The 230,686-nt window shown below is 70.3% G+C and carries 192 protein-coding genes, 3 tRNA genes, 3 rRNA genes, 1 other RNA gene, 2 pseudogenes and 2 riboswitches (2 of these 203 only partly in view); of the genes and pseudogenes, 109 read left to right on the top strand and 92 right to left on the bottom strand.

Annotation, left to right across the window (positions count from 1 at the left end; genetic code table 11):
* Positions 1 to 572, top strand: partial view of an RHS repeat domain-containing protein gene (locus tag QU602_RS05045; protein WP_308799128.1) — the 3' end only. The gene continues 2,527 nt to the left of window position 1, outside the view; the window shows 572 of its 3,099 coding nt (coding positions 2,528-3,099); its start codon lies beyond the left edge, outside the window; the stop codon is at positions 570 to 572.
* Positions 573 to 594: 22 nt separating this feature from the next.
* Here the strand turns inward: QU602_RS05045 and surE are convergent, their stop codons facing one another.
* Together surE and QU602_RS05055 are read right to left on the bottom strand one after the other, a co-directional pair.
* A complete protein-coding gene (gene surE / locus QU602_RS05050) occupies positions 595 to 1,368 on the bottom strand; it encodes a 5'/3'-nucleotidase SurE (RefSeq protein WP_308799129.1) in 774 nt (257 codons plus the stop codon).
* Entirely contained in the window at positions 1,365 to 2,342 is a 978-nt protein-coding gene (locus tag QU602_RS05055) for a 1-phosphofructokinase family hexose kinase (protein WP_308799130.1), read from the bottom strand. The genes surE and QU602_RS05055 overlap by 4 nt, the downstream gene beginning before the upstream one ends.
* A gap of 137 nt (positions 2,343 to 2,479) precedes the next feature.
* Between QU602_RS05055 and QU602_RS05060 the strand changes: the two genes are divergently transcribed.
* Positions 2,480 to 3,958: an MFS transporter gene (locus tag QU602_RS05060; RefSeq protein ID WP_308799131.1), complete on the top strand. Its 1,479-nt coding sequence runs from the start codon at positions 2,480 to 2,482 to the stop codon at positions 3,956 to 3,958.
* 124 nt (positions 3,959 to 4,082) lie between these two features.
* Here QU602_RS05060 and QU602_RS05065 read toward each other — a convergent pair whose 3' ends face one another.
* The 3 genes from QU602_RS05065 to QU602_RS05075 form a co-directional block, all read right to left on the bottom strand.
* The gene (locus tag QU602_RS05065) at positions 4,083 to 5,555 is read right to left on the bottom strand and encodes an MFS transporter (RefSeq protein ID WP_308799133.1); all 1,473 of its coding nucleotides are present in this window, start codon (positions 5,553 to 5,555) and stop codon (positions 4,083 to 4,085) included.
* 177 nt (positions 5,556 to 5,732) lie between these two features.
* Entirely contained in the window at positions 5,733 to 7,094 is a 1,362-nt protein-coding gene (locus QU602_RS05070; RefSeq protein WP_308799134.1) for a M20/M25/M40 family metallo-hydrolase, read from the bottom strand.
* Between the two features lie 141 nt (positions 7,095 to 7,235).
* The gene (locus QU602_RS05075) at positions 7,236 to 7,889 is read right to left on the bottom strand and encodes an NADPH-dependent F420 reductase (protein ID WP_308799135.1); all 654 of its coding nucleotides are present in this window, start codon (positions 7,887 to 7,889) and stop codon (positions 7,236 to 7,238) included.
* Between the two features lie 217 nt (positions 7,890 to 8,106).
* Here QU602_RS05075 and QU602_RS05080 point away from each other — a divergent pair, with 217 nt between their 5' ends.
* Positions 8,107 to 9,171 carry an LLM class flavin-dependent oxidoreductase gene (locus QU602_RS05080; RefSeq protein ID WP_308799136.1) on the top strand — a complete coding sequence of 355 codons (1,065 nt, stop codon included), beginning with the start codon at positions 8,107 to 8,109 and terminating at the stop codon, positions 9,169 to 9,171.
* A 126-nt stretch (positions 9,172 to 9,297) separates the two neighbouring features.
* On the opposite strand, the gene QU602_RS05085 is transcribed toward QU602_RS05080, so the two are convergent.
* The 8 genes from QU602_RS05085 to hrpA form a co-directional block, all read right to left on the bottom strand.
* On the bottom strand, positions 9,298 to 10,479 hold the full coding sequence (locus QU602_RS05085; protein ID WP_308799137.1) for a cation:proton antiporter: 1,182 nt from the start codon (positions 10,477 to 10,479) through the stop codon (positions 9,298 to 9,300).
* Positions 10,480 to 10,497: 18 nt separating this feature from the next.
* Complete coding sequence (locus QU602_RS05090; protein WP_308799139.1) at positions 10,498 to 10,992, bottom strand: cation:proton antiporter regulatory subunit; 495 nt, start codon at positions 10,990 to 10,992, stop codon at positions 10,498 to 10,500.
* A gap of 70 nt (positions 10,993 to 11,062) precedes the next feature.
* Positions 11,063 to 11,239 (bottom strand): hypothetical protein, encoded by a 177-nt coding sequence (locus QU602_RS05095; RefSeq protein ID WP_308799140.1) that lies wholly within the window; start codon positions 11,237 to 11,239, stop codon positions 11,063 to 11,065.
* Positions 11,240 to 11,375: 136 nt separating this feature from the next.
* On the bottom strand, positions 11,376 to 12,533 hold the full coding sequence (locus QU602_RS05100; RefSeq protein ID WP_308799141.1) for an acyl-CoA dehydrogenase family protein: 1,158 nt from the start codon (positions 12,531 to 12,533) through the stop codon (positions 11,376 to 11,378).
* 114 nt (positions 12,534 to 12,647) lie between these two features.
* Positions 12,648 to 13,634, bottom strand: coding sequence for a DUF4349 domain-containing protein (locus tag QU602_RS05105; protein ID WP_308799142.1), 987 nt, complete (start codon positions 13,632 to 13,634; stop codon positions 12,648 to 12,650).
* Between the two features lie 307 nt (positions 13,635 to 13,941).
* Positions 13,942 to 14,769, bottom strand: coding sequence for an aldo/keto reductase (locus QU602_RS05110; protein WP_308799143.1), 828 nt, complete (start codon positions 14,767 to 14,769; stop codon positions 13,942 to 13,944).
* Between the two features lie 29 nt (positions 14,770 to 14,798).
* Positions 14,799 to 16,007 (bottom strand): MFS transporter, encoded by a 1,209-nt coding sequence (locus tag QU602_RS05115; RefSeq protein ID WP_308799144.1) that lies wholly within the window; start codon positions 16,005 to 16,007, stop codon positions 14,799 to 14,801.
* Positions 16,008 to 16,112: 105 nt separating this feature from the next.
* On the bottom strand, positions 16,113 to 20,099 hold the full coding sequence (gene hrpA, locus QU602_RS05120; RefSeq protein WP_308799145.1) for an ATP-dependent RNA helicase HrpA: 3,987 nt from the start codon (positions 20,097 to 20,099) through the stop codon (positions 16,113 to 16,115).
* Positions 20,100 to 20,204: 105 nt separating this feature from the next.
* Between hrpA and QU602_RS05125 the strand changes: the two genes are divergently transcribed.
* From QU602_RS05125 to pnuC, 6 genes are all read left to right on the top strand, one after another.
* Positions 20,205 to 21,035 (top strand): aldo/keto reductase, encoded by an 831-nt coding sequence (locus QU602_RS05125; protein ID WP_308799146.1) that lies wholly within the window; start codon positions 20,205 to 20,207, stop codon positions 21,033 to 21,035.
* Between the two features lie 647 nt (positions 21,036 to 21,682).
* Positions 21,683 to 23,207, top strand: a 16S ribosomal RNA gene (locus QU602_RS05130).
* Between the two features lie 471 nt (positions 23,208 to 23,678).
* A 23S ribosomal RNA gene (locus QU602_RS05135) occupies positions 23,679 to 26,783 on the top strand.
* Positions 26,784 to 26,994: 211 nt separating this feature from the next.
* Positions 26,995 to 27,111, top strand: a 5S ribosomal RNA gene (rrf, locus tag QU602_RS05140).
* The 16S, 23S and 5S rRNA genes sit together here, the layout of an rRNA operon.
* A 225-nt stretch (positions 27,112 to 27,336) precedes the next feature.
* Positions 27,337 to 29,241 (top strand): thioredoxin domain-containing protein, encoded by a 1,905-nt coding sequence (locus QU602_RS05145; RefSeq protein ID WP_308799147.1) that lies wholly within the window; start codon positions 27,337 to 27,339, stop codon positions 29,239 to 29,241.
* On the top strand, positions 29,238 to 29,906 hold the full coding sequence (gene pnuC / locus QU602_RS05150; protein WP_308799148.1) for a nicotinamide riboside transporter PnuC: 669 nt from the start codon (positions 29,238 to 29,240) through the stop codon (positions 29,904 to 29,906). Before QU602_RS05145 ends, pnuC begins: the two co-directional genes overlap by 4 nt.
* Here the strand turns inward: pnuC and QU602_RS05155 are convergent.
* On the bottom strand, positions 29,890 to 30,222 hold the full coding sequence (locus QU602_RS05155; RefSeq protein WP_308799149.1) for a hypothetical protein: 333 nt from the start codon (positions 30,220 to 30,222) through the stop codon (positions 29,890 to 29,892). The genes pnuC and QU602_RS05155 overlap by 17 nt on opposite strands.
* A 136-nt stretch (positions 30,223 to 30,358) precedes the next feature.
* On the opposite strand from QU602_RS05155, the gene QU602_RS05160 reads away from it, so the two are divergent.
* Positions 30,359 to 32,062, top strand: coding sequence for a DUF7059 domain-containing protein (locus QU602_RS05160; protein WP_308799150.1), 1,704 nt, complete (start codon positions 30,359 to 30,361; stop codon positions 32,060 to 32,062).
* An 18-nt stretch (positions 32,063 to 32,080) separates the two neighbouring features.
* Here the strand turns inward: QU602_RS05160 and QU602_RS05165 are convergent, their stop codons facing one another.
* Positions 32,081 to 32,509, bottom strand: a complete 429-nt coding sequence (locus tag QU602_RS05165; RefSeq protein ID WP_308799151.1) for a DUF1761 domain-containing protein — start codon at positions 32,507 to 32,509, stop codon at positions 32,081 to 32,083.
* A 201-nt stretch (positions 32,510 to 32,710) separates the two neighbouring features.
* Here QU602_RS05165 and QU602_RS05170 point away from each other — a divergent pair, with 201 nt between their 5' ends.
* The 3 genes from QU602_RS05170 to QU602_RS05180 all read left to right on the top strand — a co-directional run bounded on the left by QU602_RS05170 (position 32,711) and on the right by QU602_RS05180 (position 35,567).
* A complete protein-coding gene (locus QU602_RS05170) occupies positions 32,711 to 33,643 on the top strand; it encodes a DnaJ domain-containing protein (protein WP_308799152.1) in 933 nt (310 codons plus the stop codon).
* Positions 33,644 to 33,682: 39 nt separating this feature from the next.
* Complete coding sequence (locus QU602_RS05175) at positions 33,683 to 34,969, top strand: M18 family aminopeptidase (RefSeq protein ID WP_308799153.1); 1,287 nt, start codon at positions 33,683 to 33,685, stop codon at positions 34,967 to 34,969.
* A gap of 112 nt (positions 34,970 to 35,081) precedes the next feature.
* A complete protein-coding gene (locus QU602_RS05180) occupies positions 35,082 to 35,567 on the top strand; it encodes a rhodanese-like domain-containing protein (protein WP_308799154.1) in 486 nt (161 codons plus the stop codon).
* Between the two features lie 76 nt (positions 35,568 to 35,643).
* Here the strand turns inward: QU602_RS05180 and QU602_RS05185 are convergent, their stop codons facing one another.
* The 7 genes from QU602_RS05185 to QU602_RS05215 all read right to left on the bottom strand — a co-directional run bounded on the left by QU602_RS05185 (position 35,644) and on the right by QU602_RS05215 (position 41,651).
* On the bottom strand, positions 35,644 to 36,408 hold the full coding sequence (locus tag QU602_RS05185) for an ABC transporter permease (protein WP_308800088.1): 765 nt from the start codon (positions 36,406 to 36,408) through the stop codon (positions 35,644 to 35,646).
* Positions 36,409 to 36,458: 50 nt separating this feature from the next.
* On the bottom strand, positions 36,459 to 37,289 hold the full coding sequence (locus QU602_RS05190) for an ABC transporter ATP-binding protein (RefSeq protein ID WP_308799156.1): 831 nt from the start codon (positions 37,287 to 37,289) through the stop codon (positions 36,459 to 36,461).
* 168 nt (positions 37,290 to 37,457) lie between these two features.
* Positions 37,458 to 38,324: a DUF4097 family beta strand repeat-containing protein gene (locus tag QU602_RS05195; RefSeq protein ID WP_308799157.1), complete on the bottom strand. Its 867-nt coding sequence runs from the start codon at positions 38,322 to 38,324 to the stop codon at positions 37,458 to 37,460.
* Between the two features lie 25 nt (positions 38,325 to 38,349).
* A complete protein-coding gene (locus QU602_RS05200; RefSeq protein WP_308799158.1) occupies positions 38,350 to 38,877 on the bottom strand; it encodes a histidine kinase in 528 nt (175 codons plus the stop codon).
* Positions 38,878 to 38,994: 117 nt separating this feature from the next.
* Positions 38,995 to 39,513, bottom strand: a complete 519-nt coding sequence (locus QU602_RS05205) for a CoA-binding protein (RefSeq protein WP_373692913.1) — start codon at positions 39,511 to 39,513, stop codon at positions 38,995 to 38,997.
* Between the two features lie 113 nt (positions 39,514 to 39,626).
* Positions 39,627 to 40,922: an O-acetylhomoserine aminocarboxypropyltransferase/cysteine synthase family protein gene (locus QU602_RS05210; protein WP_308799160.1), complete on the bottom strand. Its 1,296-nt coding sequence runs from the start codon at positions 40,920 to 40,922 to the stop codon at positions 39,627 to 39,629.
* 171 nt (positions 40,923 to 41,093) lie between these two features.
* Positions 41,094 to 41,651 carry a cysteine hydrolase family protein gene (locus tag QU602_RS05215; RefSeq protein WP_308799161.1) on the bottom strand — a complete coding sequence of 186 codons (558 nt, stop codon included), beginning with the start codon at positions 41,649 to 41,651 and terminating at the stop codon, positions 41,094 to 41,096.
* A gap of 85 nt (positions 41,652 to 41,736) precedes the next feature.
* Here QU602_RS05215 and QU602_RS05220 point away from each other — a divergent pair, with 85 nt between their 5' ends.
* Positions 41,737 to 42,033, top strand: coding sequence for an antibiotic biosynthesis monooxygenase family protein (locus tag QU602_RS05220; protein WP_308799162.1), 297 nt, complete (start codon positions 41,737 to 41,739; stop codon positions 42,031 to 42,033).
* A 70-nt stretch (positions 42,034 to 42,103) separates the two neighbouring features.
* Positions 42,104 to 42,169: riboswitch (guanidine-III (ykkC-III) riboswitch) on the top strand.
* Between the two features lie 19 nt (positions 42,170 to 42,188).
* Positions 42,189 to 42,512 carry a DMT family transporter gene (locus QU602_RS05225; protein WP_308799164.1) on the top strand — a complete coding sequence of 108 codons (324 nt, stop codon included), beginning with the start codon at positions 42,189 to 42,191 and terminating at the stop codon, positions 42,510 to 42,512.
* Here the strand turns inward: QU602_RS05225 and QU602_RS05230 are convergent.
* A complete protein-coding gene (locus QU602_RS05230) occupies positions 42,509 to 42,790 on the bottom strand; it encodes a hypothetical protein (protein ID WP_308799165.1) in 282 nt (93 codons plus the stop codon). The two genes, QU602_RS05225 and QU602_RS05230, sit on opposite strands and share 4 nt — an antisense overlap.
* A 188-nt stretch (positions 42,791 to 42,978) precedes the next feature.
* On the opposite strand from QU602_RS05230, the gene QU602_RS05235 reads away from it, so the two are divergent.
* Genes QU602_RS05235 through QU602_RS05245 form a run of 3 tightly spaced genes read left to right on the top strand, consistent with a single transcriptional unit; the run spans position 42,979 to position 44,602 of the window.
* On the top strand, positions 42,979 to 43,404 hold the full coding sequence (locus tag QU602_RS05235) for a hypothetical protein (protein WP_308799166.1): 426 nt from the start codon (positions 42,979 to 42,981) through the stop codon (positions 43,402 to 43,404).
* Positions 43,404 to 43,622 (top strand): helix-turn-helix transcriptional regulator, encoded by a 219-nt coding sequence (locus QU602_RS05240; RefSeq protein ID WP_308799167.1) that lies wholly within the window; start codon positions 43,404 to 43,406, stop codon positions 43,620 to 43,622. Before QU602_RS05235 ends, QU602_RS05240 begins: the two co-directional genes overlap by 1 nt.
* A gap of 14 nt (positions 43,623 to 43,636) precedes the next feature.
* Positions 43,637 to 44,602 carry an NAD(P)-dependent alcohol dehydrogenase gene (locus QU602_RS05245; protein ID WP_308799169.1) on the top strand — a complete coding sequence of 322 codons (966 nt, stop codon included), beginning with the start codon at positions 43,637 to 43,639 and terminating at the stop codon, positions 44,600 to 44,602.
* A gap of 12 nt (positions 44,603 to 44,614) precedes the next feature.
* Here the strand turns inward: QU602_RS05245 and QU602_RS05250 are convergent, their stop codons facing one another.
* Complete coding sequence (locus tag QU602_RS05250) at positions 44,615 to 46,324, bottom strand: dolichyl-phosphate-mannose--protein mannosyltransferase (RefSeq protein ID WP_308799170.1); 1,710 nt, start codon at positions 46,322 to 46,324, stop codon at positions 44,615 to 44,617.
* A 29-nt stretch (positions 46,325 to 46,353) separates the two neighbouring features.
* On the opposite strand from QU602_RS05250, the gene rsmI reads away from it, so the two are divergent.
* The 6 genes from rsmI to QU602_RS05280 all read left to right on the top strand — a co-directional run bounded on the left by rsmI (position 46,354) and on the right by QU602_RS05280 (position 52,886).
* A complete protein-coding gene (gene rsmI / locus QU602_RS05255) occupies positions 46,354 to 47,187 on the top strand; it encodes a 16S rRNA (cytidine(1402)-2'-O)-methyltransferase (protein ID WP_308799171.1) in 834 nt (277 codons plus the stop codon).
* A gap of 261 nt (positions 47,188 to 47,448) precedes the next feature.
* Positions 47,449 to 48,549 carry an NADP-dependent oxidoreductase gene (locus tag QU602_RS05260; RefSeq protein ID WP_308799172.1) on the top strand — a complete coding sequence of 367 codons (1,101 nt, stop codon included), beginning with the start codon at positions 47,449 to 47,451 and terminating at the stop codon, positions 48,547 to 48,549.
* A gap of 10 nt (positions 48,550 to 48,559) precedes the next feature.
* Entirely contained in the window at positions 48,560 to 50,119 is a 1,560-nt protein-coding gene (metG, locus tag QU602_RS05265) for a methionine--tRNA ligase (protein ID WP_308799173.1), read from the top strand.
* A 4-nt stretch (positions 50,120 to 50,123) separates the two neighbouring features.
* Entirely contained in the window at positions 50,124 to 51,044 is a 921-nt protein-coding gene (locus tag QU602_RS05270) for a TatD family hydrolase (RefSeq protein ID WP_308799175.1), read from the top strand.
* Positions 51,041 to 51,952, top strand: coding sequence for a 16S rRNA (adenine(1518)-N(6)/adenine(1519)-N(6))-dimethyltransferase RsmA (gene rsmA / locus QU602_RS05275; RefSeq protein WP_308799176.1), 912 nt, complete (start codon positions 51,041 to 51,043; stop codon positions 51,950 to 51,952). Before QU602_RS05270 ends, rsmA begins: the two co-directional genes overlap by 4 nt.
* Positions 51,953 to 51,956: 4 nt before the next feature.
* Complete coding sequence (locus tag QU602_RS05280) at positions 51,957 to 52,886, top strand: 4-(cytidine 5'-diphospho)-2-C-methyl-D-erythritol kinase (RefSeq protein ID WP_308799177.1); 930 nt, start codon at positions 51,957 to 51,959, stop codon at positions 52,884 to 52,886.
* A gap of 25 nt (positions 52,887 to 52,911) precedes the next feature.
* On the opposite strand, the gene QU602_RS05285 is transcribed toward QU602_RS05280, so the two are convergent.
* On the bottom strand, positions 52,912 to 53,358 hold the full coding sequence (locus tag QU602_RS05285) for a hypothetical protein (protein ID WP_308799178.1): 447 nt from the start codon (positions 53,356 to 53,358) through the stop codon (positions 52,912 to 52,914).
* Between the two features lie 94 nt (positions 53,359 to 53,452).
* The gene (locus QU602_RS05290) at positions 53,453 to 55,276 is read right to left on the bottom strand and encodes an ABC-F family ATP-binding cassette domain-containing protein (RefSeq protein ID WP_308799179.1); all 1,824 of its coding nucleotides are present in this window, start codon (positions 55,274 to 55,276) and stop codon (positions 53,453 to 53,455) included.
* Between the two features lie 233 nt (positions 55,277 to 55,509).
* Here QU602_RS05290 and QU602_RS05295 point away from each other — a divergent pair, with 233 nt between their 5' ends.
* From QU602_RS05295 to QU602_RS05305, 3 genes are all read left to right on the top strand, one after another.
* Positions 55,510 to 56,415: a MetQ/NlpA family ABC transporter substrate-binding protein gene (locus QU602_RS05295; protein ID WP_308799180.1), complete on the top strand. Its 906-nt coding sequence runs from the start codon at positions 55,510 to 55,512 to the stop codon at positions 56,413 to 56,415.
* Positions 56,416 to 56,500: 85 nt separating this feature from the next.
* Complete coding sequence (locus QU602_RS05300) at positions 56,501 to 57,553, top strand: methionine ABC transporter ATP-binding protein (RefSeq protein ID WP_308799182.1); 1,053 nt, start codon at positions 56,501 to 56,503, stop codon at positions 57,551 to 57,553.
* The gene (locus QU602_RS05305; RefSeq protein ID WP_308799184.1) at positions 57,553 to 58,212 is read left to right on the top strand and encodes a methionine ABC transporter permease; all 660 of its coding nucleotides are present in this window, start codon (positions 57,553 to 57,555) and stop codon (positions 58,210 to 58,212) included. The genes QU602_RS05300 and QU602_RS05305 overlap by 1 nt, the downstream gene beginning before the upstream one ends.
* A gap of 218 nt (positions 58,213 to 58,430) precedes the next feature.
* Here the strand turns inward: QU602_RS05305 and QU602_RS05310 are convergent, their stop codons facing one another.
* Positions 58,431 to 58,922 carry a MarR family winged helix-turn-helix transcriptional regulator gene (locus QU602_RS05310; RefSeq protein WP_308799185.1) on the bottom strand — a complete coding sequence of 164 codons (492 nt, stop codon included), beginning with the start codon at positions 58,920 to 58,922 and terminating at the stop codon, positions 58,431 to 58,433.
* 241 nt (positions 58,923 to 59,163) lie between these two features.
* Between QU602_RS05310 and QU602_RS05315 the strand changes: the two genes are divergently transcribed.
* The 5 genes from QU602_RS05315 to QU602_RS05335 all read left to right on the top strand — a co-directional run bounded on the left by QU602_RS05315 (position 59,164) and on the right by QU602_RS05335 (position 63,962).
* Positions 59,164 to 59,235: transfer RNA gene (locus QU602_RS05315), tRNA-Gln, on the top strand.
* 1 nt (position 59,236) lies between these two features.
* Positions 59,237 to 60,679 (top strand): bifunctional UDP-N-acetylglucosamine diphosphorylase/glucosamine-1-phosphate N-acetyltransferase GlmU, encoded by a 1,443-nt coding sequence (glmU, locus tag QU602_RS05320; RefSeq protein ID WP_308799186.1) that lies wholly within the window; start codon positions 59,237 to 59,239, stop codon positions 60,677 to 60,679.
* Between the two features lie 35 nt (positions 60,680 to 60,714).
* Positions 60,715 to 61,692: a ribose-phosphate diphosphokinase gene (locus QU602_RS05325; RefSeq protein WP_308799187.1), complete on the top strand. Its 978-nt coding sequence runs from the start codon at positions 60,715 to 60,717 to the stop codon at positions 61,690 to 61,692.
* Positions 61,693 to 61,719: 27 nt separating this feature from the next.
* Complete coding sequence (locus QU602_RS05330) at positions 61,720 to 63,420, top strand: long-chain-fatty-acid--CoA ligase (RefSeq protein ID WP_308799188.1); 1,701 nt, start codon at positions 61,720 to 61,722, stop codon at positions 63,418 to 63,420.
* A 2-nt stretch (positions 63,421 to 63,422) separates the two neighbouring features.
* On the top strand, positions 63,423 to 63,962 hold the full coding sequence (locus QU602_RS05335) for a hypothetical protein (RefSeq protein WP_308799189.1): 540 nt from the start codon (positions 63,423 to 63,425) through the stop codon (positions 63,960 to 63,962).
* 774 nt (positions 63,963 to 64,736) lie between these two features.
* Here QU602_RS05335 and QU602_RS05340 read toward each other — a convergent pair.
* Both QU602_RS05340 and gndA read right to left on the bottom strand, forming a co-directional pair.
* Entirely contained in the window at positions 64,737 to 65,090 is a 354-nt protein-coding gene (locus tag QU602_RS05340; protein ID WP_308799190.1) for a hypothetical protein, read from the bottom strand.
* 30 nt (positions 65,091 to 65,120) lie between these two features.
* Positions 65,121 to 66,533 (bottom strand): NADP-dependent phosphogluconate dehydrogenase, encoded by a 1,413-nt coding sequence (gndA, locus tag QU602_RS05345; RefSeq protein WP_373692914.1) that lies wholly within the window; start codon positions 66,531 to 66,533, stop codon positions 65,121 to 65,123.
* A 314-nt stretch (positions 66,534 to 66,847) separates the two neighbouring features.
* On the opposite strand from gndA, the gene QU602_RS05350 reads away from it, so the two are divergent.
* The 4 genes from QU602_RS05350 (at position 66,848) to mfd (ending at position 72,776) form a co-directional block, all read left to right on the top strand.
* Positions 66,848 to 67,474: a 50S ribosomal protein L25/general stress protein Ctc gene (locus QU602_RS05350; RefSeq protein ID WP_308799192.1), complete on the top strand. Its 627-nt coding sequence runs from the start codon at positions 66,848 to 66,850 to the stop codon at positions 67,472 to 67,474.
* Between the two features lie 175 nt (positions 67,475 to 67,649).
* Positions 67,650 to 68,234 carry an aminoacyl-tRNA hydrolase gene (gene pth / locus QU602_RS05355; protein ID WP_308799193.1) on the top strand — a complete coding sequence of 195 codons (585 nt, stop codon included), beginning with the start codon at positions 67,650 to 67,652 and terminating at the stop codon, positions 68,232 to 68,234.
* A gap of 31 nt (positions 68,235 to 68,265) precedes the next feature.
* Positions 68,266 to 69,030: an RNase H family protein gene (locus tag QU602_RS05360; RefSeq protein ID WP_308799194.1), complete on the top strand. Its 765-nt coding sequence runs from the start codon at positions 68,266 to 68,268 to the stop codon at positions 69,028 to 69,030.
* Between the two features lie 122 nt (positions 69,031 to 69,152).
* A complete protein-coding gene (mfd, locus tag QU602_RS05365) occupies positions 69,153 to 72,776 on the top strand; it encodes a transcription-repair coupling factor (protein ID WP_457851474.1) in 3,624 nt (1,207 codons plus the stop codon).
* A 42-nt stretch (positions 72,777 to 72,818) separates the two neighbouring features.
* Here the strand turns inward: mfd and QU602_RS05370 are convergent, their stop codons facing one another.
* Both QU602_RS05370 and QU602_RS05375 read right to left on the bottom strand, forming a co-directional pair.
* Positions 72,819 to 73,145, bottom strand: a complete 327-nt coding sequence (locus QU602_RS05370; protein WP_308799197.1) for a hypothetical protein — start codon at positions 73,143 to 73,145, stop codon at positions 72,819 to 72,821.
* Entirely contained in the window at positions 73,142 to 74,395 is a 1,254-nt protein-coding gene (locus tag QU602_RS05375; protein WP_308799198.1) for a Na+/H+ antiporter NhaA, read from the bottom strand. The genes QU602_RS05370 and QU602_RS05375 overlap by 4 nt, the downstream gene beginning before the upstream one ends.
* Before the next feature lie 126 nt (positions 74,396 to 74,521).
* On the opposite strand from QU602_RS05375, the gene QU602_RS05380 reads away from it, so the two are divergent.
* Complete coding sequence (locus tag QU602_RS05380) at positions 74,522 to 75,238, top strand: MazG family protein (RefSeq protein WP_308799199.1); 717 nt, start codon at positions 74,522 to 74,524, stop codon at positions 75,236 to 75,238.
* A 5-nt stretch (positions 75,239 to 75,243) separates the two neighbouring features.
* On the opposite strand, the gene QU602_RS05385 is transcribed toward QU602_RS05380, so the two are convergent.
* Positions 75,244 to 76,317, bottom strand: coding sequence for an ABC transporter permease (locus tag QU602_RS05385; RefSeq protein ID WP_308799200.1), 1,074 nt, complete (start codon positions 76,315 to 76,317; stop codon positions 75,244 to 75,246).
* On the bottom strand, positions 76,314 to 77,234 hold the full coding sequence (locus QU602_RS05390; RefSeq protein ID WP_308799201.1) for an ABC transporter ATP-binding protein: 921 nt from the start codon (positions 77,232 to 77,234) through the stop codon (positions 76,314 to 76,316). The genes QU602_RS05385 and QU602_RS05390 overlap by 4 nt, the downstream gene beginning before the upstream one ends.
* 134 nt (positions 77,235 to 77,368) lie before the next feature.
* Between QU602_RS05390 and hisS the strand changes: the two genes are divergently transcribed.
* The 7 genes from hisS (at position 77,369) to QU602_RS05425 (ending at position 84,324) form a co-directional block, all read left to right on the top strand.
* A complete protein-coding gene (hisS, locus tag QU602_RS05395; protein ID WP_308799202.1) occupies positions 77,369 to 78,628 on the top strand; it encodes a histidine--tRNA ligase in 1,260 nt (419 codons plus the stop codon).
* Positions 78,629 to 78,801: 173 nt separating this feature from the next.
* Positions 78,802 to 80,082 (top strand): phosphopyruvate hydratase, encoded by a 1,281-nt coding sequence (gene eno, locus QU602_RS05400; protein WP_308799203.1) that lies wholly within the window; start codon positions 78,802 to 78,804, stop codon positions 80,080 to 80,082.
* A gap of 79 nt (positions 80,083 to 80,161) precedes the next feature.
* Positions 80,162 to 80,719, top strand: coding sequence for an FtsB family cell division protein (locus tag QU602_RS05405; RefSeq protein ID WP_308799204.1), 558 nt, complete (start codon positions 80,162 to 80,164; stop codon positions 80,717 to 80,719).
* Positions 80,716 to 81,282, top strand: coding sequence for a DUF501 domain-containing protein (locus QU602_RS05410; protein WP_308799205.1), 567 nt, complete (start codon positions 80,716 to 80,718; stop codon positions 81,280 to 81,282). Before QU602_RS05405 ends, QU602_RS05410 begins: the two co-directional genes overlap by 4 nt.
* Positions 81,279 to 82,544, top strand: a complete 1,266-nt coding sequence (locus QU602_RS05415) for a S8 family serine peptidase (RefSeq protein ID WP_308799206.1) — start codon at positions 81,279 to 81,281, stop codon at positions 82,542 to 82,544. Before QU602_RS05410 ends, QU602_RS05415 begins: the two co-directional genes overlap by 4 nt.
* Positions 82,545 to 82,578: 34 nt before the next feature.
* Entirely contained in the window at positions 82,579 to 84,081 is a 1,503-nt protein-coding gene (locus QU602_RS05420; protein WP_308799207.1) for an NAD(P)/FAD-dependent oxidoreductase, read from the top strand.
* Between the two features lie 170 nt (positions 84,082 to 84,251).
* Positions 84,252 to 84,324: transfer RNA gene (locus QU602_RS05425), tRNA-Leu, on the top strand.
* A 41-nt stretch (positions 84,325 to 84,365) separates the two neighbouring features.
* Here the strand turns inward: QU602_RS05425 and QU602_RS05430 are convergent.
* The 3 genes and pseudogenes from QU602_RS05430 to QU602_RS05440 all read right to left on the bottom strand — a co-directional run.
* Positions 84,366 to 84,596: pseudogene (locus tag QU602_RS05430) on the bottom strand (tyrosine-type recombinase/integrase); the annotation flags it as partial.
* Between the two features lie 188 nt (positions 84,597 to 84,784).
* Positions 84,785 to 85,252, bottom strand: coding sequence for a hypothetical protein (locus QU602_RS05435; protein WP_308799208.1), 468 nt, complete (start codon positions 85,250 to 85,252; stop codon positions 84,785 to 84,787).
* Between the two features lie 1,718 nt (positions 85,253 to 86,970).
* On the bottom strand, positions 86,971 to 89,316 hold the full coding sequence (locus QU602_RS05440; protein WP_308799210.1) for an arylsulfatase: 2,346 nt from the start codon (positions 89,314 to 89,316) through the stop codon (positions 86,971 to 86,973).
* A 191-nt stretch (positions 89,317 to 89,507) separates the two neighbouring features.
* Between QU602_RS05440 and QU602_RS05445 the strand changes: the two genes are divergently transcribed.
* Complete coding sequence (locus QU602_RS05445) at positions 89,508 to 89,720, top strand: YegP family protein (RefSeq protein ID WP_308799211.1); 213 nt, start codon at positions 89,508 to 89,510, stop codon at positions 89,718 to 89,720.
* 58 nt (positions 89,721 to 89,778) lie between these two features.
* On the opposite strand, the gene QU602_RS05450 is transcribed toward QU602_RS05445, so the two are convergent.
* A complete protein-coding gene (locus tag QU602_RS05450; protein ID WP_308799212.1) occupies positions 89,779 to 90,705 on the bottom strand; it encodes a Ppx/GppA phosphatase family protein in 927 nt (308 codons plus the stop codon).
* 81 nt (positions 90,706 to 90,786) lie between these two features.
* Here QU602_RS05450 and QU602_RS05455 point away from each other — a divergent pair, with 81 nt between their 5' ends.
* The 6 genes from QU602_RS05455 to QU602_RS05480 all read left to right on the top strand — a co-directional run bounded on the left by QU602_RS05455 (position 90,787) and on the right by QU602_RS05480 (position 96,788).
* Positions 90,787 to 91,383: a TetR/AcrR family transcriptional regulator gene (locus QU602_RS05455; RefSeq protein WP_308799213.1), complete on the top strand. Its 597-nt coding sequence runs from the start codon at positions 90,787 to 90,789 to the stop codon at positions 91,381 to 91,383.
* Positions 91,380 to 92,651, top strand: coding sequence for an MFS transporter (locus tag QU602_RS05460; protein ID WP_308799215.1), 1,272 nt, complete (start codon positions 91,380 to 91,382; stop codon positions 92,649 to 92,651). The genes QU602_RS05455 and QU602_RS05460 overlap by 4 nt, the downstream gene beginning before the upstream one ends.
* Positions 92,648 to 93,892: an alanine racemase gene (locus QU602_RS05465; RefSeq protein WP_308799216.1), complete on the top strand. Its 1,245-nt coding sequence runs from the start codon at positions 92,648 to 92,650 to the stop codon at positions 93,890 to 93,892. Before QU602_RS05460 ends, QU602_RS05465 begins: the two co-directional genes overlap by 4 nt.
* Positions 93,889 to 95,202: a D-arabinono-1,4-lactone oxidase gene (locus tag QU602_RS05470; protein WP_308799217.1), complete on the top strand. Its 1,314-nt coding sequence runs from the start codon at positions 93,889 to 93,891 to the stop codon at positions 95,200 to 95,202. The genes QU602_RS05465 and QU602_RS05470 overlap by 4 nt, the downstream gene beginning before the upstream one ends.
* Positions 95,203 to 95,322: 120 nt before the next feature.
* On the top strand, positions 95,323 to 95,889 hold the full coding sequence (locus QU602_RS05475) for a LemA family protein (protein ID WP_308799218.1): 567 nt from the start codon (positions 95,323 to 95,325) through the stop codon (positions 95,887 to 95,889).
* Between the two features lie 23 nt (positions 95,890 to 95,912).
* Positions 95,913 to 96,788 (top strand): M48 family metalloprotease, encoded by an 876-nt coding sequence (locus tag QU602_RS05480; RefSeq protein ID WP_308799219.1) that lies wholly within the window; start codon positions 95,913 to 95,915, stop codon positions 96,786 to 96,788.
* On the opposite strand, the gene QU602_RS05485 is transcribed toward QU602_RS05480, so the two are convergent.
* Entirely contained in the window at positions 96,785 to 98,029 is a 1,245-nt protein-coding gene (locus QU602_RS05485; RefSeq protein ID WP_308799221.1) for a winged helix-turn-helix domain-containing protein, read from the bottom strand. The two genes, QU602_RS05480 and QU602_RS05485, sit on opposite strands and share 4 nt — an antisense overlap.
* An 87-nt stretch (positions 98,030 to 98,116) precedes the next feature.
* On the opposite strand from QU602_RS05485, the gene QU602_RS05490 reads away from it, so the two are divergent.
* Entirely contained in the window at positions 98,117 to 99,376 is a 1,260-nt protein-coding gene (locus QU602_RS05490) for an AI-2E family transporter (protein ID WP_308799222.1), read from the top strand.
* A complete protein-coding gene (gene ilvA, locus QU602_RS05495) occupies positions 99,373 to 100,620 on the top strand; it encodes a threonine ammonia-lyase (protein ID WP_308799223.1) in 1,248 nt (415 codons plus the stop codon). Before QU602_RS05490 ends, ilvA begins: the two co-directional genes overlap by 4 nt.
* Before the next feature lie 31 nt (positions 100,621 to 100,651).
* On the opposite strand, the gene greA is transcribed toward ilvA, so the two are convergent.
* Entirely contained in the window at positions 100,652 to 101,143 is a 492-nt protein-coding gene (greA, locus tag QU602_RS05500; RefSeq protein ID WP_308799224.1) for a transcription elongation factor GreA, read from the bottom strand.
* A 69-nt stretch (positions 101,144 to 101,212) separates the two neighbouring features.
* Complete coding sequence (locus QU602_RS05505) at positions 101,213 to 101,641, bottom strand: DUF4307 domain-containing protein (protein WP_308799225.1); 429 nt, start codon at positions 101,639 to 101,641, stop codon at positions 101,213 to 101,215.
* Positions 101,642 to 101,737: 96 nt separating this feature from the next.
* Between QU602_RS05505 and QU602_RS05510 the strand changes: the two genes are divergently transcribed.
* On the top strand, positions 101,738 to 102,049 hold the full coding sequence (locus QU602_RS05510; RefSeq protein ID WP_308799226.1) for a hypothetical protein: 312 nt from the start codon (positions 101,738 to 101,740) through the stop codon (positions 102,047 to 102,049).
* 36 nt (positions 102,050 to 102,085) lie between these two features.
* Here the strand turns inward: QU602_RS05510 and trhA are convergent, their stop codons facing one another.
* Positions 102,086 to 102,892 carry a PAQR family membrane homeostasis protein TrhA gene (gene trhA, locus QU602_RS05515; protein WP_308799227.1) on the bottom strand — a complete coding sequence of 269 codons (807 nt, stop codon included), beginning with the start codon at positions 102,890 to 102,892 and terminating at the stop codon, positions 102,086 to 102,088.
* 60 nt (positions 102,893 to 102,952) lie between these two features.
* On the opposite strand from trhA, the gene QU602_RS05520 reads away from it, so the two are divergent.
* The 3 genes from QU602_RS05520 to QU602_RS05530 all read left to right on the top strand — a co-directional run bounded on the left by QU602_RS05520 (position 102,953) and on the right by QU602_RS05530 (position 106,597).
* Positions 102,953 to 103,738, top strand: a complete 786-nt coding sequence (locus tag QU602_RS05520; RefSeq protein ID WP_308799228.1) for an isoprenyl transferase — start codon at positions 102,953 to 102,955, stop codon at positions 103,736 to 103,738.
* An 83-nt stretch (positions 103,739 to 103,821) separates the two neighbouring features.
* Positions 103,822 to 104,946, top strand: coding sequence for an aminotransferase class V-fold PLP-dependent enzyme (locus QU602_RS05525; protein ID WP_308799230.1), 1,125 nt, complete (start codon positions 103,822 to 103,824; stop codon positions 104,944 to 104,946).
* Positions 104,947 to 105,139: 193 nt separating this feature from the next.
* Positions 105,140 to 106,597 (top strand): PhoH family protein, encoded by a 1,458-nt coding sequence (locus QU602_RS05530; protein WP_373692889.1) that lies wholly within the window; start codon positions 105,140 to 105,142, stop codon positions 106,595 to 106,597.
* 81 nt (positions 106,598 to 106,678) lie between these two features.
* Here the strand turns inward: QU602_RS05530 and QU602_RS05535 are convergent, their stop codons facing one another.
* The 5 genes from QU602_RS05535 to xseA form a co-directional block, all read right to left on the bottom strand.
* Positions 106,679 to 108,049: a class II fumarate hydratase gene (locus tag QU602_RS05535; protein WP_373692915.1), complete on the bottom strand. Its 1,371-nt coding sequence runs from the start codon at positions 108,047 to 108,049 to the stop codon at positions 106,679 to 106,681.
* Between the two features lie 107 nt (positions 108,050 to 108,156).
* On the bottom strand, positions 108,157 to 108,801 hold the full coding sequence (locus QU602_RS05540) for a carbonic anhydrase (RefSeq protein ID WP_308800091.1): 645 nt from the start codon (positions 108,799 to 108,801) through the stop codon (positions 108,157 to 108,159).
* A 67-nt stretch (positions 108,802 to 108,868) separates the two neighbouring features.
* Positions 108,869 to 109,513 (bottom strand): DUF4245 family protein, encoded by a 645-nt coding sequence (locus tag QU602_RS05545; protein WP_308799233.1) that lies wholly within the window; start codon positions 109,511 to 109,513, stop codon positions 108,869 to 108,871.
* Positions 109,513 to 109,749: an exodeoxyribonuclease VII small subunit gene (locus QU602_RS05550; RefSeq protein WP_308799234.1), complete on the bottom strand. Its 237-nt coding sequence runs from the start codon at positions 109,747 to 109,749 to the stop codon at positions 109,513 to 109,515. Before QU602_RS05550 ends, QU602_RS05545 begins: the two co-directional genes overlap by 1 nt.
* A gap of 23 nt (positions 109,750 to 109,772) precedes the next feature.
* Positions 109,773 to 111,062, bottom strand: a complete 1,290-nt coding sequence (gene xseA / locus QU602_RS05555; protein WP_373692890.1) for an exodeoxyribonuclease VII large subunit — start codon at positions 111,060 to 111,062, stop codon at positions 109,773 to 109,775.
* A gap of 63 nt (positions 111,063 to 111,125) precedes the next feature.
* Between xseA and QU602_RS05560 the strand changes: the two genes are divergently transcribed.
* Complete coding sequence (locus QU602_RS05560) at positions 111,126 to 112,160, top strand: 4-hydroxy-3-methylbut-2-enyl diphosphate reductase (protein WP_308800092.1); 1,035 nt, start codon at positions 111,126 to 111,128, stop codon at positions 112,158 to 112,160.
* Positions 112,161 to 112,359: 199 nt separating this feature from the next.
* Here QU602_RS05560 and QU602_RS05565 read toward each other — a convergent pair whose 3' ends face one another.
* On the bottom strand, positions 112,360 to 113,004 hold the full coding sequence (locus QU602_RS05565) for a DUF6264 family protein (protein ID WP_308799236.1): 645 nt from the start codon (positions 113,002 to 113,004) through the stop codon (positions 112,360 to 112,362).
* An 8-nt stretch (positions 113,005 to 113,012) separates the two neighbouring features.
* Positions 113,013 to 114,044, bottom strand: a complete 1,032-nt coding sequence (fbaA, locus tag QU602_RS05570; protein WP_308799237.1) for a class II fructose-bisphosphate aldolase — start codon at positions 114,042 to 114,044, stop codon at positions 113,013 to 113,015.
* 207 nt (positions 114,045 to 114,251) lie between these two features.
* Here fbaA and QU602_RS05575 point away from each other — a divergent pair, with 207 nt between their 5' ends.
* The 6 genes from QU602_RS05575 to QU602_RS05600 all read left to right on the top strand — a co-directional run bounded on the left by QU602_RS05575 (position 114,252) and on the right by QU602_RS05600 (position 122,100).
* Complete coding sequence (locus QU602_RS05575; RefSeq protein ID WP_308799238.1) at positions 114,252 to 115,622, top strand: NAD(P)H-dependent oxidoreductase; 1,371 nt, start codon at positions 114,252 to 114,254, stop codon at positions 115,620 to 115,622.
* A gap of 147 nt (positions 115,623 to 115,769) precedes the next feature.
* Positions 115,770 to 116,456 carry a FadR/GntR family transcriptional regulator gene (locus QU602_RS05580; RefSeq protein ID WP_373692891.1) on the top strand — a complete coding sequence of 229 codons (687 nt, stop codon included), beginning with the start codon at positions 115,770 to 115,772 and terminating at the stop codon, positions 116,454 to 116,456.
* Positions 116,457 to 116,525: 69 nt separating this feature from the next.
* The gene (locus QU602_RS05585; protein ID WP_308799241.1) at positions 116,526 to 117,866 is read left to right on the top strand and encodes an MFS transporter; all 1,341 of its coding nucleotides are present in this window, start codon (positions 116,526 to 116,528) and stop codon (positions 117,864 to 117,866) included.
* Positions 117,867 to 117,980: 114 nt separating this feature from the next.
* Positions 117,981 to 119,258 carry a four-carbon acid sugar kinase family protein gene (locus tag QU602_RS05590; RefSeq protein ID WP_308799242.1) on the top strand — a complete coding sequence of 426 codons (1,278 nt, stop codon included), beginning with the start codon at positions 117,981 to 117,983 and terminating at the stop codon, positions 119,256 to 119,258.
* Positions 119,259 to 119,408: 150 nt separating this feature from the next.
* Positions 119,409 to 120,407 carry a class II fructose-bisphosphatase gene (gene glpX / locus QU602_RS05595; protein WP_308799243.1) on the top strand — a complete coding sequence of 333 codons (999 nt, stop codon included), beginning with the start codon at positions 119,409 to 119,411 and terminating at the stop codon, positions 120,405 to 120,407.
* A 331-nt stretch (positions 120,408 to 120,738) separates the two neighbouring features.
* Positions 120,739 to 122,100 (top strand): MFS transporter, encoded by a 1,362-nt coding sequence (locus QU602_RS05600; RefSeq protein ID WP_308799244.1) that lies wholly within the window; start codon positions 120,739 to 120,741, stop codon positions 122,098 to 122,100.
* A gap of 182 nt (positions 122,101 to 122,282) precedes the next feature.
* Here QU602_RS05600 and ssrA read toward each other — a convergent pair.
* Positions 122,283 to 122,674, bottom strand: a transfer-messenger RNA (tmRNA) gene (gene ssrA / locus QU602_RS05605).
* Between the two features lie 186 nt (positions 122,675 to 122,860).
* Positions 122,861 to 123,250, bottom strand: a complete 390-nt coding sequence (locus tag QU602_RS05610; RefSeq protein ID WP_308799245.1) for a VOC family protein — start codon at positions 123,248 to 123,250, stop codon at positions 122,861 to 122,863.
* 285 nt (positions 123,251 to 123,535) lie between these two features.
* Here QU602_RS05610 and QU602_RS05615 point away from each other — a divergent pair, with 285 nt between their 5' ends.
* Positions 123,536 to 124,240, top strand: a complete 705-nt coding sequence (locus QU602_RS05615; protein ID WP_308799246.1) for a hypothetical protein — start codon at positions 123,536 to 123,538, stop codon at positions 124,238 to 124,240.
* 63 nt (positions 124,241 to 124,303) lie between these two features.
* On the opposite strand, the gene rmuC is transcribed toward QU602_RS05615, so the two are convergent.
* Positions 124,304 to 125,815, bottom strand: a complete 1,512-nt coding sequence (rmuC, locus tag QU602_RS05620) for a DNA recombination protein RmuC (protein ID WP_308799247.1) — start codon at positions 125,813 to 125,815, stop codon at positions 124,304 to 124,306.
* An 89-nt stretch (positions 125,816 to 125,904) separates the two neighbouring features.
* A complete protein-coding gene (locus tag QU602_RS05625; protein WP_308799248.1) occupies positions 125,905 to 126,522 on the bottom strand; it encodes a 3'-5' exonuclease in 618 nt (205 codons plus the stop codon).
* Between the two features lie 154 nt (positions 126,523 to 126,676).
* Between QU602_RS05625 and QU602_RS05630 the strand changes: the two genes are divergently transcribed.
* A complete protein-coding gene (locus QU602_RS05630) occupies positions 126,677 to 127,456 on the top strand; it encodes a class I SAM-dependent methyltransferase (protein ID WP_308799249.1) in 780 nt (259 codons plus the stop codon).
* 52 nt (positions 127,457 to 127,508) lie between these two features.
* Complete coding sequence (gene ychF / locus QU602_RS05635) at positions 127,509 to 128,582, top strand: redox-regulated ATPase YchF (protein WP_308799250.1); 1,074 nt, start codon at positions 127,509 to 127,511, stop codon at positions 128,580 to 128,582.
* Positions 128,583 to 128,626: 44 nt separating this feature from the next.
* Here ychF and QU602_RS05640 read toward each other — a convergent pair whose 3' ends face one another.
* Complete coding sequence (locus tag QU602_RS05640) at positions 128,627 to 129,145, bottom strand: hypothetical protein (protein WP_308799251.1); 519 nt, start codon at positions 129,143 to 129,145, stop codon at positions 128,627 to 128,629.
* Positions 129,146 to 129,459: 314 nt separating this feature from the next.
* On the opposite strand from QU602_RS05640, the gene QU602_RS05645 reads away from it, so the two are divergent.
* Positions 129,460 to 129,948: a Txe/YoeB family addiction module toxin gene (locus QU602_RS05645; protein ID WP_308799252.1), complete on the top strand. Its 489-nt coding sequence runs from the start codon at positions 129,460 to 129,462 to the stop codon at positions 129,946 to 129,948.
* On the opposite strand, the gene QU602_RS05650 is transcribed toward QU602_RS05645, so the two are convergent.
* A complete protein-coding gene (locus QU602_RS05650; RefSeq protein ID WP_308799254.1) occupies positions 129,936 to 130,280 on the bottom strand; it encodes a LysR family transcriptional regulator in 345 nt (114 codons plus the stop codon). The genes QU602_RS05645 and QU602_RS05650 overlap by 13 nt on opposite strands.
* 228 nt (positions 130,281 to 130,508) lie before the next feature.
* Between QU602_RS05650 and QU602_RS05655 the strand changes: the two genes are divergently transcribed.
* From QU602_RS05655 to QU602_RS05665, 3 genes are all read left to right on the top strand, one after another.
* Positions 130,509 to 130,859, top strand: a complete 351-nt coding sequence (locus QU602_RS05655; protein ID WP_308799255.1) for a hypothetical protein — start codon at positions 130,509 to 130,511, stop codon at positions 130,857 to 130,859.
* Positions 130,860 to 131,132: 273 nt separating this feature from the next.
* On the top strand, positions 131,133 to 132,836 hold the full coding sequence (locus QU602_RS05660) for a cell wall-binding repeat-containing protein (RefSeq protein ID WP_308799257.1): 1,704 nt from the start codon (positions 131,133 to 131,135) through the stop codon (positions 132,834 to 132,836).
* Between the two features lie 70 nt (positions 132,837 to 132,906).
* Positions 132,907 to 133,767 (top strand): Fpg/Nei family DNA glycosylase, encoded by an 861-nt coding sequence (locus QU602_RS05665; RefSeq protein ID WP_308799259.1) that lies wholly within the window; start codon positions 132,907 to 132,909, stop codon positions 133,765 to 133,767.
* Between the two features lie 66 nt (positions 133,768 to 133,833).
* Here the strand turns inward: QU602_RS05665 and QU602_RS05670 are convergent, their stop codons facing one another.
* A complete protein-coding gene (locus QU602_RS05670) occupies positions 133,834 to 134,319 on the bottom strand; it encodes a hypothetical protein (RefSeq protein WP_308799260.1) in 486 nt (161 codons plus the stop codon).
* Positions 134,320 to 134,724: 405 nt separating this feature from the next.
* Between QU602_RS05670 and QU602_RS05675 the strand changes: the two genes are divergently transcribed.
* Positions 134,725 to 135,519, top strand: a complete 795-nt coding sequence (locus QU602_RS05675; RefSeq protein ID WP_308799261.1) for a putative protein N(5)-glutamine methyltransferase — start codon at positions 134,725 to 134,727, stop codon at positions 135,517 to 135,519.
* An 18-nt stretch (positions 135,520 to 135,537) separates the two neighbouring features.
* Here the strand turns inward: QU602_RS05675 and QU602_RS05680 are convergent, their stop codons facing one another.
* The 8 genes from QU602_RS05680 to QU602_RS05715 form a co-directional block, all read right to left on the bottom strand.
* A complete protein-coding gene (locus QU602_RS05680) occupies positions 135,538 to 136,188 on the bottom strand; it encodes a phosphoribosyltransferase (RefSeq protein WP_308799262.1) in 651 nt (216 codons plus the stop codon).
* A 363-nt stretch (positions 136,189 to 136,551) separates the two neighbouring features.
* Positions 136,552 to 138,102, bottom strand: coding sequence for a DHA2 family efflux MFS transporter permease subunit (locus QU602_RS05685; protein WP_308799263.1), 1,551 nt, complete (start codon positions 138,100 to 138,102; stop codon positions 136,552 to 136,554).
* Positions 138,103 to 138,244: 142 nt separating this feature from the next.
* Entirely contained in the window at positions 138,245 to 138,394 is a 150-nt protein-coding gene (locus tag QU602_RS05690) for a hypothetical protein (protein WP_308799264.1), read from the bottom strand.
* On the bottom strand, positions 138,391 to 139,536 hold the full coding sequence (locus tag QU602_RS05695; protein ID WP_308799265.1) for a cysteine desulfurase family protein: 1,146 nt from the start codon (positions 139,534 to 139,536) through the stop codon (positions 138,391 to 138,393). The genes QU602_RS05690 and QU602_RS05695 overlap by 4 nt, the downstream gene beginning before the upstream one ends.
* Positions 139,533 to 140,411, bottom strand: coding sequence for a carboxylating nicotinate-nucleotide diphosphorylase (gene nadC / locus QU602_RS05700; RefSeq protein WP_308799267.1), 879 nt, complete (start codon positions 140,409 to 140,411; stop codon positions 139,533 to 139,535). The genes QU602_RS05695 and nadC overlap by 4 nt, the downstream gene beginning before the upstream one ends.
* The gene (gene nadB / locus QU602_RS05705; protein ID WP_308799268.1) at positions 140,411 to 142,111 is read right to left on the bottom strand and encodes an L-aspartate oxidase; all 1,701 of its coding nucleotides are present in this window, start codon (positions 142,109 to 142,111) and stop codon (positions 140,411 to 140,413) included. The genes nadC and nadB overlap by 1 nt, the downstream gene beginning before the upstream one ends.
* Position 142,112: 1 nt before the next feature.
* Complete coding sequence (nadA, locus tag QU602_RS05710; RefSeq protein WP_308799269.1) at positions 142,113 to 143,510, bottom strand: quinolinate synthase NadA; 1,398 nt, start codon at positions 143,508 to 143,510, stop codon at positions 142,113 to 142,115.
* A complete protein-coding gene (locus QU602_RS05715; protein WP_308799271.1) occupies positions 143,507 to 144,217 on the bottom strand; it encodes an NUDIX hydrolase in 711 nt (236 codons plus the stop codon). The genes nadA and QU602_RS05715 overlap by 4 nt, the downstream gene beginning before the upstream one ends.
* A 188-nt stretch (positions 144,218 to 144,405) precedes the next feature.
* Positions 144,406 to 144,511, top strand: a riboswitch (glycine riboswitch).
* A 141-nt stretch (positions 144,512 to 144,652) separates the two neighbouring features.
* On the opposite strand from QU602_RS05715, the gene gcvT reads away from it, so the two are divergent.
* The 3 genes from gcvT (at position 144,653) to gcvP (ending at position 149,179) form a co-directional block, all read left to right on the top strand.
* On the top strand, positions 144,653 to 145,816 hold the full coding sequence (gene gcvT, locus QU602_RS05720; protein WP_308799272.1) for a glycine cleavage system aminomethyltransferase GcvT: 1,164 nt from the start codon (positions 144,653 to 144,655) through the stop codon (positions 145,814 to 145,816).
* An 87-nt stretch (positions 145,817 to 145,903) separates the two neighbouring features.
* Positions 145,904 to 146,275 (top strand): glycine cleavage system protein GcvH, encoded by a 372-nt coding sequence (gcvH, locus tag QU602_RS05725; RefSeq protein ID WP_308799273.1) that lies wholly within the window; start codon positions 145,904 to 145,906, stop codon positions 146,273 to 146,275.
* Positions 146,276 to 146,290: 15 nt separating this feature from the next.
* Entirely contained in the window at positions 146,291 to 149,179 is a 2,889-nt protein-coding gene (gene gcvP, locus QU602_RS05730; protein ID WP_308799274.1) for an aminomethyl-transferring glycine dehydrogenase, read from the top strand.
* 89 nt (positions 149,180 to 149,268) lie between these two features.
* Here gcvP and QU602_RS05735 read toward each other — a convergent pair whose 3' ends face one another.
* Positions 149,269 to 149,481 carry a hypothetical protein gene (locus QU602_RS05735; RefSeq protein WP_308799275.1) on the bottom strand — a complete coding sequence of 71 codons (213 nt, stop codon included), beginning with the start codon at positions 149,479 to 149,481 and terminating at the stop codon, positions 149,269 to 149,271.
* Between the two features lie 138 nt (positions 149,482 to 149,619).
* Between QU602_RS05735 and QU602_RS05740 the strand changes: the two genes are divergently transcribed.
* On the top strand, positions 149,620 to 150,042 hold the full coding sequence (locus QU602_RS05740) for a hypothetical protein (RefSeq protein ID WP_308799276.1): 423 nt from the start codon (positions 149,620 to 149,622) through the stop codon (positions 150,040 to 150,042).
* Here the strand turns inward: QU602_RS05740 and QU602_RS05745 are convergent.
* The gene (locus QU602_RS05745) at positions 149,981 to 150,790 is read right to left on the bottom strand and encodes a CPBP family intramembrane glutamic endopeptidase (RefSeq protein ID WP_308799277.1); all 810 of its coding nucleotides are present in this window, start codon (positions 150,788 to 150,790) and stop codon (positions 149,981 to 149,983) included. The two genes, QU602_RS05740 and QU602_RS05745, sit on opposite strands and share 62 nt — an antisense overlap.
* Positions 150,791 to 151,012: 222 nt before the next feature.
* Here QU602_RS05745 and QU602_RS05750 point away from each other — a divergent pair, with 222 nt between their 5' ends.
* From QU602_RS05750 to QU602_RS05775, 6 genes are all read left to right on the top strand, one after another.
* The gene (locus tag QU602_RS05750) at positions 151,013 to 152,632 is read left to right on the top strand and encodes a peptide ABC transporter substrate-binding protein (protein WP_308799278.1); all 1,620 of its coding nucleotides are present in this window, start codon (positions 151,013 to 151,015) and stop codon (positions 152,630 to 152,632) included.
* Between the two features lie 181 nt (positions 152,633 to 152,813).
* Positions 152,814 to 153,743: an ABC transporter permease gene (locus QU602_RS05755; RefSeq protein WP_308799279.1), complete on the top strand. Its 930-nt coding sequence runs from the start codon at positions 152,814 to 152,816 to the stop codon at positions 153,741 to 153,743.
* Complete coding sequence (locus QU602_RS05760; RefSeq protein WP_308799280.1) at positions 153,733 to 154,686, top strand: ABC transporter permease; 954 nt, start codon at positions 153,733 to 153,735, stop codon at positions 154,684 to 154,686. Before QU602_RS05755 ends, QU602_RS05760 begins: the two co-directional genes overlap by 11 nt.
* Positions 154,683 to 156,449: an ABC transporter ATP-binding protein gene (locus QU602_RS05765; protein ID WP_308799281.1), complete on the top strand. Its 1,767-nt coding sequence runs from the start codon at positions 154,683 to 154,685 to the stop codon at positions 156,447 to 156,449. The genes QU602_RS05760 and QU602_RS05765 overlap by 4 nt, the downstream gene beginning before the upstream one ends.
* Before the next feature lie 374 nt (positions 156,450 to 156,823).
* Positions 156,824 to 158,728, top strand: a complete 1,905-nt coding sequence (gene typA, locus QU602_RS05770; protein WP_308799282.1) for a translational GTPase TypA — start codon at positions 156,824 to 156,826, stop codon at positions 158,726 to 158,728.
* Positions 158,729 to 158,974: 246 nt separating this feature from the next.
* A complete protein-coding gene (locus tag QU602_RS05775; RefSeq protein ID WP_308799284.1) occupies positions 158,975 to 159,751 on the top strand; it encodes a M23 family metallopeptidase in 777 nt (258 codons plus the stop codon).
* Between the two features lie 143 nt (positions 159,752 to 159,894).
* Here QU602_RS05775 and QU602_RS05780 read toward each other — a convergent pair whose 3' ends face one another.
* The gene (locus QU602_RS05780) at positions 159,895 to 160,689 is read right to left on the bottom strand and encodes an enoyl-CoA hydratase/isomerase family protein (protein WP_308799285.1); all 795 of its coding nucleotides are present in this window, start codon (positions 160,687 to 160,689) and stop codon (positions 159,895 to 159,897) included.
* Positions 160,690 to 160,870: 181 nt separating this feature from the next.
* Between QU602_RS05780 and QU602_RS05785 the strand changes: the two genes are divergently transcribed.
* The 5 genes from QU602_RS05785 to QU602_RS05805 all read left to right on the top strand — a co-directional run bounded on the left by QU602_RS05785 (position 160,871) and on the right by QU602_RS05805 (position 164,719).
* Entirely contained in the window at positions 160,871 to 161,323 is a 453-nt protein-coding gene (locus QU602_RS05785; protein WP_308799286.1) for a hypothetical protein, read from the top strand.
* Positions 161,320 to 161,778 (top strand): hypothetical protein, encoded by a 459-nt coding sequence (locus QU602_RS05790; protein WP_308799288.1) that lies wholly within the window; start codon positions 161,320 to 161,322, stop codon positions 161,776 to 161,778. Before QU602_RS05785 ends, QU602_RS05790 begins: the two co-directional genes overlap by 4 nt.
* A gap of 43 nt (positions 161,779 to 161,821) precedes the next feature.
* Entirely contained in the window at positions 161,822 to 162,142 is a 321-nt protein-coding gene (gene fdxA, locus QU602_RS05795) for a ferredoxin (protein WP_308799290.1), read from the top strand.
* A gap of 1 nt (position 162,143) precedes the next feature.
* Positions 162,144 to 163,256, top strand: a complete 1,113-nt coding sequence (gene dapC, locus QU602_RS05800; protein WP_308799292.1) for a succinyldiaminopimelate transaminase — start codon at positions 162,144 to 162,146, stop codon at positions 163,254 to 163,256.
* A gap of 203 nt (positions 163,257 to 163,459) precedes the next feature.
* A complete protein-coding gene (locus QU602_RS05805; protein WP_308800094.1) occupies positions 163,460 to 164,719 on the top strand; it encodes a citrate synthase in 1,260 nt (419 codons plus the stop codon).
* A gap of 3 nt (positions 164,720 to 164,722) precedes the next feature.
* Here QU602_RS05805 and QU602_RS05810 read toward each other — a convergent pair whose 3' ends face one another.
* The 9 genes and pseudogenes from QU602_RS05810 to dapD form a co-directional block, all read right to left on the bottom strand.
* On the bottom strand, positions 164,723 to 167,242 hold the full coding sequence (locus tag QU602_RS05810; RefSeq protein ID WP_308800095.1) for a penicillin acylase family protein: 2,520 nt from the start codon (positions 167,240 to 167,242) through the stop codon (positions 164,723 to 164,725).
* On the bottom strand, positions 167,166 to 167,810 hold the full coding sequence (locus QU602_RS05815) for a response regulator transcription factor (RefSeq protein WP_308799293.1): 645 nt from the start codon (positions 167,808 to 167,810) through the stop codon (positions 167,166 to 167,168). The genes QU602_RS05810 and QU602_RS05815 overlap by 77 nt, the downstream gene beginning before the upstream one ends.
* A gap of 33 nt (positions 167,811 to 167,843) precedes the next feature.
* Complete coding sequence (locus tag QU602_RS05820) at positions 167,844 to 168,473, bottom strand: response regulator transcription factor (protein ID WP_308799294.1); 630 nt, start codon at positions 168,471 to 168,473, stop codon at positions 167,844 to 167,846.
* Entirely contained in the window at positions 168,470 to 169,744 is a 1,275-nt protein-coding gene (locus QU602_RS05825; protein ID WP_308799295.1) for a sensor histidine kinase, read from the bottom strand. The genes QU602_RS05820 and QU602_RS05825 overlap by 4 nt, the downstream gene beginning before the upstream one ends.
* A 3-nt stretch (positions 169,745 to 169,747) precedes the next feature.
* Entirely contained in the window at positions 169,748 to 170,488 is a 741-nt protein-coding gene (locus QU602_RS05830) for an ABC transporter permease (RefSeq protein WP_308799296.1), read from the bottom strand.
* Between the two features lie 9 nt (positions 170,489 to 170,497).
* Positions 170,498 to 171,406, bottom strand: coding sequence for an ABC transporter ATP-binding protein (locus QU602_RS05835; RefSeq protein ID WP_308799297.1), 909 nt, complete (start codon positions 171,404 to 171,406; stop codon positions 170,498 to 170,500).
* 164 nt (positions 171,407 to 171,570) lie between these two features.
* A complete protein-coding gene (locus tag QU602_RS05840) occupies positions 171,571 to 171,942 on the bottom strand; it encodes a hypothetical protein (protein ID WP_308799298.1) in 372 nt (123 codons plus the stop codon).
* A 23-nt stretch (positions 171,943 to 171,965) separates the two neighbouring features.
* Positions 171,966 to 172,833: pseudogene (locus tag QU602_RS05845) on the bottom strand (IS5 family transposase).
* A gap of 48 nt (positions 172,834 to 172,881) precedes the next feature.
* Positions 172,882 to 173,844: a 2,3,4,5-tetrahydropyridine-2,6-dicarboxylate N-succinyltransferase gene (gene dapD, locus QU602_RS05850; RefSeq protein WP_308799299.1), complete on the bottom strand. Its 963-nt coding sequence runs from the start codon at positions 173,842 to 173,844 to the stop codon at positions 172,882 to 172,884.
* 56 nt (positions 173,845 to 173,900) lie between these two features.
* Between dapD and dapE the strand changes: the two genes are divergently transcribed.
* The 3 genes from dapE (at position 173,901) to QU602_RS05865 (ending at position 176,570) form a co-directional block, all read left to right on the top strand.
* Positions 173,901 to 175,040 carry a succinyl-diaminopimelate desuccinylase gene (dapE, locus tag QU602_RS05855; protein WP_308799300.1) on the top strand — a complete coding sequence of 380 codons (1,140 nt, stop codon included), beginning with the start codon at positions 173,901 to 173,903 and terminating at the stop codon, positions 175,038 to 175,040.
* Positions 175,041 to 175,058: 18 nt separating this feature from the next.
* Entirely contained in the window at positions 175,059 to 176,303 is a 1,245-nt protein-coding gene (locus tag QU602_RS05860; protein ID WP_308799301.1) for a hypothetical protein, read from the top strand.
* Between the two features lie 93 nt (positions 176,304 to 176,396).
* Complete coding sequence (locus QU602_RS05865) at positions 176,397 to 176,570, top strand: DUF3117 domain-containing protein (protein ID WP_067875042.1); 174 nt, start codon at positions 176,397 to 176,399, stop codon at positions 176,568 to 176,570.
* 78 nt (positions 176,571 to 176,648) lie between these two features.
* Here the strand turns inward: QU602_RS05865 and QU602_RS05870 are convergent, their stop codons facing one another.
* Positions 176,649 to 177,281, bottom strand: coding sequence for an O-methyltransferase (locus QU602_RS05870; protein ID WP_308799302.1), 633 nt, complete (start codon positions 177,279 to 177,281; stop codon positions 176,649 to 176,651).
* Positions 177,282 to 177,386: 105 nt separating this feature from the next.
* Between QU602_RS05870 and QU602_RS05875 the strand changes: the two genes are divergently transcribed.
* Positions 177,387 to 177,773 (top strand): twin-arginine translocase TatA/TatE family subunit, encoded by a 387-nt coding sequence (locus tag QU602_RS05875; RefSeq protein WP_308799303.1) that lies wholly within the window; start codon positions 177,387 to 177,389, stop codon positions 177,771 to 177,773.
* A gap of 46 nt (positions 177,774 to 177,819) precedes the next feature.
* On the opposite strand, the gene QU602_RS05880 is transcribed toward QU602_RS05875, so the two are convergent.
* Positions 177,820 to 179,370 carry a succinic semialdehyde dehydrogenase gene (locus QU602_RS05880; protein ID WP_308799304.1) on the bottom strand — a complete coding sequence of 517 codons (1,551 nt, stop codon included), beginning with the start codon at positions 179,368 to 179,370 and terminating at the stop codon, positions 177,820 to 177,822.
* A gap of 56 nt (positions 179,371 to 179,426) precedes the next feature.
* Here QU602_RS05880 and QU602_RS05885 point away from each other — a divergent pair, with 56 nt between their 5' ends.
* The 3 genes from QU602_RS05885 to QU602_RS05895 are packed head-to-tail and all read left to right on the top strand — an operon-like array spanning position 179,427 to position 182,813.
* Positions 179,427 to 180,845: an MFS transporter gene (locus tag QU602_RS05885; RefSeq protein ID WP_308799305.1), complete on the top strand. Its 1,419-nt coding sequence runs from the start codon at positions 179,427 to 179,429 to the stop codon at positions 180,843 to 180,845.
* The gene (locus QU602_RS05890; protein ID WP_308799306.1) at positions 180,842 to 182,365 is read left to right on the top strand and encodes a pyridoxal phosphate-dependent decarboxylase family protein; all 1,524 of its coding nucleotides are present in this window, start codon (positions 180,842 to 180,844) and stop codon (positions 182,363 to 182,365) included. The genes QU602_RS05885 and QU602_RS05890 overlap by 4 nt, the downstream gene beginning before the upstream one ends.
* Positions 182,366 to 182,378: 13 nt before the next feature.
* Complete coding sequence (locus QU602_RS05895) at positions 182,379 to 182,813, top strand: VOC family protein (protein ID WP_308799307.1); 435 nt, start codon at positions 182,379 to 182,381, stop codon at positions 182,811 to 182,813.
* A 94-nt stretch (positions 182,814 to 182,907) separates the two neighbouring features.
* Here QU602_RS05895 and QU602_RS05900 read toward each other — a convergent pair whose 3' ends face one another.
* The 4 genes from QU602_RS05900 to QU602_RS05915 form a co-directional block, all read right to left on the bottom strand.
* Positions 182,908 to 183,711: a hypothetical protein gene (locus QU602_RS05900; protein WP_308799308.1), complete on the bottom strand. Its 804-nt coding sequence runs from the start codon at positions 183,709 to 183,711 to the stop codon at positions 182,908 to 182,910.
* Between the two features lie 115 nt (positions 183,712 to 183,826).
* Positions 183,827 to 185,011, bottom strand: coding sequence for an Mrp/NBP35 family ATP-binding protein (locus QU602_RS05905; protein WP_308799309.1), 1,185 nt, complete (start codon positions 185,009 to 185,011; stop codon positions 183,827 to 183,829).
* On the bottom strand, positions 184,986 to 185,522 hold the full coding sequence (locus QU602_RS05910; protein WP_308799310.1) for a DUF1003 domain-containing protein: 537 nt from the start codon (positions 185,520 to 185,522) through the stop codon (positions 184,986 to 184,988). Before QU602_RS05910 ends, QU602_RS05905 begins: the two co-directional genes overlap by 26 nt.
* Complete coding sequence (locus QU602_RS05915; protein ID WP_308799311.1) at positions 185,509 to 186,843, bottom strand: magnesium transporter MgtE N-terminal domain-containing protein; 1,335 nt, start codon at positions 186,841 to 186,843, stop codon at positions 185,509 to 185,511. Before QU602_RS05915 ends, QU602_RS05910 begins: the two co-directional genes overlap by 14 nt.
* Before the next feature lie 67 nt (positions 186,844 to 186,910).
* Between QU602_RS05915 and QU602_RS05920 the strand changes: the two genes are divergently transcribed.
* Complete coding sequence (locus QU602_RS05920) at positions 186,911 to 187,558, top strand: general stress protein (protein WP_308799312.1); 648 nt, start codon at positions 186,911 to 186,913, stop codon at positions 187,556 to 187,558.
* A gap of 6 nt (positions 187,559 to 187,564) precedes the next feature.
* Here QU602_RS05920 and QU602_RS05925 read toward each other — a convergent pair whose 3' ends face one another.
* Positions 187,565 to 189,157 (bottom strand): aminopeptidase P family protein, encoded by a 1,593-nt coding sequence (locus tag QU602_RS05925; protein ID WP_308799313.1) that lies wholly within the window; start codon positions 189,155 to 189,157, stop codon positions 187,565 to 187,567.
* Positions 189,158 to 189,198: 41 nt separating this feature from the next.
* A complete protein-coding gene (locus QU602_RS05930) occupies positions 189,199 to 190,236 on the bottom strand; it encodes an endonuclease/exonuclease/phosphatase family protein (protein ID WP_308799314.1) in 1,038 nt (345 codons plus the stop codon).
* A gap of 101 nt (positions 190,237 to 190,337) precedes the next feature.
* Between QU602_RS05930 and QU602_RS05935 the strand changes: the two genes are divergently transcribed.
* Positions 190,338 to 191,222 carry a PHP domain-containing protein gene (locus QU602_RS05935; protein WP_308799315.1) on the top strand — a complete coding sequence of 295 codons (885 nt, stop codon included), beginning with the start codon at positions 190,338 to 190,340 and terminating at the stop codon, positions 191,220 to 191,222.
* A 50-nt stretch (positions 191,223 to 191,272) separates the two neighbouring features.
* Here the strand turns inward: QU602_RS05935 and QU602_RS05940 are convergent, their stop codons facing one another.
* Positions 191,273 to 192,763 carry a DEAD/DEAH box helicase gene (locus tag QU602_RS05940; RefSeq protein ID WP_308799316.1) on the bottom strand — a complete coding sequence of 497 codons (1,491 nt, stop codon included), beginning with the start codon at positions 192,761 to 192,763 and terminating at the stop codon, positions 191,273 to 191,275.
* 133 nt (positions 192,764 to 192,896) lie between these two features.
* On the opposite strand from QU602_RS05940, the gene QU602_RS05945 reads away from it, so the two are divergent.
* Positions 192,897 to 193,661, top strand: a complete 765-nt coding sequence (locus QU602_RS05945; protein ID WP_308799317.1) for a ferritin-like fold-containing protein — start codon at positions 192,897 to 192,899, stop codon at positions 193,659 to 193,661.
* Between the two features lie 204 nt (positions 193,662 to 193,865).
* Positions 193,866 to 198,344 carry an RHS repeat domain-containing protein gene (locus QU602_RS05950; RefSeq protein ID WP_308799318.1) on the top strand — a complete coding sequence of 1,493 codons (4,479 nt, stop codon included), beginning with the start codon at positions 193,866 to 193,868 and terminating at the stop codon, positions 198,342 to 198,344.
* Between the two features lie 35 nt (positions 198,345 to 198,379).
* Here QU602_RS05950 and QU602_RS05955 read toward each other — a convergent pair whose 3' ends face one another.
* A complete protein-coding gene (locus QU602_RS05955) occupies positions 198,380 to 198,739 on the bottom strand; it encodes a hypothetical protein (protein WP_308799319.1) in 360 nt (119 codons plus the stop codon).
* Between the two features lie 119 nt (positions 198,740 to 198,858).
* Between QU602_RS05955 and QU602_RS05960 the strand changes: the two genes are divergently transcribed.
* Complete coding sequence (locus QU602_RS05960) at positions 198,859 to 203,418, top strand: RHS repeat domain-containing protein (RefSeq protein WP_308799321.1); 4,560 nt, start codon at positions 198,859 to 198,861, stop codon at positions 203,416 to 203,418.
* A gap of 37 nt (positions 203,419 to 203,455) precedes the next feature.
* Here QU602_RS05960 and QU602_RS05965 read toward each other — a convergent pair whose 3' ends face one another.
* Positions 203,456 to 203,749: a hypothetical protein gene (locus QU602_RS05965; protein WP_308799322.1), complete on the bottom strand. Its 294-nt coding sequence runs from the start codon at positions 203,747 to 203,749 to the stop codon at positions 203,456 to 203,458.
* On the bottom strand, positions 203,749 to 203,973 hold the full coding sequence (locus QU602_RS05970) for a DUF3107 domain-containing protein (RefSeq protein ID WP_308799323.1): 225 nt from the start codon (positions 203,971 to 203,973) through the stop codon (positions 203,749 to 203,751). Before QU602_RS05970 ends, QU602_RS05965 begins: the two co-directional genes overlap by 1 nt.
* 93 nt (positions 203,974 to 204,066) lie before the next feature.
* Between QU602_RS05970 and QU602_RS05975 the strand changes: the two genes are divergently transcribed.
* Genes QU602_RS05975 through QU602_RS05985 form a run of 3 tightly spaced genes read left to right on the top strand, consistent with a single transcriptional unit; the run spans position 204,067 to position 210,976 of the window.
* Positions 204,067 to 207,426 carry a PD-(D/E)XK nuclease family protein gene (locus tag QU602_RS05975; protein WP_308799324.1) on the top strand — a complete coding sequence of 1,120 codons (3,360 nt, stop codon included), beginning with the start codon at positions 204,067 to 204,069 and terminating at the stop codon, positions 207,424 to 207,426.
* The gene (locus QU602_RS05980) at positions 207,423 to 207,620 is read left to right on the top strand and encodes a hypothetical protein (protein ID WP_308799325.1); all 198 of its coding nucleotides are present in this window, start codon (positions 207,423 to 207,425) and stop codon (positions 207,618 to 207,620) included. Before QU602_RS05975 ends, QU602_RS05980 begins: the two co-directional genes overlap by 4 nt.
* On the top strand, positions 207,617 to 210,976 hold the full coding sequence (locus tag QU602_RS05985) for an ATP-dependent DNA helicase (RefSeq protein ID WP_308799326.1): 3,360 nt from the start codon (positions 207,617 to 207,619) through the stop codon (positions 210,974 to 210,976). Before QU602_RS05980 ends, QU602_RS05985 begins: the two co-directional genes overlap by 4 nt.
* 545 nt (positions 210,977 to 211,521) lie before the next feature.
* Here the strand turns inward: QU602_RS05985 and QU602_RS05990 are convergent.
* Complete coding sequence (locus QU602_RS05990; RefSeq protein WP_308799327.1) at positions 211,522 to 212,712, bottom strand: phosphotransferase; 1,191 nt, start codon at positions 212,710 to 212,712, stop codon at positions 211,522 to 211,524.
* A 124-nt stretch (positions 212,713 to 212,836) separates the two neighbouring features.
* On the opposite strand from QU602_RS05990, the gene nudC reads away from it, so the two are divergent.
* Both nudC and QU602_RS06000 read left to right on the top strand, forming a co-directional pair.
* Positions 212,837 to 213,805 (top strand): NAD(+) diphosphatase, encoded by a 969-nt coding sequence (nudC, locus tag QU602_RS05995; protein WP_308799329.1) that lies wholly within the window; start codon positions 212,837 to 212,839, stop codon positions 213,803 to 213,805.
* A gap of 13 nt (positions 213,806 to 213,818) precedes the next feature.
* Entirely contained in the window at positions 213,819 to 215,618 is a 1,800-nt protein-coding gene (locus tag QU602_RS06000; RefSeq protein WP_308799330.1) for an ATP-dependent helicase, read from the top strand.
* An 819-nt stretch (positions 215,619 to 216,437) separates the two neighbouring features.
* On the opposite strand, the gene QU602_RS06005 is transcribed toward QU602_RS06000, so the two are convergent.
* Positions 216,438 to 217,805 (bottom strand): zinc-dependent metalloprotease, encoded by a 1,368-nt coding sequence (locus QU602_RS06005; protein WP_308800096.1) that lies wholly within the window; start codon positions 217,803 to 217,805, stop codon positions 216,438 to 216,440.
* Between the two features lie 230 nt (positions 217,806 to 218,035).
* Between QU602_RS06005 and QU602_RS06010 the strand changes: the two genes are divergently transcribed.
* The 4 genes from QU602_RS06010 to QU602_RS06025 all read left to right on the top strand — a co-directional run bounded on the left by QU602_RS06010 (position 218,036) and on the right by QU602_RS06025 (position 225,374).
* Positions 218,036 to 219,160 (top strand): YlbL family protein, encoded by a 1,125-nt coding sequence (locus QU602_RS06010; RefSeq protein ID WP_308799332.1) that lies wholly within the window; start codon positions 218,036 to 218,038, stop codon positions 219,158 to 219,160.
* 52 nt (positions 219,161 to 219,212) lie between these two features.
* A complete protein-coding gene (locus QU602_RS06015) occupies positions 219,213 to 222,203 on the top strand; it encodes a UPF0182 family membrane protein (RefSeq protein WP_373692893.1) in 2,991 nt (996 codons plus the stop codon).
* 123 nt (positions 222,204 to 222,326) lie between these two features.
* Positions 222,327 to 222,403, top strand: a tRNA-Met gene (locus QU602_RS06020).
* Between the two features lie 724 nt (positions 222,404 to 223,127).
* Positions 223,128 to 225,374: a cell wall-binding repeat-containing protein gene (locus QU602_RS06025; RefSeq protein WP_308799334.1), complete on the top strand. Its 2,247-nt coding sequence runs from the start codon at positions 223,128 to 223,130 to the stop codon at positions 225,372 to 225,374.
* Positions 225,375 to 225,556: 182 nt separating this feature from the next.
* Here the strand turns inward: QU602_RS06025 and QU602_RS06030 are convergent, their stop codons facing one another.
* The 3 genes from QU602_RS06030 to QU602_RS06040 all read right to left on the bottom strand — a co-directional run bounded on the left by QU602_RS06030 (position 225,557) and on the right by QU602_RS06040 (position 229,814).
* Positions 225,557 to 226,885, bottom strand: coding sequence for an APC family permease (locus QU602_RS06030; RefSeq protein ID WP_308799335.1), 1,329 nt, complete (start codon positions 226,883 to 226,885; stop codon positions 225,557 to 225,559).
* Positions 226,885 to 228,252: a M20/M25/M40 family metallo-hydrolase gene (locus QU602_RS06035; RefSeq protein ID WP_308799337.1), complete on the bottom strand. Its 1,368-nt coding sequence runs from the start codon at positions 228,250 to 228,252 to the stop codon at positions 226,885 to 226,887. The genes QU602_RS06030 and QU602_RS06035 overlap by 1 nt, the downstream gene beginning before the upstream one ends.
* Positions 228,253 to 228,320: 68 nt before the next feature.
* Positions 228,321 to 229,814, bottom strand: a complete 1,494-nt coding sequence (locus QU602_RS06040; RefSeq protein WP_308799338.1) for an SLC13 family permease — start codon at positions 229,812 to 229,814, stop codon at positions 228,321 to 228,323.
* Between the two features lie 166 nt (positions 229,815 to 229,980).
* On the opposite strand from QU602_RS06040, the gene QU602_RS06045 reads away from it, so the two are divergent.
* A protein-coding gene (locus tag QU602_RS06045) for a hypothetical protein (RefSeq protein WP_308799339.1) crosses the window boundary here: on the top strand, positions 229,981 to 230,686 show its 5' portion. Its footprint extends 380 nt past the window's final position; 706 of the gene's 1,086 nt are visible here — the first part of the coding sequence; its start codon is at positions 229,981 to 229,983; its stop codon lies beyond the right edge, outside the window.

Below are 230,686 nucleotides of genomic sequence, written 5' to 3' on the forward strand. Positions count from 1 at the left end.
ATAAGGAGCCGCTGAAGCACGCAGAATACGGACTGCTCGCGGCTGGAGCCGCCGGCATGCTCCTCCGCGTGGCGCCGAAGGTCGTCGCCAAGGTCAGCGAGGCGTGGAATACACGGCAGGCGGCGCAGCGGGCGCAGGAGGAACAGCACCTCCTCAACGCCGGGAATGAGATCGCCAAGTTCCATCGCGGGCGCCAGAAGCTGGTCACCGACGTGAGCAACACCGACATCGTCACGAACCTGCACGAGTCGACATCGCAGATCCGCCCGCTCCTGAATGGAGCTCAGGAGAGTCTGGACCGCATCAAGACGGCATATCTTGACACCGCCAGGGGGTGGCGGCACGGCACTCCGACCAACCTCGAACTCGATTCCTTCGTGCTCAAGCACAGCGCCGACTTCCGTGCGGTCGACAACAGCCTGATTCGTGCCCAGTGGCGGGTGAGGAGCGAGCTTCCGGACGCGACGGATGCTCAGTGGACGGAGTACGCGAAGGCGCTCGAACTCAATGAATACCTGCACACTCCCCGCATCAACAGCCTGCTGGAGAGCACGAGGTTCGCGTCGACCTGATACTCGGCGCGCGGCGGCCAGATCACCGCGAGCTGGAGACGGTCGCACATGCCGACGGCAGCGCCGCCTCGCCCACCCCCGACAATGCGGTGAGCGTCGCATGCCCCGCCTGCAGCAGCACCGCATCGCTCTCGGGGTCGAACTCGCCTGAGAGGTCGGCCACGGTGAGGCGCACCTCGCCCTCACCGGGCACCGCGGCTGTCGTCTGCACGACGCCGAACTCGGCCAGGCGCGCGGAGCGCGGCTCCACACCGTCGAGGGCTGCTCGGTTCGGCACGTTCACGTTCAGCACGGTGCCGGCCGGGCTCTCGAGCAGCGGGCCGATGAGCGGGGCGACGACGGCCGCCGCAGTCTCCCAGTGATGCGCGTCGGGGTCGTGACCCACGTCGAGCGACACCGCGAGCCCGCTTGTCCCGCTCGCGCCCGCCGTCAGCGCTGCGCCGACCGTGCCCGAGTGCAGCACCACGTGGCCGATGTTCGCCCCGCGGTTGATGCCCGAGAGCACCACGTCGGGCGTCGCGCCGAACGCGCCGTGCGCAGCGAGCAGCGCGATCATGGCGGGTGCGGCCTGCACCGCGAAGACCGTGGCGCCGTCGAGCCCCTCGATCTCGCGACGCTCCATGCGCACCCGGCCGTCGGCGTCGGCGCCCGTGATCGCGGCGCTGCTGCCGCTCGCCTCCGACCACGGTGCGGCGACGATCACCTGCAGCCCGGCGTCGATCGCGGTGCGTGCGAGTGCGTGCAGCCCGCGCGAGTCGATGCCGTCGTCGTTCGTGACGAGCGCGACCCGGCTCACGAGGCGATCTCCTCGACCCGGCCGGCCAACTCGGTCGGCGAGACCTGCTCCGCGCCGTCGCCGCGCACCGGCTCGATGCGGACCTCTTCGCGCAGCCGGCGGATCGCCTCGGCATCGCCCGACCCGAGCCCGTGCCGCGTCACGTTCAGCGCGGCGGCCGCCGCGCCCAGCTCCACCGCCGCCACCGGCTCCTCGCCGTCGAGGAGAGCCGCGGTGACCGCGGCCGTGAACGAGTCCCCGGCGCCGCGTGCGTCGACGGCCTCCATGCGCGGCACGTGGATGCTGAACGCGCCGTCGCCGGTGATGAGCAGGCTCGGATGGTCGGCCCGCGTCACGAGCACGTGCTCCGCGCCCGCGTCGCGGAGCCGGCGCGCCGCAGCGATGAAGCCGTCGACCGACTCCGCCTCGGTGTGCCCCGACGCGAGCAGCTCCTCGTCACTCACCTTGGCGAGCAGCACCCCGCCCTCGACCGCGGCGTCGAGCCGCGAGCCGGCGAGGTCCACGATCACCCGGCCGCCCGCCGCCCGCACGTCGGAGGCGAGCCGGCGGTACACGTCATCAGGCAGCGTCGCATCGTCGGCCGGCCCGCTCAACAACACCAGATCGGCGGCCATCGCCTCGCGCAGGGTGAGCGCGTACAACTCGTCGAGATCGTGGCGCGACAGCGCGTCGCCGTCCTGTTCGATGAGGCTGGTGCGCTCGCCCGAGCGCCGATCGTGCACGTACCCGGCGCCGCGTCCCTCGCGGCGGATCGCGGCGACACGGATGCCGTCGTCCTCGAGGATGTGCCCGGCGATCTCGCCGAGCTCGCCGGTGAGCGTCGCGCACATGGTCACATCGGCGCCGAGTGTCAGCAGCATGCGGGCCTGCCACACACCCTGCCCGCCGGCGTGGATGTGCAGGTCGGCGCCATCGGCGTCCTCGATGGTGACGGTGACGAGTGGTGAGGGCGCGAAGATCACGACATGTCCCATGGGGCTCCTTCGTCGGCGATTCGAGGGCTTCGTCGGCGGTGCACTCTCGACCGTACGTCGCACCGGGAGCGGGCGTCACCCCGTTGCATTCCGTCAAGCCCGCCTCCAGAATGGTCGCCGCCAATACAGTGGGACCAATGTCCGAGCCGCCAGCTGACACCTCCTCGATCCCGCTGAACCCCGGGCAGCGGTGGCGCGCCTATTGGGTCTGCGTTGCGGTCGCCGCACTCACCATCCTCGACCTCAGCAAGGTCAACGTCGCGCTGCCGTCCATCGAGCAGGCGTTCGACGTCGGCTCGACCGAGCTGCAGCTCATCGTCTCGGGCTTCGTGCTGGCGTTCGGGCTCACGCTCGTGCCCGCCGGCCGCATCGGCGACCAGCGCTCGCGCAAGGCGCTGTTCATCATCGGCCTCAGCGCGTTCCTGGTGACGAGCGCGATCTGTGCCCTCGCCCCGAACGTGACGATCCTGCTCATCGGCCGACTGCTGCAGGGCATCGCCGCGGGCATCCAGATGCCCCAGGTGCTCGGGCTCGTGCAGCAGCTGTTCCAGGGCGACGAGCGCGGGCGCGCCTTCGGCCTGTTCGGCGCGACGATCGGCATCGCGACCGCATTCGGCCCGACGCTCGGCGGCCTGCTCATCGCCGTCGGCGGCGCGACCGACGGCTGGCGCTGGATCTTCTGGATGAACGTGCCGCTCGCCGCCATCGCGATCGTGTTCGCCGCGCGCCTGCTGCCAGGCCCGCCCGACCGGCCGGCCCGCAAGCTCGCGCTCGACCCGATCGGGCTCGTGCTCTTCGGTATCACCGTCGTCGCGCTCATGTGGCCGTTCCTGTTCACGACCGGCTCGCCCGACGACAATCCCGCGCGCTGGTGGACGCTCGTCGTGTTCGTGCTCGGCCTCACGGCGTTCATCGCGTGGGAGCGCCGGTACGCGGCGTCGGGGAGGCATCCGCTCGTGCCGCTCTCGCTGTTCAGCGTGAGCTCGTATCGCAACGGCACCGCCCTCGCGACCGCGTTCTTCTCCGCGATGCCCGCCACGTTCCTGCTGACCACGCTGTACCTGCAGCAGGGGCTCGGCCTTGAGCCCGTGTTCGCGGGCATGGTCACGATCGGCTTCGCGCTCACGAGCGCGGTCGCGTCGTGGCTGGGCGGCAACCTCGTGAACCGGCTCGGCCGGCCGCTCGTGGTGTGGGGCCTCGTCCTGCTGCTCGCCGGATTCGGCGCGCTCGTGCTCGTCGCCCTGTTCCTGCCGCCCGAGTTCGCGCCGTGGGCGATGGCCGGGGCGCTGACGATCGCCGGATTCGGCGGTGGCTTCGTGATCTCGCCCAATCAGACGCTCACCCTCGCCGACATCCCGGTGAAGCAGGGCGGCCTCGCCGGCTCGGTCGGCCAGCTCGGCCAGCGCATCGGCACCGCGGTCGGCACGGCCGTCGGGCTCTCACTGTTCTACGCGACCATCTGGCGCGAGTCGAACGGCAACGGCCCCGACCTCGAGGTGTACCAGCACGCGTACGGCTACGGCATGCTCGCGGTCGCGCTGTTCCTCGCGGTCGCGCTCGCGCTGGGCCTCGCCGATCTCGGCGAGCGCCGCCGGCAGCGCCGCGGGCTCGGCTGAGCCGGCGGCCGGCGCGCCACCTCGTCACGCGTTGCGCCAGTGGTGCACGGTCGCGCCGGCTGTGCTGGCGCAACCGTGCAGAAGTGGCGCGGGCGATCAGCGCTGGGTGATCAGCGCTGGGTGATCAGCGCTGGGCGGCCGGGGCCGCCGCCGGGGCATCCGTGAACGCCTGACGCGGGACGAAGGCCAGCAGCACCGTCGCGAGCACCGCCGTGAGCCCGCAGACGAGCCACACCGTGACGTAGCCCGCGAACGACCCCGCCGTGCTCTCGGCGCCTCCGGCGCCGCCCGTGCCCACGACGTGTGAGGCGAGGGCGATGCCGAACACGCACGACGCGACCGCGCCGCCGACGGTCTTCACCGAGTTCGTGAGCCCGGTCGCGACGCCCGTCTGGTGGTGCGGTGCGGCGGCCGCGGCCGCGGCGGGCAGCGCGGCGACGAGGGCACCCGAGCCCAGTCCCGCGATCACCATGTTCGTCACGACCTGCCCGTACGTGTCGTGCAGGGGCAGGAACATGAGGTACCCGACCGCGACCAGTGACGAGGCGATCATGAGCGCGATCCGCGGGGTGAGCCGGCGCGCGACCACGGGGTAGAGCAGCGCTCCCGCGATCATCGCGATGAGGTAGATCCCGATGATGAGGCTCGTCGCGAAGCCCGCCGTGCCGAGCCCGTATCCGACCTCGTCAGGGTCGGTGCGGGCGAATGTCGAGAGCGGCGCCTGCGCGCCGAGCACGCTCACGCCGAAGAGCCCGGCCGTGACGAAGACCGGCCAGAGCGCCGCAGAGCGGAACATGCGCACGTCGATGATCGGGTCGGGGTGCCGCAGCTCCCACCTGACGAACGGGATCACGAGCAGCACGCCCGCGAGCACGAGCGCCCACGACAGCGGGTCGCCCACGCCGTTCAGGCGCAGGAAGCTGAGCCCGCCCGTGAGCGCGAGGAGCGCGAACGAGATGAGCACGAGCCCGACCGTGTCGAGCCGGCCGCCCGCGAGATCGGGCGGCTCGCGCACCCCGAACCAGATGACCGCGAAACACACGACGACCGCGAGCGCCGGGATCAGCAGCACGACCGTCAGCGGCAGCGTGTCGATGAGTGCACCACCGACCAGTGCGCCCGTGATCGCGCCGAGCTCCAGCGCCGCGACCAGCAGCCCTGCGGCCTTCGCCGTGAGCGCGGCCGAGTGCCCGGCCGCCCGTGAGCGCGACCAGATCAGCGCGATCTCGAGCGGCAGCCACACGACGTAGAAGCCCTGCAGCGCCCACGCCACGAGGAACACCGCGAACGAGTCGGTGAACGGCAGCACGAGCGACGCCGCTGCGGTGATCGCCGTCGACCAGAGCAGGATGCGCTTGTGCCCGACCATGTCGCCGAGCTTCGCGAGCGCCGGAACGACGAGCGCCGAGAGCGCGAGCTGCGAGCCCTCGAGCCAGTTCACGTCGGCGTCGTTGATGCCGAGGTGCCGCGCGATGTCGGTGAGCATGGGCGTGTAGTAGCCCTGCAGGATGCCGCTCGTGAACTCGACGAAGGCGAGGAAGCCGACGATCGTGGCGAGCGGGCCGAGGCGCAGGCGCGCGGCGGTGGCACGGGGCATCTTCGCTCCTTGCGGGATCGGGTGATCACACCTTAGTGCGCGGTTCGTGCGCCGAGTGATGACGAAACGTCCTCGATGGGCGCGCCTTTCGTCATCACTCGGGCCGTTTCGTCATCACTCGGCGAGGGTGGGGTGGGACGGGGCGGGATGGGACGGGGTGGGACGGGGTGGGTGGGGTCAGTGGGGCAGGGAGGTGAGCAGGGTCCGGTGGAAGCGCTCGCCGCGTACGAGGCTGTCGATCGTGACGTGCTCGTCGACGCCGTGGATGCTCGCGCGCTGCGCGGCCGTCATCGCGAGCGGGGCGAATCGGTACACGGCCGGCGCGAACCGGTGGAACCACCGGGAATCGGTCGCGGCCATCATCAGGTACGGCGCGGTGATCGCCTCCGGGTACGACGCCGCGACCGCATCGCCGATCGCGCGGAACCGGGCATCGTCCACGGGGGACTCGGGCGACGGGTCGCTGCCCTCGATGATCTCGACCGCGACCGACGGGTCGCCGATGGCGCGGCGCAGACGTGTGACGGTGGTCGCCACGGTCTCGCCGATCGCGATGCGCAGGTTCACGATGGCGGATGCCTCGGACGGGAGCACGTTGTGCGCGGTGCCGCCCTCCAGCATGGTCGGGGCGACCGTCGTGCGCACGAGCGCGGCGGGCTCGCCGCCGAGCCGGGAGAAGACGCGTGCGGTCAGCCACGGCACCGCCGTCAGCACGCGCAGCAGGAGGCGCGCGGCACCGCGCGTGTGCGGGGTGAAGGCGCGGAGCATCGCGCGCGTCGACGAGGGTGTGCGAGCGGCGAAGGTCGATGGCGTGAGCTTCGCGACGGCGCGGCCGACGCGGGCCGCGGCGGTGAGCTTCGGCGGCGCGGACGCGTGCCCACCGTCGCTCACGGCGCGCAACCGCACCGTGAGCACGCCCTTCTCGCCGACGCCGACCATGGCGGCCGGCACCTTGACGAACGGCAGCGGCGCGTCGACGACCGCGCCGCCCTCGTCGATCACGAGCCACGGCGTGATGCGCCGCTCCCGGAACAGGTCTGAGATCGCACGGGCCGCCTTGCCGTAGCTCTCCTCGTCGCCGCCGAACGAGAGGTAGACGTCGCGCGCCGGGATGACGTCGACGGCGAGCAGGTTCTCGACCGCCTCGAGCACGACGAGGAGCGGACCCTTGTCGTCGAGCGTCCCGCGTCCCCAGACCGCGCCGTCTGCGATGCGGCCCTCGAACGGTGGGATTCGCCAGCCGTCGCGCGAGGCGGCCGGCACGACGTCGAAGTGCGCCATGAGCACGACCGGGTCGCCGGGGCCGCTGCCGCGCCAGCGATAGAGGAGCCCGAGGTCACCGACCCGCTCGAGCTCGAGCTGTGCGCTGACGAGCGGGTAGAGCTCGTCGATGAGCTCGCGGAACCGTTCGAAGTCGTCGAGCCCGCGCGTCTCGAGCTCTGCGGAGACGGTGGGCAGTTGCACCATGCGGGAGAGCCGCTCCGCGGCTCCGGGCCGAACCGGGACGGCGTCGACCCGCTCGCGCTCATGATCGCTCATGCCCGTCAGCCTAGAGGTGAGCCGCTCACGCCGACCGGTCGCAGATGGTGGGTTCGGTCGTGGCACACCCGCCATCCTCGACCGTTCGATGAGGTTCGTGCGGGTTGCCCGGGGAGCGCGGGTCGCCCGGGGCGCGAGCCCTTAGGCGGCGCGGGTCGCGGCCGGGGTGAGCAGCACGCCGAGCTCGGCTGCCGAGAGCTCGCGGCCGAAGGCCGGGTGGCCGGGCTCGAGCTCCCGGCCGTGTGCGAGCGCGCCCCCGTCGACCGGGTCGAACCCGAGATCGTCGATGACGCGGGCGATGACCGCACGCGCATCGGCGTCGTCGCCGACGACCGCGAGCGCTCGCCGCAGCGCGGCGCCGGGCGGCAGGCTGTCGTCCTCCATCTCGTGATACCCGAGATGGTTGAGGCTCTTCACGAGCCGCGCGGCGGGGTTCCTGGCCTGGTTCAACTCGCTGGTCGACCGCGAGTCGGCTTCGACCTCGGCGATGCGCCCGTCGATCGGCGGCCAGTAGTTCATCGCGTCGACGACGATCTTGCCGTCGAACCGCGGCCACGGCACGGTCGGCCCCTTGCCGAACGGCACTGCGACGATGATGACGTCGGCGGCGGCGACGAGTTCCTCGGGTGAGGTGACGATCGCGCCGGGGGCGACGACGCTCACGAGCAGGTCGAGCGCGGTCTGCCGCGGCGAGCCCGCGATGCGCACCTCGTACCCGGCGGCGACGAGGAGTCGCGCGAGCGCGGTGCCGACCTTGCCTGCACCGAAGATCCCGATCACCGGTCGATCCGTCACGTTCGCTCCCGAGCCCCCTCTGCCGTGGCATCCGTTCTGGCGTCGCATCCGTGGCATCCGGAGTGATGCCACTACCGGCATAACACGCGCGCGTGTCTGCCGCATTCCCTTGCGCCTCGCCGGGAATAGGGTCGAGGCAGCCACCGTTCGAGATTTTGATGCGAACGCATCGATACGAATGCCTCGGCCCGACGCCGAGCAGAACAGGAGAGCGGGCATGACTCAGGAGCTCGAATTCGGACTCGACACCTTCGGCGACGTCACGCTCGGGCCCGACGGCGAACCGCTGCCGCACGCGCAGGTCCTGCGCAACCTGGTGGACCAGGCGGTGCTGGCCGACCGCCTCGGCCTCGACTTCTTCGGCGTCGGCGAACACCACCGGCACGAGTTCGCGGTCTCGGCACCCGAGGTGGTGCTCGCCGCGATCGCCGCGCGCACGGAGCGCATCCATCTCGGGTCGGCCGTGACCGTGCTGAGCTCCGACGACCCGGTGCGGGTCTTCCAGCGGTTCGCGACGCTCGACGGCCTCTCGAACGGCCGCGCCGAGGTGATCCTCGGGCGCGGATCCTTCATCGAGTCCTTCCCGCTGTTCGGGTACGACCTCAGCCAGTACCAGGAGCTGTTCGAGCAGAAGCTCGAGCTGTTCGCGGCGCTGCTGCCGCAGGAGCCGGTGACCTGGCAGGGCACCCTGCGGCCCGCGCTCATCGACCAGCTCGTCTACCCGCCCGTCGAGCACGGGCGGCTGAAGACCTGGGTCGGCGTCGGTGGCAGCCCCGAGTCCGTGGTGCGTGCGGCGAAGTACGGGCTGCCGCTCGTGCTCGCCATCATCGGCGGCTCCGCCGCGCGCTTCGCGCCCCTTGCGAACCTCTACCGCAAGGCCCTCGAGCAGTTCGGACACCCCGAGCAGCCGATCGCCATGCACTCGCCCGGCTTCGTCGCGGCCACCGACGACGAGGCACTCGACACGCTCTGGCCGCACTACCGGTCGATCATGGACCGGATCGGCCGCGAGCGCGGCTGGGGCCCGATCACGCGCGAGCACTTCGAGCAGGAGGCGGCGCAGGGTGCGCTCTACGCCGGCTCGCCCGAGACGGTGGCGCAGAAGATCGCGAGCGCGGTGCAGGCGGTCGGCGCGAGCCGCTTCGACCTGAAGTACTCGAACGGCACGTTGCCGCACGAGGCGATGACCGCGAGCATCGAACGGTATGCGACCGAGGTCGTCCCGCGGGTCCGCGAACTGCTCGCCGAGGCCGAGGAGCCGCCGTCCGAGGCATCCGCCTGACCGGCCGCCTCACGCCCCGCGCCACTTCTGCCGGTGCGCGCCCGCAGTGCTGGCGCGGTCGTGCACAGGTGGCGCGCAGCACGTGGACACGGCGCCGAGGCGACTGCGCGCGGCCGGGGCATCCGCTCATCCCGCCTGGGTGGCCCGGCGCCGCTTGACCGCCGCGCGGAACCAGCGCGCGTCGGGCACCCGCGCGAGGAACGTGCCGGCGATGATCGTGATGAGCACGTAGGCCGTCGCGAGCGGGGCGAGCTGCGGGTTCACGCCCGCCCCGACCGCGAGCCCCGCGATCACGATCGAGAACTCGCCCCGTGGCGCGAGCGCGAAGCCCGCCCGCCACTGGCCGAGCGTGCCCACGCCGGCCCGCCGCGCCGCATACACGCCGGTCGCGAGCTTCGTGAGGATCGTGACGAGCGCGAGGGCGAGTGCCGGCAACACCATGGAGGCGAGCTTCGACGAATCGGTCGTGAGCCCGAAGAACAGGAAGAAGATCGCGGCGAACAGGTCGCGCAGCGGGGTGAGCACCTGACTGGCGTTCTCGGCGACCCGCCCGGAGAGCGCGATGCCGACGAGGAAGGCACCGACCGCGGACGACACGTTCACCTCGGCGGCGAGCCCCGCGACGAGCATCGTGAGCCCGAGGACTCCGAGGAGCAGCGGCTCGTACTGGTCGGCCGTGAACAGCCGCGACACGAGCGACCCGTGGCGCAGCGCGACGAACAGGATGAGACTCACGACGGCGACCGCGACCGCGACCGACACCGCGCCCTGCACGAGGCTCACCCCGACGACGAGCGCCGAGAGGATCGGCAGGTAGAACGCCATGGCGAGGTCCTCGATGACGAGCACCGCGAGGATGCCTGGCGTCTCCCGGTTCGACAGCCGGCCGAGGTCGCGGAGGAGCTTGGCGACGACACCCGACGACGACACCCAGGTCACGCCGGCCAGCGCGACCGCCGCCACCGGACCCCAGCCGAGTGCGAGGGCGAGCAGCGCACCGGGCACCGCGTTCAGCAGCGCGTCGACGAGCCCCGCCGCCCGCGCCGACTTGAGGCTGCCGAACAACTCGGACGCGGTGTACTCCAGCCCGAGCAGCGCCAGCAGCAGGATGACCCCGATCTCGGACCCCGTCTGGAAGAACTCCTCGCTCGCGTCGAACGGGAAGATGCCGCCGTTGCCGAAGGCGAGGCCGATCACCAGGTAGAAGGGGATCGGCGAGATGCCGATCAGGTGCGCGAGCCGGCCCGCGAGACTCATGCCGAGAAGGAGCGCGCCGGCTTCGATGAGGAGCAGCGTGGTCTCGTGCATGCCGCCGCCCCCCTCGCGTCAGTTGGGGCCGTTGGCGAGCAGACGTGCGACCGCGTCGAGCCCCTCGCGCGTGCCGACGACCACGAGGACATCGCCCGCACGGAGGTGCTCGGCGGGGGTGGGGGAGGGGATGACGGCGCCGTCGCGAACGATCGCGACGATCGAAGCGCGCGTCCTCGTGCGCGTCCTGGTGTCGCCGAGCGGGCGGTTCAGGTACGGCGAGTCGGTGGGCAGCGCGATCTGCTCCGTGTAGAGCCCCGCGGTCCCCTCGGAGAGGTTCGTGAGCCGCGAAAGCATCACGGAGACCCCCAGCACGTCGGCGAGCGCGGCGGCCTCATCGTCGGTCAGGGCGACGGGGTCGCGGCTGGCGTCGGGGTCGTCGGCGTCGAACACGGCCAGGTCGCGCTCGCCGTCGCGGTGCGAGACGACGCTGATACGGCGACCGTGCTCGGTGACGAGATCGTGCCGATGGCCGATGCCCGGCAGGTCGACCTTCTCGATGCGTGCTCCCACGCACGACATGGTAGACCTGCACCGGTGTCGCGGCGTGCTCTGTCTGGCGCCCGCCGGCCGGGTGGCCGGGTCAGGCGCCGTTGCCGCGGCCGAGCAGGCTCGTCGGGATGGCGAGGGCGATCGCGACGCAGAGGATGCCCGCGATGAACACGATCGACTCGATGCCCAGCATGTGCGACGCGTTGCCCATGAGCCACATGCCGAAGAGGAAGATCCCCATGGCGATGACGAACAGAATGCCGTTCACGAATACCTCCTGCGGCGCGTGCGTGTCTGGCCGCGATGCGGCGGCGCGATCCATCCGCAGTCTATCGGTGCGGTGATCGGGCACGACTCGGGGGTCGGCGTGACTCGGGCGTCGGCGCCTCGGCCGTTGGCACGACTCAGGCGTCGGCCGGCCCGATCCACGCGTTCGCGATCGTCGCGTGCGCGGACTCGTCGTCGGACGGGTGGAAGATCCCGGCGAGCACGTCGCGGTACAGCCGGCCGAGCTCACTGCCCGTGAAGTAGCTCGAGCCACCCGAGACGCGCACCGCCTGGTCCACGACATGTTTGGCGGTCTCGGTCGCGCGGACCTTGGCGCCGGAGAGCTTGGCGAACCAGAACACGCCGTGATCGACCTGCGCGTCGACGTCGCGCGCGAGACCGACGAGCTGCGGCTCGATGGCGTCATGTGCGAGCGCCGCGTCGGCGATGCGCCACCGCACGTCGGGGTCGGCGGCGAGGGGGCGGCCGTCGTGCTTCATCGAGGTGCGCCGGCGTGCGGCGGCGATCGCGAGCTCGAGCGCCCGGCCGCCGATGCCGGTGTAGACGGCGCCGAGCAGCAGCTCGAAGCAGGCGAAGATGCCGAAGACGAGCGGGTCGGGGTTGGGCCCGGGGTCGAGCCGGCGCACGATGCGGTCGGGGGCCGCGAACGCACCGTCGAGCACGGTCGTGCGGCTCTGGCTCGCGCGCATGCCGATGGTGTCCCAGTCGTCGAGCACGCGGATGTCGGGGTCTTCACGGTCGATGAACCCGTACACGAGCTTCGGTGCGTCGTCGGAGGCGGTGTCGAGGCCCATGGTGCCGAGCCGGGTCCAGGCGGGAGATAGCGAGGTGAAGATCTTGCGGCCCGTGTAGCGGTAGCCGCCACCGGGCAGCGGCTCGGCCACCGTGCGCGACCCGAACAGCATGAGGTCGTTGCCGGCCTCGCTGATGCCGAAGCCGAAGACCTCGCCCGCTGCGGCCTCGCGCAGCAGGAACTCCAGCGAGTCGTCTCCGCGATCGCGGAGCACCTTCGCCACCCCCGTCCACACAAGGTGCATGTTGACGGCGAGCGCCGTCGCGGGTGCCGCGCCGCCGAGCCGGATCTGTGCGCGCACCGCGTCGTCGAGCGACCAGCCGAGGCCGCCGAGCTCTGCGGGCACGAGCGCCCGCAGGTAGCCGGCCGCGGTGAGTTCGGCCAGGTCTTCGTCGAAGAACGCGTTGTGCTCGTCGTAGCCCGCGGCGCGCTCGCGGATCCGCTCGATGAGGTCGTCGGTGAGCAGCGTCTCTGGAGTCACGGCGCCAGCCTACGCCTCGGGGCGGGGACGCGAATGGTCGCTCACGCGGGAGCGGAGCGACCATTCGCGTCCCCGCGCTGCGATGCCGGGGGGTGGGGAGGTGGGGAGCAGGACCTACTCGGGGGAGTCGGGTGAAGGGGGTGCGGGCTTCGCGGCCCGACGGCGTGCCCCGCGGGTCGCCAGGAGCACCACGACGAGCACGATCGCCGCGATCACGGCGAGTGCAACGATCCACGGCACCGCCACCCCGAGCGCGACGACGAGCCCCGAGAGGAACGCGAGCAGGGCGTTCCAGCCCGCGACGATGCCGCTCCAGAAATCGCCCGGCCGGGCGTCGGGCGCGGTGGCCTCGGTGCCGAGGTCGACGGTGAGCGTCGAGAAGTCGACCTGATCGACGAGCCAGTCGCGCTGCTGCGTGAGGCTGTCGAGCTCGGCCTGCCGTGTCGTCAGCTCCGACTCGATCGCGATGAGGTCGGTGGTCGTGGTCGCCTGCGCGAGGAGCTCGGTCAGCCGGTCGATCGAGGCGGTCAGCACGTCGATGCGCGCGTCGAGGTCTTGGCGCTGCTGCGTGACATCCGATGCGTTGAGCGACACGGAGGTGACCGTCCCGAGCTCACGCAGATCCTCGATCACGGCGTCGAGCTCGTCGGCGGGCACGCGCACCATGAGCTGTGCGGTCGCCGGTTGGGTGTCGGTGCCCGGGGTCTCGGTGCGGTTGTCGACGCGGCCGCCGGCCTGCGTCGCGAGTCGTGCGACGTCCTCGGCGGTCGCGATCGGGTCGTCGACGGTCACGGCGACCCACCCGGTCGTGATCACGCTGCGATCGGATGCCTCGACGCCCGCCATGTCCCGGCTCAGCTCGCCGCCCGCGGCGTCGCCCGGCATGACCTGGCCGGGCAGCATCTCGCCCGGAAGCATCTCGACTGGCCCGTCGGGCGTCGCGATCTCCGGCGACATGGGAGCCGAGGCGCCGGTGTAGGTGCCGCCCGCCGTGCAGCCGGCGAGCAGCAGTGCGGCGAGGGCGGCCGTGCCAGAGACGGCGGCGAACCGGCTCAGCCGGCGGTGCGGGCGGGGGGAGCGGGAACGTGACGGTCGGAGCATGCGCTCAGGCTAGAGCGGAGGATGCTCCCCATGTCTGGACGCTCGCTGGGAGTCGGATCACGATCGAATTGCGGTTTGCTGGGAGTCGCTTCGCGGCCACAACCGAATGCCGGACCCGTTCGTTGGGGACCTTCACTCCTTCACTGCGCCGTTCGTCTGGTGGACCCTCGCTGCACGGTGTCGCGCACCTGGTTCGAACTCGAGGGCGGGTGGGTGCGCGTGCGCGACTCAGCCACGCGGTGTCGCGCGTTTCGTGGCTACCGGCGTCGATGTGGCGTGCATTCCCGCGACACCGCGGCCCGGGGTGTCAGTCGAGATCGGGGTCGCGACCGGTGCGCTCGCCGGACTCGAGGGCCGCGATCGCGGCCAGGTCGTCGGCGTCGAGCGCGAAGCCGAACACGTCGAGGTTCTCACGGATGCGCTCGGGCGATGAGGCCTTCGGGATGACGACGTTGCCCAGCTGGACGTGCCAGCGCAGCACCACCTGCGCCGGCGTGCGAGCGTGCTTGGCACCGATCGCGGCGAGCGTCTGGTCGCCGAGCACCCGCCCGCGCGCGAGCGGCGACCACGCCTCCGTGCGGATCTCGTGCTGGTCGTCGAACTCGCGCAACGGCGTCTGCGGCAGCCACGGGTGCAGCTCGACCTGATTGACCACGGGCCACACCCCGGTCTCGTCGACGAGCCGTTCGATGTGGTGGGCGTGGAAGTTGGCGACGCCGATGGACCGCACCCGACCCTCCTGCTGCAGCCGGATCAGCGCGCGCCAGGTCTCGACATAGCGGTCGGTCGACGGCACGGGCCAGTGGATGAGGTAGAGATCGAGCCGCTCGAGCGCGAACCGGGCCATCGACGCGTCGAACGCGCGAAGCGTCTCGTCGAAGCCGTTGTCGTCTTTCCAGACCTTGCTCGTGACGAACAGCTCGTCGCGCGGCACCTCGGAATCACGGACGGCTTCGCCGACCTCGCGCTCATTGCCGTAGAACGCCGCGGTGTCGAGGTGCCGGTACCCCACGTCGATCGCGTCGAGCGTGAGCCGCCGGGTGTCGGCCCTCGGGACCTTGTACAGCCCGTAGCCGAGCTGCGGGATGGCCGCGCCGTCGGTGAGCGGGAGGCGGGGGGCGGTGAGCTCGGACATGAGACCTTTCGAGGGACGTCGGCGCCGCGTCAGCTCGGCGTGATGGGCACGGGTTCGGTGTCGGGGATCGGGCTCGCGTCCCGCCCGCGCAGATCGGGATGCCACCGGCTCGCGAACGCCGGCACGAGCACGCCGATCAGGGCGAGCGCCCCGGCCGCCCAGAACGCGCCCTGCGCGCCGACCCCGTCGATGAGGAACCCGGCCAGCGCGGACCCCATCGCGGCGCCGATGAGCTGGCCGGTGCCGACCCAGCCGTACGCCTCGGCGGTGTCGGAGAACTTCACGCTCGCCGACACGATCGCGAAGAGCACCGCGAGCGCGGGTGCGATGCCGATGCCGGCGATGAAGAGGGTCGCGGCCAGCCACCAGAACTCCATGGCGAGCGCCGCCAGCGCGGTGCCGACGAACACGATGAGCATGCGGCGCGCGGTCGACCAGGGCCCGATAGGCACGTGACCGAGGCCGAGACCACCGGCGAGCGAGCCGAGGGCGAAGATCGCGAGCACGATCCCGGCCTCGGCGCCGTCGTGGCCGAACACCGCGACGACACCGGCCTCGATCGCCGCGCACGCGCCGACCAGCAGGAAGCCGACCACGGTCGCGAGCAGCACCGGCGGCCGGCCGAGCACGACCCCGAACCGTCGCTTCGAGCGTGGGATGCGGACGCGGCCCAGCTCGGGCGAAGAGATGAACCAGACGCCGCCGACGACCATGAGCGCGGCGGCGAGCAGGATGCCCCACACGGTGCCGATCTGCGTCGACACGAAGGTCGTGACGACGGGCCCGACGACCCAGATGATCTCCTGCGCCGACGCGTCGAGCGAGAACAGCGGGGTGAGCTGCCGCGAGTTGACCATCTTGGGGTAGATGGTGCGCACGGCGGGTTGCACGGGCGGGGTGGCGAGCCCTGCGACGAGCCCGACGATCATGTACAGCGGCACGGTCAGCGGCAGCACGCCGACCGCGATCACGGCGGTCGCGCAGATGACGAGGGTGGTGATCAGGACGGGGCGCATGCCGAACCGGCCCATGAGCCGGCTCGTCATCGGCCCCGCGACGGCCTGGCCGATGGAGGTCGCCGCGAGCACCAGGCCCGCGGCACCGTACGAGCCGGTCTCACGCTCGACGTGCAGCAGGAAGGCCAGGGAGAGCATGCCCGACGGGAAGCGCGCGGTGAGCTGCGCCGCGATGATGCGCGCGACGCCCGGCGTCTTCAGGAGATCGGAGTAGCTGGCCACGGAGGCCAATGCTACTGGCGGTCGTGGCCCCTGCGGCCGCCGGGGCGGCCACGATCCGGGCGCCGCTTCGCCGTCGCGTCCAGGCCCGGCGACGCCGCGCGGAGGTCAGCTCGCGAGCGCCTTGGCGATGCGCTGCGGCGACACCGGTTCGGCGGCGCGCAACTCCTGCGCGAACAGGCCGATCCGCAGCTCTTCGAGGAGCCACCGCGCCCGCACGAGCTGTGCGGCGGCCGTGGGATCGAGGGGCACCGTGCCGCCGGCGCGCTCGAAGGTCTTCACGGCCGTCTCGAACTCGGTCATGAACCGCCGATCGCGGCCCGGGTCGTCCTGCAGCTTGCGCACGCGAAGCACGATGCCCTCGAGATAGCGCGGCAGATGCCGCAGGCGTTCGAGTCCCGTCGCCGACACGAAGCCCGCGGGCACGAGCGCCTCGAGCTGTGCCCGGGCGTCGGCCAACGGGGACATGAGCGTGAGGCTCGCGGCCTTCGAGATCGCCTTGTCGGCCTCGCGCGCGAGGCGCAGGATCCGCGCCACGAGCCCCACGGTCTCGAACATGCGCTCCATCACGATCGCGGCGATCGCGTCGCGTACGGCCTCGAACTCCCTGCGCGTCGTGAGCAGGCCATCTGGATGCCTCGCGACGAGCTCCGCCTCGACGACGGCGGCGAGCACGTCGTCGAGGAGCGCGCGGGGGCCGGGGTAGGCGCTCGCCGCAAGCTGCAGCTTCTCATCGTTCGACAGGTGCTCCTGCACGTAGGCGACCGGAGACGGGGTCGCGAGGACCAAGAGGCGACGGATGCCTCGGCGCGAGGCCCGATCACGGTCCTCCGCGGTCGGCAGCAGTCGCAGCGAGACCGAGGCGCCGTCGTCGACGAGCGCCGGGTAGGCACGGATGACATTGCCGGCCTGGCGGGTGTCGACGTGGGCCGGCATCCGATCCCAGTCCCACGTGGCGATGCCGCCGCGCTCGGCGAGCTCCGGCGGGATGTCGGCCGCCGCCGGCCGAGGCGGTGTGCCCGGGGCATCCGTCTTCGTGCCGCGCGCGCCGCCCGAGGCATCCGCAGCACCGAACGTCGACGCGACCGCGCGCGACGCGCGGTCGGCGAGCCGCGCCTGGAGCGATGCGAGGTCTGTGTCGGTGCCGGCGGTCTTGCCGCGGTCGTCGACCGCGCGGAACGTGACCCGCAGGTGCGGCGGCACGCGCTCGAGGTCGAAGTCGTCGGCGGTGACCGGCGCGAACGTGAGCCGCTTGATCGTCGCGGCGACCACCTCGGCGAACGGCTCGCGCACCGCACCGCCCTCGGGGCCCGCCGGTAGCTCGGCCGAGATCTTCGTCGCCCACTCGGCCACGGGCACGACCTGGCGACGCAGCACCTTCGGCAGCGTCCGCAGCATGGCCGTGATGAGCTCGTCGCGAAGGCCCGGCACCTGCCAGTCGAAACCCGCCGCATCGAGCCGGGGGAGGAGCACGAGCGGCACGACCACCGTGACGCCGTCGTCGTCGGCGCCCGGCTCGAAGCGGTAGCGCAGTCGCAGCGTCTGGTCGCCCTGCCGCCAGCGGTCGGGGAAGCCGGCCTCGGGCCGCTCGGTGCTCTCCTCGACGAGGTCGGATGCCGACATCGTGAGCAGGCCGGGGTCGCCGCGGTGCGCGTCGCGCCACCACCGCTCGAACCCGCGCACATCGGCCACCTCGGCCGGAACGCGCGCGTCGTAGAAGGCGAAGACGGCCTCGTCGCCGACCAGGATGTCGCGGCGCCGGGTGCGCTCCTCGAGCTCGCCGAGCTCGCGCCGCAGGTCGCGATTGCGCCGCACGAAGCCGAAGACGCGCCGGTCGAGGCGGCTGACGTCCCAGTCCTCCTCGACGAGCGCGTGCCGCACGAACAGCTCGCGCGCCAACGCGGCATCGATGCGTGCGAGCTGGATGCGCCGCTTCGGCACGATCGGCACTCCGAAGAGGGTGACCTTCTCGTCGGCGACCGCCGCGCCCTGCCGACGCTCCCAGCGCGGCGCACTCCAGGTGCGGGTGACGAGCGACCCGGCGAGCGGCTCGGCCCAGGCTGGATCGATGCTCGCATTCATGCGTGCGAACAGCCGGCTCGTCTCGACGAGCTCGGCGCTCATGATCGCCTCCGGCGGCTTCTTCGCGAGCGCCGAGCCCGGGAAGACGACGAAACGCGCACCTCGCGCACCGAGGAACTCGGCCTGCTGCCGGCGACCTCTGCGCTCAGCATCGCGTGCCTGACCCGCACCGCCGCGGCCCGAGGACGTGCGCGAGTCGTCACGCAGGCCGATGTGCGACAGCAGACCGGAGAGGAGCGCGCGGTGGATGCCGTCCGGGTTGGGCGCGCCGGCCTCTTTGGCCATGTGCAGGCCGAGCGGCTTCGCGAGCCTGACGAGTTGTCGGAACAGGTCCTGCCATTCCCGCACGCGCAGGTAGTTCAGGAACTCGGCCTTGCAGAGCCGGCGGAACGCACTGCTGCCGAGCTCGCGCTGCTGCGCTTCGAGGTGGTTCCAGAGATTCAAGAGCGACAGGAAATCACTGGTCGGGTCCGCGAACCGGGCATGCGCCGCGTCCGCGAGCTCGCGTCGCTCGAGCGGGCGCTCACGCGGGTCCTGGATCGTGAGTCCGGCGACGATCGCGATGACCTCACGCGAGACGCCCTGCGCCTTGGACTCGAGGACCATCCGGGCGAAGCGCGGCTCGATCGGGAGCCGCGCGAGCTGCCGGCCGATGCGGGTGAGGCGCGGGCCGCGCGCCGGTCGGTCGCCGCGACGGTCGTCGTCGGGCTCGAGCGCGCCCAGCTCGCGCAACAGGTCGAGGCCGTCGCGAATGCCGCGGCCGTCTGGCGGCGTCAGGAACGGGAACTCCTCCACCGGGCCGAGTCCGAGCGAGGCCATCTGCAGGATGACCGCGGCCAGATTGGTCCGCAGGATCTCGGGGTCGGTGAACTCCGGGCGGCGATCGAAGTCGTCCTCGGCGTACAGCCGGATCGCGATGCCGTCGCTCGTACGACCCGAGCGACCCGAGCGCTGATTCGCCGAGGCCTGCGAGATCGGCTCGATCGGCAGCCGCTGCACCTTCGAGCGTGCCGAGTAGCGGCTGATGCGCGCGGTACCCGCATCCACCACATAGCGGATGCCCGGGACCGTGAGGCTCGTCTCGGCCACGTTCGTGGCCAGCACGACGCGACGGCGGAGCCCGGCGACGGTCGAGCGCTCGAACACCCGGTGCTGATCGGCGGCCGAGAGCCGGCCGTAGAGGGGCAGCACCTCGGTGACGCCCGCCGCACCCCGCTTCGCGGTGTGCGCGCGCACGGCCTGTTCCGCATCGCGGATCTCACCCTCGCCCGAGAGGAAGACGAGCACGTCGCCCGGGGCCTCGCGATCGAGTTCGTCGAGCGCGTCGGTGATGCCGCGCTGCACGTCGCGGTCGTCGGCGGCCGCGCCCTCGTCGTCGCTGGTCTCGCGGTCGTCGGCGCTCGCCGTCGACCCGCCGATCGGCCGATAGCGCACCTCGACCGGATAGGTGCGCCCCGACACCTCGATGACGGGCGCGGGCTCGCCCGATGCATCCGCGAAGTGCGTGGCGAAGCTCTCGGGATCGATGGTCGCACTCGTGACGATGACGCGCAGATCGGGGCGGCGCGGGAGGAGCTGCTTCAGGTAGCCCAGCAGGAAGTCGATGTTGAGGCTGCGTTCGTGCGCCTCGTCGATGATGATCGTGTCGTACGTGCGCAGCTCGCGATCCCGGTGGATCTCATTGAGCAGGATGCCGTCGGTCATGACCTTGACGCGCGTGGACGCGCTCACCCGGTCGGTGAACCGCACCTGGTAGCCGACGAGGTCGCCCACGTCGCCGCCCAGCTCCTCGGCGATGCGTTCCGCGATCGTGCGGGCCGCGATGCGCCGTGGCTGGGTGTGCGCGATCGACTCGCGCCCCAGCTCGAGGCAGATCTTGGGCAGCTGCGTCGTCTTGCCCGAGCCGGTCGCTCCGGCGACGATCACGACCTGATGGTCGCGGATGGCGCGCGCGATCTCCTCGCGCTGCGCCGACACCGGCAGCTCAGGGGGGAAGGTGATCGTCGCGAGCATGGCCTTTTATCGTACGGCGCGGTCGGATGTGCGATTCCGGACGCCATGATCGCGGCGGGCGAACGGTCGCGGGTGGGGCGCCTTCGCCGTGGTGGGATAAGACACATGACGCGTGTTCCTCGTATCCAGCTCAATGACGGCCACTCCATTCCGCAGCTCGGCTTCGGGGTCTTCAAGGTGGACCCGGCCGAGACCGAGCGCATCGTGACCGATGCCCTCGAGGTCGGGTACCGGCACATCGACACCGCCCGGATCTACGGGAACGAGGAGGGTGTGGGGCGCGCGATCGCGGCCTCCGGGATCCCCCGTGAGGAGCTCTTCATCACGACCAAGCTCTGGAACGACGATCAGGGCGCCACCACCACCCCCGGCGCATTCGACCGCAGCCTCGAGCGACTCGGCCTCGACTACGTCGACCTGTACCTGATCCACTGGCCGACCCCCGCGAACGACCGGTATGTCGAGACCTGGAACACGTTCGTCGAGCTGCGGGAGACGGGTCGCGTGCGATCGATCGGCGTCTCGAACTTCCTCGCGCACCATCTCGAGCGGCTGGTCGACGAGTCCGACGTTCCGCCCGCCGTCGATCAGATCGAGCTGCACCCGTACCACCAGCAGCCGGCCACGGCGGCGTTCGCCGAGCAGCACGAGATCAAGATCGAGGCGTGGGGCCCGCTCGGGCAGGGCAAGTACCCCCTGTTCGAGCTGCCCGAGGTCACGTCGGCCGCGAGTGCGCACGGGGCTTCACCGGCGCAGGTCGTGCTGCGGTGGCACCTGCAGCGCGGTCACATCGTGATCCCGAAGTCGAACCGCCGCGAGCGGATGGTGGAGAACCTCGACGTGTTCGACTTCGAGCTGAACGACGACGAGATGGCAGCGATCACCGGACTGGAGCGCGAGGGGCGCGTCGGTACGCACCCCGACGAGTTCAACTGACCGGATGACTCGGTGCGGTGCGGTGCGGTGCGGGACAAGACCATCGCGCCGAAACGACCGGCGATCAGGGCCTTCGGCGTCAGCCGGGGGCCCTTCTTCGTGGATGGACAGGGCGCGACACGCCCGGGATGCGAACAGGATTTGGCCCCGGCCCGCGTGGCCACGTACATTCATACATGTCGCCGCGGCGGGCCGGAAAGCGAAAGCGAGACGGGCCGACGGGAATGACGATCTTAGCCAAATAACCTCGAAGGCGCAGAGCTCGAATGAGCGCATTGCGACTCGGTGATTTCAAGCCTAAGATGGAAAATCCACCTCACCAGTGAACACGGTCTTCGGACGGTGTTTCGACGTGGCTCGTGTCCTTTGATGCGACCGGTCGGTTCAGGCCTCTGCAGGTCTGATCTTCACCGAAGTGTGGTACGGTAGATAGGTTGCCCTGAGGGCAGGCCGCAAGGCTGAATCTCGGGTGCGTCCGTTTCTTGAGAACTCAACAGCGTGCACTATGTTCAATGCCAATTTTTGAACCCTGGCCCTGTCTTTGGATGGGGTGGGATTCCTTTGGATTGATGGACAGTCAGCAATGATTGTTTCTCAGTCAGAGATCAAATTTCTGATGCCTGCTTTGGTGGGTGTTGGAGCCATTTTTTTTGGAGAGTTTGATCCTGGCTCAGGACGAACGCTGGCGGCGTGCTTAACACATGCAAGTCGAACGATGAACTCCCAGCTTGCTGGGGGGGATTAGTGGCGAACGGGTGAGTAACACGTGAGTAACCTGCCCTGGACTCTGGGATAACTCCGAGAAATCGGTGCTAATACCGGATAGGACCTTTCCTCGCATGAGGTTTGGTGGAAAGTTTTTCGGTTTGGGATGGACTCGCGGCCTATCAGCTTGTTGGTGAGGTAATGGCTCACCAAGGCGTCGACGGGTAGCCGGCCTGAGAGGGTGACCGGCCACACTGGGACTGAGACACGGCCCAGACTCCTACGGGAGGCAGCAGTGGGGAATATTGCACAATGGGCGCAAGCCTGATGCAGCAACGCCGCGTGCGGGATGACGGCCTTCGGGTTGTAAACCGCTTTTAGTAAGGAAGAAGCCTTCGGGTGACGGTACTTGCAGAAAAAGGACCGGCTAACTACGTGCCAGCAGCCGCGGTAATACGTAGGGTCCGAGCGTTGTCCGGAATTATTGGGCGTAAAGAGCTCGTAGGCGGTTTGTCGCGTCTGCTGTGAAATCTAGAGGCTCAACCTCTAGCGTGCAGTGGGTACGGGCAGACTTGAGTGCGGTAGGGGAGAATGGAATTCCTGGTGTAGCGGTGGAATGCGCAGATATCAGGAGGAACACCGATGGCGAAGGCAGTTCTCTGGGCCGTAACTGACGCTGAGGAGCGAAAGCGTGGGGAGCGAACAGGATTAGATACCCTGGTAGTCCACGCCGTAAACGTTGGGCGCTAGATGTGGGGACCTTTCCACGGTTTCCGTGTCGTAGCTAACGCATTAAGCGCCCCGCCTGGGGAGTACGGCCGCAAGGCTAAAACTCAAAGGAATTGACGGGGGCCCGCACAAGCGGCGGAGCATGCGGATTAATTCGATGCAACGCGAAGAACCTTACCAAGGCTTGACATGACCGAGAACGCCCTAGAGATAGGGAACTCTTTGGACACTCGGTTACAGGTGGTGCATGGTTGTCGTCAGCTCGTGTCGTGAGATGTTGGGTTAAGTCCCGCAACGAGCGCAACCCTCGTCGCATGTTGCCAGCACGTAATGGTGGGGACTCATGTGAGACTGCCGGGGTCAACTCGGAGGAAGGTGGGGATGACGTCAAATCATCATGCCCCTTATGTCTTGGGCTTCACGCATGCTACAATGGCCGGTACAAAGGGCTGCGATGTCGTAAGGCGGAGCGAATCCCAAAAAGCCGGTCTCAGTTCGGATTGAGGTCTGCAACTCGACCTCATGAAGTCGGAGTCGCTAGTAATCGCAGATCAGCAACGCTGCGGTGAATACGTTCCCGGGCCTTGTACACACCGCCCGTCAAGTCATGAAAGTCGGTAACACCCGAAGCCGGTGGCCTAACCCTTGTGGAGGGAGCCGTCGAAGGTGGGATCGGTGATTAGGACTAAGTCGTAACAAGGTAGCCGTACCGGAAGGTGCGGCTGGATCACCTCCTTTCTAAGGAGCACTGGACCAGCTTGCTGGTTCCAGGAGTCCCAGATCGAAGACGTTCGTTCTTCGCTGGGTGCTCATGGGTGGAACATTGAACTAGGTGCTCATCGCAAGGGTTCTTGCTTAGTACGCTGCTTCGTGTTGTTTCGACAACGGGAGTGGTTGGAACGGTCGGGGCCGGCGGGATGGGCACATGCACGCTGTTGGGTCCTGAGGGACCGGGCGCTACTGCCTTCGGGTGGTGTGTGTTGGACTTCTGACAGGCCGTCAGGTCGTACCGGGTGTTTCCGGGTGCGGTTTGGGGGCACTGTTCGTCTGTTGAGAACTACATAGTGGACGCGAGCATCTTAGAAACAACACTTGTGTTGTTTCACAATAGGTGAAACGCATTGGTGGCATCCTTTGGGGTGTTGCTGGTGTGTTCACTGGTCAATTTCTGACCGGTACTTCGGTGCCGGGACGATTGAACTCATGTGATTTCAAGTTTCTAAGAGCAAACGGTGGATGCCTTGGCATCTGGAGCCGAAGAAGGACGTCGTAATCTGCGATAAGCCTCGGGGAGTTGATAAACGAGCTGTGATCCGAGGATTTCCGAATGGGGAAACCCCGCCAGGCCCTTTGGGTGACCTGGTGACTCCCGCCTGAATGTATAGGGCGGGTAGAGGGAACGTGGGGAAGTGAAACATCTCAGTACCCACAGGAAGAGAAAACAACCGTGATTCCGTGAGTAGTGGCGAGCGAAAGCGGAAGAGGCCAAACCGGTCATGTGTGATACCCGGCAGGGGTTGCATGGTCGGGGTAGTGGGACCTTTCGGGCTGTTCTGCCGGACAGTCGCGGTGACTGCGTGTGTGATAGACGAATCGGATTGAAAGCCGAACCGGAGTGGGTGTGAGTCCCGTAGTCGAAATTGCATGCCGGCCGGAAGGGGATCCCAAGTAGCACGGGGCCCGAGAAATCCCGTGTGAATCTGCCAGGACCACCTGGTAAGCCTAAATACTTCCAGATGACCGATAGCGGACAAGTACCGTGAGGGAAAGGTGAAAAGTACCCCGGGAGGGGAGTGAAATAGTACCTGAAACCGTTTGCTTACAAACCGTTGGAGCCTCCTTGTTGGGGTGACAGCGTGCCTTTTGAAGAATGAGCCTGCGAGTTAGTGATCTGTGGCGAGGTTAACCCGTGTGGGGTAGCCGTAGCGAAAGCGAGTCTGAATAGGGCGATTCAGTCGCAGGTCCTAGACCCGAAGCGAAGTGATCTATCCATGGCCAGGTTGAAGCGACGGTAAGACGTCGTGGAGGACCGAACCCACTTCAGTTGAAAATGGAGGGGATGAGCTGTGGATAGGGGTGAAAGGCCAATCAAACTTCGTGATAGCTGGTTCTCTCCGAAATGCATTTAGGTGCAGCGTTGCGTGTTTCTTGCCGGAGGTAGAGCTACTGGATGGCCGATGGGCCTCAACAGGTTACTGACGTCAGCCAAACTCCGAATGCCGGTAAGTGAGAGCGCAGCAGTGAGACGGTGGGGGATAAGCTTCATCGTCGAGAGGGAAACAACCCAGACCACCGACTAAGGTCCCTAAGCGCGTGCTAAGTGGGAAAGGATGTGGAGTTGCACAGACAACCAGGAGGTTGGCTTAGAAGCAGCCACCCTTGAAAGAGTGCGTAATAGCTCACTGGTCAAGTGATTCCGCGCCGACAATGTAACGGGGCTCAAGCACGCCACCGAAGTCGTGGCATTCATACAATCGATAGGCCTTCGTGGTCCAGTCGTGTGGATGGGTAGGAGAGCGTCGTGTGCTGGGTGAAGCGGCGGAGTGATCCAGCCGTGGACGGCACACGAGTGAGAATGCAGGCATGAGTAGCGAAAGACGGGTGAGAAACCCGTCCTCCGGAAGACCAAGGGTTCCAGGGTCAAGCTAATCTGCCCTGGGTAAGTCGGGACCTAAGGCGAGGCCGACAGGCGTAGTCGATGGACAACGGGTTGATATTCCCGTACCGGCGAAGAACCGCCCACACAAAATCAGAAGTGCTAAGCATCCCAAGACCGGGTGATCCCTTCGGGGTGAGGCCGGTGGCGGCATGCGACCCCGTCTGGTGGCGTGAGCGTATTAACAGGTGTGACGCAGGAAGGTAGCCCAACCCGGGCGATGGTTGACCCGGGGCAAGCGTGTAGGCCGAGTCGTAGGCAAATCCGCGACTCATTACGGCTGAGACGCGATGCGGATGAAAAGTGGGTGATCCTATGCTGCCGAGAAAAGCATCGACGCGAGGTTCTAGCCGCCCGTACCCCAAACCGACTCAGGTGGTCAGGTAGAGAATACCGAGGAGATCGAGAGAATCGTGGTTAAGGAACTCGGCAAAATGCCCCCGTAACTTCGGGAGAAGGGGGGCCTGAAGCGTGAACCCACTTGCTGGGGGAAGCGTGGATGGCCGCAGAGACCAGTGGGAAGCGACTGTTTACTAAAAACACAGGTCCGTGCCAAGTCGCAAGACGATGTATACGGACTGACGCCTGCCCGGTGCTGGAAGGTTAAGCGGAACGGTTAGCACTTCGGTGCGAAGCTGAGAAGTTAAGCCCCAGTAAACGGCGGTGGTAACTATAACCATCCTAAGGTAGCGAAATTCCTTGTCGGGTAAGTTCCGACCTGCACGAATGGCGTAACGACTTCCCAGCTGTCTCAACCGCGAACTCGGCGAAATTGCATTACGAGTAAAGATGCTCGTTACGCGCAGCAGGACGGAAAGACCCCGTGACCTTTACTACAGCTTGGTATTGGTGTTCGGTGTGGCTTGTGTAGGATAGGTGGGAGACTATGAAGCTGGCACGCTAGTGTCGGTGGAGTCATTGTTGAAATACCACTCTGGTCACTCTGGATATCTAACTTCGAACCGTGATCCGGTTCAGGGACAGTGCCTGGTGGGTAGTTTAACTGGGGCGGTTGCCTCCCAAAAAGTAACGGAGGCGCCCAAAGGTTCCCTCAACCTGGTTGGCAATCAGGTGGCGAGTGTAAGTGCACAAGGGAGCTTGACTGTGAGACTGACAGGTCGAGCAGGGACGAAAGTCGGGACTAGTGATCCGGCAGTGGCTTGTGGAAGCGCTGTCGCTCAACGGATAAAAGGTACCTCGGGGATAACAGGCTGATCTTGCCCAAGAGTCCATATCGACGGCATGGTTTGGCACCTCGATGTCGGCTCGTCGCATCCTGGGGCTGGAGTAGGTCCCAAGGGTTGGGCTGTTCGCCCATTAAAGCGGTACGCGAGCTGGGTTTAGAACGTCGTGAGACAGTTCGGTCCCTATCCGCTGCGCGCGTAGGAAATTTGAGAGGATCTGACCCTAGTACGAGAGGACCGGGTTGGACGAACCTCTGGTGTGCCAGTTGTTCCGCCAGGAGCACCGCTGGTTAGCTACGTTCGGGATGGATAACCGCTGAAAGCATCTAAGCGGGAAGCCGGCCTCGAGATGAGATTTCCATCCCTTCGGGGGAGAGGCTCCCAGTAGACGACTGGGTTGATAGGCCGGATGTGGAAGCACGAACTAACGACGTGTGAAGCTGACCGGTACTAATAAGCCGATAACTTGACAATCACTACACCCAACACCGTTTTCAAAGGCTGGTGTGGGTGGCCCCAAACAGATTGCTCGCGTCCACTCTGTGGTTCTGGACAGACGAACCAACAACTCAACACTTGAACACCCCAACCCCCTGACACCCGCACACGGTGCCACAGGGTTGGGCCACGAGACCACACACCCCAACCCGCACCCAAAGGTGCGACCCGTGGGTGTGGCCAGAGTTTCGGCGGCCATAGCGCGAGGGAAACGCCCGGACACATTCCGAACCCGGAAGCTAAGACTCGCAGCGCCGATGGTACTGCAGGGGGGACCCTGTGGGAGAGTAGGACACCGCCGGACATTCTTTGAACGAAGAGCCACCCAAAGCTGGGTGGCTCTTCGTGTTTCACCGCACCGAAGCGCCACGCAGTATCATCGCGATGCTGGGTGGCTCTTCGTGTTTCACCGCACCGGAGAGCCACGCGGCGTCATCGCGATGCTGGGTGGCTCTTCGTGTTTCACCGCACCGGAGAGCCACGCGGCATCATCGCGATGCTGGGTGGCTCTTCGTGTTTGACTACCTCTATGGCCGAGCGACTCGCGGAGGCGGTGAGCCCGTACCTCCGGGCGCACGCCGACAATCCCGTGGACTGGTACCCGTGGGGACCCGAGGCGTTCCAGGCGGCCGTCGAACGAGACGTGCCCGTGCTCATCTCCGTCGGCTACGCGACGTGTCATTGGTGCCACGTCATGGCGCGCGAGAGCTTCAGCGACCCCGAGATCGCTCAGCTCCTGAACGAGCGATTCGTCGCGATCAAGGTGGATCGCGAGGAACACCCGGGCGTCGACGGCAGCTACCTCGCCGCCGCGAGCGCCTTCACCCGGCAACTCGGCTGGCCGCTCACCGTGTTCGCCGACCCCAAGGGGCGCACGTTCTACGCCGGCACCTACTTCCCACCACGGCCGGTGCAGGGCGTGCCGTCCTTTCGAGAGGTGCTCGCCGCGGTCTCGGAAGCCTGGCGCGACCGTCGCGGGGAGCTCGAGCGCACGGCCGACGCGGTCGCCGAGGCACTGGCCGCAGCCGCCCTCGTCCCTGAGGGCACCGGGGTGCCTGACCAGGCGGCGATCGCGGATGCCGTTCGGCGCCTCGCCGACGACGAGGACCTCGAGCACGGCGGGTTCGGCGGCGCACCCAAGTTCCCCGTGGCGCCCGTGCTCGCCTTCCTGACCGCGGCGAGCCCCGAGGGCCAGGAACTCGCGACCCGCACGATGCGGCGGATGGGCGCCTCGGCGCTCCGGGACCCGGTCGAGGGCGGCTTCTTCCGCTATGCGACCCGCGCCGACTGGACCGAGCCGCATTACGAACGCATGCTCTCAGACAACGCGTTGCTGCTCGGCGTCGCCGCCGACCTGAGGCGTTCGGGCCGGAGCGAACACTGGCTGTCAGACCTGGCGAACGGGCTCATCCGGTTCCTCACGACCGTCATGCGGCTCCCATCCGGCATGTTCGCGAGCGCACAGGACTCCGAAAGCGTCATCGACGGCCGACGCGACGAAGGCGGGTACTACCGGCGCGATGCCGTCGCACGTGCCGAGCTCGCGCCGCCCGCCCTCGACGAGAAGGTGCTCACGGGCTGGAACGGCCTCGCGATCGGCGCACTCGCCCGCGCGGGGGCCGCATTCGGCGACCCGGCCGTGATCCAGACGGCCCGGCGCGCGGCAGAAAGCCTGACCGCGGCGCACCTCCGCGCCGACGGGACGCTCGTCCGTGCGTCCCGTGACGGCCGGGCGTCCGAAGCGCGGCCGGCGCTCGAAGACACCGGCATGCTCGCCGAGGGCCTGCTCGAGCTGTCGCTCGCGACCGGTGAGGTGCGGTGGGCGCGGATCGCGCGTGAGCTGGTCGACGCGGCGCTCGATGCAGCTCGCGACGGGCTCCCGTTCGGCGTCCCTGGGGGCGCCGATCCGGTCCTCGACGCGCACGGGCTCGCGCTGCCGCCCGACCCGGCCGAGGGCGCGACTCCGTCGGGCGTGACGTCGACCGCGCGTGCCGCCTGGCTGCTCTCCGCGCTCGGCGCGGGCGACCGGTACCTCGAGGCCGCGACCGCGGCGATGGCCGGCGTGGCGGCCGTCGCGGTCGAGCGGCCCATGGCGTTCGGCGGCGCGCTCGCGCTCATGTCCGAGCTGACCGCCCCGCTCGTGCAGGTCGTCACGGTGCTCCCGGACCCTGCGCCATCCGACCCTGCGCCATCCACCGGCCGCGACTCGGCGGATCGCCGGATCACGGAGCTCGTCGCGGCGACGCGGCACCACGAGGCATCCGTCGCGGTCGTGGTGACCGATGCGCAGGCGCGCGCGTTCGCCGCCGCCGGATTCGAGCTGTTCGCCGCCCGGACCGCCGGTGAACGCGGCCGGGCCTACCGGTGCGAGGCGTTCGTCTGCGCGCTGCCCGTCGAGGACGCCGCCGCGCTCGAGAAGCTCGCGGCCGGATGAACCCGTTCGAGTGGCTCTTCGATGCGACGCTCACGATCGGCGATCAGCAGATCCTGTGGCGTGAGATCGTCGGCAACGGGTTCGGACTGGCGAGCGCGCTCGGCGGGCTGCGCCGAAAAGTGTGGGCCTGGCCCGTCGGCATCGTCGGCAACGCGCTGCTGTTCACGGTGTTCCTCGGTGCGGTCTTCCACACGCCGAACCCCGTGAACCTGCTCGGCCAGGCCGGGCGGCAGCTGCTGTTCATCGCCGTATCGATCTATGGCTGGATCGAGTGGGCCCGACACCGTCATGCGAGCGCGGACCACGTGGCCGTCGAGCCGCGCTGGGCGAGCTGGAAGGTGCGCGTCGCGCTCGGCCTCGGCATGGTCGGTGGAACGCTCGCGCTCACGCCGGTGTTCCAAGCGCTCGGATCCTTCGAACCGGTCTGGGCTGATGCCTGGATCTTCGTGGGCTCGTTCCTGGCGACCTGGGGCATGGCGAAGGGCTGGACCGAGTTCTGGCTGATCTGGATCGCGGTCGACATCGTGGGTGTGCCGTTGCTCGTGAGCGCCGGCTACTACGCCTCGGCGCTGCTCTACGGGTTCTACGGCGTGTTCACGCTCGTCGGGTTCATCACGTGGTCGCGTATTCAGCGCAGGTCGCGCGGGGTCACCACGGTGCCGTGATGCGGTCGAGCAGGGCCCAGACGGCGGTCGACAGCTCGGGGTGGTCCATGGCGATGTCGCGGAGGATGTCGAACTCGAAACGTTCGGCGTCGCCGGAGCGTGCCGCCGGGTGGTGCGCGCGAGCGCGCGCGAGACTCCAGCGCTCGGAGTGCAGACGGTCTTCGCGGAGCGTCGCGACCACCTGCTCGTCGACCGACGGCAGCTCGGGCAGGAACGACCACGGATCCTCGCCGAGCCGGCACCGCAGCTCGATGAGCGCCGCGAGTTCGTCGCGGGCGTCTTGACGCAGTCGGTCGAGCGTCGTCGCCTCGGTCATGCGAGACCTCCCTCGATGGTGGTGTCGATGCTACCCAACGTACGGGCGACGTATGACGGCGCGGTTACAGCGCACGTCCCAGCGTGACCGTCAGATGACGAACGGATGTCCCGCGGCGCGCTGATTGAATGGACGGATGCAGCTGCCTGAGCCGGACCGCACGACGTTCCCTGCCCGTTGGGAGCGGGATGACCCGTCCGCCGAGACCGTCGCCCTCGTCGACGCGCTGCGCGCCGACCTCGGATCGGCCGGCTACTCGGTCGCCGGGGTCGAGGCGCTATGGCGCCGATACGGTGGCGAGCTCGACCCCGGCGAGGCGCTGCGCCGTGGGCACCGCGTGCCCGCGTTTCGAGCGCTCGCATCGGTCTCCGGCGCGGATGCCCCATGCGCCACGCTGACCCGGCTGTTCCTGCTGGGCCTGCCGCAGCCGGCGGACGAGGTCGCGGCGGCGCTGCCGCGCCTCGGCCTCGCGGGTGCGGTCGAACTCGGGCTCGTGGCATCCGCCGCCGGGGCCGATCCCGCCGTACCCGCCCGCGTCGCTGCGCTCGTGGACGTTCGCCCCTACGCCTTCGCCGACGCGGTCGGCGAAGGGGAGTGGTGGATCGCGTCCGACCCGGGTGAGCTCGCGACCGGTGGCGCGCTTCCCGAGGATCACGTGCTGGGGGTCGGCGGTGCCACGACGACGCTCAGCGGCCTGCTCCTGCAGCGCCCGGCGGCGGTCACCCTCGACCTCGGCACGGGCAGCGGCATCCAGGCGATGCACGCGGCCAGGTTCAGCGAGCGGGTCGTCGCGACGGATGTCTCGGCGCGCGCGCTGGCGTTCGCGCGGTTCACCGCGCGGCTGAACGGCGTCTCCTCGATCGAGTTCCGGCTCGGCAGTCTGTACGAGCCGGTCGCCGGCGAGACGTTCGACCGGATCGTGTCGAACCCGCCGTTCGTGATCACGCCGCGCCGCGAGGGTGTGCCGGCCTACGAATACCGCGACGGCGGACTCGTGGGCGATGCGCTCGTCGAGGCGGTGCTGCGCGGCGCGGCCGACCGGCTCGCCCCCGGTGGCATCGCCCAGTTCCTGGCCAACTGGGAGCGTCGGCCGGGCGTCGACGGGCTCGAACGCGTCGCGTCCTGGCTCGACGAGGCTGGGCTCGAATACTGGGTGATCGAGCGCGAGGTGCTCGACCCGACCCGGTACGCCGAGACCTGGATCCGCGACGGCGGCACGCGCGTCGGCACCACCGCGTTCGAGGCGTTGCACGAGGCCTGGCTCACGGACTTCGCCGAGCGCGGGGTCGTGGGCGTCGGGTTCGGGTACGTGCTGCTGCGGAAGCCCGCGCCGGGGGAGGTGCCGCGGATGCGGCGCACGGAACGGCTGCACGGCGCGGCCGGAGAGAATCCCGGCGGCCTCGGCGCGCACCTCGCAGCGGTGCTCGACGCCGACGACGAGCTGGCTCGTGTCGACGACCGGGGCCTTCGTGCGTTCGCTGTCGAGGTCGCACCCGATGTGACGGAGGAGCGGCACCACTGGCCGGGCGCCGAGTCGCCGACGGTGATCCTGCTGCGCCAGGGCGGCGGATTCGGCCGGGTGATCGACGTCGGCACCGCGGTCGCGGCGCTCGTGGGCGCCGCGGACGGCACGCTCCCGCTCGGTGTGCTCGCCGACGCCATCGCCGACCTGCTCGAGGTGGACCCCACCGCGCTGTGGGACGAGCTCGCGCCGCAGGTGCGTGACCTCGTGCACGCGGGCATCCTGCGTCCGGCGGTGGCGGCGTCGTCGGCGGTGGTGGCGGCGTCGGCGGTGGCGGCTTCGGCCGTGCCTTCGGTCGCCGCACCGCCCGTGCCCTGACCGGGGCGCCGCGAGCGCTCAGACGGTGCCCGCGGGCGGCCAGACGCCGATGATGAGCGCCATGACGATCACGGTGACGAGCTCGTGCGAGATGTTGAGCAGCGTGAGGGCGGCGGGGCGCCGCTCGAAGGCGTCATGGGTGATGAACCTCGCCGCCGTGAATCCGGCCCAGAGCATGGTGCCGACGGCGACCGCGGTGCCGAGGTACCCGCCGTCGAACGCGAGCCACGCGGTCTGCGTGGCGAGCGCGAGCACCCACGCGCTGATGAAGCTCACGATCACCGTGGTGATGATCGCCCCGACCGCGCCGCTCGTCGAGTCGAGGTCGACCTTCGCGAGCTCCGCCCAGCGCGTGCCGAACACCCGAGGGGTGTACCAGACGGACCCGATGACGAGGGTGGAGAGGGTGGCGACGATGACCGCCCAGTAGTTGACATCGACGAACATGGCAGACCTCCGCAGGACCGGCCGCGGCAGCGGCCTCGTGCCCGGAGTCTAGCGGCGAGGCATCCTCGATTTCGCGAGCTGTGCACACTTCGTGAACTCAGTACACAATGAAGTGGGTTCAGGGCGCCGATGGATGCTGTTCAGGCGCGGGCTCAGCCGGCGCGGGTATCCTCGTGAGGCATCCCGCGCGAAAGCGAGCCCATGGCCACAAGTCCGTTGTCCGACTCCCCGTACGAGGTGCTCGGCGTGCCCGCCGACGCCGACGCGACGGCGCTGCGCGCCGCCTACCGGAAGGCGCTTCGCCAGGCGCACCCAGACACCGGCGGCGATCCCGCGGCCTTCCATGCGGTGCAACGGGCCTGGGAGCTCGTCGGCACGCCCGAGGCGCGCGCCGCGTTCGACCGCGGCCGCGGCACCGCAGGCACGCCGGTGCGCGAGGCATGGGCGCCGACCGCGCCGAAGGCGCGCCGGGACTCGCGGCCCCTCGCGCGCGCGTACGGCCACCCGGGCGGGTTCTCGCGCGAGCGGTATCTCGTGCTCGTCCGCGAGTGGGCGGGGCGCGGCGTCGAACTCGAGGATCCGTACGATCCGGCGCTCGTGCGCTCCGCACCGCGCGAGCTGCGGCACATCCTCGCGGACGCGATCGCCGAGGAGGCGACGGCGCGCGCACTGCCCTCGCTCGGCATCGCGTACACGATCTGGCATGACCTGGCGACGGAGGCCGCAGGTCCCGGGCTCCCGCCGAAGCTCGACCACCTCGTGCTGGGTCCGTCCGGCCTGTTCGCCATCCAGTCGGAGGACTGGGGCGGCGAGGTGTCGATGCACCGCGGCGAGATCGTCGGCGAGGCGCTCGACGGCGAGCGGCCGATCCGGGCGCTCGCCGCACGGGCGAAGGCGATCGGCCGAGCCGCGCGTGTGAAGCCGACGGCGCTCATGGTCGTCGTGCCCGACGAGCACCTCGCCGAGCCGATGGAGCTCGGCGGCACCGTGCGTGGCGCCGGGGTCGCGCTCGTCCGCCGGTCGCGGCTGCTCAGCGCCGTGCGCGAGGGGTTGCCGGGGTCGGCGCACCTCGGCGGCACCGAGGTCATGGAGGTGCGCTCGCGGCTGCAGGCTGCGGTGCGGTTCGCCGAGTAGACGCCTGGCATCGGCGGGCCTCGGTAGGCTGGTCGCACCATGGCTGTTGCGACCGACGCGTACGTTTCCGATTTCGCCGAGTTCATCAAGGCCTCGCCTTCGTCTTACCACGCTGCGGCCGAGGTGGCCCGCCGACTCGAGGCCGTGGGGTTCGCGCGGCTCGACGAACGCGACGCCTGGCCGACGGGTGCCGGCGGCCGCGTCGTGGTGCGCGACGGCGCGGTGATCGCGTGGGTGCAGCCCGAGTCCGTCGACGCGTCGTCGCCGTTCCGCATCCTCGGCGCGCACACCGACTCGCCCGGCTTCAAGCTCAAGCCGAACCCGTCGAGCGAGGCGGCCGGCCTCAGCCAGGCGAACGTCGAGGTCTACGGCGGCCCGCTGCTGAACTCGTGGCTCGACCGCGAGCTCGAGCTGGCCGGCCGGCTGGTGACGGTCGACGGCGCCGAGCACCTCGTGCGCACGGGCCCGATGCTGCGCATCCCGCAGCTCGCCATCCACCTCGACCGTGAGGCGAACAAGGGGCTCACGCTCGACCGGCAGCGGCACGTGCAGCCGATCTGGGCCGCGGGCGAGCCCGGGGACATCCTCGCCCTCCTCGCCGAGCGCGCGGGAGTCACGCGCGCCGACGTCGCCGGGCACGACGTGCTCACCGCGGCGACCACCGCGCCCGAGCGTTTCGGCCGCGACGACGTGTTCTTCGCCGCGGGCCGCATGGACAACCTCACGTCGGTCTACGCGGGTCTGGCCGGCCTGCTGGCCGCGCACGAGGGCGGGACGGATGCCTCGGCGCCGGCGCATCTCCCGGTGCTGGCCGCGTTCGATCACGAGGAGCTCGGATCGGAGTCGCGCTCGGGCGCGGCCGGCCCGTTCCTCGAGGATGTGCTCTCGCGCATCGCGGTGGGGCTGGGCGCGAGCGACGACGAACGTCGTCGTGCGTTCGCCGACTCGTGGCTGCTCTCCTCCGACGCGGGACACGCCGTGCACCCGAACTACCCCGAGAAGCACGACCCGGTGAACCGGCCGGTGCTCGGCGGCGGTCCGTTGCTGAAGCTCAACGCCAACCAGCGCTACGCGACCGACGCGGTGGGCTCGGCCCTGTGGGAGCGGGTGTGCCGTGCTTCGGGAGTCACGACGCAGCCGTTCGTGTCGAACAATGCGATCCCGTGCGGCTCGACGATCGGCCCGATCTCCGCGACGCGACTCGGGATCCGCACGGTCGATGTCGGCGTACCGCTGCTCTCGATGCACTCGGCGCGCGAGCTCGCGCACGTCGACGACCTCGCCGCGCTCGGCCGCGCGGTCGAGTCCTTCTTCGCGGGCGCCTGACGGCGACACACGTGTCGAGCGCCGAGGCGCGTGCGGGAGGATGGCGGGAAGTCATCGAATCCGGTCGGGATCTGACGGGCGCGCGTGCGATCGCGGCTGCCAGGCTCGGCGCATGACCGATTCCGCCGTACGTACCAGCGCCCTCTTCGAGCACGTCGCGACCTCTGCGGACGCCGTGCGTCATTTCCGGGGCCGGCTCGACTTCGAGACGGATGTCTCGGACGTGCGCGCCGCGCTCGCCGCCGATCAGGGTTTCGTGCTCATCGACTCGCGCAGTGACGAGGCCTGGGCGCAGGGGCACGTGCCGGGTGCCGTGCACCTGCCGACGCGATGGATCCGCGAGCGTGCGGCCACGCTCATCGCGCCCGGCACGCCGGTCGTGGTCTACTGCTGGGGGCCCGGCTGCAACGGTGCGACGCGCGCCGCGCTCGAGTTCGCGCTGCTCGGCCATCCCGTGAAAGAGATGCTCGGCGGCTTCGAGTACTGGGCGCGCGAGGGTTTCGAGATCGAGACGGCCGAGGGGCTCACGCATCCGACACCCGACCCGCTCACCAATGTGGTGCCGACCGGCGGTCCGGTCTTCGCCTGCGCCTGCTGACACGACACGGGACCCGGCGGGCCGCTCCGTGGAGCCGCCCACCGGGTCTCGCCGTATGCGTCGGCGCGTCGACCCGTCAGCTGATCTTCTTCCGGTAGATCGCGACCGCGAACCCGTAGGCGACGACGAGGATGCCGACGAGCCACGCGAGCGCGATCCAGATGTCGCCGCCGACGGGCTGGCCCGCGAACAGCGCGCGGATGGTGTCCACGATCGAGGTCACGGGCTGGTGCTCCGCGAACCACGCGACCGGCGCCGGCATCGAGTCGGTCGGCACGAACGCCGAGCTGATGAACGGCAGGAAGATCAGCGGGTAGCTGAACGCGCTCGCGCCGTCGACGGTCTTCGCCGAGAGCCCCGCGATGACCGCGAGCCAGGTCAGCGCGAGCGTGAACAGCACGAGGATGCCGACGACCGCGAGCCACGCGAGCACCGAGGCGCCCGTGCGGAACCCCATCAGCAGGGCCACGCCGACGACGATCGCCATGGACGCGAGGTTCGCGACCAGCGACGTGAGGACGTGCGCCCAGAGCACGCTCGATCTCGCGATCGGCATGGACTGGAACCGTTCGAAGATGCCGCCCTGCAGATCGAGGAACAGCCGGTACGCGGTGTACGCGACACCCGACGCGACCGTGATGAGCAGGATGCCGGGCAGCATGTAGTCGACGTACGACTCGCCCGATCCCGTGTTGATCGCCCCGCCGAGCACGTAGGTGAACAGCAGCATCAGCGCGATCGGCGTGACCGCGGTGGTGATGATGGTGTCGGGGCTGCGCAGGATGTGCCGGAGCGAGCGGGCGGTGAGGATACCGGTGTCGCCGAGGACGTGCGTGGTCATCGAGGTCTCCTTCTTCGAGGTGGGTTCGGTCGCAGCGGGGAGGGTGGTGGTCATCGGTCTGCTCCTTCACGTGCGTCGTCGAGCCCGGGCTCGACGGGTGTCTCGGCCGGCTCGGCCTCGCCCACGAGCGCGAGGAACACATCCTCGAGCGAGGGCTGCTTCTCGACGTACTCGACCTTGGCGGGCGGCAGCAGCTGCTTCAGCTCGGCGAGTGTGCCGTTCTGAACGATCGTGCCGCGGTGCAGGATCGCGATGCGGTCGGCGAGATGCTCGGCCTCGTCGAGGTACTGCGTGGTGAGCAGCACGGTCGTGCCGCCCTCCGCAAGCTGCTTCACGGTCTGCCAGACCTCGAGACGAGCCTGCGGGTCGAGCCCGGTCGTCGGTTCGTCGAGGAAGATCACCGATGGGTTTCCGATCAGGCTCATGGCGATGTCGAGCCGTCGGCGCATGCCGCCGGAGTACGTCGCCGCGCGCCGGCCGCCGGCGTCGGTGAGGGCGAATCGTGCGAGGAGCTCGTCGGCGATCGCCTCCGGGCGCTTCACGTGCCGGAGCTTCGCGACCAGCACGAGATTCTCGCGGCCGGTGAGCACCTCGTCCACGGCCGCGAACTGGCCGGTGAGGCTGATGGCGTTGCGGACCCGGCCGCCCTGGGTCGCGACGTCGAGGCCGTCGACGGTGGCGGTGCCGGCGTCGGCCTTCAGCAGCGTCGAGAGGATGCGCACGACGGTGGTCTTGCCGGCGCCGTTCGAGCCGAGCAGGGCGAAGATGCTGCCGCGCTCGACGTCGAAGTCGACGCCGCGCAGCACGTGCAGCGTCTCCTTCTTCTGCGGGTAGGACTTCTCGAGGCCGCGGACGCGGATGGATGGGGCTGATATGGTCATGATTTCGTCCAGTTCTCTGATGGCTGATGGAACGTGGTGGGTGAGGTGGGCGGTGCGCGAGGGCGCACTCGGCGGTCCCGCCTGCGGACGTGCTTGGTCCGGCGGGTCGAGCCTCGAAGGGCGGTGGTGCCGCTGGTGCGCTCGCGCAGCGCGGCCGGCGGAGAGCGGCTAGCGCGTGGGCGCTCGGTCGGGTCGGCGGATCAGGATGTCTCCCCAGTTGGATCGGGCGCGGAGCTCGACGGTGCTCTCGTCGGCGCCCGGTGCATCCGATGGCGTCAGCATGTTTCGCACCGAGCCGTGCTCGCTCGAGACGTCGAGCCACGCGGCGGTGGCTTCGCCGATGCCGACCTCGATCGTGCCGTAGCCGGTCTCGAGCTGCGCTTCGCCGCCGTCGATGCGTTCGACGACGATCGCGCCGTAGGCGCTCTTGGCGGTGACCCGGCCGCGGGCGTTCTGGATCATGATGTCGGCGTGCGCGCCATGCACGGTGAGCGCGCCGGTCACCTCGCCGATGGTCGTGGTGCCGTTCGGGTTCTTGATGACGGCCTCGCCCGCGAGCTCGCGGATGCGGATGCTGCCGGCCGGCGTGTTGATCTCGACCGCGCCGGTCGCCCGACCGATCGTGACCCCGCCCGCGGGGGTGCGCACCGTGACCCGCTCGGCCTCGTCGATGCGCACATCACCCGAGCCCGTGCGATAGCTCACGGCGCCGAGGGCGCCTTCCGTGAGAAGCCGGCCCGAGCCCGAACTGCCGTGCAGGTCCGACCCCTCGGGCACCTCGATGGTGACGTCGACGGCGCCGGAGTTGCCGAACGGGGCGAGCATCCGCCAGCTCTTGGCCGTGTGCACCGTGAGCACGTCGCCGACCAGCTCGATCTGCGCCTCGGCCGCGGCCTTGACGTCACCGGCCTTCTCGGGGCGCAGCGGCACGATCGTGACGACGGTGTCGGTGCGTTCGCTCGCGACGACGCGCAGGTCGCTCCAGGCGAGGTCGACGTCGAGGGCGATGGGTCGGGGAGTGTCGAACGTGGGCATGAGTGCCTCCTTCGAGGAGTGACGGTCAGCGCACCCAGCCGGTGACGCGGTTCGCGTCGCCGCCGGCGGGTGTCGAGGATTCGGGGCGCCGCGCGGGGGCGGGCTCGACGGCGGCGGCGATCGCGCGCACGAGCCAGGTGTTGACGGAGACGCCGTCGCGCGACGCGGCCAGCTCGACCTGGGTCTTGAGCTGGTCGGGCAGACGGAGCGTGGTGCGGCTCGTCGACGTCTCGTCGAACGCGATCGAAGCGGATGCCTCGGGCCGGGCCTCGGCCGGCACGACTTCGTCCGCGGCGCGGAACGCGGGCGGCACCGCTGCGGTCACGATGAACTCCGGGTCGCGCCCGCGGAGTCGGACGTCGACCGAACCCGGCGCGAGTTCGGCGGTGATCTCCGCGGCGGCCGCGGTGAGGGCCTCGAGGAGCATGAGGCGAGCGGATGCATCGAGCGGGGCCGTGAGGCGCTGCGCGAGCTCGGTCGCCTGCTCGCCGCCGGCCTCGGCCGCGATCGAGAGTTGGCGCTGGAGTTCGTCGACGTATCCCGTGAGGTCCATGACACCATGGTGACACCACCATGGTGTCATGTCAAGAGAAGTGGTGTCAGAAAATCAGAAAAATGGTGTCACGAGTGGTGTCACTGCGTCGACGGGCTTAGCGCAGCGTCGACGGGTTCAGCGCAGCGTGCGACGCGCCGAGATCTGGCCGGTGTCGAAGCCGAGCAGGTGCAGGCCGCCGTGGAAGCGGGCGTGCTCGACCTTGATGCAGCGGTCCATGACCACGGTGAGCCCCTGCTCCTCGCCGTAGTACGCGGCCTCCTCGTTCCAGATGCCGAGCTGCACCCAGATCGTCTTGGCGCCCGCCGCGACGACGTCGTCGACGACGCTCGGGATGTCGCTCGCGCGGCGGAAGACCACGACGATGTCGGGCACCTCGGGCAGATCCGCGAGGCTCGCGTATGCGGGCTCGCCGAGGATCTCGGTCGCGTTCGGGTTCACGAAGAACAGGCGGAAGTCGCTCGACTGCTGCAGGTACGTGCCCACGAAGTAGCTCGACCGGGTCGGGTTCGGCGACGCGCCGACGATCGCGACCGACTTCGCGGCGCGCAGGATCGCGAGCCGCTGCTTCGCGTCGGGCCCGGCCCACGTGCGCTGGCTCTTCAGCAGCTTCGCGAGCGGCGAGCTCGCGGGCAGCGAGCACGAGAGCCCGTTCACGAGCCTGATGGTCTCGGTCTCCTCCGAGGCCGTCGTGCCCGGGTCATCCGTCACCTGGTCCGTGAGGACCGCCGCCGAAGCATCCGTCGTGGTCATCGTGCGCCTCCCGTCGCGATCGTGAGCGCCTGGTCGAGATCGTAGATGATGTCCTCGGCGTCTTCGATGCCGACCGAGAGCCGAACGACGCCCGGGCCGACGCCCGCGTCCACGAGCTGCTGTTCGGTGAGCTGCGCGTGCGTGGTCGACGCCGGGTGGATGATGAGCGTCTTCGCGTCGCCGATGTTCGCGAGGTGGCTCGCGAGGTTCGCCGACTCGATCAGCGCCTGCCCGACGGCACGCCCGCCCTTGACCTCGAAGCTGAACACCGAGCCCGGTCCCTTCGGCAGGTACTTCTGCGCCCGGCCGTGGTGCGGGTGGTTCGCGAGCCCCGCCCACCACACGTGCTCGATGCGCGGGTCGGCCTCGAGCCACTCGGCGACCGTGCGTGCGTTGTCGACGTGCGCCTGGATGCGGTACGGCAGGGTCTCGACGCCCTGGGCGAGCAGGAACGCGGAGTGCGGCGCGAGCGCCGGGCCGATGTCGCGCAGCTGCTCGGCGCGGAGGCGCGTGAGGAACGCGTACTCGCCGAAGTTGCCCGACCACTCGAGGCCGCCGTAGCTCGGCACCGGCTGGCCGAACAGCGGGAACGTGTCGGAATGCCAGTCGAACCGGCCCGACTCGACGACCACGCCGCCGAGCGTCGTGCCGTGCCCGCCGAGGAACTTCGTCGCCGAGTGCGTCACGATGTCGGCGCCCCACTCGATCGGACGGTTCAGATAGGGCGTCGCGATCGTCGAGTCGACGATGAACGGGATGCCGTGCGCGTGTGCGACGTCCGCGAGCGCCTCGAGGTCGGCGATCTCGCCCGACGGGTTCGCGATGGTCTCGACGAACAGCGCCTTGGTCTGCGGGGTGATGGCGGCCGCGTAGTCGGCGGCGTCGGCGCTGCGCACGAACGTCGTCTCGACGCCGAAGCGGCGGAGCGTGACATCCAGCTGCGTGATCGACCCGCCGTAGAGGTTCGCCGACGCGACGATGTGGTCGCCCGACCCGGCGAGCGACGCGAACGTGATGTACTGCGCCGAGAGGCCGCTCGCGGTCGCGACCGCGCCGAGCCCGCCCTCGAGGCTCGCGACGCGCTCCTCGAAGCTCGCGACCGTCGGGTTCTCGAGCCGCGAGTAGATGTTGCCGTACTTCTGCAGCGCGAACCGCGCGGCGGCGTCGGCCGTGTCGTCGAACACGAACGCGCTCGACTGGTAGATCGGGAGTGCGCGGGCGCCCGTCGCCGCATCCGGGATGTTCCCGGCGTGGATCGCACGCGTCTTGAAGCCGTATTCGCGGTCTGCCATGCCTCTCACGCTACCGTTCGTGACGCGCCCGCCCGCGCGCGTGACGTCACGTGAGGCAACGGATGCCCCGCCCCCACCAGGAGCGAGGACGCGAATCGTCGCTCGGCGTCCCGCGAAGCGACCATTCGCGACCCCGCTCGGGGTGGGGTGAGGGGTGCGGGTGCGTGGGGTTCACGGAAGGAGGTCGGAGGTCGTCACGACCTCGGCGAAGCCGCCGCCCGCGAGATTCACCGCGGTCGCGCGCGAGAGCTCGGCCGCACTGAGCCGCAGGCCGCCCGGGCCTTCGAGGTCGAACGTGTGCGTCGCGTCGATCGGCAGCACGACGCGATAGCCGAGATTGCCGGCCATGCGCGCCGTCGTCTCGACGCACATGTTCGTCTGGATGCCGCAGACCACGAGCTCGTCGATGCCGCGATCGCGCAACCACGCGTCGAGGTCGGGGTCGCCGTAGAACGCCGAGTTGACGTGCTTCGTGACGAACAGGTCGTGCGGCGCATCGGCGACGACCGCTTTCAGCGCGTTCCCCGGTGTGCCCGGCGCGAGCGGCGACCCCGGCGAACGCGAGTCGTGCCGGACGAGCACGACCGGCCGCGAGGCATCCGTCCATGCCGCGACCAGGCGGCCGATGTTCGCCTCCGCGTCGGGAGTGTCACGCGGTCCCCATGCGGGGTCGTCAAAGCCCTGCTGCACGTCGATGACGATGAGGGCGGCGGTGTCCGAGAGCTGCATGCTTCCATCCTGCGCCGCGCACGCGAGTACCGCGACGGGGTCGGCGGCCGTTCGACGCACGGATCCTGCCGACTAGGCTCGCCGCATGATCCTCGAGCATGCGATCCTGCCCGTCATCCCGGGGCGGGAGGCGGCGTTCGAGGCCGCCTTCGCGCAGGCGCGCGGTCTCATCGCCTCGATGCCCGGATTCGTCGACCTCCGGCTCTCGCGCTCGATCGAGTCGCCGAACGAGTACCTGCTGCTCGTGCAGTGGGAGTCCGTCGAGGCGCACGAGCGCGGGTTCCGGGGCTCGCCCGAGTACGAGCGGTGGCGCGAGCTGCTGCACCACTTCTACGAGCCGTTCCCGGTGGTCGAACATTTCGCCGAGGTCGCGCGCGCCTGATCGCCCACCCGGGCCGGCAGAGCTTCCGGCGCTGCACAGGCCGTGATCAGGGCGGCGCGATACACTCGCTGGAGGTCGCCGGTGGGCGGCCCCGGACGAGGGAACCCAGTACCCGGCACGCGACAAGACTGGCACTCAAGAAGGAGTGATCAGTCATGGCGTGGATCGTACTCATCGTGTCGGGTGTCCTCGAGGCCGTGTGGGCCACGGCGCTCGGCAAGTCGGAAGGCTTCACGAAGCTCTGGCCGTCGGTCGTCTTCGGTGTCGCCCTGATCGCGAGCATGCTCGGCCTCGCGTGGGCGATGCGCGACATCGCGACCGGCACCGCCTACGCGGTCTGGGTCGGCATCGGCGCGGCGCTCACGGTCGTCTGGGCGATGATCACGGGCGACACGGATGTCTCGTGGGCGAAGATCCTGCTCCTGCTGGGCCTCGTCGGCTGCATCGTCGGCCTCAAGCTCGTCGACACCTCCCACTAGCCCGCCGGCGCGACTCCTCGCGCGTCGGTCGACTGGTCGTTCGCCGCCACAGCGAGATACCACCCGTAGCCCGTCGCGAGCCCGCCCGCGACGCCGATCAGCGCTCCGCCCAGGATCAAAGCGGGATGCCCCAGCCAGCTCACGATCGGGTACCCCGATCGATCGAGTCCGAGCGCCGCGAGCGCGGCCAGCACCATCAGCGCGAATCCGATGCTCTGCGCAGCCACCCCCGCCCCGATGAGCACCGGCGGGGTGTTGGTTCGGGTGCTTCGCGTCATCAGCTCGCTCCTTCATGTCAGTCAAGTCTGGCTCGTACAGCATATTGATATGGCGGATCTCATGTCGGCCACCCGGCTCGTCCCTGTGGATTGCCGCGTGTAAGAAATTCTTGACATGGTGTCGAGTATCACTGACACTGGAAGTGTCAAGAATTCTTGACATCGAGTCGGGTGGGAGCGGAGCGGACATGTCGTACGAAGAGAAGGGCACGTGGCAGTACCTGCTGATCTCGATCGCCGGGTATGTCGTCTACCTCGCAATCGTGCTGCCGCGGCTCGCGGCGACGCCGGTCGGCGAGGTCGACTACATCGGGCCGATGCTCTGGACCATCGTCGGCGCGATCGTCGCGGCGATTGTGCTGCGCATCCTCGTCGAGATCGTGTGGTCGAGCGACGAGCACCGCGGCGACCAGCGCGACCGCGACATCGCGAGGGCGGGGGATCGCGTCGGCTACGGGTTCCTCGTCGCGGGCGCGATCGGTGCGCTCGTGCTCGCGTGGCTCGAAGCGGACTGGTTCTGGATCGCGAACGCGCTCTACCTCGGATTCGTGCTCATGGCGCTCGCCTCCGCGACCGTGAAGCTCGTGGCGTACCGCCGAGGGGGCATCCAGTAATGGTCAAGCCCACGAAGGTCACGAACTCGATCCGCGCCCTGCGCTTCGCGCACGGCGAGCTGACTCAGGCCGAGCTCGCCAAGCGGGTCGGTGTCACCCGTCAGACCATCATCGCGATCGAGCAAGGGCGGTACTCGCCGACGCTCGAGCTCGCGTTCCAGATCGCGCACGTCTTCGGCACCGCGCTCGACGACGTGTTCCAGTACCCCGAGGAGTGACCATACTCGCCGCCGTGATCGAACGGTACGGACCGCCCGAGGTCGTCCACCTCGCCGAGCGGCCGACGCCTGAGCCCCGAGCCGGGCAGATCCGGGTGCGGGTCGGCGCCACCACCATCGGCCCGTCCGACTCCGCCTTCCGCAGCGGGACGCCCTGGTTCGCGCGCCTCTTCTCAGGCCTGGTGCGACCTCGCCAGCAGGTGCTCGGGTCCGACTTCGCGGGAACCGTCGACGCCGTCGGCGCCGGCGTCACCCGCTTCGCGCTCGGCGACCGGGTGTACGGCGCGACGGGCGCCGCGAGCGGGGCGCACGCCGAGCTCGTGGTGGTCGCGGCCGACGGTGCCGTGCAGCCCATCCCGCCCGGCGTCTCCGACACCGATGCGGTCGCGGTCATCGACGGGTTCCTCACGGCGCTGCCCTTCCTGCGCGACGTCGGTCACGTGCAGCCGGGGCACCGGGTGCTGATCAACGGCGCATCGGGCGCGGTCGGCTCGGCCGCCGTGCAGCTCGCGCGCTGGATGGGGGCCGACGTGACCGCGGTCACGAGTACGCCCAATCTCGAGCTGGTGCACCGGCTCGGTGCCGCGCACGCGATCGACTACACCGTGGCGGACTTCGCCGACGCCCGCGACGCCTATGACGTCGTCTTCGACGCCGTCGGCACGCGCTCGTTCGGCCGGGTGCGGCGTGCGCTCACCGCACGCGGCGTCTACGCGACGACCGTGCCGAGCTTCGGCCTGCTGTTCGCGATCCTCGCCACGCGGGTCGTGCGCCGCCGGCGTGCGGCGGTCGCCTTCACGGGGCTGCGAGCGGATGCCGCGAAGCGTGCAGATCTCGAACTGCTCAGCCGACTCGTGGCCGAGGGTGAACTCGTGCCCGTGGTCGACCGCACGCTGCCCATCGCCGACATCGTGGCGGCGCACGCCCGCGTCGATTCGAGGCACAAGGTCGGCGCCCTTGTGCTCACGCTGGTCGAGTAGCGCCAGCAGGGGTCAGCCCCAGCTCGGCAGCCAGAAGTGCAGCCGCCGGAACGTCTCGTCGATCGGCATGGCCGACCAGATCGGGTAGAACCACGCCGAGATCGCGACCGCCCAGAGCAGGAACACGACAACGATCGCGATGCCGCGCTCACGGCGCCAGGCGGGGTCGCTCGGCCGCCCGAGGACGATCCCGATCACGATCGCGAGTCCGAGCACGAGATACGGCTGGAACACGATCGAGTAGAACTGGAACACCGTGCGGTCGAGGTAGAGCAGCCACGGCAGATAGCCTGCCGCGAGGCCGAGCAGCGTCAGCCCGACGGCCCACTCCCGGTAGCGCACGAGACGGTAGACGAGATAGCCGGCCGCGACGGCCGCCGCCCACCAGATGAGCGGGTTGCCGATGCCCATGATGGACTCGACGCAGCCGTCGCCGCAGCCGTCGACCTCGCGGTAGTACATGTTCGTCGGCCGGATCATGAACAGCCAGGTCAGCGGGTTCGATTGCCAGGGGTGGTCGCCGTGCACCCCGAGATGGAACGAGTAGGCCGACTGGTGGTAGTGCCAGAGGCTCTGCAGCCAGGTCGGCACCCATGCGAGCGCCCCGGTCGCGGCGTTGCCGGGCTGCTCGGCCCAGTGCCGGTCGTAGCCGCCGTCGGTCACGAGCCAGCCGGTCCACGATGCGAGGTACACGACCGCGGCGACGGGCACGAACAACAGGAACGTGACCGGCCCCTGCTTCAGCACCGCGCCCGTGGCCCAGAACGACACCCCGGCCCGGCGGCGCGCGAGCGCATCGACGATCACGAGGTACACGCCGAACGCGGCGAGGAAGTACAGCCCCGACCATTTGACGGCCGTCGCGGCGCCGAACGCGGCACCCGCGGCGACCACCCACGGCCGTGCCCAGAGCGCGGGACCGTATGCGGGCGCGCCGTCTGGCGACCGCCCGCCGGCGAGCCGGCGTTCGAGCAGGGCGCGGCTGCGATCGCGGTCGAGGACGACGAACCACACGCCGATGAGGCACAGCAGCATGAGCCAGGTGTCGAGCAGCGCCACTCGCGACATGACGATCGCATTGCCGTCGATCGCGAGCAGCAGACCCGCGATGACGGCGGCGACGGTCGTCCCGGTGAACCGCCGGGCGAGGAGCGTGACGATGAGCACGGCCACGGTCCCGGCGAGGGCGGTGGAGGCGCGCCACCAGAAGGCGTCGCCCGCGCCGAACGCGGCCATGCCGAGCCCGAGCAACCACTTGCCGAGCGGCGGGTGCACGACATAGCTCGGCGCCTCGTTGAAGATGCCGGTGTCGCCCGCCGCGAACTGCTCGTCGGCGTCGTCGGGCCAGGTCGTCTCGTAGCCGTGCTGCCACAGCGTCCAGGCGTCCTTGACGTAGTACGTCTCGTCGAACACGAGCTGCTGCGGGTGCCCGAGATTCCAGAACCGCAGCACGGCCGCGATGAGCGTCATGACGATCGGCGCACCCCAGTACCAGAGCGCGCGTCGCCGCGGATCGGCGAGCACGCGCGCCCACCAGGCGTCGAGTCGCGTGCCACGCGGGCCGGATGCCTCGGGCTGGCCGGATGCCTCGGGCTGGCCGGATGCCTCGGGCTGGCCGGATGCCTCGGGCTGGCCGGATGCTTCGACCGGGCCGGATGCCTCTGGCGACGGCCCGGCAGCGGGACCCGGCACGCGCGCCTCGGCGGCCGGATCTGCGTTCATGCGCCCCACCCTAGGCCAGACTTGACCGCATGATCATTCTCGCGGCGACCCCGATCGGCAACCTGGGGGACGCATCCGCCCGGCTCCGGGAGGCGCTCGAGGAGGCCCGGGTCGTCGCCTCGGAGGACACGAGGGTGACCCAGCGCCTGCTCGCCGGGCTCGGCATCGCCAACCGGCCGCGACTCATCGCGCTGCACGAGCACAACGAACGCCAGAAGGCCGGCGAGCTCGTCGAGCTCGCGCGCGACACCGACCTGCTCGTGCTCACCGATGCGGGCATGCCGACGGTCTCGGACCCGGGGTTCCCGCTCGTGCAGGCGGCGATCGCGGCCGACGTCGAGGTGACGGCGATCCCCGGCCCGTCTGCGGTGCTCACCGCGCTCGCCGTGTCCGGCCTGCCGACCGACCGGTTCGCGTTCGAGGGCTTCCTGCCGCGCAAGGCGGGGGAGCGGAGCCGTCGTCTGACCGAGCTTTCCGGCGATCGCCGGACCCTCGTCTTCTTCGAGGCGCCGTCACGGATCGCCGCGAGCCTCGAGGCGCTCGCCGACGCGTTCGGCCGCGACCGTCCCGCCGCGGTCTGCCGCGAGCTCACGAAGCTGCACGAGCAGGTGCGTCGGGGTCCGCTCGCCGAGCTCGCCGAGTGGGCCGCCGGCGGGGTTCGGGGCGAGATCTGCATCGTCGTCGGTGGGGCCGCGGCCGAGGCATCCGACCCCGACGCCGCGCTCGCGCGCGTCCAGGCGCTCGCCGCCTCCGGCACCCGCCTGAAGGACGCGGCCGCACTGGTCGCGGCCGAGACCGGGCTCGGCCGACGCGACCTGTATGAACGTGCCCTCGCAGCGAGATCTTCGTCTCCGTCCGCGTAGGCCCCGGTTCCCGAACGTCGAGTGGGTCGCCCAGGGGGCACCTTCCGCGCGGCCTCGGCGCGCACCGCCCTCGCGAGATCACGGGGATCGCGTCGGTGAGCCCGCCCACTCGGCCTGACCCGGCCCGCGCTTGCATCCCGACACGCGCCGCACGTGACCCCGCGCGAGCGGATCACGCAACCGGGTGCCGCGCAGCGTGATCAGGCGGACAATGAGACCACGCCACGCACCCAAGTGACGGCAGCGACGTGGAGGTGGCACATGTCACACGCGGTCCGATACTCCCGGTCCGGCGGGCCCGAGGTGCTCGAGGTCGTCGAGGTTCCAACGCCTGAGCCCGGTGCCGGCGAGGTGCTCGTCGAGGTCTTCGCCGCCGGGCTCAGCCCGGTCGACAGCGTCGTACGACAGGGCAGGCACGCCGAACGCTGGCCGGTGACGTTCCCGGCGGCGGTGGGCCGCGAGCTCGCCGGAGTGGTGATTGCGACCGGCTCGCGCGACTCGCGGTTCGGCCGGGGCGACGAGGTCATGGGGTTCGTCGAGGGCGGCGCGCAGGCCACGCACGTCGTGGTCCCCGAGCAGCAACTGGTCGCCAAGCCCGCAGGCCTCTCCTGGGAGGTGGCCGGGTCGCTCCACATCGCCGGCACGACCGCGTGGACGGCGGTCGAGGGGCTGCGGCTCGGTCCGGACGACACGGTCGTCATCACCGCCGCCGCGGGCGGGGTCGGATGCCTCGCCGCGCAGTTCGCCCGGTTGCGGGGCGCGACCGTGGTGGGCACGTCGGCCGAGGCGAGATTCGACTTTCTCCGGCAGTTCGGCGTGATCCCGCTCGCCTACGGGCCGGGCCTCGCCGATCGCGTCCGTGCCGTCGTGGGCGGACGGCCGATCGGCGGGTTCCTCGACTTCCTCGGCGGCGAAGCCGGCGCGGCCGTGGAGCTCGGTGTGCCGGGTCCGCGGATCCTCACGACCATGGACTGGGACGCCGTCACCGAACACGGCGCCGTGCACATCGACGCGGGCGACGTCGTGGCGCTCGCGCGCGTCGCGCAGATGGTCTCGGACCGACGCGTGCGGCTGCCGATCGCCGACGTGTTCTCGCTCGACGACGTCGCCGACGCCTACCGGGCGCTCGACCGGCGCGAGGCGCCGGGCAAGATCGTGCTCGGCATGCACACGGTGGACTACCGCGGGCAGCGGGTGCGCGAGCCCGCACTCAAGGAACAGGACGTCACCCTGGGGATCGCGACACCGCACGAGCACATGGAGGTCGAGGAGGCGGTGCCGCCCGCGCTCGCCGACGGCAGTGTGCGGCGCCGGCGGCGAGAAGCCCGTCACGCAGCCGAAGAGGCGGACGAGCGCCCATAGGATTGCACGTATGGCCGACGGCTCCTCGTTCTACATCACGACCCCCATCTTCTACGTCAACGACGTCCCGCACATCGGGCACGCCTACACCGAGGTGGCGGCCGACGTGCTCGCCCGCTGGCACCGCCAGGCGGGCGAGGACACCTGGTCGCTGACCGGCACCGACGAGCACGGCCAGAAGATCCTGCGCACCGCGACCGCCAACGGCGTCACGCCGAAGGAATGGGCCGACCGGCTCGTCGCCGAGGCGTGGAAGCCGCTGCTCGAGACCATCGACATCGCCAACGACGACTTCATCCGCACGACCGACGAGCGGCACGAGGCCAACGTGCAGCGCTTCCTGCAGAAGCTGTACGACGAGGGCCACATCTACACGGGCGAGTACGAGGGGTATTACTGCGTCGGCTGCGAGGAGTACAAGCAGCAGTCCGAGCTCATCGACGGCACCGGGGAGTACGAGGGGCAGCTGGTCTGCGCGATCCACTCGAAGCCGGTCGAGCTGCTGCACGAGAAGAACTACTTCTTCCGGATGTCGGCGTTCGCCGACCGGCTGCTCGCGCTCTACGAGGAGCGACCCGACTTCGTCCAGCCCGAGTCGGCGCGCAACGAGGTCGTCTCGTTCGTGCGGTCGGGGCTCGCCGATCTGTCGATCTCGCGCTCGACGTTCGATTGGGGCGTGAAGGTCCCGTGGGACGAGACGCACGTGGTCTACGTGTGGTTCGACGCGCTGCTGAACTACATCACGGCCGTGGGCTACGGCCAGGACGACGAGGAGTTCGCACGCCGCTGGCCCGCGCAGCACATCGTCGGCAAAGACATCCTGCGCTTCCACGCGGTGATCTGGCCCGCGATGCTCATGGCGGCCGGTCTCGACGTGCCACGCGGGGTCTTCGGGCACGGCTGGCTGCTCGTCGGCGGCGAGAAGATGTCGAAGTCGAAGCTGACGGGGATCGCGCCCGCGCAGATCACCGACACATTCGGCTCCGACGCGTTCCGCTACTACTTCCTCTCGGCGATCCACTTCGGCCAGGACGGCTCGTTCTCGTGGGAGGACCTCGCGGCCAGGTACCAGGCCGAGCTCGCGAACGGGTTCGGCAACCTCGCGTCGCGCGTGGTCGCGATGATCACCCGGTACTGCGACGGCGTCGTGCCCGCGGCGGGCACGACGACGCCGGCCGACGACGAGATCACCGCGGTCGAGCGACGGGCGACGGATGCCTCGTGGCAGGCCATCGACCGTCTCGCGGTGCACGAGGCGATCGCCGCTGCCTGGGAACTCGTCGACGCGTTGAACGGCTACATCACCGCCGAGGAGCCCTGGGTGCTCGCGAAGGACCCCGCGAAGCGGGAGCGACTCGAGACCGTGCTCGCGACCGCGTATCACGGGCTCGGCACGCTCGCCGTGCTGCTCTCGCCGGTGGTCCCGAAGGCGACGGCGAAGCTGTGGACCGCGCTCGGCGCGCCCGGCACCGTGCAGGAGCAGCGCATCGATCGCGCGTTCGAGTGGACCGTGGGCGACCGCGTGGCGCAGCTCGAGGCGCTCTTCCCGCGCGTCGAGGTCACCGAGTGACGCGGTGACCGAGCACCTGCGCACCCGCGGCGACCGGGACGGCAGGGCCGCGGAGTATCCGCCGGCCCCCGAGCCGTTGCCGCTGCCCGTCTTCGACAACCACACGCACCTGGAGATCGCCGACAGCGCGCTGCCGCTGTCGGTCGCGGAGCATCTGGATCGTGCCGCATCGGTGGGCGTCGCCGGCGCCGTGCAGGTCGGCACCGACGTGGCGACCAGCCGCTGGTCGGCCGAGATGGCGGCCCGCGAGCCGAGGCTGCTCGCCGCCGTGGCGCTGCATCCGAACGAGGCGCCCGTGCTCGACGCGGCCGGTGAGCTGGCCGACGCGCTCAGCGTGATCGACGAGCTCGCGGCGCAGCCGCGGGTGCGTGCGATCGGTGAGACGGGGCTCGATTACTTCCGCACGGGGGACGACGGCCGTGCCGCGCAGTTCCGCTCGTTCGAGGCCCACATCGACATCGCGAAGCGCCACGGGCTCGCGCTGCAGATCCACGATCGCGACGCGCACGACGACGTGGTCGCGACGCTGCGCCGGGTCGGCGCCCCCGAGGGCACGGTGTTCCACTGCTTCTCGGGCGGGGAGGAGCTCGCCGCACTCGCCGCCGACGAGGGCTGGTACTGCTCGTTCGCTGGAAACGTGACGTTCAAGAACGCCGAGAACCTGCGCGACGCCCTGCGGGTGCTGCCGCGCGACCGGATCCTCGTCGAGACCGATGCGCCCTACCTGACGCCCGCGCCGCTCCGCGGCCGACCGAACGCGCCCTATCTCGTGCCGCACACCGTGCGCTTCATCTCGGAGGTGCTCGGCATGCCGCTCGACGAACTCTGCGCGCAGGTCGCGTCGAACACGGTCCGAGTGTATGGGTCGTGGCAGGATGAGGCCGTGGGTGGAGAGCGCATCGATGACGGGCGCGAGGGCGCGTGACGGCGCATCAGCACGAGGCCGATCACACGCCGGCGCAGCCCAGGCTGCTCGGGCCGGCTGAGATCCGCGACCTCGCGGAGGTGCTCGGCGTCAGCCCCACGAAAAAGCTCGGCCAGAACTTCGTCCATGACGCGAACACGGTGCGGCGCATCGTGCAGACCGCGGGCGTCGAACGCGGCGACACCGTGCTCGAGGTCGGTCCCGGGCTGGGGTCCTTGACGCTGGGCCTGCTCGAGGCCGGTGCCGACGTGATCGCCGTCGAGATCGACGGCCGGCTCGCCGAGCAGCTGCCGCACACCGTGCGTCTCATGCAACCAGGCACCTCCCTCACCGTGATCCACGAGGATGCGCTGCGGGTCACCGAACTGCCCGGCGCGCCGTCGCGGCTGGTCGCGAACCTGCCGTACAACGTCTCGGTACCGGTGCTGCTCCACCTGCTCGAACATCTCGACTCGCTCACCTCCGGCATCGTCATGGTGCAGGCCGAGGTCGGCTATCGGCTGGCGGCCGAGCCCGGGTCGAAGGTCTACGGGGCGCCGAGCGTGAAGGCGGCCTGGTACGGCGACTGGCGCACGGCCGGTCAGGTCTCGCGCCTCGTGTTCTGGCCGGTGCCGAACGTCGATTCGGTGCTCGTCGGCTTCAAACGCCGCGAGCCACCCGGCACCGAGGCCGAGCGGCGACGCACGTTCGAGCTCGTGGACGCGGCGTTCCAGCAGCGCCGCAAGATGCTGCGGCAGGCGCTCTCGGGTGTGCTCGGCGGCTCCGCCGCCGCTGCGAGCGAGGTCCTTGAGCGTGCCGGCATCGACCCGCAGGTGCGCGGCGAGCAGCTGCGGGTCGGCGAGTTCCTGGAGATCACCAGAGCGCTCGCCGAGCAGCCGGGTCCGCCCGCCCCGGGTCCGCTAGCGTGAACGCATGACGTTCCTGCCGTCCGAGGAAGCGGTGCACGTCCGCGCGCCCGGCAAGATCAACCTCTTCCTCCACGTCGGCGATGCGGGAGCCGACGGCTATCACGATGTCGCGACCGCCTTCCAGGCCGTCTCGCTCTATGAGGACGTGTTCGCCCAACCCGACGACCGCATCTCGGTCTCGTTCACCGGAACCATGGACACGTCGCTGCTGCCGACCGACGGCTCGAACCTCGCGGTGAAAGCGGCCAAGCTGTTCGCCCGCACGACCGGGGTCACGGCGGGCATCCGGCTGGAGATCGAGAAGCATGTGCCGATCGCGGGCGGCATGGGCGGCGGTTCGGCCGACGCCGCGGCGACCCTGCTCGCGTGCGACGCGCTCTGGGGCACCGACCTGCCGAAAGACGCGATGCTCCGCATCGCGGCGAAACTCGGCGCCGACGTGCCGTTCGCGCTCATGGGTGGCACGGCGATCGGTACCGGCCGAGGCGACCGGTTGAGCCCCGCGCTGGGCACCGGACGATTCCATTGGGTGCTTGCGGTGGCGGACTTCGGCCTGTCCACGCCCGCGGTCTACCGTGAGCTCGACGTGCTGCGCGCCGAGCGCCGTCGCGGGGCTCCCGTGTCCACGCCATCGGTCGACGCGGCTGTGCTCCAGGCGCTGCGCGCGGGCGACCCTGCCCGCCTCGCCGAAGCGCTCGACAACGACCTGCAGGCGGCCGCGATCCGGCTCGCCCCCGGGCTCGCCGACCTCATCGATCTCGGCGAGCAGGCCGGCGCGCTCGCCGGGATCGTCTCGGGCTCCGGCCCGACGGTCGCCTTCCTCACCGAGGACTCCGACTCGGCCATCGCGCTGCAGATCTCGCTCTCGGCAGCACGCCTCACGGCCCTGCACGTGCACGGCCCCGTGCACGGCGCCCGCGTCATGCTGCCCTGACGCGGCCTGTGCGGGGCCGTCGGCCCTACGAGCGCAAGACGATGCTGAACGGCTGGTGTGCCGTCGCTGTGCTCTGACCGTAGATGCTCACTTCGCCCGTGGCCTGACCGGCGTGCCAGGGGTCGCGGTGGTTCGAGGCGATCGATGTCGTGATCGTGGTGGTCTCGCCGGTGCACGCGACGGTGTGGCTCGTCACGCCGTCGACGAACGCGTACTCTCCGAACGGCTGGCGCATCTTCACGACGATCGCCGCCGCGGTGCCCGCTTCGCACTGGTACGTGATCGGCACGCTCGCGATCGAGGCGTCGGAACTCGCCACCGTGCCGTCGCCGATGCTGATGGTGGGTGCCGCCGCCTCGGCCGGTTGTGCCATCGCGGCATGCGGGGCGGCGATCACGGCGAGTGCGGAGACACCGATCGCCAGTGCCGCTGCGGCGAAGGACCGCGGAACGCGGCGGGTCGGCTTGATCATGGTCGAACTCCCAAAACGAGGAAACAAATCAGTATATTACTGTAGCTGATTCGCACTGAGTTCGAAATGGTGGCCAGCCACCTGGCCTTGTCGGCTATTCGACCTGCTCGCCGAGCTCGTACCAGCGCAGCTCGAGCTCGGACATCTCGGCCTCGAGGGCGCCGATGCGCTCCATCTCGGCGCCGAGGCCGACGTAGTCGGACTGGTCGTGGTCGGCGAGCGCGGTCTTCGCGGCGTCGATCTGCTCCTGCAGCTTGCCGAGGCGACGTTCGAGTGCGGCGAGCTCCTTCTGCGCGGCGCGCAGTTCGGCGCCGCTGAGCACCGGGCCCGAGGCATCCGTGCCGCCCGAGGCATCCGTCGGCGACGCACCCGCACCGCCTGAGGCGCGCGACCCGCCCTGCTCCTCGAGATTGCGCAGCCGCAGGTATTCGTCGACGCCGCCGGGCAGGTGCCGCAGGCGGCCGCCGAGGATCGCGAACTGCTGATCGGTGACCCGCTCGATGAAGTACCGGTCGTGGGACACGACCAGCAGTGTGCCGGGCCACGAGTCGAGCAGATCCTCCATCGCGGCCAGCATGTCGGTGTCGAGGTCGTTCGTCGGCTCGTCGAGGATCAGCACGTTCGGCTGGTCGAGCAGGATGAGCAGCAGCTGCAGGCGGCGACGCTGCCCGCCTGAAAGGTCCTTGACCGGCGTCGAGAGCTGTGCGCTCGCGAAGCCGAGGCGTTCGAGCAGCTGCCCGGGCGACAGCTCCTGCGCCTTCGAGCCCGAGCCGAACGTGTAGCTCGTGCGGAGGCGCCCGATCACGACCCGCACCGGGTCGTCGAGGTGCTCCTCGAGCTCGTCCATGCGCTGCGTGAGCGTCGCGACCTGCACGGTCTTGCCTCGCTTGACCCGGCCTGAGGTCGGCGCGACCGAGCCGTCGACGAGGCCGAGCAGGGTCGACTTGCCCGCACCGTTCACCCCGAGGATTCCGGTGCGCTCGCCGGGCGCGATGCGCCACTCGACCGGGTGCAGCACCTCGCGCCCGTCATACGAGACGGATGCATCGAGCAGATCCACGACGTCCTTGCCGAGCCGCGACACCGCGAGGGACTGCAGTGCGACGCGATCGCGGATCTCGGGGACGTCGGCGATGAGCGCGTTCGCGGCATCGATGCGGAACTTCGGCTTGGATGTGCGCGCGGGCGCCCCGCGCCGGAGCCACGCGAGCTCCTTGCGCGCGAGATTCTGCCGCCGCGCCTCGATGGCGGCGGACTGCCGGTCGCGTTCCACGCGCTGCAGGATGTAGGCGGCGTAGCCGCCTTCGAACGGCTCGACCGTCCGGTCGTGCACCTCCCACGTGGCCGTGCAGATCTCGTCGAGGAACCAGCGGTCGTGCGTCACGACCAGGAGGCCACCGGCGTTCGCGGGCCAGCGCCGCTTCAGGTGCTCGGCGAGCCACGTGATGGCCTCGACGTCGAGGTGGTTCGTCGGTTCGTCGAGGGCGAGCACGTCGTGGTCGCCGCGCAGCAGCCGGGCGAGCGCGACGCGGCGCCGCTGGCCGCCCGAGAGGGTGCCGAGCTGCGCGTCCCATGGCAGGTCGCGCAGCAGACCGGCGATGACGTCTCGCGTGCGCGCATCGCCGGCCCACTCGTGTTCGGGCTCGTCGCCGACGACGGCGTGGCCCACGGTCTCGGCGTCGTCGAGGGTGTCGGCCTGGTCGAGCACGCCGATGCGGACGCCGCCGCGCACCGTGACCCGGCCCGAGTCGGGGGAGCGGCGGCCGGCGAGCATCGCGAGCAGGCTCGACTTGCCGTCGCCGTTGCGGCCGACGATGCCGATGCGGTCGCCCTCGTTGACGCCGAGCGAGATGGAGTCGAAGACGACCCGCGTGGGGTACTCGAGGTGCAGGGCCTCGGCCCCGAGAAGATGCGCCATGTCCCTTCAAGGGTAGATGCCCGGGACGCGCTCGAAGCTTCCGGGCGACTTGAGCGGATGCGACGAAGGATCTGTGACGGACTATGACCGTGGGGTCCGAGTGCTGGAGATTCTTCACGTATCGTGGACGAGCACGCGATCGCGGCAGCCTCCCCCCAAAGACGACCCTCCGGGGTGTCCGTGCTGCCCTCGAACCCATCAGGTCCCGATCGCTCACCCATGAAAGGAACACCATGACCCGCGCCTCACGCACCGCATCAGCACTCGCCGCCTTCGCGGCGGTCCCGCTCCTCGTCGCCGGCCTGGCCGGCTGCGCCACCAACGGCGGCACCGCTGCCGAGGGCGGCGACGACGTCGTGCGCATCGGCGTCGTCGGCAAGTCCGACCCGCAGTGGGCCGCGTTCGAGGAGGCCGCGTCGGCCGAGGGCATCGAGATCGAGCTCATCGACTTCGCCGACTACGCGCAGCCGAACCCGGCGCTGAGCGAGGGCGAGCTCGACCTGAACCAGTTCCAGCACATCGTGTACCTCGCCGACTACAACGTGAACGCCGGTGAGGACCTCACGCCGATCGGCTCGACCCAGATCTACCCGCTCGGGCTCTACTCGACGCAGTACGACTCGGTCGAGGACATCCCCGAGGGCGCGACGGTCGCGATCCCCGACGACCCCGCGAACCTCGCGCGCTCGCTGCTCGTCCTGCAGTCGGCCGGGCTCATCGAGCTCGAGGGCGAGGGCTCGATCTTCTCGACCATCGCCGACGTCGACGTGGCGAACTCGAAGGTCCAGGTCACGCCGCTCGAAGCATCGCTCACCCCGACGTCGCTGCCCGACGTCGCTGCCGCGATCATCAACAACGACTTCGTCGAGGACGCGGGCCTCACGTTCGAGGACGCGATCGCGCAGGACGACCCGGCCGACCCGAACGCGCTGCCGTACGTGAACATCTTCGCGGCGCGTGCCGAGGACAAGACCAACGAGACCTACCTCAAGCTCGTCGAGATCTTCCAGACCAACGCCGAGGTGCAGGCCGGCCTCGACGAGGCGTCGGGTGGCACCGGCGTGTCCGTCGAGATCCCGGTCGCGGAGCTCGAGGCGTCGCTCGCCGACGTGCAGGCCGACACCGAGGCGCAGGGCTGACCCCCACGCAACCACGCGACCCGTATGCCGGGCGGTGCGAGATGCTCGCGCCGCCCGGTTACGCACGTCCAGGAGGAGGAGACGCATGGCTCTCGTGAGCCTCGCGAACGTCACCAAGTCGTACCCGGCGGCCGATCGATCGGCACCGCCGGTCGTCGCCGTCGATGACGTCACGCTCGACATCGAGCAGGGCGATGTGTACGGCATCATCGGCTACTCGGGCGCCGGCAAGTCCACGCTCGTGCGGCTCGTGAACGCCCTCGAGCCCGCGACGAGCGGCTCGATCGTCGTCGACGGGCGTGAGCTCACCTCCCTCGGCGAGCGCGAGCTCCGCGGCATCCGACTCGGCATCGGCATGATCTTCCAGCAGTTCAACCTGTTCGATCAGAAGACCGTCCGCGGCAACATCGCCTATCCGCTGAAGATCGCAGGCTGGTCGCGTGCCGACATCGACGCGCGCGTGACCGAGCTGCTCGCGTTCGTGGGGCTCTCCGACAAGGCCAAGGCGTACCCCGAGCAGCTGTCAGGCGGCCAGAAGCAGCGCGTCGGCATCGCGCGTGCGCTCGCGACCCGGCCGAGCATCCTGCTCGCCGACGAGGCGACGAGCGCGCTCGACCCAGAGACCACGCACGAGGTGCTCACCCTCCTCCGCCGCGTGAACGAGGAACAGGGCGTGACCATGATCGTGATCACGCATGAGATGGATGTCATCCAGACGATCGCCACGAAGGTCGCCGTCATGGACGGTGGCCGCGTCATCGAGCGCGGCGACGTGTTCGACGTCTTCTCCAAACCGAGGCATCCGGCCTCGCAGCGCTTCGTCTCGACCGTCGTGAAGGGCATCCCCTCGCCGGCCGAGCTCGCGGTGCTCCGCGAGCGCCACGCCGGGCGCATCGTCACCGTCTCGTTCCGCGACGGCGACGCCTCGCAGGCGCGTGTCTTCCTCGACCTGGCCGAGGCCGGCGTCGAGTTCGAACTCGTCTACGGCGGCATCAACGACATCCGCGGTCGCGCGTTCGGGCACCTCACGCTCGCGCTCCGCGGGGCGGAGCCTTCCATCGACAGCGCGCTCGCCAAGATCCGCACGCACGCCGAAGTGGCCGAGCCTGCCGACGTGACCGGACCGGAGGCGCGCTGATGGAGCGACTCTTCGAGCTCTCACCCCAGTTCTGGGAGGCCGCGGGCGAGACCCTGTACATGGTCTTGCTCACCATGCTGTTCGGTGGCCTGGGCGGCCTGCTGCTCGGCGTCGGGCTCTACGTCTCCCGGGCCGGCAGCCTGATGCCGAACCGGGCCGCGTACAACGTGCTGAACGTGCTGATCAACTTCTTCCGCCCGATCCCGTTCATCATCTTCATCGCCGCCATCCAGCCGGTCACCCGCGCGGTCATCGGCATCGGCATCGGCACGAACGCGGCGATCTTCGCGCTGTCGCTCGCGGCGTCGTTCGCGATCGGCCGGATCGTCGAGCAGAACCTGCTCACCGTGCGGCCCGGGGTGATCGAGGCCGCCAGGTCGATGGGCGCCGGGCCCTGGCGGATCCTGCGGACCGTCGCCATCCCCGAGGCGCTCGGGCCGCTCATCCTGGGCTACACGTTCATCATCATCGCGGTCATCGACATGACCGCGATGGCCGGGTTCATCGGGGGTGGCGGGCTCGGCTACTTCGCCCAGCTCTACGGATACCGCCAGTTCGAGCCGATCGTGACGTGGGCCGCGGTGCTGCTCATCGTCGTGTTCGTGCAGATCGTGCAGTACCTCGGCAACTGGCTCGCCCGCAAGGTGCTCCGCCGCTAGCCCGCCCCGCCCCGCCCGCCCCGCCCGCCCCGCCCGGCCCCGCCCCGCCCCGCCCGCCCGCCCTCCGTCGAGTGATGACGAAACGGCAAGAACGAGGGCCCATTCCGGCATCATTCGGGCCGTTTCGTTAACACTCGAGCGGGGGACGGGCGGGGACGGGCGGGGACGGACCGGGGGACCGGCGGGGGACGGACCGGGGGACGGCGGGGAGGCGAGGGTCAGTCGAAGCCGAGGCTGAGTTTGCGCAGAAGCCCCGCGAGGCGCTTCTGTTCGGCGGCGGGGAGGCTCGCGAGCAGCTCGGCCTCGGCATCGACGAGTCGCGTGATGGCGGCGTCGACACGCGTGAGGCCGGCGGCGCTCATCTCGACGAGGATGCCACGGCCGTCGCGCGGATCGGTCTGGCGTGTGACGAGTCCGCGCAGCACGAGCCGGTCGATGCGGTTGGTCATCGTGCCGCTCGACACGAGGGTCTGCTGGAGCAGCGACTTCGGCGAGAGCCGGTACGGCGTCCCTGCCCGGCGCAGCGCCGAGAGCACGTCGAACTCCCACGACTCGAGCTCGGATCGCGCGAACGCCTGCTTGCGCGCGCGGTCGAGATGCTTCGACAGCCGCGCGACGCGCGACAGCACCTGGAGCGGTGCGAAGTCGAGGTCGGGACGCTCGCGCTCCCAGTCCTCGACGATGCGGTCCACCTCGTCAGCTGCGGTCATCCGTTCATTATCGCGGCGCCGCGGCGTCGCGCGAGCCAGTCCGTGAGGACGACATTCGTGGCGGGCGACTCCGTGAGGACGACATTCGTCCAGAAATCGGTCGCCGTCTCGACGATTGTCGTCCTCACGCGATTCGGTGCGGCTGCCAGGCCGGGTCCCAAGGCTTCGGCCAGCTGACGGGTGCCGGGGCGTGGCAGACTTGAGGGCGCGCTCGCGCGAGCCCTGCTCGCAGCGTTCGCGGTCCGCCATGGTGTAACGGCAGCACGACAGCCTTTGGAGCTGTGAGGACCAGGTTCGAATCCTGGTGGCGGAGCATGACCGATGGGAATCTCGCGATCATCGTCCTCGCCGCAGGCCAGGGCACCCGCATGAAGTCCGCGACGCCGAAGGTGCTGCATCAGCTCGCCGGCGCGCCGATCGTCGCGCACGTGCTCGCGACCGCGCGAGCGCTCGACGCCGCGCGGGTCGCGGTCGTGGTCAGGCACGAGCGTGACCTCGTCGCCGCCGCGGTCTCGGCCGAGCTGCCCGACGCCGTCATCGTCGATCAGGACGAGGTGCCGGGCACCGGTCGCGCGGTCGAGCTCGCGGTCGATGCACTCGACGGGTTCGACGGCGAGGTGCTGGTGCTGAACGGCGACGTGCCGCTGCTCAACGCCGACACCCTGACCCGGTTCCTCGAACAGCACCGCTCCGCGGGCGTGGCGGCCTCCGTGCTCTCAGCGCATTTCGCCGATCCCAACGGCTACGGGCGGATCGTCCGTGGCGCCGAGGGGGGCTTCGACCGCATCGTCGAGCAGAAGGACGCGACCGATCTCGAACACGCGATCGACGAGATCAACGCCGGCGTGTACGCGTTCGGCGCCGCGGCGCTCCGCGACCAGCTCGCCAACCTCACGACCGAGAACGCGCAGGGCGAGAAGTACCTGACTGACATCATCGGCCTGCTGCGCGCGGCGGGGTCCGAGGTCGAGGCGCTGCCGGTCTCCGAGCCGTGGCTCGTCGCGGGCATCAATGACCGGGCGCAGCTCGCCGAGACCGCGGCCCGGCTGAACGCGCTCATCGTGCGCGGCTGGCAGCTGAACGGCGTGACGATCGAAGACCCGGCGACGACCTGGATCGACCTCGCGGTCCGTCTCGAACCCGATGTCACGATCCGCCCCGGCACGCAGGTGAAGGGCACGACCACCATCGCCTCCGGCGCGGTCGTCGGCCCCGACACCACCCTGGTCGACTGCGAGATCGGCGAGGGCGCCGAGGTCACACGGACCGACGCGACGCTCGCGGTCATCGGGGCGGATGCCTCGGTCGGTCCGTTCGCGTACCTTCGCCCCGGCACGATCCTCGATGCCTCGGGCAAGATCGGCACGTTCGTCGAGACCAAGAACTCGCGGATCGGCGAGGGCAGCAAGGTGCCGCACCTCTCGTACATCGGCGACACCGAGATCGGCGTGGGCGCGAACGTCGGCGCCGGATCGATCACGGCCAACTACGACGGCGTGCACAAGCACCGCACGGTGATCGGCTCGCATGTGCGCACCGGGTCGCACGGGGTCTTCGTCGCGCCCGTTACGATTGGAGACGGCGCCTACACGGGGGCCGGCACGGTCGTCCGTAAAGACGTGCCCGCCGGCTCGCTCGCGATCAACGTGGCGCCGCAGCGCAATATCGAGGGTTGGGTCGAGCAACACCGACCGGGCACCGCGGCCGCAGATGCGGCGACGGCGGCACGGCAGGCCGAGGCGACCGAGGTCGACTGACACCGCGCCGGGCTCCGGCGGGAAGGACTGCACACATGGCGGCAATCGAGACCACCGGATCCAAGCGACTCGTCCTCGTCTCGGGGCGCGCGCATCCCGAGCTGGCCGAGCAGATCGCGGCCGAGCTCGGCAGCGAGCTCGTGCCGACCGACGCACGCACGTTCGCGAACGGTGAGCTCTACGCCCGCTACGACGAGAGCGTGCGCGGCACCGATGCGTTCGTGATCCAGTCGCACGCCGCACCGATCAACGAGTGGCTCATGGAGCAGCTCATCATGATCGACGCCCTCAAGCGCGCCTCTGCGAAGCGCATCACGGTGGTCTCGCCGTTCTACCCGTACGCCCGGCAAGACAAGAAGGGGCGCGGCCGCGAGCCGATCTCGGCGCGTCTCGTCGCCGACCTGTACAAGGCAGCAGGCGCCGACCGCATCATGTCGGTCGACCTGCACGCCGCACAGATCCAGGGCTTCTTCGACGGCCCCGTGGACCACCTGTTCGCGATGCCCGTGCTGCTCAACCACTTCAAGGAGCAGCTCGACCCCGCAACCCTCACCGTCGTGTCGCCCGACATGGGCCGCGTGCGCGTCGCCGACATCTGGAGCGACAAGCTCGGCGCGCCGCTGGCGATCATCCACAAGCGCCGCGACCCGCTCGTGCCGAACCAGGTGTCGGTGCATGAGATCGTCGGCGAGGTCAAGGGCCGGGTGTGCCTGCTGGTCGACGACCTGATCGACACGGGCCGCACGATCGTGAAGGCCGCCGAGGCGCTCAAGGCCGCCGGTGCGCTCGGCGTCGTGGTCGCCGCGACGCACGCGGTGTTCTCGAACCCCGCGACCGAGATCCTGCAGTCCGACTTCATCGACGAGGTCGTCGTCACCGACACGCTGCCGCTGCCCGAGGAGAAGCGCTGGGACCGGCTCACCATCCTGCCGATCGCCCCGCTGCTCGCGCGGGCCATCCACGAGGTGTTCGAAGACGGCTCGGTCACCAGCATGTTCGACGGAGCCGCCTGACCCGCTGCGGCCCAATAGGCTGACGCTATGGCGATCAGCACGGACCGACCCTGGCTCGCGAGCTACGCGGAGGGCGTGCCCACCGACATCGAGCCGCCCACCGGCTCGTTGTACGACCTGATCCGCGAGAGCGTCGAGCAGTATCCCGACCACGTCGCGCTCGAGTTCTTCGGCCGCACGACGACGTATGCCGAGCTCGGCGCCGAGATCGACCGCGTGGCCGAGGGGCTGCGGATCCTCGGCGTGCAGCCCGGCGACCCGGTCGCGATCGTGCTGCCGAACTGCCCGCAGCACATCGTCGCGTTCTACGCGGTGCTCCGGCTCGGCGCGATCGTCGTCGAGCACAACCCGCTCTACACGCCCCGCGAGCTCCGGCACCAGTTCGAGGACCACGGCGCCCGGGTCGTCATCGCCTGGGAAAAGGTGGTCGCGACGATCCAGGACTTCCCGGCGGATGTCTCGGTGCAGTCCATCGTCTCGGTCGACGTGACCCGGGCGATGCCGTTCGCGACGCGACTCGCGCTGAGGCTGCCCGTCGCGAAGGCGCGCGAGTCGCGCGCGGCGCTCACGACGAGTGTGCGTGGCACGACCGAGTGGCGGCAGCTCACCGGATCCGAACCCGTCGACGCGCACATCGCCCGCCCCGGGGCATCCGATGTGGCCCTGATCCAGTACACGAGCGGCACGACCGGTTCACCGAAGGGCGCCACCCTGACGCACGCGAACCTGCTCTCGAACGCCGCGCAGGCCCGCGCCTGGGTGCCGCAGGTGCCGCGCGGCAGCGCGGTCGTCTATGCCGTGCTGCCCATGTTCCATGCGTACGGGCTCACGCTGTGTCTCACGTTCGCCATGAGCATGGGCGGCCGGCTCGTGCTGTTCCCGAAGTTCGACCCCGAGCTCGTGCTCAAGGTCGTGAAGAAGCATCCGGCGACCTTTCTGCCGGCGGTGCCGCCCATCTACGACCGGCTCACGAAAGCCGCCGCGGCCGAGGGGGTGTCGCTCGAGGGCATCGAGATCGCGATCTCGGGTGCCATGCCGCTGTCGACCGCGGTCGTCGAGCCGTGGGAGCAGGCTACGGGCGGCGTGCTCGTCGAGGGCTACGGGCTCTCGGAGTGCTCACCCGTGCTGATGGCGAACCCGGTCGCGCCGAACCGCCGCATCGGCACGGTCGGGCTGCCGCTGCCGTCGACCGAGGCGCGCGTGGTCGACCCCGAGAACCCGACTGACGATGTCGCGCGCGGCGCCGAGGGCGAACTCGTCGTGCGCGGCCCGCAGGTGTTCTCGGGGTACTGGAAGAAGCCCGAGGAGACCGAGGCGGTGTTCGTCGCGGACCCGGGCGGGGGAGCGCCGTGGTTCCGCACGGGCGACATCGTGTCGATCGACGCCGACGGATTCGTGCGCATCGTCGACCGCATCAAGGAGCTCATCATCACGGGCGGCTTCAACGTCGCGCCGAGCGAGGTCGAGGAGGCCGTGCGGTCGCACCCCGACGTCGAGGACGTCGCGGTCGTGGGTCTGCCCGACGAGCACTCGGGCGAACAGGTCGTCGCGGTCGTCGTCCTCCGTGAGGGGGCGACGCTCGATGACGCCGGGATCCGCGCGCACGCGCGCGACCAGCTCACCGCGTACAAGGTGCCGAAGCGCGTCGTGCAGGTCGACGAGCTCCCGCGCTCCCTCATCGGCAAGGTGCTGCGCCGCGAGGTGCGCACCGGGCTGCTGAACGGGTGAACATGGGGTTCCTGTCGGCGGAGTCGGCCGCCGCGCTCGCGCGGCTCGTCGAGTTGCAGAGTGGGGCGGATGGCTCGCGTGAGCGCGTGCCGGATGGGCCAGCGGATGCCTCGTCGGCGCGGGCGGCGGATGCCTCGCCGCTCGACCGGCTCCGAGGCATCCGTGATCTCGTGACCGCGTTGGAGGCCGACCCGGCCGCACTCGACGCGGTGCGCGAGGCGGTCGACGCCGGCGTGGGCTGGGACGAGGTCGCCGACGCCGCCGGCCTCAGCGCCTCGGCCGCGAAGTACCGTTGGGCGGGCGACGACACGGCGATCGCCGAACGCCAGGAGGCGAGCCGCCGCCGCAAGCGCGACCGCCCGTCGAGCCGCCCCACCGATCTGCCGGGGCTCTCGGTCGCCGAGGCGGCGAAGCAGCTCGGCATCACGCCGCAGGCCGTCTACCAGCGTGTCACGCGCGGCCAGCTCGAGGCCCGCACCGTCGAACTTCCCGACGGCCGCTCCTACAAGCGCGTCTTCCCCGACGCGCCGTCGGCCGAGTAGCGACCGCCCCCGAGGTCGTTCCTGTCTCGTGGCCCGCCACGTCCGGTTGCATTCCTTGCTCAGGAAGCGGGCACGGGTCGTCGGCGTGTCGTGCCGCGGCGCGCCGCAGGGTGTCGCGTTTTTCCTGAGCAAGCGAGGGGCGTCGCACTGCGTTCGCCCTGCCAGCCCCGAAGGCCGCGAGCTCCGTCGCCGGGGCGGGCACCCTGCCGGGGCCGCGGTGTCGGCGCGGGGCATCCGCTCGGCGCGGCCGCTCTCACCGCTGTCCGTCGCCTGCCGTGATCATTCCTTGCTCAGGAAGCGGGCACGGGTCGTCGGCGTGTCGTGCCGCGGCACGCCGCAGGGTGTCGCGTTTTTCCTGAGCAAGCGAGGGGCGTCGCACTGCGTTCGCCCTGCCAGCCCCGAAGACCGCGAGCTCCGTCGCCGGGGCGGGCACCCTGCCGGGGCCGCGGTGTCGGCGCGGGGCATCCGCTCGGCGCGGCCGCTCTCACCGCTGTCCGCCGCCTGCCGTGCTCATTCCTTGCTCAGGAAGCGGGCACGGGTCGTCGGCGTGTCGTGCCCCGGCACGCCGCAGGGTGTCGCGTTTTTCCTGAGCAAGCACGGGGGAGTGGGCGCGGGCGGCGCGCGGCGCGGGCGGCGCGGGGGAGTGGGCGCGGGCGGCGCGCGGCGCGGACGGAGCGGGGGGAGTGGGCGCGGACGGAGCGGGGGAGTGGGCGCGGGCGGCGCGCGGCGCGGGCGGCGCGAGCTGGCCGCAGTTCGAGGAGTGGCGCGAACGAATCAGGCGTTGCGCTGGTCGGGCATCGGCAGGGGCTCGAGGGGGACGGCCGGGATCATGCCGAGGTTGGCGAGCAACCGGTCGTCGCCGGCGGACTGGACGGCGAAGCAGAGCCAGCCGGCGCCGCCGGGGCCGAACAGGTCGAACGTGACGCGCGAACCCGTCGCACTGGCGTCGTAGCGGGTGACGGTCAGGGCGCAGGCCCGGCTCGCCGCCGAGTGCGCGACGCTCGCGAGCGAGAGCACCAGCGGGAGCACGAGCGCGCACAGCGCGACGAGCACGACGATCCGGAGCATCCGTTGCGCGCGTGCGCCGCGGACCGGCCGGTCGTCGTGCTCGTCGGCGGCGTCGGTCATGCCGTCAGCCGTTCTCGTGAGACGCGCGCCTCAGTGCGACGAGGGCGTCGTCAGGATCTCGGAGCGGTCGCCCGACCAGAGCGTGTGGAAGACCCCGTCCTTGTCGACGCGCTGGTAGGTGTGCGCGCCGAAGAAGTCACGCTGGCCCTGGATGAGCGACGCCGGCAGGCGCTCGGCGCGCAGGCCGTCGTAGTACGCCAGCGACGACGAGAACGCCGGGGTCGGGATGCCCGCCTGCGCGGCGATGCCGACGACACGGCGCCAGCTCTCCTGCGTGCCGGCCACGGCCTCGCGGAAGTACGGCGCGACGACGAGGGCGACGAGGCCCGGGTCCTCGGCGTACGCGTCGGCGATGCGGTTGAGGAAGCGCGCGCGGATGATGCATCCGGCCCGCCAGATCTTGGCGACATCGCCCTTCTTGATGTCCCAGCCGAACTGCTCGGCGCCCGCGATGATCTCGTCGAACCCCTGGGAGTACGCGATGATCTTCGACGCGTAGAGCGCGCGGCGCACGTCTTCGACGAACGCGTCGACGTCGCCCTCCGCGACCTTCCACTCGCCCGACGGGCCCGGCAGGTCGCGCGCCGCGGCACGCTGGTCGCGCTTCGACGACAGGCTGCGGGCGAAGACCGCTTCGGCGATGCCCGACGTCGGTACGCCGAGCTCAAGCGCGTTCTGCACGGTCCAGGCGCCGGTGCCCTTCGCGCCCGCCGAGTCGAGGATGACGTCCACGAGCGGCTTGCCGGTCTCGGCGTCGACCTGGCGCAACACCTCTGCGGTGATCTCGATGAGGTAGCTCTCGAGCTCGCCGGTGTTCCACTCGGCGAAGATGTCGGCGATCTCGGCCGGCGACTTGCCCGTGCCCTGGCGGATGAGGTCGTACGCCTCCGCGATCAGCTGCATGTCGGCGTACTCGATGCCGTTGTGCACCATCTTCACGAAGTGGCCCGCGCCGTCGGTGCCGATGTGCGTCACGCACGGCTCGCCCTCGGCGACCGCCGCGATCGACGCGAGGATCGGGCCGAGGGTCTTGTACGACTCGACCGAGCCGCCGGGCATGATCGACGGGCCGTGCAGCGCGCCCTCTTCGCCGCCCGAGATGCCGGTGCCGACGAAGTGGATGCCGGTCGGGCTGATCTCGGCCTCGCGGCGGATCGTGTCGTGGAAGTTCGCGTTGCCGCCGTCGACGATGATGTCGCCGGGCTCGAAGCGCTGCACGAGCTCGGTGATCACGGCATCGGTGCCCTTGCCGGCCTGGACCATGATGATCGCGGTGCGCGGCTTCGCGAGCGATGCGACGAAGTCGTCGTAGCTCTCGCTCGCGACGAAGCCGGCCTCGGGGTGCTCGGAGACGAGGGTCTGCGTGCGCTGGGGGGAACGGTTGAACACGGCGACCGTGTTGCCCTCGCGGCTCGCGAGGTTGCGGGCGAGGTTCGAACCCATGACGGCGAGGCCGACGACCCCGATGTTCGCACTGGCGGTTTCAGGCACTGCGTCACTCCTTGAAGACAGGCGGATTGCCTCCCAGCGTACTGCCCGGGCGACGTCGGGTAGACTCGGTCACTGAACTTCGGCGAGGGATGTCTCGCGCGGGCGGTTCCGACCTCTCGTGCGTGATCTCCGTGATCGACGCGGTGGAAGGCTCACGGCACTTCCTCACGCTTTTGCGGCCTGGCGTTCGCGCATCGGCCGCGCGTTCGAGTTGAAGAGACATCGAAATCACGATTCGGGCCTGTGAGCCCTGAAGGAGGTCCATCATGGCCAACGAAGACAACACGATCGTCGCCGAACTCCGCGACTCGTTCGGCAAGGGCGCTGCGCGCAAGATCCGCGCGGCCCACAAGATCCCCGCGGTGCTCTACGGCCACGGCACGGAGCCGAAGCACCTGACGCTGCCCGGTCACGAGGTGAGCCTGCTCATCCGGAAGGCGAACGCGCTGCTCGACCTGCAGATCGAGGGGAAGAGCCAGCTCGCGCTCGTCAAGGACGTGCAGAAGGACCCGGTGCGCCAGATCATCGAGCACCTCGACCTCATCGTCGTGAAGCGCGGCGAGAAGGTCCAGGTCGAGGTGCCCGTGCACGTCGAGGGTGAGCCGGCCGCCGGCACCATCGCGGATCTCGACGCGCACACGCTGCTGCTCGAGGTCGAGGCCACGCACATCCCCGAGAACGTGGTCGTCTCGGTCGAGGGCCTCGAAGAGGGCACCCAGATCCACGCGTCGGGCGTCACGCTGCCGGCCGGTGCGGTGCTGCTGAGCGACGTCGAGATGCTGATCGTCAACGTGCACACGCCGCAGAAGGTCGACCTCGGCGAGGAGCCCGCCGAGGGCGAGGCCGAGGCCGAGGGCGAGACCGCCGAGGCCGAGGCCGAGTCCGCCGAATAGGCGCACTCCGCACTGCTCGCGAGGGCCCGCGGCTCCACCGACTACGCTCGGATGGGGTCCGGGCCCTCGCCCGTTCCCGCTCTCTTCGTCGGCCCGTGAGGCCCTCAGCGCATGCGAGGTACCAGCAACCGTGGGACTCTTCGACCTGATGCGCGCCCGCCGGAAGGATCCCGAGATGGCCGAGAACACCTGGCTCGTCGTCGGTCTCGGCAACCCCGGCGCGCAGTACGCCGGCAACCGGCACAACGTCGGCCAGATGGTGCTCGACGAGCTCGCCGGGCGCCTCGGCGCGACGTTCAAGTCGCATAAGACCCCGTCACGGGTCGCCGAGGCGTTCCTGCGCCCCGGTGGGCCGAAGCTGATACTCGCCAAGCCCAACAGCTACATGAACACCTCGGGCGGACCGGTGTCGGCGCTCGCGAAGTTCTACGACGTGCCGGTCGAGCGCACGATCGTCGTGCACGACGAGCTCGACATCCCGTTCGACACCGTGCGGCTGAAGCGCGGCGGCGGGCACGGCGGCCACAACGGCCTCCGCGACCTCGCCAAGGCGCTGAACTCGCCCGAGTTCACCCGCGTGCGGGTGGGCATCGGCCGGCCGCCCGGGCGGCAGGATGCCGCAGACTTCGTGCTGAAGGACTTCGCGGGCGCCGAGCGCCAGGCGCTGCCGAACCTGCTCTCGGACGCGGCCGACGCCGTCGAGGCGATCGTCGACACCGGTCTCGTCGCGGCGCAGCAGCGCTTCCACGCCCCCGCCTGAGCGCCCGGAACGCACGATGGAAGGACCCCGGATGATCATCGCCGCCGCAGACGGCTCAGCCCTCGGCAACCCCGGACCCGCCGGCTGGGCGTGGTACGTCGACGACGAGTGCTGGGCGGCCGGCGGCTGGCCGCACGGCACGAACAACCAGGGTGAGCTCACGGCCGTGCTCGAGCTGTTCCGGGCGACGGCGCATCTCGACGACGAGCTGCTCATCCAGTGCGACAGCCAGTATGTGATCAATGCGGTCACCAAATGGATGGCGGGTTGGAAGCGCAAAGGCTGGCGCAAGGCCGACGGTCAGCCGGTCATGAACCGCGAGATCCTCGAACAGCTCGACGAGGCCATCCGTGGGCGTCGCTACCGGTTCGAGTGGGTGCGCGGTCATGTCGGCCACGAGCTCAACGAGGCGGCCGATCTGCGGGCGCGTGCGGTGGCGACCGCGTTCCAGCGGAAGACCGAGGTCCCGAGCGGGCCAGGCTGGACGCGGGCGTGCGAGCAGACGGATCCTCCGGCCGGCGGTCACGGCGGTCACGGCATCACGGTGCCGGATGCCCCCGGGGCACCGGTTCCGGCCGAGTCGGCGGTGCGCGTGGAGGCATCCGTCGACGTCGACGCAGGCGCCGCCGGATTCGCGCCCGACGACGAAGACGACGCCCTGTTCTCGTTTCAGGACCCGGTCGCGGAGTGGCGCACCCTGAGCCTGGAGTTGACCACGGAGGAGCACACCCGCCTCGTCGAGCGCGCCCGCGCCGCGGGCCTCACGCCCGAAGAGATGCTCCGCTCCCTCATCTGATTCCGATCGGCCATCTGGTGACGCCGCCCTGCGGTGGACGGGGCGAGGGCGTCGGCGGGGGGACGTAGACTTTCCCGGTGAGTCTGCAGGGCCTGAACACCGCGCTGTCGCGCGCCTCCACGATGGAACGCGCCCTCGGTGAGGCGCAGCGGAACGCCGACTTCTCCGCACCGAGCGGACTCGATCCGGCACTCATGGCCGGCCTGCTCGAACGCCGTGCCGGCGAGGGCCTCGCGCCGGCGATGCTCGTGATCACGCCCACGAGTCGCGAGGGCGAGGCGCTGCGCGCGTCGCTCGGTCCCTACCTGCCCGAGGCCGAGATCCTCGAGTTCCCCGCGTGGGAGACGCTGCCGCACGAGCGGCTGAGCCCGTCGGCCGAGACCGTCGGGCGGCGCCTGCATGCCCTGCGACGGTTGCGCGAGTGGAGCGAGCAGGGCGCGCCGCACCCGCTCGTGCTCGTCGCCTCGGTGCGTGCCGCGCTCCAACCGCTCGCCGACAACCTCGGCGGGCTCGTGCCGATCGAGCTCACCCCGGGCGCGCGCGGCCACGACCTCGCGCGCATCTCGGAGCACCTCGTCGACCTCGCCTATGCGCGCGTCGACATGGTCTCGCGGCGGGGTGAGTTCGCGGTGCGCGGCGGCATCCTCGACGTGTTCCCGCCGACCGCGGAGCATCCGGTGCGCGTGGAGTTCTTCGGCGACGAGGTCGAAGAGCTGCGTGCCTTCTCGGTGGCCGACCAGCGGTCCCTGCCCGAGTCCATCGAGCGGGTGCGGCTCGCGCCGAGTCGTGAACTGCTGCTCACCCCGCCGGTCAGGCAGCGGGCGCGCGAGATGCGCGACGAGTTCCCGAGCCTGGCCGGCATGCTCGAGAAGATCGCCGAGGGCATCCCCGTCGAGGGCATGGAGTCGCTCGCCCCGGCCCTGCTCGACAGGCTCGTGCCGCTCACCCACTACCTGCCGCCCGAGGCCGCGGTCGCGGTCGTCGAACCCGAACGCGTGGCGAGCCGGGCCGCGAGTCTCGGCGAGACGAACCGCGAGTTCCTCTCCGCCGCATGGAGCGCGGCGACGGTGGGGGCCGACGCGCCGATCGACCTCGCGGCCGGCGACTTCCTGACGGTGCAAGAGCTGCGTGACGCGGCGTTGTTCAGCGCACCCGGTTCGGCCGACCCGCGCCGGGTCTGGTGGACCCTGTCGGCGTTCGACGCCGGCGAGGCTGCGGAAGACGCGTCGTCCGACGGCACGTACGTCCGCGTCGCCGCGAGCGCGATGCCGAGCTTCCAGGGCAACGTCGACGGCGCGGTGCAGCACGTGGGCGACCGGCTCCGCGACGGCTGGAGCCTCGTCGTCGCCGCGGCCGGCCACGGCCTCGTCGAGCGGGCACGCGACGTGCTCGCCGACCACGGGCTTGCGGCCCGCCTCGTCGACGAGGTGCCGGCCGACCTCGAGCCCGGCGTCGCCTACCTGGTGCAGGCCGACGCGGCGCGCGGGTTCGAGCTGCCCGAGGCGAAGCTCGGCCTCATCGCCGAAGCCGAGTTCTACGGGCGCAGTGCCGGGTACGACGCGCGCCAGGGCAAGAAGCTCGCGAGCCGTCGGCGGAACGTCGTCGACCCGTTGCAGCTCAAGGCGGGCGATCACGTCGTGCACCAGACGCACGGCATCGGCCGGTTCGTCGAGATGGTGCAGCGCGAGGTGGCCACCGGCACCAGGCCCAAGGGGCCGAGTCGCACCGCGGGCGTGTCGCAGCAGCCGACCGCCATGCGCGAGTACCTGGTCATCGAGTACGCACCGTCCAAACGCGGGCAGTCGGGCGACCGTCTGTTCGTGCCCATGGACCAGCTCGATCTGCTGAGCCGGTACGTCGGCGGCGAGGCGCCGACGCTGTCGAAGATGGGCGGCAGCGACTGGGCGCAGGCGAAGGGCCGAGCCCGGAAGGCCGTGCGCGACATCGCGGTCGAGCTCGTCAAGCTGTACTCGGCGCGCATGGCCGCGAAGGGGCACGCGTTCGGGCCAGACTCACCGTGGCAGCACGAGCTCGAGGAGGCCTTCCCGTTCGCCGAGACGCCCGACCAGCTGCAGACCATCGACGAGGTCAAGGCCGACATGGAACGGCCGATCCCGATGGACCGGCTGCTCGCGGGCGACGTCGGATTCGGCAAGACCGAGGTCGCCGTGCGTGCCGCGTTCAAGGCGATCCAAGACGGCAAGCAGGTCGCCATGCTGGTGCCGACGACGCTGCTCGTGCAGCAGCACTTCGAGACCTTCTCCGAGCGGTACGCCGGGTTCCCGGTGCACGTGCGGGCGCTCAGCCGCTTCCAGACCGACAGAGAGGCGCGCGAGACGGTCGCGGGCCTCGCCGACGGCACTGTCGACATGGTCATCGGCACGCACCGCATCCTCACCGAGCAGATCGCGTTCAAAGACCTCGGGCTCATGATCATCGACGAGGAGCAGCGGTTCGGCGTCGAGCACAAGGACAAGCTGAAGAAGCTCAAGACCAACGTCGACATCCTCGCGATGAGCGCGACCCCGATCCCGCGCACACTCGAGATGGCCGTGACCGGCATCCGCGAGATGTCGACGCTCGCGACCCCGCCGGAGGACCGGCACCCGATCCTCACCTATGTCGGCCCGTACACCGAGCAACAGGTGGCCGCGGCGATCCGGCGCGAGATGCTGCGCGAGGGGCAGGTGTTCTTCGTGCACAACCGCGTGTCGTCGATCAACCGCGTGGCCGCGCAGCTTGCCGAGCTCGTGCCCGAGGCGCGCGTCGCCGTCGCGCACGGTCAGCTCAACGAGCACGTGCTCGAGCAGATCGTGAACGACTTCTGGGAGCGGAAGTTCGACGTGCTCGTCTCGACGACGATCATCGAGACCGGGCTGGACATCTCCAACGCGAACACGATCATCATCGACCGGGCCGACAAGTACGGCCTCAGCCAGCTGCACCAGCTGCGCGGGCGCGTCGGCCGAGGCCGCGAGCGGGCCTACGCGTACTTCCTGTACGACCCGGCGAAGCCGCTCTCCGAGACCGCGCACGACCGGCTCTCGACCATCGCGGCGAACAACGAGCTCGGCGGCGGCATGCAGATCGCATTGAAAGACCTCGAGATCCGCGGCGCGGGCAACCTGCTCGGCGCCGAGCAGGCCGGGCACATCGCGGGCGTCGGGTTCGACCTCTACCTGCGCATGATCGGCGAGGCCGTGTCGGCGTTCCGGGGCGACGTCGCCGAAGGGCAGACCGAACTGCGGCTCGAGCTGCCGGTCGACGCGCACATCCCCGACGACTACGTCGACAGCGAGCGGCTGCGGCTCGAGGCGTATCAGAAGCTCTCGGCCGCGAGCGGACCGGCCGCGAGAGACGGTCAGATCGACGCGGTCGTCGAGGAGCTCGCCGACCGGTACGGCGCGCCGCCCGAGCAGGTGCAGCACCTCGTGGCGATCTCGCGGCTCCGCCGCCAGGCGCAGCTCGCGGGCCTCTCCGACGTCATCGCGACCGGCTCCAAGCTGCGCATCGCCCCCGCGAAGATCCCCGACTCCCGCCGCGTGCGGCTCGAGCGGTTGTACCCGGGCGCGAAGCACTTCGCGCAGAACGATGTGATCCTCGTGCCGTTCCCGATGCCCGGCGGCGAGATGCCCGGCGACGGCGAGCTCATCGAGTGGGTGTCGAAGCTCATCACCGCGATCTTCCCGGTGGAGCCGAAGCAGCCCGATCAGCCTGCAGCCGAGCAGGCGGACGCCACCGCCTGATCTGCCTCGGCGCGGTACCGACCCAGCGGGTGCCACCGCGCGTCAGGGCTTCAGATGGCCCCACTCGGCGAGGAACTGCTCGGTGGTCATGCGGTCGAGATCGGTCGCGATGGTCTGCAGCAGGTGGTCGGCCTCGTCGAGCTGGCCCGCCTTGGTGCGGATGACGGATGCCCCGGTGTCGCGCCGCACGACGACGAGGTCGGCCATCGACGGGCCGCCGAACCCGCTGGCCACGCCCACGGTGTACAGCACACGGTGCCAGACCAGGCCGAGCCCGGTGTGCCGCGGCTCGCGGAGCTCGGCCCGCAGATGGTTCGACGCCGGGTCGTCGACGGGTTCGTCGATCGGCTCGTCGAGGTGATCGGTCATCGCGAGAAAGCTCCTCCCATGCCGGCGTGCTCGCCGAGGCGTCGATAGTGTCGCGACCTGGCGCTCACGGCGATCGCGGAGACCACGATCGCGATGCCCGAGCCGAGCAGCACGGCCAAGGTGCCTTGATTGGCGACCTCGGGCAGGCCCGCGAACGCGAGCTCGTTCATGAGCAGCGACACCGTGAACCCGACGCCGCCGAGCGCGCCGACCACGACGAGATCAGCGAGTGCGAGGGGACGGGCGGGCGCGACGCGGGTCCCGGAGCCGCCGAATCGTGCGGTGGTCACCGGCCGGCCCGTCTGGATCCGGGCGATGAGCACGCCGATCAGCCCCGCGAGCGTGATCCCGACGATCTTGCCGACCGGCAGCCCGATCAGGATGCCCCAGAAGGCCGGGTCGAGTTCGCTCGGCCGGACCTGCGGCACCGGGACCATCGCGGCCGAGAGCGCGAACAGCGGCAGCACGACACCGTTCGACCACGGCTCGAGGGTGTGCGCCGCACGCCCGCCGGGGCGCCTCGACATGACGAACCCGAGTGCGACGCCCGCGATCGTGGCGTGCACGCCGGACTGGAGCACGAAGTACCACGCGAGGATGCCGAGCACCCAGAGCGCGGCGACGATCGGCCACTGCCGCCGGCGGGCGAGCACATACGGCGATCGCGGCTTCAACAGGCGGCTGACGGCCCCGAACAGGGCGATCGCGATGGCCGCGTACCCGATGGCCGCGAGGTTCGCGTCGCTCGTGAAGAAGAATGCGATGATGAGGATCGCGATGAGGTCGTCGAGCACGGCGAGGGCGAGCAGGAAGATCCGCACCCTCGTCGGAATGAACGTGCCGAACATGGCGAGCACGCCGAGGGCGAACGCGATGTCGGTCGCGGTCGGGATCGGCCAGCCGTCGACGGTCGCCGTGCCCGCGGTGAAGACGATGAAGATCAGCGCGGGCACAACGACGCCGCCGAGGGCGGCGATCGCGGGAAGCAGTGCCTTCGACAGCGAGTTGAGCTCACCGATCACGAGCTCGCGTTTGAGCTCGACGGCGACGATGAAGAAGAAGATCGCGAGCAGCCCGTCGCTGATCCAGTGTCCGACGGAGAGGTCGATCCCGAGCCACGGCACGTCGAGATGGGCCTGCTTGGCGTCGATGAGTGCCGAGCCGAACGGCAGGTTGGCGAACAGCAGCCCGATGGCGGCTGCGGCGAGCAGCAGCGTCGCGGCGACGCGCTCGGAGCGGAGGAGGTGCATGCAAACTTCCCAGTGGGTACCCGCGGCGGACCGCACGATGACGATGACGACGCTCACGCGTCGGCCGACCAGACTTCCCGGCACTCCGCGGTCAGTCTATCGAGCCCGCGACGTAGGCTTTCACGCATGACCGATCGCGCGACGGATGCCCCGGCCGAGCCCGTTCCCGGCGCGGGACGGCCCGCGCCCGGCGAGGGGTTGAACGAGCTCGTCGCCATGGTCGCGCGGCTGCGCGCGCCGGGCGGATGCCCCTGGGACGCCGAGCAGACCCACGAATCCCTCGTGCGCTACCTCGTCGAGGAGTGCTGGGAGCTCATCGACGCCATCGAGTCGGGTGACCGGTCGGAGATGATCGAGGAGCTCGGCGACGTGCTGTACCAGGTGTTCTTCCACGCCGACATCGCCGCGCACACCCCCGGTGAGGACTTCGACGTCGACGACGTCGCGCGGCACATGACGGCCAAGATGGTGTCGAGGCATCCGCACGTCTTCGGCGATCGCGAGGCCGCGACCGCGGCCGACGTCGTCGCGTTCTGGGAAGACCTCAAGGCCACCGAGAAGCCGCATCGCACGAGCGTGCTCGACGGCGTGCCGCAGGGCATGCCGGCGCTCGCGCTCGCCGAGAAGGTGCTCGACAAGGCCGAGAAGGTCGGCGTCGCGCCTGAGACATCCGGCCTTGCGGCGACGGATGCCGCGACCGAGGCCGAGCTCGGCGACCAGCTGCTCGCGATCGTGGTGACCGCGCGCGAGCGCGGCCTCGACGCCGAGCGCGCGCTGCGCGGTGCCCTGCGCGGGTTCCAGGATCGTGTGCGCGAGGCCGAGTCGCTCCCGCCGGTCGAGTAGCCCGGCTACGCCACCCGGCTTCCCTTCGGCAGCGTGCGCGCCGGCGTCGCCGTGCGTCGCCACGCCCAGGCCAGCGCACTCGCGCCGAGGAGCACGTGGATCGTGAGGCCCACGAACCACGACGGCACCGACCGGTCGTAGACCTCCTGCGGGGATTCGGAGTCGTACGAGGAGCCGTCGGGCGACCAGTCCGCGCAGTAATCGTTCACGACGTCGGTGGGCGGCGCGTGCTGGGCGGTGCGCACGCCCGTCGAGATCCAGCCGAAGAGGTCCCGCGGGTTCCCGTTCGCGTCGAACGAACCGGGCGCCGCATCGGCCACCACGACATAGGGGTTCGCGGCGAGAAATCCCCACACGAGGTCGAACCGCGGCACCCTGTTCTCGAAGGTCCGCGGCGGCGCGCACGCGACCTGCTCGCCGGGGCCGACGCCCTCGTCGTCGATGACCTCCCAATCGACGTCGATCACGGTCGTGCGCGTCGTGGTCTGGATCGCGGCACCGCCGAGCCCGAACCCGATGAGCGTGCCGATCGACAGCGCCGCGACCGCGAGGTAGGCGACCGCGACCGAGAACAGCGGCCGCACCAGCACGCCCGAGAGTCCGACGCCGATCGCCGCGACGACGCCGAGCTCGACCGCGGTGACGAGCGTGGAGACCAAAATCGTCGTCAACGGCACCTGGCCGAGCGCGACCGCGAACGCGAGGAACGGCAGCGCTGCGGCGAGGAACGCGAGCGCCGTGATCCACGCGGCGAGCCACTTGCCGACCACGAGCTGGCCCGTCGTGATGAGCGTGACCTGCGTCGTCGCGAGCGTGCCCTGGTCGCGGTCGCCGTTGATCGCGTTGCCGCTCAGGGCGGGGGAGACCAGCGTGCCGAGCAGCAGCACGAAGAACACGATCGTGGAGAACACACCGCCGCCGCCGTCGTCCCACGCATTGGTCGCGAGCGTGAGCAGCACGGTGACCGCGGCGACGAGCACGACGAAAACGCCGAGGAGCACGTACCACGCGACGCCGCGGACGCGTTGACGGAGCTCGAGCGTGACGATCAGCCACATGCCGGGGAGGAAGCCGTTCATCGGTCGCCCTCCCCGCGGTTCAGGTCGAGGAAGACGTGCTCGAGATCGCCGACCGCCGGGGCGTACGCGGTGATCGGGACGCCGCGCCCGGTGAGGTGCGCGAGCAGCTGGGCCGCGTCCCTCTCGGACGAGAGCGGCACGACCAGGTCGTCGCGGTCGGCCCGGACGAGGGAGCCGAAGCCCGCCGCCTCGAGGGCGGCGTGCAGCGCGGCCGGGTCGAGCGACCTGATCCGCCAGGTCCGCACGGACCGGCCGGCGCGTGCGACCGCGTCGGCGCCGGCGGTCACGCCCGCGGAGAGGTACACGGCCGTGTCGGCCATCTCATCGAGCTCGGCGAGGACATGACTGGACACCAGGATGGTCCGCCCCTCCGCGGCGAGCCGGCGGACGAGGTCGCGCAGTGCGACGCGCGCCGCCGGATCGAGGCCGGACGCCGGCTCGTCGAGCAGCAGCACGCGCGGGTCGTGTACGAGCGCGCGGGCGAGGCTCAGCCGCTGCTTCTGCCCGCGTGAGAGCACGCGGGTCGGGCGGTCGGCGAGCGGTGCGAGATCGACCAGGTCGATCAGCTCGGTCGCCCGAGCGGATGCCTCGGCCGAGCTCAGCCCGTACATGCGGCCACTCGTGACGAGCGCCGCCCGGACGGTGAGCGTCGGCCAGCTGCCGAGCACGTCGGGCATCCAGCCGATCAGCGCTCGTGCGGCGCGCGGTTCGGCGACCGGGTCGAGGCCGCCGACGCGGATGGACCCGGTATCGGGTGCGAGCAGGGTCGCGAGCATGAGAAGCAGCGTCGTCTTGCCCGAGCCGTTCGGGCCGATGAGCCCGGCGACCTGACCGGGTTCGACCGTGAAGCTCGCGTTCCGCACCGCGTGCACGTCGCCGAACGATCTGCCGACCGCCTCGACCGTGATGCCGTCCACGTCGTCCCTCTCGTTCGCGCGTCGTCGCTCGGCGGCTCAGGTGTGAGGTCCGCGTCCGGGCGAGTCTACGGTCCGTTTCCGTCGTGGCGGGTGAGCGACGGGCGAACTCCGCGCGTCCTGGAAGAATGGACCGCATGGCCGTCTCCGTCACCCCGCCGCGCGGCATGCGCGACTTCCTGCCCGCCGAGAAAGCCCGCCGCGAGCATGCCCTCGGCGTGATCCGCCGGGTGTACTCGGGGCACGGGTTCGATGAGATCGAGACCCCGGTGATGGAGGACGCCTCGCGACTGCACGCCGGACTCGGCGGCGACAATGAGAAGCTCGCGTTCGCCGTCATGAAGCGCGGCCTGTCCGAGGCCGACCTGGCCGCGGCGGCGGCGACCGGCGATGCGCTCTCGCTCGCCGACCTCGGTCTGCGCTACGACCTCACGGTGCCGCTCGCGCGGTTCTACGCGACGCACCAGGCGGCACTGCCGCCCGTGTTCCGGGCGATCCAGATCGCGCCGGTCTGGCGGGCCGAGCGCCCCCAGAAGGGCCGCTACCGCCAGTTCGTGCAGTGCGACATCGACATCATCGGGGAGGCCGGTCCGCTCGCCGAGCTCGAGCTGCTCACCGCGACCTCGGCCGCGCTCGGCGAGCTGGGGCTCGGCGGGTGCACGATCCGCATCAACGACCGGCGGATCCTCGCGGGGATCCTCGCCTCGTGGGGCGTGAGCGAGGCCCAGCGGGAGCGCGCGCTCATCACGATCGACAAGCTCGACAAGATCGGCGCGTCCGGGGTCGCGACCGAGCTGCGCGAGCTCGGCATCACGACCGTCGACGTCGCCGACGAGCTGCAGGCGCTCGCCGGAGCATCCTGGGACCTGCTCGACGCCGGCGACCCGCCCGCGTGGCTCGACACCGACGCGTTTCGCGACCTGCTCGCGCTGCGCGAGGCGCTGCCCGGCGCGGCGATCGAGTTCGACCCGACGCTCGTGCGCGGCATGGGCTACTACACGGGCACGATCTTCGAGATCGCGCACCCCGACTTCGGCTACTCGCTGGGCGGTGGCGGCCGGTACGACCACATGATCGGGCGCTTCCTCGGGCGCGAGGTGCCCGCGTGCGGGTTCTCGATCGGCTTCGAGCGCATCGTCGACCTGCTCGACCGCGGCGACGAGGAGCGTCCGCGCGCGGTCGTGCTCGTGCACGACGCCGAGGTGCCCGCCGGGCGGCTGCTCGAGCTCAAGCGCGAGCTCGTGGCATCCGGTACCCGCGTGCGCCTCGAGCGCCGCGTGAAGAACGTGCGCGCCCTGCTCGACCGCGTGGCCGCCGACGGCTTCGACGCGTTCGCGACCGTCGACGCCTCGACGACCGACGCCGCCGCGCTCACCTTCAAGCCCCTCAGCGCGTGACCGGCGCGCGTCGCTGAACGCGCGCTCGGTGAGAAGCGTGCCATGTGGGCCGCCGAACGAAGGCGAACGGTGGCGGATGCCTCGTGGTCATGTCGCGGGCGGACGGCACCCATAGACTGGCAGGCGGATCACAACGGCGTCATCCAGCCCGTCCCATCACAGAGGAGATCACTGTGGCATTCATCGAAGCTGTAGGCGCGCGCGAGATCCTGGACTCTCGCGGCAACCCGACCGTCGAGGTCGAGGTCCTGCTCGACGACGGTTCGCTCTCGCGGGCCGCGGTGCCCTCGGGCGCGTCGACGGGCGCCTTCGAGGCCTACGAGCTGCGAGACGGCGACGCCGACCGCTATCTCGGCAAGGGCGTGCAGAAGGCCGTCGACGCGGTCATCGACGAGCTCGGCCCGGCCATCGAAGACCTCGACGCCTCTGACCAGCGCCTCATCGACGCCACCCTCATCGAGGCCGACGGCACGGACAACAAGCAGCGTCTCGGCGCGAACGCCATCCTCGGCGTGAGCCTCGCGGTCGCGAAGGCCGCCGCCGAGTCGGCCGACCTGCCGCTGTTCCGCTACCTCGGCGGCCCCAACGCACACGTGCTCCCCGTGCCCATGATGAACATCATCAACGGCGGCGCGCACGCCGACACCGGCGTCGACATCCAGGAGTTCATGGTGCTGCCGATCGGCGCACCGACCTACTCGGAGGGCCTCCGCTGGGGCGTCGAGACCTACCACGCGCTGAAGAGCCTGCTGAAGTCGAAGGGGCTGTCGACCGGCCTCGGCGACGAGGGCGGCTTCGCCCCCGACTTCGAGCACAACCGGGCCGCACTCGACTTCATCTCCGAGGCGATCGGCAAGGCCGGCTTCACGCTCGGCACCGACATCGCGCTCGGCCTCGACGTCGCCGCGACCGAGTTCTTCGAGAACGGCGTCTACCGGTTCGAGGGCAAGGATCGCACCGCGGCCGAGATGAACGCGTACTACGCCGAGCTCGCCGACGCGTACCCCCTCATCTCGATCGAGGACCCGCTGGCCGAGGACGATTGGGAGGGCTGGGCCGAGCTCACCGCCAAGCTCGGCGGCACGCTGCAGCTCGTCGGCGACGACCTGTTCGTCACGAACCCGAAGCGCCTTGCCGATGGCATCGCCAAGCACGCGGGCAACTCGATCCTCGTGAAGGTCAACCAGATCGGCACGCTCACCGAGACCCTCGACGCCGTCCAGCTCGCGCAGCGCGCCGGATACACGGCGGTGCTCTCGCACCGGTCGGGCGAGACCGAGGACACCACGATCGCCGACCTCGCCGTCGCGACCGACTGCGGTCAGATCAAGACGGGCGCGCCCGCCCGGAGCGAGCGAGTCGCCAAGTACAATCAGCTTCTGAGGATCGAAGAAGAGCTCGGCGACGCCGCGGTGTACGCGGGCCGTTCGGCCTTCCCGCGCTTCACGGCGTAACCGCCGTCAGAAGTTCAGGACGGGGGCGGCCGGAGGCCGCCCCCGTCCGTCGTTCCGGGCCGCGAGCGGAGGAGACGCGATGAAGGCCGCGAATCGCCGCTCGCCGCGCCGCCCGCGCGGAACGGGCGCCGGCTGGCTCAGCAGCATGCGCCTGTCGGGCTTCTCAGTGATCATGATGGGCGTCCTCGTGCTCGGCGTCGTCGTGCTCGCGCCGACCATCGCCTCGTTCGCCGAGCAACGGCGTCAGATCGCCGAGCTGCGTGCGGCGGTGTCTGCGCAGGAGGCCGGCGTGCAGGAGCTGCGCGACCAACGCGAACGCTGGAACGACGAGACCTTCATCATCACGCAGGCCCGCGACCGCCTGTACTACGTGCTTCCCGGCGAGGTGAGCTACCTCGTCATCGACGACCGCACCGAGGCGGCGAAGGCCGACACCGGTGCGGAGGTCTCCGCCGAGGTAACCGAGACGAAAGGCGACTGGATGCGCACGCTGCTGGGCTCGGTCATGACCGCGGGTCTCGCCCCGGATGTCTCCGAAGCGCCCGTGGATCCTGCGACGACCGACCCGGGCACGACCGACCCGTCCGCCACCGACCCGGCCGCCACCGACCCGGCCCAGTCCGGAGGTGCCGGATGACTCGGCCGCCGTTCGGACCCGTCGCGGAGCGGGACATCCGCATCGTGTCCGCCCAGCTCGGGCGGCCCGCCCGCGATGTCGTCGGCATCGCGGCCCGATGCGTATGCGGCGCGCCGACCGTCGTGTCGACGCGGCCACGTCTCGCCGACGGCACGCCGTTCCCGACGTTCTACTACCTGACGCACCCGGTCGCGACGGCGGCGATGAGCTACCTCGAGGCCGCGCAGGTCATGGTCGAGTGCACCGAACTGCTCGCCGCCGACCCGGTCGTCGCCGCCGCGTACACGCGTGCGCACGAGGAGTACCTCGCCGACCGTGCACTGTACGGCGTGGTCGAGGAGATCGCGGGCGTCTCGGCCGGCGGCATGCCGACGCGCGTGAAGTGCCTGCATGCGCTCGCGGGCCACGCGCTCGCCGCGGGCCCCGGCGTGAATCCGATCGGCGATCTGGCACTCGAGCGGTCGGCGTGGTCGCCGAACGTGTGCCAGTGCCCCGACTACGGCGTCGAGCCCGCCGTCGAGATCGAACCCGCGGTCGAGGCCGCGCCCGAGGCCGGGCCATGAGACGCCGCACGGTGCTCCGCGCCGTCGCGACCGTCGCCGCGACGCTCACGCTGCTCGGTCTCGGCGCGGCACCCGCGCGCGCCGATCTGGTGCGCGACCTCGAGTACTGGCTCACCGAGTACGGCTTCACCACCGCATGGAACACCTCGCGCGGCGCCGGCGTGAAGGTCGCGGTGATCGACACGGGCGTGAACGGCAGCGTCGCCGAGCTCCGCACGGCGGTCGTCGACGGCACGGATGTCTCGGGCCTCGGCACGCCCGACGGTCAGACGCCGGTCGGTGAGGACTCCGAGCACGGCACGCTCGTCGCGTCGTTGCTCGCCGGTCGCGGATCCGAGCCGGGGAGCGGGGTGATCGGCGTGGCGCCCGAGGCATCCGTGCTGACCGCGTCCGTCGCCTTCGGCGAGGACACCGGGGCCGCGCTCTCGAACGATCAGCAGATCGCCGACGCGGTGATCTGGGCCGTCGACCACGGGGCCGAGGTCATCAACATGTCGCTCACCCGGAACACGCGGGACTGGCCTGAGATCTGGGACGAGGCGTTCATGTACGCCTTCGACCACGACGTGGTCGTGGTCGCCGCGGCCGGCAATCGCGGGAGCGGCACGACCGAGGTCGGCGCGCCGGCGACGATCCCGGGAGTGCTGACCGTCGCGGGCGTCGACCGCGATCAGACCGCGAGCTTCGATGCGAGTTCGCAGGGCATCACCATCGCCGTCGCCGCACCGAGCGAGGACATGGTGGGCGTGATGCCCGACGGCAGCCACATCCAGTGGAGCGGCACGAGCGCCGCGGCGCCGATCGTCTCGGGTCTCGTCGCCCTGGTCCGGGCCGAGTACCCGGATCTGGACGCGGCGAACGTCATCAACCGGGTGATCACGACGGCGAACCCGAACGGTCAGGCTGTGCCCAGCCCGCTGTACGGCTACGGGATCATCGATCCGGTCGCCGCGCTCACCGCCGACGTGCCTACGGTCGAGGCGAACCCGCTCGGCAGCCTCGAGGAGTGGATCCGCGTGCACCGGCGGGCCGACGGCGAGAAGGCCGACACCGAGCCCGACGAGGCCGAGACGATCGTGCCCATCGCCGACCCGGTGCTCCCGGGCACCGACAGTGCGAAGACGCTGCTGCCCACCCCCTGGACGCTGGCCTACATCACGGTGCCGCTCTCGCTGGTCGCGGGATTTGGTACGCTAGCAGCGCTGTTGGGCATCGGCGCCACTCGGCACACCAAGCGGACGGCGCGCGAGCGCGCACCGTGATCGCATACAACTGAGTTCAAGGAGTCCATTCACCGTGCCCAAGATTTTGATCGTCGGCGGTGGCTACGCCGGGTTCTACACGGCGTGGAAGCTTGAGAAGTGGCTGCGTCCGGGCGAGGCCGAGGTCACCGTCGTCGACCCGCTGCCCTACATGACGTACCAGCCGTTCCTCCCCGAGGTCGCGGCCGGCTCGATCGAGCCGCGGCACGCGGTCGTCGCGCAGCGTCGCCACCTGAAGAAGACGAACGTCATCACCGCCAAGGTCACCGGCATCGACCACGCGTCGAAGACCGCGACCATCACGCCCGAGGTCGGCGAGGCGTTCGACTTCGAGTACGACATCGTGGTCGTCACCGGCGGTGCCGTCTCGCGCACCTTCCCGATCCCCGGCATCGCCGACAACGCGATCGGCCTGAAGGCGATCGAAGAGGCCGTCGCGATCCGCGACCGCGTGCTCACGAACTTCGACAAGGCCGCGTCGCTTCCCCCCGGGCCCGAGCGCGAGCGCCTGCTCACGTTCGTCGTCGTCGGCGGCGGCTTCGCCGGCATCGAGGTGTTCGCCGAGCTCCGTTCGTTCGCGAGCGCGCTGCTGAAGTACTACCCGCAGCTCACGTTCGACGAGACGCACTTCCACCTCATCGAGGCGATGGGCCGCATCATGCCCGAGGTCTCGCTCGAGACCAGCCACTGGGTCATCAAGCACCTCGCTCAGCGCGGTGCCCAGATCCACCTCGACACGCAGCTGACGAGCGCCGTCGACGGCCACATCGAGCTGTCGACCGGTGAGAGCTTCGACACCGACCTCATCGTCTGGACGGCCGGTGTCATGGCGAACCCCGCCATCGTCCGCACGAGCGACCTGCCGGTCGAGGAGCGCGGCCGCATCAAGGCGCGCGCCGACCTGCGGGTGGGCGACGACGACGAGATCGTGCCCGACGCCTGGGCCGCGGGCGACATCGCCGCGGTGCCCGACCTGTCGGGCGGCGGCGTCGGCGGCTACTGCGTGCCGAACGCGCAGCACGCGGTGCGTCAGGGCAAGCTCATGGCGAAGAACATCGTCGCCGTGCTCCGTGGTGAAGAGCCGAAGGACTACTTCCACAAGAACATGGGCGCGGTCGCCGGACTCGGCATCGGCTCGGGTGTGTTCCAGTCGGGCAAGCTCGCGATCAAGGGCGTGCTCGCCTGGTTCGCGCACCGCGGCTACCACGGCCTCGCCATGCCGAGCTGGGAGCGCAAGTTCCGCGTCTTCTGGGGTTGGTGGAACAACTTCTGGCTCGGCCGTGACATCGTGTCGCTGGCAGCGGTGCAGCAGCCGCGCGCGCAGTTCGAGGCGTTCGCCGCTCGCCCGAAGCCCCCGGCCGAGGCGGCGCCCGCACCGGCGAAGGCCGTCGAGGCGAAGAGCCCCAAGGCTGCGTCCGCCAAGAAGGCTCCGACGAAGGCGGCCGCGGCGAAGGGCGAGGCTGCGCCCGCGGCCGAGGGTGCGCCCGCCGCCGACGCGAAGCCGGTCGCCGAGGCCGAGCCGGTCGCCGCGAAGTAACCTCGCGGACTCGATCCGTGTCCCGTTCCTGACGGGGTGAACGCGGCGGACGTCATCACGACGTCCGCCGCGTTTCGTCGTTCGCCGGTCGTGCCCGCGGTCGAGTGCGCGAGCCGACGCATTCAGTAGGCTGGTCCGCGCGGCGACGTCCCGGATGCGGCGGGGCGTGCGCTCCCGTAGCCCAACGGCAGAGGCAGGCGACTTAAACTCGCTTCAGTCTGGGTTCGAATCCCAGCGGGAGCACGGACCTGACGGCTCTGAACTTGCCCGGAACCTCGCGGAAGTTAGCCCTTGGTGGCAGCGTCTCGCTCGTCCCGTGGCAACGAAATGGCAACAACCGCTGCCGCGCGGGCCTCATCGAGCGCGGTCGAAACGGCTTCGAGGTCGTCGTCGAACAGATCCGCGTACACCTCGAGCGTCCTGGCCGCGGAGGCATGGCCCAGCATCCGCTGCACAGCCTTCACATTGGCGCCCGCGCTGATCGCGAGGCTCGCGGCCGTGTGGCGGAGGTCGTGGCGGACGTCTCCTCGGACACGGCAATCTCCTCCTGGGGGTTGCCGCCGACCCCGCCGGCCGGAGCGAGCCGCTACCCGCTCGCCGACCTTCGCAGGTTCACGGACTCGTTCACCCGACCGGACAACCCGGGCACGCTCGGCTCGTGCGATCAGGGCGCGGCGTGGATCGCGTTGGCGGCGTCGAACTACTACGGCCGCATCGTCAGCAACGCCGCCGCCCCGCGCGTCGGCGCTTCGGGCAACGGGTACATGGTGCAGGAGACGGCACGCCGAATGGTGTGCTCACGGCGACCATGGTCGACACCGGCAACGGGTTCACGAGCTTGGTATTGATCCCACATTCGGGCGCTCTTGAATCGCCCCGGGTGGGAGGGGGCGCTTTCGTGGTGTCGGGAGGACGCTCGCGTGAGCAGTCCCGTTCGGAATGCTGATCGGATCGCATCGTCGACATCGAAGACTGCAGCGCGTGCCAGTTCGGGAAGCTCATGGATGGTGTCAGTATCTCGCGAGTCGAACCAGTGGCCGTGCACCTCGATAGGTTCATCGAACCGTGCCGTGCTGAGCACGTTCTGCTTGTCGATGATGTGGCCGTGCTCGTCGGCTTCCCATGCCCGGAGTATCAACGTGTCGGGTTCGTCGAGCTCGAATCGGTACACGATGACTGGCGTCCTTCGGGCGAGTGAGCGTCTGCGCATGCACGGGAGCTTGGCGGGGCTGTTCCGGCCACGGGTTCGGCGCTTCTCCATGTGCATCATTAGAGAAATGCCACAATATTAGTGGGGGAGAAGAGTAGAATTTGGGTAGCGTGACCTCGGAATCCAAACGAGGGGAGTGGTTACATTGAACAAGTCCAGGAATTCCACCGCTGCAGTCTTCGGTGCGGTCGTGTTAACTCTGGCTTCAGTGACAGGAGCATCGGCTTCTGAGTCACGGGGCGACGTGCTCCCGCCTGAAAGTCAGCCGGACCGCATCATCACCATGAATCAGCCCGTACCGCAGCCGGGGGACAGGCGCCTTGTTTCCAGCAGCGAGAAGGGCGGGGTTTTTGTCTCGGAGGAAGGTGAGTTCCCCGTCATTCCGGAACCCGGCGAAACGATACGAATCGTCTACACTGATGCCGTCACCGAGGTGACCACGGAAGCACCAACTGAAGCGGATCTGGAATCCTGCACGCATTCGCTCACCGTGGAGGAGCCTCGCCTGGGCGGGAACCGCGTGACCGTATCTGCCTCGGGGGTGGTCTCTGCCGGATGCAAGGGACCCAGGGGGTTCTTCATCCGCCTCTATGGGGGCGGTTGGGAGCGCGGCAGCAACAACGTCACCGTGCCGAAGAATGGAAGCAAGTGGAGTATCCAGGCTGCCTCGGGTACCTGTGGCAATACGTCCGAGATGGGGTGGCTTGGAATAGCCAGTTGGCCCGATGGTGGCGCAATCTACAGTCCCGCGGTATCGCTCCGCTGCTCCGTATAAGAATGCAGAAGATCGCATCCCCCCGAGGAGGCCAGCGGTTTGCGAGGTGTTGACATTGGCATTGGGGTCCCACTGGGAGCTGCAGCCTTCTATGGCCTGAGCGTTGCCTCCGCGATCTGGGTCGCGGTAATCACCCCAACGGATTACTTGTGGGCGTTGGCCATCAGCGCAGTGGTGTGCTGCATCCTGGGGTTGGTGGTTGCCTGGCGCGCGGGCTGTGCGGTTGTGGCATCCGGAACGATGCTTGTCATTGCGGTTATCGGTTTCGCAACGGGTTCGGAGAGCTATCTTCGGGTCCCGCCGTTTCCTGCTGACCTATTGCCACTCTTGTGGCATGGGTCGCGCAGCACGGGGGTGATCGGTCCCCTCGTTCTTGTCGGAACAGCTGCGACCATGCGGGTCGTCGCTGACACGCGTCGTCGACGCACGGAGCGAGCTACAGCGCACAAGTGAACCTCTCATCATGATGGTCAAACATGTAGACGCCCCGTCTCATCTCTTAGGAGGTGAGACGGGGCGCTTTCTGCGTTATCGCGATTCGGGGATATTCGCCCGATTCGTCGTGCAGGATTGATCATGCTTCACACCTTCATCGACGAGTCCGGCCAGAGGGGACACTCAGACCTCGCATCGCCGCACTTTCTCCTGGGGCGCCGTTGTCGTTAGAAGCGCGAACGTGGGCCGCATCTCTGAGGGGCTAGCGCAACTCCGGACGGACCTTGATCGACCGTTCGGTAGCTATCTCCACTGGAAGAACATCCGAGGACACCCCGGACAGGCTGCACATTGCGGAGATGCTTGGATCGTTCGAGTGGATGAAAACGATCACTGTCGTTGCGTGCAAGAGCCACCTCGATCCGGTAACGATCGCGGCACGGCTCGCACGGTCACCTTCAACGGGCGGTCAGCCGGCTGTGTAGGCGATGTGCACCCGGTCGATGCGGCCGTCGAACGCGAACGGCATGCGGTCGGCGTAGCGCCGGGACACGGGGCCGCCGTAGGCGCGGCCGATGTCGAGGCAATCGTTGGCCGAGAACAGCAGCGGTGCGCTGACGGGCACGGTCCCCGAACCGACCTCGGCACCGTCGACGCGGAGTACGACCCGCAGCGGACCGCCCGGGCGCGGCTCGACGTACGTCGTCTCGACCTCGACGGTGACGTCTCCGGGCGCCATCGGCTCGGCCGAGGCGATCGTGGTGCGCTGGATGAGGAACAGGTTGTACTCGTAGGTGAGCACACCGTCTGCGAGGAACAGGGTGAGTCCGCCGCCCGCGCCACCGAGCTTGTAGAGCACGCCGTTCGCCCGGTCGCCGACGTGCAGCTGCATGGTGACGGTGTTCGGGCGGTTGCCGAGCGCCGGGGCGCAGAACTCGGGAATGCGAACGGTGTCGCCGCTCAGCTCCCACTCGGTGTACGGCGTGCTGATGCGGTCCTCCGGGTGCAGCGCGGCGACCCAGAGCCCGCCGCCGATCGGCAGCGCCTCGTTCCTGGCGGCTTCGATCGCGAAGAGTTCCTTCAGCTCCGCGAGCTTCTCGGGATGCTCCGCGGCGAGGTCTTCGGCCTGGCTCCAGTCGTGCTCGAGGTCGTAGAGCTCCCATCGGTCTTGGTCAGGCGTCCAGGTCTGGATCCCGGGCGGCGCCCCGGGCACCCACGGCAGGCGAGGTCCGAGCGCCGACGCCATCCAGCCGTCGGCGTAGATCGCGCGACTGCCCATGATCTCGAAGTACTGGGACCGGCGACGACCCGGCGCATCCCTGTCGTCGATCGAGTAGGCCAGGCTGATGCCGTCGATCGGGTCTTGCGGGATGCCGCCGACGCTCTCAGGGTGAGAGATCCCGATGATCTCGTAGATCGTCGGGACGATGTCGATGACGTGGTGGAACTGCGTGCGCGGTGTCGGATCGGGCTGGATGTGCCCGGGCCACTGCACGAACATGGGATTACGGGTGCCGCCGAGGTGCGACGCAAGGAGCTTCATCCCCTGGTACGGCGTCGAACCGGCCCAGGCCCAGGCCGCGTGGTACTGATTGTCGGTCGCCGGGGTCCCGAGCGCATCGAGCCCGCCGAGCTCCTCGAGGGCGGCGAGGTGCTGGTCGACGGTCGACGGGATCATGTTCTGGGCGAGCAACTCGCTGATGGTGCCGTTCTGGCCCTCACCCGAGGATCCGTTGTCCCCCCAGATGTACATGATGATCGTGTCGTCGGCGTAGCCGAGCCGTTCGAGTTCATCGATGAGCCGCCCGGCCTGCACGTCCGCGTGTTCACCGAACCCGGCCGCGACCTCCATCAGCCGGCGTTGGAAGGGCTTCTGGTGTTCGGGGACGTCATCCCACGCGGTCAGGCTCTCGGGTCGTGGTGTGAGCGCGGCGTCCTCTGGGATCCAGCCGGCGGCCTTGGCTGCGGCGTGCGCGCGTTCGCGGTACACGTCCCAGCCGTCGTCGAAGACGCCGGCGTACCGGTCGGCCCATTCCTTCATGATGTGGTGGGGGCCGTGCAGCGCCCCGGTCGCCCAGTACATGAGGAACGGCTGGTCGGGCGCGAGCGCGCGGTGGTTCCGCAGCCACGCCATCGCGTCGTCGGCGATGTCCTCGCTGAGGTGATAGCCCTCTTCGGGCGTCTTCGGCGGCAGCACCGTGGTGGTGTTGCGCACGAGATTCGGTTCGTACTGCGATGCCTCGCCCGCGAGGAATCCGTAGAAGTACTCGAATCCGTAGCCGGTCGGCCACCGGTCGAACGGTCCGGCCGCGGTGGTCTCCTCGGCGGGCGTGTTGTGCCATTTGCCCCACGCGGCCGTGGCGTACCCGTACTGGCGGAGGACCTCGGCCAGGGTCGAGCTGCTCTTCGGGATGTGCCCCGAGTAGCCGTCCCAGTCATTGGCGAGCTCCGCGATCTGGCCGTTTCCGACTCGATGGTGGTTCCGGCCGGTGAGCAACGATGCTCGGGTCGGCGAGCACATCGCGGTCGTGTGGAAGCGGTTGTAGCCGATGCCGCCGGCGCGCACCCGGTCGAGGGTCGGCGTTCGGACGGCCCCGCCGAGGGTGGTCGGGAGGGCGGGCCCGGCGTCGTCGATCAGGATGATCAGGATGTTGGGGGCATCCGCGGGGAGATGCCGGGCCGGTGGGTTGGGGCTGTAGGTCGACTCCTGCATGATGCGCCCGGCGTGACTGCCCGATCTCGGGGGAGGGAACGGCAGCGTCCGTTCGGATGGCAGCGGTGAGCCGATCACCGAGTTCGTCGGTTCTTCCGACATCGCGAGCCCCCTTCGTCAGTGAAGGCCGGGTGTCACGCGAAGGGCATGAGCCGAGAAGCTGAGGAAATGTTGCGATACGGCGTGACGATCGAATCCTACGGCGTGCCGGCACCGCGTCTCAAGCGAGACGGTTGCGCGTTCGAGATCGACGAGTATATTAACACAGTGGAAAGTGAGGGGTGACTATGTTCGTGAGCAGTCTTGAAGCGCCCGAATCGCTGGCGAATGTCCGGTATGAACTGCAGCGCGCCGATTCCGGAGCCTACCGATGGCAGATCGTCTCACTCGGCAATCGCAAGGTGCTCGCCTCGAGCGAACCCTACGAATCGCGCTTCGATGCGGTCGCCGCCGTCAATCTGGTGCGCAACGGCAGCACCGGTGCCGAGTTGGTCGATCGCACCTGATCTCCGCGCGTCTGTGTGTTCCGTGTTCCACGCGCCGCTCAGCCCCGCGCGCCGGGGGCTACTCGAGCCGATCGAGCCGACGCAGGATGAGTCCTTCTCGGAGCGCCCACGGCGAGACCTCCAGCTGCCGCACCCCGAAGGCGCGCATCGCCTCGGCGAGCACGACCGCGCCGGCGACGATCTGAAACGTGCGGTCGGCGGTGATGCCCGGCAGGGCCGGCCGGGCGTCCGCCGGGATCCGCGCGAGTCGTGGAGTCCAGTCGTCGAGCCCGGCGAGGGTCAGCGTGCTGCGCTGCTCGGGGCCGAATCCGCTCACCGACGACCCGGCCAGCCGGGCGAGCGAGCGGATCGTCTTCGATGACCCGACGACGTGATCGGGTGCGTCCAGTGCCCGGAACTCGCTGACGGCATCCCGCAGCACCGCGGCGGCGTGCTCGCGCAGTCGCGCCACCTCGTCGTCGGTGGGCGGGTCGTCCGGCAGGAAGGCGACCGTGGACCGCCCGGCTCCGAGGGGCAGCGATCGCGCGAGGTCGGGGATCTCGTCGACACCCTGCGCGACCTCCAGTGATCCGCCGCCGATGTCGAACAGCAGCATGCGCCCGGCCGACCAGCCGTACCAGCGTCGCACCGCGAGAAAGGTCACCCGTGCCTCGTCGTCACCGCTCAGCACCTCGAGTCGCACGCCGGTCTCGCGTTCGACGAGCGCCAGCACGGCTTCGCCGTTCGCGGCCTCGCGGATCGCCGACGTCGCGAACGGGAGCAGTTCATCGATGCCCGCCTCCGCGGCGACCCTCGCCGCATCGGTTACGGCCGCGAGGATGGCGGCGACGCCGGACTCGGCGATCGAGCCGTCGGGCTCGAGATGCCGCATGAGCCGCAGCACCGACTTGTGGGATGCGGCCGGTATCGGACGGGCGCCGGGGTGGGCATCGACGATCAGGAGATGCACGGTGTTCGAACCGACATCGAGCACACCGAGACGCATGGTGCGAGCGTAGCGGAGGTAAGGCATACTGAGGCGACTGGGACGTCTGTCCCACTCGGCGATGACGGCGGAAGGAGCGAGGTGTCGCGCATCCCTGCCCCCGAGCGCCGGCTCGCGCTCATCGACGCCGCATTGCGCGTCGTCGCGCGCGAGGGCATCGCGCGCGCCACCACACGCGCGGTCGTCGCCGAAGCGGGTATGAGCCTCGCGAGCTTCCACTACGCCTTCGACTCGCGCGACGAGCTCATCGATGAGCTCATCAGGACGGTCGTCGCGCGCGAGCTGCAGGCGGTCGTGCCCGAACTCGAGCCGGGCATCGGGCTGCGCGCGCTGCTCGAGAACGGTCTCGCCCGCTACCTCGACCACCTGCGCGCCGACCCCGAGCACGAGCAGGCCATGCTCGAGCTCACCCAGTACGCGCTCCGTTCGCCCGAACGCCGGCAGCTCGCGACCGACCAGTACGCGCGCTACGCCGAGCTCGCGACCGGAACGCTGACCCTGGCCGCCACGCACACCGGCGCCACGTGGCGCATCCCGGTCGAGCAGGTCGCGCGCGTGCTCGTCGCGTTCACCGACGGGCTGACACTCAGCTGGCTGGTCGACCGCGACGACGACGCGGCGCGTCGCCTGATCGCGTCGGCCGCGGGCGCGATCGCGGAACTGGCGGAGGCCCCGTGACCGACCTCGACGAGGCCTCGCGCCCGAGCAACGGCGCCCTGGCCGAACCCACGCGTCCGGTCGGCGTGGGCTGGGTCGCCGCGTTCGCCTCAGCCTGGTTCGGCATCTGGATGGCCCAGCTCACGCCCGTGCAGCTGTTGCTGCCGGCGCAGATCGACGCCGTGCTGCGCCCCGAGCACTGGACCGACAGCGTGCTCGCGTTCGGAGTCGTGTCCGGCATCGCGGCGCTGTTCACCGTGGTCGCGTACCCGATCACCGGGGCGCTGTCCGACCGCACCGGATCGAGGTTCGGGCGACGCCGGCCCTGGATCGCGGCCGGGACGGTCGTGTTCGCACTTGCGCTCGTCGCACTGGGGCTGCAGACCGGGATCGTCGGCATCGGCGCGGCCTGGGTCGCGGCCAGCGTCGGGTTCTGCATGGTCACCGCGGCGCTCACCGCCACCATCTCCGATCGCGTGCCGGTCGGCCAGCGTGGATTCGTCTCCGGCTGGATGTCGGCCCCGCAGTCGGTCGGCATCATCGTCGGTCTCGTGGTCGTGACCATGCTGATCACGGGGACCGCGGCGGGCTACGCGGTGATCGCCGTGGCGCTCATCGTGCTCGTGCTGCCATTCCTCCGGCTCCCCGACCCGCCGCTCGCGGCGCGGGAGCGGGCGCGCGTGAGTGCGCGGAGCATCCTCGCGTCGCTCTGGATCAGTCCGCGGCGCCACCCGGACTTCGCCTGGACGCTCACGAGTCGCGTCCTCGTCTCGATCAGCAACGCGCTCGGCACGAGCCTGCTGCTCTACTTCCTGATGTTCGGGCTGGGCGATCCGCTGGCCGAGGAGCACCTGCTCGTGCTCACGCTCATCTACATGCTCTTCGTGATCGTCGCGTCGCTCGGGTTCGGCCGCCTCTCGGATCGGCTTGGCCGCCGTAAGGCGTTCGTCTTCGCCGCGTCGGTGCTCCAGGCCGCGGCCGCGCTCGTGCTCGCGCTCGTCCCCGACCTCGGCGCCGCGATGATCGCCGCGGGCCTGCTCGGCCTCGGCTACGGCTGCTTCCTGTCGGTGGACCAGGCGCTCGCGACGCAGGTGCTGCCCGACCCTGCAGCGCGCGGCAAGGACCTCGGCATCATGAACATCGCGTCGGCGGTGCCGCAGGCGCTCGGACCGCTGCTCGCCGCGCTGGCCGTCGTCGCGACCGCATCGTTCACCCCCGTGTTCGTGCTGAGCGCCGCATGCGCGGTCGCCGGCGCGCTCGCCGTCTCCCGAGTCAGGAGCGTCCGATGACCCTCGACCTCGCCACCCCGATGCGCGGCACGGACGCCGCGCCCTGGGCGGATCCTGCGCGCTACTGGTCCCGCCTCGGTGCGGCGACCGCCCATCTGCCGGCACCGGTCGGGGCGCTCGACCTCGCCGCACTGCGGCACAACGCCGCCGACATGGTCCGGCGCGCCCACGGCACGCCGATCCGGGTCGCGTCGAAGTCGGTCCGCGTGCGCGAGGTGATCGAGACGGTGCTGCGACTGCCGGGGTACCGCGGCGTGCTCGCCTACACGCTCGCCGAGGCGATCTGGCTCGCGGACACCGTCGACGACATCGTCGTGGGCTACCCGAGCGCGGATCGCGCGAGCCTGCATCGGCTCGCCACCGACGCCGACCTCGCGGCACGCATCGCGATCATGGTCGACTCGCCCGCTCAGCTCGACCTCGTCGACGCCGTGCTGCCGCCGTCCCGGCGCGAGGTGGTGCGTGTGTGCCTCGAGCTCGACGCGTCCTGGCACGCGCCGGTGCTCGGACACATCGGGGTGCGCCGCTCGCCGGTGCGTGAGGCCGCCGACGCCGCCGCGTTCGCCGCATACATCGCGGGCCGTCCCGGGTTCCGGCTCGTGGGCCTGATGGCGTACGAGGCGCAGATCGCCGGTGTCGTGAACCGGCCGGCGGGCCGCCCGGTCGCGGGCGCCGTCAATCGCTGGATGCAGGGCCGGTCGATGCCCGAGCTCGTCGCGCGCCGCGCCGCGGCGGTCGCCGCCGTGCGCGAGCACGCCGAGCTCGAGTTCGTCAACGGCGGCGGGACCGGGTCGCTCGAGGCCACGGCGGCGGATGCCTCGGTGACCGAGATCGGCGCCGGATCGGGCCTGTTCGGCGGTCACCTGTTCGACGGGTACGCACACTTCACGCCCGCACCGGCCGCGGCGTTCGCGCTCGACGTGGTCCGGCGCCCGGACGGCGCCCACGCCACCCTGCTCGGCGGCGGCTGGATCGCCTCCGGGCCGCCCGCGGGCGACCGGATGCCGCTCCCGGTCTGGCCCGAACGGCTCGTATACGTCGACCGCGAGGGCGCGGGCGAGGTGCAGACCCCGCTCACCGGCCCCGGTGCGGCGGAGCTCGGCGTCGGCGACCGGGTGTGGTTCCGGCACACGAAATCGGGCGAGCTCGCCGAACACGTGAACGAGCTCCACGTGGTCGACGACGCCGAGGTCGTCGCCGCGATTCCGACCTACCGCGGCGAAGGGAAGGCGTTCCTGTGACGGCGACCGGTGCCCTCTGGCGCAACTGGGCCCGAACCCAGCAGGTGCGACCGTTGCGCGTCGAGCGGCCCGCGAACGCCGGCGCCGTGCAGCGTGCGGTCGCCGCGGCGGCGGCGAGTCAGCTGCGCGTGAAGCCCGCAGGCGCGGGCCACAGCTTCACGGGGATCGGCATCGCGCCCGACGTGCTGCTCGACCTCGGTGAGCTCACGGGTGTCGTCGCCGCCGACCCGGCGAACCACCGGGTGACCCTCGGCGCGGGCACCCGCCTGCATGCGCTCCCGCGTCTGCTCGCGCCGTACCGGCTGGCCATGCAGAACATGGGCGACGTCGACCGGCAGACGATCTCGGGGGCTATCTCGACGGGCACGCACGGGACCGGCCTCGCCTTCGGCGGCATCGCGACGCGCGTCGTCGGCGCGCGTCTCGTCACGGGCACTGGCGAACTGCTCGAGGTGAGCGACACGAGCCGACCCGACCTGCTGCCCGCGATCCAGGTCGGGCTCGGCGCGCTCGGCGTGCTCGTCGACGTCACGCTCGAGCTCGTGCCGCGCTTCCTGCTGCACGCCGTCGAGCGCCCCGAGCCGCTCGAGGCCGTGCTCGAGGCCTGGCCGGAGCGCGCCGCAGGCGCCGACCATTTCGAGTTCTACTGGTTCCCGCACACCGAGACGGCGCTCACGAAATCCAATACCCGGCTGCCGGCCGACGCCCCGAGGCATCCGCTCGGCCGGGTCACGCGCTTCGTCGAGGACGAGGTCGTCGCCAACGGGCTCTTCCGCGCCGTCTGCGTGCTCGGCCGGCTCGCGCCGGCCGTGACGCCGGTCATCGCCAAGCAGATCGAGCGGATCACGGGCAACCGCGAGTTCACGGATGCCTCGCCGGAGGTGTTCACGTCCCGCCGTGGCGTCCGCTTCGTCGAGATGGAATACGCCATCCCGTTCGAAGCCGTCCCCGAGGCGCTCACGGAGGTCCGCGCCCTCATCGCACGCCGCGGGTGGCGCATCAGCTTCCCGATCGAGGTGCGCGCCGCCGCCGCCGACGACACCTGGCTCTCGACCGCGTACGGCCGGCGCACTGGGTACCTCGCGGTGCACCGCTACTTCCGTGAGAACCCGACGGAGTACTTCGGCGCGGTCGAGGAGATCCTGCTCGCCCACGGCGGCCGCCCGCACTGGGGCAAGATGCACACGCTCAGGGCGCCCGAGCTGCGCGAGCGTTACCCGAGGTTCGACGACTTCCTCCGCGTGCGCGACGAGCTCGATCCCGACCGGCGATTCGCGAACCCCTACCTGGAGCGCGTGCTCGGACCATAGGGCATGGACCCCCGCCGTGCGGTTCCTTCGAGTCCCATGGGAAACACACAGTCGGCTCTCGGGGATGGATACGATGAAATCACCGTCCGAATCCCTCCGCCCCCGTTTGGAGCACCGGCCATGGAATGGCTCATCCCCGTCCTGATCGTCGTCGCGCTGGTGGTGATCGTCGGCATCTACCTGTGGGCGACCTACAACTCGCTGGTCACGCTCAACGTCCGAGTCGACGAGGCCTGGAGTGACATCACGGTGCAGCTGAAGCGTCGAGCCGATCTCATCCCGAACCTCATCGAGGCCGTGAAGGGGTACGCCGCGCACGAGAAGTCGGTGTTCGAGAACGTCACACAGGCGCGCGCCGAGACGCTCTCCGCACAGGGGCCGGCCGAGGCATCCGCTGCCGAGAACCACATGCAGCAGGCTCTGAAGTCGATCTTCGCGGTCGCCGAGGCCTACCCTCAGCTGCAGGCGAGCCAGAACTTCCTGCAGCTGCAGGCCGAGATCGTCGACACCGAAGACAAGATCCAGGCCTCGCGCCGGTTCTACAACGGCGGTGTGCGCGAGCTGAACACGAAGATCAAGGTCTTCCCGAACACGCTCTTCGTGCGCGGACTCGGGTTCAACGAGCGTGACTTCTTCGAGGTCACCGAGGCGGCCTCGATCGCCGAGCCGCCGCGCGTCCAGTTCTGACGCCGGAGCGCTGACGCCACCCGATGTATCGAGCGATCGCCCGGAACAAGCGCAACACCGTCTTCACGATCCTGCTCTTCCTCCTCATCATCGGAGGATTGGGCTGGCTTGCCGCGTACATCTACGGCAATCTCACGATCGTGATCGTGACGGTGGCCATCGCGATCGGCTACGCGCTGATCCAGTACTTCACGGCCGACAAGCAGGCGATCGCGATGTCCGGCGCGGTCGAGATCACCTCGAAGGCGGAGCATCCGCGCCTGTGGCGCACCGTCGAGAACCTCTCGATCGCGACCGGAACGCCTATGCCGAAGGTCTACGTCATCTCCGACCCCGCCCCGAACGCGTTCGCGACCGGGCGCGATCCCGAGCACGCGATCGTCGCCGCGACGACCGGGCTGCTGGAGATCATGGACGACGCCGAACTCGAGGGTGTCATGGCCCACGAGCTCGGGCACGTGCGGAACTACGACATCCGGCTGTCGATGGTCGTGTTCGGCCTCGTCGTCGCGATCGGCTTCATCAGCGACCTGCTCGTTCGGATGGCGTTCTTCGGCGGCAATCGCAACAACAGCAACCCGGTCGTCATGATCTTCGGCATCGTCGCCATGCTCGTCGCGCCGTTGGTCGCGACGCTCGTGCAGCTCGCGGTTTCGCGGCAGCGCGAGTACCTGGCGGATGCCACGGGCGCCATGACGACGCGTCACCCCGACGCGCTCGCGCGGGCGCTGCTGAAGCTCGAGGCGTACGGCCGGCCGATGCAGAAGCAGAACACCTCGATGGCGCACCTCTGGATCGCCGACCCGTTGAAGCCCGGCGTCATCGACCGGCTCTTCGCGACGCACCCGCCGATCCCCGACCGGGTCGCGCGACTCGAGAAGATGGGCCGGAGCTTCTAGACCGCGCCCCAGACGGCCGAAGGGTCGTCGTCGCCGTCGAGCGCCAGCTCGGCCGCGAGCGCGGGGGAGAGGCCGCCACGGCCGGTCACGGCGACGCGGTCGAGGCCCTGCCACGCCGCGGCGCGGCGAAGGACCGGCGTCAGCCGTTCGGCGACCGGGCCCGGGTCGACGCCGGGCTCGACCCACGCCGACTGCACGCGAAGCACACCGGACTTGCGATCGCTCTTGAGATCGACCCGGCCGACGATCGACTCGTCGATCAGCACGGGGAGTGAGTAGTAGCCGAAGACCCGGTCGGGCTCAGGCGTGTAGATCTCGATGCGGTAGTGGAAGTCGAACAGGCGCTCGGTACGCGGGCGGAACCAGACCACGGGGTCGAACGGTGAGAGCACCGCAGCCGTCTCGATGCGCCGCGGACGGCGGGCATCGCGGTGCAGCCACACCGGCGTCGGCCGGGTGCCGGTCTGCCACCCGGGGACGGTGACGGGGATCAGCACGCCCTCGTCGACGAGCGCGTCGATCGCCGGCCGCACCTGGGCGGCCTTCATACGCCAGTAGTCGGCGAGGTCGGCCGCGGTGGCGATGCCGAGCGCCAGGGCGGCGCGCGCCACGAGCTCGCGGAACGCGTCCGGCTCGGACACCTCGGTGCCGAGCTCGGCCGGGTTCAGCGCCTGCTCGGGCAACGCGTACACGCGTTCGAACCTGCGGCGCTCGACGCAGACGACCTCGCCCGTGCGGAACATCCACTCGAGCGTGCGCTTCACGTCGGACCAACCCCACCAAGGCCCGCGGCGCTCATTGGCGTCGTGCTCGATCTCACTCGCCCGCATCGGCCCCTTGGCCGCGAGCTCGCTGACCAGCCACGTGGCGAGCTCGCGGTTCTCGGCGACCCAGCCGCCCCAGTCGCTGCCTTTGCGCCGGTAGTCCTCGCGCCGGAACGCGAACAGCGGCCAGAGCTCGCGCGGGATGAACGCCGCCTGGTGCGCCCAGTACTCCACGAGCCGGCCGCGGCTGCCGGACAGTCGGTCGAGCGCCGACCGATCGTAGCCGCCGATACGGCTGAAGGCCGGTAGGTAATGGCTGCGCTCGAAGACGTTCACCGAGTCGATCTGGAGCAACCCGAGCCGGTCGACCACGCCCGCCACCTGCCGGGTGCCCGCACTGGCGGGAACCGGCCGGCCGAACCCCTGCGCGGCGAGCGCGATGCGGCGGGCGAGCTGCGGGCTGACGGTATCGGTCATGACGATGACGACGATACCGCCGGGGTCCGACATCCCCGTCCGCCGATGCATGCCGGGCGAGGCATCCGCCCCGCCTACACTGGAAAAATGGCGGACGCGAAACGGCGGGCTCGAGCGGTGTTCCGGCGTCGTGACCGCGAGGTCGCGCGCGGAGCGTCGCCCGCGGCTGCGCCCGCCGCAGAGGCATCGGCGGCCGACGACCGGCCGCGCACCGACGTCGCCGAGGCCGTGCCCTACGGCATGCGACTCGCGGCCGCCTGGTCGTGGCGACTCCTGCTCGTCGGCGGCGTCGTCGCCGTGTTCGTGTTCCTCATCATCCAGCTGCGGCTGATCGTCATCCCGCTGCTCGTCGCGGTGCTCGTCGGCGCGCTGCTGGTGCCGTTCTCCGGGCTGCTGCAGCGCCGGCTGCGGTTCCCGAAATGGCTCGCCGTGACCGTCTCGATGCTCTCCGCGCTGGCCGTCGTCGGCGGGCTGCTCACGCTCGGCATCACGCAGATCGTTCGCGGCTCCGACGAACTCGCGGCGCAGTCGCTCATCGCGTGGGACGACTTCCGCGGCTGGTTGCTCGAGGGACCGTTCCACATCACCGAGCAGCAATTGAACGACTTCGTGTCCCAGGTCGTCGCATCCGTGCAACAGGACGGCAACGTGTTGCTGAGCGGCGCGCTCTCGGTCGGATCCACCCTCGGCCACTTCCTCGCGGGCCTGCTCCTGGCGCTCTTCGCGACCCTGTTCGTCTTGATCGACGGCGGGGGCATCTGGCGCTGGATCGTCGGCATCTTCCCGCGCCGTGCGCGGGCCGCGGTCGACGGCGCCGGCCGGTCCGGCTGGGCCACGCTGCAGAACTTCGTGAAGGTGCAGATCCTCGTCGCGACGATCGACGCCGTCGGCATCGGGCTCGGGGCCTTCCTGCTCGGCGTCCCGCTCGCCGTGCCGATCGCCATCCTCGTGTTCCTCGGATCGTTCATTCCGATCGTCGGAGCCGTGGCCACGGGCGCGCTCGCGGTCTTCGTCGCGCTCGTGTACAACGGGCCCGTCATCGCCCTCATCATGCTCGGCGTCGTGCTGCTCGTGCAGCAGGTCGAGGGCCACGTGCTCCAGCCGCTCATCATGGGCACGGCCGTCAAGGTGCATCCGCTCGGTGTGGTCGTCGCGGTCGCGACGGGCTCACTGCTGGCCGGCATCCCGGGCGCGCTGTTCGCGGTGCCGGTCGCGGCGGTCCTGAACGTGATGATCGTGTACGTCGCCAGCGGGGCGTGGAAGGCCGAAGGCCCACCCATACCGGCGAGGCCCGCGCCGCTCTGGCGGACGGTGCCCCAACGACCCGGGTTCGGACGAGGAGAATGAGCGACGTGACGCAGGTGTTCCAGGGTCCGAGTCTGGCGGACTTCGAGCGCGCGCGGCGCACCGTGGGTGCCGTGGCCCGCCGCACCCCCATGGAGTCCTCGCACTTCCTCGCCAGCGAACTGGGCGTCCCCGTGTACCTGAAGTGCGAGAACCTGCAGCGCACCGGTTCATACAAGCTGCGCGGTGCGTTCAACCGCATCTCGGCACTGAGCGACGCCGAGCGCAGCCGCGGCGTCGTGGCCGCGTCCGCCGGCAATCACGCGCAGGGCGTCGCCTACGCCGCCCGGCAGCTCGGCATCCGAGCGACGATCTTCATGCCGGTGGGGGTCGCGCTGCCGAAACTCGAGGCCACCCGCGCCTACGGCGCCGAGGTCGTGCTGCACGGCGACTCCGTCGGTGAGACGCTCGCGGCCGCCGCGGCGTTCGCGGACGAGACCGGCGCGGTCATCATCCCGCCGTTCGACCACTTCGACGTGATCGCCGGGCAGGGCACCCTCGGCCTCGAGATCCTCGAGCAGGCGCCGGATGCCACGACGGTGGTCGTGCCGATCGGCGGCGGTGGTCTCGCTGCGGGCATCGCGAGCGCGGTGAAGCAGCGTGCGGTCGAGCTCGGCCGCACCATCCGGGTCGTCGGCGTCCAGGCCGCCAATGCGGCGCCGTATGTCGCCTCGATGGCCGCCGGGACGCCCCAGGAGGTCCCGGTGGTGCCCACGATCGCCGACGGCATCGCCGTCTACCGGCCGGGCGAGCTGAACTTCGAGATCATCCGCGAGGCCGTCGACGAGGTCGTCACGGTCGCCGAGGACGACATCGCCCGCGCGCTGCTGGTGCTGCTCGAGCGCGCCAAGCTCGTGGTCGAGCCGGCGGGCGCCGTCTCGGTCGCCGCGCTCATGACCGGTGCCGTCCGGAGCGACGGCCCGGTCGTCGCCCTGCTCTCGGGCGGCAACATCGATCCGTTGCTCATGCAGCGCGTGATCGCACACGGGCTGGCCGCATCCGGCCGCTATCTCACGCTCTCGATCGGACTGCCCGACCGTCCGGGCCAGCTCGCGCGGATCGCCGAGATCCTCGCCGCGGTGAACGCCAACGTGGTCGAGGTGCTGCACACGCGGCACGGATCGGCCCTGCAGATCTCCGAGGTGGGCATCGACGTCTCGGTCGAGACCCGCGGCCCGGAACACCGGGCCGAGGTCGTCGACGCGCTGCGCCGCGCCGGATACGACCCGCGCGTGCGGGCGGACTGACGCTGGAAGCTGACGAGTTCCGGCCGCGCGCTTACTGCCCCGACCAGGTCGCGACCTCGGTGATCTCGACCGAGATCTCGCGGCCGTTCGGCGCGGTGTAGCTGGTCTTCTCGCCCTGCTTGAGGCCGAGGATCGCCGCACCCAGCGGCGACTGCTCGCTGAAGACGTCGAGCTCGGAGTCACCCGCGATCTCGCGGCTGCCGATGAGGAACGTCTCCTGGTCTCCGGCGATGATCGCGGTGATCACCGTGCCGGACTCGACGACGCCCTTCGAGGCCGGCGCCTCGCCGACCTGCGCGGTGCGCAGCAGCCCGGTGAGCTGACGGATACGCGCCTCCTGCTTGCCCTGCTCGTCTTTCGCGGCGTGGTAGCCGCCGTTCTCTTTGAGATCGCCCTCTTCGCGCGCGGCCTCGATGCGCTTCGCGATCTCTTCGCGGCCGGTGGTCGAGAGGTGCTCGAGCTCGGAGGCGAGCCGGTCGTAGGCGTCCTGCGTCAGCCAGGTGACGGTCGTGTCCTGCGCCATGGTGCACAACTCCAGTGGTGAGGGGGGAGCGGGTGATCGATGGTCGCCCTGAAGAGCGAATTCACCATTCTACGTGAGCCAGCAGTGCTCGACCAAACCCGTGTTGGCGGGCTGAGCCACCCGCACGCGCTCCGTGAAACTCCGGGTGTACGACTCGGAAGCGGGGATCTCGACGATCTTCCACCCCACCACCGTGAAGTCGTCGTTCATGGCCTGCACGACGCACGCCGTCTCGTTGCCGGCGGGTACCGAGAGGTTCCAGCTCACCTCGACGGCACGCTCGTCGTTGAGGAGCTGGTGCGCCGTGCCCGCGACCTGGAGCGAGGGGCGCTGCCCGTCGAGTCCCGCCCAGACCACCCACGCGACGAGCACGACCGCGAGGGCCACCGCGCCGGCGATCAGCAGCCAGCGGTCGCGGCGTCGGTGCTTCTGCGTGCGGCCGTACCGTGCGCCGAGCTCGTCGTCGACGGACGCCGGGGCCGCGGGCACCGTGCTCATTCCGGGCTCCCTCCGGATCGGATCGACTAGGCTTGCAGTTCAGCCTAATCGTTCCCCGCGAAGGCCAGTCGCCACCAGAAGAAGAGGGCCGCACCCGTGCACCTGCTCGCCTCCCTCGCGATCGTCGCCGCCGAGAACCAGGACGAGTTCGATCCCAACGACGTCACGCCGGGCGTCGCCGGGTTCGTGCTGACGTTCGTGGTGATGGTCGTCGTGCTGTTGCTCATCTTCGACATGGTGCGGCGCATCCGCCGGGTCAACTACCGTGCCGAGGTGCGTCAGCAGCTCGAGCAGGAGCAGCTCGCGGAGGAGCGCGGCGAAGAGGCGGGCGAGGCCGACGGCGAAGCCGTCGACGGCGGGTCAGTCGACGGTCGGGGCGACCGACCCGGGCGGGGCGAGACGCCGTAGGGCCCAGTCGCGCGGTGCTGAGCCCACGTGCCGTGCTCAGCCCACGTGGTAGGCGGGCTGCAGGGCGATCAGCAGCGTCGCCGTCCAGTGGCAGATGAACGCGAGCACCGTGCACAGGTGGAAGATCTCGTGGAAGCCGAAGTGCCCGGGCCAGGGGTTCGGCCGTTTCAGGGCGTAGACGACCGCGCCGATCGTGTACAGCACGCCGCCGACGACGACGAGCACCATCATCGCGACGTTGACGCTCAGGAGGTCGCCGAGATACATGACCGCCGCCCAGCCGAGCAGGAGGTAGATGGGCACGTAGAGCCAGCGGGGCGCACTGATCCAGAACACGCGGAACCCGATGCCGAGCAGCGCGCCGCCCCACACGAACGCGAGCAGCAGCCAGCCCTGGTCAGGCGGGAGCGCGAGAATCGCGAGCGGCGTGTAGGTTCCGGCGATCAGCAGGAAGATGTTCGCGTGGTCGATGCGCTTGAGCACGACCTTGGTGCGGGGCTGCCAGTTGAACCGGTGGTAGAGCGCCGAGTTGCCGAACAGCAACATGGACGTGAGCACGAAGACCGCGCTCGCCCACTTGGCCCAGGCACCGTCGGCGAGCACGATGAGCACGACGCCCGCCGCGATCGTGACCGGGAACGTGCCGGCGTGGATCCAGCCGCGCCAGGTCGGCTTGAGCTCGGCTGGCGCGGCGACGGATGCATCGAGCAGCGGGATGTTCGGAAGGTCCGGCCCCTCGCGCTCATCACGTGCGACGGCCGCATCGGCATCATCGAGCTCGTCTGGCGCATGCTCGAGGTGCTCGGCCACGTCTTCGAGCTCGTGGCGATCCGGTCGTCTCATGCGCCCACACTACGGCCGTCCGGTCACTGGTTGCTGTGAGCGAAGTTGTAGCGTAGGTGCGTGCACACCAGCGATCGAGCTCAGGGTCGCGGCATCCTCTATCGGCTCTACGAACGACGGCTCCGCAAAGACGTCGATCCGGCGTCGATGCCGCGTCACGTCGCGATGATCATCGACGGCAACCGGCGCTGGGCGAGGCAACTGGGCTACGAGTCCGCGGCGCACGGCCACCGGGCGGGCGCGGCGAAGATGCGCGAGTTCCTGGAGTGGTGCGACGACCTCGGCATCCAGGTCGTCACGCTCTACCTGCTTTCGAGCGACAACCTCAGCAACCGGCCCTCGGCCGAGCTCTCCGATCTCATCGAGATCATCGCCGAGCTCGCGGAGGAGCTCTCGCACTACCGCGACTGGCGGGTGCAGCACGTGGGCAGCGATCAGGGGCTGCCGGCTCCACTCGTCGCCGCCCTCGATGCGGCCGAGCAGCGCACGGCCGGCAATCGCGGTCTGCACGTCAACCTCGCGGTCGGCTACGGCGGCCGTACCGAGATCACCGACGCGATGCGGTCCATCGTCGCCGCACACCACGCGGAAGGGCGGAGCCTCGAAGACCTCGCGGAACGGCTCACCCCCGAGCTCATCGGTGAACACCTCTACACGGGCGGCCAGCCCGACCCCGATCTCATGATCCGGACGTCAGGGGAGCAGCGATTGAGCGACTTCATGCTGTGGCAGGCGGCGCACAGCGAGTTCTACTTCGTCGAGGCGCTCGGGCCCGACCTGCGGCGCGTGGACTTCCTCCGAGCCGTCCGCGATTACGCCAAGCGGCATCGCCGGTTCGGCAGCTGACCTCGAGCCCCGCCGCGGGCGCAACCCCCGGGCGGGCCGACCCGTCGTTCTGGCACACTGAGCCGGAACGGGAGGGTGTATTCGTGTCCATCGACGACTACCTGGCGGGCTTCGGCGAAGAGCCCGGCTATCTCGACTATGGCCGGGTCGGGCCGCTCTCCCGCGTCGCCGCCGAAGAGAGCACCGCATACACACAGCTCCTCGAGCGCGCGAGATACGGCAGTCTCGAGGCCTTCGCGGCCCAGGACGCCCGCGTGCGTGCGGCCGCGGCCCTGCTCACCGGATTCCCGACGGAGCAGATCGTGTTCCAGCCGAACACGACCCAGGGCCTCATGCACGCCATGTTCGGCCTCACCGGCGGCGTGCTGCTCTCGGCCGAGGAGTTCCCGAGCCTGCCGATCTCCGCGGTCCGCGCGCAGGACGCGCTGCACGTCACGCGACCGACCTGGCTCGAGGCCGAGCGCGGGCGAATCACGCCCGGCGCGATCCGAGAGCAGCTCGACACCCGGATCGAGGCGGTCGCCCTGAGCCTCGTCGACTCACGCACCGGGTACCTGTGCGACCTCGAGGGCATCCGTCAGGTGATCGGCGACCGGCTGCTCATCGTCGACGCCGTGCAGGGCTTCGGCGTCGTCGACGCACCGTGGCAACTGGCCGATGTCGTCGTGAGCGGCGGCCAGAAGTGGTGCCGGTCCGGGTGGGGCACCGGTCTCATGGCGCTGTCCGAACGGGGGCTGGACCGGCTCACCCCGGTGTTCTCCGGCTACACGGGAACCGACGCAGCCGAGGAGGAGGGGTGGGGCGAGGTGCCGCCACCCGCTGGCGACGCACGCGCCTTTCGGGTCTCCAATCCCGACCCGATCGCCGAGGCCCGGTTCGCGGCCGCGCTCGAAGAGCTCGCGTTGGTCGGCGTCCCGGCCGTCAACGCGGCGATCGCCGAGCGGGTCACCGAGGTCATCGATCTGGCCGACGAGTTCGCCGTCGCCGTCGCGAGCTCGCGCGACGAACACGAGCGTGCCGGCATCGTCGTGCTCGAACCGCCCGCCGAGCAGGTCACGCTGCTCTCGGCCTCGCTGCACAATCACGGCGTGACCGTGACGAGTCGCCCCGGCACGATCAGGTTGAGTGTCCACGCGGGCACCGGCGAGGAGACCATGGACATGCTGCGCGCCGCCTTCGTCTCGTACGCCACGGCCGCCGTCTACTGATCATCCGCGGACGAAGCCGCGAGCGACCGAGGAGCACGCGAACCGAGATTCGCCGCGCCGCGTCTTGCGAGGCTCCGCTCCTCGACCGGCGATTGATGAACACACGGAGTCCGCCCGCGTGTCGATACCGGAAAACGCCGCCCGTGGACGTACCTTCGCCTCATCGGGCAAAGCGTCCGATCGAGTCGGCTCGATGACCGCTCGTGGAAGGGGTCGCCGGCCGGCTTCGACAAGCCGAGCGAACACGCTCGGGGCGGGAGCGGTCGTGGCAACAGGTGCAACTTCCCAGTCCGGTGGTCGACAGGCGGGGCGCGCTGCGGCGCAGCCCCGTTTCGCGTCTCAAGGGGCGACGAGTCAGGCCGAACGGACCTACGTGCTCGACACGTCGGTGCTGCTGTCCGATCCGCGGGCGCTGTTCCGATTCGCCGAACACGCCGTGGTGCTCCCCGTGGTGGTCATCACCGAGCTCGAGGCCAAGCGAAACGACCCCGAGATCGGCTACTTCGCGCGGCAGGCGCTGCGAATCCTCGACGAGCTGCGGGTCGAGCACGAACGGCTCGACTTCCCGATCTCGGTCGGCGACGGCGGTTCGCTCCGCGTCGAGCTCAACCACTCGAACCCGGCGGTGCTGCCCAGCGGGCTGCAGCTCGGCGACAACGACTCGCGCATCCTCGCGTGTGCGGCGAACCTCGCGAACGACGGCGTCGCGGTCACCGTGGTCTCCAAGGACCTGCCGCTGCGGGTGAAGGCCGCCGCGATCGGCTTGGAGGCCGAGGAGTATCGCGCGGAGCTCGCGATCGACTCGGGCTGGAACGGCATGGCCGACCTCTCGCTCGGGTCGAACGACATGGCGAAGCTCTACGAGCACGAGCAGCTCGTCATCGGCGGCGCGGCCGGCATGCCGATCAACACGGGCCTCGTGCTGCACTCCGACCGCGGTTCCGCGCTCGGCCGGGTCGTCGGCGACGACGGCGAGGTGCGGCTCGTGCGCGGTGACCGCGAGCTGTTCGGGGTGCACGGACGGTCGGCCGAGCAGCGGCTCGCGGTCGACCTGCTGCTCGACCAGGAGATCGGCATCCTCTCGCTCGGCGGGCGTGCGGGCACCGGCAAGTCGGCGCTCGCGCTGTGCGCTGGGCTCGAGGCGGTGCTCGAGCGACAGCAGCACAAGAAGATCATGGTCTTCCGCCCGCTCTACGCCGTGGGAGGCCAGGAACTCGGCTACCTCCCGGGCGATCAGGCCGAGAAGATGAACCCGTGGGCGCAGGCCGTGTTCGACACGCTCGGCTCGGTGGTCTCCGACAACGTGCTCGACGAGGTGATCGAGCGCGGAATCCTCGAGGTGCTGCCGCTCACGCACATCCGCGGTCGTTCGCTGCACGACGCGTTCGTGATCGTCGATGAGGCGCAGTCGCTCGAGCGCAACGTGCTGCTCACCGTGCTCAGCCGCATCGGACAGAACTCGCGGGTCGTGCTCACGCACGACGTCGCGCAGCGCGACAACCTGCGGGTGGGCCGGCACGACGGCGTCGCCTCGGTCATCGAGACGCTGAAGGGGCATCCGCTCTTCGCCCACATCACGCTCACACGCAGCGAGCGCTCCGCGATCGCCGCTCTTGTGAGCGAGATGCTCGACGGCGCCGAGCTCGCCTGACGAGGGCCCAAACCACGAGCACCGGATGCCTCGTGCCGCACTGTGCGGCACGAGGCATCCGGTGGTTGCCGGTGAGGTGACCTACGCGACCGGCGGGTGCGTCATCGAGAGCAGGTCGAGGGCGGCGTCGAGCTGCGCCTCGGTGAGCTCGCCGCGCTCGAGGTACCCGAGGTCGACGACGGCCTCGCGCACCGTGATGCCCTTGGCGACCGAGTGCTTCGCGATCTTCGCGGCGGCCTCGTAGCCGATGAGCTTGTTCAGCGGCGTCACGATCGACGGCGACATGCCCGCGAGGGCCGCGATGCGGTCGTGGTTCGGCTCGAGGCCGTCGACGGTCTTGTCGGCGAGGATGCGCACGGCGTTCGTGAGCAGCCGGATCGACTCGAGCAGCGCCGTGCCCATGACCGGGATCTGCACGTTCAGCTCGAACGTGCCCGACGCGCCCGACCACGCGATGGTCGCGTCATTGCCGATGACGCGCGCGGCGACCATGAGCACGGCCTCGGGCACGACCGGGTTGACCTTGCCCGGCATGATCGACGAGCCCGGCTGCAGGTCGGGGATGTGCAATTCGGCGAGGCCCGTGTTCGGGCCCGAACCCATCCAGCGGATGTCGTTGCAGATCTTCGTGAGGCTCACGGCGATCGTGCGGAGCGCGCCCGAGGCATCGACGAGGCCGTCGCGGTTCGCCTGCGCCTCGAAGTGGTCGGCGGCCTCGGTGATCGGCAGCTCGGTGTCGCGCTGCAGCAGCTCGATGACCAGCTGCGGGAAGCCCGCAGGCGTGTTGATGCCCGTGCCGACCGCGGTGCCGCCGAGCGGCACCTCGGCCACGCGGGGGAGCGCGGTACGGACGCGCTCGATGCCGAGCCGCACCTGGCGGGCATAGCCGCCGAACTCCTGGCCGAGGGTGACGGGCGTGGCATCCATGAGGTGCGTGCGGCCGGGCTTCACCAGCTCGGCCCACGCGGCGGACTTCGCCTCGAGTGCGACCGCGAGGTGGTCGAGCGCGGGGATGAGGTCGTCGATGAGCGCGGCGGTCACCGCGATGTGCACCGACGTGGGGAACACGTCGTTCGAGGACTGCGACGCGTTGACGTGGTCGTTCGGGTGCACCTTGGCGCCGAGCTTCTCGGTCGCGAGCGCGGCGAGCACCTCATTCATGTTCATGTTGGAGCTCGTGCCGCTGCCGGTCTGGTAGACGTCGAGCGGGAACTGGTCGGTGAAGCCGTGCTGCCCCGCGATGACCTCGTCGGCCGCCGCGACGATCGCCTGCGCGATGTCGACGTCGAGTACGCCGAGCTGCGCATTCGCCTGCGCGGCGGCGCGCTTGATGCGCGCCAGCGCGGCGATCTGCGCGGGCTCGAGGCCGTCGCCCGAGATCGGGAAGTTCTCGACGGCGCGCTGCGTCTGCGCACCGTAGAGCGCCGACACGGGAACCCGCACCTCGCCCATCGTGTCGTGCTCGATCCGGTAGTCGGCGGCGGTGTCCACCACGGTGTGATTCCCTTCGGTCGGGGCGGCGGCCCGCGCGGGGCCAGGAAGGCGGTGCGGTCGGCGGTTCAGATGCGGCCGACGACGACGTCGGTCTCGGCACGGCCCTCGACGAGCCGGTAGTTCGCACCCACGACGGCCAGCCTACCTTCGGCGATCGCGTCGGAGATCATCTCGGAGCCGTCGATGAGCTCCTGCACGGTCGTGCGCAGATGCTCGCGCCCGACGTACGCCGCGTCGACGTCGGTCGGGTTCACCGGGGCGTCGGCGGCGGCACCCGCGACCTTGCGCACGGCGGGCACGATGCGGTCGGTCAGCGACGCGATGTGCGGGGGCAGCGGCGAGGCATCCGCAGCCTGCGACTCGATCGCGGCGCGCACCGCGCCGCACTCGTCGTGCCCCAGAACGAGGATGAGCGGGACGCCGAGCACCCCGACCGCGTACTCGAGCGAGCCGAGCACCGAGTCGGTCACGACCTGGCCGGCATTACGCACGACGAACGCATCGCCGAGGCCGAGGTCGAAGATGATCTCGGCCGACAGGCGCGAGTCGGCGCAGCCGAAGATCGCGACGCGCGGCGTCTGCTGCAGCGCGACCGCCGAGCGGCGCTCGGCGTTCTGCCGCGGGTGCGACGGCTGGCCCGACACAAACCGCTCATTGCCCTGGCGGAGGTCCCGCCAGGCTTCTGCGGGGGTCACGCTCGGCTCCGACACGTCGGTCACGGTGCTCCTCTCATGGGCGGCCGCCCGGCCTCGCGAGGCCGGACGTCCGCCGGTCGTCTCATTGGTCTTGGATCGCGGGCGTGATCGCGTCGGCGAGCGCGCCGAACTCGGCCGGCGCGGCCGTGCCGAGCAGCACAAACGTCGTATCGCCCGCCTCGGTGACCATGCCGTACTTGGCATTGCCCACCGGGTCGGACGTCGACCGGTTGTCGTACACGGTCCAGTCGATGCCGTCGATCGTCGTCGTGCCGGTCGCGCCGGTGCGGGCGAGCAGCTCGGCGACCCATGTCGGGTTGGCGTCGATGGCCTGGTACATGCCGATGAACTCGTCGTCGGGCGTCAGATAGCCGACGTACCAGGCGGTCACCTGGTCGGCGTCGCTGCGCCGGATCTCGGCCGCGTTCGCACGCCAGCCCTCGGGCAGCTCGGGCACCGCGAGCGGGGCGCTCACGGCGGCCTGCGCCTGCGCCGCGGTCGCCGCGACGTCGATGTCGGGTTCCATGGCGGTGTCGCTGCGCGGCACCACGAGCACGATCACCAGCACGAGGGCGAGGCTCGCGACCAGTGCGTAGACGAGGTTCATCACGGTCTGCCGCTGCCGGTGCTTGAGGCTGTTCTCGGCTTTGCGTGCCGCGGTCTCTTCGGGCGTCTCGGGCCGGCCGAGCTCGGCGACGACCCGGGGCGCGCGCGATTCGCGGGCCATCAGGCGCCGCTCGCGTCGGATTCGGAGGCCCGGCCGCCGGCCCTGGCCTGGTCGAGACGCGCCTTCGCGCCGATCAGCCACTCTTCGCACCGTGCCGCGAGCGCCTCGCCACGCTCCCAGAGCGCGAGCGACTGCTCGAGCGTGGTCTGGCCCTGCTCGAGCTCGGCCACGACCTGCACGAGTTCGTCGCGCGCCTGCTCATAGCTCAGCTGGGCGACATCCGTGGGGGTTGGCATGGGTGCCAGTCTAATTGACGGGGCTATCCGCCCGAGGCCGCGCCTGAGCGGCCATCCGTCGCCGTCGCCGTCGGCCCGGGCACCGGGCCGCGCGACTCGGCGGCGACGCGGCCGTCGGCGAGCGTCACGGTGAGTGATGCTCCGGCGGGCGCGGCGGATGCCTCGTACAGCACGTGACCGTCGGCGCCCTGCACGATCGCATACCCCCGGTCGAGCGTGGCCTGCGGCGACAGCGCGCGCAGGTGCCCGCGCAGCTCGCCGATGCGGTGCTGCTGTCGCTCGAGCATCCGCTCGACCAGCTCGCTGCCGCGTGCGACGTAGCGCGTCACCTCTTCGGCGCGGCGGTCGACGATCCACGACGTCGTCGCGAGCGACGGCCGGGACCGCAGATGCTCGATGCGGTCGATCTCGCGCGTGAGGATCGCGGAGAGCCGCATGCCGAGCCGCGCGCGCGTGTGCTCGACGCGCGAGAGCTCCTCGGCGACGTCGGGCACGACGCGCTTGGCGGCGTCGGTCGGCGTCGACGCACGCAGATCGGCGACCTCGTCGAGCAGCGGCCGATCGGCCTCGTGCCCGATCGCGCTCACGATGGGCGTCGACGCCGCCGCGGCCGCGCGCACCAGGCGCTCGTCGCTGAAGCCCAGCAGGTTCTGGAAGTCGCCGCCGCCGCGCGCGACGATGATGACCTCGACCTCGGGGTCGGCGTCGAGCCGCTCGATGGCCCGCACGACCTCGGGCACGGTGCGGTCGCCCTGCACCGCGGCGTAGACCGTGCGGAACTCGACCGCGGGCCAGCGCAGGCGGGCGTTGCGCAGCACATCCTGCTCGGCGTCGGAGTCGCGGCCCGTGACGAGCCCGACGACGCCCGGCAGGAACGGCAGCGGCTTCTTGCGGTCCGCCGCGAACAGACCCTCGGCCGCGAGCTGCGCGCGCAACCGTTCGAGCCGCTCGAGCAGATCGCCGAGCCCGACGTGCCGCAGGTCGTAGACCTGCATGGTGAGCGAGCCGCCCTTGACCCACCAGTTCGGCTTCACGAGCGCGACCACGCGGTCGCCCTGGGCGAACTTCTCGGTGAGCCGGGCCCGCACCGACGACCAGATCGTGAATGAGACCGTGGCGTCGACGTCGCAGTCCTTGAGCTTGCCGTAGACGTTGCCCGCGGAGATGCCCCACTGCGTGAGCTCGCCCTCGACCCAGACGGTGCCGAGCCGGTCGACATACTCCTTGAGCTTCCCGGAGAGCACGGAGACGGGCCACGGCGCCTCGCGCGTGGTGGGGCCTTGGGCCAATGGACGCTCCCAGCCGCCCGTCATCTGACGCCGCTTAGGATGGGGACCGTGACGAGCACGACGGAAGCCCCGCGGATCGGCCTCGGCATGCCGAGGATCCCGAGCGTGCGCGGCCGGCTCAAGGATATCCCGGTCGCCGGAGGCAAGCGTGTCCTGCTCGCCGCGCCGCGCGGCTACTGCGCCGGCGTCGACCGCGCGGTGATCGCGGTCGAGAAGGCGCTTGAGCACTACGGTGCGCCGGTGTACGTGCGCAAGCAGATCGTGCACAACATCCACGTCGTCACCGAGCTCGAGAAGCAGGGCGCGGTCTTCGTCGAAGAGGTCGACGAGGTGCCAGAGGGCGCCCACGTCGTGTTCAGCGCGCACGGCGTCTCGCCGGCCGTCGTGAACGCGGCCGCCGACCGCGGGCTGCACGCGATCGACGCAACCTGCCCGCTCGTCACCAAGGTGCACCGTGAGGCCGTGCGCTTCGCGCGCGACGACTACGAGATCCTGCTCATCGGTCACGAGGGGCATGAAGAGGTCGAGGGCACGGCGGGCGAGGCGCCCGACCACGTGACGCTCGTGAACAGCCCCGACGACGTGCCGAACATCGAGGTGCGCGACCCCGATAAGGTCGTCTGGCTGTCGCAGACCACGCTCTCGGTCGACGAGACCATGGAGACCGTGCGGCGTCTCCGCGAGCGGTTCCCGAATCTGCAGGACCCGCCCTCCGACGACATCTGCTACGCGACGCAGAACCGCCAGGTCGCGATCAAGAAGGTCGCGCAAGACGCCGACCTCGTGATCGTCGTCGGCTCGGCGAACTCCTCGAACAGCGTGCGCCTCGTCGAGGTCGCGCTCGAGTACGGCGCGAAAGCCGCCTACCGCGTCGACTTCTCGACCGAGATCAAGCAGGAATGGCTCGACGGCGTCCAGACGATCGGCGTCACCAGCGGTGCATCCGTGCCCGAGGGGCTGGTGACCGAGGTGCTCATGGACCTGGCCGACGCCGGGTACGGCGACGTCGCCGAGGTCAAGACCGCCGAGGAGGACCTCATGTTCTCGCTCCCGAAGGAGCTGCGCAAAGACCTCGCCGGCAACCGCGACGCGCGCGCCCTCGGCGGTCGCTCGCGCGGCTGAGCTGTTCCCCGGGGAAGACATTCGTCCGGGCCAGCCCGGTGAGGACGATATTCGTCCGGGCCAGCCCGGTGAGGACGATATTCGTCCGGGCCAGCCCGGTGAGGACGACATTCGTCCGGCGAGAGCGCTCTCCGTGCACGAAAGGCGTCCTCGCGGAGAGCCGTGCACGAAAGGCGTCCTCACGGACGCTCGTTCACGGCTACGGGGCGGTCGTCGGCGTCGGGACCTGCGACTGGATGAACCCGAGGTAGGTCGGGTCGCTGAAGACCACGACCGCCATGAAGACGACGGTGATCACGACCGAGACCGCGCCGCCGGTGAGCGGGATCCAGAACGCGATGCGCCGCCGGCGCATGCGGAGGATCGTGAGTCCGAGCACGGTCGCGTACAACGAGAGCTGCAGGACGATGCCCGCCACGGAGAGCGTCGGCAGCCACTCGGGCGGCGTGAAGTCGCCGATGCCGAGCATGTTGTAGGTGGTCTGGATCTGCTGGCCGAGCTGCTGCATCGAGCGCGCCGAGTCCCAGGCGCCGAAGGCGCCGAGCACGAGCAGGGCGATCGTGATGATGCGGTCCCACGCGGGCGCGGGCTTGCGCTCCGCCGCGCCGGCCGGGGTGTCCTGAGCGACCGGCGCGGGCTGTGCCGGAGTTGTCGCGGCCGCGGGCGCAGGAGCGGGCGTGGCATCCGCCGACGTCGTCTCGTCAGCCGGAGGCTGCCAGCTCCAACCCTCGGGTGCGTACTCGCCGTATCTCGGACGAGGCCGCTCGTCGCGTGGCGGCACCGGCGCGGCCGCGGAGCGGCCCCCGGTCTCGTCGGCGGTGCGAGCGGCCTCGTCGTGAGTCATCCGTCGCCTTACGCGCTGATCGACTGGCCGGCCGAGCCGAGCTGACGCGTGGACTCCTGGACGCGCACGGCCATCGCCGACTCCGCCACCTTGCCCCAGGCGCGCGGGTCGTACTTCTTCTTGTTCCCGACGGATCCGTCGACCTTCAGCACGCCCTCGTAGTTCTCGAACATGTACCCGGCGATCGAGCGCGTGAACGCGTACTGCGTGTCGGTGTCGATGTTCATCTTGATGACGCCGTTGGCGACCGCCTCGGCGATCTCCGCGTCGGTCGACCCCGAGCCGCCGTGGAAGACGAGGTCGAGGGGCTTCTCGCCGGTGCCGAACCTCTCGGCGATGCCGGCCTGGATCTCGCCGAGCAGCGCCGGCCGGAGCTTGACGTTGCCGGGCGCGTACACACCGTGCACGTTGCCGAACGTGAGTGCCGCGATCCAGCGGCCCTGCTCGCCGAGGCCGAGCGCCTCGACGGCCTTCGTGACATCGGCGGTGGTCGTGTAGAGCGCGTCGTTGGAGCCCTCGTGCGCGACGCCGTCCTCCTCGCCGCCGACGACGCCGATCTCGACCTCGAGGATCGCGTTGATCGCCTTGGTGCGCGCGATCATGTCTTCGGCGATCTTGATGTTCTCGTCGAGCGGCACGGCGGAGCCGTCCCACATGTGCGACTGGAAGATCGGGTTGCGGCCCGCCTTGACCTCTTCTTCGGAGGCGGCGATGAGCGGCAGCACGAAGTCGTCGAGCGCGTTCTTCGGGCAGTGGTCGGTGTGCAGGGCCACCGTGATGTCGTAGCTCTTCGCGACCTCGGTCGCGAACTTCGCGAACGCGAGCGCGCCGGTGGCGCGGGCCTTCACCGACTGGCCCGCGAAGTAGTCGGCGCCGCCGGTCGTGACCTGGATGATGCCATCGGAGCCGGCCTCGGCGAGGCCCTGCAGCACCGCGTTCAGGGTCTGCGAGCTCGAGACGTTGAAGGCGGGGAAGGCGAAGCCCTTGGCCTTGGCGGTGTCGAGCATCTCGGCGTACTGCTCTGGGGTGGCGATGGGCATGGACGCTCCTTCGGCGATGAGGGTGGGTTCGCGGTCGAGTCTAGCCAGTCGCGCATGCATGCTCCCTGCGTGCTCGGGAACGGCTGTATCGGCCTGGTTGACAAATGGTCAGACCAAGCTTATGGTCGTTCATCGAGAGATGGTCTGACCATCCACCCAACACCGTTCCACCTCGACCCGCGGGCCGAGCTACGAGGAAGTAGTGAGATGAATCTCTACTCGCTGATGCAGCAGCGAACCGAGGCGCAGGGTCCCATCCGGGTCGGCGTCATCGGCGCCGGAAAGTTCTCGTCGATGTTCCTCACGCAGGCATCGACCACCCCCGGCATCCACGTCGTCGGTGTCGCCGACATCAACGTGCCGAAGGCCAAGGCCGCGCTCGAGCGCACCGGCTGGGCCGCCGAGCGGTACGCCGCGGTCTCGCTCGAGGACGCCGTGAAGACCGGCGGCACGCACGTGCTCGAGAACTCCGACGAGCTGATCTCGTTCGGGCCGATCGAGGTCATCCTCGAGATCACCGGCAACCCGATCATCGGCACGTACCACGCGCTCAAGGCCATCGACAACGGCAAGCACGTGATCATGGTCAACGTCGAGGCGGACTGCATGGTCGGCCCGATCCTGCAGCGTCGCGCGCAGGCCGCCGGCGTCGTCTACGCGATGGCCTACGGCGACCAGCCCGCACTGATCTGCGAGATGGTCGACTGGGCCCGCACCGTGGGCTTCGACGTCGTCGCGGCCGGCAAGGGCACCAAGTACCTTCCCGAGTACAACTACTCCACGCCCGACACGGTGTGGAACTACTACGGCTTCACCGACGAGCAACTGGCCTCGGGCGACTACAACCCGAAGATGTTCAACTCGTTCCTCGACGGCACGAAGTCGGCCATCGAGATGGCCGCCGTCGCGAACGGCACCGGGCTCATCCCGCAGGACGAGGGCCTGAACTTCACGCCCGCCGGCGTCGACGAGCTCTCCACCCTGATCATCCCGAAGGAGCACGGCGGCACGCTCAGCCGCACGGGCACGGTCGAGATCGTCTCGAGCCTGAACCGCGACGGGTCCGACGTGTACCGTGACCTCCGCTGGGGCGTCTACGTCACGTTCGAGGCCCGCACCGACTACGCGGTGCAGTGCTTCGCCGAGTACGGCGTGCAGACCGACCCGTCGGGTCGCTTCGGCGAGCTGTACCGCCCGTACCACATGATCGGCCTCGAGCTCGGTGTCTCGATCGCGGCCGCGGTGCTCCGCGGCGAGGCGACCGGCTCGCCCACCGGCTTCCGCGGCGACGTGGTCACCACGGCCAAGAAAGACCTGCGCGCGGGCGACACGCTCGACGGCGAGGGCGGCTACACGGTGTTCGGCAAGCTCGCCCCCGCGGCGGTCTCGCTCGAGCGCAACGCGCTCCCGCTGGGCCTCGCGCACGGCGCCAAGCTCATCCGCGACGTCCCCAAGGACCGCACGGTCTCGTGGGACGACATCGACGCCGACGAATCGCTGCTGGCCGTCCAGGTCCGCCGCGAACTCGAAGCGGAGTTCCGCGCCGAGCACGAGGCCGAGCAGGCCGCAGCGGCCTGACCGACTGACCATCTCGACCCATGACCGTTAACATGAGGGTGATCGGTGAACCCGCCGCGTCGCACGAGCTTTCACGGGAGTGGGTCGAGCATGTCAGCTGCCAGCGGGTGGGAACCGGTCCAGCGCGTCAGAACGTACGAACAGGTGATGGCGCAGATCGAGGAGCGGATTCTCGACGGACGGCTGAAGGCCGGCGATCACCTGCCGAGCGAGCGCGAGCTCGCCACGCTGCTGGGGGTCTCACGCCCCTCGCTCCGGGAATCCTTGCGGGTGCTCGAAGCATTGGGCGTCGTGGACATCCGGCGGGGCGGCGGCCCCGACGGCGGTGCGGTGCTGCACAGCACCCCCGGCGACGGGATGGTCAACCTCCTCAAACTGCAGATCGCGCTCGCACACTTCAGCTGGGTCGACGTCCTCGAGACACGTATGTCGCTCGAGGCCTGGAGCGTGGAGGAGGCGGCCTATCGGGCGAATGACGACGACCACCGCGAACTCGCCGCGATCCTCGACCACATGGAGGATCCGACGATCGACTCGGCGGAGTTCAACCGCCTCGACGCCACGTTCCACGTCAGGATCGCGGAATCGACCGGCAACGCGCTGACCGCTCACTTCATGGGCTCGCTGCGAACGGCCATCCATCGCCAGATGGTCGAGATGTACGCGCAGCTCGAGGACTGGCGGGAGACCGCCAAGATCGTCCGGGCCGAACACCGCGAGATCCTCGAGGCGATCGTCGAACGCGACGGGCGCAGAGCCTCAGAACTGGTACGGCACCACATCGCCGACTTCTACAAAATCAGCCCCCGCGGGGGGAGCACGATCCCGAGCTGACTCGGGCCGTATACCTCCCGCGAGCCGAGGCCGCCACGGCCTTCACATCAAGGGAGATATGAACCGATCATGACGACCATGACCACCACCCCGAGCCCGAGCGCACGCGCCAAAGACGGTTCGCCGGACAAGCTCAAGACCGCGATCGGAAGTGCCGTCGGCACGACGATCGAGAACTACGACTTCCTCGCCTACGGCACCGCCGCCGCGCTCTACTTCAACGAGGTGTTCTTCCACTCGGAGGACCCCGTCGTCGGCCTGCTGCTCGGCTTCGGAACCTTCGGCATCGGCTTCGCCATGCGCCCGCTCGGCGGCGTCATCGGCGGTTACCTCGGCGACAAGATCGGCCGCAAGCCCGTGCTCGTCGGCGCGCTGCTGCTCATGGGCATCTCGACCGTGCTGATCGGCGTGCTGCCGACCTACGCGCAGGTCGGCATCCTCGCCCCGATCCTGCTCACGCTCATCCGCATCATCCAGGGCATCGCGTTCGGTGCCGAGTGGGGCGGCGCGATCCTGATGACCTTCGAGCACGCGCCATGGAAGAAGCGCGGCAAGTACACCGCGATCCCGCAGGCGGGCGTGCCGCTCGGCCTGCTGCTCGCGAACCTCGTGTTCCTCTGGTCGACGACGTTCGACAACGAGCTCGCCTGGCGTCTGCCGTTCCTCTTCTCGGCCGTGCTCATCATCGCTGGCCTGATCATCCGATCGAAGGTCTCCGAGAGCCCCGAGTTCGAAGACACGAAGACCGCCGGCCTCGTCGTGAAGAACCCCGTCAAGGAGGTCTTCAAGAACGACTGGCGCACCATCCTCCGCGTCATCGCGCTGCGTCTCGCCGAGTCGGGCGGGTTCTACGTCATCGTCACGTACATGCTCTCGTACCTCACGACCGGCGACGAGCCGATCACCGATCGGGCGACCGCGCTCTCGGGCCTCATCATCGCGGCCGCGCTCGGTCTGTTCACCACGATCCTGTTCGGCGCGCTCTCCGACCGCGTCGGCCGTAGGCCGGTGTACTTCATGGGCACGATCCTGCTGATCGCGTTCGCGTTCCCGATGTTCCTGCTCGTCAACACCGGCCTGCCATACCTGATCGTGTTCGTCTACATCATCGCGATGTCGATCATCCACGACATGCTGGCCGGCACCCAGGGCGCCTGGTTCTCGGAGCTCTTCAACACCAACACGCGCTCCTCGGGCGCGTCCATCGGCTACCAGTTCTCGGCCGCCATCTCGGGCTTCATCCCGATGATCGCGACCGCCGTGGCGATCCCGCTCGGCTGGGGCGGCGTCGCGTGGGTCTACCTCGCCTGCGGTGTGCTCGGCCTCGTCGGAACCCTCGTCACGCGTGAGACCTGGGGCAAGAAGGAGAAGGCCGCGGTCGACGCCGTGATCGCCAAGCAGGACGCCTGACGTGGCGCGGGGCGGCTGCCTGCCGTGTGCCGGCAGCCGCCCCGCGGCATCCGCTTCATCGCGCTCACGACCGCACCCGTTCCCGACCCGCGCACTGCGCCTCAGGAGGACCCCATGAAGACCGTCGTCCTCGACGATGACCCCACCGGCACCCAGTCCGCGACCGGCGTCCGCGTGCTCCTCGAGAGTGATGCCGGCCTCCTCGAGCGCGCGCTCCGCGCGGTCGACAGCGTCTACGTGCAGACCAACAGCCGCGCGATCGACGAGGCGGCTGCGGTCGACCTCGTGAGCCGCGTCCGCGCCGACGCCCTGGCCGCGGCCGAGCGCCTCGGTGAGCCCGTGCAGTTCGTCCTCCGCGGCGACTCGACCCTGCGCGGCCACGTGTTCGCCGAGACCGAGGTGTTCCTCGATGGCGACGCGGTCATGCTGTTCGTCCCCGCCTTTCCCGACGGCGGCCGGACGACCCGCGACGGCGTGCACTACGTGCGCATCGACGGCGTCGACGTCCGCGCCGACCAGAGCGAGTACGCGGCCGACCCCGTCTTCCCGTTCGATACGTCCGTGCTCGCCGACTATGTGACCCGAAAGTCGGGCCGGACCGGGGTGCCGGTGTCGCTCGACGCCGTCCAGGGCGTCGACGAGCTCGAAGCGGTGCTGCTCGACGCGCCGGCCGGTTCGGTGGTGGTGCCCGACGCGGTCACGAACGATGACATCCGGCAGATCGCCGAAGCCGTGCGGCGTGCCCGCGCGGCCGGTGCATCGATCGTCGTCCGTTCGGCATCCCCGCTCGCCGCCATGCTCGCGGGTGTGGAGAGCGACGGAGTGCTCCAGCGGCCGCTCGTCGACCGCGCCAGGCCGACCCTGCTCGTGTGCGGTTCGCACACCGAAGGCGCTACCCGCCAGCTCGAGGGCGTCACCGACCGGTGGGGTGCGCCGGTCGTGATCGACACGGCCGCCGCGCTCGACGACCCGAGCGCCGCCGGGTCCGACGCCGCGACGCGCGCGATCGAACGGGTGCAGCGCGACGGCCTCGCGGTCGTCACGTCGGAACGGATCCGGCTCGCCGAGCACGACACGCTGAACCACGGTGAGCGCGTCATGACCGCGCTCACCGACGTCGTGCGGGCGGTGCTGCCGTCGGTCGAGGTCGTCGTCTCGAAGGGCGGCATCACCTCGGCCGAGGTCGCGAGCACCGGCATCGGAGCTCGATCGGCCGTCGTGCTCGGTCAGGTGCTGCCCGGCGTCTCGGTCTGGGAGCTCGAGGCGCGCGACGGGCGGGTGCTGCTCTACGTTGTCGTGCCCGGCAACGTGGGCGGTCCCGAGACCCTGGTCGACGTGCTCGACGCACTCCAGCTCGGTGCGCCCGTGGCGGACGCGACGGCCACGGCCTGACCTGTCGATGCGGTCGGGCGACGGAGCGAGGCATCCGTCGCCCGGCTCCACGTTAAGAACCACCGAACTTTCACGCCCGACCGTCCCCGATCGTGGCCGTTCCACGCGCCGCGATCGATACGCTCGAACCAGGACGCCCCGGAAGGATCGATGTTGAGCACCGACGAAAGCCTGTACCTCCACCCCGACCGCAACATCGCGCTCGAGCTCGTGCGCGCGACCGAAGCGGCCGCGATCCGCTCGTATCCACTGATCGGCAAGGGCGACAAGCTCGGCGCCGACGGCGCCGCGGTCGACGCGATGCGCGCGTTCCTCGGCACCGTGAACTTCGACGGCGTGGTCGTGATCGGCGAGGGGGAGAAGGACGAGGCGCCCATGCTGTTCAACGGCGAGCGCGTCGGCAACGGCAAGGGACCGAGCTGCGACATCGCCGTCGACCCGATCGACGGCACGTCGCTGACGGCCGCCGGCCGGCAGAACGCGCTGTCGGTCATCGCGGTCGCCGATCGGGGCACCATGCTCGATGCGTCGAGCGTCTTCTACATGGACAAGATCGTGACGGATGCCTCGGGCCGAGGCGTCGTCGACATCAGGAAGCCGATCGGTGAGAACCTGCGCGCGCTGGCGGCGGCGAAGGGCAAGGACGTCGGCGAGCTCCGGGTCGCGGTGCTGAACCGGCCCCGCCACGAGCAGCTGATCGCCGACATCCGCGAGGCGGGTGCCGGAACCCGGCTCATCAGCGACGGCGACGTCGCCGGTGGCATCAATGCCGCCCGCTACGAGTCCCGTATCGACATGTGCGTGGGCATCGGCGGCAGCCCCGAGGGCATCACCACGGCGTGCGCCATCAAGGCGCTCGGCGGCTTCATGCAGGGCCGGCTGGCGCCGAAGGACGACGCGGAGCGCGCTCGCGGCGAGGCTGCGGGGCTCGACTGCGACCGGGTGTACGAGCTCGACGACCTCGTGCGCAGCGACAACACCTTCTTCGTCGCCACCGGCGTGACCGACGGTGAGCTCGTCGACGGGGTGCGCAAGAAGGGCCCGATCATCCGCACCGAGAGCATCGTGCTGCGCGGTCGTTCCGGGACGATCCGCCGTGTGATCGCCGATCACCTCGCGGAGAAGTGGCTCGACGAAGCCGACCGCTGAGCTGCGGCGCGCTCGCGCGCTGCGGCGCGCTCGTGCGCTGCGTGTGGGCTCGTGCGCGCTTCGATCTGATCCCTGCTCAGGAAGAATGCGGCGACTCGCCGGGCCGGAGGCTCCCCGGGGCGGCGTGTCGGCTGCCTGTTCCTGAGCAGGGATGCTCGCGGCGATGCGGCCCGACCGGCCGGCCGGCCAACGTAGTTGTGCGCCGGCGGCGACGAGCCGCATGTCGGTGTGCAGGAAGCCGGTGTGCAGGAAGCCGGTGTGCAGAGGCCGGTGTGCAGAGGCCGGTGTGCAGAAATGAGTGGATGTCAGGGGTCTCCGCGAGAATGGTTCGGTGATCGACGCAGACCGGCTGCCCCGTGCGCTGAAACCGTTCGCCTCCGGGCAGTACCGGCTGCTCGTGGGCGCGCTCGCGGCGTCGCTGCTGTCCGCCGGAGCCTGGCTCGTCGCGGCCGTGTGGCAGGTCGTCGAGCTCGGTGGGTCGCCGATCGACCTGTCGTTCGTCGCGGTCGGTTCGAGCCTCGGGCTCGTGCTCGCGGTGCTCATCGGCGGCGTCGTTGCCGACCGAGTCCCGCAGCGACGCATCCTGATCGTGGTCGAGATCGTGCGCGGCATCGCGTTCGCGGTGGCGGCCGTGCTCGCGGGCACGGGAGTCATCGAGGTCTGGCACATCGCCGCCCTCTCGTTCGTGTTCGGGCTGGCTGACGGGTTCTTCTACCCGGCGTACTCGGCCTGGCTGCCCGCCATCCTGCCTGCCGAGCAGCTGCTTGCGGCGAACGGCGTCGAAGGGGTGCTCCGGCCCGCGGTCATGCAGGCCGCGGGGCCGGCCGTCGCGAGCGCGCTCATCGCGATCCAGGCGCCGTGGCTCGCCTTCGCCGTGGTGGCCGTGCTACAGGGCGTCGCCGTCGTCGTGCTCGCGCTCATGCGCACGACCGCCGTGCGCCGCGACCTCGAAGGGCTCGACACGCACCCGGTGCGCCAGGCGTTCATCGATCTCCGCGACGGGTTCTCCTATCTGCTCAAGACACGCTGGCTGTTCGCCACGCTGGTGTTCTCGATCGTCCTGGTGTTCCTCATCATGGGGCCGATCGAGGTGCTGCTGCCGTTCGCGGTGAAAGATCAGACCGGGGGTGGGGCGGGCGCGTTCGCGTTGGCGTTGGCCGCCTTCGGCCTCGGGGGAGCGGTCGGCTCGCTCGCGGTCGCCTCCCGGCCGCTGCCGCGCCGCTATCTGACGCTCATGATCCTCGCGTGGGGCGTGGGCTGCGTGCCGCTCGCGATCATCGGGTTCACTTCGTGGCTGTGGGTCATGGTGATCGCGCTGTTCATCGTCGGGGTGCTGTTCGACGGCGCCCAGGTCGTGTGGGGCACACTGCTGCAGCGGCGAGTGCCGCCGTCGATGCTCGGGCGCGTGTCGAGCCTCGACTTCTTCGTCTCGCTTGCCCTGATGCCGATCTCGATGGCGGTGGCGGGCCCGGTCGGTGAGGCGATCGGGCTCGCGCCGGCGTTCCTCATCGCCGGACTCGTGCCGCCCGTACTCGCGATCGTGACGCTGGCTGTGGCCAAGCTCGGCGCCGACGAGCTCGCGCACCCGCTCGACAGCGCGCCGCCCGACCCGACGATCGTCACGGGCGCCGAGGCCGCGGCCGGATTCCAGGCGCCCGCCGACGAGCCGCACCCGCCCGTCGAAGATCGCTGACCTGCCCGGGCGCGATCGCACTCCGTCCCGCGGGGCGCGATCGCGGCTCCATCCCGCTGAGCGTGGCCGGGCCACGCGCGCGACGATCAGCGCCCACCGCATCTGCTGCGGAACCGTGCGCCGCCCGACACGGATTCCGGGCCGGGCGGCACACGTGGAGTGCGCAGCGCGTGATGGCGGCCGAGTGGAGATGGGGGGGAATCGAACCCCCGTCCGCTGCCGTGAGTCGGCGTCTTCTCCGGGTGCAGCCGGTGTGCGTGAGTTGCTCGGTCCTGGAGCGCGCCACCGGCAGCAATCTCCAACGAACCCAGTCTCAGCATTCGTCCTTCTGATGCGCTGAGACACCGCATCGAAGCAAGCTCTCTCACTGACGCCAGAACCGGATCGAGAGCGTCTCCGGACTGACGGTTCCTACCGGAGCCGGTGACTAGGCCGCGAGGCCGTAGTTCTGCTGCGAAGGAACAGAGCTGATCTTCTCGGCACCTATGTGGCGCCGGGTGCGTTCACGAGATGACCCGGCATCCTCGACCCGCTTCCCGCCGGTTCGCCGTCACCGTCGGAACCGATCATCCCCATGAAGTGGGCCACCATCACGCACTGTGCAATTTCCAATCGCTGCCTAAGCAGGTGAATATGAGCATGCGATCAGCGGGGGATCGCGTTGGAGGTCGGATTTCGTGTCGGAGGTCGAGAACGTTCGACCTCCGACACGAAATCCGACCTCCAACGCGCGCGGCCTGGGGCTGCGGCGCGAGACGGTTCAGGCCTTGATGACGCTGAGGACGTTGCCGGCCGGGTCGCGGAACCAGGCGATGTCGGGGCCCATGCCGGCCGCCTCCCCATGCATGATGCCGCGCTCGTCGGTGCCGTAGTCGTTCGGCGACTCGTAGATCTTGGTGATCACGCCCGCAGCATTGAGCTCGTCGACGGCCGCGTCGAGGTCGTCGACGACGAAGTTCAGGATCGTGAACGAGGCCGGCGTGTGCTCGTCCTTCGGGTAGACGAACACGTGCTGGCCGGATGGCAGCGTGAGCCGCAGCCCGCCCATCTCGTCGGCGACGTCGAGCCCGATCGCCTCGCCGTAGAACCGTCGTGCCGCCTCCACGTCGTCGACGCTGAATCCCTGGAACGCATCCCTCATCGTCACCATCTGATCCACCCCTCTCCAACCAACCGCGTGCGAAGTCGAAAACTGGGTTGACAGGCTTCTCTGCACGCCGCCAACCCACTTCCGGACTTCCAACGCGAGTCGCGGCGCCAGCCGCCGCCGCCGCTGCTGGACGCCAGCATCGCAGACCGTCGCGTTGTCGTCGAGGGTGCGAACGGCGTCGCGCGAATGAGGACATTCGCCCCTGACGCGCAGGACGTCGCAACCGAGAGGCTGGCGACGCCGGCGCATCGGCGGCGATCACCATTCACCCGACGAGAGGGCATCATGTCCACCGAAGCTCAGAGGTCCACGGCAGGCGAGCAGGCGACGACGGTTGTCGCCGGGCGCCGTCGCCCGACCCGCACGTGGGCCGCAGCGGGCATCGCCGCCGCCGTCCTGTCATTCGCGAGTGTCTTCCTGTCGATGATGCTCTCGCCCGAGTACATTCCCGGATCGGTCATCACGGCGGCGGACATCGATGCGGGGTTGCAAGCGAAGCTGCCGGTGTTGATCGCGTTCCACATCGTCACGGCCGCCTCGGCACTCCTGGTGGTCGTGTTCGCTGCCGGCCTGCATCGACGGCTCGCGACGCCCCTGCCGGATCGGTCGACGGTTCCCTTGATCGCGTTCGCGGGGCTCCTGCTCGTGGCCGTGTCGCAGCTCCTCGGCTCAGGGCTCGACACCGAGTTCCTGTTCGGCATCGGCGACACCGCGATCAACCTGCCGAGCGACATCGGCTTCTACTCGCACTGGATCGCCACTATTCCGTGGCTGTGGGCGGGCGCCGGGCTCGCTGCGCTCGCGATCGCCGTCGCACGCCGCGAAGGCGCGGTGCCCGCGTGGCTGGGAGTCACGAGTCTCGTGCTCGGCGCGCTCACCGTGCTGATCGCCCTGTCGCCGTTGCAGTACATGGCCGCCGGCCCCGGCATCCTCTGGCTGCTCGTCGTCTCGATCGGCTTCATGACCGAGCCGCGGCTCACCCGCGCCTGAGTCGCGCGAGACGCTCGAGCGAGATCGGCTCGAGCGAGATCGGCTCGCGCGAGGCCGGGCGGCCTAGATCGAGCGGATCTCGGGGTCGATGTCGGCGAGGAGGAACCCGTCGACCTCCGCCTCAGCCTCGACCTCCGCCTCGATTTCGACGTCGACCTCCGCCTCGACCTCCGCCGCGGCGTCGGGCCCCGCGGCAGCGGGCTCGACCGCCGCGGCGGCCGTGAACTCATATGCGGCGAGCTCGCGGGGGCTCTCTTCGATGCCCTCGAGGGTCGCGAGCACCTTCGTCTCGTCGAGCGCCTTGAGCTTGCGTGCGGTCGGCAGGACGCGGGTCTCGAGCGAGCCCACGAACGCGTTGTAGTCCTTCACGCTGCGTTCGATCGTGCGACCGAGCTTCTCGATCTGGCCTGCGGTCGTGGACAGACGAGAGTAGAGCTCGCGGCTGAGGTCGAAGAGCGTCTTCGCCTCTTTCGTGAGCACATCCTGCTGCCAGCTGAACGCGACGGTCTTGAGCACCGACCAGAGCGTGACGGGCGAGGCGAGGGCGACGCGCTTGGCGAAGGCGTACTCGAGCAGCGAGGGGTCGGCCTCGAGCGCGCTGGAGATCAGCGACTCGCTCGGGATGAACGCGATGACCATCTCGGGGGAGGCGCCGAGCCCTGCCCAGTAGGTCTTGCCGCCGAGTGCCGTGATGTGGTCGCGGACCGCCTTCACGTGGCTCTTCATGAGCCGTTCGCGCTCCGCACCCTCGGCGCCCGTCGCCATCACGGGGATCTGGCTGGCCTCGAGGTACGCGTTGAACGGTACCTTGGCGTCGACCGCGATGTGCTTGCCGCCCGGCAGGTGGATGACCATGTCGGGGCGGCCGGCGCCAGCGTCGGTCGTGATCGAGTGCTGGGTGTCGAAATCGACGCGTTCGAGCAGACCGGCTGCCTCGACGACGCTCCGGAGCTGGGTCTCGCCCCACACGCCGCGCGTGCTGTTCGAACGCAGCGCAGAGGCGAGCGACTCGGCGGTGGAGCGAAGACGCTCCTCGTTCTCGGCCGCGATCTTGAGCTGCTGGCTCAGCTCACCGTGCTGCTGGTGGCGCTGCGTCTCGAGCGCGGAGACCTTCGACTGCATGTCGGTGAGGGTCTGCTTGACCGGCGCGAGCGCCTGCAGCACTTTGCTCTCGGCGGCCTCTCGCTGCTCGCGCTCCCGAATCTCGTCGCGTTGACGCTCGACGATCTCGCGGTACTGGGCCCGGGCGGTCTCGATCTGCTCACGCAGACCGCCGGCCGTCGCCTCGATCGATGCGAGCTCGGCCCTGAGCTCGGCCTGCACGCGCCGCTCATCGGCCTGCAGTCGCGCCTGCTCGGCGGCATGGCTCGCGCGCAGGTCGGCCTGCTCGGCGGCGGCGGCGGCCTGCAGGGCGGCGATCTCGGCCAGGTGCCGTGCTTCGACGAGCGCGGGGTCTTCCGCGGGCTCGGCGGGCGCGGTCGCCTCGGTGGCGCGACGCGACAGCACGAACCAGGTGCCGAGCGCGCCGATCGCGAGCCCGAGCACGACGCCGATGACCAGCAGCAGGATCTCCATGCCCGAAAGTGTCGCAGGCCCCGCCGACATCGGCGGCGAGGTCGCTCGGCGAGCGGGATTCCCGGCCCGTGGGTCGCGTCGTCTCCGCCTTACTGCAGCGCCATCGGCCCGTGGGCCGCGGCCTGCTCGCGACGGGCGACCGGCCCCAGTGCACCGACCCGCACGGCTGTGACCTTCGCGAGCCCGGCGAGGTCCACGGCCCCGTGTCGCTTCGCAGCGTGGCTGACGATCGCCGCGCACGCCAGCGCGTCGTCGAGCGCGTTGTGGTGCGCGAAGTCCTCGAAGCCCGCGGCCATGGCCGCGACCGGCAACCGGTACGACTCGAGGTGATACGTCTTCCGCGCGACCTGCAGGCTGCACACGTACGAGTGGTTCGGCACCTCGAGCGCGAACACCTCGGTCGTCTTCGCGATGACGCCCATGTCGAACCCGGCGTTGTGTGCGACCAGCCAGTCCTCCTCCGCGAACTCACGGAACGCGGGCAATTGCTCGGCCCAGGTCGGCGCGTCGAGGATCATGCTGCGGGTGATGCCGTGGATGCGTACATTCCACTCGTTGAACTCATCGTGCGGGAACGGCGGCTGCAGCAGCCAGTAGGCCCGGTCGACCACGCGACCGTCGCGCACCTTCACGAGTCCGACCGAGCACGCGGAGGCGCCCGACGAATTGGCGGTCTCGAAATCGATCGCGGTGAAGTCCACTGGCACGCCGAGCATCGTCGCACGTGCCGCCGACGGTTGACGGATGCCTCGCCGCGGGCGTGGAATGGCGTCAGCGAATCATCCTCGACGCGAAGCATCCGTCTGCATCGCGAGGCGTGTGCCTCCTGTGCGAGGCATCCGTTCGAAAGGCAGGCGATCCGTGACCGACGCACCCGACGCGCCCGTCGTGCCCGACCCGTCCGACCCGCGGACCCAGCAGACGGCGCGCTCGTTCGGCGGCGCGGCATCCGTCTATCAGGCCTCGCGGCCGGGCTACCCGGTCGAGGCCGTCGCCTGGCTCGTCGGCGATGCCGTGACGGTGCTCGACCTCGGCGCCGGCACCGGAAAGCTCACCGAGGCGCTGGTCGCGCTCGACCGCGACGTCATCGCGGTCGACCCGGTCGAGGAGATGCTCGAGGAGCTCGAGGTCCGCGTGCCGGGAGTGCCGCGCATCCTGGGCGTCGCCGAGGAGATCCCGCTCGATGACGACTCGGTCGACGCCGTGGTGGCCGGCCAGGCGTGGCACTGGTTCCAATCCGAGCGTGCGCTCCCCGAGATCGCCCGAGTGCTCCGCCCGGGCGGCACCCTCGGCCTCGTCTGGAACAGCCGCGACAGCCGTGAAGGATGGGTGCGCGAAGCGGGCGAACTGATGCACGAGCGCTACGACGCGAGCACCACCTATGCGTCGACGGTGCGCGTCGGGCCGCCGTTCGGTCGCGTCGAGGAGCATCGGGTCGAGTGGGTGCAGCGGATGACGCGCGCGACCTTCCTCGATCTCGTGCGGTCGCGCTCGCACTATCTGACGGCATCGCCGGACGACCAGCGTGAGACCATCGCCGCCGTCGAGACGCTGCTGCTCACGCACCCCGACCTCGCGGGCGCCGCCGAGCTCGCCGTCCCGTATGTGACGCACTGCTTCCGCAGCCGGCTCGAGGGCTGATTCGCCCGATCGGGCGCGGACTGCCAGGTGCACCCCGGTACGATGGACGCCCGTGGCACTCACCATCGGAATCGTCGGTCTCCCGAACGTCGGCAAGTCGACCCTGTTCAACGCGCTCACCAAGAACCAGGTGCTCGCGGCCAACTACCCGTTCGCGACGATCGAGCCGAACATCGGCGTGGTGAACCTGCCCGACCCGCGGCTCGAGACGCTCGCCGGCATCTTCGGGTCCGAGCGCATCCTGCCGGCGGCGGTGTCGTTCGTCGACATCGCGGGCATCGTGCGCGGGGCGTCCGAAGGCGAGGGCCTCGGCAACAAGTTCCTCGCGAACATCCGCGAGGCCGACGCGATCGCGCAGGTCGTGCGAGGGTTCGAGGACTCCGACGTCGTGCACGTCGACGGCGCGGTCGACCCGAAGTCCGACATGGAGACCATCAACACCGAGCTCATCCTCGCCGACCTCGAGACGCTCGAGCGCGCCATCGCGCGGTACGAGAAGGAGGTCAAGGGCCGGAAGCTCGACCCGTCGGTGCTCGCGGCCGCCAAGGAGGCGCTCGAGGCGTTGCAGGCCGGCACACCGTTGTCCGCGGCATCCGTCGACCTCGAGCCGATCAAGGAGCTCGGTCTGCTCACCGCGAAGCCCTTCATCTACGTCTTCAACGTCGATGAGGCGGTGCTGACGGATGCCTCCCGCAAGGCGGAGCTCGCCGCGCTCGTCGCCCCTGCCGAGGCCGTGTTCCTCGACGCGAAGATCGAGTCGGAGCTCATCGACCTCGACGCCGCCGACGCGGCCGAGCTGCTGGCGTCGACCGGCCAGGAGGAGTCGGGTCTCGACCAGCTCGCGCGCGTCGGCTTCGACACCCTCGGCCTGCAGACCTACCTCACCGCGGGCCCGAAGGAGTCGCGCGCCTGGACCATCCCGAAGGGCGCCAAGGCGCCCCAGGCGGCCGGCGTGATCCACACCGACTTCGAGCGCGGGTTCATCAAGGCCGAGGTCATCTCGTTCGAGGACCTCGTGGCGACGGGATCCGTGGCCGAAGCGCGCGCCAAGGGCAAAGCCCGCATGGAGGGCAAGGACTACGTCATGCAGGACGGCGACGTGGTGGAGTTCCGCTTCAACGTGTGAGTCGGGAGCGGGCGAGCGCGAAGTCCAGCGGGTGGCGTGATCGTTCAGGTATGCCAGAGGCCGAGCGCGGCTCCCAGGGCACCGATCCACAGAAGTCCGATCCCGCTCGAGACCAGCACCAGGACGACGCCCGCCAGGTATCGTCCTACCGCGGAGTAGGAACCGCCCCGATCTTCGATGATCTGGCCCGCGACCTGCTCGAACGGTCGCTCGTGCCACCTCCCCGTGCCCAGAACGAGGAGGACGCGGAATCGTCGGTCGCGAAGCGCGAGCACGAACGTCGAGTACCCGCGCCCCGGCAGGGTGACTCGAACCGCCCGAATGGATGCGATCTCAACGCGACGTCGGCCGAGAGCGGTTTTGCCCGCGAGCATGCGCCCGTCCGAATCCACCAGTGCCAGCGAGCTCACCGGCAAGAGGAGGAATGGCCAGGCGACTCCAAGGGCAACGAGGAACACGATGGTCACGTTGACGATCCAGTGTGATGGCAGGCCTGCCACCTGAGGGGATCCAGTCCAGACATCGTTCGTGAACCAGCACACCGCGGTGACGAGGAGGAACATCGCGAGGAATGTGCGCCCGACCACGAGGAGGACTCGTGCGATCTTCGTTCGCTTCGGCGGGAACGACGTCGGCGAGGTATCGGTCTCGGCGCCGGTTGTGTTGTGTCGAATCGGAGGCACGGCGAAAGGTCCCGGTCAGTCCGGGAGCGAGCTCGGACGGATGCTCGTCCGACTACCGACGAGATCGGTGTGGCCCCGTGGCTCGTTGTCCCGGCCGAGGGAGTCCATCTGATTGCGCACAGTCGGATCGTAGCGCGGGGGCGTCTGACCGTGCGCGGGACCGGATCTGACCGGGCATATGCGAGATTGGGCTGGTGCTCGCGCAGAGGTTTGGCAACTTCGAAGCTGTTGACGACGCGATCGATGACCTGGCGGAACGCGAATCGAACAGTGGTGATTCGCAGATTCCACTCGCGCGTCGGGCCTTGACTGAGAAGGTGCGTCGCATTGAGCAGGCCATCGGCGAAGGCATTAGCGAACATCGAATCCATGATCATGATTCACGACTGCATAATCCGCGGATCGTGGACGTTGGCTCAGCGCGAGAACTGACGTCGGGTGAGTTTGTGATGCCCGTTCACAACGTAACGTCGTGGAGTTCCGCTTCAACGTGTGATCTCGTCCTCGTCCTCCGCGACGACCCGTTCGAAGGCGTCGGGAAGCCGGAACCGCTGCGGCATGCGCCCGCTGAGGCCTGGTCCCGGCGCATCGATGAGGCGAACCGTCTGGTCTATGTGGTGAACGACGCCCACCTCGTGGTGCTGCAGGCGCGCTACCGCTCGTGTCCGCGTCAGCGCCCCTGACGCTTCTTGTACGGCTTCGGCTGGCCTTTCACGATCGGGGCGCGGCCCTTGCCCTTCGAGGCCTTCGCCTTGCCGCCGGCCTTCGCGGCGGGTTTCTCGGCGGGAGGGGGCGCCGCGGCGATCTCCCGCCTGGCCTCCTCGAGGAAGAGTGTTCCGACCTTGGTCAGCCGGGTTTCGCCGTGCCGCGTGACGAGCGGTTGCCCGATCTCGGTCTCGAGTTTCTCGATCGACGAGTAGAGGGAGGCGAGCGGGATGCCGAGGGCCTCTGCCGCCCGCGGGAAGTGCAATTCCTCGGCGACCGCGACGAAACGTCGAAGCAGGGTGATGTTCACGGGGCGCCTTTCGTCGGTTCGCGCGCATTGCGGCCGGTCTTCAGGCTACGTGAGCCAGGACTTCGACGGCACGGGGATCGAGCTGGTGAATCCATGGGGCGGATGACCCGTGCGGGTCACCGGTCGGATGTACGACGTGAATCGACGCACGCCGACGGCCCGCCCGCGAACGTGCGAGCGGTTCTGGTCGGTTACCGTTGCGACGAGCGGTGAGCGAGGGAGGGCGTCATGTCGTCGAGGTTCAGGATCGTGTTCTCGGCCGCCCAGGGCGCTGCCGACCTGTGGACGTACGGCGAGGACGCCCTGGTGGGCCGTGCAGAAGCGCTCGCCGACGACGAGCTGCCGGCGTTGTGGGCCCTGGCGGGGAGCTACTTCTCGCCCACTGCGGATCTTCCGCTGCACAGCAGCCTCTGGGCCGACAAAGCCCGCGCATTCGCGCTGATCACCTACTTCGAAGGTGCGCTTCGACCGCTCGCGAGAGAACGACGTCGACCGCGGAGCCGGATGCCGTCGCACCTCGCGAACGCCCAGCCCGTCCCGTCGACCTCCGAATGGATCGCACGAGCGCACGGGGCGTGATCACGACGCGACGGATGCTCCGGACAGGACGAGCGCCGGACACACCGCTCGTATCCCCGGCCTGCTCGGCCGCGACGCGGCCGAGGAAGCGTCCCGACGAGCGTCGCGGCCGGCGGTCGCCTGGTCCACCGGAGGCGGCCGCGGAACGGCGCCTGGCCGGGATGACCCGCCGCGACTCGCACCCGGCACGGAGACGGCCCTACACTTCGAGGTGCGAGTGCCCGCGTCGAGGGCGCGGCCGGTCGGCCGTTCTCGCGCTGGATGGGGGACGGGATGCGTCGGGGGACACCGCTGATCGCTGGAGTGGTCGCGCTCGCGATCGTGCTCGCCGGGGGACCCGCCGCGCACGCGGCCGTCGCAGAGGCGGGACCCGAACGCGCGGCTCGCGCCGCGCTGGGCGGCGGCGAAGCCACGGATGCTCCGGCGTCACCCTCGCCGGCACCGACCGAGTCGCCCGCTCCTGGCGAGTCATCCGCTCCTGGCGAGTCATCCGCGCCGGTCGAGACATCCGCTCCTGACGAGTCATCCGCGCCCGTCGAACCGACCGAACCGGTCGAAGCCACCAGGCCGCCTGCCGGGCCCGATGCGGTCCAGCCGCGGGCGCAGACCCAGGCCGGGCCCCAGGTCGAGCTGCAGGCGCAGACCGTGGTGACCCCGTTCCCGGGCGGCGCGCACCGGCTCGCGGGCGCCGACCGGTACGCCACCTCGGTGGAGATCTCGAAGCGGTTCGGCGCGAGCGTCCCGGTCGCCTACGTCGCGACCGGCGCGAACTTCCCGGATGCGCTCTCCGCAGCGGCGGCGGCGGCCAGCATCGGCGGGCCGCTCCTGCTCACGGGGCCCACGGCGTTGCCCGAGCTGGTCCGCGCCGAGCTCGTGCGGTTGAAGCCCACCGAGATCATCCTCGCCGGCGACGAGGCGAGTGTCGGCCCCGCCGTGTTCACCGCCCTCTCGGAGATCGCGCCGACCATCCGCCTCGGCGGTGCGAACCGGTTCGAGACCGCCGAGCTGCTGAACGCCGACGCGTTCCAGACCGCCGACCTGGCGTACATCGCCACCGGCTGGGGCTTCCCCGACGCGCTCGCGGCCTCAGCCGTGGCGGGCGCCCAGCGCGCACCCGTGTACCTCGTCGACGGGAACGCGGCGTCGGTGCGTGCCGAGACCCTCGCCGGACTGCACTCACTCGGCGTCAAGACCGTGCGGATCGCCGGCAGCACCCCCTCCGTGAGCGCCGGGATCGAGCAGCAGCTCGCGGCGTCGGGCTTCAGGGTGCACCGTGACGCCGGCGTCGACCGCTTCGAGACCGCGGTCGCGCTCAACGACGCCGTCTACGGCGGGCGCTCGAGCATCGAGCAGGTGTTCATCGCGACGGGCGTCGGATTCGCCGATGCGCTCGCGGGCGCGGCGCTCGCCGGGCGCCTCGGAGCGCCGCTGTACCTGGTCCGGCAGGAGTGCATGCCCGAGCCCGTCTCGAACTCGCTGCTGTCGCTCGCCGCCGACGCGCGCGTCGTCCTCGGCAGCACGCCCTCGGTCGGGCACGACGCCGCCAACGGCAGTCTCTGCATCTACTGGTCCAAGCCCGCGGACGGCCGGATCACCGACGTGTTCGGACCGCGAACGCCCATCTGCACGCCCGGCGGCTGCACCTCGTCGTTCCATCGCGGACTCGATCTCGGCACGGGCTGCGGCCGGCCCATCCGGGCCGCGTCCAGTGGTGGTGTGATCACCGCCGCCCCGGTCGGCACGTTCGGCAACTTCATCCGGGTCTCGCACGCCGGCGGCGTCGACACGGGCTACGCGCACCTGCAGAACGGCGGCATCCTCGTGAACGTCGGAGATTACGTGCGAGCCGGGCAGGTGATCGGCCTCTCGGGCGCGACCGGCGCGGCGACCGGGTGCCATCTGCACTTCGAGGTGTACGTCAACGGCACGCAGGTCGACCCCCTGCCGTTCATGGCGGCGCGCGGCATCGGGTTCTGAGCGGGAGCGGCCGGATCGGGCGGGCGTACCGCCGAGGCGCGATGTCGGTGGCCGGGTGCAAGATAGGTGCATGCCGGAGCTTCCCGAGGTCGAGGCGCTCACGCGGTTCCTGCGTGAACGGGTCGTCGGTCATGCCATCGCATCGGTTCGGCTGGCGTCCATCTCCGCGCTGAAGACGTTCGATCCGCCGCTGTCCGCCCTCGAAGGCGCGACGGTAGAGACGGCCGAGCGTCATGGCAAGTTCGTCGACCTCGACGCCGGGGGCGTGCACCTCGTCTTCCACCTCGCCAGGGCCGGCTGGTTGCGCTGGTACGACGAGCTGCCGACGACGCCGGTCAAGCCGGGCAAATCGCCGCTCGCGATGCGGCTCCGGCTCGACGACGGCGCCGGCTTCGACCTCACCGAGGCCGGCACCAAGAAGTCCCTCGCCGTCTACGTGGTACGCGACGTCGCGCAGGTTCCGGGCATCGCGAGGCTGGGGCCCGACCCCACCGCGCCCGGCTTCACCCTCGACGACTTCGCGGGCGAACTCCGGGGGCGCCGCACGCAGATCAAGGGGGTGCTCCGCGATCAATCGATCTTCGCGGGCATCGGCAACGCGTACTCGGATGAGATCCTGCACGCCGCGCGCATGTCCCCGTACGCACTCGCCGCGAACCTCACCCCCGAGCAGGTCGAGACGCTCTACGCCGCGATGCGTGACACCCTCGCCGAGGCGGTCGCCGTGGCATCCGGCAAGCCGCCCGCCGACCTCAAAGACGCCAAGCGTCGCGGCATGCACGTGCACGGCCGCACCGGCGAGACCTGCCCCGTGTGCGGCGACACCGTCAGGCAGGTGATCTTCGCCGACTCGACGTTCCAGTACTGCCCGACCTGCCAGACGGGCGGTAAGCCGCTCGCCGACCGGCTGCGGTCGCGACTGGTCAAGTGAGTGCGCGGCCAGCGGGCTGAGTCCGGGCCGGTGCCGTGACCGGCGCCAGCACGCCGGGCGCACACGTCACGCGTGACGGCCGCGCGAGCCGTTCGCGTCGTTGGGTCCCCGGTGCTCGTCGACATCGCGGCGGACGTCGGATCCGCTGCGGTCGTCGACGTCCCGCCGGGTGTCGGCCGCCCGCGCGTCGTCCGTGACGTCAGGATCGACCTCGTCGGCCCGGCGCAGCCGGTCCTGCGTCTCCTGCTGCAGCCCGGCCGCCTGCGACTGCTTGGCCTCGCTCTCGCGCGCCAGCCGATCCGCTTCGAGCTTGGCCGCTCGCGCGTCCGCGTCGGCCTTCGCGGCGTCGGCCGAGGCCTGGGCGGCGGCGACGCTCTCGGCTTCCGCGCGGTCTTGCGTGCGCTGCGCCTCCGCCCGGATCTCCTGCGCTTTGCTCCGCTGCTGATTGGCCCGCGTCTCGCGTGCCTTCCGCGACATCATCGCCACGATGATCACGACGGCGATGACGACGACGACCGCGACGATGATCCAGATGAGTGTGCCGGTATCCACGATGATCCGCCTCCTCGAAATTCGGGTGACTCCAGTGGACCGCGATTCGGATGCCTCGGGCAACGGCTTGCGGATCGGTGCCGATTCGTGCTCGCGGCCGAGGCCGATGCGTCAGGTGGTCGCAGGTGCAGGGGCAGGTGCAGGCGGAGGCGGAGGATGGAGGAGCTATCCGCATGAGCAGGGCGCAGGTCGCAGGTGCATGGCGCAGGTCACACGTCGCGCAGGTCACAGGTCACAGGGCGCAGGACGCAGGTGCATGGCACAGGGCGTAGGGCCCAGGGCGCAGGTGCATGGCGCAGAGCGCAAGGTTGCACATCGCAGGTCGCAGGATGCGACCCCCGGAGCAGCCCGGAGGATCGGGTCGCAGGAGGCGACCCCTGGAACACACCGCAGTAGCATGACGAGGTGCACCCGACGAGGCGCCTGGAGCGACCGGAGATCGCAGCACGACTCCGCGCCTCGGGGTGCGTCTTCGCCGACGAGGAAGCCCGGTTGCTCGACGAGGCCGCTGATGACGCGCAGACGCTGGTCGACCTCGTCGAACGGCGTGCGGCCGGCGAACCCCTCGAGCCGTTGCTCGGCTGGGTCGACTTCGCGGGTCTTCGGCTCCGGGTGGGGCCCGGCGTGTTCGTCCCCCGGCAGCGCACCTCGGTGCTCGCGATGGAAGCGGGTCGGCTCGCCTCGTCGAAGTCGGCACCGGTCGTCGTGGACCTCTGCTGCGGTGTCGGCGCGATCGCCGCCGTCATCGGGGCCACGGGAGCACCGCATCGGCTCGTGGCGGCGGATCTGGACCCCGCGGCGGTCGAGCTCGCCGCGCAGAATCTCGCCGCGTACGACGGCGAGGCCTACGTGGGCGACCTGTACGACGCGCTCCCACGTGCCCTCGAAGGCAGGGTCGACGTGCTCGCGGTCAACGCGCCCTACGTGCCCAGCGCCGAGATCGGGGGGATGCCGCGCGAAGCGCGGGAGTACGAGCCCCGGCATGCCCTCGACGGCGGCGCCGACGGGCTCGAGCTCCACCGGCGCGTAGCCGGCGCGGCGCGGGACTGGCTCGCCCCCGGTGGTCACCTGCTCATCGAGTCGAGCACGGCCCAGGCCGAGTGCACCGAGCAGCTCGTGCGCGCGATCGGCCTCAGCACGCGCATCGTCTCCGACGACGAGCTCGGCGCGACGGTCGTGATCGGGGTGGCGCCGGCCTGATGCCCGCGCTGACGCGCATCACTCGTCGCCGGACCTGGCTGCGCGCAGGATGGCCATCACCTCGTCGTCCGTGGTCTGCGCGAAGTCGACGTAGTGCATCCCGACCGCCATGAAGCTTCGCGGCGCCCGGAGCGCGACGACCTCATCGGCCTCGTGGAAGGAGGCGATCACGTCGGGCGCGGCGACGGGCGTTGCGAGGACCACCCGGACTGCACCGAGCTCGCGGGCCATCGCGCAGGCCACGCGTGCCGTGGCGCCGGTCGCCACGCCGTCGTCGACCACGACGGCCGTGCGACCCGCGAGGTCGATGGGCGCAGCTCCGCCACGGAACCGGGCGACCCGGGCCTCGACCTCCGCGCGCTCGCGGCGCTCGAGCGCGCGGGCCTCGCGCTCGTCGATCCGCGTTCGGCTGCGGACGTCGTCGTTCCAGACGACGGCTCCGCGCTCGCCGACCGCGCCCATCGCCACCTCGCGCTGCCAGGGCACCCCGATCTTGCGGACGACGAGCACGTCGAGCGGTGCGTCGAGGGCACGCGCGACCTCGTCGGCGACCGGGACGCCACCGCGGGGAAGCCCGAGCACGATCGGGCGGTCGAGCAGGCGCGAGCGGAGCTCGAGCCCCAGCCGCCGACCCGCATCGCGCCGGTCGGCGAAGCGTTCGATCGGCACTATCGGTCACCTCACTCCAGGTCGTCGTACGGCCTCGCTACCTCGGTGGAACGCTGCTCGTCAAGCCCTAACTTTCGGCGCAGTCGAGCCGCTACCGTGACTGTCGGAACGGGAATTCCAATCGTGAATCGGCCACTGACGGTACGGGGGTGCGGGACGTCGCCGAGGAACGACAAGCCGGAGAGGGGCCGGCTCGGGCGGGCGGTGCTGGGGGCACCGCCCGCCACTTCTTTGCCCGCGAGGGTGCGCGCCCCAACGCGACACGGGCCCGCGGTGTGACACGAATGGCGCGAGCGGCCGCGCGGTGGCGACCGTCTGTGCGACACGGGGCCGCGGCGTGGCGCGAGTGCCCCGATCAGCGGCTCAGTGTGGGGTGGGCGCACCCTCGGGCAGGTCGGCCGGCCTCCGGATGAAGAGCGCGCCGACGATCGCGCCGAGCGAGACGATCGCGCCGACGAGGAACGCCGCGCGGATGCCCTGCGCCTGCGCGGCGATCTCAGCCGCTCCGGCCGCGGCGGCCGCGGTCTGGCTGCCGGCCATGACCGCGATGAACAGGGCGGTGCCGGTCGCGCCGGCGACCTGCTGCACGGTGCCGATGATCGCCGAGCCGTGCGAGTAGAAGCGCGGCTGCACCGACCCGAGGGCCGACGTGAACAGCGGCGTGAACATGAATGCGAGCGCCGCCGACATCGCGAGATGCATCAGCAGCACGAGCCACACCGGCGTCGTCTCGCCCAGCATCGTGAACGACCACAGGGCGCCGCTCAGCACGATGCTCGCGGGCACGAGCAGCGGAGTCGGTCCGAACCGGTCGTACAGCCGGCCGACGACGGGACCGAGCAGCCCCATGAGCAGCCCACCCGGGAGCAGCAGCAGCCCGGTCTCCAGCGGGTCGAGCAGCAGCACGCGCTGGAGGTAGTACGGCAGCACGATGATGGTGCCGAACAGCGACGCCATGAGCACGATCATGAGCGCGACGGAGATGCTGAAGTTGCGCGACCGGAACGTCCGCAGATCGAGCAGGGCACGGTCGTGGCGCTGCAGTGCGATCTGCCGCCAGATGAACGCGGCGATACCGGCGACGCCGACCCCGAACGCGATCCAGATGACGGCCGTCGGCGTGGCCGCGGCGTCGGCCGCCGCGGACCCGTGTCCGCCGCCTTCGCCGCCGAGCTGGCTGAGCCCGTACACGAGCCCGCCGAAGCCGAACGCCGAGAGCACGACGGAGAACAGGTCGATCGGCAGGCGCCGCGGCTCGTTCACGGTCTCGACCTTGCGGATGCCGATGATGAGCATCGTGACGGCGATCGGCAGCACGAGCCAGAACATGAACCGCCACGAGGCGAGACTCAGGATGAGGCCCGAGATCGTGGGGCCGATGGCGGGGGCCACCGACATGACGATCGACACCCGGCCCATGAAGCGCCCGCGCTCTGCCGCGGGCACGACGGTCATCAGCGTCGTCATGAGCAGCGGCATCATGATCGCCGTGCCACTGGCCTGCACGACGCGTGCGGCGAGCAGCACTTCGAACCCCGGCGCCAGCGCCGCCAGCAGGGTTCCCGCCGAGAACAGGGTCATCGCGGTGATGAAGATCGGCCTGGTCGGGAACCGTTGCAGCAGGAACCCCGTGATCGGGATCACGACCGCCATCGTGAGCAGGAACGCCGTGGTGAGCCACTGCGCGGCCGTGACCGTGATGCCGAGGTCGTCGACCAGGTGGGGCACGGCGACGCCCATGATGGTCTCGTTCAGGAAGACCACGAAGGTCGAGGCGAGCAGCAGCCAGATGACGCGGGTGTTGGGGCGCGTCGTCGAGTCGTCGCGCCCAGCGGCCTCGCTGCGCGTCGGAGACGCTTCGAGCGGCTCAGCGCCGCCCGGCGCGTCGAGATCGGAAACGGCGCGTTCGGTCACGGGGGTCCTATCGATGGCGGCGCGAGGGCGCCGGGAAGTCACGGCATGTGGTTCAAACCTCGTCGGGACGACGGGCTATTCCCGAATCCGGCGATCGATAGGAACGTATGTTTCGTGACGTCGTGATCGAACGCGGAGCGGTTTACGGTGCGGGGGCCGGACCGTCGGTCGGCGTCGCCTCGGGAAGCCAGCCCTTCAGCAGCTCTTCCTCAGGGGCGAGCTCGTCTTCCTCGCGGCGCTCGGCGGCCGCGTCGTCGGCGTCGGACGTGTGGTTCGGCGTCTGGTCGGTCATACCGCCACGATACCGCGGACGGCCGACACGGCCCGGACCACTGCGTCCGCGGCCATGCGGATCTCGTCGTCGGTCGTCTCACGGCCTAGCGTGAACCGCACGGCGGTCTGCGCGAGGTCGGCCGGCACACCCATCGCGGTGAGCACGTGCGACGGCTCGTCACGTCCCACCGCGCACGCGGATCCGCTCGAGCTCAGCACGCCGTCACGTTCGAGCTCGAGCAGCACCGGCTCACCGGCCGCCCCGGGGAAGACGAACGACGCGGTCCCGGGCAGACGAGACTGCGGATCGCCGGTGAGCCGGGCGCCCGGCACCTCGCGGAGCACGTGGGCCACGAGCTCACGCCCGAGCGCGCCGACCCGCTCCGACGCCTCGGCTCGTTCGGCCTCGGCGAGTTGCAGTGCCGTCGCGAACGCGACGGCACCCGCGACGTTCTCGGTGCCCGAGCGCCGCCCGCGCTCCTGCCCGCCGCCGTGCAGCACCGGCTCGAGCGGCACGCGACCGCGCGCGACGAGCGCCCCGGTGCCCTTCGGTGCCCCGACCTTGTGGCCGGCGAGCGAGAGCGCGTCGACGCCGAGCTCGTCGAGCCCGAGCGGCAGCCAGCCTGCGGCCTGCACGGCATCGGTGTGCATGCGTGCGCCGACCTCGTGCGCGAGCTCCGCGAGCTCGGCGATCGGCTGCACCGTGCCGACCTCGTTGTTCGCGAGCTGCACCGACACCAGTGTCGTGTCGTCCCGCAGCACCCGGGCCAGCTCGTCGGCTGTCACGAGCCCGGTGTCGCCCACCGCCGCGAACGAGATCTCGAACCCGTGCAGCCGCTCGAGGTACGACGCCGTCTCGAGCACCGCCTCGTGCTCCACGGGCGAGATCACGATGTGCCGGCCGCGAGGCGTCGCGAGCGCGATGCCCTTGATTGCGAGGTTGTCGGCCTCGGTGCCGCCGCTGGTGAACACGACGTCCCCGGGTCTCGCCCCGGTCACCGTCGCGACGGTCTCCCGGGCCCAGGCCAGGGCGCGGGCGGCCTCGTCGCCCAGCCGGTGCCGGCTCGACGGGTTGCCGAACGCGCCGGTGAGGTAGGGCCACATCGCCTCGAGCGCCTCGCGGCGCACGGGCGAGGTCGCGGCGTGATCGAGGAAGATCACGGTGTGCCTCCGCCCGCGCCCCCGCCCTCGATCACGACGTCGAGCCCGAGATCGAGCGAGCGCACCGAGTGGGTGAGCGCGCCGACCGAGATCACGTCGACGCCGGTCGCTGCGATCGCGGCCACCGTCTCGAGGGAGACTCCTCCCGATGCCTCGACGACGGCACGGCCGCCGATGCGGGCGACGCCGTCGCGGAGTTCATCGAGCGTGAAGTTGTCGAGCATGATCGTGTCGGCACCGCCGGCGAGCACCGCGTCGAGCTGATCGAGCCGGTCGACCTCGACCTCGAGGTGCACGGTGTGCGGCAACCGGTCGCGGGCGTCGCGGAGCGCGGTGGCCAGGTCGGTGCCGCCGGCGGTCAGCACGGCGAGGTGGTTGTCCTTCGCCATGACCGCATCCGACAGCGATCGGCGGTGATTGCGGCCGCCTCCGTCGCGCACCGCCTGGCGCTCGAGGCTGCGCAGGCCCGGCGTGGTCTTTCGGGTGTCCACGACCCGCGCCCTCGTGCCGTCGACCGCGGCGACGTATCGTGCGGTCAGCGTCGCGATGCCCGACATACGCTGTACGAGGTTCAGCGCGACGCGCTCGGCGCGCAGGATGCCTCGCGCCGGACCCGCCACGCGCGCGAGCGCCGCGCCCGCCTCGAACCGATCGCCGTCGGCGGCGGCCGGTCGCACCTCGATGCGGTCGTCCACGAGCCGGAACGCGGCGGCGAACACGTCCACGCCCGAGAGCACGCCGGGTTCCCGTGCGACCAGGTCGGCGGTGGCGGTCGCCTCGGCCGGAATGAGGGTCTCGCCCGTGAGGTCGCCCCACGGCGCGTCCTCGTCGAGCGCGGCTCCGACGATCCGGTCGATCTCGCGGCGGTCGGTCATCAGGCGGCCTCCAGTTCGGGGTTCACGTTCGACGTGGGCGATTCGACCGCGTGCGGGGCGTCCGCGCGAGAGTGCGCGCCGACGCTCACGCGCCGGGCGCGCGCGGCCGCGACCGTGAGGCGTGCGAGGTCGAGCAGGTTGCGGTCTTCCGCGCTCGCGCGGTCGACCGGCTCGGCCGCGTGCCAGGCGTCGAGCAGCGCGGATGCCTCGGCCAGTCCGGTCTCGTCGCGCTCGACGCCGACCCGGCTCCACATAAGCTCCTGCAGCGCGGCGCGGCTGAACGGCGGGAGTCCGTCGGGTCGCGAGTCGTCGGCACTATCGAACGACACGCCGGGCGACGGGGTTCCGGGCGCGGCGTGGCGGGGCGTCGTCCCGACGACTCGCGACGCCGACCGAGCGCCGTCGAGCGAACGCGCCGCCCGATCGGCGAACACCGCAGCCTCGAGCAACGAGTTCGACGCGAGCCGGTTCGCGCCGTGCACGCCCGTGCGCGCGCACTCGCCGACGGCCAGCAGGCCGGGAAGGCTCGTGCGCGCGTCGAGGTCGGTCGCTATGCCGCCCATGGCGTAGTGCGCCGCGGGGGTGACGGGCACGGGCTCACGCGACCAGTCGAACCCCGCGTCGCGCAGCACCCGGTCGATGCCCGGGAATCGCCGCGCGAGTCGCCCCGTGCCCGAGCCGCGCGCGTCCCGCGCGGTGGCGTCCAAGGCCGTGGCGTCCAAGGCCGTGGCATCCGGGGGCGTGGCATCCAGCGCGGTGGCGTCCAAGAGCACGGGCGCGCCGCCCTGCTCGCGCATGCGCCGCCAGACGGCACGCGCCACCACGTCGCGGGGTGCGAGATCGCCGCGCGGATCGATCTCGAGCATGAATCGCTCGCCGCGCGCATCGCGCAGGACGGCCCCTTCGCCGCGCACGGCCTCGGAGATGAGCGGCGTGCCCGGCGCCGCGAGCGCCGTGGGATGGAACTGCGTGAACTCGAGATCGGCGACGACCGCTCCCGCGCGCCACGCAGCCGCGACGCCGTCGCCCGTCGCCACGGCCGGGTTCGTCGTATGCCGGTAGAGGCATCCGCTGCCGCCGGTCGCGAGCACGACCGTGTCCGCGCGCCGCTCCACCCGCTCGCCTGACGCCTCGAGCACGATGGCCCCGACCACCCGGACCCCCGAAACTCCGTGCTCCTGCCGACCTTCGGGGTCGATGTCGTGGGCCGGCTCGTCGGCGTCGTCGCGCTCGACGATGAGGTCGACGAGCATGGCGTCTTCCGTGATGCGCACGGCGCGGCGCCGCACGGTCGCCACGAGTGCGTGCTCGATCGCGGCACCCGTGGCATCGCCGCCCGCATGCAGGATGCGCGCTCGGGAATGCGCTGCCTCGAGGCCGCGCGCGAGCCCGGACTCACCGCCGTCGAACGCGACGCCGAATCGAATGAGGTCCCGCACGCGGGCCGGCCCCTCGGCGCACAGCACCCGCACGGCTTCGGGATCGGCGAGGCCGGCGCCCGCCTCGAGTGTGTCCGCGGCGTGCCGGTCGGCCGAGTCGTCGGGGAAGAGTGCCGCGGCGATGCCACCTTGCGCGTGGCGGGTGCTGCCCTCGCCGAGCGCGGTCTTGGTGACGACCTCGACCTCGTGCCCGGCGTCGGCCGCCTTCACCGCCGTCCACAGCCCGGCGATGCCGCCGCCGATCACCAGCACCCGGGACATCTCAGGCTCCCGGAACGGCTGCCGGAGGCTCGGCGGCCGCGGTGTTCACGACTGGCGGCTTCGCCGCCGCGGTGTTCACGACCGGCGGCTTCGCCGCCAGCATGCGCTCGAGTGCGAGCCGGGCCGGGTCGGCGACGTCTGCGGGCACGGTGATGCGATTGACGGTGCGCCCGGCGACGAGCTCCTCGAGCACCCAGGCGAGGTAGCCGGGGTGGATGCGGTACATCGTCGAGCACGGGCAGACCACCGGGTCGAGGCAGAAGATCGTGTGTTCGGGATGCTCCGCCGCGAGCCGCTGCACGAGATTGATCTCGGTGCCGATCGCGAACGTCGTGCCAGGCGGGGCCGCGGCGATCGCCTTCACGATGAAATCGGTCGACCCCGAGGCATCCGCCGCATCGACGACCGGAGCCGGGCACTCGGGGTGCACGATCACGCGCACGCCCGGGTGCTCGGCGCGCGCTTGCGCGATCTGGTCGACCGTGAAGCGGCGGTGCACCGAGCAGAACCCGTGCCAGAGGACGACCCGGGCGTCGGCCAGCGCCTCGGTGGTGTTGCCGCCGAGCGGTCGCCGGGGGTTCCACATCGGCATCTGCTCGAGCGGCACGCCCATGGCCTTGGCGGTGTTCCGGCCGAGGTGCTGGTCGGGGAAGAACAGCACCCGCTCGCCGCGTTCGAACGCCCACTCGAGCACGGTGCGGGCGTTGGACGATGTGCAGACGATGCCGCCGTGGCGGCCGACGAAGCCCTTCAATGCCGCCGACGAGTTCATGTAGGTGACCGGGATGATCGGCAGCCGGCCGTCGGCGCCGGGGGTGTCGAGGTCGCCGTAGACCTCGGTGAGCTGCTCCCAGCATTCCTCGACGCTCGACTCGTCGGCCATGTCGGCCATCGAGCAGCCGGCGGCGAGGTTCGGCAGGATCACGGCCTGCTCGGGGCGCGAGAGCAGGTCGGCGGTCTCGGCCATGAAGTGCACGCCGCAGAACACGATGGCCTCGGCGTCGGGCCGGGTGAGCGCGGCGTTCGCGAGCTGGAACGAGTCGCCGACGAAGTCGGCGTGCTGGACGACCTCGTCGCGCTGGTAGAAGTGCCCGAGCACGACGGCCCGGTCGCCGAGCGTGGCCTTGGCGGCGCGGATGCGGGCGTGCAGCTCGTCGTTGCCGGCCCGCCGGTACTCCTCGGGCAGTGCGCCCTGACGTGGTGCGCCGGTCGGGATGACATCGCCCTGGGACGCGCCGGGCCCGTAGCCGGACGGCCCGCTGTCGAACTCCCAGGGGCCGTCGGCGAGCTCGGGCGCGCACGTGTCGCCCTTCGACGCCCCGGTCGAGATGAGGCGGATGGTCCGGTCGACGGAGGCGACGAGCCTCGGGTCCCTGGCCGGGGGCGGCGCGATGGTCATGATGCGGGTCCTCTCGTCGGGAGCACGGCGGTCATCTGGGGTTCGGGAGCGAACCGGTACAGCGCGGGCGGGCGATGCCGCGTGCCGGCGCGGCGCTCGCCGGTGTCGACGAGCGTGCCGGATGCCTCGACGGTGCGCCGGAAGTTCGCGGGGTCGAGGCGTTTCCTGAGCACGACCTCGTGGACGGCGCGCAGCTCGGCGATCGTGAACGTCTCGCCGAGGAGCGCGTGCGCGATCCGGGAGTACTCGAGCTTCGTGCGGAGCCGCCACAGTGCGTAGTCGATGATCTGCCGGTGGTCGAAGGCGAGCTCGGGCAGCTCGTCTTCATCGAACCAGTGCACGTTCTCGTCGGCGACGGCACGCTCCACGTCGGCGGACTGCACGAGCGCCCAGTACACGACCGAGACCACGCGCTCGCCGGGGGAGCGGTCGACGGCGCCGAACGTGTAGAGCTGCTCGAGGTACTTCGGCGTCAGCCCCGTGGTCTCGCGCAGGGTGCGGCCGGCGGCCTGGTCGAGTCCCTCGTCGTGGGGGAGCCAGCCGCCTGGCAGTGCCCACCGGTCGAGGTCGGGCTCGCGGAGCCGGCGCACGAGCGGCAGCCGGAGGTTCGGCCGCGATCGCTCGTCGTCGGGGCTCAGCGCGAAGATCACCGTGGAGACCGCCAGGCGCGCGGCGGCGCCCGCGTCGCGGGGGACTCCTGCAGCCATCGTTCTGCGCCCTTCACCGGAGGTTCGGTCTGAGTTCAAGTCATCGTGACACGAACTCGCTGGACTCAGCTTACAGTCAATCTGACGCGAAGTGAAATCGCCCGGCTGTACGCATGTGGCGCCCGCGAGGGAGGCGCGCGACGCGGGTGGTCGGCTAGGATCGGCAGCACAATCGCACATCGGGCCATCGACGCATCGCGGGAGAGCCGGACGCCCTGGAGACCAGGGCACGCCGGCACCGAAGGAGCAAGCCTCCCCGCCAATCTCTCAGGTCACAGCTACCGCGATGACGAGGCCGCTCTGAAAAGTGGATCGAGCACTTCGCCTCGTCCCGCCCACGGTGAAAGCGCTCAGGCGCGAAGCTCTCAGGCCCATGACAGAGGGGGAGTTCTCACACGGCGTCAGCCGTTCGTCTCACACGACTCAGGAGAACTCGTGACTGCATCCGGCCCAACCACCGCACGGCTCAGCCCGCTCGACGAGGTGCACCGCGCCTCCGGCGCCTCCTTCACCGACTTCGCCGGCTGGCAGATGCCCGTCCGATACTCGTCGGACCTCGCCGAGCATCATGCGGTGCGCGAGCGGGCCGGGCTGTTCGACCTCTCGCACATGGGCGAGATCGTGGTGTTCGGTCCCGAGGCGGGTGCCGCGCTCGACGCCGCGCTCGCTGGCAAGCTGTCCGCGATCGCCGAGGGGCAGGCGAAGTACTCGCTGCTGCTGAACGCCGACGGCGGCATCGTCGACGACCTCGTCGTCTATCGCACGGGTCCTGACCGGTTCATGGTCGTCGCGAACGCGTCCAACCGCGAGGTGGTCGCCGCCGCGCTCCGCGAGCGCGCCGCGTCCTTCGACGTCGAGGTATTCGACGAGAGCGACGACGTCGCGCTCATCGCGCTGCAGGGCCCGGACGCCCTCGAGGTGCTCCAGGAGACGCCGGGCTTCGGCGTCGAGGGCCCCGGCAACGACGACGAGGACTTCGACGCGCGCATCGCCGACCTCAAGTACTACCGGGCCTTCGCCGCGACCTACGAGGACCAGCCGCTGCTCGTCGCCCGGACCGGCTACACGGGCGAGGACGGCTTCGAGCTGTACCTGGCGCCCGATCGCGCCCCGGGCCTCTGGCAGGCGCTGCGCGAGACCGGCGGCTCCCGCGTCGTCCCGTGCGGGCTCGCGAGTCGCGACACGCTCCGGCTCGAGGCGGGCATGCCGCTCTACGGTCAGGAGCTCACGACCGACACCCTCCCCGTCCAGGCCGGGCTCGGCCGCGTCGTCGCGCTGTCGAAGGACGGCGACTTCGTCGGCCGCGCGGCGGTCGAGCGCGGGCCGGGCGCCGAGGCGCCGGTCCTCGTCGGCCTGACCGCGGAGGGGCGTCGCGCCCCGCGCTCCGGCTACGAGGTCTACGACGGCGAAGGGGCGGATGCCACGCGCGTCGGCGCCGTCACGTCGGGGGCGCTCTCGCCGTCGCTCGGACACCCCGTCGCCATGGCGTACGTCGCGCCGGAGCTGGCCGTGGCCGGCTCCCGGCTCTTCGTCGACGTGCGTGGCACGCGCGTGCCGGCCACCGTCGTCGATCTGCCCTTCTACCGCCGCCCTGATTGATCCCATCGCTTGGCTGATCCATCGACCCTGGCCGACGGCGCACGCCCGCGGCCGATCCGAATCCCTGACCTACCGAGGAGCACCACCATGACCGATGTGACCACCCTGCAGTACACCGAAGAGCACGAGTGGGTGCTGGTCGACGGCGACACCGCCGTGATCGGCATCACCGACTACGCGGCCGAGAAGCTCGGCGACGTCGTCTACGTCGACCTGCCCGCGGCCGGCACCGCCGTCAGTGCCGGCACGGTCATCGGCGAGATCGAGTCGACGAAGTCCGTGGGCGAGCTGTTCGCACCCGTCGACGGCGAGGTCGTCGAGGCGAACCAGGCCGTGATCGACACGCCCGAGCTGGTGAACAGCGACCCGTTCGGCGAGGGCTGGCTGATCAAGGTCAAGGCGGCCGAGCTGCCCGCCATGCTCAGCCACGCCGAGTACCGCGCTCTGGTCGGCGAGTAAGGCCGCAGCACGACGATGAACCGCGCCTCTTCCGCCTTCGGCCCCGACGCCTTCGCCCGGCGCCACATCGGCACCGCCCCGGCCGACCAGCAGCGCATGCTCGACGAGCTCGGCTACGGATCGCTCGACGAGCTCATGCACGCCGCCGTCCCGGCCTCCATCCGCATCGGCGAGCAGCTGACCTCCGTGATCCCCGCCGCGGCCACCGAGCGCGAGGCGATCGCCGAGCTCCGCGCGCTCGCCGAGCAGAACGCGCCCCGCACCTCGATGATCGGCCTCGGCTACTTCGGCACGATCACACCCGCGGTCATCCAGCGGAACGTGCTCGAGAACCCGAGCTGGTACACGGCCTACACGCCGTACCAGCCCGAGATCTCGCAGGGCAGGCTCGAAGCGCTGATCAACTTCCAGACCATGGTCGAGGATCTCACCGGGCTGGACATCGCCAACGCGTCGATGCTCGACGAGAGCACCGCGGTCGTCGAGGGCATGCTGCTCGCGCGCCGCGCCTCGAAGTCCGCGTCGAACCGGTTCGTGGTCGACGCCGACGCGCTGCCGCAGACGCAGGCGCTGCTGGCCGCGCGGGCCGAAGCCGTCGGCATCGAGCTCGTCGTCGCCGATCTCGCCGGAGGCAAGGCCGACCACGGTGAGCACTTCGGGGTGTTCGTGCAGTACCCCGGGGCATCCGGCCGGGTCTGGAACCCCGCCGACGTCATCGCGGCGTCGAAGGCGCAGGGCGGTCTCGCGGTCGTCGCGGCCGACCTGCTCGCCCTCGCGCTGATCACGAGCCCCGGTGAGCTGGGCGCCGACGTCGCCGTCGGCACCTCGCAGCGGTTCGGTGTGCCCATGGGCTTCGGCGGTCCGCACGCCGGGTACATGGCGGTCCGCAAGGGCCTCGAACGGCAGCTGCCGGGCCGGCTCGTCGGCGTGTCCGTCGATGCATCCGGGCAGCCGGCCTACCGGCTGAGCCTGCAGGCGCGTGAGCAGCACATCCGGCGTGAGAAGGCGACGTCGAACATCTGTACCGCCCAGGTGCTGCTCGCCGTCATGGCCTCGATGTACGCGGTCTATCACGGGCCCCGAGGCATCCGGCACATCGCGACCGAGACCGCAGCGAAGGCGCGCCTGCTCGCGACCTGGCTCGAGGAGATCGGCCAGCGCCCCGCGCACGAGGCGTACTTCGACACCCTCAGCGTGCACGTACCCGGCCTGGCCGCGAACGTCGTCGCCCGGGCTCGCGAGCTCGGCGTGCACCTCTGGCAGGCCGACGAGGCCACCGTGCAGGTGTCCGTCGACGAGACCACGACCTGGCACGACCTGCATACGGTCGTGCGCGCCTTCGGCGGGCCCGAGTCGCGCGACGTCGGATTCGTCGGCGGCACCTTCGCCAACGCCATCCCCGAAGCGCTGCACCGCACCTCGGGATACCTCGAGCATCCGGTGTTCAACACGCACCAGTCCGAGACCCAGATGATGCGGTACCTGAAGACCCTCGCCGACCGCGACTACGCGCTCGACCGGGGCATGATCCCGCTCGGGTCGTGCACCATGAAGCTCAACGCCGCGACCGAGATGCAGGCCGTCACCTGGCCGGAGTTCGCCGAGCTGCACCCGTTCGCCCCCGAGGCCGACGTCGTCGGCTCGCTCGGACTCATCGAACAGCTCGAGTCGTGGCTCGCGGAGGTGACCGGGTACGACACCGTCTCGCTGCAGCCCAACGCGGGCAGCCAGGGTGAGCTCGCGGGCCTGCTCGCCATTCGCGGCTACCACCGCGCCAACGGCGACACCGAGCGCGACGTGTGCCTGATCCCGTCGAGCGCGCACGGCACGAACGCGGCGTCGGCCGTGCTCGCAGGGCTACGCGTCGTGGTCGTCGCCACCGACGAGCTCGGCAACGTCGACCTCGACGACCTCAGGACCAAGATCGCCGAGCACGCCGACCGGCTCGCGGCGCTCATGATCACCTACCCGTCGACGCACGGCGTCTACGAGCACGACGTCACGCAGGTCACGCAGGCCGTGCACGACGCCGGCGGCCAGGTGTACGTCGACGGCGCGAACCTCAACGCGCTCCTCGGCTACGCCCGTTTCGGCGACTTCGGCGGCGACGTCTCGCACCTCAACCTGCACAAGACGTTCTGCATCCCGCACGGCGGCGGCGGACCCGGCGTCGGGCCGGTCGCGGCGAAGGCGCACCTCGCGCCGTACCTGCCCGGCCACCCGATGGCGCAGCGCGCCGACCACGCCGGAGGCTTCGTGCACGAGGGCGGGCCGGTCTCGGCAGCGCCCTACGGGAGCCCTTCGATCCTGCCCATCTCGTGGGCCTACGTGCGCATGATGGGCGCCGAGGGCCTCAAACAGGCGACGGCCGCTGCGGTGCTCGCGGCGAACTACGTGGCCGCACGCCTGCGCGAGCACTACCCGGTGCTGTACACGGGCGACCACGGACTCGTCGCGCACGAGTGCATCCTCGATCTGCGGCCGCTCACCGCCGCGACCGGCGTGACCGTCGACGATGTGGCCAAGCGGCTCGTCGACTACGGCTTCCACGCGCCGACGATGTCGTTCCCGGTCGCCGGCACGCTCATGGTCGAGCCGACCGAGTCGGAAGACCTCGCGGAGCTCGAGCGGTTCATCGAGGCCATGATCCGGATCAAGGAGGAGGCCGACGCCGTGGCGGCGGGAAAGTGGCCGGCCGAGGACAACCCGCTGCGGAACGCCCCGCACACGGCCGAGTCGGTCATCGCGGGCGAGTGGACGCATCCGTACACGCGCGAGCAGGCGGTGTACCCGGTGCGCTCGCTCGTGCGCGGCAAGTACTGGCCGCCGGTGCGCCGGATCGACCAGGCCTACGGCGACCGCAACCTGGTCTGCGCGTGCCCGCCGATCGAGGCGTTCGCGTAACCCATCCGCACTCGCGTCGCGATCCGCGGGCGTGCTCACGAACCGCGGATCGCGACGGGTCGACGGCGAGCTCGGCAGCGGGTCCGCGGTCAGGCGCGGGCCGGGCGCGGCGGGGCGGCATGGCGGCCGCGTTCGGTGAGCGGATGCCTCGGGGCGGGCGCTGCGGCCGGGGCGACCCGTTCGAGGCGGCGGATCGCCCGGCGCTCGGCGTCGGCGATCTCGTCGGGCGAAGCGGTGGCGAACAGGCGATCGGTGTCGCGCGCGGCGAGATGCTGCGCGGCGGCGACGTGTGCGAGAAACATGGGGGAGTCCTTCAGTCATGGCGGCCGGGGAAGGCCGATGTGCTCCACGGTGCTCGCGGACGGAATCGGCCGGAACCGAGCGGGCCCGCAGAGCCACTCCGGGCGTACACTGAGGGTCTCTCGGATTGGGGGCCTCGAATGTCCACGATCGACCTGCTGGCCGGCCTTGCGACGCTGGCGTTCGCCGGTGTCTTCATCGGGTGCTCGGTGCTCGCCTCTGGCGGGCTCTCGCTCGAGCGTCGTGCCGAGCTGATGGAGCGGCGGGACCCCGCCGGCGCCGCCGCGCTGCGGCGGGCGCAGACCCTCCACGACCTGTCCTACATCGGCATGTTCGGTGACGAGGCGTTCGGGGCGGTCTGCATGCCGAGTCGCCGTTCCTCGCTCGACATGGCCATGATCCGCGCGTCGGACGCCGACCTACGGGTGGAGCCGCCCGAGGAGGCGCTGCCCCCGATGCCCGCGACGGTGACCGCGCTCGCCCGCGGGTCGCACGTCGCGCTCAGCCGGCGGGCGGCGCGAAGAGCTCGGGCCACCATCCGGCGGCGAGCGGGTATCCGATGAAGGAGACCATGTCGAGGATCCAGTGCGCGATGACGAGCGGCATCGTGCGGCCCCATCGCTGATAGCACCAGCCGAAGACGATGCCCATCGCGACGTTGCCGGCGAAGGGCCCGATGCCCTGATAGAGGTGGTACGTGCCGCGGAGGAGTGCGCTCGAGAGGATCGTGGCCCACGGGCCGACCCCGAGCTCGCGCAACCGGGTGAAGAGGTAGCCGACGACGATGAGCTCCTCGGTGAGGGCGGCCTTGAGGGCTGCGAGCACGAGGATCGGGATCGTCCACCAGTGCGTGTCGAGCGGTGACGGCACGACCGCGACGGTGATGCCGAGCGCGCGACCGGCGGCGTACAGCGCGAGACCGGGCACCCCGATCACGAGGACGAGGCCGAGACCGGACGCGAGATCGCGAGCCGGTCGGGTGAGGTCGAAGCCGATGCGGCGGAAGGGGCTCTGCCCGGGCCGCCACAGGAGGTAGAGCACGAGGGCGACCACGGCCAGCCCGAACACCACGTCGAGGAATTGGTAGGTGAAGTCCAGCCATTCCCGGCTCGACCGCGACTGGTTGATGGCGGCGGACTGCTGCGACAATGGCCGTTCGTCGGTCAGGCGCGCGACGATCGACACGATGGAGTAGACCGCGGATGCCCCGAGCGAGAGGGCGAGCACGATGGCGATCTCGAGCCGCACTCGCGACGCCGAAGGCTCGCGCTGCGGCTGATCGCGATCGCCATGATCGAGCGCGGGATGCATGCACCGATCTTCGCATGCACCCGAACCGCCACATCTGCGCAAGAGACGCAATATTCCTGCGCATCTGCGCAAAAATCAAGTCCCACAACGGGGTCTAGATTTCGCGTCGATAACAGTTTCCATTCCGGTTTGCTTCGCCTGGACCCGATTCTTAGGCTGCTAGCACTATGCGCAGGCTCGGCCAGAAGCCGTCCTGCCTGCGCGAATCCACAGGAGGAACAATTGAAGACCAAGAGAATCGGCGTCGCCGCCATTGCTCTTGCAGCGGCCGGCGCGCTCGTGCTGACCGGCTGCGCGAGCGGCGAGCCTGAGTCGAGCGGTGCTGCCAGCGACTCGGCCATCATCTCGGTGAACAACACCGAGCCGCAGAACCCGCTGGTCCCGACGAACACCAACGAGGTCGGCGGCGGCAAGATCGTCGACTCGATCTTCGCGGGCCTGATCACCTATGAGGCCGACGGCACAGCGGTCAACGACGTCGCCGAGTCCATCGAGACCGAAGACTCGCAGACCTACACGATCACCGTTCGTGACGGCCTGACCTTCACCAACGGCGAGCCGGTCAACGCGCAGTCGTTCGTCGACTCGTGGAACTACGCCGCGGCGCTCGACAACGCCCAGTTCGGCAGCTACTTCATGAAGTCGATCGAGGGCTACAGCGCCGACGAGAACGTCCCCGAGATGTCGGGCCTCACGGTCGTCGACGACCTGACCTTCACGGTCAAGCTCTCGCAGCCCGAGTCCGACTTCCCGCTGCGACTCGGCTACTCGGCGTACATGCCGATGCCGGCCGCGGCGTTCGAGGACATGGAAGCCTTCGGTGAGAACCCGATCGGCAACGGGCCGTACATGCTCGACGGCGAGGGCGCATGGAAGCACAACGAGGGCATCAAGCTCGTCGTGAACCCCGATTACGACGGTCCGCGCGTGCCGCAGAACGGCGGCATCGACATGCGGTTCTACGCGTCCGCCGACGCGTCGTACGCCGACCTCCAGGGCGGCAACCTCGACATGGTCGACGAGATCCCCGACTCGGCGCTCACCTCGTTCCAGGACGAGTTCGAGGGCTCGGTCAACCAGGCCGCGGCGCTCAACGCGACGCTCACCTTCCCGCAGGACCGGATGCCGCACTTCTCGGGTGACGAGGGCAAGCTCCGTCGCGCCGCCGTCTCGATGGCGATCGACCGCGAAGAGGTCACCGACGTGATCTTCTCCGGCAGCCGCATCCCGGCCAAGGACTTCTCGTCGCCGGTCATCGACGGCTTCTCCGAGGACATCCCCGGCTCCGAGGTGCTCGAGTTCAACCCCGAAGAGGCTGCTGCGAAGTGGGCCGAGGCCGACGCGATCTCGCCCTGGTCGGGCACGCTCGAGATCGGCTACAACGCCGACGGCCCGAACCAGGGCTGGGTCGACGCGGTCGCCAACCAGCTGAAGAACAACCTCGGCATCGACGCGGTGGGCACGCCCTACCCGACCTTCGCCGAGTTCCGTGACCTGATCACGACCAACCAGAACACCATTGCGACGCGTGCCGGCTGGCAGGCCGACTACCCCGCCCTGTACAACTGGCTCGGCCCGCTGTTCGGCACGGGTGCGGCGTCCAACGACGGTGACTACTCGAACCCCGAGTTCGACGCACTCCTCTCGGAGGGCCTCGGCGCCTCGTCGCCCGAGGCGGGCATCGAGAAGTTCCAGGAGGCCGAGGCGATCCTCTTCGAGGACCTCCCCGTCATCCCGCTGTGGAACACCTCGGCGCTCGGCGCGTGGAACTCGAACCTCAGCAACGTCGAGTTCGGATGGAACTCGGTCCCGCTGTTCCACGAGATCACCAAGAGCGAGTAATTCTCGTTCTCGGCTACCTCGGGGGTACACTCTGAGGCGCCCGTGGGGCGGCAGTCCGATCGGACTGCCGCCCCACACCCACGTGCCCATCCACCGTGCATGCTCGCGTAGCATTTTCTGGAGGGCTTCTCCAACCGTGAGGTTTTTCATGCCATCCATTTCGGAAAGCCGGGCCTGATCCATGGCCGGATATATTCTGCGCCGACTGCTGCAGGCGATCCCTGTGCTGCTCGGCACCACGTTCCTGATCTATTTCATGGTGTTCGCCATGCCCGGCGACCCGATCGCCGCCCTGTTCGGCGACAAGCAGCCGCCACCCCAGGTGATCGAGCAGCTGCGCGAGCGGTACAACCTCGATCAGCCGTTCATCGTCCAGTACCTGCTGTTCCTCGGCGGCATCTTCCGTGGTGACTTCGGGGTGTCGTTCTCGGGCGAGCCGGTCACCGACATCCTGGCCCGCACGTTCCCGGTGACCCTGCAGCTCGCCATCCTGGCCGTCTTCTTCGAGATGGTCGCCGGCGTCACGATCGGGCTCATCTCGGGTCTGCGCAAGGGCGGCATCTTCGATGCGAGCGCCCTCGTGGTCAGCCTCATCCTGATCTCGCTGCCCATCTTCGTGATCGCGTTCACCGCGCAATGGCTCTTCGGCATCCAGCTCGGCTGGTTCAGAACGACCGTCGGCGCCGGAGCCCCGATCCAAGACTTGATCCTGCCCGCCCTGGTGCTTGCGACGATCAGCTTCGCGCAGATCGTCCGACTGACACGGGCGTCCGTCATCGACACCGACGGGCAGGACTTCGTGCGCACGGCCGCGAGCAAGGGCCTCTCGCGCGGCCGCATCATCCCGGTGCACATCCTGCGCAACTCGCTGATCCCGGTCGTGACCTACCTTGCCGTCGACTTCGGCGTGCTCATGGTCGGTGCGACCGTGACCGAGGGCATCTTCAACGTGCCGGGCGTCGGCCGCACGCTCTACCAGGCGATCATTCGAGGCGAAGGGCCGACCGTGGTCTCCTTCGTGACCGTCATGGTCCTGATCTACCTCGTGGTGAACCTGCTGGTGGATCTGTTCTACGCCGTTCTCGACCCGAGGATCCGCTATGTCAAGTAAGACCCGATCGACCCAGGCGCATTTCGTCGCCCCGGTCGAAGAGACGCCGCTCGTCGCGATCGACGCGGTCAAAGCCGAGGGGAAGCCGTCCAACCTCTGGCGCGACGCCTGGAACGACGTGCGCAAGCGCCCGATGTTCTGGATCTCGTCGGCCCTGATCCTCATCGTCGTGGTCGTCGCCCTGTTCCCGGGCTGGTTCACCCAGACCCCGCCGAACAACGACTGCCTCCTCGCGAACAGCAACGGCGGCCCGGCCCCCGGTCACCCGCTCGGGTTCACCAAGCAGGGCTGCGACATCTACTCGCGGATCATCCACGGCACGTCGACCTCGCTCTCGGTCGGCCTCATCGTGACCTTCCTCGTCGCCTTCCTGGGCATCCTGTTCGGCGCCCTGGCCGGCTTCTACGGCGGCTGGGTCGACTCGGTGCTCTCCCGCGTCGGCGACATCTTCTTCTCGATCCCCTACATCCTCGCCGCGGTCGTCGTCATGTCGGTTCTCTCGGCGTACCGGAACGTGTGGGTGATCTCCCTGGCGATCGGTCTGTTCGCCTGGCCGGCCACGGCACGTGTGCTGAGAGCCGAGATCCTCAGGGTGAGGAACTCGGACTTCGTCATGGCGGCGACGGCCCTCGGTGTCTCGCGCTTCCGCATCCTGCTTCGGCACGTGCTGCCGAACTCGATCGCCCCGGTCATCGTCATCACGACGATCTCGCTGGCCTCGGCGATCGTCGCGGAGGCGACGCTGTCCTTCCTCGGCGTCGGCCTGCCCTCGTCCACGATGTCGTGGGGCAATGACATCGCCCAGGCGCAGGTCGACCTGCGTACGGCGCCGCAGACCCTCATCCTCCCGTCGATCGCGCTGTCGGTGACCGTTCTCGCGTTCATCATGCTCGGCGAGGTCATCCGCGACGCGCTCGACCCGAAGGCGAGGGCCCGGCGATGAGTGAGACCACGATCGGATCGAACATGCAGCACGACGCAGCGAACGCCGAGCGCCCGCTCCTCGAGATCAAGGACCTCGAGGTCGGGTTCAAGACCCAGACGGGCATGGTCAAGGCCGTCGACGGCGTGAACATCACGCTCTACCGCGGTCAGAGCCTCGCGATCGTCGGTGAGTCGGGCTCCGGCAAGTCGACGACCGCGCACGCGATCATCAACCTGCTCCCGGGCAGCGGTCGCGTCACAGGCGGGGAGATCCTGCTCGACGGGCAGGACCTGACCAAGGCGTCCAAGAAAGAGATGGAGTCGGTCCGCGGCCGCAAGATCGGCTTCGTGCCCCAGGACCCGATGTCGAACCTCAACCCGGTGTGGTCCATCGGCTTCCAGGTCGAAGAGGGCATCCGCGCGAACGGCATCGCGACCGGGCGCAAGGAGGTCAAGAAGCGCGCGATCGAGGTGCTCAAGCAGGCCGGCCTGCACGACGCCGACCGGCGGCTGAAGCAGTTCCCGCACCAGTTCTCCGGCGGCATGCGGCAGCGTGTGCTGATCGGCATGGGACTCGCGGCCGACCCGCAACTCCTGATCGCCGACGAGCCGACGTCCGCGCTCGACGTCACGGTGCAGCGCGTCATCCTCGACCACCTCGAGTCGCTGACCCGTGAGCTCGGCACGACCCTGTTGTTCATCACGCACGACCTCGGCCTCGCGGCCGAGCGTGCCGAGCAGCTCGTGGTCATGTACAAGGGCCGCGTCGTCGAGTCGGGGCCGTCGCGCGAGATCCTCGAGAACCCGCAGCACCCGTACACGCAGCGACTCGTGGCCGCGGCCCCGAGCCTCGCGTCGCGCCGCATCCAGGCGACCGGCAGCATTCACGCCGCCGAGGAGTCGATGAGCGCCGACGCGGAGTCCGCCGCGGGTGAGGCGATCGACCTGATCGCCACGGCCGAGGCCCGCGCCGAGGCGCTCGAGTCCGCAGCGTCGCAACCGCCCGCGATCATCGTCGAGAACCTCACGAAGGTCTTCAAGATCCGCGGATCGGGCGACTTCACCGCGGTCGACCAGGTGTCGTTCCAGATCCCGAAGGGATCGACGACCGCGCTCGTCGGCGAGTCGGGTTCCGGGAAGTCGACCGTCGCGAAGATGCTGTTGAAGCTCGAGAGCAGCACCTCCGGCAAGATCGTCGTCGGCGGCAAGGACCTCGCGAGCGTCACCGGCAAAGAGCTGTTCGACCTGCGCAGCCGCATGCAGCCGGTCTTCCAGGACCCGTACGGCTCGCTGAATCCGCTCCGCAACATCGGCAATACCATCGGCGAGCCGCTGAACACCCACAATGTGGGCACGCGTGCGACGCGGCGCGAGCGGGTATTCGAGCTCCTCGACCAGGTCTCGCTGCCGCGGACGCTCGCGGGGCGGTACCCCAATGAGCTGTCCGGCGGTCAGCGTCAGCGCATCGCGATCGCGCGGGCGCTTGCGTTGAAGCCCGAGATCCTCGTCCTCGACGAGGCCGTCTCGGCGCTCGACGTGCTCGTGCAGGCGCAGATCCTCCGGCTGCTCGCGGACCTGCAGGGCGAGCTCGACCTGACCTACCTGTTCATCACGCACGACCTCGCGGTCGTCCGAGTCATCGCGGACCACGTGTGTGTGATGCGGAAGGGCAAGATCGTCGAGGCCGCGACCACCGACGAGGTGTTCGAGACCCCGAAGGAGCAGTACACGAAGGACCTGCTCGCGGCGATCCCTGGAGCGAACCTCAAGCTGGGCGCGTAGCGCCCCGCACGAACGGATGCCTCGGCCGCAGAACTGCGGCCGAGGCATCCGTCGTCTCCGGGGCGAGCTGAAGCGAGCTGCGCATGCGGCGCAGCGCCGCGCGGGCCAGCCATATCTGTCGATCCCTCCCTTGCTCAGGAACGCTGCGTGGACACGCCGGCGCTGTGCGCCGCAGCTGCGGCGTGTCCTGCGGATCTTCCTGAGCAAGGACACCGGGCCCTCCGGGCCGAGCTGCTCCTGAGCCGGGTACCCGGCGCGTGCCGGTACACTGGGTGCGGCGTGCGCCCGGTTCTGGTGCGCTCGCTTCCCAGATCTCTCGCCGCAGGCTGGCGTCCGTGCTGCCGCAGCGTCCATCTCACGCAAGGACTTCTTTCATGGCCAAGGCCACTCGCAACGACCTGCGCAACGTCGCGATCGTCGCCCACGTCGACCACGGCAAGACCACGCTCGTCGACGCCATGCTCAAGCAGACCCACTCGTTCGCCGAGCACGCGCACGTCGACGAGCGTGCCATGGACTCGAACGAGCTCGAGCGCGAGAAGGGCATCACGATCCTCGCGAAGAACACCGCGGTCGAGTACCGCGGTGCGCACGCGAACGGCGGCTCGGTCACGATCAACGTGATCGACACCCCGGGCCACGCCGACTTCGGCGGCGAGGTCGAACGCGGTCTGTCGATGGTCGACGGCGTGGTGCTGCTCGTCGACGCGTCGGAGGGTCCGCTGCCGCAGACCCGCTTCGTGCTGCGCAAGGCCCTCGAGGCACGGCTGCCCGTCATCCTGCTGGTCAACAAGACCGACCGCCCCGACGCGCGCATCGACGAGGTCGTCGCCGAGAGTCAAGACCTGCTGCTCGGCCTCGCGTCCGACATGGCCGACGACGTGCCCGACCTCGACCTCGACGCGATCCTCGACGTCCCCGTCGTGTACGCCTCCGGGAAGGCCGGCCGCGCGTCGGCGAACAAGCCCGAGAACGGCCAGCTGCCCGACAGCGAGGACCTCGAGCCGCTCTTCGCGGCGATCCTCGAGCACGTCCCGGCGCCGACGTACGACGACGAGGCGCCGCTCCAGGCGTGGGTCACGAACCTCGACGCCTCACCGTTCCTCGGCCGCCTCGCGCTGCTGCGGGTGTTCAACGGCACCATCAAGAAGGGGCAGACCGTGGCGTGGGTGCGTCACGACGGCTCGCACTCGAACGTGCGGGTCACCGAGCTGCTGAAGACGAAGGCGCTCGAGCGGTTCCCGGCCGACGACGCCGGTCCCGGCGACATCATCGCGGTCGCGGGCTTCGAGAACATCACGATCGGTGAGACGCTCGCCGACCCCGAGGATGTGCGCCCGCTGCCCGCGATCCACGTCGACGACCCCGCGATCTCGATGACGATCGGCACGAACACGTCGCCCATCGTCGGCAAGGTCAAAGGCCACAAGCTCACCGCACGCATGGTGAAGGACCGGCTCGACCGCGAGCTCATCGGCAACGTGTCGCTCAAGGTGGTCGACATCGGCCGGCCCGACGCGTGGGAGGTGCAGGGTCGTGGCGAGCTCGCGCTCGCGATCCTCGTCGAACAGATGCGTCGTGAGGGCTTCGAGCTGACGGTCGGCAAGCCGCAGGTGGTCACGAAGACCATCGACGGCAAGGTCCACGAGCCGTACGAGCACCTGACGATCGACGCGCCGGAGGAGTATCTCGGCGCCATCACGCAGTTGCTGGCCGCCCGCAAGGGCCGCATGGACAACATGGCGAACCACGGCACGGGCTGGGTGCGCATGGAGTTCATCGTGCCGAGCCGCGGGCTCATCGGCTTCCGCACCGAGTTCCTCACCATCACGCGCGGCACGGGCATCGCGAACGCGATCTCGCACGGCTACGACGTGTGGGCGGGCACGATCACCACGCGCAACAACGGCTCGATCGTGGCCGACCGCGCGGGCGTCGTGACGCCGTTCGCGATCATCGCGCTGCAGGAGCGCATGACCTTCTTCGTGAACCCCACGGAAGAGGTCTACGAGGGCATGGTCATCGGCGAGAACTCGCGCAACGACGACATGGACGTGAACATCACGAAGGAGAAGAAGCTCACGAACATGCGTTCGTCGACCGCTGACACCTTCGAGTCGATGACGCCGTCGCGTCAGCTCACGCTCGAGGAGTGCCTCGAGTTCGCACGCGAAGACGAGTGCGTCGAGGTCACGCCTGAGAAGGTGCGTATCCGCAAGGTCGAGCTCGATGCGACGGCGCGGGCCCGCGCCGTGTCGCGGCTCAAGAAGCAGGGCTGAGCGCCGACCGGCGGGGCTGCCGGCTGAGCGAGCGGATGCCTCGCGCCACGGATGCCATGAATACGGGTGGCGGCGCGAGGCATCCATTCATTCGCATTGATGAAATCCTCAAGAACCGAGGAGGTTCTTGCCAGGGGAGCCACGTACCGTGGCGTGCGTCCGTTATCGCATCGTGACCTGCGCGTGCCTTTCCCGCGTTCCCTACAGGCCGGTGCGGAGCCCGAACCCCCTGAACTCCCTGCATATATGAGCTCCAGCCTGCGTGGCCGCCGTGCGGCCCCCATCACCACCCCTGCCCGCCCCTCCCGCCGCCGCACCGCGCGTGCCGCCCTGCCCGCGCTGGCGATGACCTTCGCCGGCGGCCTGCTGCTCGCCACGAGCGTGCCCGCCATCGCCGTCTCGGCGACGGCGGAGGGTCCGGTGGACAGCGTCTACGAGCCTGTCGTGCACGACGAGATCCTCGCCGCTCCACAGCAGATCACCGTCGACAGCGACGCGACCCCCAGAGCGGTGCCCGCCGAGGCATACTCGGTCGAGGCCGCACCGCCGCCGATCATCTCCGAAGTCGCGAGCCTCGGTGCCGTGCCGATCCTCAACACCGACCTGGTCGTGTGGCCGGTGCTCGACCCGTCGCGCACGAGCGACGGGTTCGGCCCGCGCTCCGCGCCCTGTTCCGGTTGCTCGACGAACCACGACGGCGTCGACTTCAACCCGGGCGCGGGCACGCCCGTGATGTCGATCGCCGACGGCGTGGTCGTGCTCGCGACCGAGGCCGGCGGCGGCCTCGGCGTCAACGTCGAGGTGCAGCACAACATCGACGGCGAGCTCATCACGAGCTCGTACGCCCACATGCAGTACGGCTCGCTCGCCGTGTCGGTCGGCCAGCAGGTCACCGCAGGCCAGCAGCTCGGCCTCGTCGGGTCCACCGGTCAGTCGACCGGACCGCACCTGCACCTCGAGATGTTCGGGGCCGACGGCGTGCGGTTCGACGGCTTCGCCTGGCTTCACGCCCGCCTCGGCTGACCGCGCACCGTCCGCTCGCGCGACACCCGGTCGTGTTGTCGCGCGAATCGCCCGTAGCCCGGCAGGGATGGGGCGATTTGCGCGACACCGGGGCGTGGTGTGGCTCGGGGCCGGACGGGCTCGGGCGGGCTGGGGCGCCGCGGTCAGGCCCCGAAGCGCGGCTCGCGCTTCTCGAGGAACGCGGCGACGCCCTCGCGCATGTCCTCCGTGCGGAACGCGTCGCCGAAGCCCTCGATCTCGAGCGCGCTCGCGCGCTCGGTCGGCGTGCCCGCGGCGTCGGTCAGCACGCGCTTCGCCAGGGCGACGGCCGACCAGGAGTTCGCAGCGACGGCGTCGATCGTCTCGCGCGCGCCGGCGAGCAGCGACGCCCGGTCGGGGAAGCGCTTGGCAACGAGCCCGGCCGCGACGGCCTCGTCGACGTCGATGCGCCGCCCGGTGTAGATGAGCTCCCGGGCCCGTGCCGGGCCGACGAGCCGGGGGAGCCGCACCGTGCCGCCGAAACCGGGGATGAGTCCGAGGTGCACCTCGGGCTGGCCGAAGGCCGAGGAATCCGTCGCGTAGATCAGGTCGCACGCGAGCGCGATCTCGAGCCCGCCACCCAGCGCGAACCCGTCGACCGCGGCGATGACGGGCGCGGGGAACGCTTCGATCGCGGCCGCGGCCTCGTGGCCGAGTCGAGCGAGCTCGGTCGCGTCATCCGCCGACAGCTCCGACATGGCCCGGATGTCGGCGCCCGCGATGAACGCGCGCCCGCCCTCGCCCGTGAGGATGACGCCTCGCACGGCGGCCCCGTCGTCCGTGAGCTCGGCGAACGCCGCGATGAGCGCCCGGAGCACCTCGGCCGAGAGTGCGTTGAGCGCCTTCGGCCGGTCGACCGTCACGATCGCCACCGCACCGTCGCGCTCGATGCGTACGGGTTCCGCCTGCTCGTTCACCATGGTCGTGAGTCCCTCCGATCGCCCGGTCGTCTCCGGCTCACGCTACCGCGCGACGCGCCGATGCACCCCGTCGAGTCACGTGCGACCGGATCTCGGGACGCCTGCTCCTGCGGCGGTCGCGACTCGACCGGCGGACCCCAGGGCCAGGGCGGGTTCAGCTGCCGGCGGTACACTTCGACGCATGCGCACCCCCCGCCACTCCCGAGTCATCGCGGCGCTCTTCGCCGCCGGAATCGCCGCAGCGGCACTCACCGGGTGCACGGCGGGGCCGCTGCAGGACATCGTCGGCCAGCAGGCCGAGGAGGCCATCGAGGGCGCGACCGGGAACGACGTCAACCTCGGCGGCGGCGAACTGCCGACCGGTTTCCCCGGCGAGGTGCCGCTCGTCGACGGCGAGATCTCGTTCTCGGCCGGCAGCGGCGGCGCCGAGGGCTGGATCGTCACGATCGATCCGCAGGCCGCCGACGCGGTCGCCGCGGCGACCGCGGCCCTCGAGGCCGGCGGGTTCCTGCCAGAGGCCGCCTTCGAGGGGGTCGACCTCGGTGCGAAGATCTTCTCGAACGGCACCTATCTCGTGCTGCTCTCCGGCGACGATCAGGGCGTCATGTACACCGTCACGCCAGTGGCGCAGTGAACGCGATGACCGCCGCGAGCACGACACCCTCGACCGCGGCTCCGCGCAATCCGATCATGCTCGGCATCGCCGGGTTCCTCGTCGGCGTGCTGTTCGGTGCGGTCGGCACGATCGGTCACCGGCATGCGATCCGCCTGGGCGAGGTCACGATCCCCTGGGGCCTCGTGGCCGCGCTCGCGGGCGTCGCGGCGCTCCTCATCGGCCTGCGGCTGCTCGCCGGCCGGCTCGCGGCGGGAGCGGCCGCGCTGGGCGTGATCGCGATCGTGGCCCTCTTCTCGCTGCCGGGCCTCGGCGGCTCGATCCTCGTTCCCGGGACGATGGTCGGCACCGTCTGGGCCGTCGGCCCCGCGCTCATCGCGGTGTTCGTCGTCGCCTGGCCCTCGTCGAGCGCGTTCCGCCGCAGCGGTCCGGCCGCGGGCGCGGGGGCAGCCGCACCCCCGGCGTCCGCGGCATAGACTGAATTGCACCCGCAGCTCCTCGAAGGGAATCGCGCCCACCGTGACCTATGTCATCGCTCTTCCGTGTGTCGACCTCAAAGACCGCGCCTGCATCGACGAGTGTCCCGTCGACTGCATCTACGAGGGCGACCGCATGCTGTACATCCACCCCGACGAGTGCGTCGACTGCGGTGCGTGCGAGCCGGTGTGCCCGGTCGAGGCGATCTACTACGAAGACGACCTGCCCGAGCAGTGGGCCGACTACTACAAGGCCAACGTCGAGTTCTTCGACGACGTCGGCTCCCCGGGCGGCGCGGCGAAGATCGGCGTCATCCCGAAGGACCACGCCGTGGTCATGGCCCTGCCGCCGCAGGATCACTGACGTGGGGCTCGGCGCCCTCCCCGACTACCCGTGGGACCTGATGACCCCGTACCGGGAACGCGCTGACGCGCATCCCGGCGGCGTCGTGGACCTGTCGATCGGTTCACCGGTCGATCCGACCCCCGAGCTCATCCGCGACGCGCTCGCTGCGGCGACCGACGCGCATGCCTATCCGACGACGGTCGGCACGCCGGCGCTCCGTCAGGCGATCGTGGATTGGTACGCGCGCCGCCGCGGCGTGCCCGGGCTCACGGTCGCGCAGGTGCTGCCCACGATCGGCTCGAAAGAGCTCGTGGCGCTGCTGCCGTTCCTGCTCGGCCTCGGTGAGGGCGATGTCGTCGTGCATCCTCGCGCCGCGTACCCGACCTACGAGATAGGTGCGGTGTTCGCGGGTGCGACGTCGTTCGCGTCCGACCATCCGGCCGAGTGGCCCGAAGCCACGCGGCTGGTCTGGCTCAACAGCCCTGGGAACCCCGACGGCCGGGTGCTCGGCGTCGCCGAGTTGCGTGCCGCGCGCGCTCGGGCACGCGAGCTCGGCGCCTGGATCGTCGCCGACGAGTGCTACGCAGAGCTCGGCTGGGAGGGCGGCTGGGCGGATGCCCCGGTGCCGAGCCTGCTCGATCCGCGGGTCACCGACGGCGACCTCGACCGCACGCTCGCGATCTACTCGCTCTCGAAGCAGTCGAACCTGGCCGGGTACCGCGCCGCGTTCGTCGCCGGCTGCTCCGATTCGATCGCACGGCTGACGACGGCCCGCAAGCACGCCGGTCTGATGCTGCCCGCGCCACTGCAGGCGGCGATGACCGTCGCGCTCGGCGACGATGCGCACGTACGAGCCCAGAAGGCCCGCTACCGAGCTCGCCGCGAGGTGCTGAAGCCCGCGCTCGAGGCCGCCGGGTTCCGCATCGACCACAGCGAGGCCGGGCTCTATCTCTGGGCGACCGAGGGCCGCGACGCGTGGGAGTCGATCGGCCGGCTCGCCGACCTCGGCATCGTGGCCGGTCCCGGTCACTTCTACGGCGTGCATTTCCCCGAGCACGTGCGGCTCTCGCTGACGGCGACCGATGATCGCGTGGCATCCGCCGCCGATCGTCTGCGGGCCGCACGCGGCTGACCAGCGTTGTGGATGCCGTGCAACGTCCGGGCGCATGACTTGGCGGATGCCACAGTGTGCCGTGGGCGCGTCTAGGCTGTAGTGGGCCGATGGCGCCGTCCGGCGCCCGGCAGAAGAGGGTGACCGCGCAAGTGACGATCACAGGAGGCGCCGTGAGCGACGTCCAGAACCCCGCGACCGGGCAGGCGCCCGCGTCCGCGAAACTGAACTTCCCCGGCGGCTCCGCCGAGTTCCCGATCCGCCCGGCGGTCGACGGGGCCTCGAGCATCGACCTGTCGACGCTCACCCGGCAGACCGGCTTCACGGGCCTCGACTACGGCTTCGTCAATACCGCCTCGACGGAGTCGGCGATCACCTACATCGACGGCAACCAGGGCATCCTGCGCTACCGCGGGTATCCCATCGAGGAGCTCGCCGAGCACTCCACCTATCTCGAGGTCGCCTGGCTGCTCATGTACGGCGAGCTCCCCACGGCCGACGAGCTGGCCGAGTTCGACGAGAAGATCCGCCGGCACACCCTGCTGCACGAAGACCTGAAGCGGTTCTTCTCGGCGCTGCCGCACACGGCGCACCCGATGGCCGTGCTCTCGAGCGCGGTCGCCGCCCTCTCGACGTACTACGAGGACTCCTCCGACCCGCACGACCCCGCTCACGTCGAGCTCACGAGCATCCGCCTGCTGGCGAAGCTGCCCGTGATCGCCGCGTACGCGCACAAGAAGAGCATCGGGCAGGCGTTCCTGTACCCCGACAACTCGCTCGACTTCGTCGAGAACTTCCTGCGCCTGAACTTCGGCAACATGGCCGAGCCGTACACGATCGACCCGACCCTGGCGAAGGCGCTCGACCGGCTGCTCATCCTGCATGAGGACCACGAGCAGAACGCGTCGACGTCGACGGTCCGCCTCGTCGGGTCGACGGGGGCGAACCTGTACTCGTCCATCTCCGCCGGCATCCAGGCCCTCTCAGGGCCGCTGCACGGCGGCGCCAACGAGGCCGTGCTGCAGATGCTCGGCCGCATCCAGGAGTCGGGCGAGGGCGTCGCGAAGTTCGTCGAGCGCGTCAAGCGCAAGGAAGACGGCGTGAAGCTCATGGGCTTCGGCCACCGGGTGTACAAGAACTACGACCCGCGCGCGAAGATCGTCAAGCAGTCGGCCGACTCGGTGCTCGAGGGCCTCGGCGTGAGCGACCCGCTGCTCGACATCGCGAAGGAGCTCGAGCAGTTCGCGCTCGAAGACGACTACTTCAAAGAGCGCAAGCTCTACCCGAACGTGGACTTCTACACGGGCGTCATCTACAAGGCCATGGGCTTCCCGACACGCATGTTCACGGTGCTGTTCGCGATCGGCCGGCTGCCGGGCTGGATCGCGCACTGGCGCGAGATGAACCTCGACCCGCACACGAAGATCGGGCGCCCGCAGCAGCTCTACACGGGCGAGCCCGAGCGGCACCTGCCGCGGCGCTGAGCGCTACTCGACCGGCGAAGGGGTGAGCTTCAGCGTGTCGCGCGCGGCGGCCTCGACGGCTTCGCGCGTGTGCGGCCAGTCGATGAGTTCGCCGTGCTGCCACTTCGGCGTCTGATCGGCGTAGTGCGGGTGGAACGCGTGTCCTGACGCGCCTGTGAGGTTGATCCAGCGCGACCGATCGACGTCGGCGAGGTCGATGACCATGCGCATGGACGGCACCCAGCGCACCTCGTACCCCTCCTGCGCATCCCAGCTCATGGCGTTCGGGATCGCCGAGCCGCCGCCGACCTCGTACGGTCCGCGGTTGAACAGCCACTCGATCGGTGCGATGCCCGACTCGCCGAAGCTCTGATTCGTGAGCGTGAGCGTGTGCAGCCGGCCCCAGCGCCACCGCTCGGGGTCGTCGCCCAGGCGGTCGCTCGCTTCGGCCCATGCGCTCGCGAGCGCGTGGGCGATCACCGCGTCACGACCCGAGCTGCCGGACTCCGCGTCCGTCCACCACGCCGACTCGGGTTCGTCGATGAGCCGGTCGACGACCGAGATCCATCGGTCGCCGCCCGACGGTTTCGTGCCATCGGGCAGCTCGGCGAACATGCAGTCGAGCAGGTTGCGCCAGAAGACTGCGAAGTACGCCGCCTCGGCGCTGTCGGCGTCGGCGCGCGCGTCCCATCCGGCGAGCAGCTGCTGCCCACGGGCGGCGTCGCCGTCGAGCTGGAGCGACTGGATCAGGGGAACGAGCGTCTCGGCGTTCGCGTCGGCCGTGTCGAGCTGGATGTCGGCGAGGTCGTCGGAGGTGATCGGTGCGCCGCTCGCGACGAGTGCGTCGATGCGCTGTTCGATCGAGCGGGCGCGATAGCCGAGGTCCCAGTCCATCGTGAGCAGGGGTGCGTCGGCCGCGACGGCGTTGTTCGCCGTCACGATGTATCCGCGGGCCGGGTTGAGCTCGTGCGGCAGCTGGTCGAACGGGATCGATCCCGCCCATCCGTTCGCGCTTGTCCACCCGGGCAGCGGCACGGTGCCGTCGCCCGCGAGGCGCACCGGGATGTCGCCGGGGGCCTGGTAACCGATGTTGCCGTCGACGTCCGCGTACACGAGGTTCTGCGCCGGGACGTCGAAGAGGGCGGCGGCGGCGCGGAACTGGGCCCAGTCCTGCGCCCGGTTCATCGCGAAGACGGCCTGCGGCGTGGTGCCCGGGGTGAGCGCCGTCCACTGCAGGGACAGGGCGATCTCGCCGCCGCCGGTGTCGATGCCGGCCGCGGCGGGGTAGTCGCCCGCCACGGTGGCGTAGGCGCCGCCGAGGTCGGTCACGATCGGCCCGCGTGCGGTCGAGCGCACGGTGATCGTTCGAGGGTCGCCGCCGGCGACCTCGATCGTCTCCTCACGGATCGCGAGTGGGACCTGCGCACCGTCGAGCTCGTATGTCTCGGCGCCGGCGCGTTCGAGGTAGAGGTCCGCCACGTCGGGACCGAGGTTGGTGAAGCCCCATGCGATGCGCGCATTGTGACCGATGATGACGCCGGGCAGCCCGGCGAACGTGTAGCCCGAGACGTCGAACGTGCAGTCGTCGTCGATGGTCGCGCAGGCGAGGCCCATCTGCGCCCACACCGAGGGCATGGAGGCGCCGAGGTGCGGGTCGTTCGCGAGCAGGGGCAGGCCGGTCTCGGTCAGCGAGCCGGCGACGACCCACGAGTTGGATCCGATCTCGTTGCCGGCGGGACCGAGCAGCTCGGGCACGGCGTCGAGGTTCGCGCGGAGCGCGGCGAGGACGGATGCCTCGGCGAGGGCGGATGCCTCGGGCTGGGCGGATGCCTCGGGCTGGGCGGATGCCTCGATCGGGACCGGCGCTCCGTGCGATGCCGGTGCCGCGCCGGCGGGGGAGCCGAGGATGGTCGGCATCTCGCCCCACGCGAATCCCGGATGGAGCCGGGCGACCTCCTCGGGCGGCAGCGCCGTCGCGAGCAGCGCACGGTCGACCTCGTCCTCGAGGTTGGAGCGCAGGTCCCACGCCATGGCCTTCAGCCAGGCGATCGAGTCGACGCCGCTCCAGGGCTCGGGGGAGTAGCCCGGGTTCTGCAGCGCGAGCACCGCGTACTCGAGCGACAGGTCGGCCCCGCTGCGCTGGTCGAGGTAGGCGTTCACGCCCTCGGCGTAGGCGTCGTAGAACGCGCGGCTGGTCTCGTCGAGCATGGTGTACTCGACCTCGGCGATGCCGCGCCAGTTCAGCGTGCGGATGAACGCATCGGTCGGCACCTGCGACTCGCCGAACAGCTCGGCGAGTCGCCCGGCGGTGACGTGCCGACGAAAGTCCATCTCCCAGAACCGGTCCTGCGCGTGCACGAAGCCCTGCGCGAAGAACAGATCGTGGTCGTTCTCGGCGACGATGCTGGGAATGCCGGAGGCGTCGCGCATGACCGTGACGGGCTCGCGCAGGCCGCTGACCTCGAGTTCACCCGAGGTGGTGGGGAAGGAGCGCTGCACGGTCCACCAGCCCAAGCCGGCCGCGACGGCGACGAGGACGAGCACGGCGATCAGCAGCCAGATCAGGAACCGCAGCCATCGTTGACCGCCCGTTCTCGGCGCATCCGTGCCCACAACCACTCCTTCGTGATCGCAACGTCGCACCCGCCGTCGGGTACGGGAGATCTACCGTACTACGCCGTGAAGCCCACCAGGTCGCTGCATCCAGTGAGAGGTCGCCGACCACGAGGCGGTCACCGTCTGATCCCTCGGTGCGGGTACGTCGAACGAGCGCGCGCACCCGGGCGAGCAGTTCCTCATACGCGAAGGGTTTTACGATGTAGTCGTCGGCGCCCGCGTCGAGCCCGCGAACGCGATCTCGCACCGCGTCACGTGCCGTCACCATGAGGATCGGGGTGCGGTCGCCTCCGGCCCGCAGCGCTCGACAGAGTTGTACTCCGTCCATGCGTGGCATCATGACGTCGACGAGCAGCAGGTGGGGCCGTACTTCTGGGACGGCTTGAAGCGCTTCGGCACCGTCGACTGCCGTCGACACGTCGTAGCCTTCGAATCGGAGTGAGCGGGCGAGGGACTCTCGCAGCGCAGGCTCGTCGTCGACGATGAGCACCTTCATGCGGCGATTCTCATTCGACTTCGTAAGCGCGGCCTAAGAGGTGCTCGACAGATATCCGCGCGAGAATCCGACGGCGACGGCCGCCGCGCGGTCCTTGACGTCGAACTTCGCGTAGATGTGCAGCAGGTGCGTCTTGATCGTCGCCTCGCTCACGAAGAGCTGGCGTGCGGCCTCACGGTTCGACATGCCGCGCGCGATCAGCTCCAGGACCTCAAGCTCGCGTTTGGACGGGGTCGTCGATGCGGGCTGGCGGAGTTGCCCGAGAAGCCGGTTGGCGACTGCGGGAGCGAGGCTGGTCTCGCCCCGTGCTGCGGCCTCGACGGCGCGGAACAACTCCTCGCGGGGCGCGTCTTTGAGGAGGTAGCCGGTCGCTCCCGCCTCGACGGCGGGCAGCACATCGCTGTCGGTGTCGAACGTCGTGAGCACGAGGACGCGGGACGTCACCCGACGCTCGGCCAGCTCACGGATCGCGGTGACCCCGTCGCCGCCCGGCATGCGGAGATCCATGAGGATCACGTCGGGCGAGAGCCGCGCTCCGAGCGCGACCGCCTCGGCACCGTCGCCGGCCTCGCCGACGACCCGGAATCGCGGGTCTGCCGAGAACATGCCGCGCAGGCCGTCCCGGACCACCGGGTGGTCATCCACGATGAGTAGTGAGATCACTGCGCTCCTCCTGCGGGAATGGCCGGCACGGTGGCCGAGATCGCGGTGCCGGCGCCCGGCTCCGACTCGATGTCGAGGCGACCGGCGAGTCGCTGTACGCGCTGCCGCATGCCCGCCAGACCGAACCCGCCGCCCGGGGTGCGCCGAGCCGCAGCGGGCTCGAAGCCGACGCCGTCGTCCCTGATGTCCAGCGTCACCAGGTCGTCCATGTACGACAGGGTGAGGCCGACGCGGTCGGCGTGGGCATGTTTGGCGACGTTGTTCAGCGCCTCCTGCGCCGCACGGAAGAGGGTCACCTCGACCTCGGCGTGCAGCGGGCGCGGATCGCCGGTCGTCGTCAACGACGCGGGGATCTCGTGCGCCGCTGACCATCGCCGGGTGACTTCGCCGATCGCGTCGGGGAGTTTCGCCTCAGCGAGCGCGTGAGGTTCGACGGCGTGGACGGTGCGGCGGGCCTCGATCAGGCTCTCTCGCGCCAGTCCCAGCGCCGTCGTGACATGGCGGCGGGCGGCGGAGGGGTCGTCGAGCACCTGCTCGGCGGCTTGCAGCTGGGTCAGGATGCCCGCGAGGCTCTGCGCGAGTGTGTCATGGATCTCCCGAGCCATCCGTTGCCTTTCATCGAGCACCCCGGCCTCGCGCGCCTGGACGAGCAGTTGGGCGTGCAGGCCCGCGTTCTCCTCCAGTGCCGCCTCGAGCTTCACGTTCGCCTGGTGCAGCGCCGCCAAGGCCTCCCGCTGCTTGCCGCTGTGCTGGTCCGAGACGGTGGCCGAGCGGAAGAACGCGGCGGCCAGCGCGGTGCTCACGACGCTGATCGCCGCCCACAGCCACCAGCCGTCATCGTCGATCCGATCGATGCCGCCCACATAGGAGATCGACATGATCGCCGAGGTGGCGGCGACCCCGACGTACCGCCATCCGCTCCGGAGGAAGAGGAACGCGTGCGGATAGCCGACGAACGCGAAGATGCCGTACCAAGGCGCGGTGACGACGAGCGCGGCTGAGAGCACCATGAGGCCGATGTAGTAGAGCCCCATGAGTGGCGCGTTCCGGTGCCACTTCGGGCTGAGCGTGTAGAGGCCGACGAGCCAGACGGTCATAGCGAGCGTGAGGCCGAGCGCGGCCGCGATCACCTGCGGGCCGCCCCAGAGCGGCTGCAGGAGCGTGATCAGGGTGCTGATCGCGAGGAGCACGTATGGGAGCGCCTTGATGTAGGTGATCTCCCGGCGTTCCCAGCGGTCGTACTCCTCGCGCAGCTCGGCCTCGATGCTCATGGTCTACTCCCAGCGGAAGTATCGCGCAGCCAGGGCGCCTGCGACGATGGTCCACCCCAGCATGACAGCCACGTGCAGCAGCTGCGGCCACTCACCGGCGGCGGCGTCCTGCAGCGCCTGCACTCCGGCGCCGAGCGGCGTGAAATCGCTGATCGTCCGCAGGACATCGCTCATCGCGTCGCGGGGGATCCACAGCCCCGCGAAGAACAGCATCGGGAAGAACAGGACGAGCCCGATCGCGCTCGCGGCCGCGCCGCTCGGTGCCAGGGAAGCCACGAGCAGCCCGACAGCGAACATCGCGAGCGCCGTGAGCAAGTACGCGGTCAGATATGCGGCCGGCAGCTGCGGCAGCTCCACGTCGAAACCGAACCGGGCGATGCCCAGCACGGCCACGAGCGTGAACAGGGACATCACCGTCGACATGATGAGCAGGGCGCCGAGCATGGCGACGGGCCTGACCGGGGTTGTCCGCATTCGGCGGAGCACGCCCTTCTCACGGTACGTCGCGAACTGCTGGGGCAGTCCGGTGATCGCCAGCGTGGTGATCGCGATCGCGACGACGATGGGGGTGTAGATGTCGATGAGGCGCAGGCCGCCGAGGCCTTCGTTCGGTTCCCGGAATGACGGAATCAGGCCGAGCACGACGAGGAGCACCGGTGGAAGGAGCAGCGCGAAGATAACGCTGATCGGCTCGCGGAAGAACAGCCTGGATTCGGTGGTGGTGAGTCGGTAGAGCGCGGACACGTCGGTCTCCTAATCTTCGATCGGTCGGCCGGTGAGGGCGACGAAAGCGTCGTCGAGCGTGGCCTGCTCGACCCGCAGGTCGGCCGCCACGATCTGGTGGCGGGCGAGGGTGGTGGTCACCGCGAGCAGCAGGTTGCCGGTGCCGGTGACCACGAGCTGACCGCCGGCGTGCTCGACGGAGTCGACCTCGGGGAGCTCGGTCAGCAGGCCGTGGTCGAACGACGGGGTGGGTCGGAATCTGACGCGCTGCCGATCTTCGACCTTCGCGATCAGTCCGGCCGGGGTGTCCAGCGCCACGAGCTTGCCGGCATCGATGACCGCGATGCGGTCGCAGAGCCGCTCGGCTTCCTCCATGAAGTGGGTGACGAGCAGGATGGTGACGCCGCGGTCGCGGATCGTCTCGATGAGGTCCCAGACGTCGCGACGCGCCTGCGGGTCGAGCCCGGTCGTGAGCTCGTCGAGCACGACGACCTTGGGATTCCCGATCATCGCGAGCGCGACCGACAGTCGCTGTTTCTGGCCGCCGGACAGGCGTCGGAACTGGAACCCGATCTTGTCGGTGAGGTGCAGGGCGCCGATGAGTTCCCGCCAGTCGACCGGATCGCGGTAGAACGAGCTGTACAGCTCCATCGCCTCTCCGACCTTCAGCTTGTCGGGCAGTTCGCTCTCCTGGAGTTGCGCGCCGAGCAGTTGACGGAGTTCGCCGGTGTCGCCCTGCGGGTCGATGCCGCACACACGGATCGACCCGCCGTCCCGGGGGCGCAGCCCCTCGATGCATTCGACCGTGGTCGTCTTCCCTGCACCGTTCGGCCCCAGGATGCCGAAGATCTCTCCTTCTCTCACGGAGAAGCTGACTCCGTTCACGGTCGTGTGCGCGCCGTAGCGTTTGACCAGCCGGTCCACCTCGATGATTGCCATGCTTCGAGCCTCGGCCGACGGCCGCCGCACCGAATCAACTGAGCGGCTTCCAGCTGAGTGGCTGCGGCGGATTCGTGAATCAACCGATCGGTTGATGGCAAGTTCACTACCGGATATGTCGATCTGCGGCGGATCCTTCTTCGGGCCCCTGATATCGCCAGGATCTACAGGTCGCAGCGGATCGGATCGTTCGTGTAACGATACGTGTTCGGGATGTTCAGCTCGGCCACCGAGCCGTTCCACGTGAGGGTGTAGCCGCGGCCCGTGAACGGCCGGTGCATCTCGTCCGCGGCGTAGCTGCGCTTCCAATCGACGATGATCGACCCGGACTGGACGATGCCGACGGCTCCGCCGCTGGTCTTCAGGACCGCCCGTTCGTCGACGACGATCCGGCACCCACCCGGACTGGTCTCAGGGAGCACCAAGTACTCGGCGATGAAGGCGCGCGACATCGACTCCAACCCGGATGCGATCCCGCCGACGATCAACGACAGCCCGGCAAGGATCACGACGACCGCCGAGGTCGCACTACGCACCACCTTCCGCCTAGGGCGTGTTGCTAAACCCATTGGAGCGTCGCGGCGAGGCAGAGGGCGGCGTGGTAGTTCCGGGCGGTCTTGTCTGAGCGCATCGCGATGCCGCGCCACTGCTTGAGTTTGTTGAAGCAGTGCTCGACGACGTTCCGGCCCTTGTAGCGTTCCCGTTGTTCGTGACCGAAGTCGATGGGCCGGCCGGGTTTCTTGCGTCGGTGGGCGATCTGGTCGTCGCGTTCGGGGATCGTCGCGGCGATGTCGCGCTCGCGCAGCCAGGCCCGGTTTGCCTTCGACAGGTAGCCCTTGTCCGCGAGCACCCGGTCCGGTCGTGACCTCGGCCTGCCGGCGCGACCCGGAACGCGGATCTGGGCGAGCGTGTCGATGAGCATGCTCGTATCCGCGGCCTGTCCGGGCGTGAGCACGAACGCCAGCGCCCGCCCCTTGCCATCGCAGGCCAGGTGGTTCTTGGTCGTCAGCCCGCCCCGGGAACGGCCGATCGCGTGATCAGGTGGCTCCGCCCCGAACTTCTTGTAGTTCGACCGCGCCCCCTGTGTCCCGCGTGAGAGTTGCGCCGTGCTGGTGCACACGCACGACCGTAGAGTCGATCGAGGCCACCCAGTCCAGCTCGCCGCGTTGGTGCGACAGCGACTGCACCTTCTCCAGCACGCGTGCCCACACGCCCTGCTCGGACCACCGGTTGAAGTTCTTGTAGATCGTGTTCCAGTTCCCGAACCGCTCCGGGACATCCCGCCACGGCGCGCCCGTCCGATAGCGCCACGCGGTCGCCTCGACCACCGCCCGCCGTTCCACCGGCGGACGCCCGGTCGCCTTTGGGATCGGGAACAGCGGACCGATCACAGCCCAGGCCTCATCGGAGATCTCAGTACGCGACACACCTCAAGCCTCACCCGCACGCCACCGATCAGCCTTTAGCAACACGCCCTAGGCGTGCAGTGCGGTGTTCAAGGTCACGCCCGCGCCCGAGCGTTCGAGCACCTCGACCTGGCCGGTGAGCGAGTTCCGGCGGAAGAGCAGGTTCGGCTGTCCGGACAGCTCGGCGGCCTTGACGGTACGCGGGGCCTCACCCGTGGCACCGACGACCGCCACCTTGGTGCCCGCCGTGACGTACAGACCGGCCTCGACGATGGTGTCGTCGCCGATCGAGATGCCGATTCCCGAGTTCGCGCCGAGCAGCGCACGCTCGCCGATGGAGACGCGCTGGGTGCCGCCGCCCGACAGCGTGCCCATGATCGAGGCGCCGCCGCCGATGTCGGAGCCGTCCCCGACCACCACGCCCTGCGAGATGCGGCCTTCGACCATGGAGGCGCCGAGCGTGCCGGCGTTGAAGTTCACGAAGCCCTCGTGCATGACCGTGGTGCCCGGCGCGAGGTGCGCGCCGAGGCGGACGCGCGAGGCATCCGCGACCCGCACCCGCTCGGGGGTCACGTAGTCGAGGAGGCGCGGGAACTTGTCGAGCCCGGTCACGTGGATGCCCGCGCGCTGCAGCGCCGGGCGCAGCCGGTCGAAGTCGGCGGGGCGCACAGGCCCGGCGTTGGTCCACGCGACGTTCGGCAGATGCCCGAAGACCCCCTCGAGGTTGACGGTGTTCGGCGCGGCGAGCAGATGTGAGAGCACGTGCAGGCGCAGGTAGGCATCCGACGTGCCGGCCGGCGGCGCATCGAGGTCGATCTCGACCGTGACCGGCTCCACCGTGACCGCACGTCGCTCGTCGGCGCCCGCGAGCGCGAGCACGTCGTCGTCGAGCGGCGCCGCGTCGGCGGGCCGTGCGCCGAGCGCGGGCGCCGGGTACCAGGTGTCGAGCACGGTCCCGTCGCTCGCGCGGGTGGCGAGGCCGTGACCCCAGGCGAGGCGGGCAGGGGAGGAGGCGGCGTCGTTCGAGGGCATGCCTCCAGCGTATCGAGACCACAGGTCGCGTGACGGGGCATCCGTAGACTGAGCGCATGCCGCAGGAGACCGTCCCCGCCGAGACCGTGCCCGTGCTCGATCTGACCGCGGACGCGGTCGCCATCACGAAGGCGATCTGTGACATCCCGAGCGTCTCGGGCGACGAGACCGCGCTCGCCGACGCGATCGTCGCGGCGCTCGCCGGGGCGTCGCACCTCGAGATCGTGCGCGACGGCGACACGGTCGTCGCCCGCACGAACCTCGGCCGCGAGCGGCGGGTCGTGATCGCGGGGCACCTCGACACCGTGCCGATCAACCGGAACCTGCCGACCAGGTACGAGACGATCGACGGCGAGCGGTACCTGTGGGGCCGCGGGACGGTCGACATGAAGGCCGGGGTCGCGGTGCAGCTGAAGCTCGCGCTCGAGCTCGTCGCGCCCGTCTACGACATCACGTGGATGTGGTACGACCACGAAGAGGTCTCCGCCGAACTGAACGGCCTCGGCCGGCTCGCGCGGCACCGCCCCGACCTGTTCGCGGGCGACTTCGCGATCCTCGGCGAGCCGTCGAACTCGCGCGTCGAGGGCGGGTGCAACGGCAATCTCCGGGTCGAGCTGCGCGCCTATGGCACGCGCGCGCACTCGGCGCGCAGCTGGGTCGGCGAGAACGCGATCCACAAGCTCGCGCCCGCACTCGAGCGGCTCGCGGCCTACGAGACCGAGGACGTCGAGGTCGACGGGCTCGTGTATCGCGAGGGGCTGAACGCCGTCGGCGTGACGGGCGGGATCGCGGGCAACGTCATCCCCGACGAGGCGATGCTGCACGTGAACTACCGCTTCGCGCCCAGCCGGACGGTCGCCGACGCGATCGCCATCGTGAGCGGCCTCTTCCCCGAGTACGAGCTGACGGTCGTCGACGAGGCCGAGGGCGCGCGCCCCGGTCTCGACGCCGACTTCGCGCAGGCGTTCGTCGCCGCCGTCGGTGGCGAGGCCCGGCCGAAGTACGGCTGGACGGATGTCGCACGCTTCAGCGCCATGGGCATCCCGGCCGTGAACTTCGGCCCGGGGGATCCGCTGAAGGCGCACGCCGACGACGAGCGCGTCGCGACCGATCAGATCCTCTCCTGCGAACGCGCGCTCCGCTCGTGGTTGGCGGGCACGGCGTCGACTGGCACGGCGTCGACGGGCACGGCCTGAGCCGCCGCCGCACCGCCGATGTCCGCCGCCGACGCTCCGCCGCGTGAGCGGGATCCGTTCCGCGCGCACCGGTGGTCGCCGCGCGTGCGATGGCGCCTGCTGCCGTGGTGGGCGCGCGTCGCGCTCATCTACGCGGGGGCGCGTGCCATCACCACGGTCTTCCTGCTGGTCCTCGCCGACCTGCAGGGTCCGAACGGCTGGACCGACGCGCGACCGGGGTACTTCGAGTACGCGAACATCTGGGACGCCCGCTGGTACGAGCTGATCGCCGCGATCGGCTACCCGGCCGTCCTGCCGCTGACCGACGGCGGACACGTCGCCGAGAACCAGTGGGCGTTCCTGCCGGTGTACCCGGGGCTGGTGCGCGCGGTCACGCTCACGGGGATGAGCTGGGAGGTGGCGTCGGTGCTCGTCTCCGTCGCCGCCGGGCTCGGCGCGGCGCTCGTGTTCCACCGGCTCATGCGACGCTTCCTCGCGCCGGACCAGGCGATGTTCGCGGTCGTGCTGTTCTGCGTCGCGCCGGTGGCGCCCATCATGCAGGTCGGCTACGCCGAGTCGCTCGCGTTCCTCTGGATGGCGATCGCGCTGCTGCTGCTCGTCGACCGGAGATACGGGTGGCTCGTGCCCGTCGTCGCGCTCTGGGCGTTCACGCGGCCGGGCGCGCTCGCGTTCGCACTCACGCTCGGATTGCACTGGATCGTGCGGTTCGTGCGACGCCACGACGACCCGTTCCCGATGCGGGAGCGGATGGTCGTGGCATCCGTCGCGGTGTTCACCGGGGTCGTCGGACTCGCCTGGCCCGCGATCGCCTGGATCGCGACCGGGGATCTCGCGGCGTACTTCGACACCGAGCTCGCCTGGCGTTCGGCGTACATCGGCTACGGCGACCTGGTGCCGTTCACCGCCTGGTTCCAGGGCGCCGAGTGGTGGTTCGGGCATGCGCTGGGCACGGTGGGCAGCTGGGCCGTGGTCGTGGTGCTGGTGGCTGCGTTCGGTGCCGCGCTCTTCGCGCCGTGGGTACGTCGGCTCGGCGTCGATCTGCGGCTCTGGCTCGCGAGCTATGCGCTGTACCTGCTCGCCGTGTTCTTCCCGCAGTCGAGCACGTTCCGGCTGCTCGCACCCCTGTTCCCCTTGGCCGGTGCGTTGGCGGTGCCGCGCGCCCGATGGCTGCGCTGGACCTTCGTCATCGGGTCGCTCGCGCTGCAGCTCGGCTGGCTCGTGGTGTGCTGGGCCATCATCGGGCGCGACTGGACGCCGCCGTGACACGCAATACGTCACCCGATGTTGCACCCGTGATTTCCCCGCCTCCGCTTCGGCGGGGGATAATGGAAGCTCAGCCACGAAAGGGGTAGCTCAATGGCGGCCATGAAGCCACGCACCGGAGACGGGCCTATGGAGGCCGTGAAGGAGGGTCGTCTCATCATCGTGCGGGTACCGCTCGAGGGCGGGGGACGACTCGTCGTCTCGGTGAACGACGCTGAGGCCAAGGAGCTCTACGACGTGCTCGGCGGCGTCGTGAACCCCGCCTGACGTCCGATCGACCGCCTGGGCCTGCGCATCGGCGCCGGCCCAGGCGTCTGTCGTCTCAGGGGCCGGGTGCCGGCGCCGTCACGCCCCCAGCTTGACGATCTGCAGGAGTCCGTCGCCCGCGGGCGAGATCGCCGTGGCGACGGCCGCGGAGGCCTGAAGCTCGGCGATCAGCGTGCGGAACGCGGTCGCCGATTCGTCGCGCCTGGCGGGGTCGGCCACACGTCCGCGCCAGAGCGCGTGCGCGACCATGACGCTGCCCTTCGCCTTGGCGAGGCGCAGCCCGTGCTCGACGTACTCGATCACGTTCGCGGCATCGGCGTCGACGAACACGATGTCGTAGGACGCCTCGTTCATGCGCGGCAGGACTTCGCCGGCGCGGCCGGCGATGAGCCGGACCCGGGCCGGGGCGATGCCGGCGTCGGCGAAGTGCTGGCGGGCGTGCTGCTGGTACTCGGTCTCGGTGTCGATCGAGGTGAGCATCGCGCCGCGCGCGGCGAGCAGGAGCGAGAGCCCCGACACTCCGAGGCCCGTGCCGACCTCGATGATCGATTCCGCGCGGGTCGCGGCAGCGATGACGGCGAGCTGCGCGGCGGTGGCGGGCGAGACCGGGTCGACCCCGAGTTCGAGCGATTGCTGCCGTGCGCGCACGACGACGTCGTGTTCGACGACGGACTCGTCGACGTACTTCCAGTTCAGGTCGTGTTCGGACACCTGGCGTCTCCCCTGCAGCTCAAGCCCCAAGAATACGGGCGTGCGGGCCAGGACGAGGCGCGCCTCGCCGCCGTCGTCCGCGCCATTGCGGTTTATGGTTGAGAGGTGTTCGGTCTGACGTTCGAGAAGCTCCTCATCATCGGGGTGATCGCCGTCTTCCTGCTCGGGCCCGAACGCCTGCCGTACTACGCGGGCAAGCTGGGCCAGCTCGTCAGGTCGCTGCGCGATCTCGCGAACGGGGCGAAGGATCGAATGCGCGAGGAGATGGGCCCCGACTTCGACGACGTCGACTGGAAGAAGCTCGACCCGCGCCAGTACGACCCCCGCCGGATCATCCGCGAGGCGCTGACCGACGCCGACCCGTTCGCCGAGCCCGAGCGCCCGGTCGTGGCACGCTCGGTGAATCAGGACTCGGCCTACCTGCAACGCAAGCGGGCCCGTGAGCCCCTCGGCGCCGGGGAGACCGCTCCGTTCGACTCCGAAGCCACCTGACCGACGTGCGACACCGCCGGGCGGGGTCGCTCGAATGCACGCCAGCTCAGGCGCGGCGAACCGCGCGGAGCACGCGCGCGAGCAGCAGGAACGGGCCGGCGAGGCTGCGGAACTCCGCGCCCGTCCGGGGGAGCTGCATCAGCCCGGTCGCGTGCGACACCGTGACGGGGTCGACGAACCGGCGGAGGCCCTCTGGCCCGTTGCGGCGCCCGAGGCCCGAGGCCTTGATGCCGCCCATCGGCGCGGCGACCGACGAGAACGATCCGCGGTAGCCCTCGCCGATGTTGACGCTGCCCGCCGCCAACGCGTCGGCGATGCGCCGGGCTCGAGCCGGCGATCTCGTGAGCACCGAGGCGTTGAGCCCGTAGTCGCTCGCGTTGGCGGCGAGCACGGCCTCCTCGTCGCTGTCGACGATGTAGACGGAGGCGATCGCACCGAAGGTCTCTTCGCCGTACACCCGCATCTCGGGGGTGACACCCGTGAGCAGGGTCGGGGCGAAGGCCCACGGACCGACCTCGGGCCGCGGCTCGCCGCCGACCAGCACGGTCGCGCCTTTCTCGATCGCGTCGTCGAGGTGTGCACGCACCCGCTCGAGCTGCGCGGCGCTCGCGAGCGAGCCGTAGTCGCTCGAGTAGTCGAGGGCGTTCCCCAGGCGCGCCGATGACAGGCGGGCGACGAGGGCGGCGATGAACGGCCCGGCGACGCGGCGATGCACATAGATGCGCTCGATCGAGACGCAGAGCTGCCCCATGGCGGCGAAGCACGCGTAGGCGGCGTCGGCCGCGGCCCGCGCGGGGTCGACATCGTCGAGCACGAGCATCGGGTTCTTGCCACCGAGCTCGAGCGAGGCCCCGACGAGCCGGCGCCCGGCCTTCTCGGCGATCCGGCGCCCGGTCGCGGTCGACCCGGTGAAGCAGACGTAGTCGACGTCGTCGGTGAGCGCCTCGCCGGCCTCGGACGCCTCGCCGGTCACCACCGCCCACAGCGCCTCGGGGACGCCCGCGTCGATGAACGCCCGGCGCAGCGCGAGGATCGACAGCGCCCCCTGATCGTCGGCCTTCTGCACGACGGCGCACCCGGCGGCGAGCGCCGGCACCACGTCCATCGCGGCGAGACTCAGCGCATAGTTCCACGGCGTGATGACGCCGGCGACGCCCTTCGGCCGGTACTTGACCCGGGTCGAGACGAGCAGTGGCAGTCCGCCCCGCACACGCCGGCCGCGCAGCGCGCGGGGTGCCTCGAGCGCGTTGTAGCGCGTGACGGAGGCGGCCTGGTAGACCTCTTCGAGTGCCTGCCCGCGGGTCTTGCCGCTCTCGATCTGGATCAGGTCGAGCAGCTGGTCGGCACGCTCGAGCAGGAGATCATGCGCTCGGAGGAGCACTCGTCGCCGGTGCGCGAACCCGGCCCGCGCCCAGGCGACCTGCATGAGCCGGCCCCGCGCGATCGCGTCGCGCACGTCGTCCGCGCTCGAGCGCGGCAGTTCGTGGTGCGGCTCGCCCGTGCGCGGCGACGATACGGTGATGGTCGCCGAGCCCGACGCGACGACGTCGTCGATGAGGCTCGCGAACAGGTCGGGTGAGGCCGTCTGGGCTCGCATGCGCACAGTCTAGGTCACCTGACCCACTCGGCCGTCGGCCCCACTACACTGCCTCCATGACCGCAACGGAGCGTGCTCTTCGGCGCGGCGTCGTCGCCAGGTACGCGATCGGCTCGATCGGCACCGGCGGGTTCGCGACGCTGCCCGGCCTCGTCCTCGTGTACTACCTCACCGACACGCTCGGCGTGGCCGCCATCGTGGCCGGCCTCGTCGTGACCGGGGCGAAGGTGTGGGACGTCCTGATCGACCCGTTCATCGGCCAGCGCAGCGATCGCGCCCTGGCCCGCACGGGCACGCGTCGCACCTGGATGGTCGTCGGCGCGATCGCGCTGCCCGTGGGGTTCGTGCTCACGTTCGCGGTGCCTGCAGGGCTCGCGCCCGAGGCATCCGCCGTCTGGGTCCTCGTGGCGTTCCTCGCGACGGCGACCGCGTTCAGCATGTTCCAGGTGCCGTATCTCGCGCTGCCGGCCGAGCTCACGCCGGACTATGACGAGCGGACGCGCCTGCTGACCTGGCGGGTCGTCGTGCTCACGCTCGCGATCCTCGCGTTCGGCGCGGGCGGGCCCGAGATCCGCGGCGCGTTCGCCGACGAACACGCCGGATACCTCGTGATGGCGCTCATCGCGGGCATCGTGATCGGCGTGGGCATGCTCGTCGCGACGACCACCGCGGGCCGGCGCTCGGCGAGCGGGTCGCGCCCCGTGGCGGATGCGACGGTCACGGATGCCACGTCGGAACCCGCGCCAGGAGGCCGTCTCCGCGACGGATACCGAGAGGGCTTCGCCGCGCTCGCGCGGAGCGCGCCGTTCCGGGCCTTGCTGGGCGCGTTCGTGCTGCAGGGGCTCGCGACGGGCGGCATGCTCGCCGGTGCGCAGTACGTCGCCACGTGGGTGCTGCGCTCGGAGGGTGCGGTGACCCTGCTCTTCGTGGCGTTGATCGCGCCCGCGGTCGCGTGCGCGCCGCTGTGGGCCCTGGTCGCGCGTCGCCTCGGCAAGGAGCGCGGCTTCGCCATCGCGAGCGGCGTGTTCGCGGTCGCCGCGTTCAGCCTGGTGCTCCTCCTGCTGTGGCCGGGCCCGTGGGTGTACCTGCCCGTCGCCGTGGCCGGCGCCGCGTACGCGGGCATGCAGTCGCTGCCCATGGCGATGCTGCCCGACGTCATCTCGCTCGACGCGGCCCGGCACGGCGCCGATCGCGCGGGGAGCTTCAGCGGCGTGTGGACCGCGGGTGAGACCGCGGGCATGGCGCTCGGCTCGACGCTGCTGACCGTCGTGCTCGCCGCGACCGGGTACGTGTCATCGGCGGGGTCGGCGGTCGTCGAGCAGGGGCCAGCGGCGATCGTGGGCATCGTGCTGAGCTTCAGCCTCCTGCCGGCCCTCCTCGTGGTGGCGAGCCTCGCGGTGCTGCGCCGCTACCGGCTGCGCCGCTCGGACATCGACGCGCTCGCCGAACCCACGACGACGGAGGCCACGCGATGAGCGACGACACGAACGACCTCCGCCGTGAGCCGTCCGACATCCTCGCCGAGCTGCGCGCGCTGCGCGAGCGCGACGCGCCCACGCACGGCGGCCGGGTGCTCTCGTATGTGTACGACCCGGGCCTCGCCGAGCTCGACGAGCTCGCGGCCGACGCCGCGCGGCTGGTGCAGCCCGTGAACGGGCTGGACCCGACGACGTTCACGTCGGTCGCGGCGCTCGAGTCACGCGTCGTCGGCTTCGCGCGCGACGCGCTCGGCGGCAACGGCGACGTGGTCGGATCGGTCACGTCCGGTGGCACCGAGAGCTGTCTGCTCGCCGTGAAGACCGCGCGGGACGCGTGGGTCGCGGCCGGCGGAGCCGGGCAACCCAGGCTCGTCGCGCCCGTGACCGTGCACGCGGCGTTCCACAAGGCCGCGCACTACCTCGGGCTCGTGCTCGATCTCGTGCCGGTCGACGAGGCGACGGGCCGGCCGCGGGTCGACGAGTTCGCGCGCCGGCTCGGCGCCGATGTGCCGCTCGTCGTCGTGAGCGCGCCGTCGTACCCGTTCGCGACCCTCGACCCGATCGCCGAGGTCGCCGCGCTCGCCGCGGACGCGGGCGTCGCGGTGCACGTCGACGCGTGCATCGGCGGCTTCGCGCTCGCATTCTGGCCGGACCCGCTGCCGCCGTGGGACCTGCGCGTGCCCGGTGTCACGAGCCTCTCGGCGGACCTGCACAAGTACGGCTACGCGCCGAAGGGCGTCTCGGTGCTGCTCATGCGCGGCCGCGACCGGCAGCGCCGGCAGTACTTCGCGACGACGCGCTGGCCCGGGTATCCGGTCGTGAACCCCACGATGACGGGGTCGAAGCCCGCCGGGCCGCTCGCCGCGGCCTGGGCGATCATCGAGGCGCTCGGCGTCGAGGGCTTCCGCCGTCTCACCGCGCGTGCTGCGCACGCGACCGGCGCGCTGGTCGCGGCGGTCGGCCGCATCGAAGGATTGCGGGTGGTGGGCGATCCGGTCGGTCCGCTGCTGGCGGTCGCGAGCGACGAACGGATGCCTCCCGGCCGGCGTGTCGACCCCCACCATTGGGCGGATGCCGCAACCGCAGCCGGCTGGCGGCTGCAACTGCAGCCCGGCCTCCGCCAGGCCGATGGCGACCCATTGCCGCGCACGGCGCACCTCACCGTGACGCCGGTGACCGATGCTGTGCTCGACGAGCTCGTGCCGGCGCTCGTGCGCGCGGCCGACGAGGTGCGCGGCATCCCGCCGGTCGACGGCGCCGCGGTCCTCGCCGCGCTCACGACCGGCGACGGCGGGCCCGCCGGCGGCGCACTGTCGGGTGACGTGGGCGAGCTGAGCGCCGACACCGCGGCCGGGCTGCTGCGCGTGTTCGGCCTTCTCGACGGTGACGCGGGTTCGGCGGGCGGAGCGCTGCCCGCGCGGCTCGCACCCGTGCTCGCGCTCATGGAGACGCTGCCTCCCGAGATCGCCGAGCGGCTCCTCGTCGAACTGCTCGCACGCGTCGTCGAACCCGGCTGAGTAGCATCCAGTCATGGGCATCAGACTGGAGAACGTCGGCATCGCCGTGCGCGACCTCGACGCGACGATCGCCTTCTTCACCGACCTCGGGCTCACGGTGCTCGGCCGCGACACGATCAGCGGCGAGTGGGCCGACACGGCGGTCGGTCTCGACGGCAACCATGCCAGGATCGCGGTGCTCGAGACGCCCGACGGCCAGGGCCAGCTCGAGCTCTTCGAGTACCTCCACCCTGACGCGATCGAGACCGAGCCAACGCTCCCGAACGAGATCGGCATGCACCGCGTCGCGTTCTCGGTCGACGATCTCGACGAGGCGCTCGCGATCGCTGCGAAGCACGGCTGCCACCCGCTCCGCGGCGTCGCGAACTACGAGGGCGTCTATCGGCTCACGTACCTCCGCGGCCCGAGCGGCATCATCGTCATGCTCGCCCAGAAGCTCACCCCCTGACGCGAACGGTCGCGGATGGCGGGTCCGATCGTTCAGAACCCGCCATCCGCGACCGCTCGACCGGGTGTGGCACTCGACGCACGCGAGCCACCTGTCAGCCCAGGCGGCAGCGCTCGGTGAAGTAGGCGAAGAGGTCGTCCTTGAGGGACTGGCCGGAGCGGAGCTCGTACAGACCTGACCAGCCGTCGCTCGTGGTGATCTCGAGAGGGATGATCGTGCCGCGCTTGTCTTCGGCGCCCGCGTGCTGGTCGCAGCGCGCGGGGCGCACGGGGAGCTCGATGGTCGAGGGCGGGTCATCGGCGCTGATCTCGGCGGTGTACGCCCAGTTCAGGCCGCCCTCGGCGGAGAGCAGCGTCGTGCCGAGCACCTGGGCGATCGACAGTGACCCGTCACCCTCGCCCGTCGGCTCGACGGCGATGTCGATCCACGCACGCTGCGCCTCGCCCGTGCCCTCGGTGCGAAGCCGGTCGGGCAGGGCGAACGTCGCGATCTGCTCGACCGAATGCGCCAGACATCCGGTCTCCTGCAGCCGGGCCAGCGTGTCGTAGGGATCGTCGGCCTCGAGGGAGCCCGTCGCCGGACCGGTCGCGGTCTGCAGTTCGAGACCGATCGTGGCGGGCCCGGCGTCGCCCGCGCAGCGCACCGGCCCGAGATCCAGCCGGAGCTGGATCGACTTCCCAGCGGCGAGGTCCTTCGGGCCGTCGAGCACCATGCCGTCTTCGAGCCCGGGCGCGGTGACGTCGAGCCGGTCGATCGTGAGGTCACCGTCGGTGCCGTTGTCGACCTGCACGACCAGCCGACCGTCGACCACGTCGGATCGGCTCTGCAGCACACTCGCGGTCACCTCCGCCGGCAGCGCGGCGGGCGCCTCCGCGGGGGCGCCGCACCCGGCGAGCACCAGAGCGGTCGACGCGAGCGCGCCGCTCAGACCGATTACGCGGCGTGCGTCGGCACGTTTCGCCCCGCGCCCGCGCGGCGGATGTTCCGCGCGAACGCCGCCCCGGGGCATCCGTTCACCTGACCGAGACGTCCAGCGGCCGGCCGCGCAGTGAGCGCGACCGCACCGCGAGCCGCGCAGCGACCGCTTCGATGGCGCGAGCCGCGGGGTCGTCGGGCTCGGCCACGACGACCGGGTCGCCGTCGTCGCCGCCGCGGCGCAACGCGACGCTGAGCGGCACCGTCGCGAGCAGCGGCACCGGCACGTCCTGCCCCTCGGAGAGCCGGCGCGCGACCTCCTCGCCGCCGCCCGAGCCGAACAGGTCGACGAGGGCGCCGTCGGCGCCGGTGAACGCCGCCATGTTCTCGACGACGCCGATCACGTGCTGCCCCGTCTGACGGGCGACGACGCCCGATCGCTCGGCGACGTCGGCCGCGGCGGGTTGCGGCGTGGTGACCACGACGACCTCCGCGTTCGGCAGCAGCTGGCCGAGCGAGATGGCGACGTCGCCGGTGCCGGGCGGCAGGTCCACGAGCAGCACGTCGAGGTCGCCGAAGTACACGTCGGTGAGGAACTGCTGGAGTGTGCGATGCAGCATGGGGCCGCGCCACGCCACCGCGACCGAAGAGGACCGCCCGCCGGGCTCGGACGGTTCGACGAACATGCCGATCGAGATGACCTTCACGCCGTGCGCCACCGGCGGCAGGATCATCTCGTCGACGCGGGTCGGCCGCGCCGCGTTGCCGTGTCCGTCGATGAGGCCGAGCAGCCCCGGGATCGAGAACCCGTGCACGTCGGCGTCGACCAAGCCGACGGACAGTCCTCGGGCGGCGAGCGCCACCGCGAGGTTCGCGGTCAGCGTCGACTTCCCGACGCCGCCCTTGCCGCTGGTGATCGCGATCACGCGCGTCAGCGTGCCCGGTCCGAACGGATTCCCGCGCGCCGCGCGGCCGCCGCGGAGGCGTTCGGTGAGCGCGGCGCGCTGCTCGGGCGTCATGACGGTGAGCTCGACGGTCGCGTTGCCCTCGCCCGCGACCGACTCCGCGGCCGCGATCACGTCGCGTTCGATGCGGTCGCTCGCGGGGCATCCGACGATCGTGAGCCGCACACCGACCTGCACGCGGCCGTCGGTGCCGGCCGTGACCCCCGCGACCATGTCGAGCTCGGTGATCGGCTTGCGGATCTCGGGGTCGATGACCCCGGTCAGCGCGGCGTGCACGGCGCGCTCGAGCTCGTCAGGAGGCAGAGGCGGATGCGGCACGCTCGGCGCCCTCTTCCTCGTCGCGACGGTCGAGCTCCTCGACGATCGCCTTCAGCTCGGCACGGATGAACTCCTTCGACGCCAGGTCCTTCACCGCGAGCCGGAGCGCGACGACCTCGCGCGCGAGGTACTCGGTGTCCGCGAGGTTGCGTTCGGCGCGCTGCCGGTCCTGCTCGATCTGCACACGGTCGCGGTCATCCTGCCGGTTCTGCGCGAGCAGGATGAGCGGCGCGGCGTACGACGCCTGCAGCGAGAGCACCAGGGTCAGCGCGATGAACCCGAGTTCGATCGAGTCGAAACGCCACGCCTCGGGCGCGAACGTGTTCCACACCATCCAGAAGATGACGAACAGCGTGAGCCCGAGCAGGAACCACGGCGTGCCCATGGCGCGCGCGACCCACTCCGTGAAGCGACCGAACCGGTCGCGGTCGCCCGATCCGCGGAAGGGCGCGGATCGGCGAAGTCCCTTCGGGGTCTCGAATCGCCGGTCGTCGACGTCAGCGCGTGCCATCTCCTGCCCTCCTTCCGTGCGGAATGGGGATGCTCCCCGTGCTGAGCTGTGCGCGCGCGGTCGCGCGCTTGGTCAGCTCCTCGTGTTCGTCGGGATGACTTCGCCAGTCATCTGGCAGGAGGTAGTCGAGTACGTCGTCGATCGTCACCACCCCGACGAGTCGGTGCTTCTCGTCGACGACCGGCACCGAGACCAGGTCGTAGCTTGCGAGGATGCGGCTCACCTCGGCGGCCGACGTGTCGGCGCGTACGGGCTCGAGCCCCTGGTCGGTGAGCGAACCGAGCCGCTCGTGCGGCGGGTAGCGAAGCATCCGCTGGAAGTGCACCATGCCGAGGAACCGGCCGGTCGGCGGCTCATACGGCGGCAGCGTCACGCAGACCGCGGCGCCGAGTGCCGGCGGCAGGTCATGCCGGCGGATCATCGCGAGGCCCTCGGCGACGGTCGCATCGGCCGACAGGATGATCGGCTCGGTCGTCATCAGGCCACCCGCGGTGTCGGGGCCGTAGGCGAGCAGGAACCGCACGTCTTCGGCCTCTTCGGGCTCCATGAGCTCGAGCAGGTGCTCGCCGCGCTCCTCGGGGAGCTGCGCGATAAGGTCGGCCGCGTCGTCGGGCTGCATCTGATCGAGCACGTCGGCCGCACGGTCGTCGCCGAGCGCCGCCAGGATCACGACCTGGTCGGCCTCCGGCATCTCCTCGAGCACGTCGGCGAGCCGGTCGTCGGGCAGCTCCTCGGCGACCTCCTGCCGGCGCTGCGGCGGCAGATCGAGCAGGGTGTTCGCGAGGTCGGCGGGCTTCAGCTCCGAGTAGGTCGCGATGAGCTGCTCGGCGGACTGCGCCTCACCGCCCTTCGGCTGCGCCTCACGGACCTCGCGCCAGGTGACGTAGGCCGACTGGCCCTTCGAGAACGGCGAGGCGCCCTTGGGCCGGCGCACGAAGAGCTGCGAGACCTCCCACTCACCGGGCTCCCGCTCTTCGATCGCGACGTCCTCGATCGTGGCGCCGCCCGAACCGTCGTTGAAGACGACCTTGCGGCCCAGCATCTCGGCGATGAGCCGCACCTCGCCGCCGCGCTGCTCGAAGCGGCGCAGGTTGATCAGCCCGGTGGTTATGACCTGACCGCCGCTGATCGACGTGACGCGGCCGATCGAGAGGAACACACGCCGCTTGCCGGGGATCTCGACGATCAGCCCCACGACGCGCGGCGGATCGGACTTTCGATACACCACGAGGACATCACGAACTCGGCCGACCCGATCCCCGGCGGGGTCGAAGACGGCGCTCCCGGCGAGTCGGGCGACGAAGACTCTCGTGGCGCTCACACCTACCAACTTAGCCCCAGCGGGTTGAAAGCAGCCGTGAGACGGGCGGCCGTGAAAGAATGAACCGATGACCAGCCAGTCGCCGTTCCGAGGGCGTGTAGCCCGGGCGTTCCCGACCCTGCCGAAGGGCGAGACCGTCGCGAGCTTCGAGACCTATCAGGAAGCGCAGGCGGCGGTCGACCGGCTCGCCAAGGCGGAGTTCCCGGTGCGCGAGCTCTCGATCGTGGGCACCGACCTGACGTCGGTCGAGCGCATCACGGGCAAGCTGACGTGGGGCCGCGGTGCGGGAGCCGGCGCGCTCTCGGGCGCGTGGTTCGGCACCTTCCTGGGGCTGCTGTTCTTCATCTTCTCGCCGACTGGCGCCGGGCTCGGCATCCTCGGCGCGGCGGTGCTCATCGGTGCGGGGTTCGGCATGATCTTCGGGCTGGTCTCGTATTCGCTCAACCGGCGCCGGCGTGATTTCACGTCGGTCATGCAGGTGCTCGCGACCCGGTACGCGATCATCGCCGAACCCGAGCATCTCGCGCGGGCGCGTGAGGTGCTGGGCGTGGGCGCCCCGGTGGCAGCGGCCCCGGCGGCGCCGACGCACGAGGGCGAGCCGCGCACCTATGGCGAGGCGCAGGATGCCGCGCGCCGCGGCACGGATGCCTCGGCGGAGCCGCCGCGCTACGGCGAGCGGCTGCCCGCCCCGGGCGACGAACCTTCCGAGCGCTGACGACGATCAGCGCTGCGCGCTGCGCACCCAGGCCTCGACCTCGTCGGCGGTGCGGGGGATGGCCGCCGAGAGGTTGACGGCGCCGTCCTCGGTGACGAGGACGTCGTCTTCGATGCGCACACCGATGCCGCGGAACGCCTCGGGCACGGTGAGATCGTCGGGCTGGAAGTACAGGCCGGGCTCGATCGTGAAGACCATGCCGGGCTGGAGCACTCCGTCGAGGTAGAGCTCGCGGCGCGCCTGCGCACAGTCGTGCACGTCGAGGCCGAGGTGGTGGCTGGTGCCGTGCACCATGTACCGGCGGTGGAACTGGTTCTCGGGCTCGAGGCTCTCATCGGCCGAGACCGGCAGCAGGCCCCACTCGGCGGTCCGCTGCGCGATGACGCGCATGGCCGTCGCGTGGATGTCGCGGGACACCGCGCCGGGCCGCACCATCGCGAACGCCGCGTCGGCGGCGTCCAGCACGGCCTCGTAGATCTTCCGCTGCACGTCGGAGAAGGTGCCGTTCACGGGGAACGTCCGCGTGATGTCGGCGGTGTAGTAGCTGTCCATCTCGACGCCGGCGTCGAGCAGCACCAGGTCGCCGGGAACCACTGCGCCGTCGTTCCTGGTCCAGTGCAGGATGGTCGCGTGCGGCCCGGCCGCGGCGATCGACGCATAGCCGACGTCGTTGCCGTCGAGTCGGGCGCGAGTGGCGAACACGCCCTCGATGACACGCTCGCCCCGGACCTCCGAGGTGATGCGCGGCAGCTCGGCGAGCACCTCGGTGAAGCCGCGCGCGGTCGCATCGACCGCGGCACGCAGCTCGGCGATCTCGAAGTCGTCTTTCACGAGACGCAGTTCTGAGAGCACCCGGGCGAACGCGGCGTCTGGTTCGTGGTCCTCGCCGAACTCGAGGCTGAACGGCGCGTCGGCGGCGTTGGTCGAGAGCGCCCGGTCGGTGGCGAAGCGGATCCGGGCGTAGTCGACCCGGTCGGTGATCGCCGGGTCGGCTTCGCGGACGATGAGGGCGGTCGTGTCGAGGTGATCGACCACGTCGCCGAAGTCGGCGATGTCACGCGTCGCGACCGCGAGGTCGGCCGCCACATGCGCGAGTGAGGGCCTCGGCCCGATCCAGAACTCGCCGATCGCCGGGTTCGCGTAGAACTCGTCGGAGTCGCGCCCGGCGCGCTCCCTGAAGTACACGGTCGCGACGTGGCCGCCGTCGTCGCTGGTGCCGCCGTCGTCGTCGCCCCGAGGCTCGAGCACGAGCACGGCTCCGGGCTCGGCGTCGGAGCCCCAGCCGGTGAGGTGCGCGAACGCCGAGTGCGCCCGGAACGGGTAGTCGGTGTCGTTGGCGCGCTGCTTCATGTCGCCGGCCGGGATGATCAGGCGCTCACCGGGGAACGCGGCGGACACCGCGGCGCGCCGGGCGGCGGCGTAGGCCGCCTGCGGGCGGGCGGGCGGGAGTGTCTCGTCGCGTTCGGCCCAGCCGGTCGAGAGATAGTCCTTGAACCGGTCGGAACCGGGCGTCGTCGATCGGTTCGCGGTGCGATCGGATGCCTCGGTCGCACCTTCGGACGGAGCGGCGGCCTCGGTCGCCTCACGAGTGTCGGACATGTCGTCCATTGTCGCACCCGCCGCGGGGCCCGCGACCGGCGTCAAGGGCCGACGCGGACGAGGGTGGTCACGATCGGGCGGTGGTCACTGCCGGCCTGGTCCAGCTCGCCGACGACGCGGAACGACGCGACCTCCCAGTTCGGCGTCGCGAGGACGTGGTCGATCGGGCTGCCGAAGAACTCGGGGACGTCGGTCGGCCACGTGCCGACCCCCGCGGCGCCGCCAGCCAGCGCCGCATCGTGGCAGCGGCCGAGATCCCCGCCGTCGACACCGCGACCCGCGAAGTGATCGAGGGTGGCATTGAAGTCGCCCGCGAGGATGACGTTCTCGCCCGCGCACTGCTCGGCGATCCAGTCGAGATCGCTCCGCCAGTTCCGCAGCTCCCACCGGATCGGCGCGACCGCGTGCACGGCGACGATGCGCGGGCCGGCACCGTCGACCGGGTCGGCGACGACGCTCGGCAGCGTGTTCGTGTTGTCGGGCGGCCCGGGCCAGGCCGCGGAGCTCACTTCGTAGTCGCCGAGGTCGGGGCTGATGAGCAGGGTGGTGGAACGCGCCTTCGCGATCTCGTCGTAGGCGAGCGTGCGCACCCACATCGGGCGGCCGCCATCGCGCATCGCGATCGCGACCTGTTCGCCGAGTGGCGCGGTCGTCTCGGGAAGCGAGATCACGTCTGCGCCCTCGGTCAGCGCGAGATCGACGATGGTCTGCGCGTCGGGCACCTCACCGAGCGTGTTCCATGCCAGCACGGTCACGGTGTCCACCGGATCGGCGGCGGCGTGCGAGGCATCCGCCGGCTGACCGAGCCCGCGAGCCGACAGGATCGCGACGTTGCCGATCGCGAACAGCGCGAGCACCAGCGCCATGGCGATGCCGAAGACCCGGGTGCGGCGGGGGATCGCGATGAGCGCGAAGACGACGGCGACGGCGACGGCGCCGACCGCGGCGGTGCCGCGGAGCGCGACGACGTGGGTGGCGATCCACTGGTTCTGCAGGCCGAACGCCTGCGGCCAGAGCAGGACGACGCCGATGACGGACGCCGCGAGCACAGCGGCCCATGCGAGGAATCGGGCAAGCATCCCGGTCACCCTATCCATCCGGCCTGGACGTCTCCCGCGTGCGGGTTCGCGGTGGCCGGCAGGCGTGCCGGCGTCGATCTCCCGGTCGATAGCATGGAGAGATGCCCGACGCCCCGCGGTTCATCGGTGCCGCCGATCTGCACGTCCATTCGGTCGTGTCCGACGGCACCGAGACCCCCGCGGCGCTCATGGCGGAGGCCGCCGAAGTCGGTCTCGCGGCGATCGCGCTCACCGATCACGACGCGACGACCGGCTGGGCCGAAGCGGCCGGTGCGGTCGACCGCACGGGCGTCGCGCTCATCCCCGGCATGGAGCTGTCCACGCGCGAGGGATATGTCAGCGTGCACGTGCTCGGGTACCTGTTCGACCCGCTCGACGAGGACCTGCTCGCGGAGACGGCGCGGATCCGGGAGTCGCGGCTGACGCGTGCCGAGACCATCGTCAGGCGGATCTCGCGCGACTACGACCTCGACTGGGACGACGTGCTCGCGCAGACCGCCGAGGGCGCGACGATCGGGCGGCCGCATATCGCCGATGCGCTGGTGGCGCGCGGCCACGTGGCTGACCGGTCGGCCGCGTTCGCGGGCATCCTGCACCCGCGCATGGGATACGCGCAACCGCACTACGCCCCCGACCCGCTCACGGGGGTTCGACTCATCCGCGCCGCGGGTGGAGTGCCCGTGCTCGCACATCCCGGCACGCGAGGTGCCGAACGCGTCATCTCGGATGCGCGGCTCGCCCAGCTCGTCGACGCGGGGCTGTTCGGGCTCGAGGTGGAGCACCCCGAGAACCGGCCGGATGCGAAACGCCGCCTGCGCGACCTCGCGGCCAGATTCGACCTCGCGATCACGGGCGCGAGCGACTATCACGGCACCGGCAAGGTCAACCGGCTCGGCGAGCAGCAGACCGCGGCCGAGGTCGTCGACCGCATCGTCGCCGAGGGCACCGGTTCGGCGCCCGTGCTGCCGAGCCCGTCGGTCGAGTAGCAGGCGACGAAGGGTCCGCCTCGCTGGTGGAGTGGCGCGACCGGCGCGGCTCAGCCCTGCTGCGCGGGTGCGGCCTGGCCGTTGCCTGACCCACCCGAACGACGTCGCCGGCGGCGGCGCGGTGCGGTGTTGCCGTCGTGGTGCTCTCGGCCCTGCCCGTCATGGGTGCCGGATCCGGGATCCTTCGGCGCCGAGGCATCCGTCGACGAGTCGGAGCGCGCCGACTCGTCCGCCCCGCCGCGCGTGCGGCGGCGCGTGCGGCTCCGGCCGCCGCCCTCGCCCCGACCGCCCTCGCTGCGACCGCCTTCGCTGCGACCGGCGGTCGCCGCGCGGGGCGGCGCGGCCTTCGCCGCTGCGGGCTTGAGCCGGCCCTTGGTGCCCTCGGGGATGTCGAGGTCGGTGAACAGGTGCGGGCTGGACGAGTACGTCTCGGTCGGCTCGGGCTGGCCGAACTCGAGCGCGCGGTTGATGAGCGCCCACTTGTGCAGGTCGTCCCAGTCGACGAAGGTGACCGCGATGCCGGTCTTGCCGGCACGCCCGGTGCGGCCCGCCCGGTGCAGATAGGTCTTGTCGTCGTCGGGGATGGTGTGGTTGATCACGTGGGTGACGTCGTCGACGTCGATGCCGCGGGCTGCCACGTCGGTCGCGATCAGGATGTCCTTCTTGCCCGCCTTGAACGCGGCCATGGCGCGCTCGCGCTGGTCCTGGTTCAGGTCGCCGTGCACGGCGGCGGCGTTGAACCCCCGGTCGTTCAGCTCCTCGACGAGTCGTGCGGCCGCGCGCTTGGTCCGCGTGAAGATGATCGTCTTGCCGCGCCCCTCGGCCTGGAGGATGCGCGAGATCACTTCGTCCTTGTCGAGCGAGTGGGCCCGGTAGACGAGGTGCTTGATGTTCGCCTGTGTGAGGCCCTCGTCGGGGTCGGTCGCGCGGATGTGGATCGGCTTCGACATGAAGCGGCGCGCGAGCGCGACGATCGGACCCGGCATGGTCGCCGAGAAGAGCATGGTGTGGCGGACGGCCGGGGTCTGCGCGAACAGCTTCTCGATGTCGGCGAGGAAGCCGAGATCGAGCATCTTGTCGGCCTCGTCGAGCACCATCTCCTGCACGTTCTTGAGGCTCAGCAGACGCTGGCTCGCAAGGTCGAGCAGACGGCCCGGGGTGCCGACGACGATCTGCGCGCCCGCCTTGATCTGCTCGATCTGGCCTTCGTAGGCCTTGCCGCCGTAGATCGAGACGACCTTCGTCGGACGGTTCGACGTCGCGAGCTCGAGGTCTTCGCTCACCTGCACGGCGAGCTCGCGCGTCGGCACCACGATGAGGGCCTTCACGCCGGGCTCGGGGTCGTCGCCCAGCCGCTGGATGAGCGGGAGACCGAAGCCGAAGGTCTTGCCCGTGCCGGTCTTGGCCTGGCCGATGATGTCCTGCCCGGAGAGGGCGAGGGGGATGGTCTGTTCCTGAATGGGGAAGGGCTCGGTGATGCCCTTCGCGGCAAGCGCGTCGACGATGTCTGACGCGATGCCGAGGTCGGTGAACGAAGTCACGATTCCGCCTGTCGGTGTCGCAAAGCATGAGTGCGCGCTGTTTCCTCAGGCGCACGGCGCGCGGTTCCATCGCCCGCGCATACCCGTCAAGCCTAACCGAGACTGCCATGCCGCCTTCGTTATGCTGTCCTGCGTGGTGTTGTGGTCCGGTCGTCGGGGTCCGCGCGACGTCGAGCGGGTCCGCCCCCGAGTCGCGCCGGCCGCGCTGACGCGCGTCGACTTCACCGAGCTCGTTCCCGAGCCGGTCGCCTTCCTCGGGCAGGCCGCGCACATCGAGCTCGAGGCGTTCGAGAGCCTCGCCAAAGCGGTGGGCACGGCGCCGACGCTCGGAGCAAAAGAGGGGCTGTCGGCGGCCGCGGGCGTGGCGCTGCGCAAGCATCATGCGCTCATCGCCGAGCTGCGCCGCGCGGGGGCCGAACCGGTCGAGGTCATGGCACCGTTCACACCCGTCACCGACCGGTTCCGCGGCGCCGTCGCCCGCGCGGACTGGTACGAGCTGTTGCTGACGATCTACGTCACGACGGGCATGCTCGACGACTTCTTCGCGCGGCTCGCCGCGGGGCTGCCGCACGAGCTCGCCGGGCGGGTTCGCGTGATCCTTGAGGACCGCGGCGCGGGCGAGCGCGGGAGCGGCGCGGGCGAGCGCGGGGCGGGTGAGCGCGGCGCGGGCGATGTGCTTCGCCGCGAACTCGAACGCGCCATCGCGGAGCAGCCCGGCCTCGCCGACCGTCTCGCGCTCTGGGGCCGGAGTCTCGTCGGCGACACCATGCTCGTCGCGCGTTCGGCGCTCCGCGCCGCCGAGCCGCCCGGGCGCGGTGACGAAGACGTCGAGCCGGTGTTCACCGAGCTCATCGCCGAGCACACGCGCCGCATGGACGCGCTCGGCCTGACCGCGTAAGACGCGTCACGTCGCGGCGCACGGCCGATTGCCGCGCCGTGGCCCGGGCTCCGTGCCCCGATCGCAGCGCCCCCAAGCCGTCACGATTCGCGGGCGCGTTCACGAACACACTCGCAGATCGTGACGACAACCGCTGGGGGCCGGAGTTCCCGTAGGGAGTTTTCCATTTCCCCGAACCTGCTGCGATATTGATATACTGAAGCCTTGCTCAATGACGAGTTGGAGCGTGTCGTGCGGGTTTGTGGTGTTGATCAGGTGGGTCGTGTCGGTCTGGGTGTGGTGGGTGCTGCGGTGTGTGGGGTGTTGGTGGTGGGGGTGGTGTCGCCGGTGTGGGCGGGTGAGGCCGGGGAGCCGGGCGCGCCGCCGGTGGTGGAGTTGGGGTCGTTCGGGGTGGGGGATGGGCTCGAGGGTGTGGTGAACGAGGTTGATGGGTCGTTCGGGGTGGTGGTGCCGGTTGCGGGGGTGTCGTTGGGGTGGGATTCGCGGGTTGGGGTGGATCGGTATGGGTTCGGGGTCGGGTGGGGGCTCGGGTTCGCGGTGGTGGAGGTCGAGGGTGGGGTGCGGGTGTCTCCGGCGTCGGGTGGGGTGTTCGAGGCCGCAGGCTCGGTGCCGTCAGGGCTGCTGGGGTATGCGGGCTCGGATGTGGTGTTCCGGCAGGTCCCGGGTGGGGTGCTGCCGGGTCGGGCCGATGGGGTGGTGGGTGAGCAGTCGTATGCGTTCGAGTTGCATGAGTTGGGTGGGGTGATCACGTACTTCAACGCGGCCGGGGATCCGGTGGCGAAGGTGGCCGCGGGTGGGGACCGGTCGGACTGGGGCTGGGTGGCCGGCAACCCGCACCGGTTGGGGTCGGTGGTGAGTGTGGACGGGGTGGTGACCGAGCTGGACTGGTCCGACCCCGGCGAAGTGCTGGTGCGACCCGGCGTGAATGTGCCGGCCGAGGGTGGTGGTGCTGGGGTGTGGCGGGTGCAGCTGGCCGATGGCCGGGTGGGTGAGGTGGCCGACCCGGTCGGGGGTCGCAGCCTGGTCGGGTATGACCGGGCGGGTCGGGTGGAACGGGTGGTGTCCGGGTCTGGTGCGGTGACGACGGTGTCGTGGCGGTCGGATACGGACGCGGTATCGCGGGTGGACCGGGTCGCGGTCACCGATGCCACCGGCACGGAGTTGAGCGCCCGCGAGTGGCGGCAGGTGGGCGGGGTGCTGCCATCGGGCTGGCCGGCGGTGGATCCGGCGAGCGTGCCCGGTGCGGTGGCCGGTGCGGTGGGTGGTGCGCGTTCGGTCGAGGTGTCGGATGGGAAGACGCGGGTGGTGTCCTCGTTCGACGAGTGGGGCCGGCTGGCGGGTAAGCAGGTCGTGGTGACCTCCGCCGCCGGTGAGCAGACCGTTCAGGAGCAGGAGCTGACTTACCCCGACGGGGACCCGGTGGGTGTGGGTGATCTGGCCCGGAAGCCGGTCGCGGCCGAGGTCAGGTCGCTGGACGTGTCCGGTGGGGTGCGGGCCGGCACCGAAGCGTACGAGTACGACGATCTGGGCCGGATGGTCCGCCGGACGAGCGCGGACGGCACCGTGCTCGAGCGCGCGTATGACCCCGAGGTCCCAACGGGCCGGCTACTGCCGGTCGGGTCGCCGGTATCGGAGCGGTCGACCGCTCCGGATGGGTCGGTGACCTCGACTGAGACGACGCTGGATGACACCCGGACCGTGCCGGTGCTTGTCGAGCAGACCATGCATGCGCCCGGTGGTGCTGCGACGGTGACCGGTCGCACTGAGTACACCGTTGAAGGCGGTGCGGTCATCGAGCAGCGCGAGTTCCCGAGCGGTGCTGCTGGTGCGGCGCCGGTGGTGACCCGGTGGGACGAGACCATCAATCTGGAGCGTGGGGTGCGTGAGGTGGTTGAGACGGTCGCGGCCGGCACTGAGCTGGCGGCGTCCACGTCGTCGACGACCTCGCTGCTGCACGGCGGCGCGTTGGAGTCGACCGATGTGCTCGGCCGCATGTCGTCGGCGCAGTACGACGAGCTGGGCCGTCCGGTGTTGACCCGTGATGCCGCGGATCGGGTCACGACCACCGCGTATGCGCCGGCGGATGGTGGGTTCGGCGGGTTCGGCGGGGATCAGGTCACGGTCACCGGCCCGGACGGGGTCGCGGTGACGGAGGTGCGGGATGTGCTGGGCCGGGTGGTGCAGAAGCACGACAACCTGAACCCCGACGGCGACCCGGTGGCCGGTGAGGTGCGGGTGTTCGAACGGCACGGGTTCCCGGCGCCCGGGGTCGAGGAGATCACTGACGCGTGGGGTGCGACGACCCGGGTCGAGCAGGATGTGCACGGCCGGGCGGCCCGGGCGACGCTCGCGAACGGGCTGGTCCAGGTCACCGAGCACGACGACGTGCACGGCACCGTCACCACCGGGACGACCCCGACGGGCCGGTTGGCGGACGCGGCGCAAGTGAGGACGTCGCGGATGGACGTGTCAGGCCGGGAGACCGGCACGGACGGGACCAGGGCGGACGGCGTGCCGGTGCCGGAGACCTCGACGGTGTACGACGGGTTCGGTCGCGAGCTTCAGACGAGCAACGGTGCGACCCGCACGAGTGTCGAGTTCGACGCCCACGGGAATCCGGCGACCACGACCATCAGCCCGGAGGATCCTGCTGCTGCGGCTGACGCGCTGGTCGCGGAGCGACGCTTCGACGGGTTCGGCACCAGCCTGGAGAAGACCATGTCCGCGGGCGGGCAGGAACGTTCAGGCGGGTCACGTGAGCTCGATGTGCTAGGCCGGACGGTGACCGAGACCGACCAGGTCGGTGCCATCACCGGGTATGAGTACACGGTCGACGGGTTGCCCGAACGGGTGACTACCAGTGCCGGCCAGGTGACGACGTATGCGTACGACGACACCTCCCGTGCGGTGATCGAGGTCCGGGTGGAGGCGCCGGGGCAGCAGGCGGTGGTGACCGGGTACGCCTATGACGAGGTCACCGGGCGGGTGACGGCGGTGTTCGATCCGGCTGAACGGGTCGGCACGGAGATCACCTACAGCTATGACGGGTTCGGCAATATCCGCACGGTGCAGTACCCGGCCGAACATGCCGGCGCGGCCCGACCTGCGATCGCGCACGAGTACGACCGGCACGGCCGCAAGACCCTGGCCGCCGATGGCTCGCGGTACGAGTGGGATGCGGCGAACCGGCAGATCGCGCAGATCCTGGCCGACGGCACCCGCATCGACACGCGGTACTGGGCCGACGGCCTGCGCAAGTCGCGGGCGACGGAGGCCGGGTCGACCACGTACTACTGGGACGACACGACTCTCGTCAACGACACGCACGTCACCGCCGACCAGGCGCTGGCCGGCGGGGTCGCGTCGTACCTGATCGGTGCGTCCCGCCACGCCCGCACGACACAGGCGGAGGCGGATGCGGTGGAGACGCGGTACTACAGCACCGACCGGCACGGGAACGTGACGGGGCTCACCGACGAGGCCGGCGCCGGGGTCGGCAGCTACCGCTACTCGGACTACGGGGTCGCGACCGCCGGCACCGGAATCGTCGCGCCGGATGCGGCCCTGCTCGGGGCGGTAGGTCAGCTGAGTCACAACCCGTACCAGTACGCCTCGGAGTACACGCACCCCGACGGCACCCAGTTCCTGCGGGAGCGGACCTACGACCCGCGCCAGCTCTCGTTCACCAGCAAGGACCGGGAGTCGCTGCACGACCGGTACGGGTACGCCAACGCCAACCCGATCATGTTCGTCGATCCATCGGGTCGGATGTCGCTCTTCGACCAGATCGCGCTGGGCCTGAACAGCCTTGGCATCGTGTTGGCTCTGGCCGGTGCGGCCGCGGCAATCATCGCCACCGGGGGTGCCGGAATCGGCCTCACGGCGCTCGGCGTGACGACTGCGGTGTTCGGTGTCTCGGACGCCGTGTTCACGGCGGTGGAGGCCTACAGCATGGCCACAGGCACCCGATTCATGTCCGAGGAGGACGCCCTCGCCGTCGGCGCCGGCCTGGCCGGTGCCGGCCTGTTCCTGGGCGTCGGCGGCGCGCTGATCGGTCTCCACGACACCCTCGTCGGAGTCGGCGTGAAACTGTTCGCTCGCCAGCCCGGGATCGACCTCAAGAACGCGAAAGCCACCGCGAGGTGGTACGAGACGGACCTCGTGACGAGTACCGAGGACGCCCTCCCCGACGGCGTCGACGTGGACTTCGTCGAAAAGATCACGGCGTCGGCACGCGCGAACCATCAGGAGGTGATCCCGCACGTGGTGGGCGGAGCGAAAGCCGAGACGATGACTCCGTTGCAGGCCGTTCAACGAGCGGTCGACGCGGCCTACGAGGTCGCGTCGGCAGGAGAATACCTTCCGTTGATCAAGGCCGTCGCGAGCATCCTCGGCTCCGTCAAGAAGCGTTTGGCCGATCCGAAGCTCACGGGGCTGCCTGCCGAACTCGCCAAGGTCGGCTGGCTCGACAGCCTGTCGCCGGAACAAGTGAGTCGAGCGCTGGCAAAAGCGCATCTCGCGAATGCCGAGATCGGCCAGGTGCAGACGATCCTGGACAAGCTGGTGCGGGGTACGGTGCCGTTCGGCCGGTTCCAGGTCCGCGCCGACCGGAGCGTGATCGATCTCAACGAGCTCCTCATCGCCGCACGCGATGCGTCGCATGAGCTGCTTCGAAAGTACTAAGTACGACCTCGTCGCTGAGCGAGCCGCTCTCGGCGTCAGCGCACGTTCGCGAGTTGGGTGGAGCGTGCGGCGCCGGCGCGCTCGCGGCGCGGGCCGATGACGAGCGGGGTGGCCACGGAGGCGAGGCCTGCTGCGACGAGTGAGACGGCCCAGATCCATCCGCCGTCCCACGCCCAGCCGAGCCAGGTCAGGCCGACCCAAACGATCGCGGCGACGCCCGCGCCGACGGCGGGCACGAGCACGGTGCCGGAGAAGTGGCGGCGGGGGAGCGCGTACCGCGCGATGGCGCCGAGGATGGCGCCGCCGAGCGTCGGTTCAGCGCCGCGGGCCGCCCGCGCCGCCCGCGCCGCCCGCGCCGCCGTGTCGGGCGTTACGGAGTATGGCTGATTCGTCAATAGTGATATTCTTGTATTCTCAGTTTTGGTTTGGGGATGTCGTGCAGGTTCGTGGTGTGGGTCGGGTGGATCGGGTCGGGCGTGTGGGTCTGGGTGTGGTGGGTGCGGTGGTGTGTGGGGTGTTGGTGGTGGGGGTGGTGTCGCCGGTGTGGGCGGGTGAGGCCGGGGAGCCGGGGGTGCCGCCGGTGGTGGAGTTGGGGTCGTTCGGGGTGGGTGACGGGCTCGAGGGGGTGGTGAACGAGGTCGATGGGTCGTTCGGGGTGGTGGTGCCGGTTGCGGGGGTGTCGTTGGGGTGGGATTCGCGGGTTGGGGTGGATCGGTATGGGTTCGGGGTCGGGTGGGGGCTCGGGTTCGCGGTGGTGGAGGTTGAGGGTGGGGTGCGGGTGTCTCCGGCGTCGGGCGGGGTGTTCGAGGCCGCCGACTCGGTGCCGTCCGGATTGCTCGGGTACAGCGGCTCGGATGTGGTGTTCCGGCAGGTTCCGGGTGGGGTGTTGCCGGGGCGTGCGGATGGGGTGGTGGGTGAGCAGTCGTATGCGTTCGAGTTGCATGAGTTGGGTGGGGTGATCACGTATTTCAATGCGGCGGGGGATCCGGTGGCGAAGGTGGCCGCTGGTGGGGACCGGTCGGACTGGGGGTGGGTGGCCGGCAACCCGCACCGGTTGGGGTCGGTGGTGAGTGTGGATGGGGTGGTGACCGAGCTGGACTGGTCCGACCCCGGCGAGGTCCTCGTGCGACCCGGGGTGAATGTGCCGGCCGAGGGCGGCGGCGCCGGGGAATGGCGGGTGCAGCTGGTCGACAGCCGGGTGAGCGAGGTGGCCGACCCGGTCGGGGGTCGCAGCCTGGTCGGCTACGACCGGGCGGGTCGGGTGGAGCGGGTGGTGTCCGGGTCTGGTGCGGTGACGACGGTGACGTGGCGGTCGGACACGGACGCGGTGTCCCGGGTGGACCGGGTCGCGGTCACCGATGCCACCGGCACGGAGTTGAGCGCCCGCGAGTGGCGGCAGCTCGACGGGGTGCTGCCATCGGGGTGGCCGGCCGTGGACGCGGCGAGTGTGCCCGGCGCGGTGGCCGGTGCGGTGGGTGGTGCGCGTTCGGTCGAGGTGTCGGATGGGAAGACGCGGGTGGTGTCCTCGTTCGACGAGTGGGGCCGGCTGGCGGGTAAGCGGGTCGTGGTGTCGTCTTCGGCGGGTGAGCAGACCGTTCAGGAGCAGGAGCTGACCTATCCCGACGGTGCCCCGGTGGGTGTGGGCGATCTGGCCCGGAAGCCGGTCGCGGCCGAGGTCAGGTCGCTGGACGTGTCCGGTGGGGTGCGGGCCGGCACCGAAACCTACGAGTACGACGAGCTGGGCCGGATGGTCTCGGCGCGGGATGCCGCGGACCGGATCACGACCACGACCTACCAGACCCCCGAGCTGCACGGCATCGACGCGGTCACCGTCACGGGTCCGGATGGGGTCGCGGTGACCGAGGTCCGCGACGAGCTCGGACGGGTCGTGCAGCGGCACGACAACCTGAACCCGGACGGCGCCCCGGTCGCCGGTGAGGTGCGGGTGTTCCAGCGGCACGCGTTCCCGGCGCCTGGGGTCGAGGAGACCACCGATGCCTGGGGTGCGACCACCCGGATCGAGCAGGACGTGCACGGTCGACCCGTCGAGCTGACGCTGCCGAACGGCCTGGTGCAGGTCACCCATCACGACGATGTCGCCGCCACGGTCACGACCGGGACGACCCCGACCGGTCGGCTCGCCGACGCGGCGCAGATCTCGACGTCCCACCTGGACTCGTCGGGCCGGGTCATCGCCACCGACGGAGTTCGCGCGGACAGCGTGCCGGTGCCGGTCACGTCGACCGTCTACGACGGCTTCGGCCGTCAGATCGAGGCCGACAACGGCACGATTCGTACGAACGTCGGGTTCGACAACCAGGGGAACCCGGCGACCACGACCGTGAGCCCCGCCGATCCCGCCGCTTCCGAGGAGCCTCTGATCGCGGAGCGACGGTTCGACGCATTCGGCACCAGCCTGGAGAAGACCATGACGGTCGGCGGGGAGGCGCGTTCGGGTGGGTCGCGCGAGCTCGATCTACTGGGCCGGCCCGTACTCGAGACCGATCAGGCCGGAGGCACGACCCGGTACGAGTACACCGCCGACGGGCTGCCCGCCCGAGTCGTCACGAGTGCCGGGCAGGTGACCGCGTACACCTACGACGCCGTGACCAGGGCGGTGACCGAGGTCCACGTCGAAGCGCCGGGGAAGCAGTCGGTCGTGACGGGATTCGCGTCCGACGAGACCACGGGCCGCGTGACCGGCGTGTTCGATCCGGCTGACCGGGCCGGCACCGAGATCGAGTACACGCATGACGGGTTCGGCAACGTCCGTACGGTGCAGTACCCGGCCGAGCAGGCCGGCGGGGATCGTCCCACGGTCGAGCATGAGTATGACCGGCACGGCAGGAAGACCGCGACGACCGACATCGCCGGCAACCGGTCCGAGTACGGCTATGCCGCGGACGGGTTCCTGAGCGGGGTGGTGCAGACGGATGCCTCGGGGCAGGAGTTCGCTCGGGTCGGGTACACGCCCGACGAGTACGGTCGGGTTGCACGGATCACCCGCGGCAATGGCGTGGTCACCGAGTACGCGTTCACCAGTGCGGGCGAGATCAGGTCCGAGATCACGACCGGGCCTGATGGGTCGGTGCAGGCGGAGCGGGAGTACGAGTACGACCCCGCGACGGGCAACCTCACGGTGCGTATCGATCGGAGCGCCGGCGAGGCATCCGGTGACCTGAAGGTGGAGCGACGCGAATACGCCTACGACCATCTCAACCGGCTCACCTCGTCGACCATTCGCGAGGGCGACGCCGCCGACGCGCCCGTCGTGCAGACGGTGGGGTACGACATCACCGTGTCAGGACAGGTTGGGGTCGAGACCACCACAGACGGGGCATCCGGAGCGGTCACGACCCGGGAGTTCACGTATTCGCCCGTCGGCGAGCTCCAGGCGATCACGACCACGCTCCCGGACGGCACCACGCAGGTCGCGACCCAAGCTCATGACGCGGCGGGCAACCTGACGACCGCCGCCGACGGGACCGCGTTCGAGTGGGATGCCGCGAACCGGCAGACCGGCCAGGTCAGGTCCGACGGCACCCGCGTCGAGTCGAGCTACTGGGCCGACGGCAGCCGGAAGGCGCGAACCACGTCGACCGAGTCCACGACCTACTACTGGGACGGTACTGCGCTCATCAACGACACGCACGTCACCGCGGACCAGGCGCTGGCCGGCGGCGTCGCGTCGTACCTGATCGGCGCCTCCCGCCACGCGCGCACCACCCACCCGGACGCGGCGCCTTCGAGCACGCAGTACTTCGGCACCGACCGGCACGGCAATGTCACCGAGCTCACAGGCGACACCGGCGCGATCACGGGCACCTACGAGTACTCGGACTACGGTGTCGCGGTCGCGAGCGAGGGGATCGCGGCGACGGCGGCCGGGCAGACCGGCGCCGTCGGCCAGCTCGAGTACAACCCGTTCCAGTACGCGTCGGAGTACACCCACGCCGACGGCACGCAGTTCCTCCGGGAGCGCACGTACGATCCGACTCGCATGGGGTTCACGAGCAAGGACGTGGAGTCGTTGCATGATCTGTACGGGTACACCAACGCGAACCCGATCATGTTCGTGGACCCGTCGGGCCGGTACGCGATCAAGGACGGGTTCGCGATCTTCATGAACGGCCTCGGCATGCTCGGCGGGCTCGCCGGTGCCGCGCTCGCGCTCGGCAGTGCGTTCAGCGGCGGTGGACTCGGGCTGATGGTGTTCGGTGTGGCATCCGCGCTCTTCGGAGCCGGCGACGCGGTCTTCAGCGGCGTCGAGATCGCGTCACTCGTCACCGGCACGAGGTTCATGTCGGAGGACGAAGCGCTCGGCGTCGGCGCCGGGCTCGCCCTCGGCGGGCTCGCACTCGGCGGGATCGGCAAGTACCTCAGCCGAACCGCGGGCGCCGCGAGCGCTCCGGTCGTGCTCAAGGCAGACGATGCCCCCGCAGACGACATCAAGCAGGCCCAGCAGGCCCCGCTCAATGACGCAGATCTGAACCAAGCGGGTGTTGGCCAAGGCCAGAATGTGGTCGTAGTGCCGGTGCAAGTACAGAAACCGACCGTTGTCTCTGGTCAACCGAGCACTGCGAAGGTCGACCCGAGGACGCCGGCTCAGAAGTTCAGGGACGCGAAGAACACCACCGTGTTCTATACGACGGAGGTGCCGCTCGGTGAGGACGTGGCGAGACTGCTCAACGCGTCGCCGACGGACATGAGGCTGCGACGCGAAATCGTCAAGGACGTACTCGATGAAATGGGACGCCGTCGAGACAATCTGCCGAGAGGCATGATCGACGAGAAGCTATCTTGGGCGATCTACCATGTCGGCGAGGCCGTCGACTTTCGCCCTCTGAACAAGCTCGACAACACGCTCCTCGCCGCCATCGAGGCGGGTGGGCTCGAGATGCCGGAACGACTCGCCGCGGACATGGCGTATGCGAATTACTGGATCGACTATCTCCGCCTGCATGCGGACGACGTGTTCCAGAGATCAGCCCAACTGCCGCCGCAGGCGGAAGAATTCGCCGAGGCGGTGACCGTCTTCCATGATCTGGTGCGGACGCATGTGCTCAAGTACTAGCCCAAGGCAAGTCGAGTACTCGCCGCGGGCATGCCCGTCAGCGCGCGTTCGCGAGGCGCGTGAAGAGCGCGGCGTCGGCGCGCTCGCGGCGTGGGCCGAGGACGAGCGGGGTGGCCACGGAGGCGAGGCCTGCTGCGACGAGTGAGACGGCCCAGATCCATCCGCCGTCCCACGCCCAGCCGAGCCAGGTCAGCGCGACCCAGACGACCGCGGCCACGCCGGCGCCGATGGCGGGCACGAGCACCGTGCCGTAGAAGTGGCGGCGGGGGAGCGCGTACCGCGCGATGGCCCCGAGGATGGCGCCGCCGAGCGTCACGAACAGGAGCTCCATCAGCCGACGAACCCGATGCGGCGCGATTCCTCCGAACCGATCTCGATGTAGGCGAGCGCGGCGGCCGGGACGACGTAGACGTTGCCCTTGGAATCGGTCAGGTTCAGCACCGCCGACTGCCCCGAAAGCGCCGTCTCGACGGCTTGCTGGATCTCGGCGGCCGTCTGGGACGACTCGAAACCGAGTTCACGGGGGGAGTTCTGGATGCCGATGCGAACGTCCACTGTCTGCCTTTCTGTCGGTGCTGCCAAGACTATGACACCGCTGCATGGAGCGTCCGACCGTTCACTGTCGGCAGAACCCCTTATGGTGACGGCATGCACCTCGGCACCACGCTCCTCGAGACCGCTGCGACCGGCGCGCACATCCTCGACGATGCCGCCTGGCGGCGGGCGCTCACGCTCGCCGACGACACGTCGGCCGCGGTGTTCGGCGCACCGGGGTCGGGCAAGACGACGCTCGCGGTCGAGCTCGTCGCCGATCGAGTCGAACGACGGGGGTACGAGCCTGACGAGGTGCTCGTGCTCACCGCGAGCCGGGCCACGGCGACGGCGCTGCGCGACCGGCTCGCGGTGCGACTCGGCCTCACCACGCGCGGCCCGCTCGCGCGCACCGCGAACTCGATCGCCTTCCAGCTCGTGCGCGCGGCGACCGGCGCGCCAGTCACCCTGCTCACCGGGTCCGAGCACGATCAGCTCATCGCCGAGCTGCTCGAGGGTGGCGTGAGCGACGGCGGCGGGCCGGTGTGGCCCGACCCGTTCATCGACGAGGTGCGGCGTCTGCGCGGGTTCCGTGCCGAACTCCGTGAGCTGCTCATGCGCGCGGTCGAGCACGGCGTCGACGGCCCGGCGCTCCGCCGTCTCGGCGAGGCCGCCGGGCGGCCCGAGTGGGTCGCCGCGGGCGCGTTCCTCAACGAGTACGCCGACGTGAAAGAGCTCGTGCGCGGCGCGCAGTTCGACTCGGCCGAGCTCGGCGCGTACGCCGCTGCCGTCGTACGCGCGGCCGACCCCGAGGCATCCGTGCTCGGCACCCTCGCCCGGTTGCGCCTCATCGTCGTCGACGACGCGCAAGAGGCGACCCAGGCCACCGCCACGCTGCTCTCCGCCTTCGCCGCGCGCGGCGTCGCGGTCATCGCGCTCGGCGACCCCGACGTCGCGAGCAACGGGTTCCGCGGCGGCCGGCCCGAACTGCTCGGCTCGCTCGGCCGGCTGCTGCCCGGCCAGGCCGTCGAGCGCATCGAGCTCGAGCGGGTGTGGCGCGGGCGGCCAGAGCTGCGTGGCGTGGTCGCCGACGTCACGGCCCGCATCGGCACCGCGCTCGGCGGAACGCATCGTGCGGCGCAGGTCGCGGTCGAGCAGGTCGCGGTCGACGTCGCCGCAGCCGAGCTGGGCGTGGCCGATCTGGGCGCGACGGACCTGGGTGCGAGCCGCGAGGCCGCGACCGGTGCGGGCGCGACCGGTGTGGCGGTCGCCGGTGTGACTGTGACCGGCGTGGGCGCGGCCGGCGTAGGCGCGGCCGACGTGGCTGTGACCCGGGCTGGGAGCGACGATTCCGCGCAGGCGCAGGCGCAGGCGCAGGCGCAGGCGCAGGCGCAGGCGCCGGTGCTCGGCATCGAGGCGCCGTCGCACGCCGCCGAGTGCCAGTCGGTCGCGGCGCTGCTGCGCGAGCGGCATCTGCTCGGCGGCATCCCCTGGTCGGGCATGGCGGTCGTCCTTCGCTCGGGCGGCGACGTCCCTGCATTCGAGCGCGGGCTCGCGCTCGCCGACGTGCCGACGGCGGGTGCGGTCGCACGCATGCCGCTGCGGGATGCCCCGGCCGCGGCCGCACTGCTCTCGGCGGCCTCGCTCGCGCTCGGCCGCGAGCCGCTCAGCGCCGAGCTCGCGGTCGCGCTGCTCACCGGCCCGCTCGGCCGGCTCGATGCCGTCGGTCTGCGTCGCCTGCGGCTCTCCCTCCGGCATGAAGAGCTCGCGGCCGAGGGCGACCGCACCGCCGACGAGTTGCTCGTCGACGCGCTCGGCGCGCCCGGCGGGTTCGAGACCATCGATGCCGCGCCGGCCCGTCGTGCGGGTCGGCTCGCCAAGCTGCTGGCCGGCGCGCGAGGCGTCGCGGGCCGCGGCGGCACGATCGAAGAGGTGCTCTGGGCACTCTGGGAGGGCAGCGGGCTCGCGACCGAGTGGGCCGCGCAGGCCGCGGGCACCGGGGTGCTCGCCGACGAGGCGAACCGCGCGCTCGACGCCGCCGTCGCGCTGTTCGCCTCGGCGCAGCGGTTCGTCGAGCGCGAGCCCGGTGCGCCGGCCGGCCGGTTCGTCGAAGAGGTGCTCGCGAGCGAGCTGCCAGAAGACTCGCTCGCGCCGCAGCGGAGCGCCGAGTCGGTGTTCGTCGGCACGCCGGCCGCGCTCGTCGGCCGCGAGTTCGACCTCGTCGTGGTCGCCGGGCTGCAAGAGGGGGTCTGGCCGAACCTGCGCCCGCGCGGCACGCTGCTGCATTCGGCGCTGCTGCCCCGCGCGGTCGCCGCCGTGCGTGCGGGCGAGCCCGCGCCGCAGCCCGAGGGCGTGGCCGAAGCCCGCGCCTCGGTGCGCAGCGACGAGCTGCGCCTGTTCGCGCTCGCCATCTCGAGGGCGAAGCGGCAGCTCGTGCTCTCGTGCACCGCGAACGACGACGAGCAGCCGTCCGTGCTCATGGCCTACGCGCCCGAGCGCGTGCGGCCGTCTCGACGCCGACCGCTGCACCTCCGCGGTCTGGTCGGCGCGCTGCGGCGCGAGTCTGCGACGACGCCGGCCGGCGAGGCCGCGGCCGCGCTCGCGCTGCTCGCCGAGGAGGGCATCCCGGGTGCGCACCCCGACGAGTGGTACGGGCTGCGCGAACCGTCGACGACCGCGCCGCTCGTCGACCTCGACGGCGACCCCGAGGCCCTCGTCGACGTCTCACCGTCGCAGATCGACCGCGCCGAAGAGTCGGGGCTCGGCTGGTTCGTCGATCACGTCGCCTCGCCACCCTCGGGCATCGCCGCGTCGATCGGCACGATCGTGCACGCCGTGGTCGAGGCGGCCGGCGAACGCGCCGACGGCGACACGAGCGTCGAGACGCTCTGGGCCGACGTCGAGGCGCGGCTCGCGACACTGCGGTTCGAGGCCGGCTGGGTCGCCGAACGCGAACGGCGAGGGGCGCGGCGCATGACCGAGGGTGCGGCGGCGTACCTCGCCGCGTTCGCCGACGACGGCAAGGTGCTGCTCGGCGCCGAAGGCCGCTTCACGCTCGTCGCCGGGCGGGCGAAGCTCACCGGCACGATCGACCGGGTCGAAGCGTCGGCCGACGGCACGACCGTCATCGTCGACCTCAAGACGGGGTCGAGGCCGCCGACCGCCGCCGAGACGGCGGCGCACCCTCAGCTCGCCGCCTACCAGCTCGCCGCACGCGCGGGCGAGGTGCCGAACGGCGGCGTGCTCGGCGGCGCAAAGCTCGTCTACGTCGCGAAGCCCACCTCGGCGACCGGCTACACCGAGAAGGCGCAACAGCCCTTCGACGACGAGGCCGAGGCAACCTTCCTCGAGCGACTCGACCGCGTCTCACGCGCGATGGCCGCCGCCGAGTTCGAGACCGCGGCCGAGCTGCCGTTCCGATCGCGGTTCGCCGCGTGGCAGTACCGGGTCCAGGTCGTCCCGGCGGTGTCCGCGTGAGCGACGGGGCCGCCGAGGCCGCCGGGGCCACCGCACTCGTCCTCGGCGCGCTCTGGCCGAGCGCGTCGGTGACCGGCGCCGCCAGTGGCACCGCGCACGGACCCGGCGCGTCCGCATCCAGTACGCCCGCATCCGGCACCTCCGCACCAGCGTCGGCGGCCCCGCGCATCTCGGCGTCGGAGGTGTTCGGGTGATCGGCGCCGCCGCCCAGGGGATCGGTGCGCCCATGCGCGGTGCGGCCGTCCCCGCAGCGTCCGCCTCCGCGCCGGCGGTCGCGCACATCTCGGCACCCGAGATCGCCGAGCGGCTCGGCCTCCACGCGCCGACGGCCGAGCAGCGCGCGGTCATCGAGGCGGATCCGACGGGCCGGCATCTCGTGGTGGCGGGCGCCGGCAGCGGCAAGACCGAGACCATGGCGAACCGCGTCGTCTGGCTGCTCGCCAACGGTCACGTCGACGTGCCGGAAGTCCTCGGGCTCACCTTCACCCGGAAGGCGGCCGGTGAGCTCGCCGAGCGCATCCGCGAACGCGTCGGGCAGCTCGTCGACGGCGGCATCGCCGAGCTCGAGCTCGACCCGCTCGAGGGCGCGGCCGTCGGCACGTACCACTCGTTCGCGAGCGCCATCTACCGCGAGCACGCCCTGCTCATCGGGCGTGAGCCCGACGCGGCGGTGCTCGGCGAGGCATCCGCATGGCAGCTCGCGCGGCAGGTCGCCGCCGCATCCGACGACCCGCGCCTGATCGACCTGGATCTGAGCCTCGACCGGGTCACCTCGGCGGTGCTCTCGCTGAGCCGCGCGCTCGCCGAGAACGTCGCCGACCAGCGCGACGTGCTCGCCTGGACCTGCGACTTCCTGGCCATGGCGGACCTGCCGATCGGCCGGCCGCGCAAGCGCACGCCGTTCGAGTCCTTCACCAAGGCGCTCGGCGTCGTCGATGCGCTGCCGCCGCTGCTCGAGCTCGCCGACGCTTACGCCGCGGCCAAACGCGACAAGGGGTACGTCGAGTTCAGCGACCAGGTCGCGCTCGCGCTCACCATCTGCCGGGAGCACCCCGAGGTGGTTGCCGGCTACCGCGAGCGGTACCGGTCGGTGCTGCTCGACGAGTATCAAGACACGAGCGTCGTGCAGACCCAGCTGCTCGCGACCCTCTTCGCGGGCACGCCGGTCATGGCGGTCGGCGACCCCGACCAGTCGATCTACGGATGGCGCGGCGCGAGCGCCGCGAACCTCGCCCGCTTCGGCCGCGACTTCGGCGGCGACGCCGAGACCTTCGACCTCTCGACGAGCTGGCGCAACCCGCGCATCGTGCTCGACGCCGCGAACACGCTCATCGCGCCGCTCGACTCAGGGGTTGAGAAAGCCCCGCTCGCCCCGTCGCCGTTCGCGACCGCGGGCCGCGTCGAGGTCGCCTGGCACGAGACGATCGAAGACGAAGCGGCGCAGGTGGCGGAGTGGTTCGCCGCGCGCATCCTGCCGGAGCGAGCCCCCGCGAGCGGCCTATCGGGTGTCACCCCGCGGACCGGTGCCCTGCTCTGCCGCACGTTCGCCCACGTCGGACTCTTCACGCAGGCCCTGCGTGCGCGAGGCGTGCCCGTGCACGTGCTCGGCGTCGCGGGTCTCCTCGACCAGCCGGTCATCGCCGACCTCGTGTGCGCGCTGCGCGTGCTGCACGACCCGACGGCGGGCGCCGAGTTGATCCGGCTGCTGGCAGGGGCGCGTTGGCGCATCGGCACGGCCGACCTCGCGGCCCTGCGCTCGCTCGCGCGGTGGCTCGCCGAGCGCGACGCCGCGAGCCGCCGGCTCCCCGACGACGTGCGACGTGGTCTGCGCGCATCCATCGCGGCCGAGGAGTCGCCCTCGATCGTCGATGCGCTCGACTTCCTGCTCGCCACCCCCGACACCCACCGCGCGCTCGCCGGGTTCACCCCGACCGCCCTCGGCCGTCTGCGCCGCGCAGGTGCGCAGCTGCAGTCGCTCCGCCGCCGGGCCGGGCTCGGCCTCGTCGACTTCGTCGCCCTCGTGCAGCAAGAGCTGCTGCTCGACATCGAGGTCGCCGCCAACGGCGACCAGCCGCTCGGGCGCCCGAGCCTCGACGCGTTCGACGAGCTGCTCGCGGGATTCGTCGAGGTCTCGGAACAGCCCACCCTCGGTGCGTTCCTCGGCTGGCTGACCGAGGCCGAGCAGCGCGACCGTCTCGCACCCCGCCAAGACGAGCCCGAGCCGGGTGCCGTACAGGTGCTCACCATCCACGGGTCGAAGGGGCTCGAATGGGAGGTCGTGGCCATCCCGCGCATGGTCGACGACGAGCTGCCGGCGAAGCCGCGCACCACCGCAGGATGGCTCGCGCTCGGCGAGCTGCCGAACGACTTCAAGGGTGATCGCGAAGAGCTTCCCGAACTCGTCTGGCGCGGCTCGCAGAGCCAGCACGAGTTCGACGAGGCCGTCACCGCCTTCCGCGCCGAGAACGCGGCGCGAGACGCCGAAGAGGAGCGGCGGCTCGCCTACGTCGCCGTGACCCGCACCCGCGACGACCTGCTGCTCACCGGATCCTTCTGGGCGACGCAGAAGACGCCGCGACAGCCGAGCCCGTATCTTCGCGAGCTCGCGCAGGCACGCCTCATCGACCCTGCGGTGCTGCCAGCCGCTTCCGAGCACGAGCAGAACCCGCTCGCCGACCAGGTCGAGACGATTCGCTGGCCGCTCGACCCGTTGGGCGCCCGTCGAGATGCCGTCGAAGCCTCAGCAGCGGCGGTCCGGTCGGCTGCCGAAGGTCCGAGCGGCGCCGGCATCGGCCCCGGGTTGCGCCGCGAGCTCGACCTGCTGCTCGAGGAGCGCCGCCGGCGCCAGCTCGGCCCGGGCGGCGCGGTCATTCCGGCCCGCGTGCCCGCCTCGCGGTTCAAGGACTACGTCGACGACGCGGCAGCCGTGGCCGACGAGTTGCGCCGCCCCATGCCGCAGCGCCCGTACCGGGCGACCCGGCTCGGCACGCTCTTCCACCGCTGGGTCGAGCACCGCGCCACCGGCGAAGGGGAGGCCGAGGCGATCGACGCGCTCGGCGGGCACGCGCTCGACGAGCGGCTCTGGGACGACGACGAGGACGCGCAGCGCCTCGACGACCCCGCGCCCGCTCGACTCCGCGAGCTCCAGGCGACCTTCGCTCGCTCGGAGTGGGGCGACCGCAAACCCGACGCGGTCGAGCTCGAGCTCCATCTGCCGATCGGCGAGCACGTGTTCGTCTGCAAGCTCGACGCCGTGTATCGCGTCGACCCGGCGAGCGAGCTCGGTGGCCGGGGCATCCGCTATCAGGTGGTCGACTGGAAGACCGGCAAAGCGCCGCGCGACGCGCGCGACCTCGAATTGAAGCAGACCCAGCTCGCGCTCTACCGCCTCGCCTACGCGAGCTGGGCGGGCGTGCCCGCCGACGAGATCGACGCGTGCTTCTACTTCGTCGAGGACGACCGTGTCATTCGCCCGGACGCGATCTTCGACGAGGCCGAGCTGCGCCGAGCATGGACCGACGCGGTGCAGTCGGCGGCCGTCGACCGGTAGCCGACCACACCGCTGCCCACCGCGTCGCCTGCGTGGCGTTCGTCGCGCCACGTGTGCCGCGGCCCGCCAGCCGACCCCGCGCGCTCAGTCAGAGCTGGCGCGACGGCGGCGGCGTACTCATGCGGTGCCGCGTCCGCGGTGTTTCTTGCTCAGGAAGATCGGGCGAGTGTGCGGCGTGTCGCGCGCAGACGCGCCGGCCGGGATCTCGGGATTCCTGAGCAAGGAATTGCCGCGCGTGGCAGTGGGCGCGGTCCCGGGCGCGGGCGCGGGCGCGGGCGCGGGTATGGGTATGGGTATGGGTATGGCTGCTGCCGCGGCCGCGGCGTTTCTTGCTCAGGAAGTTCGGGCGGGTATGCGGCGTGTCGCGCGCTGGCGCACCGACGGCGGCCTCGGGGTTCCTGAGCAAGGAAACCTGGGAGGCCCGTTCAGAACGTGGGAGGCACGTTCAGAACGTGGGAGGCACGTTCAGAACGTGGGAGGCACGTTCAGAACGTGGGAGGCACGTTCAGACCGTGGGAGGCACGTTCACAACGTGGGCCGCACGTTCAGGCGGTGTCGCTGCGGCGCTCGCCCGCGGGACGGTCGCCGGCCGGCGGCTCGCCGCGGGATGGCTCGTCGTCACCGCCCGGAGCCGCGTCGCCCCAGTCGCTGAGGTCCAGCGGGATCGGCGCGGTCGCGTCGGCGGAGACCTGCTCGATCTCGCCGACCCGTTCCAGGTCCGAGAAGTCATAGCTGTCGGTGAGCAGCGCACCGCCGGCCTCTCGCGGCACGTGGCCGCGCGGGGTGCCGTCGAGCAGCCGCTCCACGTCGCCGACCGTGAGAATCGGGCCGGTCTGCGCGGCGAGCGGCTCGCTGGACCGGTCGTGCACGGTTGCCACGAGCCCGTCGAGCAGCACCACGGCATCCTCGACGACCGACTCGTCGTGCGTGTCCACGCCGTGGAGCAGCCAGCGCGCGAGCTCGAGCTCGCCGTAGAGCAGCGCACGGCGGGGGAGATGCTCGTCGGCCGCGCCCTCGCGGCCGGCGAGATACGCCTCGAGCGCCCGCTCGGCCGCCGCTCCGCGCGAGGTCAGCAGCCAGTGCAGGTCGCGCGCGGGGTCGCCGACCGCGAGTCGAGCCCACCCCAGTACGCCGGTGACCCGGTCGCCGTCGACGAGGATCGACTCCGCGCCGAGCGACCCGTTGATGACCGTCGGCTCGAACCGCCAGAGCGCCGCGTCGTCGGTCGCCTCCTCCCAGCGCCGCAGGAGCGCAGCGGGCAGCCGCCCGGTGTCGGCGGCGCGGCCGACGAGGGCGATGACCTCGTCGCGGCTCTCAGCGGCGGTGCGCCGGGGCAGCCCGGCGTCCGCGACGAACCCGGTGGGCAGCGCATGGATCGCGGCGATCGCGAGTCCCACGGACTCCGCGAGGCGCATCTCGGAGGTGAGCTCATCGGCCGTGCGGTGCCTGCCGGGCACGAAGTCGGTGACGATCGCGCGGGTGCCGTCGATGGGTGCCTGACCGACGAACGCCGGCAGGTCGAAGGGAAGTCGCGAGCGGATTCCGGCCGTGAGCGAACGCAGCGCGACGAGATCGGCCGACTGCTCGGACTCGGCGGCCTGCGACCGCGGAGCGCGGATGATGAGCTTCCGGCCGTCGGTGGCGACGAGACGGACGGCGTCGTAGTCGCCCTGCGCGTGGCGCGTGTGTGCGCCGGCGGCCTGGACCGTCAGCCCGGGCACCGCCGCCGTGGCCAACGCGGCTAGAGTGAGTGGGGGTCTGGCCATGGCACACAGCTTAAGCAGGCATCCTCGTGCAGCAGGCGACCGCCACGCCTTCCCGCCGACTCCGTCCGAAGCCGAGTGAGAGGTGATCGCAGCCGTGCACGCCGTTCCTCCGCTCGCACGCGCCGCCATCGATCGCGATGGCCTCGCCCGCGCCGATGACTCGTTCGGCTCGCGATTCGACGCCGACCCGGCCGCGCGCGTCGTCATCATCCACGGCGATCGGCTGCTGATCGCGGAGAAGGTCGATGGGTCGCCGCTCGGGCTCGACCTGCGACACCCCTCTGTGCTGCCCGAAGCGACCCTGCGCTGTTACCTCGGGCGCACACTCACGATCGTGCGCGGGTCGGATGCCTCGGCCGGGGCCCCGATCGAGGTGCGGGTGTTCGACGAGGCATCCGCCGCCCTGATCGAGCCCGAGGCGGCCCGCTGGGCGGGCCTGCGCGATCTCGCCCCGGTGCTCGACGACCGCGATGCCGCGCTCGCGACCGAGGCGGTCGCGCTCGCCAACTGGCATGGGACGCACCCGCGGTGCCCACGCTGCGGGGCGGTCACGAAACCCGTGCAGGCCGGCTGGGCCAGGCGCTGCACCGTCGACGAGAGCCTGCACTTCCCCCGGACCGACCCCGCGATCATCGTCCTCGTCACCGACGACTCCGACCGGGTGCTGCTCGGTTCCAACGCGCTGTGGGAGCAGCGGCGGTTCTCGCTGCTCGCCGGCTTCGTCGAACCGGGCGAGTCGCTCGAGGCCGCCGTGGTGCGCGAGATCGGCGAGGAGGCGGGCGTCGCGGTCGACCGGGTCGAGTACGCCGCGTCGCAGCCGTGGCCGTTCCCCGCGAGCATCATGCTCGGCTTCACGGCGCGTGTCGCCGCGGGCGTCGACCCGGCCGAGGCGGAGCCCGACGGCGAAGAGATCCTGCAGCTGCGGTGGCTGAGCCGCGAAGAGCTCAGGGCGGCGACGCACGAGGTCGTGCTGCCGGGGCCCGCCTCGATCGCCCGCTGGCTGCTCGAACGATGGTTCGGCGGGCCGCTCGAGGCACACACGGCGCCGTGGGCGAGCCGATGAGCCTGACGAGCCCATGACCGAGTCATCCGCCCCGTCGTCCTCCGTCGCCGCCGACCCGCTGCTCGACGCGCTGGACGACGCGCAGCGCGTGGCGGCCGAGGCCCTCATCGGCCCGGTCTGCGTGCTGGCCGGTGCCGGTACCGGGAAGACCCGCGCGATCACGCACCGCATCGCGTACGGCGTCGCGTCGGGCGCCTACGACCCCAAGCGTGTGATGGCGCTGACCTTCACCGCGCGCGCCGCCGCCGAGCTGCGCGGCCGGTTGCACACGCTCGGTGCGGGCGCCGTGCAGGCACGCACGTTCCACGCCGCGGCCCTCGCCCAGCTCGGGCATTTTTGGCCGCTCGTCGTCGGCGGGTCGGCGCCACGCGTGCTCGAGTTCAAGGGGCGACTGCTGGGCCAGGCTGCCGAGCGCGCGAAGGTCAGGGTCGACACCGCGACGCTGCGTGACGTCGCGGCCGAGATCGAGTGGCGCAAGGTCCAGCTGCTGAGCCCCGCAGAATACGAGCAGCGCCTGCCCTCGCGGGGCGCGCCGGGATCGCTGTCCGTCGAGCAGCATCTCGCGCTCATGCAGGCGTACGAGCAGCTCAAGGACGAGCGGCGCAGCCTCGACTTCGAGGACGTGCTGCTTGCGACCGCGGGCATGATCGAGTCGGAGCCGTCGGTCGCGATGCAGGTGCGCGAACAGTACCGGCACTTCGTCGTCGACGAGTATCAGGATGTCTCGCCGGCGCAGCAGCGTCTGCTCGAGGCCTGGCTCGGCGACCGGCGTGACGTCTGCGTCGTCGGCGACGCGAGCCAGACGATCTACTCCTTCGCGGGTGCGTCGTCGGAGTACCTGCTCGGGTTCGAGCGTCGCTTCCCCGGTGCGACGATCGTGCGGCTCGAGCACAACTACCGGTCGACGGCGCCCATCGTCGAGGCCGCCAATCGGCTCATGCGAGGTCGCGAGGGCGCCTTGCGACTCCAGGCGCATGCCTCGGGGGCGGGCGCGACGTTCGGTGGCCGTGCGAACGCGCCCGGCGCGGGGGAGCCCGAGGTCACCGCGTTCCCCGACGACCTCGCCGAGGCGCGCGCCGTCGCTCGCCGGATCCGCGACCGCATCGATGCCGGCACGAAACCGCAGGACATCGCCGTCCTCATCCGGGTGAACTCGCAGTCGGCGCTGTACGAGCAGGCGCTCGAAGAGACCGGCGTGCCGGTCCGGGTGCGCGGGGCGCAGCGGTTCTTCGACCGGCCCGAGGTGCGCGAGGCGGTGCACACGCTGCGCGCGGCCTCGCTCGCGCCCGCGGACGAGCCGCTGTTCAAGTCGGTCAGCGACGTACTGCGCTCGCTCGGCTGGTCGGCCCAGGCGCCGGATGGCCCGGGAGCGGTGCGCTCACGGTGGGAATCGCTGAACGCCATCGCGCGGCTCGTCGACGACGCCCCGGCGGGAACCACGTTCCGGGCGTTCACGGATCAGTTGCGGGCACGTGCGGAGAGTCATCACGAGCCGACGCTCGAGGCCGTGACCGTGGCGACGTTGCACTCGGCGAAGGGCCTCGAGTGGGACGAGGTGTACCTCGTCGGCCTCTCGGAGGGGCTGCTGCCGATCGCCTACGCGAAGGGGCTCGCCGCCATCGACGAGGAGCGGCGGCTGCTCTACGTCGGCGTCACGCGGGCACGCCGCCGCCTCGAGCTGAGCTGGGCGCGGCGCGCGGGCGGATCGCGAGGGGACCGTGAGCCGTCGCGGTTCCTGGATGAGCTCCGCAGCCGCATTCCGGGTGCGGGGCGTACGCCAGGCGGCGAGGGCGCGAACCGTCGGGAGGGATGATCTCGGCGATGCCGTCGAGCGCCGACGAACGCCCGGTCAGTCGCGCATCGACGGCGCGTACGGCCGAGGCCGCCGCCGCCAGCTCGAGCCGTGCCGCGCGCACCGTGGGGCGCTGCTGCGTGAGCTGGGCCGCGATCAGCGGCCAGGCGTCGTCGGCGTCGCGTCGCGTCAGGTCGACGCAGCGAAGGCAGGCGGATGCCCCGGGGACGACGAGTGGCCCGACGGTGACATTGCCGTCGCCGAAGACGATCGGCACGTGCGGCAGGTCACGCCGAAGCAGCGGGAGATGCAGGGACGGTGGGATGACCCGGTCCTCGATCAGCACCACGATGCGGGCGGGCTCGGTGGCGAGCAGCGGTGCGCCGGTCGGCGTTCGAATCACCCGGTGACCGAGAAGCCCGAGCGCGCCGCCGATGGTGATCGCCGTACGGTCGTCGCCCGTGACCACCACCGGCGCGGGGTCGCGGCGGGGCCGCTTCGGCCCGGGAGACACCGTCGGCAGGAGCGCGGGCGCGAGCGCCGTCAGCACGACCCTGACGTCATCGGGGCCGGCGCCGATTGCCGCCGCGATGGTCTCGAGCGTCTCCATCGCGGCACCGTGCCGGAGCAGGTGGACCAGGTCGAGCTGGAGACGGTGCGGGCAGTCGAGGACCGCACGCGCCTCCGGCGCACCGAACTGCAGCTGATGCTCACTGCGCCACACGATGGCGAGGGAGGGATCGATCCGCGGCGGCATGCGGAGAGCATGCCGCATCGGCGGGACCGGGTGGACGATTCATCCACAGGCGCCGCATCGGAGGTGATCCGAAGCGGTCGGATTCAGTCCTTCGCGGGGTCGTCGCCGGTCGCCCCGGGGGTGTCCGGCGAATCGGGGGTGTCCGGCGAATCGGGGGCGTCGGGGGCGTCCGGGGTCTCGCCGCGGAGCAGCTGCTGCAGCGCCTGATCGAACTCCTCATCGGCGGCGGTGTCGGCCTCGCCGGCACCGGTCAGCCGCGCGACGAGTGCGCCCGGGTCGTCGAGGTCGTCGCTCGTCGGCAGCAGGTCGGGGTGCGCCCAGATCGCATCGCGGCCCTCGATGCCGACCGCCTCGGTGACGGCCCGCCACATGGCGGCCGCCTCGCGGAGCCTGCGGGGGCGGAGCTCGAGACCCACGAGCGTGGCGAGGGCCGACTCGGCCGGCCCGCCGGACGCGCGGCGCCGCCGGATCGTCTCGGCGATCTGCGCGGCTTTCGGCAGCCGCGCCGTGGCATCGGCGGTGACCACGTCGACCCAGCCCTCGATGAGCGCGAGCATCGTCTCGAGGCGGTCGAGCGCGGCCTGCTGCGATTCGCTCCGGGGTCGGATCAACTCGCCGTTCACGACCGCGTCACGGAGCTCGTCGGTGTTCGCGGGATCGAACCCGTCGGCGAGCCGTTCGAGTCGATCGAGATCGATGTCGATCCCCTGCGCGAACGTCGTGATCGAGGTGATCATGTGCAGGCGGAGCCAGCGGGCGTGCCGGAACAGGCGCGCGTGCGCGAGCTCGCGCACCGCGAGGTACAGCTCGACCTGGTCGGCGGGGATCTCGAGATCGGCGCCGAAGTCGGCGACGTTCTGCGGCAGGATCGCGGCTCGCCCGTCTTCGATGAGCGGCAGGCCGATGTCGCCGCCCGATACGACCTCTTTCGCGAGTTGGCCGACGACCTGACCGAGCTGCATCGCGAAGAGGGTTCCGCCGACACCTCGGAGCATCCGGCTCGCGCCCTGGATCATGCTGCGCATCTCTTCGGGAGCCTGCTCGCTCATGACCCGGGTCAGCGAGTCGGCGATGCTGAGCGCGACCGGCTCGGCGAGCTGGGTCCAGACCGGCATCGTCGAGGCGACCCACGAGCGTCGCGTGAGCAGCTCGGGGCCCGACGGCAGGGATGACACCTCGACCGCCTCGTCGAGCCAGAGCGAGGCGACCTGGAACGCCTGGTCGTATCGCGCGCGCTCGTCGTCGGTGAGCTGCCGTTGCTCGGCCGCCGCACCCTGTTCGCCCTGGCGCAACGCGATCGACCAGTCGATGCCGTCGCCGGCCTGGTTCATGGCCTGCTGGAGCTGCGAGAAGATCGCCGCAAGGCTGGCCGGGTCGTTCGGCAGGCCGGCTGCGCCGGCGAGGCGCGAGGCGTCGAGCCCGCCGCCTCCTGCGAGCAGCTCTCTCAGCATGTCGCGGAACTCGTCCTCGGGCTCCCGACCGAGGTCGTCGTCGCGCTCACCATCGCGGTCTGCCACAGCAGCCACCTCCCCATCACCTGCCTCAACGCTATCGCCGCCGCCCAGGGGGCAGCCTGGGAAATGGCCTAGGCTGGAGCATCCGGGCGTCCGCCTGTCGCGAACAGCGGATGCCTCGGCGCGGGCCGCGCACCCGCCAGGCCGCCCGATCGCGGAAGGATGCGATGAGCCTCTTCGACGACCCCCGTTCGACGCTGCCCGAACCCTCGGCCCGGCGTCGCCTCAGCCGTCGCGAGCGCGCAGGCTGGATCGCGGTGGGCATCGCCGTCGTCATCGGGATCGTCTTCGCACTGCTGCCGTCGCCGTACGTGATCCAGGCGCCCGGGCCCGTCTACGACACCCTCGGCACCGCCGACCAGGACGGCGAAGAGGTCCCGCTCATCGAGGTCGCCGACGTCGAGACGTTCCCCACCGACGGCCCGCTCTACCTGACCACCGTGAGCGCCTACGGCCGGCCGGGCGCGACGCCCGGGTGGCTCGACGTGATCGGCGCGTGGTTCGATCGCACGCGGTCGGCGATCCCTCTCGAGGAGATCTTCCCGCCGGGGGTCTCGCAGGAGGACCGCACGGCGAGGAACACGGCGGCGATGGTGAACTCGCAGCAGGACGCGATCGCGGGCGCGCTCGTGCAGCTCGGCTACGACTTCCCCCGAGAGGTGACGATCGCCGGGGTCTTCGAAGACGGCCCGGCCGTCGGCGTGCTGCAAGACGGGGACGTCATCGACCGCGTCGACGGGAACGAGGTGCGTTCGATCAACGAGCTCCGGATCGCGATCGCCGAGCACGGCACCGAGACCCCCGCCGTGCTCGATGTGCGGCGCGGCGAGGAGGCGCTCACCCTCGAGGTGACGCCCGTCGACCGCGGCGGCGTGACGGTGCTCGGCGTGGGCGTCCGGATGCACTACGAGCTCCCCGTCGACGTGCAGATCCGCATCGACGACGTCGGCGGGCCGAGCGCGGGCACGATGTTCGCACTCGGCATCATCGACATGCTCACACCGGGAGCGATGACGGGCGGCGAGTCGATCGCCGGAACCGGCACGATCGACTCGGCCGGCGTGGTGGGTGCCATCGGCGGCATACGTCAGAAGCTCTGGGGCGCGGATCGCGCCGGAGTCGACTGGTTCCTCGCGCCCGTGGCGAACTGTGGTGAGGTCGTCGGCAACGTGCCGGAGGGCATGCAGGTGTTCGCCATCGCCACGCTGGACGAGGCCCGCCAGATCGTCGACGCGGTCGGCGAGGGCGCCGACACCAGCGCCTTCCCCACCTGCGAAACCGCCGCCAGCTGATTCCAAGGCAGCCCCGCCTAGGATGGGACACTGATCCCGATCCCGACCGAATATGAGGCCGAGAGTGTCAACAGAGACGCACGAACCGAGGACATCGCGCCGCCGAGCGCCCATCGCCATCACGATCGGCATCGTCGCATTGCTGGTGATCGCGTTCTTCGTGTTCGCGGGCATCTACGCCGACATCCTCTGGTACGACCAGGTCGGCTTCCTCAACGTCTTCGCGACGGAGTGGATCTCGCGGATCGTGCTGTTCATCATCGGGTTCCTCGCGATGGCGGTGCCCGTGTTCGCGTCGATCCAGATCGCCTACCGCACGCGGCCCGTGTACGCGAAGCTGAACAGCCAGCTCGACCGCTACCAGGAGGTCTTCGAGCCGCTTCGCCGGCTCGCCATGTACGGCATCCCAGCGATCTTGGGCATCTTCGCGGGTGTCGCGACCGGCACCCGGTGGGAGCTCGCGCTCACGTGGCTGAACCGCACGCCGTTCGGGCAGACCGACCCGCAATTCGGGTTCGACGTGGGCTTCTACGTGTTCGAGCTCCCGTTCTACCGCTCGGTGATCGGGTTCGCGTCGGCCGTCGTGCTGCTCTCCGCGATCCTCGTGGTCGCGACGAACTACCTCTACGGAGCCATCCGCGTCTCGGGTCGTGAGGTGGTCATCTCGAAGTCCGCGCGGATCCAGATCGCGGTGACCGCGGGGATCTACCTGCTGCTGCAGGCCGTGAGCATCTGGTTCGACCAGTACGCGACCGTCACCGAGCAGGGGTCGCTCATCACCGGTGCGGCATACACCGATGTCAACGCCGTGATCCCCGGTCGCGGCATCCTGGCCGCGATCGCCGCTGGCGTGGCGATCCTGTTCATCGTGACGGCGATCATCGGGCGCTGGCGGCTGCCGCTCGTCGGCACGGCCCTGCTCGTCATCTCCAGCCTGATCATCGGCTCGCTGTACCCCTGGGTCATCCAGCGCTTCCAGGTCGACCCGAGCGAGCGTGCGCTCGAGGCGCCGTACATCCAGCGCAACATCGACATGACGCGCGACGCCTACGGGGTCGCCGACATCGAGGAGATCCCATACGAGGCGACGACGACCGCCGAGCCGGGTGCGCTCCGCGAAGACGCCGAGACGACCGCGAACATCCGGCTCATGGACCCGGCGATCATCAGCCCCGCGTTCCGCCAGCTGCAGCAGTTCCGCCAGTACTACCAGTTCCCGGGTGACCTCGACGTCGACCGCTACGAGATCGACGGTCAGACCCAGGACACGATCGTCGCGATCCGCGACGTGAACCTCGAGGGTCTCGGCGACGCGAGCACCTGGTACAACTCGCACATCGTCTACACGCACGGCTACGGCCTCGTCGCCGCGGCGGGCAACCAGCGTTCGGCCGACGGCCAGCCCGTGTTCCTGCAGTCCGGCATTCCGTCGACCGGCGTGCTCGGCGAGTTCGAGCCGCGCGTGTACTTCGGTGAGAACTCGCCCCCGTACTCCATCGTGGGTGCGCCCGAGGGGGCGGACCCGGTCGAACTCGACTACCCGGGTGGCGAAGACGGCGCCGAGCAGACGCAGACGACGTTCCAGGGCGACGGTGGTCCGAAGCTCGACAACGCGTTCAAGAAGCTGATCTATGCGCTGAAGTTCCAGTCGGAGCAGATCTTCCTCTCGGACGGGGTGAACGACGAGTCGCAGATCCTGTACGACCGCAACCCGCTCGACCGGGTCCGGAAGGTGGCGCCGTACCTCACGCTCGACTCCGATGCGTACCCCTCCGTCGTCGACGGAAAGATCGTCTGGATCGTCGACGCGTACACGATGTCGGATCAGTACCCGTACTCGAACAAGGTCAGCATGAGCGAGGCGACCGCCGACAGCGAAGGGCTCGCACCGACGCTGGCGTTCGACGAGATCAACTACATCCGCAACTCGGTCAAGGCGACCGTCGACGCGTACGACGGCTCGGTCACGCTCTACGCGTGGGATGAGGACGATCCGATCCTCCAGACCTGGCAGAAGGTCTTCCCGACGTCGATCCAGTCGATGGAGGAGATGTCCGGTGACCTCATGAGCCATGTGCGGTACCCGGCCGACCTGTTCAAGGTGCAGCGGGCCGTGCTCGGGCGGTATCACGTCGATCAGGCGGGTGCGTTCTACTCGCGTGAGGATGCGTGGACCACGCCGAGGGACCCAACCGAGGCCCAGGCGAGCACGCTCTTGCAGCCGCCCTACTACCTGACCATGCAGATGCCGGGTCAGGAGGCGCCGACCTTCTCGCTGTACTCCTCGTTCATTCCCGAGGCGCGCGGTGAGCAGAGCCGGAACGTGTTGCGCGGGTATCTCGCGGTGGACGCCGACGCCGGTGCCGAAGACGGGACGAGGGCCGAGGGGTACGGCAAGCTCCGATTGCTCACCCTGCCCGAGGACGACAACGTGCCGGGCCCTGGTCAGGTGCAGAACACGTTCAACTCGGATCCGACGGTGTCGCAGTCCCTGAACCTGTTGAAGCAGGGGCAGTCCGACGTGATCAACGGCAACCTGCTCACGGTGCCCGTCGGTGGCGGTCTGTTGTACGTGCAGCCCGTGTATGTGCGATCCACCGCCGGCACGAGCTATCCGTTGCTCCAGAAGGTGTTGGTCGCCTTCGGCGACCAGATCGCCTTCCAGGACACGCTCGACCAGGCGCTCGACGTGCTGTTCGGCGGCGATTCCGGCGCCGCGGCGGGCGACCAAGAGGTCGAGCCCGGAACCGGCGAGGGCGAACCCCCCGCCGAGGGTGGTGCCGACGGCGGCGACGGCGAGCAGACCGCGGGTGGCAGCACGCCGAACAGCGAGCTGCAGTCGCTGCTGAACCGCGCGCAGCAGGCCATGCAGAACAAGCAGGCCGCGCTGCAGGCTGGTGACTGGGCGGCATACGGCGTGGCCGATGCGCAGCTCGCCGAGATCGTCTCGGAGCTGGTCGCGCTGGCCGGGAACGGTTCGGGGTCGGCCACGACGACGCCTTCGACACCCGCGCCGACGCCCGCGCCCGAGAGCAACGACTGACACCGAGCGCTCACATGTGAACGGCCGATCGGGCGGGGATCACCCCGCCCGATCGGCCGTTTCCCGTCGGCCCGGCCTCGATTCGACAGCCCTTTTGCACCGTGCTAGTGTTGTCTCTTGTGCCGCGGGGTGGAGCAGTTCGGTAGCTCGCTGGGCTCATAACCCAGAGGTCGTAGGTTCAAATCCTGCCCCCGCAACCAATCAAATACCGGTGAAAGCCCCTCCTTCGGGAGGGGCTTTCGTCGTTCTCGGCGTGCGGCCCGGACGGGTCGTGGGTGACCGTCCGGCTCGGCGTGAGCGGGGACGCGAATGGTCGCTCTACGCGCTGCCGAGCGACCATTCGCGTCCCCGGAGGGGGCAACCGACTTCGACCTTTCAGATCATTTCACCCGGATTTAGTAACGTCGCTTCCGTGCAGGCCGTGGTGAAGAAATCGATCTAGGGCAGCGAGGAACGAAGAGATTCGTTCTCGGCCTCGTTGTTGTTCCCGGCCGGTGGTCCCGACGCGAGCCGTGGCCCCCGCTTGGGGGCATTGCTCGCCAGGGCCCGGCACCGGTTTGATCAGCGGAGCGCACAATTCGGGCGCCATCAACGAATGCCACGCCATCCGAACGCGGGGGAGCAGTGCCTCGAGCTGAGTCTGCCGTGTCGATGCGCCGCCGGTTCCGAGCCGCTCCGCGGCGAACCCCCCGCCTCGTGGCCCCACTGCTCCTCCTGGTGCTCGGTGCGACGTTGTTCGCTGCGGAGCCCGTGACGGCACTCGAACGGGAGCAGGATCCCGTGTCGACCACTGACGCCGAGCCCGACTCCGGCGCAGATGGAGAAGACGGAGCGATCTCCGGTGTGATCACCAGCACCGCCGGAGTGCCGCTTCCCGGTTCACGGATCGCTCTCCGCGTCGCAACCTCAATCGGGGAAATGCACGTGACTCAAGCGACCGCGGACGCGAGCGGCGCGTATCAACTTCAGGGCGTCGGGCCCGGGACGTACGTGGTGCACGTGTACGGTCCGTCCGGCACCGAGTATCTCGGCGAGTACTGGCCGGACGCACCGAATGTGACCGTCGCTGGCCGCATCGTCCTCGCCGACCGGGAGATCCGAACAGGCGTCGATCTGCAACTCGCGTTCGGCGGGATCGTCCGTGGCGTGGTGCGCGATGATCTGGGCGTTCCCGTCTCCGGCGCGAGCATCGCGATGGAGCGAACCGATGTCTCGAACGGCGGCATCGTCTGGCGGGGTGTTGCGGATGTGAACGGCGCGTATGAGGTGCGTCGTCTCGAGACCGGCGTCTACCGGACGTCTGCGCGGTCCTCCTCCCACCACACGACATATCTTTCGCGGGTGAAGGCGGCGGGCGATACCGTCGTCGACGGGCTGGATCTACAGCTCATCAGGTACTCCTCGATCTCAGGCCGTGCCACCGACGAAGCCGGTGCACCCCTACGAGGGATCACGGTCCGCGTCTACCGACTCGACGAGGCCGATTGGCGTCCGGTTGCCCTGGCCACGACCGACACGCTTGGAGAATTCACCATCCCCTATCTGGTAGCAGGGGTCTACAAGGCACGCTTCGGCGAAGTCAATGACCGAGGCAACTTCTTGCAGCAGTGGTGGCATGGAGCGGACGTCGAATCGGCTCGGCCCATCGACATTCGTCCCGGGGAGGCGTACTCCGGCGTCGTCACGCAGATGGTCGACGGGGCGACGATCGGCGGCGTGATCACGAACGAATCGGGCGAGGTGGCACGGAATCAACCGGTGACGCTGTACGAGCGCACTGCGGACGCGCTCGTGCCGGTCGCTGGCGCCTCGACAGATCGTGACGGCGCCTACCGCTTCGGTAGAGTCGCGCCCGGCACCTACTCGGTGCAGTTCCGCTCGAGCGCGACGCTGGTCGGCGAGTGGTGGGACGACCGTCCAGACGGAGAGTCGGCGATCCCGATCGACGTGGTCGCCGGCGAAACCCGATCGGGCATCGACGCAGAGCTCGGCGTAGGCGCGACCGTCGACCTGACCGTCGACGCGTCTCTCGGTGCAGCCACGGTGGGCTCGACGCTCACGGCGGCGGCGTGGTCCGCAACGCCAGGCGCGACCTTCAGCTACATATGGTTCGTGGACGGCGAACTCCAGCTGCGCGCCTCGTCCAGCTCGTTCCCACTGGCCGCGTCTCACTTCGGCAAGACGATCAGCGTGCTCGTCTCTGCGTCCGCGCCGGGCCACCATCCGAACTCCATCAGATCAGCGCCGACCGAACCGGTCGGCCGAGGGCTCGTGCGGGTCGCGGGCGTCGACAGGTTCGAGACCTCCGTCGAGGTGTCGAAGTGGCGCCACCCGGGTCGAGTCGCCGTCGCCTATGTCGCCAACGGAACGAAGTTCCCCGATGCGCTTGCTGGTGGACCGCTTGCGGGTCGGCAAGGCGGCCCGGTCCTGCTGACGTTGCAGGATCGGCTCCCCGAGGTGGCGGCAGAAGAGTTGGAACGCTTGGGGCCCCGCCGGATCGTGGTGCTCGGCGACTCTGCTTCGGTGAGCGACGATGTCGTGGCGGAGCTGCGGACGCTGACGGAAGGCTCGGTCACCCGCCTCGCCGGAGCGGACCGGTTCGCAACGTCAGTCGCGATCTCGAAGTCGTATTTCAAGCCGGACGCAACGGCCGTGATCATCACGAATGGGACGAAGTTCCCGGATGCTCTGTCGTCCACTCGACTCGCATCGGGCTTCGGCGCTCCCATACTGCTCACCACGGCCGATGACATTCCCGACGTCGTTCGCGAGGAATTGGAGCGTCTGCAGCCTCGCCGGATATTTGTGCTCGGCGACACGACGACGGTGAACTCCCGCATCGAGGCTGAGTTGTCCGAATACACCGACGGCGCCGTGACGCGCGTGGCTGGTACGGATCGGTTCGAGACGTCGGCGGCCATCTCACGAACCGCGGGTCCCGGCGATTCTGTGGTGTTCCTGGTGAACGGGACGAAGTTCCCGGATGCACTCTCGGCTGCAGCCCCAGCGGCGAGCAACTTCTCAGGCGGCCCGATGCTGCTCACCCTCCAAGATGCACTCCCCACGGTGATCGAGCGAGAACTCCGGCGGCTGAAACCTGCCCAGATCGTCATTGTCGGTGACACCTCGTCGGTCAGTGCCGAGGTGGAAGCGATGCTTGCGGCACTCTGAGCGCGACCGATTCCGTCGACGCCGCCGGTCGATAGGCCGCGAGCGTCGCCGGCGCGGAGATCGGCGGCCCCCAACGCGCGCTGCGGCGAGGTCTACTTCGGGTGTCAGCTCAGTCGCTCGTTGAGCACCGCCCTCGGCAAGCCCGACCTCCTGATCGGACGCGTCTACACTGGCGCGGTCGCTCAGTGCGCCACCGGTCTCCTCCGCGCTGCAGCCTTCCAGAGGAAGTCGATGGCGACCGACAGCGCCACGATCGCGAGCAGCGCGAAGGCGGTAGCGGGTTCGGCGACGAGCGTGGTGGTGCAGAAGACGACGAACGTGCCGAGCGTCGCAATCAGGCCGACGACCAGCACCAGCACATTCGCACCCGTCTGGCGGAACAGGCGAAGGTGCGCTATCGACACCGCCGAGAACACGAGCAGCGCGACCGCGCTGCCGATCGAGGCGATCCGGTTCAGGTCGAAGCCGAGAACCAGCACGGTCGCGAGGGTCGCCATGACGATCAGGCCGACGGGGAACGGTCCGGCCGAGCGCGCGAAGATCGGCGGGAACTGGCCGACGGCGGCGAGGTGCCGGGTCATGCCGATCGACGGGTAGAGGCCGGCGTTCACCGCACCCGTTGTCGAGAACAACGCGGTGATGACCATGAGCACGTATCCGGCGTCGCCGAGTGTGGGCTTCGCGGCCTCGGCCAGTGCGGTCGTGCCATAACCGACCACCTCGTCCGCGGTGAGCGTGCCGAAGACACCCAGCGACACCGCGACGTAGACGGTCGTCGCGACGGCGAGTGCCAGGTAGATCGCGATCGGCAACTCCCTCGACGGCCTCGCGAGGTCCTTGGCCGTGAAGGTGATCACGCCGAAGCCGAGGAACGCGAAGAACGTGAGCGCGACGCTCGACACGATCTCGCGCGCTCCCGGGTAGCCGGCCGGTGCGAGCAGCGCGGGGTCGAGGTTCGCGATGGTGACGACTGCGAACACCACGAGGATGACGAGCACGATCACCACGATCACCGACTGCACGCGTGCGACGGCTCTCGAGCCGATGGTGTTCAGGCCGCTCATCACGATGATGAGGGCGACCGCGAGGAACTTGGCCCAGAACGCATCTCCGCCCGCCACGACCGAGCTGGCGTACCCGCCGAACGAGCTCGCGATCATCGCGACGACGATCGAGCCCGCCACGAAGAACAACCACGATCCGATTCCCGCGATGTGCCCCTCGCCGAATCCGCGCGACAGGAACGTGAGAATGCCGCCGCCCGATGGGAACGCAGCGCCCAGCTTCGCGAACGAGTATCCCTGCAGCGCAGCAATGACTCCTGCGATGAGGAAGGAGAGCCACACCGCCGAACCTGCGACCGCGCCCGCGGCGCCGAGGAGGGCGAAGATGCCGGCGCCGACCATGGAGCCGACGCCGATGAACGTCGCCTGGAGCACCGTCATCTTCGTGCGGCGTGACGCATCTTCGGGTGCCGGTGCGTCGGCGCGCGCGTCGTCCGGTGTGGCCATCAGTCCGCTGTGCGTGTCGCGAGCTTCCGGATGAACACCGTCTGCACGGCGATCATGCGCGAGATCTCTTCGGGGTCGACCGACTCGTCGGAGGCGTGGATGCGTGCCTTCGCCGTGTCCTCGACCCCCCACAGCACGATCGCCGCACCAGGCGAGACCTTCTGCAGGGATGCCACGAGCGGGATCGACGCGCCGCTTCCGATCGACTCCACCTCCGAGCCGTACACGTCCCGCATCGCGTCCTCGGCGGCGACGATCGCGGGGTGAGAGGCGTCGACCGCGAACGCGTGTCCCACTTTCACGCGTTCGACCTCGACCTCGACGTTCCACGGCCGCTGCGCGCGCAGGTGCGACATGAGCGCCTCGAGCTGCGCCTCGCCGTCGGATCCGGGCACGATCCGCATCGAGAGCTTCGCGGTCACCTCCGGCAGCAGCACGTTCGAGGCCTCCGCGGTGTTCGGCACGTCCATGCCGAGCACCGTGACCGACGGCTTGGCCCAGATGCGATCGGAGAGCGATCCGGTGCCGAGGAACTCGACGCCGGGGAGGATCGAGGATCCGTCGCGGTACACCTGCTCGTCCATCGCCGCGCCGTCCCAGGAACTCGAGTCGACGCCGTCGATCACGGTGTCGCCGTGCTCGTCGTGCAGCGTGTCCAGGATGCGGATCATCGCCGTCATCGCGTCGGGGGCTGCACCGCCGAACAAGCCCGAGTGCACCGGCGCCGCCAGCGAACGGACGGTGACGGTGCACGCCACGTCGCCGCGAAGCGCGGTCGTGAGGCCTGGTTTGCCGACTTCCTGAGGCCCGATGTCGGCGATGACGTACGCATCGGCGGCGAACCGCTCGGGGTGCGCTTCGACGAACGCCTCGAGGTGCGAGATGGTCTCCTCTTCACCCTCGACGAGGAGCTTCACCCGGCATGGACGGTCCGGTCCGAGCAGTGTGAGGGTGCCGTAGTGGATCACCAGGCCGGACTTGTCGTCCGCCGCCCCACGACCGTAGATGCGCCCGTCGTCTTTCGTCGTCGGCTCGAACGGCTCGCTCGTCCAGCCCTGGCTGGCGGGTGCGGGTTGCACGTCGTAGTGCGCGTAGAGCAGCACCGTGGGCGATCCGGCTGGGCCGGGCAGGTCGGCGAACACGCACGGGTACCCGCCGGGGACGTCGAGCAGTTCGACGTCAGTGGCACCCGCAGCCCCGAACAGGTCGACGACGGCGCGGCCCATCTCATGGACGGGCGCGGGATCGAAGCCGGGAAACGCGACCGAGGGGATCCGCACGAGCGCCTCGAGACGCGCGATCACCTCCGGCATGAGGTCGGCTGCAGCTGCTTTCGTCGCCTCCACGTCGGAACTGGGGTCGGTCATCGGGGGTCTCCTTCACCATTCGGCCTGAGACGGGTCGCGTCACAGGCGGGCGGATGCCTCGGCCATCGTCAGGCCGGCACGACGAGCTGTATGAGCAGACCTGCGACCACGACGGAGACCCAGGACACGAGCATCGGGATCGTGAACGAGTGCCAGACCGGGACCTGGGTCAGTTTGGTCGAACCCGTCAGGTCGGTCTCGACCGCGGCGATCTGCGAGCCGTTCGCCGGGAAGAGCCAGACACCGATCAACGAGGGCCACATCGCGGTGATGATCCCGGGCGCGAGCCCGGCGGCCAGCGCGATGGGGATCATGGTGTTCGTCGTCGCGGACTGGCTCGTCGTGAGCCCGCAGACGAGGAACAGCGCGACCGCGAGCAACAGCGGGTTCGCCTCGATCATGGCGCCGAGCGGCTCGATGATCGTCTCCTCGTTCGCGGCGATGAACGTGTCCGCCATCCACGCGATCCCGAACAGCGCGACCGCCGCGACGAAGCCCGCCTTGAGCAGTGGCTGTTCGACCACGGAGGACGGCTTCACGCGGCGGACCAGGATGATCACGAGTGCGACCGTGAACATCACCATCTCGATGATCGTCGCCATCGGGATCGGCTCGATCACGCCCTCCTCATCCGGGAACGCCGGCCGGAGACCGGGGAAGAGGCCGAGCAGGACGATGAGCATCGTGCCCGCGACGAAGATCCAGGCGGCGGTGGCGCCGCCTGGCGGCACCGGGTGTTCGATCGGGGAGGCAGGAGCATCCCGCCGAGCACCGGACCGCCGACCTGCGTTCGTCGCCTCGGGCGCGGTCACCGTGCCGGCCGGCCCGCCGCCGGCGGCTGCGGTCTGGGCGTCGGCGGCACCGGTCGTCGTGGACGCATCTCCGTGTCGAGCGTGCTCCGCGCGAAGTGCGGCCGGAATCTCCACGCTGCCGTCTTCGACGCGCTGCATGAACACCGGATCGTCGAGGAGGTCCTTGCCGATCCGCTGCTGGACGAAGGAGGTCACGATGCACGCGACCAGGGCGGCGGGAATCGTGATGAGCAAGATCTGCGGGAGGCCGTAGCCGGTGCCGTCCATCAGCACGAGATACGCGGCCATGGCTGCGGAGACCGGGCTCGCCGTGATGCCGAGCCCGGAGGTGACCGTCGACGAGGCCAGCGCACGCTCCGGTCGCTGTCCGTTGCGGTAGGCGGTCTCGTAGATGACGGGAATGAGTGCGAAGAAGATGTTGGACGTTCCCGAGAGCACCGTGAACACGAACGCCACGATCGGTGCCACATACGTGAGGCGTTTCGGGTTGCGCTGGATGATCTTGGACGCGATGCCGACGAGGTAGTCGATGCCACCGGCTGCCTGCATCGCCGACGATGCCGTGATGACGGCGATGATGATGAAGAACGCATCGACCGGGACCGAGCCGGGCGGCAGCTGGAAGATGAACACGAGGATCGCCGTGCCGACCACGCCCCAGAGGCCGAGGCCGATTCCGCCGGTGCGGACACCGAGGACGATCGCCCCGATCACGACACACGCTTGCAGCAACACGAGCACGATGTCCATCGCGACCCCCACGAACGCCGATGTTCCTGGCCACACAGTAGCGCAGCATGGAGGAAGTTCGCGAGAAAGACACAGAATGTGCGAGAAGTGAGGCCATCATGGACCCATGGAGCCCGTACGGCGGATGAGCGAGTCAGAGTCGGTCCAAGGAGTCCTTCATCATCCGATGGTGGATTCCGCATCCCGTGAGTCGTCGGCGCTCGTCGTGGGTGCCGGCGGGTTCGTGCTGGGCGCGGTCGCGGGGCTTCTCGCGTTCTGGGGCACGGCCGCCCCGATCTCGGGGCGCGGGTCCGTCGGCGATCTCGTCGCCGTCGGGGGAGCGCTCGTCGCGGTCACCGCGTTCCTGTTGGGGCGTGCCCTGCGGCGGGCCCAGGCGGAACGTGAGCCGGTCGGTGCGAGGATGCGCCCGCGGCTGCATTGGTTCGACGCCGCGGCGTTGTCCCTGGCGCACGGGATCATCGCGTTGCTCGGGTGGGCCGGGGTCGCGTCGCTCCTGAGCGAGAGCTTCATCGACGCGACGGTGTACTCGGTGTCTGCCGCAGCTCTCGCCGGCGTCGCACTGGCGGTCACGGCGTACATGGCCTATCTGTCAGCCGTCAATCTGTCCCCGATGCTCTTCTCGCTGGTACTTGCGCTCTTCGTGGTCGTTGGGGCGCTCGCGAGCATGCTGAGCTCGACCGATCCGCTGTGGTGGCAGAAGAACCTCAGTGCGCTCGGGATCAGCGACGACGTCTCTGCGCTGGCCTTCAACCTGACGCTGATCATCGCCGGCGTGTTGGTGACGACCATCGCGCACTACGCAACGGCCTCCTTGCCGCACGCGACGGTCGGCGAGCTGCGGGGGCGGAACCTGGCTCGCCTCGGCATCGTGC

This window comes from Agromyces protaetiae (assembly GCF_030866785.1).
Classification (GTDB): domain Bacteria; phylum Actinomycetota; class Actinomycetes; order Actinomycetales; family Microbacteriaceae; genus Agromyces; species Agromyces silvae.

What these genes read in the sequence shown, in the direction of transcription:
- QU602_RS05865 (WP_067875042.1), top strand. Translation starts at nt 176,397, where the DNA reads ATGGCGGCCATGAAGCCACGCACCGGAGACGGGCCTATGGAGGCCGTG.
- QU602_RS05065 (WP_308799133.1), bottom strand. Translation starts at nt 5,555, where the DNA reads ATGCCCCGTGCCACCGCCGCGCGCCTGCGCCTCGGCCCGCTCGCCACG.
- dapD (WP_308799299.1), bottom strand. Translation starts at nt 173,844, where the DNA reads ATGCCCTCGAACGACGCCGCCTCCTCCCCTGCCCGCCTCGCCTGGGGT.
- mfd (WP_457851474.1), top strand. Translation starts at nt 69,153, where the DNA reads ATGGAACGCGCCCTCGGTGAGGCGCAGCGGAACGCCGACTTCTCCGCA.
- nadB (WP_308799268.1), bottom strand. Translation starts at nt 142,111, where the DNA reads ATGTCCCGGGTGCTGGTGATCGGCGGCGGCATCGCCGGGCTGTGGACG.
- QU602_RS05660 (WP_308799257.1), top strand. Translation starts at nt 131,133, where the DNA reads ATGCGTCGGGGGACACCGCTGATCGCTGGAGTGGTCGCGCTCGCGATC.
- QU602_RS05490 (WP_308799222.1), top strand. Translation starts at nt 98,117, where the DNA reads ATGGCGGACGCGAAACGGCGGGCTCGAGCGGTGTTCCGGCGTCGTGAC.
- QU602_RS05640 (WP_308799251.1), bottom strand. Translation starts at nt 129,145, where the DNA reads ATGTTCCTCCTCGTCACCGCGGTGTGCTGGTTCACGAACGATGTCTGG.
- QU602_RS05815 (WP_308799293.1), bottom strand. Translation starts at nt 167,810, where the DNA reads ATGAAGGTGCTCATCGTCGACGACGAGCCTGCGCTGCGAGAGTCCCTC.
- QU602_RS06030 (WP_308799335.1), bottom strand. Translation starts at nt 226,885, where the DNA reads ATGGCCACACCGGACGACGCGCGCGCCGACGCACCGGCACCCGAAGAT.
- rsmI (WP_308799171.1), top strand. Translation starts at nt 46,354, where the DNA reads ATGATCATTCTCGCGGCGACCCCGATCGGCAACCTGGGGGACGCATCC.
- QU602_RS05930 (WP_308799314.1), bottom strand. Translation starts at nt 190,236, where the DNA reads ATGCTTGCCCGATTCCTCGCATGGGCCGCTGTGCTCGCGGCGTCCGTC.
- QU602_RS05585 (WP_308799241.1), top strand. Translation starts at nt 116,526, where the DNA reads ATGACGACCATGACCACCACCCCGAGCCCGAGCGCACGCGCCAAAGAC.
- QU602_RS05975 (WP_308799324.1), top strand. Translation starts at nt 204,067, where the DNA reads ATGCACCTCGGCACCACGCTCCTCGAGACCGCTGCGACCGGCGCGCAC.
- pnuC (WP_308799148.1), top strand. Translation starts at nt 29,238, where the DNA reads ATGAACCCGTTCGAGTGGCTCTTCGATGCGACGCTCACGATCGGCGAT.
- QU602_RS05690 (WP_308799264.1), bottom strand. Translation starts at nt 138,394, where the DNA reads ATGACCGACCAGACGCCGAACCACACGTCCGACGCCGACGACGCGGCC.
- QU602_RS05835 (WP_308799297.1), bottom strand. Translation starts at nt 171,406, where the DNA reads ATGGCAATCATCGAGGTGGACCGGCTGGTCAAACGCTACGGCGCGCAC.
- QU602_RS05190 (WP_308799156.1), bottom strand. Translation starts at nt 37,289, where the DNA reads ATGACCATATCAGCCCCATCCATCCGCGTCCGCGGCCTCGAGAAGTCC.
- glpX (WP_308799243.1), top strand. Translation starts at nt 119,409, where the DNA reads ATGTTGAGCACCGACGAAAGCCTGTACCTCCACCCCGACCGCAACATC.
- QU602_RS05165 (WP_308799151.1), bottom strand. Translation starts at nt 32,509, where the DNA reads ATGTTCGTCGATGTCAACTACTGGGCGGTCATCGTCGCCACCCTCTCC.
- QU602_RS05885 (WP_308799305.1), top strand. Translation starts at nt 179,427, where the DNA reads ATGACCGCAACGGAGCGTGCTCTTCGGCGCGGCGTCGTCGCCAGGTAC.
- QU602_RS05305 (WP_308799184.1), top strand. Translation starts at nt 57,553, where the DNA reads ATGGAGCGACTCTTCGAGCTCTCACCCCAGTTCTGGGAGGCCGCGGGC.
- QU602_RS05895 (WP_308799307.1), top strand. Translation starts at nt 182,379, where the DNA reads ATGGGCATCAGACTGGAGAACGTCGGCATCGCCGTGCGCGACCTCGAC.
- QU602_RS05535 (WP_373692915.1), bottom strand. Translation starts at nt 108,049, where the DNA reads ATGGGCGAGGTGCGGGTTCCCGTGTCGGCGCTCTACGGTGCGCAGACG.
- QU602_RS05440 (WP_308799210.1), bottom strand. Translation starts at nt 89,316, where the DNA reads ATGTCGGAAGAACCGACGAACTCGGTGATCGGCTCACCGCTGCCATCC.
- QU602_RS05180 (WP_308799154.1), top strand. Translation starts at nt 35,082, where the DNA reads ATGACCGATTCCGCCGTACGTACCAGCGCCCTCTTCGAGCACGTCGCG.
- QU602_RS05260 (WP_308799172.1), top strand. Translation starts at nt 47,449, where the DNA reads ATGTCACACGCGGTCCGATACTCCCGGTCCGGCGGGCCCGAGGTGCTC.
- QU602_RS05590 (WP_308799242.1), top strand. Translation starts at nt 117,981, where the DNA reads ATGAAGACCGTCGTCCTCGACGATGACCCCACCGGCACCCAGTCCGCG.
- QU602_RS05580 (WP_373692891.1), top strand. Translation starts at nt 115,770, where the DNA reads ATGGCGCAGATCGAGGAGCGGATTCTCGACGGACGGCTGAAGGCCGGC.
- xseA (WP_373692890.1), bottom strand. Translation starts at nt 111,062, where the DNA reads ATGACGGGCGGCTGGGAGCGTCCATTGGCCCAAGGCCCCACCACGCGC.
- QU602_RS05200 (WP_308799158.1), bottom strand. Translation starts at nt 38,877, where the DNA reads ATGGACCTCACGGGATACGTCGACGAACTCCAGCGCCAACTCTCGATC.
- fbaA (WP_308799237.1), bottom strand. Translation starts at nt 114,044, where the DNA reads ATGCCCATCGCCACCCCAGAGCAGTACGCCGAGATGCTCGACACCGCC.
- QU602_RS06015 (WP_373692893.1), top strand. Translation starts at nt 219,213, where the DNA reads ATGAGGCCGAGAGTGTCAACAGAGACGCACGAACCGAGGACATCGCGC.
- QU602_RS05880 (WP_308799304.1), bottom strand. Translation starts at nt 179,370, where the DNA reads ATGCGAGCCCAGACGGCCTCACCCGACCTGTTCGCGAGCCTCATCGAC.
- QU602_RS05530 (WP_373692889.1), top strand. Translation starts at nt 105,140, where the DNA reads ATGACCGCTCGTGGAAGGGGTCGCCGGCCGGCTTCGACAAGCCGAGCG.
- QU602_RS05335 (WP_308799189.1), top strand. Translation starts at nt 63,423, where the DNA reads ATGGGGTTCCTGTCGGCGGAGTCGGCCGCCGCGCTCGCGCGGCTCGTC.
- QU602_RS05230 (WP_308799165.1), bottom strand. Translation starts at nt 42,790, where the DNA reads ATGACGCGAAGCACCCGAACCAACACCCCGCCGGTGCTCATCGGGGCG.
- QU602_RS05360 (WP_308799194.1), top strand. Translation starts at nt 68,266, where the DNA reads ATGATCATCGCCGCCGCAGACGGCTCAGCCCTCGGCAACCCCGGACCC.
- QU602_RS05545 (WP_308799233.1), bottom strand. Translation starts at nt 109,513, where the DNA reads ATGGCCCGCGAATCGCGCGCGCCCCGGGTCGTCGCCGAGCTCGGCCGG.
- hisS (WP_308799202.1), top strand. Translation starts at nt 77,369, where the DNA reads ATGGCCGTCTCCGTCACCCCGCCGCGCGGCATGCGCGACTTCCTGCCC.
- QU602_RS05410 (WP_308799205.1), top strand. Translation starts at nt 80,716, where the DNA reads ATGACTCGGCCGCCGTTCGGACCCGTCGCGGAGCGGGACATCCGCATC.
- QU602_RS05825 (WP_308799295.1), bottom strand. Translation starts at nt 169,744, where the DNA reads ATGAGCATCGAGGCCGAGCTGCGCGAGGAGTACGACCGCTGGGAACGC.
- QU602_RS05225 (WP_308799164.1), top strand. Translation starts at nt 42,189, where the DNA reads ATGGCGTGGATCGTACTCATCGTGTCGGGTGTCCTCGAGGCCGTGTGG.
- QU602_RS05910 (WP_308799310.1), bottom strand. Translation starts at nt 185,522, where the DNA reads ATGGCACGCGCTGACGTCGACGACCGGCGATTCGAGACCCCGAAGGGA.
- QU602_RS05160 (WP_308799150.1), top strand. Translation starts at nt 30,359, where the DNA reads ATGCAGCTGCCTGAGCCGGACCGCACGACGTTCCCTGCCCGTTGGGAG.
- QU602_RS05780 (WP_308799285.1), bottom strand. Translation starts at nt 160,689, where the DNA reads ATGGTGAACGAGCAGGCGGAACCCGTACGCATCGAGCGCGACGGTGCG.
- QU602_RS05300 (WP_308799182.1), top strand. Translation starts at nt 56,501, where the DNA reads ATGGCTCTCGTGAGCCTCGCGAACGTCACCAAGTCGTACCCGGCGGCC.
- QU602_RS05055 (WP_308799130.1), bottom strand. Translation starts at nt 2,342, where the DNA reads ATGGGACATGTCGTGATCTTCGCGCCCTCACCACTCGTCACCGTCACC.
- rmuC (WP_308799247.1), bottom strand. Translation starts at nt 125,815, where the DNA reads ATGGAGATCCTGCTGCTGGTCATCGGCGTCGTGCTCGGGCTCGCGATC.
- QU602_RS05145 (WP_308799147.1), top strand. Translation starts at nt 27,337, where the DNA reads ATGGCCGAGCGACTCGCGGAGGCGGTGAGCCCGTACCTCCGGGCGCAC.
- hrpA (WP_308799145.1), bottom strand. Translation starts at nt 20,099, where the DNA reads ATGCTCGCGACGATCACCTTCCCCCCTGAGCTGCCGGTGTCGGCGCAG.
- QU602_RS05775 (WP_308799284.1), top strand. Translation starts at nt 158,975, where the DNA reads ATGAGCTCCAGCCTGCGTGGCCGCCGTGCGGCCCCCATCACCACCCCT.
- QU602_RS05385 (WP_308799200.1), bottom strand. Translation starts at nt 76,317, where the DNA reads ATGAACGGCTTCCTCCCCGGCATGTGGCTGATCGTCACGCTCGAGCTC.
- QU602_RS05765 (WP_308799281.1), top strand. Translation starts at nt 154,683, where the DNA reads ATGAGTGAGACCACGATCGGATCGAACATGCAGCACGACGCAGCGAAC.
- QU602_RS05715 (WP_308799271.1), bottom strand. Translation starts at nt 144,217, where the DNA reads ATGGCTGCAGGAGTCCCCCGCGACGCGGGCGCCGCCGCGCGCCTGGCG.
- QU602_RS05890 (WP_308799306.1), top strand. Translation starts at nt 180,842, where the DNA reads ATGAGCGACGACACGAACGACCTCCGCCGTGAGCCGTCCGACATCCTC.
- QU602_RS05340 (WP_308799190.1), bottom strand. Translation starts at nt 65,090, where the DNA reads ATGACCGACGCCGCCGACGAGCACGACGACCGGCCGGTCCGCGGCGCA.
- QU602_RS05925 (WP_308799313.1), bottom strand. Translation starts at nt 189,157, where the DNA reads ATGTCCGACACTCGTGAGGCGACCGAGGCCGCCGCTCCGTCCGAAGGT.
- QU602_RS05325 (WP_308799187.1), top strand. Translation starts at nt 60,715, where the DNA reads ATGGCGGCAATCGAGACCACCGGATCCAAGCGACTCGTCCTCGTCTCG.
- QU602_RS05740 (WP_308799276.1), top strand. Translation starts at nt 149,620, where the DNA reads ATGTCCACGATCGACCTGCTGGCCGGCCTTGCGACGCTGGCGTTCGCC.
- typA (WP_308799282.1), top strand. Translation starts at nt 156,824, where the DNA reads ATGGCCAAGGCCACTCGCAACGACCTGCGCAACGTCGCGATCGTCGCC.
- QU602_RS05220 (WP_308799162.1), top strand. Translation starts at nt 41,737, where the DNA reads ATGATCCTCGAGCATGCGATCCTGCCCGTCATCCCGGGGCGGGAGGCG.
- QU602_RS06040 (WP_308799338.1), bottom strand. Translation starts at nt 229,814, where the DNA reads ATGGACATCGTGCTCGTGTTGCTGCAAGCGTGTGTCGTGATCGGGGCG.
- QU602_RS05965 (WP_308799322.1), bottom strand. Translation starts at nt 203,749, where the DNA reads ATGGAGCTCCTGTTCGTGACGCTCGGCGGCGCCATCCTCGGGGCCATC.
- QU602_RS05210 (WP_308799160.1), bottom strand. Translation starts at nt 40,922, where the DNA reads ATGGCAGACCGCGAATACGGCTTCAAGACGCGTGCGATCCACGCCGGG.
- QU602_RS05615 (WP_308799246.1), top strand. Translation starts at nt 123,536, where the DNA reads ATGTCCACCGAAGCTCAGAGGTCCACGGCAGGCGAGCAGGCGACGACG.
- glmU (WP_308799186.1), top strand. Translation starts at nt 59,237, where the DNA reads ATGACCGATGGGAATCTCGCGATCATCGTCCTCGCCGCAGGCCAGGGC.
- QU602_RS05450 (WP_308799212.1), bottom strand. Translation starts at nt 90,705, where the DNA reads ATGCGTCTCGGTGTGCTCGATGTCGGTTCGAACACCGTGCATCTCCTG.
- QU602_RS05060 (WP_308799131.1), top strand. Translation starts at nt 2,480, where the DNA reads ATGTCCGAGCCGCCAGCTGACACCTCCTCGATCCCGCTGAACCCCGGG.
- QU602_RS05070 (WP_308799134.1), bottom strand. Translation starts at nt 7,094, where the DNA reads ATGAGCGATCATGAGCGCGAGCGGGTCGACGCCGTCCCGGTTCGGCCC.
- QU602_RS05745 (WP_308799277.1), bottom strand. Translation starts at nt 150,790, where the DNA reads ATGCATCCCGCGCTCGATCATGGCGATCGCGATCAGCCGCAGCGCGAG.
- QU602_RS05565 (WP_308799236.1), bottom strand. Translation starts at nt 113,004, where the DNA reads ATGACTCACGACGAGGCCGCTCGCACCGCCGACGAGACCGGGGGCCGC.
- gcvP (WP_308799274.1), top strand. Translation starts at nt 146,291, where the DNA reads ATGAACCGCGCCTCTTCCGCCTTCGGCCCCGACGCCTTCGCCCGGCGC.
- QU602_RS05185 (WP_308800088.1), bottom strand. Translation starts at nt 36,408, where the DNA reads ATGACCACGCACGTCCTCGGCGACACCGGTATCCTCACCGCCCGCTCG.
- dapE (WP_308799300.1), top strand. Translation starts at nt 173,901, where the DNA reads ATGCCGCAGGAGACCGTCCCCGCCGAGACCGTGCCCGTGCTCGATCTG.
- QU602_RS05475 (WP_308799218.1), top strand. Translation starts at nt 95,323, where the DNA reads ATGGAATGGCTCATCCCCGTCCTGATCGTCGTCGCGCTGGTGGTGATC.
- metG (WP_308799173.1), top strand. Translation starts at nt 48,560, where the DNA reads ATGGCCGACGGCTCCTCGTTCTACATCACGACCCCCATCTTCTACGTC.
- QU602_RS05240 (WP_308799167.1), top strand. Translation starts at nt 43,404, where the DNA reads ATGGTCAAGCCCACGAAGGTCACGAACTCGATCCGCGCCCTGCGCTTC.
- QU602_RS05735 (WP_308799275.1), bottom strand. Translation starts at nt 149,481, where the DNA reads ATGTTTCTCGCACACGTCGCCGCCGCGCAGCATCTCGCCGCGCGCGAC.
- QU602_RS05330 (WP_308799188.1), top strand. Translation starts at nt 61,720, where the DNA reads ATGGCGATCAGCACGGACCGACCCTGGCTCGCGAGCTACGCGGAGGGC.
- QU602_RS05485 (WP_308799221.1), bottom strand. Translation starts at nt 98,029, where the DNA reads ATGACCGATACCGTCAGCCCGCAGCTCGCCCGCCGCATCGCGCTCGCC.
- QU602_RS05175 (WP_308799153.1), top strand. Translation starts at nt 33,683, where the DNA reads ATGGCTGTTGCGACCGACGCGTACGTTTCCGATTTCGCCGAGTTCATC.
- QU602_RS05465 (WP_308799216.1), top strand. Translation starts at nt 92,648, where the DNA reads ATGACCCTCGACCTCGCCACCCCGATGCGCGGCACGGACGCCGCGCCC.
- greA (WP_308799224.1), bottom strand. Translation starts at nt 101,143, where the DNA reads ATGGCGCAGGACACGACCGTCACCTGGCTGACGCAGGACGCCTACGAC.
- QU602_RS05110 (WP_308799143.1), bottom strand. Translation starts at nt 14,769, where the DNA reads ATGTCCGAGCTCACCGCCCCCCGCCTCCCGCTCACCGACGGCGCGGCC.
- QU602_RS05480 (WP_308799219.1), top strand. Translation starts at nt 95,913, where the DNA reads ATGTATCGAGCGATCGCCCGGAACAAGCGCAACACCGTCTTCACGATC.
- QU602_RS05785 (WP_308799286.1), top strand. Translation starts at nt 160,871, where the DNA reads ATGCGCACCCCCCGCCACTCCCGAGTCATCGCGGCGCTCTTCGCCGCC.
- QU602_RS05370 (WP_308799197.1), bottom strand. Translation starts at nt 73,145, where the DNA reads ATGACCGATCACCTCGACGAGCCGATCGACGAACCCGTCGACGACCCG.
- gcvH (WP_308799273.1), top strand. Translation starts at nt 145,904, where the DNA reads ATGACCGATGTGACCACCCTGCAGTACACCGAAGAGCACGAGTGGGTG.
- QU602_RS05415 (WP_308799206.1), top strand. Translation starts at nt 81,279, where the DNA reads ATGAGACGCCGCACGGTGCTCCGCGCCGTCGCGACCGTCGCCGCGACG.
- QU602_RS05935 (WP_308799315.1), top strand. Translation starts at nt 190,338, where the DNA reads ATGCCCGACGCCCCGCGGTTCATCGGTGCCGCCGATCTGCACGTCCAT.
- QU602_RS06000 (WP_308799330.1), top strand. Translation starts at nt 213,819, where the DNA reads ATGACCGAGTCATCCGCCCCGTCGTCCTCCGTCGCCGCCGACCCGCTG.
- QU602_RS05080 (WP_308799136.1), top strand. Translation starts at nt 8,107, where the DNA reads ATGACTCAGGAGCTCGAATTCGGACTCGACACCTTCGGCGACGTCACG.
- nadC (WP_308799267.1), bottom strand. Translation starts at nt 140,411, where the DNA reads ATGACCGACCGCCGCGAGATCGACCGGATCGTCGGAGCCGCGCTCGAC.
- QU602_RS06010 (WP_308799332.1), top strand. Translation starts at nt 218,036, where the DNA reads ATGAGCCTCTTCGACGACCCCCGTTCGACGCTGCCCGAACCCTCGGCC.
- QU602_RS05610 (WP_308799245.1), bottom strand. Translation starts at nt 123,250, where the DNA reads ATGGTGACGATGAGGGATGCGTTCCAGGGATTCAGCGTCGACGACGTG.
- QU602_RS05085 (WP_308799137.1), bottom strand. Translation starts at nt 10,479, where the DNA reads ATGCACGAGACCACGCTGCTCCTCATCGAAGCCGGCGCGCTCCTTCTC.
- QU602_RS05860 (WP_308799301.1), top strand. Translation starts at nt 175,059, where the DNA reads ATGTCCGCCGCCGACGCTCCGCCGCGTGAGCGGGATCCGTTCCGCGCG.
- QU602_RS05755 (WP_308799279.1), top strand. Translation starts at nt 152,814, where the DNA reads ATGGCCGGATATATTCTGCGCCGACTGCTGCAGGCGATCCCTGTGCTG.
- QU602_RS05380 (WP_308799199.1), top strand. Translation starts at nt 74,522, where the DNA reads ATGACCGATCGCGCGACGGATGCCCCGGCCGAGCCCGTTCCCGGCGCG.
- QU602_RS05575 (WP_308799238.1), top strand. Translation starts at nt 114,252, where the DNA reads ATGAATCTCTACTCGCTGATGCAGCAGCGAACCGAGGCGCAGGGTCCC.
- QU602_RS05505 (WP_308799225.1), bottom strand. Translation starts at nt 101,641, where the DNA reads ATGAGCACGGTGCCCGCGGCCCCGGCGTCCGTCGACGACGAGCTCGGC.
- QU602_RS06035 (WP_308799337.1), bottom strand. Translation starts at nt 228,252, where the DNA reads ATGACCGACCCCAGTTCCGACGTGGAGGCGACGAAAGCAGCTGCAGCC.
- QU602_RS05105 (WP_308799142.1), bottom strand. Translation starts at nt 13,634, where the DNA reads ATGCTCCGACCGTCACGTTCCCGCTCCCCCCGCCCGCACCGCCGGCTG.
- QU602_RS05285 (WP_308799178.1), bottom strand. Translation starts at nt 53,358, where the DNA reads ATGATCAAGCCGACCCGCCGCGTTCCGCGGTCCTTCGCCGCAGCGGCA.
- trhA (WP_308799227.1), bottom strand. Translation starts at nt 102,892, where the DNA reads ATGAGACGACCGGATCGCCACGAGCTCGAAGACGTGGCCGAGCACCTC.
- QU602_RS05310 (WP_308799185.1), bottom strand. Translation starts at nt 58,922, where the DNA reads ATGACCGCAGCTGACGAGGTGGACCGCATCGTCGAGGACTGGGAGCGC.
- QU602_RS05665 (WP_308799259.1), top strand. Translation starts at nt 132,907, where the DNA reads ATGCCGGAGCTTCCCGAGGTCGAGGCGCTCACGCGGTTCCTGCGTGAA.
- QU602_RS05560 (WP_308800092.1), top strand. Translation starts at nt 111,126, where the DNA reads ATGCCGAGGATCCCGAGCGTGCGCGGCCGGCTCAAGGATATCCCGGTC.
- QU602_RS05350 (WP_308799192.1), top strand. Translation starts at nt 66,848, where the DNA reads ATGGCCAACGAAGACAACACGATCGTCGCCGAACTCCGCGACTCGTTC.
- QU602_RS05235 (WP_308799166.1), top strand. Translation starts at nt 42,979, where the DNA reads ATGTCGTACGAAGAGAAGGGCACGTGGCAGTACCTGCTGATCTCGATC.
- QU602_RS05195 (WP_308799157.1), bottom strand. Translation starts at nt 38,324, where the DNA reads ATGCCCACGTTCGACACTCCCCGACCCATCGCCCTCGACGTCGACCTC.
- QU602_RS05155 (WP_308799149.1), bottom strand. Translation starts at nt 30,222, where the DNA reads ATGACCGAGGCGACGACGCTCGACCGACTGCGTCAAGACGCCCGCGAC.
- QU602_RS05295 (WP_308799180.1), top strand. Translation starts at nt 55,510, where the DNA reads ATGACCCGCGCCTCACGCACCGCATCAGCACTCGCCGCCTTCGCGGCG.
- QU602_RS05170 (WP_308799152.1), top strand. Translation starts at nt 32,711, where the DNA reads ATGGCCACAAGTCCGTTGTCCGACTCCCCGTACGAGGTGCTCGGCGTG.
- QU602_RS06005 (WP_308800096.1), bottom strand. Translation starts at nt 217,805, where the DNA reads ATGCTGAGAGAGCTGCTCGCAGGAGGCGGCGGGCTCGACGCCTCGCGC.
- pth (WP_308799193.1), top strand. Translation starts at nt 67,650, where the DNA reads ATGGCCGAGAACACCTGGCTCGTCGTCGGTCTCGGCAACCCCGGCGCG.
- QU602_RS05125 (WP_308799146.1), top strand. Translation starts at nt 20,205, where the DNA reads ATGACGCGTGTTCCTCGTATCCAGCTCAATGACGGCCACTCCATTCCG.
- QU602_RS05250 (WP_308799170.1), bottom strand. Translation starts at nt 46,324, where the DNA reads ATGAACGCAGATCCGGCCGCCGAGGCGCGCGTGCCGGGTCCCGCTGCC.
- QU602_RS05655 (WP_308799255.1), top strand. Translation starts at nt 130,509, where the DNA reads ATGTCGTCGAGGTTCAGGATCGTGTTCTCGGCCGCCCAGGGCGCTGCC.
- QU602_RS05215 (WP_308799161.1), bottom strand. Translation starts at nt 41,651, where the DNA reads ATGCAGCTCTCGGACACCGCCGCCCTCATCGTCATCGACGTGCAGCAG.
- nadA (WP_308799269.1), bottom strand. Translation starts at nt 143,510, where the DNA reads ATGACCATCGCGCCGCCCCCGGCCAGGGACCCGAGGCTCGTCGCCTCC.
- gndA (WP_373692914.1), bottom strand. Translation starts at nt 66,533, where the DNA reads ATGGGTTCGAACCTCGCCCGCAACCTCGCGAGCCGCGAGGGCAACACG.
- QU602_RS05280 (WP_308799177.1), top strand. Translation starts at nt 51,957, where the DNA reads ATGACGTTCCTGCCGTCCGAGGAAGCGGTGCACGTCCGCGCGCCCGGC.
- QU602_RS05920 (WP_308799312.1), top strand. Translation starts at nt 186,911, where the DNA reads ATGACCAGCCAGTCGCCGTTCCGAGGGCGTGTAGCCCGGGCGTTCCCG.
- QU602_RS05760 (WP_308799280.1), top strand. Translation starts at nt 153,733, where the DNA reads ATGTCAAGTAAGACCCGATCGACCCAGGCGCATTTCGTCGCCCCGGTC.
- QU602_RS05375 (WP_308799198.1), bottom strand. Translation starts at nt 74,395, where the DNA reads ATGCACCTCCTCCGCTCCGAGCGCGTCGCCGCGACGCTGCTGCTCGCC.
- QU602_RS05405 (WP_308799204.1), top strand. Translation starts at nt 80,162, where the DNA reads ATGAAGGCCGCGAATCGCCGCTCGCCGCGCCGCCCGCGCGGAACGGGC.
- QU602_RS05550 (WP_308799234.1), bottom strand. Translation starts at nt 109,749, where the DNA reads ATGCCAACCCCCACGGATGTCGCCCAGCTGAGCTATGAGCAGGCGCGC.
- QU602_RS05290 (WP_308799179.1), bottom strand. Translation starts at nt 55,276, where the DNA reads ATGGCGCATCTTCTCGGGGCCGAGGCCCTGCACCTCGAGTACCCCACG.
- ilvA (WP_308799223.1), top strand. Translation starts at nt 99,373, where the DNA reads ATGAGCGACGTGACGCAGGTGTTCCAGGGTCCGAGTCTGGCGGACTTC.